Source organism: Lentilactobacillus senioris, assembly GCF_026798195.1.
Classification (GTDB): domain Bacteria; phylum Bacillota; class Bacilli; order Lactobacillales; family Lactobacillaceae; genus Lentilactobacillus; species Lentilactobacillus senioris_A.
This window is the reverse complement of sequence record NZ_JAPQEZ010000001.1, coordinates 171,788-402,473: the sequence shown is the minus strand read 5'-3', so window position 1 is coordinate 402,473 and position 230,686 is coordinate 171,788. Positions and strand designations below refer to the sequence as shown.

Below are 230,686 nucleotides of genomic sequence, written 5' to 3'. Positions count from 1 at the left end.
CTACCGTTTTCGCCAGTTCTTCCACTACCCCTACTAACAGGGCGGATTCAATGCTAATGTTGGTTTGAATGGGTAACAGTAGATAAAATAACATGGTAACCAATAGGGACAAAATGCCCCCCACCAAGAAGGTCTGCATTACCTGCAAAAAAGAAACGTTTTGGTAAACATTGATTTCAAAAAACATCATTAGCAAAGAAAACGGCACCGCTAACGAACCAATAAAGATCATTCCGGGAATCGCCTTATCGCTTCCAAATAAATACAGCAATAGCATCAGCATCGTAAAACTAAGGGCTAACACCACGAACACCCTGGTAAAAAACCACGGTTTCACTGGTCGACTAGAAACTTTGCGTAATCCCGGCGTAGTGGCCTTGGTTCCCGCAATAAAAATACGGTCTGCTTCGTCTTTAGTATGCCGTTTAAAAATACTAGAAAACATTTTCGAGAGGTGAATCTCGACTTGTTCATTGGTTTCATCAACTTTTTCACCTAAACGCTTAGCGATCGTATCGTCTAAATTATCATAATTACGCCGCACTCCGGTCCAAACTAAATCCAAGAACCGAAAGCCGCCGTCATACCATTTACTTTTCATTGAACTCTCCTAAACTATGGTTTTAATTATAGCGACTCTCGTTATAAATGCCAATCATTCACGATTGCCAATTGAGAATAAAGCGCTTTTACGCTATGATAGAAATACACATAATTTCATTTACTGGAGGTTACAAAATGGCTCAAAAGAAAATGATTCTTGACTTGGATACTGGGATTGACGACGCAATGGCAATTGCCTATGCGGTTGCTAATCCTGAAGTGGATTTAATTGGGATTATCGGTTCGTACGGTAACGTTTACGTAGAAGACGGGGTAATCAACTCCCTTAAAATTCTCGAACTACTAGGGGCTACTGACGTTCCCGTTTATACCGGCTTACCTCATTCTTCAGAATCTGATCACTTTGACCGGATGCCAATCAGTGCTGAAATTCATGGTGAAAACGGCATCGGGCAAGTCGAATTACCAATGCCAGCTCGCAAGCCAGAAACTGGCGATGCCATCGACTTCTTAATTGATTCTGTTAAACAATACGGTAAGGATCTTATCTTGGTACCAACCGGTCCGTTGACCAACCTTTCTGCAGCCATTGAAAAAGCTCCTGAAATTACTACCGAAATCGGTAACGTTACCATCATGGGAGGGGCCTTAACCGTTCCTGGTAACGTTACGCAAGTTACAGAAGCCAACATCAACCAAGATGCCAGCGCTGCTAATAACGTCTTCACTAGTTCCCTTCACCTAACCATGGTCGGCTTGGACGTTACTTTGCGGACCCTCTTAACTCGCAAAGAAACTCAACAATGGCGTGATTTAGGAACTGATTCTGGTAAAGCCTTCGCTGATATTGTTGACTACTACATCAAAGCTTACGAAGTTACCAGCCCTGATCTTCATGGCTGTGCCCTCCATGATCCATTTGCTGTCGGCGTAGCGATTGATCCATCATTTGTGACTACCTTGGACCTTAACATGTACGTCACTACCGACAAAGAATACTATGGTCGTACAGTTGGTGACCCTGCTCGCCTAGACGAACCAGAAACTAACGTTAAGGTGGCCGTTAACGCTGATGTTGATGCTTACTTAGCAACCTTTATGAAGTTATTGACTACTTTGTTTGAAGAACACTAAAAATAAAAGAACTTTGGCAAATGCCAAAGTTCTTTTTTGATATTAATTTTGACTCTACTTGTTTAACTATTTAACCAAAGGCTGTTTCAAGATAATGAGCCACCCCATCGTGATCATTATCAAAATCCGTCACCACGTCCGCAATTTCTAGCATTTGAGGTTGACCATTTTTCATTACGACTCCGGTACCAGCAGCCTTAATCATCCCTAGATCATTTTCAGCATCGCCAAAGGTCATCAGATTGCTAAAGTCCCAGCCAAAGTGGTTTAGTAAGTGACTCAAGCCCACTTGTTTATCCATATCCATCGCCAAAAATTCGGTAATAATAGGTTGAGAACGCACGATATGGTAGTGCTTATTAGCTTCAGCAGGCAATTGAGCTAAATATTCGTCCAATAACGAAGGTGAATCACACATTACCGCCTTAGGAAATTCATCTTGGTCACTAATGTTAGCGTAGTTTTCCGCTTCAAAGTGTAACACGCCGGGCTTAAATTGATTTTGATAATTAGAAGGTTTCAAATCAGTTAATGAGTATGCCTGCTCAAAATCTAGTAAGTCTAACGGAGCATGGACTTGTTTAGCAAAGCGATGAAGACGATCAAAATCGTGTTTTTTCAGTCCTTGTTTGAATAGTTCCGTTTTATTATCGTTTTCTACCACTAGAGCACCATTAAACGTAATCGTATAATCTTCGCTCCCCACTAAATCCAGCTGTTCAATAAACCGCCAAATCGCGTTAATAGGCCGACCAGTACACAAAACTACTTTAATTCCCGCACTATGTAAGTTCTTTAAAACTTGCTGGGTATAATCACTAATCGTTTTGTCACTAGTCAGCAAAGTCCCATCTAAATCTAGGGCAATCATTTTAATCTCATTATTCATTCTCTCTACTCTCCTCTATCGTTCAGTAAATCACTAAATTAAAAACCATCATTAGTATACCCCTTAAATTCAAATGCGCCAGTTAAAAAATAAAACCGCAAACTATCCGTTTGCGGTTTTAACTAACTATAAAACACCGTTTAGCTAATTCTAGCTTCCAATGTCTTGAGTTCTGATTCGCGAACTTCACGAGGCAAGAAACGCCGAATTTCTTCTTCATTGAATCCGACTTCTAACCGGTGATCATCAAAAATGATGGGCCGTTTCATTAAATCTGGGTATTTAACAATTAAATCAACTAGTTGAGAAACTGATAAGTTATCAATATCCAAATTCAATTTTTTGAAAATGTTTGAGCGTGTAGAAATGATATCTTCACTACCATTTTCAGTTAATCGTAAAATTTGTTTTACCTCATCGGTATTTAGTGGTTTGGAATTAATATTTCTTTCCTTGAAATCAATATTGTGTTCCGTTAACCATGCCCGTGCCTTCCGACTTGATGCGCTACTTGGTGCTACATATAAGTTTAGCATAAAAATCCACCCCTTATCACGAACTATGTAGTTAATAGACTTTCCCCGAAATACAACCAAACAACATTACGTTGCATTACTCTATTTATCTACAAACTTATCCTACCATACCAATTATAATTGTCAACCACCTTTAGTATTTTTTCGATAAAAATATGAAGAAATTATGTATTTATTTGTTATTTTGAATTTTTATTTCTATAATTAAATTTAGAAGTAATTACATAAGGAGTTCTTTGCATGGAAATCTTTTACTCGGTCTCTTTGTTGGTGGTAGCAGCGGTAGCAGCTAATATCATCTATACAGAATGGCCCCAAATCCCATTGGCGTTTTATCAAATCGGAGCAGGTTTGTTACTATCATTTTTACCATTATTTCACCACTATGTCTTATACCCAGAGATGTTTATGTTGATCATTATCGCTCCGTTGCTTTTTAGCGATGGGCAGTCGACCAATTTTAGAAACTTGCAGCACTCAGTCAATCAAGTGCTGTCTCTTTCAGTAGGATTAGCTCTGGTTACCGCAGTTGGAATTGGGATATTAACTCACCTAATCTATCCCACTTTACCATTAGCACTAACATTTGCATTAGCAGCAATTATTACGCCTACGGATTCGGTAGCTTTAGGTTCGATTACTAGTGATTTAGAGGTTCCTAGTGGCTTAAATTCCGCCCTGGAAAATGAATCGCTTTTTAACGATGCTTCCGGGATCGTCATTTTTGATTTGGCCCTCGTAGCCTTTTCTACCGGTAATTTTTCATTAACTAACGGTCTCAAAAGTTTCGCAGTCAGTTTTATTGGCGGCCTAGTGTTAGGGGGATTACTTGGGTATTTCTTTACCGAAGTCCAAAGCTGGTTCATTAAACAATCTATGGACACTACCAGCGTCATCGTACCGTTTAGCATTATGACCCCCTTTGCAATTTACTTGGTGGCTGAAACTTTCGGATGTTCTGGAATTCTAGCCGATGTAGCAGCAGGGATTGTTTTTGGAATTGCCAGAAACCGATTAAGATTAACTTCCACTAACGTGCAGGTAGTTAGTAACGCTACGTGGAGTATCTTAGTTAACGTTTTGAACGGCTTCGTCTTCGTTTTATTAGGGGTTACCCTGCCTACGGTGATTGCCAATGTAGCTAACTATTCTTCCATGCAAATCAGATTACTTGTTTTCTTGGCCATTATTTTATATGTCATGATGGTTATTATCCGTTATGTTTGGGTGCGCTTAGGTGGTGGTAAGATTCACTATACTAATAATAGAAATCACCGTGGTCGTAATTCTCGAATGCGGCCCAGCAGCAAGGATTCCTTTATTATGGCCGTTAGTGGTATTCACGGAACGATTACCCTTTCAATGGCTCTTTCTATCCCCTTGACGTTAAGCGGTCACTCGTTTCCATTTCGTAATGAATTAATTTTTCTAGCCGCAATGGTGATTCTATTAAGTTTATTAATGCCAACGCTAGTATTGCCACTATTGCTACCTAAAGTAACCCAACTAGACCAAGACTCCATCGCTACTTATCGGAACCAAATGGTTGATTATAGTATTCAACAGCTTAAAAATAACACAACTGCCAATCCACATGATAGAGACTACGTTATTGATACCCTGATCAGTCAAAAAGGCCAACAGGTGGACCGTAAGCAGGTAATGCAATTAATGCAACAAACTATTCAGACTGTCCAACAAACTCTAACTGATTTAAGTAATCAGGGCCAAATTGATACCAAAGTTGCTAACATCATTGCCCAACGAGCTTCGATGTCTAGTAAACGCCATTTTAGTAATTATTTACGGTTCTGGCTTAAGCACTTTTCACCTAAAAGTCTTAAAACGCGGCGCAAATTCCGAGAACGCAAGCAAACCATACTAGAATATTCTAAAACTGAAGCTGGTAAGAAAAACATCGCTGACTTCCAAAACCAAATGAAGTTAGCAGAAAATACTTCGTTTAAAAACGTTTCTAAGTTGTTAGCACAAATTGAAACCAAAGAAAATGCCAGTGCAGTGGCTTTTATTCGCCGATTTTATAATGTGCAACACGAACGAATTAACAATTCCGAAGCTGATAATGACCGGCGAATTCAACTTTTTATTTCAGCACTACAAAACGAATACTCATACGTGGCTGACCAATACGCTCAAAAAAATATTACCAAGGAACAAGCAGATCAGCTCAACCAAAGTATCTCTACCGACCAGTTAGTTTATATGCAAAATATTAGTGACGCAGAAGGCTAAATTATTAGGACTTTTCAGGACTAATCTAGTTGAAAAGTTTTACTTTACTTGCTAAGTTGCTTATAATTTAGACATTAAACTTATGACAGGTGAGCGTATGAAATTAACTATTTTGGCAACCAGTGATACCCACGGTTTTATTCCTCCCACTAATTTTGTGGAGTTAGCGGAAAATAAGCCTTATGGGCTGGAAAAAGCAAGCAGCGTAATTTCACAATACAAAGCAGAGCATCCCGATGAAATTGTCGTTACCGTTGATAATGGCGATTTTTTGGAAGGCTCTCCTTTAGCGTACTTTACTGCTAAACGAGCTCAACCCCTGCAACGAATGGCTTTTACTGATGCTTATAATCAAGTCAACTATGATATTGGCACTATCGGTAACCACGAATTTGATTTTGGTTTGGACTACTTAGAAACCGCCATGGCTAATTCAAACCGGCAATTTTTGTGTGCTAATATCGTTGATGATGAAGAAAATCCTTTAATCGGAGAACCATACCAAATCATCCAACGGGCTGGCATCAAAATCGGTATTTTAGGCTTAACAACTACCAGTGCCCGGAAATGGAAAAACATTAATCAATTAAATAATTTTCATTTGTTATCGGCAGTCAAGACGGCTCAGCGTTACGTTCCTTACCTACAAAAACATGCTGATGTAGTTGTAGTGGTCTACCATGGCGGGTTCGAACGTGACACTTCTGGTACTTGGACGGATATTACTCCTGGTGAAAATGAAGGCTATGCCTTATTAGAACAAGTTCCGGGCATCGACGCTTTAGTTACGGGTCACCAACACAGAAAGTTAGCTGGGGAACTCTTTGGCGTACCATATATTCAACCTGGTCATCGGGGGGAATTTGTCGGTAAAATTTCGTTAGAACTAGAAAAACAAACTTCGTTTATTCTGGAAAATTCTGCCGAATTGCTACCGTGCACCGACGTTGATATTGATTCAAACGTAGCATCTAGCATTCAACCTTTAAAGCATACGTTAGAGGGGTGGTTAGACCAACCGCTAGCTAACATCGTAGGGGATCTCACTTTTTCAGACCCCAACGCAGTTCGCAAGTCAGAAACGGCCTTTATCGAATTTATTCAAAAAGTGCAAATGGCAGCTATGCATACTGATATTTCAGCAACTGCCCTATATAATAACGAAGCTCATGGCTTTGAAAATCCAATTACTATGCGTAATGTTATTACTAACTATGTCTACCCTAACTCATTAGCGGCAGTTAAAGTTACCGGGGCGGATCTACGAGCGGCTTTAGAAGTCTCCGCTCAGTATTTCTCGTTAAACGATGCCGGAGAAGTGATCGTTAATCCCCGCTTCCTTTTTCCCAAACACCGCTTTTACAATTACGATATGTACGAAGGCGTGGACTATATCCTAGATATTTCTAAGCCCGTTGGTCAACGGGTTACAGAGTTGAAGTACCAAGGAACGGATTTAATGGATGATACGATTTTAGAGATCGCCCTTAATAAATATCGAGCTACCGGTGGTGGCCATTATCCCATGTTCGATGAAAGTAAAATTGTACGTAGTGACACCACTATTATGAGCCAACTAATTTTTGAATACTTAAAAGCTAATCCCGTCGTAACGGCAACCAATAATCACAATTTCAAAGTTATTGGCAAACAAAAAGAATGACTTTCGTCATTCTTTTTTTATGCTCTTTTTTTCTGTTTGGTTTTCTTTTCCGCCCCCACGTAAGCCGTGGTACGAAAATCTCTAACCGTGGTAACTTTAATTTTACCGGGATAAGTTAATTCAGATTCGATTTCATCACGAACCTCTTCAGTCAAGCTTTGGTTAGCTTGATCATCAATTTTTCTAGGATCTACGATAATCCGAATTTCTCGACCAGCTTGAATAGCATAACTTTCCTTCACTCCTGGTTGCTTGTTAGCAATCTGTTCCAAACTGCGTAGGCGGTTAATATATTCTTCTGCTGACTCACTTCTAGCGCCCTGACGACCACCAGAAACCGAATCTCCAGCTTCAACTAATGCTGCAATCGGACTAGTTGATTCCGTATCTCCGTGGTGCGCGGCGATGGCATTAATAATCGCTGGATCTTCGTCGTATAATTCGGTTAACTGAACCCCTAATTCTACGTGGGTTCCTTCAATATTTCTATCGATTGCTTTACCAATATCATGCAGCAAGCCGGCCCGCCGAGCTAATTGCTCATCGATACCTAATTCAGCCGCTAGAACACCCGCAATCTGGGCCACCTCAATGGAATGGTTCAACACGTTTTGCCCGTAACTAGTTCTAAATTTCAACCGACCAACTAGTTTCATCAAATCAGGATGCATCCAGCCAATATGCAACTTAACAGCCACAGATTCACCGGTATGATGCAATTCGTTAATTACCGTTTGGCGAGCATCATCAATGGCTTTTTCAATTGCCAAAGTGTTCCATTGGTGGCCTACTACCAAGTTGGTCAAGGCTACTCTAGCCTCTTCTCTACGCAACGGATCACCAGTCACAATTTCTAGCTCAGTTTCTGCATTGGGATCAAAAATCAAATCCGTTCCGGTGACAGCCTCTAAGTACCGTAACATTTGTTCATCGTGGTCCAACAATTTTTGGCGCACATCTGCTTCCGGGATTGAAACTGTATGTTCTGTATGTTCTCTGGGAAAGTCAACTGGTCCGCGTTGAATAGCATCAGTAGCCAATAGCTTGCTCATTTTGGTGACGTTGCTTTCATCATCTTCTCGTTGGAAACGTAAGTTAGCTTGTTGTTCATGTTGCAATTGTTGATCTAACTCACTTAAGATTTGGTGTTGAGCTTCAGTCACTTTTAACTGCGCCTGAGTTTCTAAAGTATCGGTTCGCTTAGTTAACAACTCGTCTGCACTTACTTTAGTAGTTTCGATTTGTTGCTTCACTTCGTTTAACTTATCTCGGTCCGCGTTGAGTCGTTCTGCGGTCTCGTCCAAATGACTTCTAGCAGCAACCAAGGCCTTTTCCCGTTGATCAATTCGATCTTGGCGAGTCTGATTATCCAATGCAAAGCTATCTAGCTCGTCAGTGATATTTTGTTGGTAATTAGCAGTTTGTTTAGTGTTCTTAGCTAAAATTTGTTGTGCTTTTTGTTGGCCTTGAATTTCGCCAGCCTGCTTAATTTTAGCAGCCTGCAGTTTTGCTGCAGCCACTTCTGCTCGTTGCTTTTTAGTTTGCATGTAAGCACCCAAAGTGCCACTTAAGATTATCAAAATCAATAAACCTAGATATAGCATTCCTTCCCTCCTTTACTTTAATATTAATGTCAAAATTTTAATTTTAGTCTAGTTCTATACCATTATACCGCAATTAGTCCACGTATCGCGCCAAAAATTCGCGAACGGTGCGCGTATATAACTGTGGATCAGTTTCATAAGCCTTAGCATGAGCCGCGCCTTTGACAATCAGTAGTTCCTTAGGTCCCTTCGTAGCGTGATATAGTGGGTATACCATTCGGGTAGGTACAAAATGATCGTCTGAACCATGGATAAATAACATCGGTTTATGGTTTTTCTTCACCTGTTTTAAAGCACTGGCCTGACCAAATGAATATCCGGCCTTAACCTTAGAAATGGCGCTCACCACCGGTACCATTGGCCATTCTGGCAAATGATAAAGTTCTTGAGCTTCGTACTTAATTTCGTCGTAAACACTAGTGTAACCACAATCTTCAATGTATGCCTTAACTTGTTTAGGGACGTTATTTTCACCACTAACCATCATGGTAGTGGCGCCTCCCATACTGGTCCCAAACATCACGATTTGAGAATCAGTACCATTTTTGGCAACAACTTGTTTAATCCATTTGACGTAATCACCCTTGTCTAGCCAACCGTAACCGATATACTTTCCTTGACTATCACCATGGGCCCGATCATCTGGCAGCAAGACATTGTACCCTAATTGATGGAACATATAAGCGTACTGGTACATTTTATCCTTGTTGCCCATAAAGCCATGCGCAATCACCGCTGTCTTCTTGGTCTGCTTAGCAGTTGGAATATAGTAGGCGTCTAATTTCAAGTTATCACTGGTAGCAGTCTCATACCACCGTTGTTTATCAGCTTGTTGATACCATTGTTGAGCTGGGTATAAGGTGCTAGCCTTAGTAATCTTTTGGTCCTTACTCAAAAAAGCCTTGGGACTGGGAACCACCGCCACTTGGAAGAAATATAATCCAGCGCCCACAATCCCAACTACCACTGAAGCTAAGATGCCACCTGCACCAATTAACCATCGTTTTGTTTTTTTCTTCATATATTCACCATTAATCTTTAATTTACAGTTACTAAATTATAAGCGTCAATTTCCCCCGGTGCAAGCATCGCATAGTTTTTCAAATCCCATAAAAGCAGTATAATAGAAACGAATAGGAAGGTGATCACATGTTTCCAGAACGACTGCGCGCTCTACGCAAAGGGCAAAAAATTACTTTAGCTGAATTGGCTACCGCTTTAAACCAACAATTTCCAGTAGCCCCAGAACACCAAAACACGTCTTCTCAAATTGGTAACTGGGAACGTGGCGTAAGAACTCCCTCGTACCTAGAAGTTCAAAAATTAGCTCGTTTTTTTAACGTTTCTATGGATTACATTACCGGTTTAACCGAGAATAGTCAGACTGATCTAAGCCGATTATTTATTTCTGGGAAGGAATTAACCTTTAACCAACAACTTTTAACTGGCCAAGATCGCTATGAAGTTTACCAATTAATAGAAGGTTACCTTCACGGAAAAGAGCAACGACATATTGCCCAAGATACAGATATTCAACTAGATTTAGGTCTAGCAGATAGAAACGGAGAAAACTAATGGTTTCCAATAAGCAACGTAAAAAATTACTCAAAAACCATAAAGTGACCACTAAAGCTAAACCGCAAACTGCTTATATTGACCGAATGACTCGCTATGGTCAACTATTTGCAGACTATCCGACAGTTAAATTCTTAGTGAATAACGTTTTACAGGCTGATCGCTTAATCGCTCAGGGACTACTACCTCAAGACTTACCAGAATTGATTTTACCAGATGATATTCAAGATCAAATTTTTAATCAAATCAATGCTCAATTTGCCCCTAAAGATCCTAAGGGTGATCAAATGTGGGACACTTTAAGTGCCGCCCTCCCCAAGTTAGACCAAGACTTACGTTCGTTTAGGGATTACTTGGAAGATCAATATGGCATGTGGGCGTATATTTCTGCGCCATTTGTAGCTGACTTAGCCGACTACGTCAACGGACACAGCGTCCTAGAAATCATGGCTGGAAATGGTTATATTTCCAAAGGCCTTAAAGACCTCAAGCAACCAGTCATCGCTACTGATAGCTTAGCTTGGACTAGCGAAAACCAAACCGGAAACCACCAAGTCACCACGGTCGAAAAACTAGATGCATTAGCTGCCATTAAGAAGTACCAAGCTACCGTAGATTATGTGATTATGAGCTGGTCCCCAGACGGCTTAGATATTGATCAGCAAGTATTGCAAACCATTCGCGAACAACCTAATCCAGATCTTAAACTAATTGTAATTGGTGAAAAAAATGGTGCTACCAATTCAGCTGCATTTTGGCAACTAGCTAACTACATTGAACCAGCTGCCACCCAAAAGCTTAATCGGCACCACCAACCATTTGATTTAATTAAAGACCAGGTCTATTTAATTGATTAAGAAGCGGAAGCGGTAACCGACGAGGGGCCGCTTTTTTTGTAATTACGGTTTGTTCTAATTCTAGTAATTTTTGTTTAGCAGCTACCCCGCCCCGATACTTGCCTAAATCACCATTGGCTTTAACTACTCGGTGGCAAGGTACCAAAATTAATAAGGGATTCATCGCTACCGCATTCCCCACTGCCCGAATGGCACTAGATTTACCAATTTGTTCAGCTAATTGTTTATAGGTAATTGTTTGGCCGTAGGGAATGGTTTGGATGGCTCGCCAAACCTGTTGTTGAAATTCAGTTCCGGTATCAGTCAAATCCAACGGCACATCAAATTCTTCTCGTTTACCAGTCAAATATTCTTCTAATTGTTCCTTAACTGGTTTGGTTTGCTCTTCTTCGTATTTGTATTCCAAGTCATATTCTTGGCCAGGATAAAAGTCATAGATTTCGGATAAAAAGCGGCCGGGACTGGAAACAAAGTTAACCCCCCGCTTGGTCATCGTAAAGAAGAATTTTTGTTCTTCTTCGACACTATCCCAATATAGTTGTTTCATGTTTAGTTCTCCACTTCATCTATCTGCGATAGAAACATTGTAACATTTTTGGCGATCTGCATCAGCTAGGACGATAATTCAACAGCTAAATCCGCGTCTAAAATGGTTAAATATTTACGTTCATATGTAATCTGTCCCTGTTGCTTTAACTTTTGCAAAACCTGACTAGCAGTTTCTCGACTAGTCGCACTAATTTGGGCCCATTCGGTAATGGCAATCGGGTAGTTAATTCTTACCCGTTGCTGTTTACTATCTGGTTCGCCAATTTGCTGAGCTACAAACCAAATAGCCTGACGTAGGCGCTCTTTAGCATTGTTAGTAACCATTAATTGAAGTTCATTTTCGGTTAGATCAATCACTGCGCCCATCGACCGCACCAAATTAGCTAAACCAGCAGGGTTAGCCCGCACAATTTGTTCATAACAGCTCATGGGAATTGCCGCAACTTCCACCGTAGTGCTAGCTTCAGCTACGTAAGCATAATCATTATTGGTCAACATCCCTACCAGCGGCAATACGCCACCCCGATGCCGAAAAGCATAAAAACGTTCTAAGCCATCCACATTTCTGTGAAATAAACGGACCAAACCGGACATCACAAAATAAAACCACTTCCGCGGCATTCCCTGCTCAAATAACAGTTCTCCTCGTTGGTAGTTTTGAAATTGCATTCGATTAGCGATTTGAGTTAACTCCGACAACGATAGCGCACTAAATTCTGGTTGTTGTTGCAACTTGGTTAGTAAAATTTGTTGTTTTGGCGTCATGTTCAATTGTGAATCACCCCAACTACTATTTTGATTAAAGTGTACCCCAATCACGAATAGATGCCAAACCAAAAGGACTTTAACGAATAACCGTTAAAGCCCTTTTTTAATTCTATAAATCAGCTCGCGCAATTGGACAACTCATGCAACGAGGGCCGCCCCGTCCCCTAGACAATTCACTAGATGCTACTTCTAACACTTTAATACCGTGCTCAATTAATAATTGATTAGAGACGAAGTTACGATCGTAAGTTACCACTACTCCAGGAGCGATCGTCAACGTGTTTGAACCATCGTTCCACTGCTCTCTACCGGCAATAATTGGATCACCACCACCGGTTTGAATCATATCCAATTCACTGACGTTAAGCACTTCTTTTAACACGTTCTTTAAGTCTGTGCGGTGGGTCACCCGTAAGTCATGCTGTCCATCACCAGGATGCATAACCCAAGTATCAATGTCTCCCTTAGCGTCTAAAATGCCAGGATAAACGGTAAATTGATCATGGTTTACCATGGTGAAGACGGTATCTAAATGCATTGTTGCATGCGTCTTAGGAATCGAGATCGCTAAGACCGTATCAAATTGACCAGCGGCAAACAAACTCCGGGCAACGTCTTCGATAGCCTCAGCAGAGGTCCGTTCCGAAATGCCGATTGCCACAACATGATCGTTTAAAATCAGTTCATCGCCACCTTCAATGCGCCCAATTTGATTTCTGTCCCGCCAGACCGGGATGCTTTGCCCAGCAAACATTGGGTGATAATTAATCACTAATTCCGTGAACAACGATTCGCGTTTACGAGCCGCAAAGGTCATGTTATTAATAGTCAATCCACTACCAATAAACGCTGATGGGTCACGAGTGAAGTACAGGTTAGGCATTGGGTCCAAATAGTACGGATAGTCTTCATCTTCGGCCGCCCGAACTAAACTCCAAGCTCCTACGTCTAATTCTGATTTTCTAATTCCAGCCATGATTTTAGCAACCATTAAATCGGTAGGCATATTCAACAAAAATTCATTTAAGGCAGCGGTAATTGCTCCTCTAGTATGCCCCGATTCAGCCAAAATCGTTTTAACAAACTGCTGCTTAACTTCGGGCTGCTGCCCATTAAGCACTTCGGCTACTAATTCTTCTAAGTACAAGACATTAGCGCCGTTATCTCGGAGAACCTGGGCAAATTGATCATGTTCCTTTTGGGCAATTGGCAAATAAGGAATGTCGTCGAATAATAACCGTTGCATCATCTGCGGTGTGAAATTTTGAACTTCATCCGCTGGTCGTTTCAACATTACCGTTTGTAATTTACCGATTTCTGAAAAAATATGAATTGGATTTGTCATAAAAAAGTCCTCCCTTGTACAGTTTAGTGTATTTAGAGTAACCGTTTTTATGAACTTAAAATGCCAAAAATTTGGCACTTCAAACTAAATGAGATAGGTGCTTAACTTAAATTTGGAATATTTTCACATCGTTTAAAATATTTTGCTTAAAAGTAGTGATTTTAATTTATTTTTATGCAACGAGCTGTATATTTGAAGAAAGTTAGATATTTGTTAATTACGGAATAACTATAAAAAAAGGCCCCAGAATAGTTATTAAGATATTCCGGGAGTTGTTAATTATAGTTCCGTAGTATATTCATTGATAAATTGGTTTAACTTGGTAGCCTGGTCGACGCCAGGGCTAAACAAAACGATAGTATCATGCCCGGCCAAGGTGCCCGTGACCGTTTCTAACTTAACGTCGTCGACAATGGCTGCCAACACGTTAGCATAACCAGGTTGAGTGTGAATGACGTTCACAAATTCGATTTGGGTGACTTCCGTTACGGTGCTGTTAATCATGCGTTGCAACCTAGTTAATTCATTTTGGTTACCACTTTTAAAGATTGTATAATGCGGGTTACCAAAACTATCTGGCTGTTTAACAATTTTCATTTCCCGAATATCGCGTGACAGCGTCGCTTGAGTAACATCAATTCCCACTTCTTTTAACTTAGCCATCAATTCTTCTTGAGTGGCAACTGATTCTTGGTTAATAATTTGTTCGATTCGGGCTTGCCGGGCTTCTTTTTTCATTTTGTTCCTCGCTTTGCACTCAATTGGTTAAAAATTCGCTAACCAGTCTTATCTCGTATATTTAAAAGTATACCATACAAATTTTGGTAACTAAACGGCTGGTCGTTGAACTATTTGAGTATCCTGCTTGGCATTCAAAACAACCGGTTTATCCCAAATTACCATTGGCATTCCTGGACCAGTTAATAATTGAACAGTAACTTGTTGCGGCTGAATTTCAAATTGGTATTCGCTAGTTTCGATTTGTAGTTTAAAGCTTAGGCGTTGCCATTGCTTAGGTAAATTAGGGTTTAGCGTAAACTGATCAGCATTGTTAACTAAACCGGCAAAGCCATAAACCACGTCCATCCACGATCCACCTAAGTTACCAGCGTGAACGCCGTTAGCTGTGTTCCCCTGTAAGTCGCGTAAATCAGTTTGAACCGATTGAGTAAAGAAGTCATAAGCAGCGGTATCACGACCAATTCTAGCGGCTAAAATCGCAAACATGGTGCGCGATAAACTGGAATCATGAGTAGTAATGGGTTCGTAAAATTCATAATCTCGCGTTTGCTGGGCAAGTGAATTACCAGCCGGATATAAAATATCCGCCATGATAGTATCGGCCTGCTTGTTGACTTGGTAATGGTATAACGTCAACGGGTGAGAATGTAGCAACAACGGAAAACGGCCCTTATCAATATCTGCTAATGGTAACCGAGATAATTGTTCAAAGCCCTGGAATTGTAGTTTCACTTCTATTCCTTGATCATAAGGTAATACCATTAACTTAGCGGCATCCGCCATACTTTGAATTTCAGCTGGTGTTACTACTAACTTAGTTAATAAGTCCGGGTTACTACGTTGTAACTGCTGAGCATATTCTACGGCACTGGCTAAGTTATGTTGCACCATAACGTTAGTATAGTAATTGTTATTTACCAAATCGCTATATTCATCCGGCCCCGTCACCGTATTAATTACAAACCGATTGACGCCATCAATTTTTGTGTAGTTGCCGTATTCTAACCAAAAGCGCGCAGTTTGCAAAATAATCTCAAATCCACTTTCCTGCAAAAAGTCCTGATCGTCAGTCACCGTCACATAATGATCCACCGCGTAGGCAATGTCCGCATTAATATGAAACTGGGCTAACCCAGCCGGCCAGTACGAACTAGCTTCCCGACCGTTAATAGTCCGCCAAGCAAAGGTGGCCCCAGCAGCAAAGCCTAAATCACGTGCTTGTTGTAAAGCAACATCTAAAGTTTTCGCTCTAAATTGCAGTAGTTTGCGTGCGGTTTGCGGTTGTGTATAAATAAAAAATGGCAACATGAAGATTTCCGTGTCCCAAAAATATTGACCACCATAACCATTGCCAGTCAATCCTTTGGCGGGAATGTTAGTTAGCCCATCACGACCTGCAGATTGATTTAACTGAAAGAGGTTGAATCGCAAACTATTTTGCACGTCTGGGTCTCCATCAATTTCAATGTCACTATGTTGCCAAAATACTTGCCACTGTTGAGCAGAACGTTGCCATTCTGCTTGAAATTCACTTTGTGCCACTACCGTTAATAAGTTTTGATCCGCCTCCAGAGTATTAGTAGCGATCGAACTCAGACCGTACATAAAACTAAATTGAATCGGTGTGTTTTTTTGGGCGGTAGTAATTAATTGATAGCCGGGAGTTTCAGCAGGTAATTGTTTAACCTGAATAGTTTCATCACTTTGAGTTAACCGCCAAGCAGCGGTCAAGGTCTGTTGACTCCGTGCAGTTGTGACCACCATGGCGGGATTGGTTGAATCCGCTAAAGGCCAGCCATGTAGTAGTCCTTCACTTTCCTTGACGCGCACGTCGTTTACTGATGTCCGCGAAAGTTGATTAACGTCTGGATGCACTTTGGTAACCATAATTGAGCCTTCAAAGTTCAACGGCAAGATCGTATACTGTACGCCGTATAACCGATCGTCGGCTAAACTAGCAAAGCTTTCCACAATTAAATGAAATCGTTCTTGTAGTGGTGTAGTTACTTCAAAAGTTTCGGTTAATTTACCGGTTTGCATATCCAGATTTTTATCTAGAATTTTACTGTCGAAAAAGATAGTAGCAGAGTCACTATCCCCTATTTTAATTCGTAAGTACCGGGGATCAAATAACCGGTTGATTACTTGATCATTTTCAGGATAATTACTGTATTTTTCCCCATAACTAAGCGGATAGTAATCATAGAAGCCATTTACAAACAAACCGGGAGAACCTAAATATAAATCCGAATTTCCTTGCAACGGATTGGAATCACGGACTCCTAAGTGACCATTACCGATACTATAAACAGTTTCCAAAAAATCCGGGGTTTGTTTTTTGAGATCCGGTAAATGAATTTGAAATGCTAAATCACTTGCCATAATTTCACCTACTTCACTAAGTTAATATCACTCATATCCTACCACCAAATCAGCATTTCGTAGCAAAATATTCTCATTAGTTTCACAAATGTTAAAATTATCCTTAGATTAAAAAAAAGGGCTGCGAGCATTGCCCCCAGCCATGTATTATTAGATATTAAAGATATTACCAGCTTGCTTTTTTAACTCCAGGTAATTGGCCTTCGTGGGCTAATTTTCTAAAGTTAATTCTGGATAATTGGAACTTACGCATGTAGCCACGTGGGCGACCGTCGAGGGTGTCTCGACGGTGACGTCTAACGGGGGACGCATTTTTAGGCAATCGACTCAAAGCTACGTAGTCGTGGTTAGCTTTCAGTTCCGCTCTTAATGCTGCGTATTTTAAAACCGTTTGTTCGATTTTTTGTTCCTTTGCGATCTTTGACTTCTTTGCGATAATTATTCCTTCTTTCTCCAAGTTATTATTTTTAAAGAGTAACTATTACCATTTAGAAGAATACCATATTGGAAAAGAAAGTCAATGGTTTTATCCGTTTTGCGAGTTGTTTTCATTCTGGTTACAGCGCTTTACTAGGTATCACTTAGTTGCTATAATTTTATAGACTACGTTACACTGATCGTATCGTTACTATAAGGAATGATCATCGTTGCTAATCGGGACGCATTACGCTAACCCTACGACGATTTACTTATTTTTTCTATACAATTGTGTTTATAAAAGGAGATTATATTCATATGAATCGTAAATTGTTATCGTTCCTAGAAGAAATTAAGGCCCAAGGCAATATGTCTAAGGCGGCCGAAATTCTCTTTGTCACTCAACCCTATATCAGCCGGGTAATTAAAAACGCTGAAACTCAATTTGGGGTTCGATTAATTGACCGTTCCTCTCACCCTATCCAACTTACTTACGCAGGTGAACGACTTTTAAGTTACTTGCAAGAAGAAAATCGCTTACGTTCGAACTTAGATCGAGAAATGACTCACTTGTCAGAATTTAAGTACGGTCATTTAACTATCGCTTCTAACGAAGTTTTGGATAACGGAATTTTCAAACCTGTTTTGACCCAATTTTATAACAAGTATCCTAAAATTCACGCCCAACTCCTTAAAATCACTAGCAGAGATGCTGAAAATCGCCTTTTGTCAGGTTCCCTAGACTTCTTCATGGGTCAACCGCTTCACAATAATAAGATTGAATACGTACCAATTACAGATTTTCCATTAGTCTTAATTGTTCCACGTCAATCTAGCCAATTTGAAGAAGGCACCCTTTGGGCTAGTTATTCTAATGAAAAGATTGAAGAAATGGGTGGCGAATCCTTCATTGGTATCCCACACGATAGTAATTACCAACGAATGGTTAACAACTTCTTAACTGACCACGGTATTTCAGTGGAATACAGCATTGAAGTTCCAGACATTCACTTGGCAACTGCCTTAGCATTGAAGCAATTAGGAGCCATCATTACTCCTAAGCACCTCTTAAGCATTGAGGAACTAGATGAAGAAACGAAGCAAAATATTAACTTGATTGAAATTCCAAGTGATACTTTCACTTCTAACTTCGGTGTTTCCTACGTTAAAACTAAGCAAAACTCAGAACCAGTGAGTGACCTAGTGGATATCGTTACTAACGTAGTTAACGACTTAAAATAATAAAAAAAGAAGCCAGAATTTAATTCTGACTTCTTTTTTTATTCTTCAACTTGTTCTTTAATTCGGGTGTCATTTAATAAGGCATTTAGTAATACAGCGGTAATCCCACCAATCACCATGCCGTTGCTAAGTAATGTTTGAACGCCAGCTGGTAATTGTTGGAATAATGCGGGTACACTGGTAACCCCAATTCCTAGCCCCACCGAAATTGCAATCACTAGAAGGTTTTTATTATTTAATTCCACTTGAGACAAAATCTTAATTCCTTGAGCGCCTACCATGCCAAACATAACCAGCATAGCTCCTCCTAACACGGAAGTGGGAATCAACGTTGCGACAGCTCCAAACTTCGGAATTAAACCAATCACCATTAACATCCCGGAAGAATAGTAAACTGGTGCCAACGTTTTGATCCCTGATAACTGCACAATTCCTACGTTTTGAGAAAAAGTAGAGTATGGAAAGGTATTAAACAAGCCACCCAAAATAGCTGATAATCCTTCTGAACGATAACCCCGTTTTAAATCATCGTCTGTTAACTTAGTGCCCACAATGTCAGCCATAGCAAAGTAAACTCCGGTAGATTCAATCATACAAGTAATAGCCGCTAAAGCCAGTGATAACGCAGAAGACCATTCAAATTTGGGAGTAGCAAAATAAAAGAAATGAGGTAATGAAAGCCACTGAGCAGTGCCCACAGAATGAAAATTAACCGTTCCCAAACCAATTGCTAGTAGCATTCCAGCCAAAATTCCTACCAAAATCGCAATTTGCTTGAAAAATCCGCGTCCCCAAATATTAATTACGATAATTACTACCGCTGTGAAAGCAGCCAACCCTAGTTGTGTGGGATCACCAAAGTTTTTAGCCGTAGGATCACCACCACCCATATTTTGGAAGGCTACGGGAATTAAAGTCAAACCAATCAAAGTGATTAGCGAACCAGTTACTACTGGTGGAAAGAAGCGTCGTAGCTTGGCAAATGGTCCTGCTAACAACATCACCAATATTCCTGCCATGATAATACCGCCGTACATATAGGCTAACCCATAATTTTTACCAATGGCTTCTAACGGTGCAACGTATTCAACAGCACATCCCAAAACCACGGGTAACCCAATTCCTGTTAACGGAGTCCGTTTAATTTGCAGAAAGGTTGCCACCCCACACATGAAAATATCGGTGGAAATCAAGTAGGTCATTTGGACGGCATTAAAATGCAAGGCGCCACCAATTAACAATGGTATCAAGATATCACCAGCATACATTGCCAGTAAATGTTGCAATCCTAAGATTGCATTGCGGCCAATCGAGTTTTCACCTGAAACAGAAACATTTTTCATGATACCCTCCGGTTTATTCGTTTTTTTAAATTAGAACTATATTATCATCTCTCATGATGAACTTCAACAGCCAATTCCGAATAATAAGCTGGCAACTTAAAAAATATTTGGGTTAATTCCGAAAATAGGTCCGTAATTTTCTAATTATTAATTAATTATTCGGGTCTTACCGAATAATTAGATTTGCACAACAAAAAAGGCTGAAATAGTTTCCTATTTCGGCCTTTAATAATTAGCTGGCTTTTTAGTACCAACCGTAGTATTGCCAATGTCTCTTAGCATTAACCCAGCTACCGTAACGGTTTTTAACATAACGGTCTGCGGTTACTTCTTGATTATATTTAGAGTAGTCACCCTTAAGGTATGATCTAGTTAATTGGTAACGGCCAATGTAAATACCATTACGTACAGTGTATGAACCACGAGATTCACGATAAGCAATCCAAGCTTTGGCTTTTTGATTGGCCTTAGATAGTTTTGACTTATAAACACGGGTTTTAGCACTAGCAACTTCAGTAGCGGTAGTGTCAACGTTAACCAAACTACCCAGATTCATTGTGGTAAATAAAGCCATTGAGCTAACAATTACCATCATCATCTTTTTAAAATTCATAGCTGTTTTTTCCTCCAATTCGTTTTCAACATCGTCTACTATAACCAATCGGATTTACAGACAAGTTAATGTCAAATTACAAACGTATTAAATAAAATTACAAGAGATTACAGTCCAGGCGTTATTTTTGAATTTTATGATTACTACCAGGTAAACTTAAACCATCTTAAGGAATCCTCAAACCACAAATTGGAGGTAATAGTTATGTATAATAAAATTTTAGTTCCAGTCGATGGCTCTCACAATGCTAACTTAGCTTTAGATCACGCCTTAACTTTGGCCGAAAAATTCGATTCAGAAGTAATGATCATTTCTGCTATTGATACTCGACGCATTTCTCAATACGGATTCATTGAAGCCCATACTAACGTCTTAATGGATCAAATCGTTGAGCCAATGCATGAAGCTGCCAAACGCCACGTAGAATCAGCTGCAGACGCAGCTAAACAGCGTGGAATAAAATACACTACCCTAATCGTTAAAGGCGATCCGAAAACCTTGATCGCTAATGATTTAAGTGACGAATACGATATTGACTTAATCGTGATGGGTAAATCCGGGGTAGATGCTATTACTAGAATTACCATCGGTTCCACTACTGCTTACGTTGCTCGCCATGCAACTCACAACCTCTTGATCATTTCAGATGATGACGCCGAAGAAAGTTAAACATTAATAATGAAAAATAGGTGACTTAATATCATTGATGAAAGTACTCATCCTGGTATTAGGCCACCTATTATTTTGTCATTTTAGCATAACCAAAATACATAACTCCGCCAAACATTACCCCCACAGCGTTTGCTATTACATCGTTAATATCAGAGCTACGATTCAATAACCAGAGATGAGAAATAACGTACTGGGTAGTTTCGATTAAGCCACCAGTAACTAATCCAGCTACTAACAATGACCAACTAGGACGGTAACGTTTAATAATCACCCCTAATGGAATCGTCAAAACCACATTTTCTAACACTGAAAAATGCCATAAATCAATAATTAAAGATACTCGACCAGTTCCAGGAGGCATCACGGAAATACTAAAATCATTTATGGACAACGGGGTAAAGACGATAAAAGTTAACGCCAATAAATAAAAAATAGCCCAAAAGCTAACATTAACTCGATTTCGATAATACCAAAGCATCAATAAGAGCATTACCATAATTGAAAATAACCAACGCATATTTCCACCTCCTTCATACTGTTTTCTTTTTAATTTTAGGTTAGGATAGAAGAGAATACAACCAGAGGAGTGAATAAGCATGGATCCCCAATTCAACCCCATTACCCAAGCCGGCTATGATCAACTAGCAGCTGAAATCAATCAACTAGAAACTGACCGGCCTAATAAAATCGCCATTCTTCAAGCTGCTAGAGCACTAGGAGACTTGTCTGAAAACGCCGAGTATAGTGCTGCCAAACGAGATTTGCGCCATTTAGAAAGTCGGCTCCGCTTTTTGCGTAAGCAGCAACAATATGCCAGAGTAGTGGTTCCCTCCACCAATTCTACCGTAGAAATCGGTAATTTAGTGACCATTCAATTCACTGACGACCTCACCACTGCCGATTACCAGCTCGTAGGAACTCCCGAAGTCGATATTGACGCTGGCAAAATTTCTATTGCTTCACCACTCGGTAAAGCTATCCGCAATCATCAAGTAGGAGAAATCGTTACGGTTCAAGCCCCCGAATTTAAGTATCAGGTTAAAATCATAAGTGTAAAACTACCTTAAAAAACAGCGCCTTCTACCGAGTGCGCTGTCTGTTTTTATATTTATACCCTAACCAACTTAACAAGCCAATTCCCACCACTAATACAATCACAATCAACCAATCTTCAACAATCGCTAAAATAGTAGGCCAAGCTTGACCAGCATAATGGCCCACCAAAATCAAAACCGTATTCCAAATCAACGTGCCACTAAGGGTCAGCCAGCTAAATTTAGCAAACGGATACTTCACCATCCCCGCCGGCAACGAAATCAAGCTCCTCACTACCGGCACGAAACGGCCTAAGAAAACGGCCCAACCACCTTTACGGCGAAAATACACTTCGGCTTTAGCAACATCACTAGCTTTTAAATGTAACATTTTGCCCCACCGACCTGCTAGCCAGCGTTCAATTTGCTCCGCATTTAATAATCGCCCTAGCCAATATAACACCACGGCTCCTGCGTAGGCTCCCAAAGTAGCTGCCACTACAGCCCCCCAGATACTTAGTTGACTGGTAGTCGTTAAGTAGCCGGTAAAGGTTAAAACTAATTCTGACGGAATAGGTGGAAAAATCGTTTCAATGGCAATTAGTCCGGCCACTCCCAAATACCCGTAGGCATTGATAAAGTCGATAATTGTCTGTTGATCCAAGTTAGTTCCTCATTTCGTTAGTAGTAAGTGAATTATATCATTTCGCCTCCTAGGAGTCATGGTCAAGAAGTTTAAAAAATGGTAAGATAATGAGTCGTGAAAACTATATGCATTACGAAAGGATTCCCCATGCCGAAAAGAAATAAACGTACCCAAACCACGTTGAGTTCCGTCATCGTTGCCGTTTTACTGGTAATCGGTGGTTTATACACCAACAATCAACACGGTGATTCTTCTAAAAGTAGTAGTAACGTTATTAGCTCAGTTATCAACAGTGTAACTGGCGGTTCTAGTAACACCCCTAGCAAAAACGTGGCTTCTCAAAGCAAGTTAGCTGAATTAGATTTTAAGTCCGGTTCCGATCCAGTAGTGGCTGTTAATAACAACAAAGCGACTCTGAAAGCTGCCAGTTGGAAGACTAACCACGTCACCTACCAAAACTTAGACAGCCTAAACCGGACCAGTTCCGCCAATATCGGCTACCTCGAAAAACGAAATTTGGCCAATGGTAGCCTGCGTGTCCGTCAGTACGTCGAACCCACCGGTTGGCACCAAAAATTTGTGGACGGTGAGCCAATTTTGAACCGGGGCCACTTGATGGCTTACTCGATTTCTAAGGGAATCAGCGCTAACGGTCAGTACGATCCCAGCGACCAGTCGGGGGACCAAAACAACCCTAAGAATCTCTTCACCCAATCAGCTTACTCTAATCAACAACTCCAAACTAAGTACGAAGAAATGATTAGAAGTGCCTTAAAGCAAAATCAAAAAGTGATCTACGAAGCCCAGCCCATTTTCCGGGGGAACGAACTAATGGCCCGCGGGGTGCATCTACAGGCTTTAAGCACTAACGGACAACTTAATTTCAACGTCTACATCTTTAACGTCCAGCCCAAAGTCAAATTTGACTATGCCACTGGCCGTTCTATAATTGATAGAAGTATGAAAGTAGCGGGATAAACACCAAAATAAAAACCTTCCTCAACGGAAGGTTTTTATTTATTCACCTAATACGGGTTCTTCACCAAAGTTGTCAACCAACCTAAATGTGACTCCTTCGTTATCTTTTAACAGTTTAGCGGTTGGGCATTCATCCAATGCGATGTTAACTACTTTTTTGGCATCTGCTTCACTATAATCCGGCATTAAAATCTGTGCTTCCACGGTAAATTTATATCCTTGAGTATCCTTGAATTCATCCACCCTAGTCCGTACTTCAGAATTAATAGGCATTTTCAGCCGGCGTTGCACAATTCGTAAAGTAGCATTGAAACAGGTAGATAGGGCAAACCCAATAAACTGTTCTGGATTAGCCCCTGGTGCAGGAACTAACGAACTGCTGACCCCTAACGAGAGGCCCTCTTGGCCCACCACGTAACTAAGACCCACTAATCCATCTTGATTATGCACATAGGTATGGTATAACGATTTTTCTGTCATTTAACTTCCTCCTATCAAATCCAAGGTAGCGGTTTCATTAGCCAAATTGTAGCACTTTTACTATTTATTTACTAGTGATTTGTTAGGATAAACCGTTAACTAGCGTCCCTATTTTAATTATTCCCCAAGTGCAATTCATTGAACCAATCCCATTACAATCCTATACTGATCAACTAGGGAGGGATAAAGATGAATAATGATCGCTTTTTCTTAGAACGTAAAAATGATACCCGTACTTTTCCAATTTTTGATGATGAAACTCCACTTGCTAAACGGAATCTATGGTGGTTAATAGTATTACCACCCCTCATCTTTGCAATTGTGGTGATTCCCCAAATTCTTTGGCCAGATATTGATACGAGCACCAAGGGAGTGGTGGAAGAAACCCTCATCGTCCTGTGGCAGGACGTTATGCCACTAATCCTTTTTATTTTAATGCTTCATGAGTTAGCCGGCAGATCGCTACGTAGTTTTTTCAAGAAATTAACGTGGCATGATATTGGTGACGGAGCGGTGGCTCTGGTCTTAGGAAATTTATATGCAATTATTACGTCACTTACTTTAACAGCTATTTCTAAAAACTTAGTAGCCGCTAATATCACCACCGGTTCCTTTAAGGCTGGCATGCCTAAAAGTGAGTTAACCACTAACCTCATCCGCGAAGTGCTGACTGATATTCCTAGTCTTCTTTGCGAAGAATTATTAGCCATCATCCCTATGTTAGCGGCAGCTACCTTAGCATACCGGTATTACGGACAAAGCCGCAAAAATTCAATTTGGATTGGTTTACTAGTTTCTATTTTTGTTTTTGGTCTAGCTCATTTTTCAGCCTACGACTGGCATTTAGCTCAAATGTTTATTGTCATCGGGATGAGCCGGCTCTTTGATACTGGGGTATACATTCGTACTAAGAATCTCTGGGTTTCTTATATTTCCCACTATCTTTGGGACACCGTTTCTTCGGGGATTCTATTCTTAATTGCCATGAATAAATAATGAATTGTTTCCAACTTAACCTAATAAAAAACCAGGACTCTGACTGAATGTCAAAATTCTGGTTTTTGATTTTACCATGTTAATTAAGCCCTTTGGCCACCATCAATCACAAATTCAGCCCCATTAGCAAACTTGGATTCATCACTACCCAAGTAAACGCAAATTTCACCGATGTCTTGAGGTTCACCTAAGTGGCCCACTGGGATGGTTTGAATAATTGCATCCTTTTGGTCTTCGGGGATGATATTAGTATCGATCCAGCCGGGATGAACGGAATTAACTCTAATGTTTAATTTTTGTTGAGCCAGTTGCAGCGCAGTGGCGTGGGTTAATAATCGAGTCCCACCCTTGCTAGCTGAATAGGCTGGACTCATTGGCAAGCCGACTAACCCAGCAACGGAAGAGATGTTAATAATTGAACCTTTGCCATCGTTGTAATCTACCATTACTTTAACAGCGTATTTTTCGCCCAAGAAGTTCCCAGTCAGGTTAGTTTCAATTACCTTATTCCAGTCTTCCAACGTGGTATCTTGAATAGGACCTCCGGCGCCGCCGATACCAGCATTGTTAACCAAAATATCAACTTTGCCAAATTTATCAACGGCAGCATCCATCACCCGTTCCCAAGCGTTTTCGTTAGCAACATCCTGTTGAACGAACAAAGCGCGGTCTTCACCAAATCGTTCTACGGCTTTTTTACCACCGTCAACGTTATGGTTAGCTGTCAGCACTACATTAGCGCCTTCAGCAATATAGCACTCAGCAATTCCTAACCCAATCCCGGCTACCCCGCCAGTAATAACTGCTACTTTATCCTTTAACCGATCCATAAGAATGCCTCCACTTCATTTTATTTAAACTTTAATGTAAGTGTAGCATTTTCCTAATGGACTGTAATTATTTTCGCCTTACGACTTTAATTTATATTACAATTAAGCCAAGCCAATTTAGGAGGATAACCATTATGACTTTAACCGAAAACATGCGCACCGCGGCTGACGAGCTATTCACTGCCAGCTTTAATCACCCGTTTATTACCGAACTCACTACCGGTAACCTCCCCATGGACCGGTTCCGTTTTTACTTAAAACAAGATGCTTACTACTTAAAAGAATTCAGCAGACTGCACCATTTATTAGCACTGCAGTTGGCAGAACCAGCAGACGTAAAATTCTTAGAAGCCGAAGCTAACGGTCTTAACAACAGCGAACAAGATGTTCGGAAAGAATTTTTTCAACAACTACAAATTACCACTGATGAGTTAACCAATACCCCAATGGCTCCTAACACCTACAACTACGTCACCCACATGGAACATGAATTAGCTACCAATCCTGCTCAGGGAGCTGCGGCCTTATTACCTTGTTACTGGCTCTATAACCAAATCGGTGAACGGCTGGTGCAACAGTCTTCACCAATTAAAATTTATCAGCAGTTTATCGACACCTACGCTAGTCCAGAATTCACCGTTGCTACCAACACCATGATCGACATTGTCGACCGATTAGGTGAAGAAACCACTAGCGTCGTGCAATCAGAAATGATTACCGCGTTTCTTCGAAGTAGTTATTTTGAACTTAATTTCTGGCAAACTGCCTATGACGAAACTACCTGGCCCTTTTAATTTGCTAGCGGAATCACTGGTACCGCTGGTTGAGTAGCCACCCGTTTCATAAAATCAACGTCATGATCGATGATCAACATGGTCGCTTGAGACGCTAGAATTACCTCTTCGATTTGCTGGCGGGTTAAGAGGTCCAAATAATTTAAGGGTTCGTCCCAAACGTAGAGGTTAGCAGATTCACCTAACGATCTGGCCAACCCGATTTTGCGTTGTTGGCCCATGCTCATTTCTTCTAGCGGCGTTTGAAAACTAGCCCGTTCAAAACCTAATTTCCGGAGTAAATTAAAGAACTGCTCCACCTGCAAATGGTGCTGCTTAGCATAATTAGTCAGCGATCCCCGGAGTTCGGTAAAGGTTTGTTCCAAAAACGAAGCGCGAACCTGACTGGCCCAAGTAATTGCTCCACGGTGCTCAATTTGGTCCGGAAATTGTAACGCGGTTAAAATTGATGACTTACCGCTTCCGTTATTACCAGTTAAAAATACCCGCTCTCCCTTTTCAATTTGAAAACTAACCGGTTGAGCCAACCAATCATTTGTATGCTTCACTTGAAGATCAGTCACCGTTAGTAACGGTTGATTAGTTCTTAACGGTTGATAAGCCATTGTTAACGCCGACACTTCGTCGACGTTTTTTAGTAGTTCGCGTTTTTCGGAAACAGCGCGTTCAGCCTTATCCTCAGCGGCCTTGGAGCGTTTCATAATTTTGGCCGCTTTATGACCTAAGAACCCCTTGTCCAAATTAGCGTGTTGTTCCTTTTGATTTTTCTGTTGCTTTTGCCCTTCGGCTTTACCAGCCCAGCGTTTAGTCTGGGTTGCACTAGCCTGTAGCTGCTTAATTTCGTGTTGCAGCTTCGCCTGGACCTTAGCTTCAAATTGGTTTTGTTGGTCAAAACTAGCCTGCCAAGTATCGTAATTCCCGTTTAGCAGCTGCACTTGTTGTCGTTCAATTGCTACAACGTGATCAATAATTTGGTTAATAAAATGGCGATCATGACTTACCACGATAAAGCCGTGTTTGTTTTTCAGGTAGTCTGCTACTACTTGTCGACCAGCTTGATCCAAATGATTGGTAGGTTCGTCAATCAACTGAAAACTTTGGGGCTGACAAAATAAGGCCGCTAACTGCACCTTGGTTTGTTCGACCGGACTAAGGGTGTTAAACGGCCGCCACAAAACGTCGTCACTTAGCTGCAATGCCGGTAATTCTGCTTGAATGCGCCAAATTTCAGCGTCATCTAACTGGGCTTGTTGCAGGACTACTTCGCTAGTTTCTAATTTAGGATCATTAACTGGTTGGGGAAAGTACCGGAAAGTTAAGTTAGTTTGCACCGCTCCTTGGTACTTCAACTGCCCTAACAAAATTTTAAGTAACGTGGTTTTTCCACGCCCATTTCGGCCAATTAAGCCTAATTTCCATTTTTCATCGATGTTGATATTTAAGTTATTAAAAACGGGATTCACGGCCCCGTCATATTGAAAGTTCACGTCGGTAATTTTAATCATGCCCATGTAAATCGACCCCCTAATATTTTAGCGGACTGAGGGTTATTTCAGCAGATTGCTGGTTTTAAGACACAAAAAAAGGCGCCTTTGCGCCTTTTTTCGTTTAGCCGAAAATGATTTTTTTAGCAAGGTTAATTATTTAAATATTTGCTGGCTTCGCGTTGTGCCAAGTTTGATAGTTCATGAGTAGCAATAAAATCGCCCACCCAACCTGGTTTAACTTTACTATAATTGCGAAGCGCCCAGCCAATGGCTTTTTGTAAGAAGAATTCATTAGTATATTGATCTACTTCAATGGCTTCCGTAAGCATTTCCGTATCCAGTGTTTCTTTTTCAGTCAATTGAAAAATAATGGAAATGCGCCGTAACCACATACTTTCATTTTGAAAGAACCAGTTGAAAATAATGGATTTATATTCTGGAAATTTGATGACATAACTAGCAAATACTTTGCGCCAACTATCTACCGTATCCCACCATGCTTTTTGGTCAACTAATAGCAATAAAGATTTTAACTCCTTCAACGAAAAGCGTTGATAATTTCGTTGTGCCAAATCGATCGCTACGTAATGATATTCTCGCTCTGGTTTCTGGTAAAGTGCTTGAATTTCGCTAATCAGGTTTGCAGTATCCCAGTTACGACTTTGCTTCAACAATTCCCGTTCTTGCAGCTTTCTGTCTGGTGATTTAACTCCTGCAAACGGAAATTTATTTTTCATATAGCGCTCCATTGGTTCGCGATTTATTACTTGCCCATTTAATTCAAAATTCAATATTACACCCCATCAAAAGCATCCAGATACCGCACCGTGCCGTTAATATTTTCTAAGCCATGAGGGGTAATAGCTTTAGCCATAAAGTTTTCGTTAGGAACATCAAACGGTGCTCGGATATTAAATCGACTAGCTGGAACGTAACCAAATTGCGGATAATAATCTGGCCACCCCATCACAATAATAAAATGAATCCCTAAGTCCTCAGCAACCTGTTCTATAGCTTGCATGAGAGCTTTACCAACTCCTTTATGTTGCCAATGAGGATCAACTGCCAATGGCGCTAACGCAGCTCCATGACTGTCTGATTGGGGACCATCAACAATAATTGGCGTAATCAGTACTTGACCAATAATTTGGCCATCATCATCCTTAGCCACCAATTCAGCCTTAGCATTATACTTAGGGTCTTGACGTAAAGCAGTTACTAACTCCGCTTCACCATCGTATCCATGAGGTGTATCAGTAAAAGCCTGCCTCAATAATTGTTCAACTGCTGAATGATCCTCAATTTTAATCGCTTCAATTTTCATTGTAATCCCCTCCTGGATTCATTATACTGATTCAGTTTTACCAAGCCAACCTTTATAACTAATAAAAAAAGCCCGCCAGCTTGGCGAGCTTTTTAATATTTATTTTTCTGAGAAATGATATTTTTTGTTCAATGGGTAGTAGAAGCAAATCCCAATTAAAGTTAAAACAATTCCGATAGCGGAAGTTAACCATTGAGTAAATAGGGTTACTACTAAGATAAAAATACCACCGATAATAGCAATGATTGGGATGATTGGGTAAAGGGGAACCTTGTATGGGCGTTCCAAATCAGGTTCACGTTTCCGCAATACAAATACAGCAATAAATGCCATTACGTAGAAGATCCAAATAACAAATACTAACATGTTAGTGATAGAGTCAAATTGACCAGAAAGCATCATCAAGCAAGCAATGATCAATTGGATAATTCCACTAAACCAAGGAACAGCAGTGTTCTTAGTTAATTCTGAGAATTTGTCACCCCATGGTAACTTGTGTTCTTGACCCATCTTCATTGGAATCCGCATCCCAGTAGTGGTATAGCCATTTAAACCACCATACACTGAAATCAAAATTCCAATGGTAACCAACTTACCACCGATACCACCAAACAATAACCCGGCAACATCTGAAGCAGCATTCAAGTTACCAGCAATATGGTTGATTGGCAAAATGTACAAGAAGACGGCGTTAACTAGCAAGTAAACTGCCATGATAGTAACAATCCCCATTGAGATAGCCAATGGCAAATCTCGTTTAGGATTTTTCATTTCCCCAGCAATGTTACCAACATGAATCCAGCCATCGTAAGCAAACATGGTAGCAAAGGTAGCATTACCAAGTGCAGTCCAGAAATTGTGATGTGGACCAGCAACAACTGGGAACAATGAGAAGTCCCCTCCACCTTGGTGGAAGAAACCAAAGACAACAATTAATGCCAATGGAATTAATTTAACAACCGTTGCAATAGTCTGAACATAACCGGCTGCTTTAGCACCAGCGAAGTTAATAAATGTTAGAGAAACTGCAGCAATAATGGCAATTGGCACAATTAATCCATTTGACAAACCTAATAAGTTACAGGTTTGAGTCCCAAAAACAATTGCCAAAGCGGCAACGTTAGCTGGGAAATAAATAATTCCTTGTGCCCAACCAGCTAGAAATCCCCAAAATGAACCATAAGTGTGTTCAATATAGGTAGTCAATCCACCTGTTTGTGGAATAGCAGCGGCCAATTCAGCCCCTGTTAATCCAGCACAAATCGTAACAACCCCACCTACAAACCAAGCGAGCATAGATAAACTACTAGACCCCGTATATTGGGTAACGGCAGAAGCTTTAAAGAATACCCCCGCACCAATAACGGTACCAACTACCATTGAAAGAGCTGGCCAAAAAGTAATGGTTTTTTTGAGTCCTGATTTTTCTTCCATAACGAATCTTCTCCTTAACAAGACTTAAACATGACCTTGTGAATGAGTCGTAAATAAATTTAAAATTGCAAGTAGTACTTTTCAAAAATTATTTTCTGAAAAGTACTAAAAATATGGTTACAAAACGACCCTAAACACATTGTATAAAAAGTCACAATCATTTTCAAAATAAAAGATGCGCAAATCCATCAATTATTAATTAATTAGTGGATAACGCATCCCTTACTTAAAAATCTAATTATCCAACAACACCTTTAGAAGTGTCTGGTTCAACAAAGAATTGGTCAATGACTTTTTCAACACGTGTCAAGTCAACGTTACCACCTGATACAAGGCCAACAACCTTCTTGCCTTTCAACCACTTGTCGTCAATCTTGTGAGCTTCAAGAGCAGCGGTTGGAAGTGCACCAGCACCTTCGGCAACGATCTTAGTCCGTTGAAGGAGATCTTTCATAGCTTCTGCGATTTCGTCTTCTGAAACGAGGACAATTTCGTCAACTAAGTTTTGAACGATTGGGTAAGTGATGTCACCTGGTGTTGCCACATCAGTACCATCTGCAAGAGTGAAATCATCGTGATGAGTAACAATCTTACCGGCTTTAATTGATGCTTCCATGCCGTGAACGTTTTCTGATTGAACACCAACAATATGAATTGATGGGTTAAATGACTTCAAAGCAACGGCAACCCCAGAAATCAATCCGCCACCACCGACAGGAACAATAACAGTATCAACATCCCAGATTTCATCAAGGATTTCAAGACCGATGGTTCCTTGGCCAGCGATAACATACTTATCGTTAAATGGATCAACGATAGTTTTGCCTTCTTTTTCAGCACGTTCATACATCCATTGGTGAGCATCATCAAAAGTAGCACCATGAATATCAACTTCTGCACCGTAACCGCGGGTAGCATCACGCTTCATTTGTGGAGCTTCGTCTGGCATAACAACAGTTGCGTCGATGCCAAGCAATTTACTTGTTAAAGCAACACCTTGAGCATGGTTACCAGCAGAAGCGGTAATAACACCACGAGCTTTTTCTTCATCACTAAGATGATTGATCTTGTTGTTAGCACCACGGAACTTAAATGATCCAGTTAATTGCATGTCTTCAAGTTTCAAGTAAACGTCGCCACCAACAACGTTATTACTTAGAAACATTGATTTAACAAGTGGAGTTTTCCGAGCGTACTTGCTAACAATAGCGCGAGCTTCTTGGATGTCTTGCAAGTCTACAATATCATTGGTTTTTTCTACTAATTTGTTTGAAGCCATAATCTTAATCTCCTAACGTGAGTTAAATTATTTATTAATCTACTAAACTGTTAAATAATCAATTATTAAAGAACACTGTTAAGGTCAACGTATGGTAAGTCTAATGATTTAGCTAAACCTTCATTAGTTACTTTACCTTCGTATACGTTAACACCAGATGCCAAAGCTTCGTTAGTCTTAATTGCGTCTACGATACCGCGTTCACCAATTTCAAGTAAGAAATCAATGTTTCCAGCAGCGAGACCCATAGTAGCAGTACGTGGTACGGCACCTGGTTGGTTAGGAACACCATAGTGAACAACGCCATGCTTGATGTAAGTTGGTTCATCAATGGTAGTTGGGTGCATTGTTTCAACAGTACCACCTTGGTCAATGGCAACATCGACGATTACTGAACCTGGTTTCATTGACTTAACCATTTCTTCAGTAACCAACTTAGGTGGACGAGCGCCTGGAATTAAGATAGTTGAAATGAAGAGGTCAGCTTTCTTAATTTCGCTTGAAAGAGTGTCATCATTGGATTCAAGAACAGTAACATCTTGGCCGCTGTAGTTTTCTTCCAACCATTTGATCCGGTCTGGGTTCTTTTCGATGATACTTACGTGACAACCGATACCTAAAGCCATGTCAGCAGCGTTAGTTGCAGCTGAACCACCACCAAAGATAACAACGTAGCCAGCAGGAATTCCGAATTGTGGAAGACCTGGAAGTAAGATACCTTCACCACCGTGTTCTGCTTCAAGGTATGCAGCACCTTGAAGTACTGAACGACGGCCAGCAATTGCACTCATAGGTGCAAGTAAAGCAAGCTTGCCATCGATAAAGATTGTTTCAGCACCAATAGCAGTAGTACCAGCCTTCATCATTGCTTCAACAGTTTCTTTAGATGATGCAAGATGTTGGAATCCCCAAACAACTTTGCCTTCAGTAAAGTACTTGTATTCAGCTTTATCTGGTTCCTTAACCTTCAAAACAAGGTCTGCAGACCAAGCTTCTTCAGGTGTAACAATTTTAGCACCAGCTGCTTCATATTCTTCGTTAGTAAAACCTGAACCGATACCGGCATTGTTATCAACTAAGACTTCATTACCAGCGTCAACAAGTTTTTTAACGTTTTCAGGGGTTTCAGCTACTCGACCTTCGCCCTCTTTTAATTCCTTGACAACACTAATCTTCATAGAAAAGCACCTCACAAAAATTTATCAATATAATTATATTGCATCTTTATAATAAGCCATTCATGAAAAATGTCAACAATTAATTATATTTTTCACAATCATTTTCAGAATGTTTTGTGATTTTCAATTGGGTTTTCTCCTCCAATGTATCCGTTTTCTTTATATAACGCGGTTATCATGCCCACCAAGAGTATAAACATTTTACTAATTCAGCGTTATCAACGATAAAACAATTTTTATTTCACAATCAAAATTAAAAGATAGCGCTTTATTTGTGAGTAAAATTGGTTATTTTTTTCTACATATTGGAATGGTCCAATATTCCATAGATTTGTGAACATTTTTTCACATTGTGTGTAAAAAATAACAAGAATTCCATTATTTTTATTTTTGTTAATCCATACACAATTAATATCTTGTAGTGTTTCTAATTCAGAATATTTTTTAGGAAAAGGGGTTGACATTATTTTTTAAAACGGGCATAATCAATTGCAAATAAAGAGACATGACTCCTACTTCTCATCACAGGGAGAGCGAATCTAGCCTGGAAGTTCGCTCGTTTAGAAGGTAGTGGTTACCACTTTTTATCGTTGAATGACGGATAATGTCGTTCCGGTTAGTAATCGTTAACAACTGCTAGAGTACTTAATGATTAAGTAAAATGGGTGGAACCACGCTAATTGCGTCCCTAGAGTGTCTAATGACATTCTAGGGACTTTTTTGGTTTCACCACCATAAGAAAAGGAGCGTATCAATATGGCAGAAATCTCACTTAGTTTCCCAGATGGCAACGTTAAATCTTTCGAAGACGGTGTTAACGCACTAGAAATTGCCAAATCAATTTCTAACAGCTTAGCTAAAAAAGCCGTCGCTGGTCGTTTAGATGGCGAGTTAGTTTCATTAACTCAACCACTTCATGAAGATGGCAAGATCGAAATTCTTACTACCTCTGACGCAGAAGGTCTTCAAGTTTTACGTCAAACTGGTGCCCAAATTCTTAAAATGGCTATCAGACAAAACTTCCCTAACGTTTTATTTGGTGAAAGTGAAGCTGATGAAGATGGTTTCTTTGTTGATACCGACAAACCAGAAACTCAAATCAGTGTGGATGAACTTGATAGTTTAGCAGCTGCTATGAAGAAAATCATTGACCAAAAACTTCCAATTGCTACCGAAGAAGTTTCAGTTGATGAAGCTTTAAAATTAGTTGCCGGTGATCAATACCAAGAAGCTTTAATCAAAGATAACGCCGTTAACAACAAAGTATTTATCAACCAAATTGGTGATTTCAAAGCCCTATCTGAAGGAGTTACTCTTCCAGACACTGGCTCTGTTAAATTCTTCAAATTACTTTCAGTTGCCGGAGCTTACTGGCAAGGTAAGTCATCAAACCCAATGCTTCAACGGATTTATGCTACTGCCTTCTTCAAAGAAGCCGATTTGGATGAAGACCTTAAACAACGCCAAGAAGCTCGCGAACGTGATCACCGGGTTATTGGTAACCAATTAGATCTTTTCTTCGTTGATCCTAAAGTTGGTGCTGGTCTTCCTTACTGGATGCCAAACGGTGCTACTATCCGTCGGACTCTTGAACGTTACATCATTGACCGTGAAGTTGAATCTGGTTACCAACACGTTTATACTCCAGTGCTTGCTAACCTTGACCTTTACAAGCAATCTGGTCACTGGGATCACTACCGTGAAGACATGTTCCCACCAATGGACATGGGCGAAGGTGAAATGCTTGAACTTCGTCCTATGAACTGTCCTTCCCATATCCAAATTTACAAGCACCACATCCGTTCATACCGTGAACTTCCACTTCGAATTGCTGAAATCGGTATGATGCACCGTTACGAAAAATCTGGTGCTCTTAGTGGATTGCAACGAGTTCGGGAAATGGAATTAAATGATGGTCATACTTTCGTTGCCTTGGAACAAATCGAAAAAGAATTCCAAAGCATCTTGAAGTTGATGGTATCTGTCTACCATGATTTCGATATCAACGACTACACTTTCCGTTTGAGTTACAGAGATCCTGAAAACACTGAAAAATACTTTGACGATGACGAAATGTGGAACCGCGCTCAAAGCATGTTGAAGAGTGCCATGGATGACATGGGCTTGGAATACACTGAAGCCGAAGGGGAAGCTGCCTTCTACGGTCCTAAGTTGGACGTTCAAACTAAGACTGCCCTTGGCAATGAAGAAACCCTTTCAACTATCCAATTAGACTTCATGTTGCCAGAACAATTTGACCTTCACTACGTTGGTGAAGATGGTGAACAACACCGCCCAGTTATGATTCACCGTGGAATCATTTCAACTATGGAACGATTCACTGCTTACCTAACTGAAATTTACAAGGGGGCCTTCCCAACTTGGCTTGCTCCACACCAAGTTCGGATCATTCCAGTTAGTGAACAAAAGCATGGTGAATATGCTGAAAAACTTAACGAAGACCTTCGTCGTCACCACATTCGTTCTGATGTAGATGCTCGTCCAGAAAAGATGGGTTACCTAATTCGTGACGCCCAAACTAATAAGATTCCATATACGTTAGTTGTTGGGGACGCTGAAATGAACGATAACACCGTTTCAGTCCGTCAATACGGTCATGAAGATAGTAAAGAAGTTAACTTCGAAGACTTCGTAAGTTACGTTCAAAAAGACCTTGAATCATACTCACGGGCAACCGATGCCGAACTATAATCCTCAGCGATTTTAGTTATTAATCACACTCACAAAAAATAAAACCAAAAACCGTAGTTTATTGATCCTACTCAATCAATAAACTACGGTTTTTTATTTTTTCTACTATATTAAAAGTAATAATTCATCAGGCGCCAAAATTTTCACCTGACCACCCTGATTTTGAATTAATTGTAAGTCGCTTAATTCAGTTAAGGCGCGACTGATACTTTCTGGGGTGGTACCTAAATAAGTGGCAATATCTTTTTTCTTTAGCGGTAATTTAAACGGATTTTCAGCTAAACTAGCTTGGGTATCTAGTAAATACCGCGCTAATTGCCCCTTCACGTCGCTAGTTTTAGCTACCGCCCGTTGTGTTTCTAATTCTTTGATCTTTTGGCTCATCGTTTTTAATAAGTTCAACGTTAAATCTGGACTGTCAGTCAATAACCGTTGAAAATCCGTTTGGCTTATTTGGCAAACAGTGGCGGCGGTTAATGCTGTTGCCGTTACATCACGAGTTCCTGAGCCAAACAAATTTGGTTCACCATCAAAATCACCGCTAGATAATACCCGCGTAATGCTTTCGCGGCCATTCGCAGAAATGGTTGCCAACTTAATTTGACCGTGTTCTACAATTAAAAAGCGGCCAACATCTTCAGCGGCTAGGTAAATAATTTCGCCCTTTTGGTACTGTCGTTGAGTCACCAATCCAGCCACTGATTCCCGTTGTGTTAGTGGTAAAGACTGAAATAGCGGCACTAATTCTACGCATTCTAAGGCTTCATGTGCTTGCATTTTAGTTACTCCCTTCAGCTGCTAATTGATTTAACGCCGTCAGCCAAGCTTGCGTGCCTGCATCTCCCATCGGTTCAACTGGCCCTAATAAACTAGCTACCTTTGGCCAATCTACGGCTTGTAAGTCGTTAAGACTACTTTGTAGTTCTTCAATCTGGTTTGCTGGCAACTGCCGCATTAATGCCGGATTATTTTGAGTAGTGGTCAAAAAGAAATTAACAGCCAGCTGGTGGCTAACAATCGTAATTAACTCTACTTCTCTCACTTCGTCACTGATAATAAGTGGTTGAGTTAGTGGAACAGCAGGTAATTCCCGCACTAAAAAGGCTTGAAATTGCGACCAATTTTCAGCTACTAATAGGTAAAACTGCCAAGGTAGTTGGTTGTTCATAGTTTTTAAAACATCTATCAGCCACAGTGTTAATGACCATTGCTCCCCAGCAGGAAGCATTTCTAACATTGCTTGTAGCAATCGTTGCAGGGTTTCTGCTGATAATTTGGGCAACCGTTTCTTCAGTGTCAATCCATACCGCACCAACATAAATTCGGGTAGTTGATCAATATTAATTGTTCGTTGACTACGTTTTACTTTTTGTTTTAATCGTTGTTTCATTTGTTTTTGCCGCCGACTGGCTGCTCGCTGCCCCTGTTTAACCATTTTTTAACCCACTTTTTTTCTGTTTTCTTCATTGTAATAGCCAATTACTAAAAAGGCAAAAAGCGAAGGGACCAATTAATCTGTTCCATTAAAGATAATCCTGAATCAAACACCAGCAATTTAACCAATAAAAATTTTCTACTATAGTTAGGTAGACCAATTACTCAACTGAGTTCTTAGAAATTTCTCATAATTAGAATTTAAAACCCAACGGTTAAATTATCAGAACTAACGAATAATTATTGACCTTAGTAAACGCCCGTTCCCATTGGTTTTGTAACCGGTAGCAATTGTTTCACAAACTCAAATAATTATTTGTGAATTTTTGATGAACACATTTTTTGTTCATAATCCCCACTTTCCCACCCAAAATTGGTATTTACCGGTAAATTATCTTGATAATCTCATTTATTTTAAAAAACACCCCCCATTTTGATTCTAAAATGGGAAATTATCATTTAATTTAGGCCCTATTTTTCATTTTAATATTTTTGTAATATTTCACAAAAGGCCAGTATTATCACATGAATAAGCTGTAATAATTTTGTCTTATTCCAAAAGTGGGTTGACGATTTTTTTTGATTTGTTATGATTATCCAGCGTAATCAAATCGAATAGTTATTTCGAAGCGATACGAAAATCGATTTTTAATTAATCGATAATTCAAGGTTGTATTGGCAACTTTTATTAGGAGGTTACTTTATCGGAAAATATTGGGTCATTTGACTCTTATGTTGAAAGTAAAGTTTGTTTGATTAATTATTGTTGTCCATAGGATTTGAAAAATAAAATTTCAAAAGAAAGAATTTAAAGGTGGTTATCATTATCAAAAAGAGTTTAGTTACATTATCAGTTATTGCAGGTTTCTTAGGTTTAGGTAGTTTGGCAGCTAGCGCTGACACTTACACTGTTCAATCAGGTGACACAGTTGCTAACATCGCTGCTTCACACAACGATACTGTTAACGGTATTGCTTCACGCAACAACTTGAGCAACGTTAACCTTATCTTCGTTGGTCAACAACTTGAAGTTGGTCAAAACACTACTTCAAACAACACTCAAGCAGCTGCTACTACCACTGCAACTACTACCCAAGCTCAAAGCACTCCAGTAGCATCAACTACTAACGCTACTACTTCATACAACACTGCAGCTCAAAACACTAACACTGCTTCAGCAAATACTGCTAACACTTCATCAAGCAGCAACTACGGTACTGGTTCACACGCTGCCGTATTAAGCCAAATGGAAGCACGCACTGGCGTTTCAGCTTCAACTTGGAACTACATCATTAACCGTGAATCAAACTGGCAATCATCAGTTCGTAACAGCACTTCAGGTGCCTACGGATTGTTCCAAAACATGCACATCAGTGGCGGTTCTGTTCAAGACCAAATCGATGCTGCTGTAAGTCTTTACAACCAACAAGGTATGGCTGCTTGGTCAATGTAATCACAGCTTAACCTTAAAAAACACCCCTAGTGGGTGTTTTTGTTATCGATAATATTAAAAAAGATCACTTGAGAAGTTTTCTCAAGTGATCTTTTTTTGCTAGATTGCACCTTTATTAAATTTCATTAATTCATTTACATCATGAACCAGTAGGTAGCCTTCACCATTACTAGTAAAGCTCATTCCTTCAAATTCTCGTTTAGTATTAAAGACCGATACCTTAACGTCTGAATTCTTCAAATGTCCCACCTTAGATGCCGGAATAGACATGATTGAACCGTCAGAAATAAAGTAAACTCGATTACTCTTAGGATTGTAACTAATGGCTTGTGGAATTGCACCAGGACCATTTTTAATGCCCTGCATTACCAAGTTAAATTTAACTGACTTACTACCAATCTTTCCCTTATAGTACTTAATTGATTTCTTAGGTGAGCGACTCCCCCATGAACCAGTAGAGTAACCCCAGAAATAAGCATTTCCTTTTTTATCAAAGGTCAGGTTTTCTCCCATTGCTACGGTTGATTTCAAACGGAAATTGATCTTAGTAATAGGTTTCAAGCTTGCGGTGCTAACTCGTTGAACATTAGCATTAATCGAATTTTTACCAACAAACCATAATTGTTTATTCTTGGGATTGTAAGCTAGTGATTGACCATGCCCCGTATTGAATTTAGGACCAACTTTAACGTAATTTTTGTATTTGCTTAATACGCTCGTCCCACTTAAACATGTATTTAAATCTTTTACCTTTAATTTCTTTAAGGCTTGCATATTAAAGCGAGTAATTTGACCTGTATTACTACCAGGAGCAACAGTTGACATTACGTAAGCGTAGTGACCATCAGGAGTAACAGCGATACTTTGAGTATTGCCTAATTGCCCACCTGGCAATTTTAAGTAGGTACTCATTTGACTTTTTTTATTTCCCTTTTTAGTTCTAATAGTAACTGGTTTAGTCATTGAGTTGTAGTCGGTAACGTAGCTATACTTACCAACAGTATATTTACTATTCGCCAACGTTTTAAAATTATTAACGTTGTAAAAAGCTAAAGCATCCCCTCTTTGATTATACGTTTTAGCTTGCGTTGCCGTAGCAAACATCATTGGTAAAGCAAAAGCTAAAACTGCTCCCCACAATGCAGATTTCTTCATGATTTATAACCCCTTTTATTATTTTTTCCTAACAAATACACTCTAGTTTAGTTAGAATTAAAACGCAATCCAAATTTAATCACAAAAAAAGATCTGAATATTAACATCCAGATCTTTTTCTTTATTATCTTTCAGCCGCATGTTGTGGCTTAGTTGAGTTCCCCATAAGATAAATTAACCATAAAGTTAAAATTAGGACTCCCATAAGCAATAGGAAGATCATACCGCCTACGTTAATGTTAATTCCGCCAGTGAGACATTGCCGCAATGCCAAGTTCGTATAGTGAACTGGTGACAGCAATCCTAAGTAATCACTTAAAGAATTAATAGTTTCAGACGGATAAATATCGTTTGAGAAGAAGACTGAGGTTCCTAATACTGCTCCCGCAAGTAAAAAGGCCCAGTACTTCAAATACTTAAAGAGTACAATTTCAATCATTGCGGTTACTACCGATAATAAAATCCCTAGAATAACAAATTGAAGTGGATGATCAATTTGCTTCAAAATCATGATAATTACAGCAGTGGTGACAAAGCCTTGAAGACCAGCCAAACCTACTGTTTCATAAATAGAACGCTTAGTCTTAAAGCCAGTTAAACGGGCCATTAAGGCTGCAATAGCTGTTACCCCAAGTAAAGTCAATAATGAAATAACAAACGGTGCCATCGCAAACCCAAAGTTTGGTACGTAGTTAGTACTATCTCGTTTAACAGTAGTTGGCGCCGCAAACATTTGAGCCATCTTATTATTCAACGGAACTGCATTGACTTGATCAGCCCCGCCTTGTAGTGACGTTGCCAAGGTGTTATCCCCAGCAACTAACTTACCAGTTCCGCCATTTAATTTGCCGGAATTAGCGTCTAATTGACTGGCACCATCATCTAATTGCTTAGCACCATCAATTAACGCGCCGGTGGAATTATTTAAAGTATTCAAGCCATTGCTCAATTGTATTCCACCATCGTTTAGTTGCTTGACTCCTGACTGTAACTCTGGTGTGCTGGATTGCAAGGTACCCAAGCCAGTATCTAATTGACTGGAACCGCTGGCTAATTTAGAAACCCCACTTACTAAGGTTGGCACTTGACCGTTGAGACTTTGCAAACCATTATTTAATTGGCCTGAACCATTAGCTAATTTATGAACCCCACTTACTAAGGTTGGCACTTGACCGTTAAGGCTTTGCATTCCGTCGTTTTCAGTAGTGGATCCCGCTGCTAATTTACCAATAGCGTTGGTTAAGACGGGTACTTGTTTGTTTAATTGGCCTAATCCGGTACTGAGCTGCTTAGCCCCGCTCTCTAAAGCGCCTGAATTCTTGTTCAAAGTAGCTGAACCATTGGCTAATAACCCAATTGCATTAGTTAACGTTGGTACTTGACTGTTCAACTGGTTCAACCCATCATCTAGTTGAGTTTGACCGTCCATTAAGGTCTTATTATTGGCAACCAAAGTTTGCGAACCATCATAAAGTTGAGTAATTCCGTTCACTAAGGTTGGCACTTGATCATTAAGTTGCTTAAGACCATTATTCAAGTCCTTAGCTCCTTGAATTAGTTGGTCTGCGTTGCTGCCAGAATAAATGGCCGTCCCGTTCTTTAATTGAATTAAACCGTCTGCTAGTTTCTTAGCATTAGTAGTTAATTCACTAGAACCATCAACTAACTTTTGAAGTCCCTTAACGATTCCGGGGTTAGCATCAGTTCCGTCTCCGTTAGCAGTGGCAATTTGCGCCTTTAATTGATCTAACACCCCGGTAATCTTCAAGGCAGACATACCATTTAAGATTGTCTTGATAGCATTAAATGAAGATTTAGCAGCAGTAGCATTCTTGGCATTAGTGGTCTTATCAGCCGTTAGTTGTTTCTCTAACGCTTGCACTTCCGCCTTGATAGTAGCTACATCTGCTGCACTAGCTTTTGGAGTTTCAGTAGTCGTTGGATTAACCGTTGAAATATCAGCTTTATCATTATTAGCTTCATTAGTAGTTTCGCTGCCAGCGTCTGCTACTGCTTCTGCTTGCTGTTTAGCAGCTGTTTTTACCGCTGCCATATCAGCTTTAATAACTGCCGTATTATTTGTAGCAGTTTGCTTTGACGTTGTAGTAGTTACCTTACCAGCATTACTATTATCCGTAGTTGCATTAGTCGTTGCTGCATTTTCATCGGTACCTGAGTCCTTCAATGCAGATTTTAAAGCTGCCGTTTGTTTAGGAGTTAGATCCTGCTTTTGGCTCACAGCATCAATTTTTGCATTAATTTCAGCAGTGGTATCACCAGTATCAGCGGAATTATTTGCCGATGTAGCGGCTGATTCTGCGGCCTTAGTTTTCACTGAAGTAGTTGTAGTAGTCTTAGTACTACTTGCCATATCAGTTTGTAATTTTTGGACCGCTTGATTTAAATCAGCCGTACTTTTCTGAACGTCTTTATTACTTGAATTATTGGTGCTGTTACTATCAGTAGTCTTACCATTCAAACTAAAGTGCTCTAAACTACTCAAATCACTTAGCCAGTTGGAACTAGTAGCCTTCTTATTAGACTTATCACTGCTACCCATATCGAATTTGGGTACTACGGCATTAGCAGTTGTATTATCTGAAGTCTTAGTATTTGTTACTTCAGCGGCATTAGTTGCTGGTGCAGTGGTATCCAATGCATCTAGCTGACTTTCAATTTTCTTTAATGCTGCTTGATTGGCAGTGTTTTGACTGGTCAAGGCTGAAGCTAACTTATCAGCTGCTGTGTAGCCGTCATTAGCGTTACTCAACACCCCACCTTTAAGGAAAGCAGAATAATCTTTGCCGGTAAGTGTCTTCATAGCGCCAGCTGCATCATTATTTAACGCATCATAGAGAGCTTGTAATTGAATTGGCAGATCGCCTAATTGGTCTTGTAGTTGGTTAATTCCAGTAGATAAACTGGTCATTCCCGTAACCAATGCGGGTGAAGATTCATCTCCAGTTAAGCTAGTACCTTTACCCAAAATGGCTCCATCATATAACTGTCCGACCCCATCAGAAACTCCTTGAGTGTATTGTTGGACCCCATCAGATAATTTAGATGAACCAGCATATAATTGAGAGACCCCATCAGCCAAGGTTCCCTTTGAGTCATCTAACTGTTTAATCCCCGCATTTAATTGTGAGACCCCATCAGTATATTGCGTCCAACCTGGCAATAATTTTCCTGATCCGGCTACCAATTGACTGACGCCATCAGCTAAATCACCTTTTTTAGCGTTTAGTTGTTGCAGACCATCATTAACTTGATAAACACCATCGGTATAAGTAACTACCCCTGATTTAAGTTGGTTAGAACCATCAGCAAGCTTAACTACTCCGGTTGCTAAAGCGCCCTTTTTACTGTTTAACTGTTGTAATCCGTTGTTAATTTGACTAGAACCATTGGCTAACTGACTTACACCAGACTTCAATGTGCCAGTACTACCGTTTAAGGTTTGCAAACCATCATCTAATTGAGTTCCACCAGTGGCTAGCTTGCCAACCCCGGACTGTAAGGTTCCCGTTTTGTTATTCAAAGTTTGTAGTCCGGTATTCAATTGACCTGAGCCATCAGCAAGCTGATTAACCCCATTAACTAATTGGCCGCTTTTATCGTTTAATTGATTCAAACCAGCACTAAGTTGATTACCACCAGTGGTTAATTTTTGGACCCCACTAGGCAACGGCTGAATACTAGTGTACATAGTATCCATTCCGTTTTTAAGCGTCTTAACCCCGGTTGTGTATTGTTTTAATCCAGATTGCAGCGTAACGGTTCCATCCTTTAATTGGGTAGCACCGTCAGCTGCTTTTTGAAATCCTTTCCCAGAAGTTTTAATCTGGGAGAACAATGCTAACGCGTAGCTCTTAGTAACCGCTGCTCGCACTTGTTCGTTCACTTGAGTAAGTCCTACGCTACTCATAACCCCCGCAATGTAGTTCATGGAATCATTAGTTTTGTATCCCAATTGCATTGTTTTAGGGTTCTTATACATAACCGTCGTTGCATTTTTAGAAAAATTCTTAGGAATTGTAACGACTGTATAGTATTTATTATTTTTTAATCCTTCTTTAGCAGTTTTGGCACTCACAAAATTCCATTGCATGCCGTGATTTTGTTTAAGTTGATCTACCATTTGATCCCCAACTGCCATGGTCTTACCTTGATAAAGCACCGCCTTATCGTTGTTCACCACCGCAATTGGTAATCGGCTAGTATGGCCAAACGGATTCCACACAGATTGCAAGAACAGTAACGCCGCAATAACCGGCAAGGTTACTCCCAAAACAATTGCAGCAATCCGGACCCCCCGTCGCTTGAAAATATTAAACACACCTTTCTACTCTTAAATTTTTGCATCTTACCAGGATGTATAAATAATAATAAAGGCTGAAAACCCGGTATTTTAATGCATGCTTAAAAGTATAATCCCGAATTAAAAAATAGTAAATATCATAAACTAATTTAGAATGGCATTCTACCTGATCTGATTTCCTTGATATAAGCGGATTTTCGGTCTTTTTACAAAATAAAATATGATTAATCACCTGTTGAAAAAATATGCAGAAATAAAAATAGGGTCCAATTTATTTAGTAACGGTACCAAAAAACCACGATAGTAGTCGGCAATCAGCCTAACTATCGTGGTTTTTAAGACTAGCAATGATCATCATCTACATTAGTAGCTACAATACCGTGTTCAATGATATCCATTTCCATTTTAATTTCGGTAATCAAATCCGTCATCTGATCAATATTTTTGACATCGGGATGACTTTGTAAATAACTTTGGGCCCGTTCGGTCATGCCCTTAACGTTATTCATTAAATAACGCCGAACCACCTGTTTATCTAATCCTGGTCGAATATTTAAGCGGTCAAAGACCGGATTGATTAAGCGATCCACGTTTTCCTTAGTCCACTGACCAAACGTTCGGTGTAATTTTTCTTCAGAACCATCCGGCAAGTTATCATTATCTTTATAAACCGCAATCAATAACGCAAACTCATCCGGAAACCGTTGCGCTAACTCTAATTTATACTGAGTGGCTCTCACAATCATGCTGACCAAATCAGTTGATTCCGTCCACACCGTCAAGTCTGCTTGATTCATTACATTATCTAGGGCGGTATCGACTACTTCACTATATAATGTCGCTTTATTAGCAAAATAGCGAAAAACCGTGCCTTTAGAAACGCCAGCCTTAGCCGCAATCAGATCTGTACTAGCTCCGTAGCCACTAATCGCAAATTCATGAAGCGCTGCTTTTAAAATAGCAGCCTTCTTCTGGGGGTCTTCAGCTAATCGTTTGGTCATGTTGTCGCCTCTTTCTATCGATCTAAGTCCCGTCTATTATAGCCAATAAACCCAGCAACTAGCAAGATCACCGCAATTCCTAATATGAGCCACCACGCTGTCCAATCAACTTTCTCGACCGGTACTTTGTTCAACCAGTAGAATGGTGAGATTCTAAGACTCCATTCCGGTAACTTCAGTAATTTCCCAAAGTAAGACAGCACAAACGCCAAGCCTAAGTAGCCCCACGTCAAAGAACGCCATTTGGGTAGCCAACCAATTAACGCCACCAACAACCCAATCAAAAGTAAAATCACAGGCACCATAGCCAAACCAGTTTGCCAGTAGTAGTGCGCTGCAAGGGGATGCCGCATTACCGCATTAGCAGCCGCCTGGGTTCCGGCAATCGCACTAACCAAAACGATAACGGCCAAGCCACTGCCATAGGCTACTACAGTCGCTAAGTTACGATTGCGACTAATTGGCTTAGCCCCGACTAATCCTAAATAACCCTTTTGATTGTCAGTTTCGATTTTGTTAACTATCATTCCACCAGCAATCACTGCTAGAATGCTAAAAATCATTCCTAAAATACCAACAAAATTTAACACTTGTAGTTTCTCGGCGTGCTGAACACCGCTAGTTCCTAGCACTTCTTGAATAACTGGTGATGTTTTTACTAATTTACCAATACTGTCAAATACAGAGCCGTAACTGGCTCCTAACACAAACACTCCTGCTATCCAAACTAAAGCAGTAGTTTTTTGGGTCCAAAATAATAAGCTCCCGGGACCGGCTAAAAAGTTACTGGTTTGCTTGCCCGGTCGAACAGCAATAATACCGGCATCAATATCCCGGTTTGCGTTTAACGCGAACGCGATCGCTAACATCGCAAACCCAGTTACAGCGTACAAAATCATCGGTAGCCAGTTGTTATCAACGTAAATACTAGTTTTTTCAACCCAGCCTAGTGGCGAAAGCCAAGTCCAATCCGGATTGGTTACATCGGTAATCATGCGAACGAGATAAGTCACCCCAAAGAATAAGTAACCACTCAGCATGGCGTTGTGCGCGTCATTAAACAATTGCGCAAATACCAACGCAATCATCCCAAAGGCCCAGCCAACGATCCCCAACGCTAATGCTAGCAGCCAATTGCCATTGGTGTTGGCTCCCGGCAAATCAGCTAGCTGCAGCCCCACTCCGCTTAAAATAGTAAATAAACCATCAATCAGGGTTAGTTCCAAAGTGGCTGCCAATAATGGCGCCTGTCGACCAACTGGATGACCACCACGGATCATTTCGGTTAGCCCGGACTCTTCTTGTCCCCTAGTGGAACCGATCGCTAGTGAGTAGTTAAAAATCACCATGAAAATCGCCCAAAAGATCAGCATTTCGGATGCAAAAATAATGGCAGTGTTTAAATTAGTGCTGCGGGCCAACGGTCCAAATAGGGATTCCATCGCTTTAGATTTTAACGTTTCAGCAATCGTGTTAATTTGGCTAGGATTACCATATAAATCAGTAAATTTATAGGCCACCGCTAAAAACAGTCCGGCTAACACTAACATCCACACAATAATTTTAATCCGATCTCGCTTTAGGTCCGCTAATAATAACCGTTTAGTTTCTGCAAATTGGGTCATGATTGTTCACCACCCTGCCCGTTATTTTCATAGTAACGTAAGAATAAATCATCTAACGTTGGGGGCGTAGTCTTCAAGCTAACAATTAAATTTTCAGCTAAGTAACTTATTACCGCCGTAGTAGCGTCCCCATCTAAACTAAATTGAGCCTGAAGCTGATTAGCTGACAACGTTAACTGGTGAACCCCGTGCATTCCTTCTAATTGATCCAACGGTTTTTGGGTCGTCACGGTGACTTGGTTACGAGTCAAATGTTGCATGGAAGCCAGCGTCCCGGTTTCGATAATGGTACCTTCCCGAATAATCGCGATCACATCTCCCATTCGTTCCACTTCTGACAAGATGTGGCTAGATAATAAAATACTTTTTCCAGCTGCTTTTAAAGCCGCCACTTCATCTTGAAAGATTTGTTCGTTTAGTGGATCCAATCCCGAAGTGGGTTCGTCAAAGATGTATAGCGCAACATCCATGGATAAGGCTGCAATCAATGCTACTTTTTGGCGGTTACCTTTTGAATAGGTGCGGTTTTTCTTGCCGGTGTCTAATTCAAATTTCTGGATTAGTTCATCGGTTTTTTTAGTATGTTGCTGGTGTGACATGTGCAGTAATAAGTCAATTGTTTGCCCCCCAGTTAAATTAGGCCATAAATAGACGTCACCAGGAACGTAAGCGAGTTGTTCATGGATTTTTACCGAATCTTTCCACGCATCCTGCCCGAAAACGGTGGTGGTCCCATCTGAGGCTTTGATCAATCCTAAAATAGTTCGAATGGTAGTTGATTTGCCGGCACCATTAGGGCCAATAAAACCTAAAACTTGGCCGGGATACAAAGTTAAATTAATATCCTTTAACGCCTCGAACTTGCCAAAATATTTTTGTAAATGTTGGATTTGAATCACTGGTTGTGTTGTCATCACAATCCCTCCCTCAATAAGGTAATCCTTTAATTGCAATTCATTATACTATTAGTGACTAGATAGTCAATGACCAATCAGTCATTATCAGTCAAATAAAAAAGAAACCCGTTCTAAAGCCTAGTTAGCTGTTAGTTTGAATTCCTTAAATAATTTATTTTAGTGATGCTGGTTGCTTAATGTTTTTAATCTTAAAGGTCATGAAAAATGACAAGAGCATGAACACTACCACTACTAAATATGGATAGTGATAATTGTAATCCAACAACGCCCCGGAGGTAATCGGGCCGATAATGTTACCAATACTGGTTAGTGACATGTTCAACCCGTTGACTAATCCTTGATCGGTCATGCTGGCCTTAGTCAGCATGGTGGTAATAGCTGGCCGCAATAAATCAAAAGTAGTGAAGACAATCAAAGTAGCAACGATTACCGCCCACTTTTGGTGTGCCATAATAATCCACATGGTTCCAATCAAAGCAAACAAGAAGCAATAGCGGATCACGTTTTTTTCGGTCCACCACATTATCATGCGGTCGAACAGTAAGATTTGGAATAGTAAGGAAATAATTCCGTTAAGCGTCAAAACTAGTGCGATGTTACTCATCGTAAAGTGATGGACTTCGTTAACGTATAAACTGTAAATGCTTTCGAAACTAACCAAACCAAACGCTGAAATTAAAATCATGATGAATAGCAAACTCATCGGCCCGGTTAATAGTTTCCAGGAAGCTTGTAGTAAGTTGCTAGGTTCCTTAGCGGTATCAGTAGTTGGCCGGTTGACCATCAACTGCTTTAGTTCACTTTCTTTAGGCATCAAAGCAATCATCGCAAACATGCTTAACAAGCCTAAGCCAGCAGCCACCCAAAACGGAGTCTTATAACTGAATTTAGCTAAAATTCCCCCAATCCCAGGGCCTAATACCAAACCACCACTAAAGGCAGCTGATAGCCAGCCAATTACCTTTGCCCGTTGCTTAGGAGTCGTAATATCCGCAGCCAAAGCGTTAGCGGTTGGCACCACCATCGCAGCGGAAATCCCCCCGATGGTTCTGGAAATATCCATCACGATTAACTGGTTGGATAAGGCAAAAAGTGATTCACCGACGAAGAAAAGGGCTAATCCCATTACTAACACTCGTTTGCGCCCAGTGCGATCAGAGATGCGCCCAATAATAGGCGAACCAATTAATTGAGCCAAAGCATATAAAGAATTCATAATTCCCATATCTAAGGCTGAAAAATGAAGTTCGTTTTTAATAAACGGCATTACCGGGAAAATCAGGCTCATCCCAATGCAGACCAAAAAACTACTAAGAATTAAAACAAAAATGGCTTTTTTTACTTGTGATGACACGGTGGTCCTCCCTTATTTCGTTAATATAGTCTGTTAACCAGTATAACTAAACAATCCGGGTGTGTCCACATTTATTAGTAATCATTTCTTCTATAATATGGATACTTGAACCAAAAAAGTGGCGAACCCCTTGAGGCTCACCACTTTTCCTAAAAATTAAACGTCTCGAATTTCAAAATGCGTATTCGCATCCCGGTCGACAATTCCAATAATTCGTTGCTTTTGGCTGCTATCGCAGAAACCAAAATCAATAACGCCCCGATCCTCTTCGATAATGATATCTTGAATTTGCTTTTCCATAAACGTTTTAATAATGGGTAATTGAGCTTGTAGCTTAAGCGCCTTCTCCACTGCCCCTTGAAGGGTATAGCCTTCGTCTTGGAAATGCTTAATCCGAAAAATTTTTAAGAGATTTTGCACGTTGTACTGTCTAGAAGTTTGTTTGTCATTATCGGATTTTAAGGTACTAATGTAACCTTGACTCTCCCAATAACGTAACGAACGGGACGAAACGCCGGTGATTTTACTCACCTGCCCAATGCCAAAGATTAAATTATCAGAGTCCATAAACTTGCCAATTGGATTTCCCATTATTTCTTCACTCGTTTCCGTTTAAAATAATTGAAACTACTTTACGATGAAACACTATAACAAATTCTAACATGCCTGGCAAATTTTCGAACGATGTTGTCAAGAAAAATACTATCATTGTCAATTTAGTTGACAATGATTTTTACTAGCGTTAGTATATTAAAGTTAATTTAATACAAAGGAGCAACACACAATGGCTGAAAAGCAACAAACATTAGACGCCAACGGCAAACCATATAATCGTACCATGATGATGGTAGCCATTATTTTGGGTCTGTTTATGTCCGTGTTAAGTAGTACCATGTTGGCAACTGCTTACCCTACATTAATGGATGCCTTTGACGTTTCTACATCTACAGTTCAATGGCTGACCACTGGCTACATGATGGTCAACGGAGTCATGATTCCCATTTCCGCTTGGCTCATTAGTCGGTTCGGTAGTGGGGCCTTATTTAATACCGCCATGTTCTTCTTCTTAGGCGGATCAATTTTAGCCTGGACCGCTACAAGCTTTGGCATGCTCTTTGTTGCCCGAGTTATCCAAGCGGTGGGGGCCGGAATCGCAATGCCCGTTGCCCAAACGGTATTACTTTCTATTTACCCACCAGATCGCCGGGGGGCCGTCATGGGAATGATGGGCCTTGCTATCGGTCTTGCTCCCGCAATTGGACCTACCCTTTCTGGTTGGTTAATTGATAATTACAACTGGAGAGCATTATTTAGCACTTTAATTCCATTTACCATTTTGGCGTTAATAGTAGGCTTAATCTTTAATAAGAAAGTGCTTGCCACCAAGAAGAGTAACTTGGATTGGCTTTCAGCTGCCGAGTCCACTTTAGGATTTGGATTATTACTTTATGGTTTCTCTCAAGTTGGAGACAATGGTTGGGGCGATCCTACCGTTATTGCTCCTATCTTAATTGGAGTAATCGCAATTGCTATTTTCGTTTATCGGCAACTTCACTTGGAAAATCCCTTCTTGGAATTGCGCGTGTTCAAAACTCGTGATTTCACCATTTCCGCCATCCTTTCTTCAGACGTTAACATGGCCATGGTCGGAGTAGAAATGGTACTTCCAATTTATTTACAAACTATTCGGGGCGATTCAGCGCTTGAATCTGGATTAACACTTCTTCCTGGAGCCTTAATGATTGGGATCGCTAGTCCCATCACTGGTCGATTATTTGATAAGTACGGGGCTAAACACTTGGCCACTGCCGGAATGATTCTTTTAACGCTAGGAACAATTCCCTTTCTTTTCTTAACTAAGGAAACTCCGCTCCTATTCATTATCGTAACTTACTGTATTCGGATGTTAGGGGTGGGGATGGTTATGATGCCAACCTCTACTGCCGGGATGAACGCATTACCAACCAGCATGATTAGCCACGGGACCGCTGTTAACAACACGGCTCGCCAAGTGGCCAGTTCTGTCGGAACTGCCATTTTGATTAGTATTTTGACTAACGTTACCAAAGCAGATATGCCGGCCAAACACGTTTTACACAGTAACCCGCTTGTTTACAAGGAAGGCGCTCAAAATGCAGTGCTAAATGGTTACTCAGCCGCCTTCTCCATCGCAGTTCTATTCTGTCTAGTTGGTTGGGGATTATCATACTTACTGAAGCAAAAACAAACCGTAGGAGGTGACAAATAATGGCTCTAGCATTAATTATTATTAGCGCATTATTGTTCATCGTTTCCTACGTGGTTATGCAGCATGGAATCGGTCGCGTAATTTTGTATGTAGTGTCATTTGCTTTACTAGTCTTTTCTCTGACCGCCATTACGGCTGCAGACAGCTGGCACTGGGGCATGAAACTAGAAACCATCACTACCACTAAAGCCATCAAACCAGTTAGTGCCATCAAACAAATGGACATGAACATGTTGGTGGAACAAAAATTAGGAACCAAAGACGAAAAAATCGTCGTTTATAAGTTAACTGACAAGGGTAAAACTAAGCATACCCAAGTAGACGTTAACACCACCAATAAGTATAAGCACGTCAAAACTGACAACGCTAAGTTAGTTACCCAAACCAAACAATACGTTTATAAGAATGATTTCTATAAAATCTTATTTGCTGGGTTGGGTGATGGTTCCGTTTATAAATCTAGAATTAACACCTTTGAACTTCCAGATAGCTACGTAGTCTTAACTTCTAAGCAAGCTAAAGACTTGCAAAAACAAGCTAAAGCTAACAAAAAACAACAAGCAGCTCAAAAAGCCCAGATGGCTAAAGTGGTCAAACAACAAATGATGGCCGCCATGCAAAAAAATCCGACGATGAGTGCCGCCCAACAAAAAGCTTTGCAAAAACAAATTGTGGCTAAGGTAACTGCCACTGCAATGGATAAGCAAAAGCAACAGTTGATTGAGATGGACCAAAGTAGATAGGATCATGTAAATACAAAAACACCAGCAACTAAAAAAGTTGCTGGTGTTTTTGTATTTTCTTTATTCAAACTACCACAGTTAATTAAAGTTAAAATTAGTCGCCATATTCAATTTCTAAAACGTTGTTGTAGGCCTTACCACCTACAAAAGCCCGTTGCCAAATAGCAGTATAGTCGTTTTCCCCAACTGTTTTATCAAATCTCTTAATATCTTGGGTGTTAACCTTCAAACGATACAAGCCTGGGCGAACCTTATACTCTGTTAGACCGGTAATTGGTTTCGTGTAGTATAAATATGTGACGTTCTTTCCAGAAGTTTTAATGCTGGTAATTTTACGACTAGTGGTTGGCTTAAGTTTATCAAGTCCACTAGTAATAAAATTGCTGGTAATACCAGCCTTTTTAACATTAGATGTACTGTAAAATTGAATGTAGTGATCTTGGGTAATCGAGAACATTTGATGTGAACCATTTTTGAATTTAAAATCAGTTCCCCGTTCCCAAGAAGTCCCTAAAACTGATGAAGGGTTCTTTACCACTTTGAAGTCGCTACTCTTAAATGCAAATTGTGAGCTCAATGAAATATTTTTCCAATTTACAAAACTTGATTTAAAAGCATAGTTGTAATTGTAAAATCCAGCATTAAAAGTAGTAGTAAACTTACCATCACTCTGCTTATCTGCTTCACTACTTCCAACTAGGTTAGTTCCCTTAGGGATCACATAACGGACTTTTTTACCGTTGATATTTCTATATAGATTAGTTTTTAAACTTTTTTTGGTAGTTACATAAACTGTTTTATTACTTTCCTTAATGTATCCTGATTCATAGACCACACTAGCCTTAACATTAGTAGCGTGGTTTGCTAGCATCCCAAATGATCCTAAAGCAACTGTTGTCAATAAAATCGACTTTAATTTCATAGTAAATCCTCCTTGATTTCGCATTTGATTATACCATTAGGCGCAACCTAATTAGATTACAACTTAAAGTCAAATTATTTTCTATAAAAATATAATCATAAAAAAATTCCCTTTAAATTAACCATTGCTAAATTATTCACCATTCCTAAAATTAGCCCTAATCAGCTTCACATAACCTAGGCTCTATAATCGCTGTCGTTACTGGATTTGATGGCAATTTTACCAAATATTGGTTCGGGGATAAACCGATCTAGCCTTTTTATAAATTTAGCAGTTAAGTAGTTCACATGAATTAGCTGCAAATACGCCTTAAAATTGGACCGTATCAATTTTAAATAAGGTTGACTTTTCACCAACATTAGGTATTCTTATAACTGGTAAAGAAAAATTTATCAACTCATTTTTAAAGGAGTATTAATTAATGACAGTAGATTACGATTCCAAAGAATATTTGGAAAAAGTTGACGCCTGGTGGCGTGCAGCTACTTACCTTTCTGGTGGTATGATTTTCTTGAAATCAAACCCATTATTCTCAGTAACTAACACCCCTATCCAAAAGGATGACGTTAAAGTTAAGCCTATTGGTCACTGGGGAACTATCTCTGGCCAAACATTCTTGTACGCACATGCTAACCGTTTGATCAACAAGTACGACGCTAACATGTTCTACATTGGTGGTCCTGGTCACGGTGGCCAAGTTATGGTTACTAACGCTTACTTGGACGGTACTTACACTGAAGACTATCCTGAAATCACTCAAGATGTTGAAGGTATGTCACGTTTATTCAAGCGCTTCTCATTCCCTGGTGGAATTGGCTCACATATGACTGCCCAAACTCCAGGTTCACTTCATGAAGGTGGAGAACTTGGTTACTCACTATCACATGCTACTGGTGCTGTTTTAGACAACCCAGACCAAATCGCATTTACTGTCATTGGTGATGGTGAAAACGAAACTGGTCCTGCAATGACTGCATGGAACTCAATCAAATTCTTGAACCCTAAGAATGACGGTGCCGTATTGCCAATTCTTGACATCAACGGTTTCAAGATTTCTAACCCAACTCTTACTTCACGTACTAGTGATGAAGATTTGGCTAAGTTCTTCGAAGGTCTTGGATGGTCACCTCGTTTCATCGAAAACGACGACATTCATGACTACATGACTTACCATGAAAAAGCTGCTGAAGTCTTTGATAAAGCTATGGAAGACATCAAGCAAATTCAAAAAGACGCTCGTGAAAACGGCCGTTACGAAGATGGCGAAATTGCTGCATGGCCAGTAATCATCGCTCGTTTGCCTAAAGGTTGGGGTGGTCCTACTCACAACAAAGCCGGCGAACCAATCGAAGGTTCATTCCGTGCTCACCAAGTGCCACTTGACTTGAAGCAAGGCGACTTGAGCCAATTACCAGAATTCGAAGAATGGATGAACTCATACAAGCCAGCTGAATTATTCAACACTGATGGTTCATTGAAGGCTGACGTTGCTGACTTCGCACCTAAGGGTGACAAGCGTATGGCAGCTAACCCAGTTGCTAACGGTGGTCGTGACTTCGGTGCTGCTCCTAAGTTACTTGACTTACCAGACTGGAAGTCATTAGCTAACGACATCAACGAAGATAACCGTGGTACTGAATTAGCAGACAGCAAGCGTAACATGGATATGAACGTTCTATCTACTTTCTTTGCTGGTATCGCTACTAAGAACCCAACTTCATTCCGTGTATTCGGTCCTGATGAAACTATGTCAAACCGTCTCTGGGATATGTTTAACGTTACTAACCGTCAATGGGAAAGTAAAGTTAACGAACCTTACGATCAATACGAAGCTCCAGAAGGCCGTATCTTGGATGCTCAATTATCAGAACACCAAGCTGAAGGTTGGCTTGAAGGTTACACTTTGACTGGTCGTTACGGTGTATTTACTTCATACGAATCATTCCTTCGAGTTGTTGACTCAATGACTACTCAACACTTTAAGTGGATTCGCCAAGCTGCCGCTCAAAACTGGCGTAATGATTACCCATCATTGAACTTGGTATCTACTTCTACTGTATTCCAACAAGATCACAATGGTTACACTCATCAAGATCCTGGTATGCTTACTCACTTGGCAGAAAAGAAATCAGACTTCATCCGTCAATACCTACCAGCTGATGGTAACACATTGCTTGCAGTCTTCGACCGGGCCTTCAAAGACCGTCAAAAAGTTAACCACATTGTTGCTTCTAAGCAACCTCGTCAACAATGGTTCTCAGTTGAAGAAGCTGATGAATTGGCTAACACTGGTATTAAGACTATCGACTGGGCTTCTACTGTTGCTGAAGGTGAAGATGCTGATATCGTCTTTGCTTCAGCCGGTGTAGAACCAACCATCGAATCTTTGGCTGCTGTTGATCTTATCAACGAAGCCTTCCCTAACGTTAAAATGCGTTACGTCAACGTTGTTGAATTAGGACGTCTTCAAAAGAAGAATGGTCTTCTTAACCAAGAACGTGAATTAAGTGACGCTGAATTCAACAAGTTCTTCGGCGAATCAGGTACACCAGTTGTATTTGGTTTCCATGGTTTCGAAGACTTGATTGAATCAATGTTCTACGAACGTCAACACTTAGGCTTAAACGTTCACGGTTACCGTGAAGATGGTGATATCACCACTGCTTACGATATGCGTGTATATTCTAAGTTAGATCGTTTCAACCAAGCTAAAGACGCTGTTAAGATTCTTATGGACAAGGGTGTTATCGACAATGCTGCCGGTGCTGCCTTCGATAAGAAGATGGACGACATCTTAGCTAAGCACTTCAAGGTTACCCGTGAAGAAGGTCATGATATTGAAGAATTCACTGACTGGTCATGGACTCCCCTTAAGAAGTAATTTAAGTTAAAGAAAAAACCGACTTAGCAAAGTCGGTTTTTTTGTGTTCAAATTTTTACCACCATTCATCAAATTGTTGCAGTAATTGCTCCAATGCTCGGCCACGATGGCTAATTGCGTCTTTTTCGGCCTCTGTCATCTCACCAAAGCTTTTGTCGTAACCGTCTGGCATAAAGATACAATCATAGCCAAACGCTTCAGAACCACGTTTTTCTGGCAAAATTTGGCCGGGGACTTCACCGATAGTTTCCAATTCTTCTCCAGTGGGTTTGAGCGCCACAATCGTGGTGTGAAACACTGCTGACCGGTCTGTTTTATCCTTTAGGCCCGCCAATACTTTTTGCCGGTTAGCTTCATCATCGTGATCGCCAGCATAGCGAGCTGAATGAACTCCCGGTTCGTTATTTAATGCCGCAACCATCAAGCCAGAGTCATCAGCGATTACAGGCAACTGAAAGTGTTTAGCAATTGCTTGCGCCTTAATATGAGCATTTTCTGAAAAAGTCGTTCCATTTTCATCAATTGCTGGGACTTTGTCAAAATCGGCCAGGGATTTCACCTCAACATCCAAACCCTTTAGCATTTGTTGGTATTCAGCCACTTTATGGGCGTTTTGACTGGCAATGATTAAAGTTTTCATCGTTTTACCACCGTTTCTATCAAATTAGTTACTTTGAGTATAGTAGAAATAATTTAATTTTGCTAGCCAACTAAAAACCCCCAGCAATCGCTGGGGGTCATTGTTGAAAAGTTTACATCACGTCATCGCGACTAACCCAACCAATAATATCGCGGTTAGGCGTCGTCACTTTTACTTTGATGTAAGTTTGCATCAAAACATCAGTGTGGGTTGATTTAATTAACTGGCCTTCCAACGCCTCAACCGGCAATGGTTTATCCAGCTTATCGTAATATTGAACGAACGAAACATCTTCGTTGCTAGTGAAATCTTTATTAGAAGCCCAAATAGCAGCTGCATCGCGCAGTTCGATTTGTTGCTCACCAATCCCTAATGAGGATAAATCCCCCTTCACGGGAACGGTCTTCATGTTATCTCTAGCTAACAGTTCATTAACCACTCGTTCACTAGCTTTACCATCCATCCATTCATCGAACCGTTCGGTAAAGTTAATGTACTGTTGATCTGGTTGCCAACCGTTCGTAAAGATATCGGCTAGTTCGTCTCCCACCTCAGTAGTCGTTTTTACTAGCTTACCAGGAGCTGCTTCGGTAAAGTCAAAGTAAAATCCTCGGATAGTACCTGCGTATTGTTCCAAATCATAAGTGTAGAAAATGATTGGCCGCCGTAAAATCGAATAATCAAACATTACGGAAGAATAGTCGGTAATTAAGACGTCACTAATTAGGTATAACTCACTAATATCTTGGTAATCACTGACGTTGACCGCGTTAGTAAACTGGGTTAAATCCAGGGAATTAGCGATCATGTAGTGGGTCCGAATCAAGAAGGTCACGTCACTGCCAAAGCGAGCTTGCAGTTCTGCCAAATCTAACCTTAATTGGGCGGTAAACTCATGGGCTTTAACAAACTCATCGTCTCGCCAAGTTGGGGCATACAGCACTAATTTTTTATTCGGATCAATCCCTAAGTCACCCTTAATCCGCGCAATATCTTCTTGCGTGTAGTTAACTAAGATATCGTTACGGGGATAACCGGTTAGCATCATTTGGTTGGTGTCTTTTCTAAACGCCCGACTCATAATGTCAGCCGAGTATTTATTCGGCGCAATCAAATAATCCCAACGACTAGAATCTCGAACCACTTGTTGATGATATTTGCCTGGATCGTGAACTGGCATAGTCACTAACTGAACGTCAGTTCCGATGGTTTTAAGTGGGGTACCATGCCAAGTTTGTAGCAATGTAGTCCCTTGAGGCTTGTCCCATCTAAATGGTCGCCGAGTGTTAGTAATAAAGTACTTGGCCTGAGCTTGTTTTAACAAACCTTTATAGCCAAAACGAACTGTATACGGAATTTTATGTTCTTGGAAGTAAGGAATTAAATCTTCTCTAACGTTCCAATACAACTTATATTGTGGATAGTTTTTCTTAATATACTCGTATAGGGCCTTAGGATTATCGGAGAATTGACGACCGAAGAAACTTTCAAAGATGATGATATTCTTCTTAGGCAATACCCGTCCTAAGTAATTGAGTAAATTAGATTGAAAATCCTTAATCTTAAAGAAATGCCAGAACTTATCCCAAATAACTGCTGTAGGTGGTTCTTGATCTAGTTCCTTAGCATTAGCATTTAACATTGTCTCAACAACTGTCTTAGTAGCTTCACCATCTCGGCCATATTGCGCAAAACGATTTGCAAATTCAGTTAATTGATCAGCATACTGTTGCTGAATCGTATCCAAATTTTGAATAGCCGTAGCCACAGCAGCCGTATCAGAAACAATTGGTCCTGGCATTTGACTGTCATAATCAAAGTAAGTTTGCCGTGGACTGTCCTTTAAAAATTCTTCTTCATCATAAGCAAAGAAAATCATTGGACGATTTAGATAAGCATAGTCAAACATACTGTCATCGTAATCCGTTAATAATGCGTCACTAACCAGGAATAAGTCGTTAATTTCAGGATAATCACTAACGTCATAGGCAAACCCTTCGTACTGACTCAAATCAAGTGAATAAGCCAAGTACTTATCGAGGTAAAGTAACACTACGTAATCATCACCTAATTGTTGCCGCATTAAATCTAAATCTAATGCTAGATCACTGTTTTTACTACCTCGTTTTAGCGGTGTATACAAGACCACTTTTTTATCTAATGGTAATTTCAATTGCGTTTTGAGTGCATCTTGGCGATGTGGATCGCGATTAGCACGCACTAGTTCGTCATTTTTCGGAAACCCGGTTTTCAATACGGTGCGATCGTAATCAAACGCTTTAGAAGCCACTAATTCCATATAATCAGATGGAACTACCATATAATCCCAGCGCCGAATTCGATCAGCAAAATCTAATTGAATTTTAGCAGTAGCAGTTCGATATTTAGGAGCGTCAAAGCCCATTTCACGAAGGAAAGTTCCTCGCAAAGTTTCTACTTCGATTTGTCCCTTACGTTTGTAGTACTGGTTAGTTAGATTGGTACTTTGAACAAAATACTTACCTACAGCCAAGTAATACCAATATTTAAGGGTATTAGTTCGAACCACTTCAGCTCCCAGTGGGACATCCTCTTGGTCATTACTAAAAATCCAGACCGGCTTAATTTCTGGGTGGTGTTCAGCAACGTATTCATAAATAGCTTTATTATTACCATTATAGTCAACATTCGCACTATGGGCATCAAAGACCATTAAACGTTTATTAAGCGGTAATAGTCGCATTAATGGATAAATTAACGTATAGTTGACTGCTCGTCGTCCCTTACCAAGGTTAAACCAACCAGCATATGGTTGTCGAACCCGCAGTTCATGTGAGTTATCTTTAGCGCTAGCAAGAGTAAACTGAGCTACTTTGCCATTAGTAAGAGAAATTTTATTATTGAATTTAGGATTATCAACTGATTTAACAGGATCACGATATTTTTTATCGATAACACTAAATCGACGGTATGCTTGCAAATTTTGGTCAAATAATTCCAAAGTATAGTTGTAATTACCAGATAAAATTTCTAATCGACCATCGTCGTATTGAAGTGGTAAAACAATGTTTAATTGTTTGCTGTCCTTAGGTTTAGTTCCTAAGATATCTGTCAAAGCAAAAATATTTCGTCGTTTTTTACTACCACTGACCAAAATTAATCGTGACTTATTCAAATCATAGTTTGCAGTTGGTTTTAATAATTCCAAGTTTTCTTTTAGTTGATTATCAGCAAATTTATCACTAGTAACTGTTACAGCTGGATAGTTAACAGACACTAATAACCGACGAGTTGATGCGTAGTTAACGTTTATCATGCGCTTATCCACATTAAACGTATCAGCTGGTTTTTGGTAATCATACAAATATGTGCGGTCATAATTAGTGGTTAAATTTTGTACTAACAATTTCAGTGACGAACCTAATAAATCATTAGGCACTGTGCTTAAATCAAAGCGAACCGTACCAGAATCAACTCTTCCCACTACCGGAGCTAATTCGTCTGAACCTAAATCAATAATTGCTCGCTCTTCTGCGGCGTTTAAGTTAGTATCAAAAACTAATTCATCGTCTTCTTCTCTGGCATTTTTAATCCAAAAAGTAGAACGGGCTTCTTTAGTTGCACACACAAAACTTAAAGCATCTTGAGTATTATAAAGCGCGGTTACCACGTTATTACCTTGAACAAATTTCATCTTAAATTTGCCGGCTTTTTTACCTGGTTGATCAATAAATGCATCCACCTTGTATTGCCCCGCAACTTCGTTTGTTACTCTAATTTTCCAAATACCTTGTCCTAATTGCTTAGTAGCATCATTCAAGTCAATAGAAAATGCATAACGAGCATGTGTCCAAGGAGAATGAGATTTAAAAATCCGTTTGTGAATAGGAGTTGTATCTCGAACAAAATGGATAGGATAAACTGCGTGATTAACAATGTTGATCAATTCGGCTGAAATTTGTTCGTTAAAATTATTATTAGAAAATGGTCGCTTGGTCAATGGCATTTGCTTAATTCGAAAATACCCTTTTCCGTTGACAATATCAGTTTCCTTGTCTAATTTTAATGAACTTAAATGCTGTACCACTGGTAAAACATTATCGCTTGGATCCAACTGATCAACAATTTTTTGATCGGTGCCTGGGATACTTAATTGATAGTGTCGTCCAGCATGTTCTTTAATTTGATAAACTCGTTTAGCATATGAATATTGCTTTAGCAAATTCAAATTACCATGTGCAATCGCCCAGTATTGAAGTTGAGTTTTTAAGTCTACCTTCTTTAAAGCTTCAGATCCCCACAAGTTCCAATCACGTAAGAAACCGTAAATAAGTTCTTGGATATGGTATTGAAAGTTTTCTGCCGTATCAGCAACATCTGTAAAGAAGATTGGCAGATCCAAACTAACCACTTTATGAATGAATGTAGCGTATAGTTCTGAATCTTCAGTTACTCCGTTATCAATTAAAATTGTCCGACAAATATTGAGTTTAGCAGTTTTAGCTTCAAAATCGCTAAATTCTCCTCGGTCCGGGCCATTGTAATCATGAATTTCTCGCGCCCGCCAAAGGTAACTTGTTTTAGTAATTACGGAAGTGTTTTCAGAAGCCAAATGAGCTGCTAGAGTGAAGCTCATATCTGTGTCAACAGATTCAGAAGTAAATTGAATACTGTTGTTAGCTAAAAATTCTCTTCGATAAAGTTTATTATTAATCAAAGTATCGTAAATCAAATTAGGAGTTTTAGTTAATGTAGTCTCAAAACGAGTATCACTAACTCCTAATTGGTTTGGAAATACGTCAATATTACCATCTGCATCAAATTGCTTAGTGTATCCCACAACCATATCGGAATCATGATCGAGCGCGGTTTGCACTAAGTTCGTGAACGCCCACTTAGGGGTTTGATCACGACTATCCATGAAAACAACATACGTTCCGGTTGCTTGCTTTAGTCCAGCAGTTCGATATTCACTGATTTCTCCCACTGGAGCCAAAATAGTTTTAAAATTTTCAAACTGTGGTTCGTAATCAGCAATTATTTCTGTCGCTAATTCATCACTTTGATCATTCACCAAAATTATTTCAAAACTCTCTTGGGGAAATTTAGTTTCTAATAATGAGTTCAGCGACTCTTTTAATTCGGTCGAACCGTTGGTATACGTGACGATAACGCTCAATAATTTTTCGTTATTCATTACTAACAGATTTCACCTTTCATTTCCAATCATCAACTTAGCGCTTAGGCATAGGTTGATCTAAAAATACTGTGTTCACTACTCGTTCAGTAGCATGTCCATCTTCCCAATTGTTGAATCTGTTACTGAAAGCTTGGTAACGATCATGATATTCAGCCGTCACATTATCAATATTTTTGATGGCTTCAATAACTTCATCATTAGTTTTCAGCAACGGTCCTGGTAAATCCTTATCCATATTTAGATAGAATCCCCGCAAAACACTAGCATACTTTTCATAATCATAAACAAAATAAAGAATTGGTCGTTTTAAGACTGCATAATCAAAGAACACACTAGAATAGTCTGTAATTAGCATATCTGAAATTAAATATAGTTCTGCGATGTCATCATAACTAGATTCATTGAAAACAAAATCACCAAATCCCGAAGTATCTAAATGATCGGCAATAAAATAGTGAGTTCGTAAAACTAACACATAGTTATCCCCTAGTTCTCGTTTCAATCGTAAAATATCTAATTTCAAATCAAACTTATACTGTCCTACTCCATAATACTCGTCATCACGCCAAGTTGGAGCATATAAGATCACTTTTTTATCGGCTGGTATATGCAATTTGGCTTTAATTTGCGCTTGTCGTTCATCTTTGTCTGGAGCATTTAAGATGTCATTTCGAGGATACCCCGATTTAATCATCTTATATTCCGGATACATAAAGGCATGTTTGAACACATCAACAGAAAATTGGTTAGCAGTTACCAAGTAATCCCATTGGCGAGATTGTTTATAAAATATTTGCTTATACATTGGGTTAGCTGATGCAACATTATCCATATCAAAAACTAAATGTTTTAGAGGTGTACCATGCCAAGTTGACAAAAATTTAGTACCAGGTCGTTTTTGGAACCATTGTGGTTGGCGCATGTTAATAACCTGATAGTTAGAAACAGCCATATAGTACATGTATCTAAAGCTAAATCGTCGAACTGTTATGGTATCTTTATGCTTTGGAATATTAACATCCGCTCCCTTAGCAACAATCCAAACGTGCTTGTATTGGCCTGGAAAGTTTTTGCGTAGATACTCATAAATATATTTAGGACTATCAGAATAGTTACGTCCTAAAAATGATTCGTAAATTACTAAATTCTTTTTAACTGGTAATTTAGTAAAGATGGTTTGATACATGGCCCGAGGAAGACCTCTACCATGCTTTAAGACTGCTCTTTTCAAATAACGCAAAGAAACTACTCGCTTAATTTGACGATAAGCCGAAGAGTTATTACCAGTCCGTACCTTTTTCAAAATATTACGACTAGTTCTCCCCAAGTTACGGGTAGCCGATTCAGGAACAGTTTGCAAATACGTAGTTAAGTTTGCAAGAATTTCTGATTGCTCTTCAGCTGTAGTTTCGCTAACAACTCCCTTATAGAAGAAACGGTGAATTCGCCGTAATGCATAGCCATTAACTGCTATCTTCAATTTGGGCGAAGTTAACTTAGGAGTTTCACTGGTTAGTGCGGTTAACCAATTTTGCCAATTTTCTGCAAAAGAAGCTTGAGTTACCGACGGGTCATTAATAGGATCATTATGCCGTTCCTTAATGTATGTTCGTCGAACAAGTTGAGCAATAGTTTGGCAATGATCTAAGATTGACAATGTAAATCGATAATCGCCATATTGTTGATTATCTTCATCGAATCGTGAATTGGTATCTACTACTAATTTGCGAGATACTACATTCCCAGCAACTGGTAAAAAATTATGGATTGCATAATCCCAATTGTCCTGATTAAAAATTGTGTACTTATTAGTTAGCCATTGTTGATAATTTTTACTAGCAGCAATCTTTGAGTCTTCTACAGTAATTTGATTATCGTTTAACAGATTCAGTTGATGCCAATTAATATGATTTTTACGTCCTCTTCCCCCCCAGTCGGGTAAGTTATCATTAGCTTCGTTAGACGTAATGCTAGTCAAAAATGAACTGACGGGTTCATAAGTTGGATATTGATGTAAATTTAAGAGTTGTACCTGTTCTACCACCGGTAAATACTTAGCTAGTGTATCAGGTACCAAAAAATCATCAGCATCCACAAACACTAAGTAATCACCCGTTGCGTTGTCTAGTCCAACATTACGAGATCCTCCAACGGTATCTTTAGTACTGTTAATAAATCGAATGGGATAGTCACTGTGCCAATCAAATTGAGTGTTAACTAGTTCTTGGTTACCGACAAGTAGCCATTCAATATCATTAGTTCCTTGCTTATCTAAATTAGCTTTAAGCAACGGAAGTTTAGATATATCAGCTGTTTTAACGGGAGTTATTATGCTGTACTTCATGTTAGATACTTAACCTCACTTTACTTCACTTGCCGAATAACCATCAGTAGCGGATAAATCAGTTTTAATTTGTTTTTTTAACTTATTTTGCAATTCACTAGTGAGCGCCTTAAACGCCGGAGATTCCACAGCAACCTGTAATTCGTGAATAACATAGGGATGATACTGCTCTTTAAAAGCAATTGTTTGAGAAACCTTAATAGCAGCCAATAGTTCATTAATTCTATTTTGAGGATCAATTATTCGTCTATCACTAGCTAAAATTGGAGCTCCTAAAAAAATTACATCTTCTGTATTCTGCAAAACGTGTATTTGTTGAGATACGCTAGTTAGCGGTAAATTAAAATTAAGAGAACTTATTTTTAAAGCATTACCAAAAGGCCATAAACGATTATCTAATTCTAAGAATCGATCATTTTTAGTAAAAACTAAGTAACGTTGAAATACCGGTAACATAGCTAGTTTATCAGCCAAGGACCACGTAGAAAGCGGCTTATCAACTAATCCTGCTTCCTGAACGGGAGGCAGACTGGTTAACCGACCAAGATTATATTGATCGGTAAAGAAATCCGTTAAACTGTGTCCTAAATTTTGATCAGCTTTCAAAAAGTAGCTGGTAACAAAATCAGTTGGGTGAGCGGATAACACAGCCGCTAATTGAGCTAATGCTCCTGGAAACAGTTTGTCAGTGATGCGCAAATTCAATAGGTAGTCACCATTAATAGGACTGGATTGGCCTGCAACTACAACTTCCACTGAAATAGCAGCATTTTCTGTAATACTCTTCACATTAGCAACCTGGTCAGCATCTACTTCTAACCGCAAAACAACAGGTTGTTTTTGAGCCGCTAACTGGTTTATGTAAACTGTTAAATCTTTATTAGTCGTTAATGAACTCAACGGCGTATTAATAACGAAATTCATAATTTTTCCCCTTAAATTTTAGTCAGCTATAGGGTGCTTACGTTTAGCTAATCGTCGTTTAATTTGGTCATATACTAATCCAATAATCAATGGTACTAAAATTCCCAAAAGAACTTGGCTCTCCCAACTTTGGAAAATGATAAAACGACCAAAAAAGTCAAACATTAAGCGATGCAAATACATGATAATCATTGAATGATTCCCAACTATACTTAGCCAGCCGAATAAATTAGTTTGTTCCATCCAAATACAAATAACAAAAATTCCAAAGCACAAAATCAATGGCAGATACATTAACAAGTATGTATTACTAAATGTATGTGCTTTAAGGAACATTCTAAACAGAAAGTGACCATTATATGAAAGGTAAATAAGAAATAAATAAAGACCCATGATGGCTAATCCTAGTGAGTAATGCCAAGTCATATTTTTTAGGTATTTGAATACATAATGACCTACTAACATATAGAATGTAGTAATTAGTACTATATCCATATCCAATCCTTTAAATTCTATCAAATCCCAATGATCATAACTTACACCTACCGCAAACATAGAAAATGCCACTATGAATTGTGTTGGCACATTTTTGATCCAAGAGATAATGGCAGTAGTAGTAACCAAAGAACCTGTATAAACAGTAATGAACCAAAATACAGTTAGATTACCGTTTAACGATCTTCCACCATAAATCAGTCGAATAAAATAATCACGAGTATAAGCCCAAGTAGATCCATCTAAATAGTGACTAGCTAAAATCAAGAACGTCCCAGCTACAAAATATATAACAATATTGGGCCAGACTTTTTTCTTAAAAAATCCCCAAATACCTTCCCAATTAGTTACTATTGGTTTTAAAAAGAAGCCCCCGGTAATAAAGAACAATGGCATGTGCCACCAATAAAGAACTGTAAAACTAACATCATAGAAATGCGTATCTATTGGATGAATAGCATGACTAATAACAACAGCAATAATACCAATTCCCTTAGCTATGTCCACCCACTGTATTCTCTTCTTCACAAAAACACCCCAATTATCCCATATTAAAACATTACTATGTTATCAATTATCAACTCGTTTTGCAAATAGACTCAATCGTTCAAGTAGTGATATGACAGCTTTTAATCAATTTTTTGAAAATAAATTTAAGGCTAAATTACAAATTCTATTCAATCAAAAAATCCCAGCCAAAATTGACTGGGATTTAAAATTAAACTTTTAAACTGAGGGCGTTAATCGCCACAATAATGGTACTTAGTGACATAATGGCCGCTCCGACCATTGGGTTCAACATGAAACCAATGGGTGCTAAAATGCCGGCAGCTAGTGGAATGGTAATAATGTTGTAACCAGCTCCCCACCAAAGGTTTTCAGTCATCTTGCGAGTTGATCTACGAGCTAGATCTAAGAACGCCACGACGTCGTTTGGATCACTTTTGACTAACACAATATCAGCTGAATCAATCGCCACGTTAGTTCCAGCTCCCATCGCTATTCCAATATCGGCGCGAGCCAAACTAGGGGCGTCGTTGACCCCATCTCCAATCATGATGACGTGGTTACCGGCACTTTGGTACTGAGCCACGACTTTTTCTTTATCTTCTGGTCGTAGTTGAGCCTTTACTTCGGTGATACCTAATTGCTTAGCAACGTTTTGGGCGCTTTGTTCATTATCACCAGTCAACATCACCGGCGTAATGTGTTGAGCTAACAAGCTATCAATTAGATGCTTAGCGTTTGGTTTAATCTGATCCCCTTGCGCCACAAAACCTAATACTTGATCACCGCTAATGAGGTAACTAATCGAATTGCCGGCACTAGCTAATTGATCAAATTGTTGCTTATCATACTGTAATTTTTGTTTGTCCAAGTAAGCAGCTGATACCAAAGTATACTGCTTGCCATCCACTTCTCCACTTAATCCAGCTCCGGTTAGTTGCTGAACGTTAGTGGCGGCGGACCAGTTCAGTTTTTGTTCCTTAGCAGCGGTCAAAATTCCGCGAGCCAGGGGATGGCTAGAACCGTCTTCTAAGCTAGCCATAATGGTTAAGACTTGGTCAGCGCTCAAATTAGCAGAAACCGTATCGTATTTGTTAACCTTAAAGTCACCCTCAGTAAGGGTTCCGGTTTTATCCATTAAAGCATAATTAATGTGATTAACCTGTTCCATTGCGTTGCGATTTCGGATTAACAACCCGTGTTGGGCAGCAATCGAAGTCGTTCTAGCAATTACCAGCGGTACCGCCAATCCTAAAGCGTGAGGACAGGCAATGACTAACACGGTCACGGCCACTGATAACGCCACCGCCAAATTAGCTACTAATAGCCAAGTCACAAAGGCTACCAACGCCACCGTTACCGCAGCGTAGAAAAGGTAGCCAGCCACCTTGTCCGCCATGTTTTCCTTAGCGGATTTATGCTGTTGAGCACTGTTGACCAGATTCATCACTTTAGCCAAATACCCAGTTTCACCAGTTCCAGTAACCTTCATAACAAAGGTTCCATCACCGTTCACCGAACCACCAACAACTTCATCAGCCGGTTGTTTAGTAACCTGTTGCGCTTCCCCAGTAACCAAGGATTCGTTCACGCTAGTAGTTCCGCTGATGACCTTTCCATCGGCCGGAATCTGTTCACCGGCCCGAACTTGAACTTGATCACCAACTTGTAAGTCCTTGATCGCCACATCTTCTGGCTTGCCATTAACTAGCTTGTGAGCTTTATCAGGTAGTAGTTTTGCTAAGCTATCTACCGCTGAACCAGCATTCATCACCGTATCCATTTCGATCCAGTGACCAAGCAACATAATGTCAATTAAAGTAGCTAACTCCCAGAAGAAATCAGTCACCATCGGTGTCACGTGCAAAATATCATTGGCGATCACGGCGTAGATACTATAGAGATAAGCTACCGAAATCCCCATTGTAATCAGGGTCATCATAGCCGGTTTCTTCTCACTCAGTTCACCACGAGCCCCAGTAAAGAAAGGCTTACCACCGTAGAAGAAAATAATCGTCCCAATAATAGCTACTAAATAATCAGACCATGGTAAAAAGGTGATCTGAAATGGTAACCGCATCCCCATCATCGGACTCATTATGATAACCGGAATCGTTAAAATTAAAGACACCCAAAACTTTTGCTTCAAGTTGCCCATGTTCATCATGTGATCACCATGCATCATCATATCGTCGCCACCGTGATCGTGGTGACCGCCACCCATGTCCATCATCTGATCGTGATTCATGTGACTATGATCCATGTGGGAGTGATCCATTTGAGAATGGTCCATATGCATGTCGTGGGAATCATTCTTATGCTCATTCATTAGCCCGTACCTCTTTTCATTTACATTTGTAAATCGTATTTTTCTACAGTCTACATTTGTAGTCAGTAAAAGTCAATAAATAACTCTGATAAATAAAAAGGGCTGACAAAATTGTCAGCCTTTTCTTTTATAAAACCATATTTGAATCAATTCTATTAAACCAAAAAATATGACTACCGAAATAGTTTCCCTCGTAAATAATTTTAGGTAGTATCTCCACAATATCTGGCCGGTAGTAAAATAATCAATTCCCATTCTAATGATCGTGCTTACCACCAATAATACAATAATGATCTCTACCGCATTAATTATTTCAGCTAATGTTGCTTTCATTTCTCATTACCACTCTTACATTTACAGCACAAAATAAACCAACATCCCAAACAACACTGTCACCATTCCAATATCACGACAACATTCCAACCAATTAGTTTTTCCGTGGATTGCAGCCATTACCGACCAGTAACTAGTTGCATTCCAGGCAATAAAAAGCGCACGACTAGCTCGTATACCGATTTGATTGAAGTTCAAGACGAGAAACCATTTATTGAGCAATATGGTGATTACTACCAGAAACCAAACGGTGGTAACTAATAGATCTAATACTATAGTCTTTTTCATCTCATTATTTTTTTCAATTTCATTACTCCTAATTATTTTTGATTAGATTCTATTTTTTCAATAGATTGCTCTAATATATCTTAAATATTTTGGCAAATAAGTAATAAAGCAAGTATCCCATCAATCCACCGATTACCACTACAGATAAAAAGTTCATCAACGGAGACAGTTTTAAAATATTTATTAATTGGACAATGTATATTGCTAATATAGCCGCAATAAAACTCTCTATCGCTGTAATAATTTGTTTTTTCTTCATATTTTCTTGCTTACCTCACTTTATATGATAGTGTTAATTTACTTTTGTGGTTTCATCTTAAAAATGATTCAGATGCTGCTTCGAATTGATACTTGTTTTGATCAAAAGTAACCGTTCCCTGATCCACCGCCTTTAAGTTGACCAGGGAACGAAAGAAAGTCGTTTTACCAGAACCATTAGTAGCAGAAATCAAATACGAGTTTCCCTTTTGAAACTGATAGCTAAAATTTTGGAGAATAACTTGGCGGGTGGATAGGGTTAGATTCTGAATGACTAGCATGTGATTGCTCCTTGAAGTTAGATTATTAATAGCATAGTTCATCTAATTAATTAAAAAGAGAACGTAGCAGTTTACATCAATCGATGTAAACTGCTACGTTCTCTTTTTTGAGTTGCAAACCAACGATTGCAAGTTTGCGAATTAAGTTTGCATTAACCGTCGACAAATAAAAAAGCAAATAAGTCTACACTAAATGTATCCTTGCTCGCATATTAAGCACTAATCAATTCTATAAACCTCAGTGTGGGTAGGTTCTAACCAATTATCGCTAAGAAAAATATACGTTCCCCATGCGCTGATCAATATGACAATGACACTGACTAAATAAATAGTTTTATGCAGCGCATTATACCTATTGTTTCGCCACATTACATACATTGGCAAAATAATTCCTACCGGGGGACAATTGCCGAAGCAAGCACCAAAATTAATAGTATAAAACCTTCATTTCTATTCTGATATAGCTCGGTATTAATCTTGCCAAGTTCGGCCCGATCTTCTTTAATTTTTTGGTCATTATTTTTAATTTGTTTCCGAAGTTCTTCATTATTTTGTACTAACTCATCGATTGATTTTTGGTAGAGATCACTTAATAAAATTAAGTTGTCCATATCCGGATACGCACGACCATTTTCCCACTTCGATATTGACTGGCGGGAAATATGTAAGATGGTTGCCACATCATTTTGCGATAAATTTCGTGTTTTTCTAGCCTGTTTTAATTGAGACGCCACAGAATCCATTGATTAACTCCCTTACAATACAAATAACTACAAAGATAAAAGTAAACTTGATAACCCTCTAATACCGATATAAAGAATTTTTTTGCTCAGTTATCCCGTCTTATCATTAAAGTTGAACCTGTCGCAAAAAGATAAGCATAGCAATAACGTAAAGAATGGCAGTAAAAATTCCGGAAAAGACGAGATATTTTAAATATAGAGTTTTATTAAAAGTTAAGTTAAACCCCTGCCCTACATACATTCCTACGTAGGCAGCTAGTAGTGCAATACCAACACAGACAATAAAGAAAATTATCATAATTTCTCCTATATTTTAATTAATAAAATCAGTATTCAGTTATTTTCTAATCAATTCTATAAACGGTTATCCCTTTATCCAGCCAATTGTCGCTAATAATAACGTAGCAACTAATCAAGCTTATTATCATTACAATCAAAGATACTAAAATGATAATTTTGTAGAAACTATTATATTTTGAATTTTTACAAAAAATAACATATAACGGAATTATTACCCCTACTGGAGCAACTAGGGAAGATACTAGAACCAAAATCAGCAGTATGAAGCCTTCATTTCTATTCTGATATAGCTCGGTATTAATTTTACCAAGCTTGGCCCGATCCTCTTTGATTTTTTGGTCATTAGTTTTAATTTGTTGCCGAAGTTCTTTATTGTTTTGAACTAGGTCATCGATTGATTTTTGATAGAGATCACTTAATAAAATTAAATTATCCATGTCCGGATACGCCCGCCCGTTTTCCCACTTAGAGATGGATTGGCGGGAAATATGTAAGATGGTCGCCACGTCATTTTGAGAGAGTTTTCGTTCTCGTCTGGCTTGTTTCAACTGAAGTGCTATGGATTCCATTATCATTCTCCTTTTTGGGGATAATGTAATGATACAACCCTCTCAATATATTTATAACCCATTTAGAAAAAAATAATCCAAAGGTAGATTGTAAAATTAATCCGACGCTGTTCGGACAAAAAAGATCAGCTTCCCTTAAAATGGTGTTTACCACAAACACATCTTTTAGGAGCTGATCTTTTGTCTAGTATAACCTATTCTGAACGAATTAAAATCGAAACCTTTTGTGAACTAGGCCTGTCCAATATCCAAATGAGCGATTACCTAAAACGATCACCTGCCACAATTTCTTATGAATTAGCTCGATGTGAACCTTACCAGGCCGAAGTGGCCCAAACAGATGCCGAATACAAACGGTCACGATGTGGCCGAAAGACTAAATTGAATGACAAATTAAGGCAAATAATTTTAAACCATTTACGGCTAAGTTGGTCACCAGAAATGATAGCTCACGAATTTAAACTAGCGACTAAATCAATTTATAATTGGTTAAATCAAGGGAAAATTGAGTTTTCTTTAAATGATTTGCCTGAACATGGCGTGCGCCAACGGCGTAACCTTGACCAACGTTCTAAATATAATCAATCATTAGGACGGTCAATTGAACAGCGACCCATCGTGGTTAATCGACGTAATCGCATCGGTGATTTTGAATTAGATACAATTGTTGGCCCCGTGGGCATAGTAAGGCAGTTTTGTTAACCTTAATCGATCGCAAATCACGTTTCCTTTGGGCCTACCGATTAAAAAACCGGACAGCAGTAACTGTTAATGAAGCCCTAAATAAGTTTCTAGCAACTTTTAATGGCCCGGTGCATAGTTTTACGGTGGACCGTGGCACTGAGTTTAGCGGTCTAGTATCACTTGAAGCACAATACGGTATTAAGACCTATTACTGCCATGCTTATACGCCAGCTGAGCGCGGCAGTAATGAACGATTTAATCGGAATTTACGCTATTTTTAGCCTAAGGGTGCTTATTTGAGCACATTAGTGCTCAAGGCTTGAAAACCACCCTACTCGAAATTAATCAGAGACCACTTAAAATACTTGACTGGCAAACACCTTATCAGGTTATGCTGACCAATTTGTCAAAAAATTCGAATTAAATTTGCAATCTACCATTAATGTCCGCAGGAAATACGGTCGCTTATTTACTGCTTACCGAACGTACTTACTAATCCCAACTAAAAAAGCATCTGTTAATACTACCTTTAAAGTATACTCAGACTTAAACTTTTTATATGACCTCCAAAGTTTATGATAATCTGATGTTGTCAAATAATCTAAACGATTAGAGAAAAGATTATAGTACCCGTAGCAATTAGACTGTCTTGGGATTATCCCAATAGTCTTCTCCATAAATTCTAAATTAAATTGTAAATATTCCAATTTTTGATCATACATCTCATTAGCAAATTTTATAGGATGAAATAAAATAATATCCATCCTACTAGTTAAAGAATAATCAGCACTATCTTTATGAACTCTCCAATTCATTAAACTTTTATGATAATAATAAGCTGAATTGTACAAGAGCCCAGTATTCCATAGTGTAAAATCATGAGGTTGCAGACTAGTCCAAAAAGAATCTGCTTTGTGCAATAGGGATTTCCTAATGGCAAAACTACAGCCGGGTCTATTAACCTTGAGAAAATGTTTCATATCAATTTTTTCTACATCTATATCATAAAATTCTGAACTGCTAATATCAGATAGCTTCTTATTGTAAAAGGGGGTATAGTCACAGGCTAACAATTCAATTTTTAAATCAAACAACAATGCTGTACGCATTTCACAGATCTTATTTGGCATCCATATATCATCTTGATCACATAAAAATATAATTTCATTGTGTGCCTTATGCAAAGCTTTCCAAAAGCTTATTTTCCATCCAAGATTTTTTGAATTGATCAAAATTTTCCAATTATTTAAATGGTGTTCCTCAATAAAATCATTAGCTAACATAGCTGTATTATCTGTTGAACAATCATCTTGAATAATAACTTCATCCGGCTTATAACTTTGATTCAGTAGGGAAGATAATTGATCAATTATATATTTTTCCCCATTATATGTCGATAACACAACGGACACTTTTTCTGACATAAAAACCGTTAACCCCTTTTTAATAAATCCAAGTAATATGAAATAAGCTTTGGTATGGAGTTGTCTAAATTATATTCTGTTCTTTTCATGACAACATTTGCATAGCTTCTATTATTTTTCATCTGACATAAATGTAAAGCAATTTTACACCATTCAGCAGCTGGTAAATTTAATGATTCTGTCTTAGTAGTCGGCAAAATCTTCAAATCTTGATTTACCGTAGTACTCATCAAAACTGGAAGCCCACTTGCCTGGGCTTCAATTGACGTAATAGGTCCACCTTCATAAAAAGATGGGATAAGTAGTATATCAATCATGGAATAAAAATAGTGAACATTTCGTAAAAAGCCTAAAAACAAAACATCATCTTCTAATCCCATTGTGCTTATTTGTTCTTTTAATGTTCTTTCTAATTCACCATTGCCAATAATTACCAACTTAACATGTTCATTTATAAGTTTTGCTTCCTTTAAAATTTCAAACATTCTAAGATGATTTTTGACAAGAGTAAGACGCCCTATACTTCCCATCAAAAGGTTTCCTTCAAGGTTATATTTTTTTCTCAATAAATTTCTTTCAGCAATTGAAAATTTGAATCTTCCAACTTCTATTCCATTTGGAATAACCTCAAATTTTCTATTTGCAAAAATATATCGGCCAGCATTTATACTACAAGCAATGTAATCTGTTGACAACAAACATATAGCTTTCTTCATATACTTAATAATTATTCTAGGAGCTTTAAAATCGCTACCATTACTGTGAATATGTGCGATGCGTATTTTTGATCCAGCTATCCTAGATGCTATTAGAGGAAAAACATTAGCGAGATCTTCATGGCACTCAACTATGTCAGGATGTAATGCCTTAATAATTTTTATACTTTCAATAACATTTTTTAAAGGATGACTTTTTTTTTCAGGAATTCTGATGCATATACAACCACTATGCTCCAAAGCATCTAATGATTGCGCATCTGGTGTATGTTGATAAACAACATAGGAAGTAATACCTGCACGTTTTATTGCGGGAGTATTATTCTGTAAATACTGTTCAACTCCACCTCCCTTAATTCCGGATATAAAATTCAACAATATTTTACTCATTATTTCTCCTCCTGGGTATTTTTCGAGTCTTAAGCAAATAATAGAGTAATGAAACAAACGACCCAATTAAAGCCCCCAGTATAGCGCCAATAAATATATTTAATTTTTTGTTAGGATAAATAGGGGTATCTTTATTTGAAGCATGAGTCACGATAACAATATTGTTGTTAGTTAACTTCATAACTCTATATTGTAAAGATTTGGCAACTAAATTTGCTAAATCAGAAGCCCTATGTGAACTATCATCTACTACATTTACTGAAAAAACAGTAGAATTTTCATTATTTGTTATGGATACTTCTTGAGTTAACCGTTTTAATGACAAAGATTCTCCAGACTCCACTTTATAATTTTTCAAAGCCAGTCCTAGTACATCATCACTTTTGACTAAATCTTTATAAGTAATAATTGCTTGGATAGTTGCTTGGTAATTATTTAACGAGTTGTCAGCCTTCTCCTTACTTTGCTTAGCTAATAATTGTACGGAAGAACTATATCTAGGTTTAAAAACGTACTCATTCATTCCAAAAGTTACTAGTATTCCGAATAAAGTTAAAAGTGATATAACTATGACACTAAATCTAATGAATTTAGATAACTCTTTTGGTTTCATTCTATATTCCATAATTAGTCTCCTGATCATCTATTATTGGCTTGCCCAAATGAAAAATACTAAAAGAAAATAGCATTGGTAGTAATATCAAAAAGAGCCATTCAAAACTTATTATCAAATTAAAAAACAAAATTAAAATCATACCGGAAAAAACAAAACCATAAAATCCATATTTGGAGTGATTTGCTATGCCAAAAGCAAATATAGGAATGGTGTATATCAATTCTAAAAAGATTCCCCCTAATGCTAAAATTTGCATAAACCCACTGCTAAAACCAATATAAAGGTGGCTTTGAAGCGCTGTTCTTGCTGAGCTCATTTTATTTATTAAACTTTCAAAATTACCTATGCCATTTCCAAAAAGTGGATTCTGTAACCAATCTAGAAAAGCAGCATGCACATCGTCCATCCTAACACTGAACGATTCTCCCGTAGTGATTTTTTGCAAAGCTATTAAACATAACAAGTAGATAACTATTATTAATATCAAAGGTCCTATTAAAAATTGTATTTTTTTATTAAATTTAGTCTTCTCTAAAAAGACAACCAATGCTGATCCCAGCAATATTATTACAGATGTACTTGTCATAGTAGAAATCATGGATAAAATTAAAAGAATATTACTTCTTGCACTTTTTTTTTGTATAAAAACCCTAAAACCATAGCAAAGTGATAAAGTAAAAGCAAACATGGGACTTTCTGTGTAAATTCCTGAGTTTCTAACAGTATCGATGGATCCGAAATTAATAGGCTGTGTTTCAAAATAAACACCATAGTATGAAGGTATCTGTCTCTTGGGCCCCCAGTCAGTTGTAACAGTTCCAGTAGGACTAATCACCTTAAACACTGAACATAAAAGCCAAAAAAACATACTAATAATTGCAACTATATAAATAATTTTACAAATTTTATCTAGTAAAGACCATGGATTGTTAATTAAGAAACACATTTCAAAATAGAATAACATTAATGGAAGTAAAAATAATTGTAGAACAAACAAACTTCCGATAGGATACATTCTATTATTCATAAAAATAAATGGAAAAACAAAAAAAATATAATACGATACTATTATCAATAGAAGTTTAGCAGAAATTTTATGACCAGCTTTTAAGTAGAGAAAGGAAGTCACTATTAATAGCAACAATATCATTATAGTGAACACATTTAGTATATTGCTTACATATGAATCAAAATGTGAATATACACTGGCAAATTCTATAACAATAATAATTGATAACAAATATTCCATAAAATTAATTGCGTTTTTATAGATTATCATCTCATAATCACATCATTTCTTTGGTAAGAATTGACTATTAATGCCAGAAATACTATTTTCCCCATCATGAAATGCTTTATGATACATAATCATTGTTTTAAAAATATATGGGTGATAATATCTATATTTCACTAAGGGAGTCACAATCTTTTTGATTTCCAAGAAAAATAAAAAGAATTTGTAAATACTAGGATGCTTAGAATGCTTTTTGTTCATTAAAATACTGTTTCTCAGTCCGTAATAGTATTTCCAATTAGGAATATACCCCTGATACTTATTGTTAGAATCTTTTTTGGTATCATGATATACAATAGCTGCAGAGATATTAAGTATTGGCGTATATTTATTGACACGTAGAGAATATTCAGTATCGTCACACCAAATAAAGTATTCCCTTTCTGGCAATCCAACTTTATCTACCATATGTTTGTTAATAACAACACCAACAAATGAGAATGCTTGCAAGTAAAAATTCTGTTGATAACATTCAATTGGTATATTATTTTGATGAATAAATATTTTTTCTCTTGTTTGTCTTCTATGATCTAACTGAATCTCACCAGTTGGATATCTCACAGATCCTGTGAAACAAAAGATATCATTATTCTTTTGAGAGGCTAGAGCTATATTTTTAAAGAATTCTTTATCATAAATAGCATCATCATCAGCTAACGCTATCCAATCTACATTAAACCTCTTTGCTAACGCTATCCCTTCATAAAAGCCACCAGCTCCACCGCAATTTTTATTCATTTTTTTATATACTATCTTAGAATTATCACGTGCCAATGCGGTCATATAATCATGCGTATTATCCGATGAATCATTATCAACAACTATGATTTTTGAAGGTTTTACTGTTTGTAGCAGTAAACTGTTTACTTCTCTTTTTAATTTTTCAGCTCTATTATAAGTAACAATCACTGCCAAGTATTTAAACATTTTATTTTTCCTTTCTAAAACATACTAACTAGTTAACATAGATGCTTGATAACAGGCACTGTAAAGCCGAGCAGCATACTCAAGTGTATAGTTGTTAATGACATCATCATGTGCCTGCAAAGTGCATCTATCATAATTACTATTGGATGTATTAATGGCTTTTACATATTCTTCTATAGTACTACATGTATATCCATTGAATCCATTAGTGATTACACATTTATTTTCTGGGATGTTTGACACTACGCATAGTTTTTTCATATACATCGATTCCAGCAATGAAATAGATAAGCCTTCCCACTTAGATGTTAATAAAAATATATCCGCTTTATTTGCTATCTCTAACGCATCATTCTTGGGTAACCAATTAATTATTTTAATATTAGGTGCTGTTAGTTCATGCTTAAGCTCCCCACTGCCAATCCAATAAAATTCTGAATCCGGTAGCTTCAAAGCTATATCATTAAAAGTTTTAGGATCTTTCTGATTTGTAATTCGTCCTAAAGTGTATATTTTCCTAGTTTTATTCTGATTATCTATTGGCATTGTATGAATTTCATTAATATCTATTCCATTATCTATTTCGAGAGAATTTTTAGAAAACTTTAACGATATATCATACTCACCTCTACTACAGGCAATCGTTGTGGCCCCCATTTTAGACAGTACATACTCAATAAAGTAGTATATTTTTCTTTTTAAGGGACCAATATTACTTATTAGAAAACTGTAACCATGTGGTGTGTAAAAGACCGGCACCTTGTAGTTGAAAAAAGCCAGCCTTCCAAGTGCTCCTGCTTTTGATGAATGCAAGTGTATAATATCTGGTTTAATACAATGTTCTATTTTTTTTATTTTTATTAGTGATCGTAAGTCATTAAATAAATTCAGCTTTCGAGTGAAACTATTCAATTGAATCAAATTAATATTTTTATTAAAATACTCTTTATAATTGGCAGGTGTTTCCTCTCTAGTATTATATATAATAAAGATTTCATAGTTATTGCTTAATCTATTTGCCAAACTGTAAATGTAAGTAAAAACCCCCCCACCCATAGATTCTACTACAAATAATATTTTTGGTTTCATTTCATTATCTCCTTGAATATAAAATATAAATAAATTATTATATGATGTTTGCTATTTTAATGTTATGTGTTTCACCAATCGATATTTTTTCACTAAACATTCGTGAATTTATATGAACTTTCAATTTCTATAATATATTCAAAATATGTTTTTTAAAATACACGCATTAACTTTGAGAGTAGACTTACGTAGTCGTTACAAAGTACTAGGCAAGAATCAATTAATCAAATGCAACAGAAAACACAGCCTTATGAAATTGAATTGTGTATTGATGCTACTAACGACAAACTGATTATTATGGCTTAGCTTAAACAGTGAACACTAGCTTCTTACAAAGTACCGTTTTCAATTCGCCAATTTAATCACCATAGTACTTCATAATCACTGGAAGTTTTGATTATTAAAATTAAAATAAGCTTTTAATATGCATTATCAGGACGTATAAAAACTTTAAAGGTCATAACGATGATCTTAAAGTCAAGCCATAAACAACGGTGATATATATATCAAGTCTAATCTTAACATTTCATTAAAGCCAACACTATTTCGAACCGTTGCTTGCCACAGACCGGTACAGCCTGGTTTTACAATTAATAGCTGTTTGGCATAGTCCGTATATTCTGCAACCTCTATCGGCAACGGTGGTCTAGGGCCAACTAAACTCATGTTTCCAATTAACACATTTAACAACTGAGGCAACTCATCTACACTGTGTTTTCGCATAAAATGACCAATCTTGGTTACTCTCGGATCATCTTTTATTTTAAACATTGCCCCTTTGACTTCATTTTTGCTTTTTAAATGAGACAAAATTTTATCAGCATTAGACACCATTGACCGAAACTTATCCATTTTGAATGGCTTTTCATTTCTTCCAAGGCGTATTTGCACATAAAAAACGTTTTCTCTTGGGCTACTGATTTTTATTGCAATAGTTACTATTAGAAAAACGGGCGTTAATAAAAGAAGTGCTGAAATACTAGCAACTATATCAAATAGGCGTTTAATAAAGCGATAACTCAAATCATGCTTTTTGCTTCTAATATCTATAAAAATATGTTCTATTTTTTCTCTATCTTGCATAGGGTCACACAACCTTTACTCCGATAAAAACTTTGCAAGTGCACTCTTCCAGTCAGGAATTATAAATCCAGTTTTTTTGGCCTTGCTCAAGTTCATCACCGAATGCTGTGGCCGGTAAGCCTTTTGTGGGAATTGTTCAGAAGTAACTGGTACTACTTCAACATCAGTGTCCTTCAAAATTTCCTTCGCAAAGTCATACCAAGTGGCTGTATTATCGTTACTTAATTGATAGGTTCCTGAAGCGGCTTCAGTTTTCACCAGGTGGGCCATAAATTCTGCTAATGTTCGCGTCCAAGTTGGCCGTCCCATTTGATCATTAACAACTGTCAACTTGTCATGATTCTTCGCCAAATTTTGCATTGTGAAGACAAAGTTATGTCCAAATTCGCCGAAAACCCAACTAGTTCGAACAATATAATAATCAGCACCATTGTGACGAACGGCTTCTTCACCAGCCCACTTAGCACGCCCGTACTCATTCTTGGGATTGGCTGGATCATCTTCTAAATATTCACCTTTATTGGTGCCATCAAAAATATAGTCAGTAGAAACATAAACCAATTTAACATCCTGTTCAGCTGCTACTTGGGCTAAATTTTTTGTTCCATCAACATTGACCAGCCAATTGAAGGCTTTGCCTTCATCTTCGGCCTTATCAACTGCTGTGTAAGCTGCGCAATCATATAAGACCACAGGTTGTAATTCCGCAACCTTAGCTTTGACTGCGTCCAAGTCTGTAATATCCAATTCTTTTTCAGTCAGCGCGTCAAATGCAATTCCTTGTTCATTTAATAGTCGTTGTAACTCATGACCTAACTGACCATTGGCACCAACAATCATTAACTTTTGACATTTAGAAACCTCCTCCTCTAGCATTTCACACTATTATTGCCCGTTCTTGGCGTAGTTTGATTCAACCTTGTTCTTATCTGCTTGCCACCAGTCTTGATGGTCAGTATACCAATCAATTGTGTGTTGTAATCCAGTACTGAAATCAGTAAATTCTGGTTGCCATCCTAATTCTTCACGTAATTTGGTTGAATCAATAGCATAACGTAAATCATGGCCGGGACGATCCTTAACAACATCATAAGCATCTTTAGGCTGACCCATTAATTCAAGAATCATTTCCAAGACGTCCTTATTGTTCATTTCACCATCGGCGTCAATCAGGTAGGTCTCACCAATCTTACCCTTGGTTAAAATATCCCAAACGGCCGCAGAATGGTCGTTCGTGTGAATCCAGTCACGAACATTTTTACCACTACCATATAATTTTGGCCGAATACCACTTAATATATTAGTAATTTGGCGTGGAATAAATTTCTCAATATATTGATAAGGGCCATAGTTATTTGAGCAGTTTGAAATGGTGGCTTGTAAACCAAACGAACGCACCCAAGCCCGAACTAAGAGATCACTGCTGGCCTTAGATGAAGAGTATGGGCTGGAAGGCTTATACCGACTAGTTGGTGTAAACTTCTCGCCAACACCCTCACCATGGCCCGGTAAATTTTCCCGTAATGGTAAATCACCGTATACTTCATCAGTGGAAACATGGTGGAAGCGTTTGTTGAACTTATGTGCGGATTGAATCAGCGTATAAGTCCCAATAATATTCGTTTCGATGAATGGCCATGGATCCTTCAATGAATTATCATTATGGCTTTCAGCGGCGTAATGGACAACCGCGTCAGTTTGTTGCATTAATTCATCAACTAAGGGCGCATCACAAATGTCACCCACAACTAATTTAACCCGGTCGCCTAGAATTTCTTCCAAGTTGGCCCGATTACCAGCGTAAGTTAACTTATCTAATACTGTAATCTTGACTTCGGGATGATGATTATAAACATAGTGAACAAAGTTAGAACCAATAAAGCCGGCACCACCGGTAACTAATAAGTTTTCCATGACGTCTCCTTAAATTTCGCCGTAAACAAACAGATTATTCTGTTCAAATTCTTTGAAGGTCTGTTGTTTAGCATCCTTTTCAGAAGTAATAGCTTGATCGTAATCAATAGGCCAGTTAATATTTAAATCTTTATCCATAAAGGTGATTCCACCATCAACTTCAGCGTTGTAGTAGTTATCACACTTGTATAAGAAATTAACATTATCAGTCAATGTCACAAAGCCATGGGCAAAACCACGGGGGACTAACAATTGACGGTGGTTACTTTCAGAGATAATGTAGCCTTCCCATTCACCGTACGTAGGTGAGCCAGCACGAACGTCCACAATAACATCAAGTACGGCACCAGTCACCACGCGAATTAATTTAGTTTGCGCTGCCTTGCCACGTTGAAAATGCAGTCCCCGCAAAACACCCGCTTCAGCTGACAATGATTAATTATCCTGAATGAAATCAAAATCAATTCCAGCTTCTTTGAAATCACGGTCAGAGTAAGTTTCCGTAAAGAACCCGCGCTTGTCACCAAAAACTGCTGGTTCAATAATCTTAACATCTTGTAACTTAGTCGTTGTTACCTTTAATTTGCCCAAAATTTAAGCCCTCCCAATTAATCTTAATAAGTATTGACCGTAATCATTCTTCTTCAATGGTTGCGCCAATTCATACACTTTATCAGCATCGATATAGCCCATCCGATAGGCCACTTCTTCGAGACAAGCCACTTTTAGGTTCTCACGTCTTTCAACAGTTGCAATAAAACTGCTTGCTTCTTGTAATGAATCATGGGTCCCAGTATCAAGCCAGGCAAACCCTCGTCCCATGAGTTCAACATCTAACTCATTATGTTCTAAGTAAACTTTGTTGATATCCGTAATCTCCAATTCACCACGTGGTGATGGTTGAATATTCTTCGCAATATCAACGACTTGATTATCATAAAAATACATTCCCGTGACAGCATAATTACTAGCTGGGTGTACAGGCTTTTCAACAATGGACTTTGCATGCATATTTTCATCAAAGTCAACGACACCAAACCGTTCCGGATCATTGACATGGTAACCAAAGACCGTGGCCCCCTTCGGCTTAGCGCTAGCATGTTGAAGCATCTTGGATAAGCCGCTACCATAATAAATATTATCACCTAAAATCAGGCAAACTGAGTCGTCACCAATAAAATCAGCACCCAAAATAAAAGCTTCAGCTAAACCGTTCGGCTTTTCTTGGACAGCATAGGATAGATTCAAGCCCAAATCATGACCATCACCTAACAGTTCTTTGAACCGTGGCGTATCAACAAGCGTTGAAATAACCAAAATATCTTGGATTCCTGCCAACATTAATGTCGATAGCGGATAATAAATCATTGGCTTATCATAAATCGGGATCAATTGTTTTGAAATCGCTCGCGTAATTGGATACAGTCGCGTACCGGATCCCCCTGCAAGAATAATTCCTTTCATTTAGAGCCCCCCTGAATAGTTGCTTATTTTAATTATATTTTTATTTTCAAAATATTACTACCTATTTTAATTATATTTCTATTTTCAAAATATTACTACCTAATAATAGAAGAAACTAACAAGGTAGATTGTAAAATTAATCCGAACGCTGTTCGGACAAAAAAGATCAGCTTCCTTTAAAATGGTGTTTACCACAAACCCATCTTTTAGGAGCTGATCTTTTGTCTAGTATAACCTATTCCGAACGAATTAAAATCGAAACCTTTTGTGAACTAGGACTGTCCAATATCCAAATGGGCGTTCGGCTGAACCGATCACCGTCAACAATTTCTTATGAATTATCTCGATGTCAACCTTATCAGGCTGAATTAGCACAAACAGATGCCGAATACAAGCGATCACGATGTGGTCGGAAAACTAAGCTGAGCGATGAGTTAAAGCAAAAAATTCTCAACCATTTACGGCTAAGCTGGTCACCAGGAATGATTGCTCACGAATTTAAACTAGCTACTAAATCTATTTATAATTGGCTAAATCAGGGGAGAATTGGTTTCTCTTTGAATGATCTACCTGAACATGGCGTACGCCAACGGCGTAACGTTGACCAACGATCCAAATATAATCAATCTTTGGGGCGATCAATTGAACAGCGTCCCATGATGATTAATCAACGTAATCGCATCGGCGATTTTGAACTAGATACAGTCGTTGGTCCTCGTGGGCATAGTAAGGCAGTTTTATTAACTTTAATCGATCGCAAATCACGATTCCTTTGGGCATACCGGTTAAAAGACCGGACGACAGCGACTGTTAATGAAGCACTAACTAAGTTCCTAACCACTTTTAATGGTCCGGTGCACAGCTTTACTGTGGACCGTGGCACTGAGTTTAGTGGGCTAGTATCACTTGAATCACAATATGGTATTAAGACCTATTACTGCCATGCTTATACGCCAGCTGAACGTGGTAGTAATGAACGCTTTAATCGGAATTTACGTTATTTTTATCCTAAAGGGACTCGTTTTGAGCACATTAGTGCTCAAGATTTAACGACGACGTTACTCCAAATTAACCAGCGACCGCTTAAAATACTCGACTGGCAAACACCGTATCAGGTTATGCTGACAAATTTGTCCAAAAATTCGGACTAAATTTGTAATCTACCGAAAGTTGAATTAACTAGTAAAAAATCATCAGCTTTATTCATAAGATGTAATATGTGTTAAAATAATAGCGATATAATTATTAATACATAGAGACGGAGATTGATTAATGAAAAAATTAGGTATCATTATTACCACAGCCACATTAGGATTAAGCTTATCAGCTATTTCCATTCAGCCATCAGCAAGTGCAAGTGCTTGGACTAAAAAGGCACTTACCCACAGATTACGTCACACTTGGTATTCAAAATATGGATATCGAAACACCATACACTTTTACGCTCATTCAGTTAAGTTCAAAGGAAATGGTGCCGGTATAGCAAGAGTAAAAAAATGGCGTTATATAGGTAACGGTAAATATCAAATGAAACTTAGTGATAGAAGTGGCTATCCATTCGGAGTTCATTATTTAGGTCGTAATCATATAACCGCATACACTATGGATCATTCTTACTTTAGATAATTTATTAAATATTCTGGTTATCTTAGCAGTTGTCATTAAAATCTAATTGTAATTTCATAGTAGTCATTGAAGTTATCTTAAACAAAAAGGTAGAGAAATCAATTTGGGTTTCCATACCTTTTTATTTATTTCACTTCTTTCAGACCAGCCAAGTTAAAACGACCGAGCATTGCTTGTAATTCTGCGATGTTATGATTGATGCAATTGGTTTGCAACTAGTTCTGACTTTAACAGTAACGGGGGGAACGTAGCAGTTTACATCACTTGATGTAAACTACGGCGTTCTAGCGTATTAATAATATCTAAGATAATCTAGTCATGTTGGCGTCAATATTAATTTGTTAAATGGTAAGGCAATGATAAAAATGAAGACTAGAACAAATAGAGCACTATTTTCAACCTTAATTTGGTTAGTTATTTCAGTCGTATTCTTAACATTAAATTCTAATGTGCTCTTCACGAGTGTGTCTGTTGGGTGGGCTGTTTATCTGATCAAAATATTTAAAAGCTGAATCCTCGTCCAATGCTTCCATTTGGGATTTATTTGAACAAGTAACGAACTAATTCGCGAACTTTTGACTTTAACAGTAAAAGGGAACTTTATGTCTACCAAACAAAAAATAATTGAATCTAATTAATGTTATATAACGCACCAGATTCTTGATCGGGAATTAGGGAATTAAATAATTAATATTGAAGAAAATTATGACTATAAATAAAAAAATTATAAAGGATGGTCTAGACAATCAAAAATTATAAATATCTATTAGCTATTAATTTTTTTGTAATAATTGCAGGATTGTATTTTACGGTATATCTTAATAAATCGATTGAATATAGATTACTATTAGGAATTTTAACTATATTTACTAGTACAAATTCAGTTTATTTTATAAATTACTTAGTAAAACAAAAAGAAAAAAAATCGAAAGATAAAGTTGATTCACAGGTTGTTGCATTAATTGCGGATATTATTTGTTTACCTTTGCTATTCATTTACTATCCAGTAAAATTAAGTCAAATAGGTATAATTGTTTGGTATATAAGCTTTGGAATTACATTTATTGGAATAATGATATCTATCTACGCTATTGCTTACTGGACAATTAAAATGATTAATAGAATAAGAAAATAATATATAAAAAAGAAGATAACATTTTAGACACTAAAACTCCCAACTATCGCAATGGGGCATACCCCTAAAGTTAAAGTAAATATTTAGTTGTCTCTCTAGGCGGCTTATGATTTACTATCAAATCAAAATGAAAAATATTTGCTGGATTAAGTAGTCTTTCACTAGTAATAATTAACCATTCTAATTAAGAGGTATTTTATGTCTACTAAACAAAAAATGATTAAAAGCATTACCGTATCTTTTAGTTTTATTATCCTCTATTTAATAATGCTTACCTTTTTCCCAAGTAACACCGTTGAATGGCCTTACATGGCTGTTTTCATCATTGTTTATAATTTGAGTCTATGGCTATTCAATTAAATCGCGAACAATCAAAATGAAACTACGGCTTAAAATGGGAAGGAGATATAAAGTGAAACAAATACTATCAACTGCCACATTTGTGATTGGTCTGATTTTATTTCTAACACAAACCACAATGACAACCAAAATAATTGGCATTATCCTAATTATCATTGGTATTCTTACCGATCCGTGGGTAATCAAACATTGAAATTCATTTCGGGATAAACAGCAATAATTTGGCCATAAGCAACAAAAAAGCATTTCAGTCCAACTGAAATGCTTTTTATTTAATCTTCGTCATCCTCTTCTTCCAAGCCAGCCAAGCCGAAACGGCCAAGCATTGCTTGTAATTCTGCGATGTTGTGGTTGTTGCTACCTAGCAAGGTGGTTAGGTAACCAGCCAAAACTGGTCGATCTTCTTTTTCAGCCAACTTGATAGCCCGGGTAACGAAAAGGTTTTCGGTGTAGTAATCGTGAGCTAATTGATCAACGATTCGTTCAGCCGTTTCGTATTTTAACTCACCAGCCTCTTCTAACATGCTGTAATCTGCAAACTCTTGAGCGGTACTAGGTGCCATTTCACCTTCATCAATCAAGACTTGGCCCAATTCAAATAGTTGGGTTTGCGCTTGCTGCAATTGGTTTGCGAACAGTTCGCGAAGGGCTGAGCGATTTAAACCAGTAACGTACCAGCTAGCCTGCATCAATTTGTGGCTTAGAACTTCTAAGTTAGCGACAATGTGTCCCGTCATGGCTCCCGCGGTGGGAGTATGGTGATCCTGATCTGCTTGTGTTTGTTCATTGGCCCACATTTGGGCTGGGGTTAATTCTGACATTTTTATTCCTCCTAGGCTTCTTTAACTTTCACGTTTTTAACTTCGTAACCGAGATTGGTAACCACTGCCGCCAATTGGTCAGCGTTCACTTGGTCAGCATCAAAATCGGCTTTAACTTTAGCAGCGTTAAACAGCACTTTAACCGTTTCCACTCCTGCTTGTTGCCCTAATGCGTTTTGAATCTTAGTCATACATGATGGGCATGACAACCCATCTAGTTGTAAAATCGCACGACTCATAATCATGACCTCCTCTGGATTATTTACTTAGATTGTAAGACGTTGTTAGTTGAATTAACTTGATCTGCGTCAAGTTTTGTTTTTTTTACTTGGTATTTTAATAAGCGCATAGCATTAAAAATTACGACGAGAATACTGCCTTCATGAACCAACATCCCGCTAGCCATGTAGATGTAACCCAACATTAACCCAACTAATAAGAAGCCCACGGTCAAGATCGCAATCGTAATGTTTTCTCTTAGGTTGGCCATGGTTTTCTGCGCTAGGCCGTAACCATGCACTAGTTCCGCAAAATCTGAACGCATTAGCACCACATCGGAAGTTTCTACCGCTACGTCAGTTCCACCGCCCATAGCGATCCCAATATCAGCAGTTGCAATCGACGGACTATCATTGATACCGTCTCCGACAAAGGCCACTTTATGGCCGGCAGCTTGTAACTCTTTGACGATCGTTAATTTGTCCTCAGGCAATAATTCTGCTTCTACCCGGTCCAATCCTAGCTGGTCCCCTACTGCCTGGGCAGTGGCTTGGTTATCCCCAGTCAGCATGATTAATTGTTGGGCCCCTAAATTACGTAGCACTCCTAATTGGGTAGCTACTTCCGGTCTGATTTGGTCAGCTACTCCAATCAACGCAACTAATTTGGCGTTCAAGGCGACTAATACCGTAGAACTACCGGTTTGTTGCAGTTCGCGCATGGCGGCTTCTTGTTCTGTAGTTACTAATACCTGATTGGCGGTTAATAACCGTAAATTCCCCACCAATAACTGTTCGCCGTTTTCTAAGGTGGCGACTAAGCCTTGCCCCTTGATAGTGGCGACTTGTTCAATCTGTGGTACTGCCACCTGTTCGGCGTGGTCAGCAGCGTAATCTATGATAGCTTTACCCAGTGGATGGTCAGATTGCTGTTCTACCTTAGCCACCAACGGCAACACCGCTGGCGCATTCCCATATTGTCGGTAAGCCGAGACGGTAGTTTCCCCGCGGGTCAACGTTCCGGTTTTATCAAAAACAAACGTGTCGACTTTCGCCAAAGTAGCCATGACGTCGCCGCCCTTAATCAAGACCCCGTGGTTGGCCCCGTTGCCGATACCGGCCACGTTAGACACTGGGGCGCCAATGACTAATGCGCCTGGGCAACCTAGCACCAGCACGGTGATGGCCAACTTGAAATCTTGACTGAACAGCCACACCAGTAGCGCTAGTACTAGCACCGCTGGCGTATAGTACGTTGCAAACCGATCAATGAATTTCTCAGCTGGTGACTTGGCGTCTTGCGCTTCTTCCACCAGTTCAATGATTTTAGCAAAGGTGGTTTCATCTCCGACCTTCGTCGCCTCGATTTGAACGGTTCCGTTAGTTAGTAGGGAACCAGAAAATACCGCTTCGCCTACCTGTTTCTTCACTGGCTTAGCTTCTCCAGTGATCGAAGCTTCATTTACGTAGCCAGCACCAGAAATGATCGTTCCGTCAACCGGTACTTGCCCACCAGTTTTGACTAACACAACGTCACCTTCATCTAAGAAATCAACGTCTTCTTCGCTGATCGAGCCGTCCGGTTGTACTACGTTAGCCGTGGTCGGTGCCATTTCGGTTAATTTCTTAATTGATTGGCGGGTTTTAGCCAGGGTTTTGTTTTCCAAATAACTCCCAAAGAGAAATAGGAAAGTGACTACCGCTGATTCGGCGTATTCTTGAATGATAAACGCCCCAATTACGGCAATGCTGACCAACAATTCAATGCTGATGGTTTTATAGCGCAGAGCTTCAATCGCGTTAATCACTACCGGTACAGCGGCAATCACCGACGCAATCGCTAGTAGCCATTGACTGAGGGTTGCTGCCCCCAACCATTGGGCTCCCAAGCCCGCAACGATTAAGATTCCCGTTATTACCGTCAAATGATTCGTATGGTTTCTAATCCAACGTTCAAATTTCATGTTGACGTCCTCCCTTGTGTTGATGAGTTCAGTATAGGGGGCCTCGCCCGGAAAAAAATTGATGTGGATCAAGTTATAAAAAAGAAGTGTGATTAGTTCGGGAAATTTCGAGTACTAATCCTAAATGGAGTATTCGAGGTGATTTTCATTCCACAAAAAAACGCCACTCAAATGGGTAGCGCCATATTTAATATTTAATTCGAACCCCTAAATAGCTGTTGGCCAGCATAGCGGCTTGCTCTTCGGTCACCGTCAACCCCCGTAAAGTTTTCGATTCTAGTTCCAAAGTCGCAAACCGACAGGAGCTAAGGTCGAGGTTTTTCAGGCTAGTATCATACAACATCAAATTATTAATGTCGCAGTCCACCAACTCTGTTTCCCGCAAATTATTATCACTGAAGTTAGCGTCTTTTAAGTTACAACTAACGAATTGGGTCTTGCGCACGTCTAATTTGTTCAAACCAGCTAGATCTAATAGGCAGTGGTCAAATAAAACCTGACTAAGGTACGCCCCCTCTAGGTTAGCCCCCACTAATTTACAATCGTAGAATTCCACGCGGTACAGGGTAGCGTTGGTTAAATCGCAATTAGAAAAATCGCAGTTTTTAAAAACAACATCGGTTAATTCTAACTTAGTTAACTGACTTTTGGTAAATTTAACCCGCTCAAACACCGCCGTTTCGATGATGGCATGGGTAATTCGTTGCTTTTCTGCATTTTCATTTTGCACTAATTTACCGCGCAACATGGAATCTACATCGTCGTAAACTTCGGCGAACGTGCCGGTCGTTAAACTTTCTGGTACTACTTTTGCAAACTTCATCTAGTAAGCCTCCTAAATTAGAATCGGAGTTCTAGCATACCAGATTATTCGCCAAATTAAAATTGCCACTGCTTTTTAAAATTAGGACCTTGAAAGCCTAACCGGTGCTGGGTAACGGAACGGGTCACTGGATTGATTTGGATAATCTCAAAGGCACTTTCGTTTAATTTACCGATTTGGCGTTGCGTTTTGCCATCCCCCCGATCACTAAGGCCGCACGTTACGGTTGCAAACTGCACATCGCCGCTGAAGGCTGCATCGTCCATATGAGTATGACCAGCTAAAAATCCCGCTACGTTGTGGTGTTGAGCTTGGTGGTCCACAATGGCTTGGTAAATGGCGTGACTTTCCCGAGTAGAAGTGCCGGCTGCTTTACCGGTGTTATTTTCAAACCGGCCACCGGCTTGCCAAAGAGTGGGATCAATACCGTTGACGGTGATGTGGTCAAAAATAACGATCGTTTTATCATCATCAATCTCTGCTAACGTTTGCTGTAACCAGTTAATTTGGGATTCACTGTAGTGCGTGTAACCATGCCGGAAAGTATTATAGTGTTCAGCTTCTCGCGGCAAATCAGGCATATCAAATCCATCTAAGACTAAAACCACTACCGAACTATTAGGAACATCGTAACGACCAAAAACCGCCTGATTAGGGTTTTGGTCGCCAGTGGGAATATCTAACCACTTGTCAAACGCCGCCACTCTTAAATTCTGTGAGTCAGCATTAGTAATCACCTGATCAGGATCGTAACCCGCAACGTCACGGGAATAGCCCGAATTATCATCATGGTTGCCTTGCAACACGATGAACGGCCGTTGCCCCATCTTCATGGCGTCCATTGCCCGAGTAACATCTGATTCAGAATACTCTTTAGGCTGAATGCCGTCGTTAACATCGCCACCGTGAATCATTAGATCCACCCCGAAGTTTTTAGCATAATAACTCATTAATTGAATTTCACGAAGTGCTCTCATCGTACCTGGGGTTTTCCAACTATCGATGTGGGTATCCGCGATAAACGCAATCGTCACGGTCCCGGCATCCGCTGTTTGACTGATTTCATTGTCAATCGCCTGCATGCGAGCTAATTCCGCAGCCGTCGGAGTTACTAACGTTTGGGATGGCACCGCCTCAACTGGAGCACTACTATCGTCACCGTTAACATCATTTTTGCCAGAATGAGAAGTAGCCGTATACGGCCAAATTGCCTCTACGGGTTGGGCCTTATTTTGATCTTGAACGTACGAAAAACTTTCGAAGTAGTCATATTTGGGACTGACCGTCACTTGATTTCGAAAAACGTTCAGGGAGCTTAACGGACCCAGTGGTAAATACGAGCCGTCCCTTAAGACTGCCCAAATTCGATTATTAGCCACCACTTTGCCTTGGTACCAGATTTTATTCGTGGTACTTTCAGGATAGTGGTGTTGAATATTTAATAAGGACAATTCCGGCGTTTTATGACTATCGACTCCTTTGTCAACTAACTTAATCCACCCTTGCGTTTCAAATTGGTGTCCCTTCAAATCTGCTCGAGTGTTGTCACTAGTCAAGTTGGGCTTGCCAGTATCTTGGCCGTGAAAGTCACGAATTGCATTCTTCTTAGTATCCATAAAGCTTCCCCCTTTAGAATTTAAGATCTGCCTTCATTATATGGGGTTTTTCCTTCAAAACCTAGGTTTTAGTTTGGCAATCAAAAAGAGGCAGATAGTCTGCCCCTTTAATTGTTAATTATTCCAATTTTGTTTAATGAATTGTTCACGTCCACCCATTTCTTCAATTTTATATCTTAACGGGTTTTTACGATAAAAATCTTGGTGTTCCTCTTCCGCCACGTAAAATGGTTTTTCGGGTTCGATTTGGGTGACAATTGGTTTATCAAATTTTTCACTAGCCGCCAATGCCACCTTGGATTCTTCTGCTACTTGTTTTTGTTCCTCCGAATGGTAAAAAATCACAGGTCGGTAACTATCTCCGCGATCTTGAAACTGACCAGAAGCATCGGTCGGATCGGTTTGACGCCAATAAATGTCTACTAACTGCCGGTATGAAATCACAGCTGGATCGTAGGTAATTTTAACTGCTTCGGTATGACCAGTAGTATGGGACGCTACTTGCTCGTAAGTTGGATTAGCAACGTGACCGCCAGTGTAACCAGCTACTACCGATTTAATTCCTGGTTGTTGATCGAACGGTTGCACCATACACCAAAAACAACCACCAGCAAAAATTGCATAATCTTCTGTCATCTATGCTTCCTCCTTATTAAACAACGATAAATACTGACCGTAGCCTTGTTCTTTTAATTCTGAGGCTGGAATAAAGCGTAAAGCCGCCGAGTTAATGCAGTAACGCAAGCCGCCCTTGTCTTGAGGACCGTCTGGAAAAACATGGCCTAAATGAGAATCAGATTGCTGGCTTTTAACTTCCGTACGAATCATTCCGTAACTGGTATCCGTATTTTCAGTCAGAGGAGTAATTGGCTTAGTAAATGATGGCCACCCACATCCCGCATCGTACTTATCTAGCGAAGAAAATAACGGTTCACCACTTACTACATCAACATAAATTCCGTCTTGATAGAAATTATCATATTCACCGGTAAACGGGGCTTCAGTAGCTGCATTTTGAGTAACTTCACGTTGTAACTTAGTTAATTGCGCCTTTTGTGCTGCAAAATCTGGTTTAGTTGTCATTTTTTACCTCCAGTTTGCTGTTTATCTACGTAGTTAATTCATTATCTTAACAGCTTACTTTTAGAATGCAATTTTTTTGCTTATCCGCCTGCTCACCGTAACTTTAAAATTTAAATGGAATTTTAAGTTCCATTTAAGTTGCTACTTCTATACTTACAGCATAGTCAATTAGAAGTTGGCTATACCCCCTAACTAAGCTGAAAATATGATCGCGAGTTTATCCCCTTAAAAACATCCCCCTTGAATAAGAGATAGATAGAAAACTTCATGGTAAACTCCAATAATGTAAACTCGTAGATCACAAAAAAACACGCCTGTTCCCGCAGGTGTGTTTTTGTTTGTTTAATCGGAAGTATTAGTAGGAAGGTAGGGTTTTAAAAGGTCAGCTAATGATTTCAAGTTTCTAGTTTGAACGTAAACTCGACCACTACCAGTAAAGCGGGTAACTAACCCTTCACCGGTCTTAAACCCGATGACTCCACTGGCCGGTTCAATATTATAATCTAAGTTCTGAGACCAGGCAACTACGTGATCATTATCGATAGCATAATCCTTGACATCGTTTAGATCTAAGGGCATCAAATCGCCATAAGCACTCACTAACATAGTCCCAGTACCTTGGGTTTCCATAATGAAAAATCCACCAGTACCACCGAACAAAGCACCACTAGCTTTTTGACGGACCATATTATAGCTAACACTTTCATCTGAAGCCAAGAAAGCACCAGTGTTTAACCGCCATTGTTGATCAGCATTAACTTCTAATTCTTGAATAACGCCGGGATTTCCAGGAGCAATCGCAATTTCGCCGCCATCAGCTGATGAAGTGGCAGTAGTAATGAACATAGATTCACCGGAAGTTACTCCCCGACCAATCGCACTCATTAACCCACCTAGGCCCTTTTTGCCGTTGCTATTCAAATGCCCATCCAGGCTAATTGAGTTATTAAAATAAATCATGGAGCCGTTTTCGATTTGTACTTTATCATTAGCGTTCAAGTGAACTAATGCCATCGGAAATGGCACGTCCCCCTTTAATTCATAATCCATAGTATCCCCTCCTACTTAATTTAGTATCTAGGGAAAATATAGCACAGCCTACCTAATTCTAAAAGCATTTAACCTTACTTAGTCAGTAGCAACTAAGCCACCAGCAACGTTGCTTAAGTCAGGATGGTCAGCTTTCACAATCAACTGTTCGTTAACGAACGCCATCATTCCTAATTCGCTCATTTCTCGACCGTAGCCGGACTTCTTAACGCCCCCAAATGGTAATTCGGGTAAGGAAGCCATGAAGTTATTTACAAACACCATTCCAGTTTCGATTTGACTAGCCACTTCGGCACCATGATCAGCATCACCAGCAAAAACAATGCCCCCCAAACCAAATTCAGAATCATTAGCCAAATCAATTGCTTCAGCTTCGGAATTAACCTTATAGACTTGGGCAACCGGGCCAAACATTTCAGTTCGAAAAGCCGGGTTATTCTTGTCAATATCGGTCAAAATAGTTGGCATAAAGAATTGACCTGGTAGATCAATTGGTTCGTTACCGTAATAAACGTTAGCACCATTAGCAATTGCTTCATCCACTTGGGCTTGCAACTTTTCTTTGGCTTTTTTGGAATTCATTGGTGCTAGCGTAGTGCTAGCCTTCATTGGATCACCAGGAACCACTGCTGCAAATTTAGCTTTCAAGCGGTTTAAGAATTCATCGTACAAGTTAGCTGCTACAATAAACCGTTTAGATGACGTGCAGACTTGACCAGCGTTGTACAAACGAGTCCGCCAAGCAATTTCAGCAACTTCATCAATGTCAGCATCTTTTAATACGATAAAGGCATCCATACCGCCTAATTCCATCGTGTTCTTCTTCAAGTGTTCAGCTGCTGCGACTGCGACCGAACGCCCGCCTCGTTCTGAACCAGTCAACGCTACTCCTTGAACCCGGGGATCAGCGATAATTTCAGAAACTTGGTCGTAACCTAGAAATAAGTTGGTTAAGCTACCAATTGGTGCTCCAGCCTCTTGGACTGCATCAGCAAAGGCTTCCGCAGAACCAGGGGTGTTAGAGGCATCTTTTAAGATCATGGGGTTGCCCACCATAAAGTTAGGAGCAAAGACCCGCATAATTTGGTAGTAAGGGAAGTTCCAAGGTTCTACAGCCATAATGATCCCCGTAGCGTGCTTTTGGACTTCTGCTGCACCATTAGCGATGGTTTTAATCGGAGTGGGTTTAAGCATTTCCGCCCCGTGCTTAGCAAAGTATTCCGCAATCATTGCGCATAATTCCACTTCACCTTGAGCTTCTTTATAAAGCTTGCCCATGTCGGTAACCGCAATCCGTGCTAATTGGTTTTTGCGTTGCCGAAATTCGGCCGCTACGTTTAGCAAAATCTCTGCCCGTTTTTCCATTTGATCGTTTTGCCGCCATTCATGATACAAGTTATCGCTCACTGCTAAAGTAGCGTTAATTTGATCAGTAGTGGCATTGGGATAGGTCTTAACCACTTCATTGGTATATGGATTAACTGTTTGATAAGCCATAATTTTGCCTCCTAAATTTGTGATAAAAACAACAATCTAAACTAAAAGCCGGCGGAAATCCTCCGCCGGCCACGAACTGGTCTACTCCATGAAAAATGAAATAAACCGCTTTCATAACTGCTATAATATCACAAATATTTAAGAGTAACAAGGGCTGCTATTCGCTAAACCGTTGCAAAATGTAAATCGCGATAATAACTAAAATTACCCCACCAAATTCAACCCAGTTAAACTTCATTCCTAAGAATAATAAGCTCAATACAAAAGTTACTACTGGTTGTGCAGCATCCACGATACTAACGGAAGCTGATGGCGCGAATTTTAATGAATGCAAGATGCATAAGAAAGGTAGAATGGTTCCGACCACGATTACCGTACTCATTGACCAAACTAACCGGGTGCTAACTTCTGGAACGTTAACCCAAAATGGGTTAAAAATGTTAAGAACCAAGCTAGCAATCAAAAAGGCCCAGCCCAAGACGATCATTGGGGAATAGTATTTAGTAATTGGTTTAGGTAATACAATATAAAAAGCAGCGGTCACCCCTGAAAGCACACCCCAGATAACTGAAACCATTGGGATTGCCAACTGATGAATATCACCATGAGTAATGGCCAAGAAAACACCGACTAACGCTACAACAAAGGAAACCAATTCAGCCATGTTAGGTTTTTCATGCTTAATCACAATCGCGCCCAACACAATGAATAGCGGACTTAGGTATTGCAAAATCGTTGAAGATGATGCGTTACCAGTTTGGATACTCATGTAAAAAGTTAACAAGTTGGCCAATAATCCCAGTAAAGCATAAGCGACTAACCAACCCACCATGCGCCAAGATTCAAACACGGCAAAAATTTTCTTACCATACATAAAGGCACTGATGATAATTAAAATCACCCCGGCTCCCAAAGTCCGAACTGATAAATACCAACCAGCTGGAATATTTTCACCTTGAGAAATCACTTGTAAGACCGTTCCAGAAACGCCCCACATGATAGAAGCTAACAGCGCCCACCAAATCCCACGAGTAACTTGGGAGGAAGTGCTTAAATTATTATTTTTTTGCATTTCAAATCTCCATTCTCCATTCGTTTTTTCCAATATGATCTAGTATAGCATAGAGTTAAGTATCTCGAAAACTGGTTTAGGTAAATATCAATTAACATAACTACAATTAACTATATTTTCACAAAATTGGTATATCCATTTATCCGAATTTTAAATTCAAATAAATCACCTTTTTAACTTTTAATCTGCTACACTATAGCCAAACTACCAAGGAGAACGCTAATGAAACAAGTCTATTTTTTGTGTACCGGCAATTCTTGTCGCAGTCAAATGGCAGAAGGCTATGCCCGCCAATTCTTAGGAGCTGATTGGCAAGTCCAAAGTGCCGGAGTGGAAACTCACGGATTAAATCCCTTAGCCGTTCAAGTAATGCAAGAAGACGGCGTTGATATTTCGAACCACACTTCCAAGTTAATCGACAACGACTACTTACAGTCATCAGACTTAGTGGTTACCCTTTGCGGTGATGCTCGTGACAAATGCCCCATGACTCCTCCTAGCGTGCAAAAACAACACTGGCCTTTAATTGATCCAGCTCAAGCTCAAGGAACTCCAGAAGAGAAGTTAGCCGTCTTTCGTCAAGTGCGTGATGAAATAAAACGGAGAGTGCAATCTCTTGCATAATAAAAAACACTGAAAACTTAAGTTTTCAGTGTTTTTTATTAAATCATATTTAAGTACATTGTTATCTAACTACCATCACTGAAATCGGTGCGTACTTAGCCATGTAAGATGCTTGGGAACCAAAGTACTTCCGAATGCCCGTCTTGGAAAGTGAGCCAATTACTAGTAAGTCCGCTTCAGCTGCGGGAATTACCTTTTTGACAATTGTTTCGCCGGCTTGCCCTTCAGAAATAATAATATCCACGTTTTTCACACCAGCTCGCAAAGCAAGTTTCCGATATTCGTTAACGTGATCGTATAATTTTTGGCGTTGATCTTTTACAAAGTTCTTATCTAAAGCCTGGTAAACACTCATGTCATCGTCTTCAAGAATTGAAGTAATGATTAGTGTAGCATCATTTTGACGAGCTTCCCTAATTGCGTAGCGAAATGCCAATTGTGCATCTTCTGAATCATCTACCCCGACTAAAATTCGTTTAAAATTTTTGTTTGGTTCTTGTTTTTGTGCCATTAACTACCAGTCCCCTCCAACTTTGATTTATTGTTTTGCTTTTTGTTCCGCTTCAGCTTGGACGTAACGTTGATTGCTGCGACGTAAGTCCCAAATTACCCAAGCCAATAAAGCTAGCACTAATGCAATCGCGATGTAAGCCAATGTATCAGCTAATGCCAATTCAGATTGACTAGCACCGTCACCCATGAAGCCTTCAAATTGGCCGGGTAAGCCAATCATGTTCAAGTAGGTCAATCCAATTACCGAAATCCAACCAAGAATTTTGACAATTATTGAGTTTTTGAACCGATCGTGCATTTCGTACTTACTATCTGTGAACATTAATAATGGTAACATTGAAAACGGTAATGCGAAAGCCAGAAAGACTTGCGAGTTATTCATCAAAGTATTCAGAGCTTCGTGTTGTTGAATTTCGCTTTGGTGACTAGTCATCATAACAGCGATGATAACCGGAACCACTGATAGCAAACGAGTTACTAATCTTCGAAGCCAAATTGGCATCTTCAAATGGATGAAGCCTTCCATGATAACTTGTCCAGTTAAGGTACCGGTAATCGTGGAATTTTGACCGGAAGCTAACAAAGCTACCGCAAATAAAGTTGATAAGATTCCAGAACGAGCCACGGTTTTTAAAATTTCATTGCTCAAGATATCTGGATTAGAAAGGGCATCGTACAAACCGAAGAAGGATGGATCTTTAACCCCACCGTTCTTAAATACGGCTACCCCAACGATTAATAGTAAAGCATTAACTAAGAATGCCATGGTTAATTGAATGTTTGAATCCCACATAGTGAAGCGCACAGTCCGTGCCACATCTTCTTCATCGTTGTGATCCACAATTCTGGTTTGAGAAATTGCAGAATGTAGATACAAGTTATGAGGCATAACAGTCGCCCCAATGATTCCCAAGGCCCCAGTTAATGGAGTTTGGCCCCCAATATGAGGAGTGTCAGCAAAGGTTTGGGCAGTTGGCACCAATCCTTTAACTACACCACCCCAGTTAGGATCTGACAAGGCTACTTGGTAAGCAAAAACCACGAAGATTACCAGGATTAAAGCAACCACCAAAGCTTCGATTTTCCGAAAACCAATTTTAGTCAATAAGAGCAATAACATAACATCTAAAACGGTAATGAAAACAGCAATGATTAACGGAATATCAAACAGCAAGTACAGCGCAATCGCCGCACCGATAACTTCAGCAATATCAGTTGCCATGATTGCTAATTCTGTCATAATCCATAAAATAATCCCTAACGCCTTGCTGGTACGGGTACGGATCATCTGGGCCAAATCCATTTGCGTCACAATGCCCAGTTTAGCCGCCATGTATTGTAATAGCATCGCAATTAAACTCGACATTAAGATAACAGACATCAAGAGGTATTGGAAATTTTGCCCCCCGGTGATTGAAGTTGACCAGTTACCAGGATCCATATAACCTACCGCTACCAATGCTCCAGGACCAGAGTATGCTAACAGGGTTTTCCAGAATCCTTTTCCCTTAGGAACTTCCACCGTACCATTGATTTCTTCTAACGAAGGACCATTGGCGTAGTGGATCAGCTTTTCTTTCTTTTCTTTTTCAGGCTTGTTTTTTGCCATAGCTGCCGCCTCCTTTTTATTTCCAAAGACAATATTAACATATTTTAACTTAAAGTAAATGTTTTTCTTAGGAGCACCTAACTTTTATAATTGCCTTTAGACGGGCATTTCATCCCCTCATTTAGACTCTAACTGACCATCAGCTAGTAGTTGCTCGTATCGTTTACGTTCGTTAGGATCCACTACATTGGTCCCTTCTAAGAAATGAATCTCTTCAGTTCCCGCTTCCATTGCAGTTTGATAGTACCACTTTTTCCAACGCAAAAAGGCAAGGTTATCCTCTAACTGTTGAATTTTGGTTTCTAATTGTTGTTCGTGATCAGCTAAGAAATCGTACCGTTGTTCTAACGTCTCGTCACCGGTCATGCACCAATCAATAAAAGTCGCAATTTCTTTAACCGGAATCCCAGCTTGTTTCATACACTGGATGACTTCAATGAAGTTTAAATCATGATCGGTAAACACCCGCCGACCGGATTTATCCCGTTCTACAAAAGGCATCAACCCTTCTCGATCATAGTAACGAACCGTATCTACGGACACATCCATTTTGTCAGCAATATCACTAATTTTATACATCTAAAAAAATTTCTCCCTTTTCCTTGACCTGAAGTTAACTTCAGGTTGTATATTACCACTATCAACTAGAAAGAGGGAAAAAATAACTATGAATAATCAAAAACCATTAGTCGTAATCACCGGTGCCAGCTCTGGATTTGGCGTCCAAATGGCTAAGCTATTTAACCAAGACGGTTACCCAATGTTACTACTAGGTCGCCGCACTGAAAAAATCACAGCTTTACCATTAAACTTTGACCAAGTTATGGTAGAAGCCGTAGATGTTACCGACAAAACTGCTTTTGAAGCCGCAATTCGTAAAGCCGAAGCCGTTTACGGCAAAACTGATTTGTTAGTCAACAATGCCGGAGTAATGTTATTAGGTAACGTTTGGCGCCAAGATCCTAAGGAATGGCAAACAATGCTGGATACCAACGTTATGGGAGTTTTAAACGGAACTCAAATCGTATTAGACGATATGATGGAACGTGAACACGGTACTATCATCAACATGTCTTCTTTGGCCGGCAAAAAAACCTTCGTAAACCATGCAGCTTATGTTGCATCTAAGTTTGGTGTGCACGGGTTAAGTGAAACCATTCGCGAAGAGGTTTCCGCTAAGAACGTTCGGGTTGCCATGGTGGCTCCCGGCGCAGCCGAAACCGAATTATTAACTCACGTAACCGATGACGAAGCTCTTTCAGATTACGAAAGTTGGAAGAAGACGATGGGCGGTATTACCTTGGACCCAGTCCACGTAGCCGAAGCCGTTAAGTTCATTTATGATATGCCTCAAGAAGTTAATATTCGTGAAATCGATATTGCTGCAACCAGACAAGATTCATAATTCTATTTATAAAAAAGCTGATGCCTAAAATAGGCATCAGCTTTTTTATGTTACCGATGGAACTGTTCTTTAATCATCCGGGCCTGGCGAGTTAAGTCCGTCATTTCCGAATCCAAATTGGTGCTTAACGTCTGGGCTTCTTGGTTTACCTTAGTCAATAACTCGACCAGTTGGCACCGTTCTTCCTTGTTTAGGTTAGCAAAAAGCCGTTCGCTCATTTGGTCGTTAACCTGGTTTAACCTATCCGTAATTTGCCGACCCTTATTAGTTAAGTGCACCGTCAACATCCGTTTATCACTTAAACTAGGTTGGCGCTCAATCAATTCTTGAGCTTCCAATTGCTTAATACTAGCACTCACTGAGCTGGGACGAATATCTAACATTTCTGCAATTTCCGCGTTACTCAGGCCGTCATGGCGACTCAATAATTGTAGTAACCGTTGAGCTCCGCGACCATGATGATGGGTTCTAGCAGCCATTACTGGTTGATGATTAATTTCTCTAAATAATCGAATTAGTTGGGTAGTTTCTTTTGACATAGTTTCTCCACCTTAATTAAATTGAGCTTGATATAACTTGGCATAAGCACCATTTTGATCTAACAAGCTTTGGTGCGTGCCTTTTTCAACCACCTTGCCGTCATCGATAACAACAATTTGGTCAGCACCGTACACCGTAGATAATCGATGGGCAATCACAATTGTGGTTCGCGTTTCGGTCAAATTATCCAATGCGTGTTGAATTTGTTTTTCGGCTTCGTTATCCAAGCTAGCCGTTGCTTCATCCAAAATTACGATCGGTGCATTTTTCAGTAAAGCCCGAGCAATCGATAATCGTTGCTTTTGACCGCCGGAGAGTTTTACTCCCCGTTCCCCCACTTGGGTAGCTAAGCCGTCAGGTAATCCCGTTACAAAATTAGTCAGATCAGCCATTTCGATAACGCGGTTAACTTCTTCATCCGTAGCATCTTGCTTAGCATAGACCACGTTATCACGCAGCGTCCCATCTAAAATAAAGAGATCCTGGGAAACAATCGCGATGTGCCGGCGTAAATCCTCTAATCGAAAATCAGCAATGTTATCGCCATTGATGGTGATTTTGCCACCATTTATATCGTACATTCGATCAATTAATTTAGTAATTGTGGATTTACCAGAACCAGAGTGCCCAACTAACGCCGTAGTTTTACCAGCTGGAACGTCAAATGAAACGTCTTCGATCGTTGGCATATCAGAGTTACCTAAATAACTAAAGTTGACATGATCCAATTCCACCGCTAACGGCGCTTTAGGAAAAGCTACCGGATGAGCAGGTTCTAAAATCGTTGGTTTAACTTGGGTAATTTCGTTGATGCGACCGTAAGAAACCAATGATTGTTGAATTTGGTTTAGTAATCTCGTAAATGCCATGATTGGACTCTGGAGCATTGCCACGTAAGTTAAATAAGCCACTAACGCCCCCACCGTCAATTGTCCTTGCATGACGAAGTAAGCTCCTAATGACAAAATAATTGCCACTTGTAGGTAATTCACACCATCAATTAATGGTGAAAAAATCGCCCCATTTTGAGTAGCTTTAATCATGTCCCGCCGGTTTTGATCTGAGGCTTCGTTAAAACTTTCTTGCGCTAAATCTTCATTAGTATAGCTCTTAATTAAATCAATTTGGGTCAAGGTATTTTGCATTTGATTGGACATCTTCGACTGTGATAATCGTGCAGCTCGGTAAGCTTTATGAATTCGATCCCTAAAAACGCGATAAATTACAAACATTAATGGGAAAGTAACCGTTACTGCCAGCGCCATTTGCCAGTTCACAATATAAATAAAAATCAAAACACCAACAAAGGTGAATAAGTTGCCAATCATTGACAACATGTTAGAAGAAATCATACTTTGTAGGTTGTTAATATCACTAGTCAACCGCACCATCAAATCTCCAGTTTTGCTAGATTCAAAGAAAGTCGTATCCTGACGTAATAAATCATGATACAGATCGTTTCGTAACTCGGTAATCGCCGATTGACTCATCACCCCCATATAATATGAGGAAAAATAATTAAGCAACCCTAAAACCACTGCCGTTAGCAATAAACCACCGATTACTAATGCCAACCAATGCAGGTCTTTCATTGGAATGATTTTATCAATAATGATTTTTTCAAATTGAGGCATTACAAATTGTAATGCGGTAATTAAGGTCAATGCTAAAACGTTAACCACTAAAATCCACTTTTGTTTCAAGACCTTGTTAAACACAAACTGCAACATGTCTTTAGTGGTTACTTGTACTTCTTTTTGGTCATCCATTTAAGCCACTTCCTTTTTAATTTATTTCAAATTTAGTTAGTTTATTAATTAAAAACTAACGATAAACTATCATATTCTATTTATTTTTTAATGTCAAATAAAAGCATTGTTAATTTTATTCAAGTAAATCGCTAAAAAATCGTATAAAAATTATCCATTTTGCGTTATTCTTAACAAGAAGTATATTCACTACTTTGTAAGGAGGAAGGCCATATGGCTAAGAAGCAATTATCAAAATCCGCTTACGGCGGCGTGCCTGGTGACAAGTACGTTCCGTTCGTAAGTGAAAAGGACAACAAGGGTGGCAGTCCCGTTATCATGATCATGGGTGCTATCCTTGCTATTATTTTCGCTGCATCAACTGCTTATTCTGGAATGAAAGCCGGACTAACAGTTTCTGCTGGGATTCCAGGGGCTATTTTAGGTTCTGGAATGGTCGGCTTGTTCGCTCGTAAAAAAGGTATTTTAGGGGTTAACTTACTCCAAGGTATGTCCAGTGGTGGTGAAGCCATCGCCAGTGGGATGATCTATGTGTTACCAGCTATTGTTTTAATTGGTAGTAAAGTTAACTTAATTACTGGATTTTTTGTAGGGGTAACCGCCGTTCTCTTTGCCCTTGGGGTATCATCATTAGTTTATAACTACCTCATTGTGCAAGAACACGGTAAACTCCTTTACCCAGAATCCATGGCCATCTCAGAAGCAATGGTTGCTTCTGAAACTGGTGGTGAATCCCTTAAAATGATGGGAATTGGTTTTGGAATTGGTGGGATCATCACTTTCATGACTACCCAATTTATGGGCTGGGTCAACTCTATGATTTCTTTCAAAGGAAGCAAGTCATATCGTTGGCAAATGTCTACGGAAGTTAACCCAATGTTGCTTGGGATCGGTTTTGTTATCGGGCTCGATGTTTCGATGACTATTATGGCTGGTTCTATATTGGCTAACTTTGCGGTTACTCCATTAATCGGTTACTTCACCAGTATGGCTGGTAGCAGCGCTCACGTTTGGAACGATTCAGCCTTGCTAGTTAACCAAATGGACGTTTCCGGCGTTTCTGGTAACTACGTTAAGTATATTGGTGCCGGAATGATGCTTGGTGGTGGGATTATTGGTGCTATCAAATTAATTCCTGCTATCACTGCTTCTATCAAGAGTACTTTAGATGCAAGAAAGAACGCTAACGGCGATTCTAACGCTAATGGCATGATTGCCTTATTAGTTGGGATTATTGGAATTTTCGTAGTAAGTATTTTCTTTGCTAAAAACATTATGATTATGATTGTCGGTGGTATCTTAGCCGTAATCCTTTCATTCCTATTCGTTATTGTTTCTGCTCGGATGGCCGGAACGATTGGAGCTTCTAACAACCCCGTTTCTGGGATGACCATTGCTTCATTAGTTATCATGACTTTGATCTTCGCAGTTGCTGGTTGGACTAGCACTAGTCACATTTCTATTCTATTAACATTTGGGGTCTTCATCGTTACCGCCATTTCTGTTGGTTCTGGTTACATGCAAACTCAAAAAGCTAGCTTTATTATCGGTGGTAACAAAGGTGAAATGGCTAAATACTACGCCGTTGCCGGTACTATCGGTACTATCGTGGTTGTTGGGATGACAGTTGTTTTGACTCCTCAACTTCGCATTACTGGTGCTAACCCACCATTTGCTTTACCACAAGCTAACTTGATTGCTGCCTTAACTCAAGGAATTATGTCCAACAAACTTCCTTGGGTCATGGTAATCGCAGGTTTGGTTATTTCCGTGGTTCTTCTTATGTGGGGCCTTCCAGTTATGACCATTGCCCTTGGTTTTTACCTACCAATCTCAACCACTTCCATCATCTTCATCGGGGCTCTTGTTCGTTTAATTGTGGAACAAGTTTCTAAGCACAACAAGGCTCTTTCTGACAAACGTGTTCAGGGTGGGGTTAGTCTTTCATCCGGGTTGATCGCTGGTAGTTCTATCATTGGTTTGATCGGGATCTTCTTGCATATCTTCAACGTTATCAAGACTAGAACCCTTACCGGATTTGCCGCAAGTAACGAAATGGCTTGGATTGTCATGGCAATTATGATCATTGCCGTTATTATTCCAATCCTTAGAGTTAAGGAAGATCCTAAAGATGAAACGTCGGAAGAAAAATAAGCAGGCTGATTTAATCACTGACGCTGAATTAAAAACAATGGTATATAAGAAAAACCCTGAAGCCCATTACACGGTTAAGGAAGGCATCGTCACCATCGAAAAAGACGAAGACCACCCTATTCAAAATTTCTTTCGCAAATTGCACTTTAAAATCCCTGCTAAAAGTTATTTGGAATTAGACCAGTACGGCAGTTTCGTTTTTCTAGCCATCGACGGTCACACCAGCGTTTACCAAATTGGTCAACGCTTGGCCAAGAAGTTCAGCGAAGCCGATGAATATCGCTACAGTCGCTTAATCATGTATTTAAATCAAATTGCCAATGTAAATCATTTAGTTGAAAGAGTTAGATAGGAGATTATAAATATGACAGATTTAGATCGTTTAGAAAACTCAGCATGTACTTCCATCATGGTTGGTAAAAAAGCTTCCATGGATGGCTCAACTTACATTTCTCGTAACGAAGACCGGGTAGTAGCCATTCACCCTAAGCGCTTCTTCGTCCAACCTGCTGTTACTGGTAGAAAAGAAACCTATGTTTCTCCATACAACCAATTAACCGTTCCAATGCCTGCCGATGGCATGCGTTACACTTCTACTCCTAACGCAGACCAAAGCGAAGGACCTAACGAAGAAGACGGCTTCAACGAAGCTAACGTTGGCGAAAGTGCTACCGAAAGTGTTTACGCTAACGAAAAAGTTCTTGCCTACGACCCATTCGTTAAAAACGGCTTTGCCGAAGATTCTTTGACTACTTTAGTATTGCCTTTCATTCACTCAGCTCGTGAAGGGGTTGAATACCTAGGCAACTTAATCAAAGAATACGGTTCTGCTGAAGGTAACGGAATTCAATTTAACGATGAAAATGACGTTTGGTACATGGAAATTGTTACCGGCCACATGTGGGTTGCCGTTCGCATCCCTGATGACTGCTACGCCGTAGCTGCCAACCAAATTGCGATCCAAGACATCGATTTCGATGATCCTGACAACTACATGTGGGCAGACGGAATTCAAGAATTCGTCGCTGATAACCACTTGAACCCAGACGAAAATGCCTGGAACTTCCGCCACATTTTCGGAACTGATACTCAAAAAGATCACCATTACAACACTCCTCGAGTTTGGTTTGCACAACGTTACTTCAGTCCTTCACAGACTAAAGACCAAACTCCAGAAGATCCAGAAATGCCATTCATTCGCAAACCAGATCGCAAACTTTCTGTAGAAGATATTCAATACGTTTTGAAATCTCACTACAATGAAACTAAGTACGATCCATTGGGAAATGGTAGTGATTTTGATCGTCACGTTTACCGGGCAATTTCTCTTTCTCGGACTGCTCAATCACACATTTTGCAAATGCGGGATAACAAGAAATTCGGTAACGCCGGTGTGCAATGGGTTGAAATGGGTGTTCCTAGCTTCAGCCCTTACGTACCATTCTTTACTAATGCTACTGACACCGCTGAATCATACCGTGAAGTTCCAGAAAAGATGGATCTCAACAGTTCATTCTGGCTTTACGAAGCTTTGGCTACGGTAGTTGAATCTCACTACAGTGAATTTAGTGAAGAAAACTTAGATTACCAAAAGAACCTATCAGAATGGGCTCGGCGCAAGATTGCTGCAGTCGACAAGGAATCTGCTAACCTTTCAGGTGATGCATTAACCGAATACTTGACTAAGCAAAACAAAGAAATCGCTGACCATTACAACCAAGAAACTAAGGCCCTCCTCTTCAAGCTATTGACGGACGGAGCAGAACTTTCGAAGTTGACGTTCAAGATGGATCCCAATCTGTAAAGTGCTGAGACCTTCGGGAATTAGTGACAATTAACCTAAGAAAACGAGATAGTTCGATACTGAGTTTGTATCGCTATCTCGTTTTCTGTAGTTAAGGGAGCTAATTGAAGGTCGAGGCCGTTTTAGGCTAAAGTGCTGGAGAGAGAAACTAAATTTCTGAAAGAAATTTTTAGTTGAACCTTCGCAAGGTTGGCTAGAGTTTTGTTTTTTGAAACTCAGCCGACTACTGCGCTTCGGGAATTAAAGAGTTTCTAACCTAAAAATAACAGGTAGTTCGGTGAATACCGCTACCTGTTATTTTGTAGTTAGGCGAGTTAGTTGAGTGCCGAAGCAGATTTACGAATTGCACGTTAGCTTCAAAATTAATAAAGGTCACTCATTTCATTGAGTGACCTTTTTTCCATACTTCAAATACACAATATCATTAATCTGCTGTGCCGATTTCAATACCAGTTTACGTTCTTGGGTTTGTTCGTTGAACAATGGAATGCCACCACCCAAAATGGTTGGCAGCACGGCAATAATATAATTATCAATCAAATTAGCATTCACTAGTGGTGCAATTAAGCTACTACCGCCAATGATCCAGATCTCTTTTCCGGATTCTCGACGTAATTTTTCAACTAATTCAACCACTGGTTCATTTACGAAGTGTCGATCAGCCATCTCGGTTGCGGGCTGACTAGTCAAAATGTAACTTTGCTGCTGTTCATAAGGATAGTGATCAGGCATCAATTCATTCACCACCTGATCGTATGTGGTACGGCCCATCACCACTGTATCAACGTTAGCCATTAAATTTTCATACTCATGATCGATACTTTCATCCCGTTGTGGATTTTCTAAAAAATCAATATTACCGTTCGTCTTAGCAATGTAACCATCCAAACTTTGAGCAATAAATAATACTACTTTGCGCATTTCACCACTTCCTTTGCGCCATTATACATTAAAATTCCTCTATGATATCATGGAGACGATTACAATTTTGAACGCGAAGGAGAATACTATGGAATTTCGTAAATTAGGTAAAACCGGATTTAACATCAGTGAAGTTTCTTTGGGAACTTGGCAATTGGGTTCCAAATGGGGCGAACCATTTGACGAACAAGACGCCATCGATACTCTAGAAGCTGCTTATCAAGCCGGCGTTAATTATTTTGATACCGCTGATATTTATCAAGATGGACTCAGTGAACACGCCGTGGGCCAATTTCTAAAAACTCATCCAGACGTGCATTACTCCACCAAAATTGGTCGTAAAATTGAACCTCATACAGTGGCTAATTACACTCCAGAAAACTTAATTGCATTTGTAGATAGTTCATTAAAAAATATGGATGTCGCTTCATTAGACTTAGTTCTACTCCACTGCCCACCTACTTCTGTTTACTATGATCCAACGGTCTTCGCAACGTTAGATGAATTAAAAGCCGCGGGTAAAATTAAGCACTACGGTGTCAGTGTGGAACGGGTAGAAGAAGCTATCAAGGCACTGCAATTTGATATTTCCGCCGTCGAAATCATCTTTAACATGTTCCGACTTCGCCCAGCAGAAAACTTCTTCCGTCTGGCCCAAGAACATAACGTAGGTATCCTAGCACGGGTGCCATTAGCCAGTGGCTTATTGAGTGGTAAATATACTGCTCAAACTCAATTTGGTAAGGAAGATCACCGTAACTTTAACCGTAACGGTGAAGCTTTTGACAAGGGAGAAACTTTCTCTGGTGTTGATTATTCTACTGGTATCAAGGCAGCTGACGAACTTAAGCAACGCTTAGGCACTGACAATTTAGCAGGTATGGCTCTGCGTTACATTTTAATGTATGATGCCGTTTCCGCTGTCATTCCGGGAGCTAGCAAGCCTGAACAAATTGCACACAATGCTTCGGCCGCAGAATTACCTGCTTTTACAACTGAACAAATGCAGATTGTGAACGATGTCTATAACAAATACATTAAAGATCCAGTAGAATATCTCTGGTAAAATCTCGGAAGCGCTAGCATTTTAGTGTTAAATGACCTACAATTATAATCAAACTAAGTAAAGGGATGAGCATTCATGACAAAACGTATCAAAGGTTCATGTACTACAATTCTAGCTGGTAAGGCAGCCACTATCGATGGTTCCACCCTTATCGCTCGTAACGAAGACGGTGCCGGACCATTAAATCCGCAAAAGTTTGTGGTGGTTAATCCCGAAGATCAACCTCGCCACTACCAAGCCGTTTTAAGCACTGTTTCATTGGACCTACCAGATAATCCAATGCGTTATACGGCTACTCCTGACGCTACTGATGGTCACGGTATCTGGGCTGGTGCAGGGATCAACAGCGAAAACATCGCTATGACCGCTACCGAAACTATTACTACCAATTCTCGAATTTTAGGAATCGATCCATTAGTCGAAAATGGTTTAGGTGAAGAAGACTTCACTACTTTAGTATTGCCATACATTCACTCCGCTCGTGAAGGGGTAGAACGTTTGGGCGCATTAATTACTGAATATGGAACTTATGAAACTAACGGAATGGCCTTCTCAGACAAGGATGAAGTTTGGTACTTTGAATCTATCGCCGGCCACCATTGGGCTGCAATCAAGATCCCCGATGACGCTTACGTAGTTGCACCAAACCGCTTCAATATTGATGATTTTGAATTTGATTCTGATGACACTATGTCTTCAACTGATTTAGAAGAAATCATCACTAAATACCATTTGAATCCAGACAAAGAAGGTTACAACCTTCGCCACATTTTCGGAAGTGCCACTATCAAGGATACCCGGTACAACAACCCTCGGGCTTGGTACGGTCAACAATACTTCAACCCAGAAATGGACACCTCTCCATTGGATCAAGACTTACCATTCATTTGCCGAACTGACAAAAAGATTTCCGTTGAAGATGTTAAGTGGGTATTGAGTTCTCACTACCAAAACACCGTTTACGATCCATACGGCACTTTAGGTACCGACGAAGAAAAAGAACTCTTCCGACCAATCGGTATCAACCGAAACCAAGAACTTCACATCTTACAAATCCGTAATGATGTTCCTGCTGAAATTGCCGGTGTTCACTGGTTAGCATTTGGTCCTAATACCTTTAACGCAGTAGTACCATTCTACTCAAACGTTAAGGACACTCCTAAGAACTACAAGAGTACCACTGGTGAAACTGACCCAACCAATATTTACTGGTTAGGCAACATCATGGCCCTCATGGGAGACGCAGACTTCCCATTGTACGAAGACGAAGAAAACATCTTCGAACAAAATACTGTTGCAGGCTGCCGTAGCTTACAAATCAAAGCCGACCAAGAAGTAGCTAACCAAACTGATAAGCAAGCTTACTTGGAAGACATCAACAACCAAATGGCAGACTTGTACCAAAAGAATGCCAACCATCTCTTAGGTCGCATGTTAGCATTGGGCGAACCAAAGATGAAGTTACAATTTACGTTGAATGATTAACAATTAGAGTGCTGAGAAGTTCGGTAACTAACGAATAACTCACTTGAAATATCACAATAAATTTCAATAAAAAAAAGATCCCAAAAGCTCACAGGCTTTTTGGGATCTTTTTATTTTTGTTATTATCTTACCTTAAGGAATGAACCAGCATCTGACAGGATAGAAGCATATCCAGGAACAGTTGCTTTGTTAAGGTCGTAGTTTCGTTGAAATTCACACGCCAATTGTGGCACAGAAGTCATCTTGGCACCAGAGTCTCGCATTCGCATAACAGCGGCATTATGAGCATCAACTGAAGAACCAGCCACACAGTCTAACACTGGGTAAACTTCATAGCCTTCTTTTAAGGCATCCAAAGTTGGAAATGAGAGACAAGCTTCAGTCCATAAAGCGGCGATGATTAACTTTTTCCGCCCAGTTTTATGAATTGCATCATAGAAGTTTTGGTCTTCCCAAGCATTAATTGACATCCGATCGTAAACATCCATGTCCCCAAATTCTTCACGCAAGGCTGGAAATGATGGTTCGTTATCACCAGAAGTAACGTTAACTACTGATGGCACAATAGGCACATTATACAATTTACCTAAACGGACTAAATCAACTACATTGCGCATAATTTTAGCGGTATTGGCTGATTCTTGCGTCAACAGTTGAGTTGGTTGATAATCGATAATCGCAATCACTGAGTTAGCTGGATCAATTAAATTGTCTTCTTTTGGATCACGATTTGACATCGTATTTGGTTTAATAAGTGGCATATTATTTCCCCCCTAGTTTTTATTATGTAACATGCCGTTCACTGTTGTGAACATCAACAGAATAAGCTATTAATTTTACTAAGTCAAAGGAAGCGACTTGCAATTATTCAAATATTTGTCAAAAGCTTGGTATAACAGCCTTTCCTTAAATTAATTTGGGTGCAAAAAATGGTTAACGTAAACCTTTACTCCAGGATTTCGTTAACCATTTTAGTAATTATTCTTTTTCAAAATCATCGATTGCCTTTTGGTAATCCTTCATGAATTTATTGTATTGATCTTCATCAAAACGATCGTATTTACCAACTTCGTGCATAATCTTTTTAACATCGTGAATTGCCCGGTGCTTTTCGAACCAAGCACGAGTTCTGTGACCTGCTTCTAGATCTGCATCTTCTTTAGAAACGTTGGTATCTAAACGATCTAGTACCTCACTAATTTTATCTAATGCCTTGTCTTCTTTTTTATCGTAATCTGCCATAATATAAGTCCCCCTTTATTATTTACACACCAATCCTATCACCAACTCGCTAAAAAGGGGGAGATTTAGCTCAGCAGTTTACTTAGCAAAGTTAGTCAGGTACTTAGAAATCACCTTCAATAAATCATTAGAATTATCAATGCCATCAGTTTCAAAGGCATTGGCAATCGCAAAGCCCAAGCCTTCGGTAACGGCTACAGCAGTACTACCAGTAATCATTGCACCGGCTACCGTCCCTACTCCCGGAATTAGCTTAAAAGCATTCCCCACTACGCTTTTACCAACACTAGAAGCAGTCGTTGCAGTTAGGACACCCTTAATTACACCACTAGAAATTTTTTGTCCGTACGCATGGTAAATGCGCGTAATCATCACGGTTTGAATTGGAATTAGTAATGCCGCATCAGCAAACGGAATTGGCGTAATCGCAACACCAGCGGCCGCAGTGGCTGCGGTATGAATAGCAACCTGAGCCTGTTTTTTAATTTTCATATTGTTTCCCTTCGTAAATCAACGTCCAACATTCGACTTCTGTGCTAATTATAATACACTGAAATCATTATAAACTCAAAGTGGGATCAAAAGTTCAAATAGCAAACCATATGTGCATTCGGTTCGCGAACCAATTTTAAATAAAAATCCTTACCGTTAAGATTCAAGCTAACAGTAAGGACTTAATTTTTATAAAATAGCTTCGATCGTTTCTAATACCCCATTGTGATTATTATCCGCCACCGTCACATTTTTAACTTGTTGCTTAAATTCAGGCGCCGCATTTTGCATCGCAAAACCGTAAGGAGTCATCTTTAGCATAGCCAAATCATTTTCGTTATCTCCAAAAGTAGCAATTTCGTCAGTGGCAATCCCATAGCGTTCTTGCAGTTGCTTAATTCCGGTTACCTTATCGATCCCGGCATTACCAATCAATTCAGTTTGAAAGCCGGAGTTTTGGCTCGCAACCGTCTTCGGCAACGCTGCGCGCAAAGTTTGCGCTTGGTGTGCGAAGTTACCGCCCATGCCAAAGGTTACTCCCACCTTAGTAATTGCGTCATGCACTCTTTCACTGGAGAGATGGGGTAAATCTGGTACCAATTCTATTTCGCTATAGTAGCGTTTTACCACGTCGACCACTTCTTTAGGGGTAGTAACGTCAACGTAGGTTCTGCGCAATCCCGAAATAGTTTGCTGCATGATGGCTCCGGGTTCAAACCGTTCAGCCAAAATGCGCAAGATCGTAGCTAGATCAGAATCGCTTAACTTATCAACACTCACCAAATCATTGCCGCTATGAACAATCGCTCCATTTTGTGAAACAAAATCCATTTGGGTAGCTACTGCTGCGAATTGATTCTGGAGTCGTTGATACTGCGACCCGCTGGCGGCCACAAACTTAATGCCCGACTTAGTCATTTTTTGAAACAACCGTTTAAAGTGATCATGTTCGTAAGTATTATCTGCGTTTAAAAAAGTACCGTCCATGTCGGTTACTACCATTTTAATCGTCATTTAAAAACCTCATTTCCATTATTGCCTTTATTATCGCTGTTCAATTTCTAAACTGCAACCATAGGAATTCAAAAAAATATTTCGGTACCTAAATAAAACTCTTGCATTCTAAAAAGCGACGTGTATACTTTAGATTTTATTAGGTACCTAAATATATTTCAAGGAGGCATATTATGGCCAACCAATCTACTGAAGTTATTAAAAATTTAATGCGTATTATGAGTGCATTAAGAACTCACGGCGCTCAGCATTATCGCGTTCACTTCACCAGTCAAACTAGAGCGTTATTTATCATTTCTAAGCACGAAAATTTAACCAAGGGAGAACTCAGTGAGCTTCTTGATATTCGTCCCTCATCCACTAGCGATTTAGTTCGGAAGTTAACTGATAAAGGCTTTATTACCGTTACCGCCGACAGCAATGATAAACGCGTGAGTCGACTAGCAGTAACCGAAGCTGGAAAAGAACTCCTCAATGAATCAACTGGCACTGATTTTGATAGTATTGCCCAAAATCTAACTCAAGGATTAACCGCTGATGAACAAGAAGAGCTTAACCAGTTATTAACCAAAATGCTAGCGGGTCTAAAAGCAGATAATGAAGAAGATGAAGATTTTTCATCACCATTTGGCCCTCACGGTCGTGATTTTCATGGACCTCACTTTCCACCATTTCATCGCGGTTTTTTCAACCGCTTCTTATAAAGGGAGATCAACATGCGTCGTTCAATTGATTTCGATGAGGACTCAGCCCTCAATCAATCTTTCACCTGGGTCAAATTCATGGCCCTTCTCAACCGATCTAAGCCCCAAATTAAATTGCTAGTCATTGGTTTTTTAATTAGCTTAGTTTCCACCGGATTTAGCTTAGTCATCCCCCTCTTCACCAAAAACCTGGTCAATGGCTTTTCCCTCAAAAACATGAACCTTAGTTTTATCGCCATCATCATCGGCGCCTTTTTAATTCAAGCCCTAACCAGTGCCATCTCCAGTTACATGATGGGTTATATGGGTGAGCAAACCGTCTCTAATCTACGTGAATTAGTTTGGCACAAACTCGTTAACCTTAAAATTACGTACTTTGATAACCATCAGACCGGCGAAATCACGAGTCGTTTGGTTAACGATACCACGGTAGTTAAATCGTTGGTAGCTGATCAATTGCCCTCTTTTGTGAGTGGAATCTTATCAATGATCGGTGCGTTTGTGGTGTTATTCTTGATGGATTGGAAACTCACGCTTGTGATTTTAATTGCCGTACCAATCGTAGCCCTGTTGATGGTTCCCATCGGCAACTGGATGCGCAATATTTCAATTCGGATGCAACGGCAAACAGCAGAATTCAATAGCACTACCACCCAAGCGCTAAGTGAATCTCGCTTGATTAAGGCTTCTGATGGTGAACAAACTGAACTAACTCGCGGTGATAATGGTATTCATCAATTATTTGATACCGGTGTTGCCGAGGCCAAGATTATGGCTATCATCAGTCCGATCATGTTGTTAGCCATGATGGGGATCCTAGTTACCGTCATTGGTTATGGCGGGGTCCGCGTCCAAAATGGAACTTTGAGCATCGGTACTTTGGTTGCCTTTTTACTTTACCTTTTCCAAATTATTGCCCCAGCCACCCAGTTTTCTCAATTCTTCACCCAATTGCAGAAAACCAAAGGCGCCACTGCCCGGCTAGATGATTTGTTAGAACAACCCATCGAAGATTTAACTGTCGGCAAACCTGTTGATGTCGCTGGTAAAACTTTAACCGTAGATAACGTTAGCTTCAGCTACGATAAGAAAAATCCGGTACTACAAAACGTTAGTTTCACTGCTCATCCTAATTCAGTGGTTGCCTTTGTTGGCCCTAGTGGTTCTGGAAAATCCACTCTGTTCAGTTTATTGGAACGTTTCTATCAGCCGGATAACGGTACTATTACGATTGCGGATGAAAATATAAATACTATTAATCTGCAGTCTTGGCGGTCTCAAATCGGCTACGTTTCCCAAGATAGCGCCATGTTAGTCGGTACCATTAGAGATAACTTAACCTACGGCTTAACTCGCCCGGTCAGCGATGAGGAACTCTGGCACGTTTTGAGCCTCGCCTACGCTGATCAATTTGTTAGAGATACTCCCGAAGGTTTGAACACCCAAGTTGGCGAGCGCGGCGTCAAGGTTTCTGGTGGTCAACGGCAACGGTTAGCCATTGCTCGAGCGTTCTTACGCGATCCTAAGATTTCAATGTTAGACGAAGCAACAGCTAGCTTAGATAGCCAATCAGAAGAAATGGTGCAACGTGCCCTTAATAATTTGATGAAAAACCGGACTACGTTGGTGATCGCCCACCGACTTTCCACGATTGTGGATGCCGATAACATTTTCTTCTTGGAACACGGAGAAATTACCGGTCACGGTAATCATGAAGAACTGTTGAATAAACACGAACTGTACCGGCAGTACGTAGCGGAACAATTTAAGCAATAAAATAAAAAACCGTCAATTTATTGACGGTTTTTTATTTACTGCTCCGTTTCATGCAACATCTTAAACATGCCATCCATTTCAAATAGTCGGCCCATTTGTAGTAGCGTAGCTTCATCACCCTTGCGAGCCAGGAACTGAACGCCTAACGGTAACCCGTTAGTAGCCATTCCAGTGGGTAAACTAATCGCCGGTTGACCAGTTAAGTTGGCTTGCTGAGTAAACGGAGATAGTGCCAAACTTCGTTCAAAGAAACGATATATCAAATCTAACCGTTCTTGGCGGTTGAGATCAGTGACGTGGCGCATTTGTTCCATTACTTCAGGACTAACTAATTCATAATCTAACCGTGGTGCCGTGGTGGCAGTAGTGGGCGTTAGAAACAGATCAATTTGAGAATATAGTTGATCCATCTGATAACTGGCGGCATCCCACAATTCAAAGGCGTGGCTATAGTCTTGGGCCCTGGTTAACAGACCCGCTTGATAGATTACCCAGGTCATTAATTCCATGTCATCCATGGTAACAGCACGTCCTAAACCAGCTTGAATTCCGTCAAACATAGCCGCAGTTTCTCCAGCATTGACAACATAATAACTTTCCATCATTTTGACGCCGTCCAACGGATTTTGCATTTCAACAGTTCTGATTCCGTTAGCTTTCAAAAAATCAACCGCATCTAAAACTGCCTGCTGAGCGTCTTTGCTGACCGGGGTCCCGACTGGTGATTCTAACGTATAACCCACTGTGAACTTGGTTGGTAGAGGTTGCTGACTGGTCTGCAAAAAGCCTTGTGAGTACAATGGCGTTTGAAATGGCGCGGCTGGTTGAACGGTTTGTAAACTATCTAATAATTGAGCGGTATCCCTAATGGAACGAGTTAGACCAAAGTTAATCGACGCTCCTTGCCACCCCCGCCAAGCACTTGGGCCAGCAGGAACGCGTCCTCTCGTTGGCTTTAAACCAATTAAGCCGGAAAACGAAGCTGGAATTCGAATTGAGCCACCACCATCGTTTCCAGCAGCTAATGATACCCAATCGGCGCTAACAGCTGCTGCTGAGCCACCGGATGAACCTCCTGGAGAAACTTCGTGGTTACCCCACGCACTTTTAGTGGGACCATATAGCTCTGGATCGGTAACGTTTTTGAAGCCAAATTCCGGTGCATTAGTTTCGCCTAAAATAACGAAGCCCGCCCGTTGCAAGCTTGCCACAAAATTATCAGTTATGGTTGCCACATTATCCTTGAGCAGTTTTGAACTTGCGGTGTCCGGTTCGCCTTTTAATGATTGCCCTAGCCCTTTGATCAAAATCGGGACGCCCGCAAAAGGCGCATCTGTTTTCAGCGCGTTTTCAGCTTCTTTCAGCGCCGCTGCTTCCCGTAAATGAGTAACTGCGTTTAACGTCTGATTTTCAGCTTTAATTTTAGCCAAACTCCTTGCTACCAGCTCACCAGAGCTAACTTTTCCCTGTTTAATCAACGCGGCTAATCTAGTTGCATCCTCTGCCATTTTGTTCATTCTTTCTGCCTTAAATCATGTGCATAAAATAACTTGTTTTTCAGCCCTTGTAAAAGCGCTTTCAGTAAATTATACTAACATTAATTTAGTATGAAAGGAAGCTAGATCAATGACACATACAAAACGTAGGTTCAGTATCGTTCTCGCCCTTTTAATTTTAGTTCTCCCCATTACTTTAGCGGGGTGTGGCTCGTCCAAATCTGCTAGTTCTTCTAGTGACAAGCTTGCCAAGCAAAAGACTTTAGTAGTGGCTACTTCTGGAACCCTTTATCCCACTTCATTTCATGGTGATGATAAAAAGTTAACCGGCTTTGACGTAGAGGTCGCCAAGGCAGTGGCCAAAGGGCTCCACAAAAAGATTCAATTCAAAGAAATGGACGTTTCTGGTACCATGAGTGCCCTCAATAACGGAACCGTCGACATGGCCGTTAACGACTACAGTATTAGCAAGAAACGCGAAAAGCAATTTGCCCTTTCTACTCCTTACAAGTTTTCATTTGATAGCATGATTGTTCGTAAGAAAGACCAATCTGGCATTCATAGTTTTGCTGATTTAAAAGGCAAGAAGACTGGCGGTGAAGCCGGAACTAGTTACCAACGGTTAGCTAAACAACTTGGAGCTACTCCCGTTAACTATGACAACGTTTCTAATGATGTTTACTTAAAAGACGTTGCTAACGGTAGAACCGACGCTATTTTAAATGATTACTATCTTCAATCAATGGCGCTCAAAGCATTGCCAGATATGAATAAAAAATTAATGATTCCAAGTAACTTGTACTTCGCTACTCAAAACACTAAAAACGGCTCCGGCATTTTAATGAAAAAATCCAATACCGCTTTAAAAGATGCCGTTAATAAAGAACTAGCTAAGTTATTGAAAAATGGAACTATTAAGAAAATTTCTGAAAAATACTACGGTGGCGCAGATGTCACTCACAAACCCAAAGTCCACATCGCTAAGACTTTCACCGTTAAAGATAGTGAACAGTAAGCCGGTGAGGTAAATGAATGATATTTTAAATCACCTCTCCATCACCAACTTTTTTAATGCCCCACTAGCCTGGCATTCCTTGCCGTTTATTCTCAGTGGTTTGCCCATGACTATCGAATTAACCATCGTCAGTTTTATTGGTCAAATTATCCTAGGGACGCTACTGACTCTGGGACAAATGAGCCACTACAAATGGCTGCACTGGCTATCGCGAACCTACATTTCCTTTATGCGGGGTACGCCCATCTTAGTTTTACTATTTTTGATTTATTTTGGTCTACCATATACCGGGTGGCGAGTCGCGGCGTTTCCGGCCGCAGCCGCAGCGTTTATCCTCAACGGCGCAGCTTACGTCTCCGAAATTTTTCGTTCATCGTTACTGGGAATTGATGAAGGTCAATGGGTAGCCGCACAATCATTAGGAATGACCCATTTTGTAACGATGCGAGACATTATTTTACCCCAAGCAATGCGCACTTCTATTCCAGCAATGGGTAACGTGATCTTAGACCTATTCAAGGGAACTTCCTTAGCGGCCATGATTACCGTCACTGAAATGTTTATGAACGCTAAAATCATCGGTGGAGATAATTTTGACTACATGACGGTTTATCTCGAAATCGCATTGATTTACTGGGCTTGTTGCTCTATCATCACTGCTGGACAAAATCATTTGGAACGCTACGTTAATCGAAACATGGTAAGTCAGCATTAACGTTTCCGCTTTTCAAAAGTCTAGCTACAAATTATAAAGAGTTTCGTCATTTTAAAATGACGAAATTCTTTTTTAGATAACACTTTGGAATTCATTATTAGCTAATTTAATTTGTTCATCGCATTGAGCTGCTACATCCGATTCATGAGTTACTAAGATCACACATTTACCTTCGGAATGAGCTAGCTGTTGAAATTGTTCGATAATAGATTGAGTGTTTTGTTCATCCAAATTACCAGTGGGTTCGTCAGCAACTACCAAGGGCGCATCACAAACCATTGTGCGGGCAATTGCTACCCGTTGCTGTTGCCCACCAGACAAATGGGTGACGTTACGATTCACGTCCTCTGCAGCAATCCCCACTCGGGTTAAAATCTCAGTAGCATACTGTTTATCGCCCTGATGTTGGGAATTGGTAATGGCCATAGCGGTCATTAAATTGTTTAGCGGAGACATATAGGTAAAAAGATTATAAGCCTGAAATACCACGGAAACATCATAACGGCGATAATTGGTTAGCCCAATTTTCTTTAGCGGTTGTCCTTGGTACCAGATGTCTCCGGCCTTGGGTTTATCTAATCCCGCTAAAAGAGATAGGAACGTAGTTTTACCAGAACCACTACGACCAACGATTGCATAGAGTTTACCAGCTTCAAAGTTCAAATTCACGTCTTTAAATAACGGTTGATTACTATTGTCGTACCAATAGGCTAAATCTTTTGTTTCTAACATTGCTGTCATTAGTATCCCTCCTAATTAATCATCAATTAAAACTTTTTTCGGTTCAAGTCGTAAAATTCCAAACGAGCCGATCATTACCGCTAAGAACATTATTGCTAATCCCAAGCCTCCTAATTGTACTAATTCGGCTACGTTTAATTTGGTTTGCAGCTTAGTTTGTTTAGCCTTTTGAGAATTTACGGCACCACCCATATGACCCTCGGTTGGAGCTCCACTAGGCCGGCCACCGCTTGGCGCTCCGTCACCTCCAGGTTGACCAGTTGTTTGCGAACCTGTCGAACTGGTTTGCGTTGTCTGAGCCGAAGAAACTAATTGCTGACCTAATTTGTTACCTACGACCTGGCCACCAGCTCCAGCAATTGCCAATGAAACTACCAACACCATCACCATTTCCGTAAAGAACTGGCCGATAATTTTCCAACGTGATTCTCCTAGTGACAGTAATACCCCAATTTCATAACGCCGTTCGCGAACCATTAGAATCACGATTAGCGCTAAAATAATGGTTCCAGCTAACGCTACTAACAAAACGATCTTGTTGGCAAAGCCACTAACGGTACTCATAGATTTTTTAACCGTTTGGTAACTAGCATCATCTAAAGTTAAGCTGTAGGTATCAGTATCAATCACCTTGTTACCTGCTTTTTTAACTGTGCTAGTTTGTGCGGGGTTGCTGATATTAAACGTTACAGAATCAGCCGTATCTTGATACTTACTACCCTTAACGGTATTAGCCAAGGTATACGAAGTATAAATCGTATTAGCTGGGTCGTTACCCATCATTCCAGTCGAAGCGCTGGTTGAAGCTTTATAAATTCCGACAATTTTTAATTTATAGGTCTTCTTACTATTGCTAGTATTCTTTAAAGTAATTGTATCGCCAACCTTGAGATTATCCTGTTCAGCCAGTTCACTTTCAATCACCGTATTATTGGTATCCTCATCATCAGCAGTTAAGCCCCGGCCCGAAGTCATCTTGCTACTCTTAGACTTAAAGCTGTCCACCATGCTGGTATCGGTGACCCCGTTGATGGTAATATCGCCATTTGCTGAACTGCTGCCACCCATTTTGCCCATCATTCCAGAGCCAGCACTACTAGTAGAAACCGTATCGAATGATTTCGCATCGGCAGAACTATTTACCGTTACGTTATAATCTGAAATATTGCTATTTTCAGCGATTTCTTTAGCATCACTTAATTTAACCGGGGTCATACTAATTTTGCCTGGTTTACCGCTACTATTAGTCTCTGAACTTGAACGCATTTTTTTAAAAGCGGCTTCCCGATTAGCTGAGAGAGTTAACGTAGATCCCACATTTTGTTTAGCCTGTTCCGTTGCCTTATTGGCAGCGTTGCTGATTAATAATCCAGCTAACACAAACATTAATATGGCCGCAGTGACCAAAATAAGCAAAGTGGTCCTGCCCCATTTGGCAAAGGTATTTAACCACGCCCGTTTAATAAAATTCATTCTTTTCACGTCCTTTACCTGATTTGTAAGTACGCAAATCAGATTAAGGCGCTTAACTTTAAATTGACTTAAAAAGAAAAACCGAGGCTTCCATTTACAGGCAATAATGGCCGGTGTAATTGGGTTCCTCGGTTTATTTAATTATCTTTAGTTGCCGTAACAGTTGCTGGTAGGGCAAATTTTTGGAGTGCTGCCTGATATCCAGTAACTAATCCTGGCTGTCCGGTAGTCAGCACATGAAAGGTCATTCCGGTTAAATCCGTCAAATAACCACTGTCAGTAAAACCATTTCGGTGATAGAACCGATAACGTTTTTGTCGTTGCTCCTCATTGGCTGCTCCAGCATTCGTCTGTTCACTTTCCAAAACGATACCGTCTGGATATTGCCGTTTTAATTCGGTGAGAATTTTAGAACCCCATCCTTTTCCCCGCTGTGCTGGGTCCACTGCCAAAAAGACTAGGTAAATTGAAGTTGGAGTTAACTCATAGAAAAAGGCTAGGCCTAAATTAATTCCTGTCTCTTGAATGATGTTCATGTGAACGGCCGCTTCTTGATTTAGATCAACCAACTCGGTAAACGGTTTACGCTCTGCAGCCGGAAAGGCTCCATCATAAACTCGCACCCAATAGTCTCGCAGCGTTTCATCAACATTTACAAATTTCATTTTCGTTGCTCCTCTAAATAGTGTGTGAGAAGTATCGTAACATATCGCTGCGTAAAACCCCAGTGGAGAATTATGAGCTTAATTGTTCCTTTAACCTAGTGATTTTGTCTAATAATTTTTGGTTACGGTTAAATTTAGCAAAGGCCGTAGCATCGGCCAAAATTTCAGTTAATTGAGCTTGTGGCCGACCAGCGTGAACATAGTTTTCAGCCAATTGGTATTGAGCTCGAGCCACATAATAGGTGACATGATTTTGAGATCCTAGGTCAATAACCTGTTCTAACAATGGATTGCTGGTAGCGACTTCAGCTTGTTGGCCATAAAATTCTCCGGTATAAAACAACATACACATCGTTTTCCAAATATTAGCAGTGGAATCCACCGGCGTTAACCTTAACTTAGTCGGTACTTTTTCAAAATAAAATTTCGCTCTATTATCATCTTGTTGGCGATCATAAGTAATACCCAAGCCTACGTAAGCTAGTTGCGAATATATGGTTCGGTGAGCTTCGTCTAAGCCATTCAAAATTTGGTCAAAACAAAAAATTGCATCAGCCGGATTGGTTTTGCTAAGCGCTAATGCAAAACCCTTGATAAATAAATATTCCATTTTTAAGTTGTTATCCGTTAATGTAGCCTCACTAATCGTTGCTAATTCCGTTAGCACCAATTGATATTCACTGGTCACCAAGTTAAACCCAATTTCTTCCAACTTAGCAAACAGTCGTTGCCGATCAACTTCGGCATTGGGAAATAAATCGCTCAAGGACAAGCCTAATCGATTACATAACTGGGTTAAAATTTTAGTGGAAATCATCTTGCCGTTATTCTCAAATTTACTAATAGTTGCTTGTGTACAAATTCCCTTAGCCAGTTCACTTTGCGAATAACCTAATTTTTTTCTTTGTGCTATAAATTTATCAATATTCATTATATTTTCCCGCCACATCTTAGTCTCAAACCATTATACCAAATTAATTTCGGATTTTTTATTGATATTTATTATATTAAAATATATAATTATGGAATAATATAGTTTGTGAATAAAAAATCAAAGGACTGATAATCATGACCAACCAACTAGTAATTGCTAACCAAATGTTGCAACACATGATCACAGAATTTACCGCTAACGAATTGGCTCCTTTAGATATGCAGATTGACCAACAACAGGATTACCCTGCCGGTTTGTTCCAAAAAGTTGTTGATAATGGTTTGTTAGCCACTACTCTGCCAGCAGAATATGGCGGCGCTGGTTTCAACTTCGAAGCTGCTGCCGAAGCCTTAGAACGAATGGCCACTGGTAATGCCAGCATGGCAGTTACTTTGGAAGGTCATTTTAAAACTATCGAACAGTTTGTTAAATACGGTTCACCAGAATTAAACGCCAAATACTTGCCTTCCGCCGCTCACCGAATTTTTGCTTTTTCCCAGACCGAACCATCTGGTGGTTCTAATCCTACCGGAATCAGCAGCCGGGCTATTCGCCAGGGAGATAACTGGGTCATTTCTGGCGACAAGATTATGATCACCAACGGTGGTTTAGCAGAAGTGTACTGTGTTCTAGCCAAGACCGAAGATGATCGCCTCGCCGTATTTGTAGTCGATAAAGACATGCCAGGGTTTAGCTTCGGTAAGCGCGAAGATTTCATCGGGTTACGCGGTGTCCCAGTTGGTGAAATTGTAATGGATCATATCGTGGTCCCCAGTTATCATTTACTCGGTGAGGTCGGTCAAGGGCTTGAAATTGGAGACAATGCTCATGCAGATGCTCGAATTTTAATGGGTGCTGTTTTAGCAGGAATTTTAGACCATGAATTAACAATTGCAGTAGACTATGCCAAAGAACGTAAAGCTTTAACTACCCCTCTTTACAAACTACAAGTGACCCAACAAAAGATTACAGACGTTGCTATTGCAAGAGAAAATACACGCAATCTTTATCAAGCAGGCGCCAGAAAGAAGGTAGCCGGTCAAGCGTATGATGAAGTCGCTGCAATGGCTAAATCCTATGGTAGTCGAGCAGCCGTTTTAAGCGGTGATGAAGTGTTACAGATATTAGGTGGTTACGGTTATAGTCGCGAATACCCAATCGAACATTTGATTAGGGATGCTCGAGCTATGGAGTTAGCCGAGGGTTCCATCGAAAAAATGAATTTAGAAATTACCAAAGCCGAAATTAATAAATAGGAGGGGCAGTTACATGAAAATTATCGTTTGTATCAAACAGGTTCCTAACACCGACAGTGTCAAATTAGATCCTAAAACTAATAATTTAGTCCGCTCTGGAGTGGATGGCATCATTAATCCCTACGATAAAAATGCGATTGAAACGGCACTACGCTTAAAAGAACAAGCTGGTGGAGAAGTGATTTTACTTAGTATGGGACCCGATAGTTATGCCAGTTCTTTACGTGAGGGTCTCGCTATGGGCGCAGATTCTGCAGTCCTATTAAGTTCTCGGGCCTTAGGTGGAGCAGATACTTTGGCCACTGGTTATTCATTAGCCCAAGCAATTCAAAAAATCGGAGCCGTTGACTTAATCCTCTTTGGACGCCAATCAATTGATGCGGACACTGGTCAAGTGGGTCCGATCGTGGCTGAAGAATTAAATCTACCACAAGTGACCTTTGCAGATAAAGTAGAACTACTGGAAAACAATATTATTACTGGTAGTCGCCAGTTAGACAATGCCACTCAAAAAATTCGAGTGAGCCTACCAGCTGCGGTTACGGTGGGGGCAGACATCAACCAACCCCGCTACGCCACCCCGGTTAACATTATGCAAAGTTTTGTTAAACCATTAACTACTTGGTCTGAAAAAGATCTAAGTTTAAATCCCGCTCAAATCGGCCAAGCAGGTTCACCAACTCAAGTGACCAAGGTTTACGCCCCCGAAGTTTCCGCTAAGCAAACCACCATACTTGCTAAGGACCCAGCAGAGGCAGTTAACGAACTACTGTCAGATTTAGACTACTAGGAGGAGCGCATTATGGATAATCAAGAAATTTGGGTATACATTCAATTAAACGGCAGTAAAATTGAACCCACCAGTTTACAACTATTAACCAAAGCTAAAGCAATCGCCAACGGTAAGCCGGTAGTAGCTATTTTGCCGGAAACTACTACTCTGGATGCTGAAACTACCGTTAGCCAATACGGACCAGATAAAATTATCGCCTTAAAAGATGATCGATTTGCTAACGCTACGGATGCTGAAATTGCCGATGTTCTCTTTCAAATAACCCCCGACGTGCGTCCCAACAGTTTTTTGTTTCCAGCTACGGTAGTCGGTAGGTCAGTGGCCCCTAGATTACAAGCTAAACTTCAGGCTGGACTAACTGCAGACTGTTTGGACCTGTTCTTTGAAGACGATCTTTTAGTCCAGGCCAAACCTACTTATGGCGACAACATTATGTGTGACATTATTTGTCCTGATCGGCGGCCCCAAATGGCAACCGTTCGACCTAATACTTTTGGTGCGCAGTTGGATTCTAATGTCACCACTGAAGTAACTAATGCTGAATTCACTTTCCATCCTGAAACCCAAATGACGATTACGGAAACCGTTCCAGTAATCAATAGTGCTGCTAATATTAGCGATGCTAACATAGTTATTGCATTAGGCCGTGGTGCCAACAATCCTAAAACCATCGAATTAGCTCACCAACTAGCGGACCAACTTGGCGGAATGGTGGGGGTTACCCGTCCAATGACTGACAATCCGGAATTTGGGCATGAACTCCAAATTGGCCAAAGTGGGCACACAATTGCCCCAAAACTTTTGATCAATTTGGGAATCTCCGGAGCTGTGCAATATCTAGTAGGAATTAAAAACGCTAAACAAGTGGTTTCTGTCAATACAGATCCAGATGCCCCCATTTTTGCTGAATCTGATTATGGTTACGTTGGTGACGCCAACGAGTTTTTAACTGCTTTACTGGCCAAAACTAAATAATAACTTTCGAATCATTCACCTTGGTGGATGATTTTTATTTTTCAGTCCAAGTGAGTTGACACTCACCTAAAAACGCTTATACTGGAATCAATAGTTTAAGTGAGTCGTCACTCACTAATTTTAGGAGGCGCTTTACATGTCAATAGCCGTAGCCGTTACCAACGTCAGTAAGCACTTTGGCGACCAAGTAGTGTTAGACAACATTAATTTACAAGTTACCAGCCACCAAACGCTGGGCTTGATCGGGCCATCCGGAGCCGGCAAAACCACCCTGGTAAAAATCATAATGGGCATGGATGCCCCGGATACCGGCGAGGTCAACGTGTTGGGTACCCCAATGCCTAATCGCGCTACCTTAGCCCAAATTGGCTTTATGGCCCAAAGTGATGCTTTATACGAGCTATTAACTGGTAGAGAAAACCTAACCTTCTTTGCCGAATTATTTCATATTGCTAAAAAAGACATTCCTGCCCGGATTGAATATGCCGCCGGAACCGTTAATCTCTTAGAATTTTTGGATCGACGTGTTAGCAACTACTCAGGTGGAATGAAACGGCGCCTATCATTGGCATTAACCTTATTAGCAGATCCAGATTTATTAATTTTAGACGAACCCACCGTGGGGATTGATCCCGAACTTCGGCAACAAATCTGGCAAGAATTAAATCGCCTCCGTGACAAAGGCAAAGCCATCATCATTACCACTCACGTAATGGAAGACGCCGCTCAATGTGATAATTTAGCGATGATTCGTGACGGCCACTTCATCACTTCTGGAACTCCGGATGAATTATTGGCCGAGTACCACACTGATAGTTTAGAAGAAGTCTTTGTGAAAGCGGGGCAAAAATAATGAGTATTCTAGCCGTCTTTAAACGTATTTTCAAAGAAATGATTCGCGACAAACGGACCTTAGCCATGATGTTCATTGCTCCGTTATTAATGCTTGGCTTAATGTACTTTTTATTCCAGTCCGGCTCCGATTCTACCGCCGACCTAGCCGTGCATAACGTGCCTAACGAAGTGGTTAAAGCCATTGATAATAAACAGGTCAAGATTCATCGGGTAAATGTCAACCAATCCGCTAAAGAAGTGATTCGGCAAAATCACTATGCTGGTTATCTCACCACTAATGGTGATCAGTTGGTAATGACTTACGAAAATGCGGATCAAACTCAAGCAGGTATTTTAAAACAAAGTATCCAAGGTGGGGCGGCTAAACTGAAAATTAAACAATTAGCTAATGTTACTAAACAGCAAGCTGCCGCCTTAAAGCAGGCTCAAAAGCAACTGCAAACTCTAAGTGCGCAATTACCGCAAACTAACGCAAACCAAAGTACAAACAGTTCGCAAACTAAAGAATCCAGCACTACCATCAAAGCTCCTAACAACTACACCATCAAGGCTCACTATCTGTACGCTAACGGTGACGCTTCCTTCTTCGTTACCATGCTCCCAATTTTTGTCGGTTTCGTAGTCTTCTTCTTTGTTTTCATGATCTCTGGCATCTCATTGTTGGGTGAACGAAACTCCGGAACTCTTTCCCGATTACTAGCTACTCCCATTAAACGAAGTGACATCATTTACGGTTATCTAGGTGGTTACGGCTTGTTTGCGATTTTGCAAACCATCATTGTCGTTTTATTCTGTGTTTGGGCGTTGCAAGTCCAAATTTTAGGCAGCCTCTGGTTAGTAATGGCCCTCTGTATTTTAATCGCCTTAGTAGCATTAGCAATGGGCTTATTTATCTCTTCATTTGCCGCTTCGGAATTTCAAATGATGCAGTTCATTCCCCTTCTCGTAATTCCGCAAGTCTTTTTCTCAGGCATTGTTCCGGTTTCTAGCATGGATAATTGGTTACAAGTCATTGCTCACTTCATGCCTCTTTACTATGGTGCCAGTGCCTTGACTGACGTTATTCAGCGCCAAGCTACCCTGATAGATATTTGGGAACCAGTTACGGTACTAATTGGCATTTTAATTTTCTTTGTAATTGTCAATATTTTCAGTATGCGTAAATACCGAAAAGTCTAATTTTTATATGGAAAGGACTGACTTTATGACCCCCACCCCACTTAGGGACCTATTTCAAAATAATCTGCAAGGCGACCAAGAACTTCCCGCCAAGCAAAAACAAGTTTTAAAGGCTGCCCTTGATCTCTTTGCTGCTCAAGGATTTGAGAATACTACTACCAAGCAAATTGCCACCTTAGCAAACGTCAGTGAAGGGACGGTTTATAAACGGTTCAAAACCAAAGATCAACTGTTAACCGCCGTGCTCAAACCAATCATTAACGACGTCACTCCCCAAATGGCATCTGAATTTAAGCAGGTACTCACCAAGCGGCAATTTGACAGTATTTCAGATTTAATTATCACGATTGGCCAAGACCGGCTTCAATTTGTCTTCGATAACCAAAAAGAACTTAGAATTTTACTCGGTGAAATTCTAAAAAAGACTGAACGGGTCAAAGAGTTTTCCCAGTTGTTAACCACTTCAATTATTCCAGCAGTTTATAACCAGTTCGATCAACTCAAAGCCCACCATAAATTAGTAGATTGGGATAATGAACGCATTTTTCAATACATTGTTTCGATTATTCTTAGCTATGTAACTCAAATTGTAATGTTCTCTGCTCAACTTGATCTAACCCAGATTCTAAGTGATACGGCAGAATTTTTCGAACGAGGCTTAGCTCCTATAGAGTAATCAAAAGGCACAACACTCAAATTAGACAGAGGGTTGTGCCTTTGTTATACTCTGGTTAGATAATAATGATTATAAACTACGGAGGATAACCACTATGCAAAAATTCAGCGATTATAAGCGCCTTTGGTGGGTCCTAGGAATTGGGATTGCCGCATTAATCCTAATGTTTGGGTTTCATCAACCCCAAGCGGCTCAAATTCTAGTGACCGTCTTAGGTTCTATTTTAGCCCTGTTAATGTTTATCGATATGATTCAAACTCTGAGACAAGGCAACTTTGGTGTGGATTTGCTGGCAATCACAGCCATTATTGCCACGTTAGCCGTAGGAGAATTCTGGGCTGCTTTAATTGTGTTATTAATGTTAACCGGGGGCGATGCCTTAGAAGACTACGCTGCCAACAAAGCTAACGCCGAACTCCATGATTTGGTTGCTAATTCTCCTAGAGTTGCTCACCGCTTAGAAGCTAACGAGCAAGTCGTCGATATTGACGTCGATGCCGTTCAAATTGGTGATCGCTTAACCGTTAGACCTGGTGAAGTGATTCCAGTTGATGGCCAATTACTGGTAGGTGAAACTACCGTTGACGAATCTTCGCTGACTGGTGAATCCCAACCAGTAGACAAATTAGCCGGGGATTTAGTAATGTCTGGAGCGGTCAATGGAGATAACGCCATTACCCTGTTAGCTACTAAAACCGCTGCTGACAGTCAGTATCAAAGTATCGTTAAGTTAGTCCAAGAGGCTAACAGCCAACCCGCTCATTTCGTCCGCATGGCAGATCGTTACGCCGTTCCATTTACTCTTACCGCATATGTGATTGCCGGAGCAGCCTGGTGGTTGTCGGGTGATCCCATTCGGTTTGCCCAGGTATTAGTAGTGGCCTCCCCTTGTCCCCTTATTTTAGCTGCCCCAATTGCCTTTGTATCCGGCATGAGTCGCGCTAGCCGAAACGGAATTGTGATTAAAAACGGCTCGGTAATTGAAAAAACCGCCGCCTTGAAATCACTTGGCTTTGATAAAACTGGCACTATCACTAAGGGCCACCTAACTATTGATCAAATCAACTCAGAAACTGGGTGGTCACCAGAAGAATTACTATCCCTTGCTGCCGGAGTAGAACAACATTCTGGCCATATTTTAGCCCGATCACTAGTTAGTGCGGCCGGAGAAAATATTCCACCAGCTACCAACGTTCAAGAAGTTACTGCGCAGGGCGTTTCGGCTACCATTAACAATCAAGTCGTCAAAGTAGGTAAAGCAAGCTTTGTCGCAGCCGATGCTCCGCAAGTCGATACCACTAGCGTTTTTGTGTCAGTTAATGGTAATTATGCTGGTTACATTACCTTCACAGATGAACTCCGTCCAGAAGGTCCAAAGGTAATGGCAGAACTTCATGAGTTAGGAATTCATAACCTAATGATGATTTCCGGGGACCGACGAGCCATTGCCGAGCAAATTGCAGCGGAAGTAGGAATTGACCAAGTTTTTGCCCCTAAACTGCCCGCTGAAAAAATTGCCGTTTTAAAAACAACTCCCAAAGATTTACGGCCGGTTGGAATGGTTGGTGACGGGGTGAATGATGCTCCTTCCCTAGCCACAGCCGATGTTGGCTTCGCTATGGGGGCTTATGGGGCCACTGCGGCCAGTGAATCAGCTGATGTGGTAATTATGAAGGACAACCTTGGATTGGTACCAGCAGCGATTAAAATCGCCAAAGATACGATGCTAATTGCTAAGGAAGCCGTCCTAATTGGTATTGCCATTTGCACTATTTTGATGTTAATTGCAGCTACTGGCGTAATTCCTACTATTATCGGTGCCCTATTTCAAGAAGTAGTCGATACCGTTACCATTTTGTATGCACTACGAGCTAGAGGAATTCGTAAAAAACTATAATAAAAACGAACCACCACCTTAAAGTAGGTGGTGGTTCGTTTTTTTGTTTTTAAAACCAATAAGTTAATATTAGATCATTAATTATCCTAGTAATAGGAATTAGCGCCACTGATAATCCCATAAATAAAGCACTAATGATAGAACGTTGATACAAATAATAAATCAACATTCCTAAGTACCACATTCCCAAGACTACCCCAATCAATTTTCCAGATATGTCCATATCCCTAGAATATATCAGCAATAATGAGAAAATTATGTTGGAAAAAATAGCTATCATTGCTGCTATTCGTAAATCTTGGTCCTTAGGTTTCACTATTTATCGTCTACCTTCATTAAAATTACAACTAAGTATTTGTTACTAATTATAATAGTATTCAGGTAAAAAACAAATATTACTAAATATTTAGGTAAATTGACAAAAACATCAACAGCGTTCCGGCCATCACAAAAAAATGCCAAATCAGGTGTAATCCCGGAAACTGGGGGAAACTATAAATCACGGCCCCAACGGTAAACACAATCCCGCCAGCTACTAACAACCAAAATCCGGTGGGGTTCAAACTAACGTATAAATTTTTAGCTAAAAACATACACAGCCAGCCCATAATTACGTAAATACTAGTTTCAATTTTTTGGTGTTTACCTTGCGACCAAATATGAAGGGCAATTCCTGAGAGAGCTAATACCCAAACCGTCAACAACAACCAGTTACCCGCCGAGCTATTAATAAAAATAATACAGTACGGAGTGTAAGTTCCGGCGATCAACAAAAAGATATTACTGTGATCTAAAATCTGAAACACCCGACTTGCTTTAGTAAACACAAAACAATGAAATAAAGTCGATGCTAAGTATAACCCTAATAGACTAACAACGTAGACTACCAAACTAGTAACTTGAATTCCAGTTAAATGAACATTAACACCCTTTGTAATTAAGAATCCGCCCCAAACAGCACTGGCAATCAATCCAATTCCATGGGTAATGGCATCCAAAACTTCATAAACGATTTGTGTGGATTTATTAACTGTTGCTTGCATACTACTCCTCCTTATCTAGTCTTAGAATACATAAAATATATCAAGTAGTCAAGATTAAGTAGATTTTAATTCTATATAAAATAATGATTAAATTTTATTCACTTTATGAGTATAATAAGAGTTATCAACTAGTACTAAAGGAGGCCTATCGTGGATTCAAAATCATTCGAGAATTGGTTAGCAGAATACCGGCATTTGCGCTTACCTAGTTGGGAAGAATTATCTCCGCTAGATTTATATATGGATCAGGTTATTGACGAGGTCAATCAATACATAGTTCCCCTAACCGAAATATCGATTACTAAGACCATGATTAATAGTTACGTTAAAAAGGGGTTAGTTAACAAACCCATCAAGAAACGTTACAGTCGCATCAACATTGCTCAAATCATTGTCGTTAGTCTAATGAAATCCGCATTTTCTTTAGACACAATCAATCGGGGGATTCAATTATCTAGGGACGGAATTCAAATTCCAGACAACTATTCTAAGTTTACCGTACTATACAACGCCGAAATTGCCCAATTAGAAGCCATTCCATCTCAACCCGTGGATGACTACCAAATTATGGCTATCAGGGCTGTTTTGTACCAGACCATTGTTAAACATTTGGTTAATAGTAACGTCAGCAAAACTACGGTAATCGCTGAAGCTCAATAAAAATTATTAATGACCACTAAAACGAATTTTGACACACTTAACGTGTTTAAATTCGTTTTTTTATTTGACAATTATTTTCAAAACCAGTAAGATAGCACTTGTCGTCATTTTATGTGCAACTGCACATATTTTTTTAAAGGAGGCTACTCATGGGTTCAAATAGCAAGGGTGATCAGGTGTTAGGAATTGGTATTTTAAGCCGGATTATCAGCAATTATTTAAATAAACAGCTCAAACCACTTGGGCTTAACAATAGTAATTACTTCTTTATTTTCTTTATTTCTGATCATCCGGGCGCATCCCAAGATGATTTGACCAAGAGTATGTTTCTAGACCACAGTACCATTGCTCGTTCCGTGGCCAAGCTAGTTAGCTTAGGGTTGTTAGAAAAGCGGGTAGATGCTGGTGACAAGCGAACCAGTCGTCTGTTTTTAACACCCCAGGGAGAAGAACTTCAACCGCTCTTGCATAAACTAACGGTGGAAGCCGAAGAACAAGCCTTTGGCGTTTTATCAGAAGCAGAACAACAAACCGTTTTGCCGTTACTATATAAAGCCGCCAAACTCAATGAAAAAGGGAGAATTCAAAATGCAAAATAGTTCAGACAAAATGGCTACTAAAGATATCATTGCCATTGTTGCCGCAGCCTTAATGGCTTTCTTAGGCGTCCTCATTGAAACCGCAATGAACGTCACTTTTCCAACTTTAACCAAACAATTCAACGTACCACTAGCAACGGTTCAGTGGGTAACTACTGGTTATCTCTTAATGGTTTCCATCATTATTGTTTGTTCCGCCTATATTAAAGGTCGGTTTAAAGAACGCAATATTTTTATTGCCGGGGTAATTTTTTCCATTGTCGGTGATTTAATCTGTGCCTTAGCCCCTCAATTCACCATCCTACTTTTAGGTCGGTTAATTCAAGCGGTCGGGACCGGGATCGTTTTACCGCTACTGTTTAACATTATCTTAGAACGTGCTCCCATGGCCAAACGGGGGATCTTCATGGGAATCGGGGGCTTAGTGGTTTCCCTCGCTCCCGCATTAGGCCCTACTTTTGGCGGCATCGTGGTCTTCTTCTTAAGCTGGCGAGATATTTTTTGGATCACATTACCATTAATGATCTTAGGATTACTACTTAGCTTTTCAATTGATCAAAAGACACCACTTCGAAACGAGAAATTCGACTGGTTACGTTTGATTTTCTTAGCCATCATTTTCGTCAGCATCACCTTAGCTTTCAACTCAGTTAGTGCTTTGGGCTGGCTTAACTGGCAATTAGCATTAGGCTTAGTAATCGCCGCAATTTCCCTTTGGATCTTCATCACTATTTCCAACCATTCCAGTCGCGTTTTAATTGATATTAAGATCTTTAAGAATCGGGTCTTTGACTTTGCCCTATTAGCTTACATCTTCATTCAAGTAGCAAATATCGGAATTAACTTCGTATTACCTAACTACGCTCAAATTGCGGATCATGCTACCTCACTAACTGCCGGCTTAATTCTACTTCCTGGTAGTTTGATCTCTGGTTTATTAAACCCCGTTTGGGGCCGGATGTACGATAGTTTAGGGGCCAAAAAGCCAATTGTTACTGGAAATACGATCTTCTTCGTAGCCCTTGTCTTATTTGCTGCTATTAGTATGAACATGAGTCCAATGATGATTCTCGGAGCTTACCTCCTATTTGCTATCGGGATGACTATGTCATTTGCTAATACTATGACCTATGCATTAACTGCTGTGGGCCGTGAATCCGAAGCCGACGCCAACGCTTGGTTTAATACCCTTCAACAATTTGGTGGCTCCATCGGAACTGCAATTGCATCTAGCTTCTTAGCTTCTGGTAGTGGCCACAGCGCCGCAGCCGTGATGCAATCAGGAACTCAACACGTCTTCATCTTTATGGGCGTTTTGATATTTATTAACTTCATTAGTTATCACTATACTTTCAAATCAACTAAATAATTAACTAAAGGACACTTGCGGGGTGTCCTTTTTGTTTGCAGTTAACTTTTACAACCGGCATGTGTTATCCTATTAGCTAGCATTGGGAGGTTATTGATGAAAACTTTAATTATTGTTGCCCACCCAGAAATCGAAAACTCACAAACTCAGGAATTTTTGTATCAGGGAGCGCAAGCCATGAACGTGGAGTGGCATCATTTAGATGCCATTGCCCAACTAAACGTCGAAGCAGAACAACAACTACTGAGAACTGCGGACCGGATCATTTTTCAGTTCCCCCTTTATTGGTACGCTGCACCAGCCAGCCTAAAGGCCTGGGAAGATACCGTTTTAACCAGAAACTTCATTTATGGTGATGGACGCTTCCCGTTAGCCAACAAGGAACTGGGCATCGTGGTAACTACTGGCAGACCACTCAAAGACTTTCGTCATGGCGGTACTGAAAACATCACCGTTGATGAGATGCTGGCGCCGTTACGGGCGGTCGGCCATTTAGCCCAAATGAAAATTCTACCGGCTATGCCAATTGCTCAATTTAGCTACCAACAAGAATCGGAGCAAATGCAGTTATTAATTGACTATCAGCGTTACTTAACTCAATCAGCACCAGATTCGTTAGCTAATCGAGAAACTTGGTTCGCGAACCAGTTACTGAAATTGATCGCTAAATTGCCAGCGGCTGATCAATTTACCGGTCAACTAATTGCTGATACTTTCGCCCAAAATCAAGCCGATCTCGAACAACTTCGCGATGCTTTGAATTTACTTAAGGAAGGAGAGGACGACTAGTGGCTGAAAATACCGACTGGCTGTTACAACAAGTCGAAGAACTAAAAAAGAAGCAGCCAGCTTATGAAAACCGCGCCTTTCTAACCGCCCTGCAAACCGTTATCAAAGAACAAGCCACCCGTTCCGCTCAAATTCAAGGGGAACTAGACGGTCGACTATGGAATCCAGGAAAATGGTAAATAAAAGAACCTGAGACATATGTCTCAGGTTCTTTTATTAATGCGCCACCCGGTTACGGTGAGCAGTCAGCTTAGATAATAAGTTGACTGGCTTAGTTGTTAAGCTAGTCTGACGCTGTTGTTCATAATAATTAATGCCTTCAGTAACAATCAAAATCACTAGGGATACCACCATAATTTCGTGAATTCCACTATGTAAAATTCGCCGCATAGTGGGCAATAAAACTTTAGGTAGTTGTCCTACAGCACTAGCATCACTGAGTTTATTCATCATTTTCATGGTAACTTGACCGTGAACTTGTTTAATCCCAGTAAAGAGCGCGTGATTTAAGATTACTCCATAAATCGAGGCCATAAACATTTGGCTTAACATCCGAATCAAAAAACTAAACGAAGTAGCCACTGGAACATCTTCTTCATCAGCATCCTGTTGAACTTTGACTTGTAGTTCGTTAAAGCAAACCCCATTTCCAAAGCCTTCAAACATTCCGGCGATCAATAATACCCAATAAGGGGCTTTGACTCCTACGAGGGCTAAAATCGCAAACGCGATCGCAATCATCACGATGCCGACACCGATAACCTGATTAGGATTCAATCGCCGGCGCATATTAGGAACCGATTCAGAACCCCCGAAATTGGTAAAGGAACCGGGAATTTGGGTGGCCCCACCAATAATAGCCGTGGTACCTAATAACCCTTGGGCCCACATTGGAATGTAGATATTAAAGCCGATAAATGCGCCCCAAACTAACATAAAAATAACAAAGTCAATTACTAACGCTTTGTTCTTAAACAACCGACTCGGAATAATCGGATCCGCCACTCGTTGTTCCACCACAAACATGGCAATGATAAAGGCGATCCCAATTACGATTAATAATAAGACTACTGAAGTGGTTAAAATACCAATTTCTTCAACCCCGGTCAATAAGGTAACCAATCCAATGGTCATTAAGGTTGCTCCCAGATAATCCACTGGTTGAGAATGATCGGGTACTTGAGAACTCTTAAAGAAGATCTGAACAATCAAGATTGCTAATAGTCCAATAGGCACATTTAGATAAAAGACCCAATGCCAACTCCAAGTATCAACAATCCAGCCCCCAGCCAGCGGGCCAATAATACTAGTAGCACTGTAACTAGCAGTCGCAAACCCTAATACTTTCATTCGTTTTCTAGGATCAGAAAACAACTTGGCGTAAATAATGTAAGGAATCGAAGTCATCCCGCCGGACCCCATTCCCATGATGGTCCGCGCAACAATCAAGAAGATAATGTTAGGTGACATCCCTTCCAAAAACGACCCAATTACAAACAACAGGGTAGCAATTTGAAAAGCTGCTTTATTACCAATATGTTCACCTAACTTACTCCATAACGGCGTAGTTACTGCCGTCCCCAACAAAAAAACCGCTACAATCCACCCCATCAACTGCAGCCCATGCAAATCACTAATGATTGCTGGCAAGGCCGTATTGATGATGGTGCTGTCCAATCCGTTCATGGCGTTGGATAACAGTAGCGCAAATGTAACTATAATGATGCTTCGTTTTGACAAAATAAACTCCTCTTATTATTTAGTTGTTAACTTATATAATATAACTAATCAAACCATAGGAAAAGACTATTGAAAAATCTTATACTTGCGGTTCGAAAACCATTAATTTGAGAAGTTTGACAGCTAATCTGATCTCCATAGTATAATGAGCACAGTTAGAGGAAAATTGGAGGATACATACATGCTTAGTTATTTTGCCCTCATTGCCTTAGTCAAATTATCCGGATTAATCATCCCGTTAATTTGGTTATTGATCATTGGGACCAAATCAGTTCGCCGGTGGGGTCTCATCGGCTTCGTGATCTTGTTTATTATCACTTACATCAACACTTATTTTGCGCTACCAGACCTAGCTTATCCGGCTTTAATCGATAGTTTTCTAACCGGTTTTGTGGTGGGGATGATTGCCGTAGCCGTTTACCGTTGGTTTACTAAAGGCCGTGGCGACCAAGTAGTCGATGCTGCTAAGGAATCCAAATCTCCTTTAGTTAGTCGCATCGTTTCTCAATTAGGCGAAACCTTTGGCTGGTTCAGTCGTTTAGCCATTGTAGGGGCCCTTTCTATCGTAGTATTAGTAGCCCTTAACAGTGTGGCTGGGTTAATTACCTACATGAACCCTACTCCTTCAGTTAAATCCATTAAAACCGAAGTGGTAAACAGTACCAAAGGTGCTCCGATGCCCGTCATCAAAAATTCTGATGAAACCCCAGTGGTAAACGCACCGCAAACCATTTCTACGGACATGAACAACTCCCTTAACAGCTTTAAGAACTCCAACGTTTACGACTTAAACGCCATGCGAGTTCAGATGTACCGTAATCAAATGGTTTATGTCGCACCGGTTGAATTTTCTGGTGGCTTTTGGCGTTATATCCACTACCAAAAAGTACCAGGTTACTTCATGACCAACGCTACTGATAAAAACGCTGATCCTAAATTCATCAGCAAACCCATGCGTTACACTCCTAGTGCTTACTTCAATAGTGACGCCGATCGTCGCATCAGCGCCCACTCTTTGGGTTACACCATGGTTGGCGAAACTGCTCAATTAGAGGTTGATAATCAAGGAACGCCTTATTACGTTCGCACCTTAGCCAAACCAATTTCGTACTTCAACCGTAATTATGACTATAGTCACTACAAAGTGGCGGTGTTAAACACGGTAACTGGTAAGGTCAACGTCTACAGCCCTAACAACGTTCCTAAATTCGTAGATATCGCGGTCAGTCCAGACTGGGTTAGCAAGGAAGTTTCCCTGTTTGGTAAATACCGTCATGGATTTTGGAATGCTACCCAAATTGGGGGCCACAGCGACGTTATGCAGCCTACCAATGCCGGAACAGAAGGTGGCGATACTTTAACTCCTTACGCCTATAAGGGTCGCATTTACTACTTCACCGGAATGACTAGTATCAATACCCACCAAAGCTCCATTCTTGGTTATTCCTTCGTGGACGCTCGGACTAACACCCTTCACTATTATCGGGAACACGGCAACGTTATGACCCCCGAACGAGCCATTTCGTACGCCCAACAAGACATCAATCCCCAAAATTATAAGGGAACCTTGCCATTGCTATACCGCGTCGGCGGTCAGCCTACCTGGGTAGTATCGATGTTGGATCGGGACAACAACTCCTTCATGAAATACGTTTACCTATTAGCAGACGGCAATAACCAAAGTGGCACTTATGCGGTCGGTGATGATGCCAAGAGTACTTTGGCCCTTTACAACGCTCGCCTAGGAAATAAGGTGGCTGAAACTAATGACGTCGCTACCGAAAAAGCCGTTTCTGGAACGGTATACCGGTTCTTAAAGGATGATAAGCAACTGCTCTTCATGCTTAAGGACAGCGACATGGTTTACTCACTAGCTACTGACGACAAAGATTTCCAAGCCATTGACCAATTTATTCAAGAAGGTGACAAAGTGTCCTTTAAGGTTCGTTCCGTCACCGATAATCAAGTCAACCAAATCGATGCCAAAACCTTTGTCGATCACCAATTAAAGACAAATAGCAAAACTAATTAACGCCCTTAACTTGACAGAATTCCAGTTTTTCCCTAAATTGGTAGTTATTACTGTAGATTCGAGGTTAATCAAATGAGTAAAATTGCAATCGTGACAGATAGTACCGCCTATCTAACTCCTGATGAAGTAGCAGCGATGCACAATGTTTTTGTAGCACCGATTTCCTTTACTATGAAGGGACACGTTTATATCGAAGGTATCAGCATGGATAACGACGAATTTTACGCTACCCTACCAACACTCGACAAATTGCCAACTACTGCACCACCAACCCCACAAGACATGTTGTCCCTTTATGACAAGTTAGCAGCCCAGGGTTATGACCAAATTATTAGTATTCACCTAACCTCCGGCATTACTGGGTTCATTAATAATTTGAAGATGTTTACCCAAAATTATTCCAAAGCCCAAATCGTGATTTATGATTCTCATATCACCATTGAACCAATGGCCTACTTGGTACGAGTGGCATCTCAGCTAGCTAATCAAGGCACTGATTTAACAACCATCTTGGCCAAACTAGATGAATTACGCGCTTCCATTGGGGTATTCTTCGTAGTTGATGACCTCAAAAACTTAGTGACTGGTGGCCGCTTAAGTAATTCTGCTGCCTTTGCTGGTGGCTTACTCAAAATTAAACCAATTTTGAATTTAACTGAGGATACACACCAGATTGTTCCCATTGGCAAAATTCGCACTATGAAAAAAGCCCTCCAAAACATTGAGGACCGCTTTGCTGAAGTTTATCAAAAAACTGATTATCCGTTACACGTCATGCTTTCAGGAACTAATAACCTAAAAGCAATCGAGGATTGGCAAACTGAATTTAGCACACGCTATCCCGACGTCACTACTGAAGTAGGCCAAATTGGCCCGGTAGTTGGTACTCATATCGGCAGCAATGCGTTTGTTTTATCCTGGATCAAGGAGTACTTTACTAAGTAATCCAAAATGACCTAACACTCAATGTAAGTGTTAGGTCATTTTTTAGCTACGATTAAAAATACCATATTCATTAGCCACCAATTCATAGTGTTTATCTACCTTAGTTAAACCTAGTTCTACCTTTTCACCAACTTGAAGCGGATTGCCGCTAGTCAAAGTGTGACTGTTCCCAGCAACTTTTACCTTAGCATTAGTGATAAACTTGCCCTTCACCGTCTTAACGTTTTGTAGAGTTACCCAGCTAAAATACTGATCAGCATCCTTAACTGATTGAACCTGAGCGTTAATAATTACTGATGATTGTTGGCACAACCTCTGCGGATTATTAGTTAATCCATCAGGATAATCAAAACTAACGGTGTTCGGCTTTAGCAAACTGGCAACACTGTAGCGAGTGATACTGCCACTAATGTAACGTTGGTTATATAATCTCTTCATCCCAACTACATCACAGTTTCGCACGGAATGGTAGCGGTTGGCTGGATTCATAACGCTAATACTACTGTCAGTATTATGATCCAGTCCTAACGCATGACCCAATTCGTGTTTAGCTACGTTTACCCGTTGTGTTTTAGTATATTTCATCTGAGACAACAATGTCCGATTAAGTTGGACCTTATTGGCACTAATGTAGTGACCACTAGGATTACGCGTCCAGGTTAATCCTACCCAGTACTGATTACCAGAGGAAACCGTTGAGACGGTAGTTTTTACCTTTTTAGTAGTTCGTTTCCAATTAAATCCTTTTTTACTCCAAATAGCATTCGCCCGGTTCCAAATTTGGCGATAGTAACTCGACTTAGACCGGTCCTGATACCATGCACTACGTTTAGCATACCGCCAAGTATGATTCGGTGTCGAGCTTAGCGTGGCTGCATTAACGCTTACTGGCAGACACATTCCCACCAGTAAGGATGCAGCTATTTTTTTCATCGCCTTCATGATTTCACCTCCATAAAAACTCCTTCAACTTTACCTAAAGTTTAAAGGACTTTTTATGGGGACCTCAACTTTGCGGATCGCTATGTTCTGGTCATTTATTAGCAAACATGGTATAACGAGTTTATAGGTGCCAAATCTAGGCGACAGAGATGTCGTCGCGTGCTTTGCACGCCGCGCGTAGCTGCGCGTTCAACCACCTCCGACTACTATAGGTTGGTTGACGAATCGCGGCAATTTACCTAACGAATTTTAGGTAATTGCTAACCGCCATTTTGATGGCGGTTTTTTTGTGCTTTTAACTAGTTAATTTAATTCCTAAAATGCTGATCACTAATAGTCCCACAAATATCCAGGTAGCTGGCGAAAGTTGGTCGTGAAACAAAGTTACCCCTATAATAATTGAACCAACCGCCCCAATTCCTGTCCAAACCGGATAAGCAATACTTAGCGGCAGATGTTTAGTAGCTAAAGCTAAAAAACCAAAACTCAAGCCCATGCCGATTAATGTCGCCAAACTATAGCCTAAATGACTAAATCCATGGCTGAACTTCATAGTCGTAGCCCACACCACTTCAAAAATTCCAGCGATTACTAAATAAAACCAAGTCATCTTCTTTCCTCCTTTAAAAGACAAAAAGCACCTATAAAACTCAACTAAGACCTAATGAGTTTTATAAGTGCTCACACCCGGTGGTGCTTTGCAGGTATCATCTCAAACTAAATCCCCCATGTCAACTCACTTTGATTGCTTGACTTTTAATAGTGAAACACCTATAAATAAGGCACCATTAAAATTTTAGGAGGACAAATCATGAAAATTTTTGTTGTTGGAGCTAGCGGCCGTGTTGGTCAACAATTAACCGATATTCTCGTTGCAAACGGTCACGAAGTTTATGCTGGGGCTCGCCATCCTAAAAGTACCAACCAGAATGTTCACCCCGTCGAGTTTGATATGCATGCTGATTTAGCTAGCTTAACTCCTAAGCTGGCTGGAATGGACGCTGTTTATTTCGTAGCTGGTTCTCGGGGCGCAGATTTGTTGCAAACCGATGCTTTTGGAGCAGTGAAAGTGGCTCAAGCTGCAATGAATAATCAGATTGATCGTTTCATTTTGTTAAGTTCTCTCTTTGCTACCGAACCCGCTCGCTGGGCTGGAATCCCTGGTTTGGCCAGCCTAACGGATTACAACATCGCTAAATATTTTGCTGATAAGTGGGTAATTGATAATTTCACTGGTGACTACACTATTTTACAACCCGGTACCCTACAAGATGTTGCTGGAACTGGTACAGCAGCGATTAATGTGACGGATGGTGGTGATAACCCCATTCCGGATGTAGCAGCCGTTTTAGCTGAAATGCTTAACCAAGCATCTACCTACCGCAAAGTTGTCACGATGCATTCTGGTGATACTAAAATTGAAAACCTGTTTTAAATAATTTGTATTTTTATACATTAGATCACTATTTAGCAAACTTATTTAACAAATTAATTCCTTTTATACCAACGCTGAATTCGATTTTAACCATAAAATTCACAAATGAATATAGCGTTTAACGTGAATTACTAAACCAACTCCGACTTTTTTCAATTATTTTAAAAATCGGAATAATAAATTAAACCAGTTTATAGGCATAGTGTTAAGTATCCCCCGCAGCAAATTCATAAAATGCCGGTATAACAACGTTTGTGAACCAATCTACTTTAGTTCAAATCCTTGACTTTAATCTGTTTCGGCAATATATTATAAGCAGATCGATACTTAGCTTTTTAAGCTAGTGCGAAGCAACTTGCTGTCCACCAAACGGTAAGTTGGCAATCCGTGCCATCGATCACCTTAATCTTAATTTTAATCTACTAACTGTAAAAACTCCCAGAAATGGGAGTTTTTTTGTTTAGCGATTTAATTCTAATACCATCCATGAAATCCACCAGAGAATGGGAAATATTAACCACCAATATCTAGCGAATAAGCTTTCCTTATAGTAATTATTATTTGGGGTCCAACTGCGTGTTTCTCCCAACCAGCGTTGCAACGTAGCGTCACCTTTAATTAATTCATCCAAGCTAACCTGAAATAAATCACTAATTTGAATTAGCTGGTAAATATTAGGTAAATGCTTTCCAGCTTCCCAATTCACCACCGTTTCACTGCTAACTCCTAGCTTAGTGGCAACATCTTGGACCGTCCAAGACTTAGCTTGGCGCTGTTGATTTAGCACTTCTGAAAATAACATGGCAGCTCCTCCTAACTAAAGATTTGTAATATTAGCTTAAGCATACTAATCGCGGTTTAGTTAAGCAAAAAAGAGGACTGAACCGAGTTTTTTACGTTAGCTCAAATAATTGTTACAATAAAGTCGTTAAGAAAAAATAAGTAATTTGGTTATTTTAAGGAGGACTTAAATGACTCAACAAAAAGCCGTTTTAATGAATGCAAATCACGAATTAGTGGATGCTAATATTGAAATTCCAAACCCAGAGGCTAAAGATGTTTTAGTGAAAATTCAAGCAGTAGCTGCCAATCCAGTGGACATCAAGCAACTAGAAACTAGAGATGGTAAAAATGCCCCTCAGATTTTAGGCTATGACGCTGTCGGCCAAGTGGTTGAGTTAGGCTCTTCCGCTACTAAATTTCAAGTTGGCGATCAAGTATTTTACGCCGGGGCCGTTAATCGCGACGGTAGTTTTCAAGAATATCAAGTTGTGAATGAAGATTTAGTTGCCTTGAGTCCTACCGAAATAACCACTGAACAAGCTGCTGCAATGCCCCTAGTTAGCCTGACTGCTGCCGAATTATTATTTGAAAAACTACACGTAATCGCTGAAGCTAACGCCAATTCTAGCAATCTATTAGTAATTAACGGAGCAGGCGGCGTCGCTTCAGTCTTAATTCCACTAGCTAAATGGGTAGGACTGACGGTCACTGCTACTGCCAGTCCTAAAAAATTTGACTACTTACGGCAGTTAGGCGTCGATCACCCCGTAGATTATCATACAGATGCTGAGGTAACCATCAGTGACCTTCCGGATAACTCTTTTGACTACATCGTCAGTCTTTTTGATATAACCCCTTACTGGGACGATGTTACCAGATTGATCGCTCCATTAGGACACATTGGCACCATCGTTCAATTCCCTAATCCATTAGATATCGGCCAGCTCAAGAATAAGGCCGCTTCGTTTGATTGGGAATTCATGTTTACTAAATCTCTTTTTCATGTGGATGAGGCTAGCCAGGGTCAAATTTTAGCCCAAATTGCAGCATTAGTAGATGAACATGCTATTGACGCTCCTCAAATCACTAACTACTCCGGCTTGAACGCTACCAATATTACTGCGATGTTAGACCAACTTAGGACGGGGCATACGACGGGTAAATTGGTGCTGACAGTATAAAACAAAAAAGATGCCCGCAGGCATCTTTTTTAATTTATCGTAGTGACAATTGCTCCCATCACAATTAAGGCTAAACCAATAATTGTAAAGATCAATTCACGAGTAGTTTTATGTTCATGTAAGAAAATTAAGCTTCCTAACGTCGACAATACCATTGATAATTGACCGACTACAAAAGCGGTGTTCACGCCATTTTCTTTAACCGAGAAGATATAAGTAATCGCAGCTAACGAAAAGACTAACCCAGAAATAATTTGCTTCCAACTTTTAGCTTCCTTCAAGGCTTTCAAATCATGGCTGAATGTCAAATAGATTAACACGGCAATTACCATCCCAACTGATTCTGGAAAGAAGATCGCTAAGCCAGATGAAGACATTCCTTTAGGAATTGTATTATAAATTAAATAACCAATTGTGGTTAAGACTAAGACAGTGTAAGTTGCTTTAACATTATTACCCTGCTTATCACCTTTTTGAGTGTAAGAAGTTAAGAAAACACCTAACACTAGGAGACCAATACCGATAAAGCCCATTGTTTTGGCAACCGGCGTGCTCCATTCACCAAAGATCAAAACCCCAATTAAGGACGTTCCAATCAATTGCAACCCGGAAGATACCGGCATGGTTTTAGAAACCCCAATATTGCGATATGCAACATATTGGCCGATTTGACCACAGATCCAAAAGGCTCCGGCTAGGGCAGCCATGATAAAGTCCTTTACGGAGATATGTACCCCTATCACAGCAATTACACCTAGACTAGCGACTAACGTTCCCATCGCCGTTCCAAAAATTTGGTTTTTTGTACTACCGCCAATTAACGCAATTGAAAACGGTAATAGCCCCCAACCAAGGGCGGGTAAAAATAGCCAAAGTAACCCCATAATCAATCATCCTTTCTCAACTAGTCCTTTTATGATAACCTTTTCATTTTGTGGTTTCAAGCGAAAACTCAAATTCTTGAAAATTTTTTTCAATTTTTAGTCTATACCATTTATTTCACAAAAAATGTTAGCGTTACTAATATTATTATATCAGCATTTAGCTCCATGTAAATTTTTTCCATTTACCATTTCGCACAAAAAAAGCTACCAACCAAACGGCCAGTAGCTACCCTAATCATAGACCATTATCTTATATTTGATCCAAAAGTACAATTATTTTAGGTTTAGCTTAAAAATTACATTTTTGGGCTAGTTTCTGCTAAAATAGACGAGTTAATAATCTTTAATAAGTAAAGGAGACTTTCCCGTGGAACTTTCACCATATTGGCAAAAAATTGCTGCTAAAACACGGGCCGAACACCGGCCGTTTTTGAGTCTGGCTCCCATGGAAGCCGTGACTAACGCCGTTTTCCGTCAGGTCGTTGATTCCGCAGCGGCTCCAGACGTTATCAATACAGAATTTGTGAACGCTCTAAGTATTACCCACCCCAAAGCTAAATTTACGGCCCAGGGGCGGCTATATATTTCAGAAAACGAACCCATCAAACCCATCGTCCAACTCTGGGGCAACGTTGGTGAAGATTTTCGAAAAGCGGCGTTTGCCGTCAAAGAAAAGGGCTTTGAAGCCATCGACATCAACACAGGTTGTCCAGATGCTACCGTCATCAAAAATCACGGCGGCAGTGACCTAATCCGGCACCCAGAATCCGCAGCTGAGGTCATCGCGGCCACCAAGGAAGCTGGGCTACCAGTTAGTGTGAAAGCCCGCCTAGGCTTCAGTAAGACCGACGAATTTCGGGAATGGATTCCGTTTTTATTAAAGCAAGAAGTCCAAGTTTTAACGGTTCACATGCGAACCCGCCAAGAAATGAGCAAGGTACCCGCCCATTACGAACTAATCGACGACATCATCAAGATGCGAGACGCAATTTCTCCGAACACTTTGATTGCCGTTAATGGTGACGTTGCCGATCGGACAGCCGCTAATAAGTTGGCGGCTGAACATCCCGGTTTAGATGGCGTAATGATTGGGCGCGGGATTTTTGCTAATCCATTTGCCTTCGAGGCTGATCCCCATGAGCACACCCCCAAAGAGTTAATCGACCTCCTTAAATTACAACTAGATCTCTTCGATGACTTCTCAAAATTGTACGATTCTCCCCGCTTTCCATCATTGAAGCGGTTCTTCAAAATTTACGTCAAATCAATTCCCCACTCCGCTGACTTAAGAGCAGAATTGATGGATGCTAAATCAACGGACGATGTTCGCCAAATGTTGGCGGCCTCGGATATTTTAAAATAATCAGAACAACCCGTAATGACTAATGGTCATTACGGGTTTTTTATTATCTAGCTTTTAACTCCGATTGCAATAACCACCGATGATTATTCATGGCTTTTTGCCCTTCAAACGGAGCCACATCCACAATGTAAACATTACTTTCTTGCGAGGAAACAATAGTGGCCTGAGCCCCTCCCTTTTGTATATCGTTTTACCAAAATAAACTAACTAAACGCATTATTTTGAGGTTCATTTCAGCCTTAACATTAGAAAACCCTTACACAAAATGAGAAAAGACTCATTTTTGAAAAAAATTAATTCACCTTAATTCCTTATATATCATGTGATTGAATCAATTTTCTAATTTAGATTAGAAAGTTTCTCATTTACAACTCATCTTTTATCATTTACTATTACTGTCAAACTTAAATAGAACTTAAGTCAGTCAATAGAAAGTGAGTGTTACATATGAAATCAAAGTCAGCCATTACCTTCGGGGTCATTTCAATAGTGGGAACCACCTTACTCGCCGCGTGCGGATCTAATTCTGCGACGGACACTACTAAGGCCAAAAACAAAACCCTTAACGTCCAAACCAGTTCTAGTCTAACCACCATGGACGTTTCCAAAAGTACCGATATCGTTTCGGCCCAAACCCTAAATAACACCAACGAAGGGCTCCTAAAATTTGGAACTAATAGTTCTTTGCATAAGGCTGTAGCTAAGAGTTGGACCGTTTCCAATAATGGGACCCGCTATACGTATAACCTCCGCCCATCCAAGTGGAGTAACGGTGATGACGTTACCGCCCAAGATTTCGTTTACTCTTGGCAACGAACCGTCAATCCTAAAACCGCTTCCCAATATGCTTACCTGTTCGATAACGTTAAAAACGCCACTAAAATTAACGCTGGTAAGTTAAGTCCCTCTCAATTAGGGGTCAAAGCAGTGGGCAAATACAAGCTAGTTGTTGATTTAAACCACGCTCAAAGCTACTTCAACCAGTTAGTAGCTAACCCCCAATTTTATCCTCAAAACGAAAAAGTAGTGAAAAAATACGGTAGCACGTATGGTACCACCAGCAAAGCCATGGTTTACAACGGGCCATTCAAACTTACCGGTTGGAACGGAACCAACGATACCTGGACGATGGTGAAAAATAAATCATACTGGGGAGCTAAAAACGTTCAGCTCAACCAGGTCAAATATTGGACGGTCAAGGATCCTCAGACTTCACTTTCCCAATACCAAGCCGGCAAACTTGATTTAACCACCTTATCAGGAAGTCAGGTTCAACAATTCACCAAGAATAAGGATTATGTGCTTAGAAATTCAGCTTCGACTTTCTACCTAGAAATGAATGAGAAAAAGCAACCCTTCTTTAAGAACACTAAAGCTCGCCAAGCTCTGTCCTTAATTGCTAACAGAGAACAGTTCGTCGATAAAATCCTAAAAGACGGTTCCCTAGCTTCTAACAGTTTCGTTCCTACCAAGATGCAATACCGTGATGGTAAAGACTTTGCCGTAGTTTCCGAAGACAAAGCCATGACCAGCTACAACGAAACCAAGGCTAAACAGCTATGGAAGGAAGCCCTAAAGGAAAGTGACAAGTCCAGCATTAATCTAAACCTCTTATCAGACGATACCGCCGCAGGAAAGAGCACTACCGAATACCTGCAATCACAATTTGAAAAGCTCCCCGGACTTAAGATTACCAACCAAAATCTGCCATTCAAGACCCGCTTGGCTCGTTCTTCTGCCGGTGACTTCGACCTAGTCGTTTCTGCTTGGAGTGCTGATTATCCAGATGCTAGTTCCTTCCTAGACCTATTCACTACCAACAGTTCCTACAACAATGGTAAGTGGTCTAACGCGGAATACGATAAGTTAGTTAAATCTGCCAGCGGTAGTCTAGCTAACAAGCCGGCTCAACGTTGGGATGCTATGCTAAAGGCCAACAAGTTGATTACCGACCAAGCCGGGGTAATTCCACTCTACCAACAAGCTCAACCCCAACTAGTTAAGTCCAACGTCAAGGGCGTCATCTACTACCCAACTGGTTCTAACTGGGACTACAGCAAGGCTTACTTAACTAAGTAAAGCCACGGAATTAAGGAAGTGACATAATGGCTAGATATCTATTGAAACGTATCTTTTATCTTTTATTAACCCTCTTTATTGTTATTACCATTACCTTCTTTTTGATGAAGTTACTCCCCGGTACCCCGCTGAATAACCAAGCCAAATTAAGCAAGTCCCAAATTGCGGTTATCTATCAGCAATACGGATTAGATAAACCCCTTTGGCAACAATACCTTTCTTACTTAGGAAATGTGTTGCATGGTAACTTTGGAACTTCATTTCAATTTAGCGATCAACCCGTTTCCTACCTAATTAGTAGCCGAATCGGGCCATCACTTCAACTAGGATTGCAAGCGATCATCGTAGGGGTACCCATCGGAACTTTAATTGGGGCTTTAGGAGCAGTGAAGAAAAATACTTGGGTGGACACTTCTACCACCATCATTTCCATTCTGGGGATTTCCATCCCCAGTTTTGTGTTGGCGGTCCTCTTTCAATATTTCTTCGGAGTTAAGCTGCACATGTTCCCAATCGCCAACTGGGGCGGCTTTATCTTTACCGTCCTGCCAACCTTGGCACTAGCTGCCTCACCATTAGCTGAATCAGCTAGGTTCATGCGAACTGAAATGGTCGACGTTATGAATTCTGACTATATCGAATTAGCCAAAGCCAAGGGGCTCACCAAAGTCGGAATCATTTACCACCATGCCCTCCGGAATAGTTTAATTCCACTCCTAACGGTTGTAGGGCCACTGGCTGTGGGAATCATGACCGGATCAATGGTCGTAGAAAATATTTTTTCAATCCCCGGAATTGGCGAGCTCTTCGTTAAATCCGTGTTAACCAACGATTACCCAACTATCATGGGATTAACGATTGTTTACAGTGTGATGCTGATGGTAGTACTTTTAATTACCGATATCATCTATAGTCTGGTCGATCCCCGGATTCGCTTGACTGATAAAAATTAAGGAAAGAAGGGACAACCATGATTAATCAATCTCAACCTAGTGATGCAGACTTTCAACTTATCCCGGAATCCGTAAAAGCCAACCTAGATGATGAAAAAATTTCAGCACCGTCACTAACTTTCACCCAGGATGCCTGGCGCAGATTAAAGAAAAACAAAAGTGCAATGGTCTCAATGGTGATTTTAATTCTCTTCTTCGTTTTGGCCTTCGGTTCTAGTTTCTTTGAAACCCATAATCCTAATGCCCAAAACCCAGCGGCTACTAATTTACCGGCTAAAATTCCAGGGGTCCCAATTCCGGGCCTAAACGGAACTATCATGCAGGGGGGCACCCGAGTTGATGCCTATCAACAAGCCGGAATGAAGCCGGGAACCTTTTATTTAATGGGGACCGATTCCTTCGGTCGGGATCTATTTTCCCGGGTACTTTATGGAACTAGAATTTCTCTAACCATCGCCTTAGTCGCTACCTTTTTTGACCTAACAATTGGAATTGCGTATGGAATGGTTTCCGGCTGGAAAGGCGGGAGGCTCGATAACTTCATGCAGCGGGTGATAGAAATCATCATGTCGATTCCTAACTTAGTGGTCATTATTTTATTGATCCTAGTGTTAAAACCAGGGATGGTTTCGATTATTTTGGCGATCGCCATTACTAGTTGGACTAGTATGGCTAGGTTAGTTCGAGCGGAGACCATGCAACTAAAGAACCAGGAGTTTATCCTGGCGGCGAGGTCCTTAGGAGAAAATCCCATTAAAATCGCTACTAAACACATCCTCCCGAATGTATCCAGTGTGGTAATTATTAATACCATGTTTACCATCCCTAGTGCCATCTTCTTCGAAGCGCTTCTATCGTACATTGGGATTGGGATTTCTGCACCGCAAGCTTCCTTAGGTACTTTACTAAACGACGGACAAAAGAATTTCCAATTTCTGTCTTATCAAATGTGGTTTCCAGCGATTGTCCTCTCCATATTAATGATTTGTTTCAATTTATTTGGAGATGGCCTCCGCGATGCTTTTGATCCAAAATCTAAATAGCAGGTGATAGTATGGAAAATTCAAATAATATTTTAGAAGTTCGTAATCTAGAAATTAATTTTAAAACCTATGCTGGCACCGTTAAAGCTATTCGCGACGTTAGTTTTGATCTTCACAGAGGAGAAACTTTGGCCATCGTGGGTGAATCAGGTTCAGGCAAATCAGTAACCACCAGGGCCATCATGGGGCTTCTAGCCAACAATGCCGTGGTTGCTAATGGCACTATTGAGTATAAAAACCAGGATTTATTAAAACTTTCCAACCGGCAAATGGAACAACTCCGTAGTGTAGATATTGCTGAAATTTTTCAAGATCCAATGACTTCCTTGGACCCTACTATGAAAATTGGTAAACAAATTGCCGAACCATTAATCGCTCACAAAGGCACTAAACCAGCTAAGGCTAGAGAAGAAGCCCTTAAGATGATGGAAGCCGTTGGGATTACCAATGCCGAAGAACGGATTAACGACTATCCCCACCAATTTTCAGGGGGGATGCGGCAACGAATTGTGATTGCCATCGCTTTGATTAATCACCCCGATATTTTAATTGCCGATGAACCGACCACCGCTTTAGACGTTACCATTCAAGCCCAAATCCTTAACTTGATGAAAAAACTTCAGGAAAGAATCAATACCTCCATTATTTTCATCACCCATGACCTAGGCGTGGTAGCTGGAATGGCTGACAGAGTGGCAGTGATGTATGCTGGCAAGATTGTTGAATACGGCACTGCGGAAGAAATTTTTTATAACCCGCAACATCCCTATACTTGGGGATTGTTAGAGTCTATGCCCACCCTAGACACCAATGCTAAATATTTGCCATCTATTCCCGGCACCCCGCCTGATCTGTTGACCCCACCAGTTGGTGATGCTTTTGCTCCCCGAAATAAATATGCCTTAGCAATTGATCTAAAAAAACAACCACCCTTTTTCGAAGTTTCTAATACCCACTATGCTGCCACTTGGTTACTAGATCCTAGAGCGCCGAAAGTGGTGCCACCAGCAGCCATTAGCAAACGCCAACACCAATATGAATTCGAACGACAACAGATATTAGCTCAAGAACGAACTCAACATCGTAGTGAAGAGGAGGTGTAGGAATATTGGTCAATGAACAAGATAAAATTTTAGAAGTCAAACATCTCAATCAGTTTTTTAACGTAGGCAAATCCGATGAGGTCAAAGCCGTTAACGACGTTACTTTCGATATTTATCGGGGAGAAACGTTTGGTTTAGTTGGTGAATCCGGATCTGGCAAAACTACTACTGGCCGAGCAATCTTACAGCTTTATAAACCCACTAGTGGTGAAATTATCTTTAACGGTGAAAACATCAATTCCCTAACTGCCAAAAAACAACAGCAACATTTTCGCCGGCAAATGCAAATGATTTTCCAAGATCCCTATGCATCCTTAAACCCCCGGATGAAAGTGCAAGATATTGTCGCCGAAGGAATCGATATCAACCACTTAGCCAACAGTAAGGAAGAGCGCAATAAGCAAGTGGCTGATTTATTAGAAACCGTGGGATTAAATAAAGATCATGCTAGCCGTTATCCCCATGAATTTTCAGGAGGTCAGCGCCAAAGAATTGGGATTGCCAGGGCGTTAGCAGTCAATCCAGATTTTATTATTTGTGATGAACCTATTTCCGCTTTAGACGTTTCTATTCAAGCTCAAGTTGTGAACCTTTTAAAAAAGCTTCAAGAAGAAAAAGGGCTCACATATTTATTTATCGCTCATGATTTATCAATGGTTAAATATATTTCGGATCGAATCGGAGTTATGCACTATGGCAAAATATTAGAAATTGCTTTGGCTGACGAAATCTATAAAAATCCCCTACATGACTATACCCGCAGCCTACTTTCAGCAGTTCCCATTCCCGATCCCCGGCTGGAAAAGGCTAGAACTGAAGTTGATTACGATCCTAAAAATGAAAATGACGGTAAAGAACGAAAATTAGTAGAAATTGTTCCTAATCATTACGTTCGTGCTGCAAAAGATGAAATAGAAATGTATAGACATCGATTTTTAGCAACCATCAAAACCCCCAATTAAGTTCCAAACAAAAATCCCTATCATTTTTACATGATAAGGATTTTTTAGTTTCTAAAAAATTGATTGGCCCAAGGATCCTGCATAACCAATAATTGAGTTTCCAATTGTTGTGAAAACTAAGGAACTGAAAACCCCAATTCCCACAACTAAAGCCAATTCAGCCAATAGGCAGATATAAAATTTATCGGCTCCATTTTTGCCATCATAATCCGCTACTAACACTAAAATGTACGCCACCGTCCAAACTAAGCTGGCCACTGACAAGACAGTCATAATCAAAATACTAGCAATGGAATCAATTCCTAAAAAGGAGACGTCTTTGATATTTACTAACATAAATAAAACTAATAATACAAAGTTAAAAATCAAGGTTAGGTTAGTTAGCTCAGCAAATCGATTAACAAAGTCCCAAAAGTTGGTATAAGCCGTGGAGATAATTCGATGAAATCCGTAACTAATACTGATGTAAACTAAGTAGCCTAAAATCATTGCGATAAAAACTAACAAGAAAATTTCAAAAATTTTACCATTGGCGTTAGAGTAGTCAAGCGCTCTTTCTGCTGTTGGTCCACCATTATAAATAACTGCTTTTTTAAGTTTGTTCATAATAGTTAAGCCAACCAGAGCAATCAGAAAAGCTTCTAATACAAATGAAAGTACCCCAAACCACCGGTTCACTTCAGTTAACTGTCGAGATGGATGTTTAATGGTTTCCCAAAACCAACTAAAGTAATTGCCAGTGAAATCCTTAGCATTAGTTAGCACCGAGTTTTCCGAGTCATTAGTAGCTTGAACCGGTTCAGTAGGAGTTTCCTGCACTTGAGTTGTAGTAGATATATTATCGGGTTCATTATCCCCTTCAGCCATTAAGGAATAACCACACTTAGGGCAAAATTTCACTTCCCCCTCTATCTGGTTACCACATTTGGGACAAAATTTAACACTATTTTCCATTTTTTCCTCCTGAATTAATCTTCGTCTGAGTGGTAATCATCAATTTTTTTACCTCCACTAATACTTTCAATTTGATAGTATTGCGAAGAGTCTGATGGAGCTGGTTTTAAAGTGGCTACATATTGAAATACCTGAACATGGTCATAGTCATAGTCAACCATTCCAAAATCATAATTAGTGTTATAAGTCACTAAGCTTGTATCATTAGGTCCTGGTTCTACACTTTGAACGTAGTTATCAACCCCGATACTATCTAAATCGTCATCGTCAAAGTATCCTCGTCCCATTGTGCGAAGTTCATTGTAGTCATCGTTACTAGTACCATTGACGAAGTAATCATAAAGCGGATCGTCATCATCATCAGTGGCATCATCTTCGTCAGAATCAGTTGATAACCCTTGAACACAAATCGCCACTTGATCAAAGAAATCATTGGCTTCATCGTCAGTAATTAAATTATTGTAATCTAAGGAAACAGATCCTTGATCGTCGTCTTTAGATAAATAGGTCGTATCAGTAGTGGCCTTTCCTGCACTAGAAGAATATTGAGCGTAAACGGCCATATCAGACGACCAGGGTTCATCTTTTAGTTTATATACCCCGTCAGTACCTGCTGTACCAATCTTTTTACCATTTAAATAAATCGCAGAAGAAGGGGTCGTAACTAAATCAGTGGTAATCGTAGTAAGGTTTAAATCATAAGTCTTATCATCATTAATATAATAATCACCAGCATTGGTTAAGGTCTTATCACCAATCGTACCGCTGGATTCCAAATGGTATTCACCCGGAACCATGGCGGTTAAATTCTTTTGGTAGTCGTCTGAATCCGCCGTTGCAATTTTTTTATCGTCTAATTTAATAACGTTCCCCGTTTTATTGGTAGTTACTTTAGGGTAAACTGGGCTTACCACAATTTGATAATTAGGGAAAAGCAACCAGCGATTACCATGACGCATAAAATTAAAGTTACCATCACTACTTCTACCATTTCTAGCAAGGTCATTATGTAACTTAGTTAATTCCTTGGGGTGATTATTGTAGTATTTATTTACCGGCTCTAATTTCTGTTTGGTCAGTTTTAGATCGCTTTTATCACTAGTAAAATCATTCGTCAGATCTTTACCATTCTTAATATCAGCCATAGCCCGATCTAAAGTAGCTGTTTGGGAATAATACTGTTTTCCCCACACAAAAAAGATAATTAAAGCTACCGCAGCGATACTAGCACCAATCACCGCCGCCTTTTTCTTTTTGCTCCATTTTTTTGCAGGTCGTTGTTTAGTAGTTTGACGTGCTGGTTTATTAGCCGTCGTTCCAGTAGCACTGGCCTGTTCCTTGGGTTTAGAGTCATTACTCATGTGATTAAGTTTATAACCACAATTAGGACAAAATGCATCATCATTGTGCACTAGCGTCCCACAGTTAGGACAATATTGTTTACCACTTCCAGCTGCATCATCTGCGGCTGCTAAATACCTAGTTAGTTTAATTTTCATCGCTATATCCCCTAATTAAACATTTCTTTAACCAACGCTTCGCCATACAAACATAATTGGCCCGGATTAGTTGGTTCGGGCTTAATTTCTACCCGAAAGACACCAGCATAACCCCTGTTTAACATTAATCCATACAGATGTTTCATTAAGTCCTGCCATGCTGCTTTCATTTCCGCATTTTGGGGAACGGCACTTTCTGCAAACACCAATCCGGCAGTTTGATACCCCGCTGGAACTTCTTGCGACCCGGTAATAACTAAACTTTTAGTGATCGCCGTTTCGTCAGGTGTTAACTCCAAATCAAATAATGGAAAATTTAAGTCAGCAGCGTGCGGAATAATAGTATATTCATCAGCTGGCGAAAGTGGAGAACCACACTTCAAACAAAAATTAGCATCGTTAGAATTTTAATTACCACATTTACTACAAATTCGATAATACGTTTGTTGCATCTTAAAGGCCTTCTTTCCTGAATTAATCTACTTCTTCAAACTTGCCGGTAGAACTGTCATATTCTGCCAACACCCCGTGGATATCGTCATAACGATAAGTGGTTACGTACTGATCATCATCTTTATCATAGAGTTCAATTTCATACACATCATCGTGCGGTTCACTTTCTGTGTAGGTGTAATTATCTGCAATTTTGTCAGTTCTAGATTCCATTTCAGAGACAACATTTTGAGCAGAAGAGGATAAGTCCTCATACTCACTACCGGTATGACTAATATCATCTTGTCCCGGCGTTTCACTGACATTATCATCAGCAACGTTATTAACTACGTCACGACCTTCACTTGCCTTTTTAGTTAATAAAGAAATGGACTTATTGGTATCATTAGCATCCATCAAGTCTACTTTTTTAGTTGCTGAAGACTGAGTACCTTCCAGCTTAAATTCATAGGCCCCAGGAAATAGTGGGCCAGCATTATAGATATAATTGTCGTTTTTAGTAGTAGCTAAAACCGTCCCATTGGCTTTAATTGCCGCATTATTAACGTTGGTAGCTATTTCCGGATGCATGGTAGTAACTTCTAATTTATATACCGGAAATACTAACCACTTATTTTTAGTAGCCTTTAATTTGAAAATTCTGTCAGTGGTATAGCCCGTTTGTTGCAAACTGGCCTTCATATCACTATCGTAATTTGGATTCTGCTTTAAGTAATTAATGAATGGTTCTACCGTTTTACCCGTTATTTTTAATCCTGGATTATCACTAACCACTTGAGCCGCTATGCGGTTGCTTTGCTTAGACTGAACTGCATTTACAATAGTATCAATTTGCTTTTCTTTATCGACTTTACGCCCATAAAAAAAGCCACCCGTTACGATAGCTACCCCAGCAACTATTAGTACTCCCCGTATAAGCCACGGATTTTTGGAATTACTATGATGTTCATTGGTACTACTTGATTGCCGCTTTTTTTCTCCTGATGCTGACGCTACTTGACTCTTTACTTTGCTAAGATCATAACCACACTGCTCACAAAAAGCATTGCTGCTTGCATTTTTATGATGGCAGTTAGGACAGATTTTCATGGTATTTACTCCTCCAATAGCCGGTTTAGTTATATTATTTATTGAAACTGACCATCCCTAATCAATTTCAATACTATGTAATATCCCCGCTGGCTGATTCGTTTGTGGCGGTTGCTTACTCAAATTATTTTGAATTTTTTCTAAAATAAAAAAAGAATTAAACGATACAAAATTGATCATCTTATAAACTAATTCAACCAATAAGCATAACTTAATAAGCAACTTTATGCTCTTTTAATATAACATCATAATAAATATTAGTTCAACTTAATTCTAAGTTATCCAATAGCGAATAATTGCTTTTTTGCCACTAAAAAAACCTCCAAATTAACAATTAGAGGTTTTAATATTTAGCTTTTAACCATTTCAATAACTAACCAAACACCGGTAATAATAACCAGGTTAACGGCATCACGATAATCAAAATGGGTACCATATCCGCAATCGGAAATGTTTTAATATTGCTTAACCGTAAACCAGTGGCCAACATTAAAATTCCACCAGCAGCTGATAAATTACCAATCATATTAGCCGTCATCAACGGCATAATTAATGCTGCAGAATAAAAAAGACCAAACAAAACGAGAGCCTGCGGAATTACTGCAATTGCCACTAACATCCCCAGTAACGTAGCAAAAATCAATGCACTGACAAAATCTAACATCCCTTTGCTGACTAACATATCCGAATTATGGGTAATTCCTTCATTTAATGCTCCAAAAATCCCCATTCCACTAACACTAAATAATACTAGCAATGCGATTAACTGTTCCAATCGATCGTTATTCTTAATTTGGTCTTGCTGGTTATCAATGGTCGTCGTTGAGAAATTATGTTCATCTTGCCGACGGCCACGGATTAATTTGAACAATCCATTCTTGATATGGTCCTCTAAGTGCATTCCAATTCCAATCGCACTACCAAGCACCGTTGCCAACACTACAATGGGTGTTTGCTTGATCTTTAAGATCATCACAATCCCCAACGACATTGAGATCAAACCTAAAATCAATGGCATTTGATCCTTAATATTACGCGGTACTGCCCCGCGCAGCAGGGTTCCAACAATTGCCCCCAATAAAGTTAATGCACAATCTACAAATGGTCCTACGGGCAAATTAACCCCTCCTTTTTTTAATCACACATTCTAATATATCACGAAAAAAAGCCGATAAAAAAAGGAATTCGATATCAGCTAGACATCGAATTCCATTATTTTCAATTCTTAAAAGTTAAACAGGATTGCTAAGACAGCCAAAATCGCTGGAAATGCCTGAATCCAAAAAACACTTTTTCTTCTGATTGTGGCCATCCCAAAAATTCCGGCCAGAACTACAAAACTAGTAAATAATAAACTGCCAATTACTTGGGCATTAACCGGAAAGTCAAAACGTGCAAATAATAAGCCACCACCAATAAAGCCGTTATAGATGCCTTGATTAGCAAGGGCGACTCTAGCTTCAGATTGTTTTAAAAATTCTGAACTCATCCCAAATGCTTTTTTTAGCATTTCCGTGCTGCCCCAAATTTCTAAAATCATAAATAAAATTGCTTCTACAGCGACTAATATAACTAAAATGGTGGCGCCTATTTGCATGATCAAACCCCTTTTCCTTATCTCTATCTCACTTAATTATAACCTAATTATAAATAGTGAAACAGGGTGCCAAATAACTTCTTTTATAATTAGTTAATCTCCACCACCCATTAGGGTAAAAATCAGTCCACCACCAACTACTGCCGCAATTACAATTCCACCAACTGCCACACTAAAGAATAGACCAACCCCACCTAAGGCTAACAAAATGATGAACCAAATCGGATGCCTAAAGAAAAAACGAAGTAAACTACCGATTAATTTGAAAAATAAAACGATAAATATTAAAACGCCAGCTAAAATTCCCACCTTAGCAGCGTTACTCATAGCCAATACAATTGGTAAACTAAACATTCAAAGACCTCCTTTTATTTGGTTCTGGGATAAATTTTAGCTAAATTTTTTAAGTCCGTTTGACTTAATTGATTAATTCCTTGGTCGACTGGATACATAACTGACCGCCTATTAGTATTATGATTCAAGCCCAATGCATGGCCTAATTCATGCACCGCCACCGAAAGTTTATATGCATCGGCATAATGACTATTTAGTTTAGCACTAGCGTGATTAATCGTATAATTTTCCCGGCCACTATATTGAATCATGGTGGGTCCACCAATCCCTAGTTCAATCATGCTGGCCTGCGGATTATTCGTGGCACTGCGCTCAGCCTTGTTATACACCCCAAAAGTAATACCATTTTGGTGCTTATTCGCTATTCCTGGCACTAATTTAACCAATCCGGTCTGATTATATTCTGTAACTGCTTGTAAAAATAATTTTTTAACTTCAGCTGAAGTTTGCTTTTTAAAATGATAGTAATAAACCCGACTTAAATCTCCGCTAGTTAACGTTTGTAATCCAGTATCGTTATCCTTAGTGCTAACCGTGTAGTTCACTTTGGGTTGCGGAATTACCTGGACAATTCTATTTTGTAGGTCTTTGGCCGTAGTGATCACTACCGTTTGGACATTTCGCTTAGTTGCTAACACAATGACGGCCAGCATAATTAATGGCCAGACTAAATATTTAAGTTTCAACGCTGACCCCTCCCAGTCTAATTGGTAAGTCTGTAGTTTACTCAGCTTTTTAAATTCTGCCAAGTTATAACCAAGTACTTTGAGAATATCTTAATCCTTTTTACCATTCCGCAAGGAAAATAAGTTTAGAAATTCCAGAGTTAAAAAACGTTTACATTCCAATTTTAACTTGTTACACTTAAGTCGTTACTTTAGAATCATTACAATTATCGAGGAGGACTTCATTATGGAAAATACCAAAGTTGTTATTGTAGGAGCATCCCACGGTGGCCACGAATCTGCCATCGAATTATTGCAAAAATATTCAAACGTCGACGTTACCATTTACGAAGCGGGAGATTTTGTTTCCTTTATGTCTTGTGGAATGGAACTATTCTTAGAAGATCAAGTTACTTCTCAAGACGATGTTCGTAACTTTAAGCCAGACGATATCATCAAGATGGGCGGCAATATCTACAACAACCATGAAGTCACCGCAATTGATGCCGATAAAAAACAAGTTACCGTTAAAAACGTAATCGATGGCACTTCAGAGGCCGTAGACTATGACAAATTAATTTTAAGTTCCGGGGTAACTCCTAGATCCTTAAGCCTACCAGGTAATGACCTAGCTAACATTTACGAAATGCGTGGCTATGATTGGGCCACTAAAATCAAAGCAGCCATGAATAACGACGCCATTCAAAATGTAGTGGTAATCGGTTCTGGTTATATTGGAATCGAAGCTACCGAAGCGTTCACTAAAGCTGGTAAACAGGTTACTTTACTAGATAGTATGGATCGTCCACTAGCTACTTACTTAGATCCTGAAATGACCAAGTATATCGAAAAAGAATTAGAAGCTAATGGTGTTAAGTTAGGCATGGGAGTTAACATTACCAGCTACCAAGGTGAAAATGGTACCGTTACTGCCGTAGAAGCCGATGGGAAACAATTTCCCGCTGATTTAGTAATCTGTGCAACCGGGGTAATTCCTAACACAGATTGGCTTAAAGGCACCCTTAACTTAGACCAACGTGGCTTTATTGAAACCGATCCTTACTTGCGCACTAATTTACCAGATGTTTATGCTATTGGCGACGCCCTCAAACCATACAACATTCCGGCTAACCAACAAATGCCAATCGCTTTGGCCACTACGGCTCGCCGTGAAGCACAATACGTGGTCGATCACCTCTTTGAAAACCAAGCTGCAGTTCCATTTGCTGGGGTAGTAGGTTCCTCAGCATTAAGTGTTTTCAATCTTAAGTTTGCGGCTACTGGTTTAAATTCTATGACTGCTAAACGGGCTAACGTTAACGCGCAAACCAATTTTTATCAAGACTATTTACGTCCCGCTTATGTGCCAGTTAAAAACGGTAATTTACCAGTTTACGTAACCATTACCTATAATCCATTGAATCACCAAATTCTAGGTGGTTCAGTGATGTCGCCATACGACGTAACAGCTCAAGGTAACGTTTTAGCCTTAGCTACTAGTAAGAAACTAACCTTAGAAGATCTTGCTAGTGCTGATTTCTTCTTCCAACCTGGTTTTGACCGCCAATGGAGTTTGCTTAACTTAGCAGCTCAAAGTGCACTAGGGTGGCAACGATTTTAATTAAAATAATATAATCCATAAAAAGACCGCCAAATTAGGCGGTCTTTTTTTAGAATTCATTGTTTCACATGAAACTAACTATTAATTCCATTAACGTATCCTTGGTGATTCGACAGCAAGGTCACTTCAGCTCCGTTTTCATTGAGCCGTTCTACTTGGTGTTCTCCCCAAATTGCCATGTCCACTAAAATACGATTCAAGTTTTTACCGTAATCCGTTAATTGATAAATTACCTTTGGTGGTACTTGTTCATAAACAATCCGGTCAATAATTTCATCAGTTTCTGATTCTCTTAGTTGCTGGGTCAACATTTTTTGCGTAATTTCGGGAATAGCTCGTTTGAGTTCCCCCGTACGCATCGGCCCGTTACCCAAATGGCACAAAATAATGGGTTTCCACTTGCCGCCGATTACGTCTAACGTGGCTTCAACGCCAATATTATAAGTTTTTTTCATTCGAATATCTCCTTAGGTACTTTTTGGTGCCTACCGTACTAAAAAGTACGTACTTGTTTTGATTATCCTGTCTCGTATAATGATTTTATTCGCTTATCATTTGTAAGTAAAGAACTTTAAGGAGAATCTCTATGAAAATATCTACAACTACTGATAACAAGGTGACTATTTCGCCCACTCTTACTTTAATAGCATTGGCAATTAGTGCTTTTGCTATCGGCAGTACCGAATTTATTAGTGTTGGTTTATTGCCATTAATTTCTAACAGTTTTGGCGTCTCAATTAGTAATGCTGGGTTAACCGTTTCTGTATATGCTTTATGGATTACAATTGGGGCTCCTTTGATGACTTTGTTAACTAGCCGTATCCCTCGTAAACAACTGTTAATTTATACCATGCTCTTATTTATCATTGGCAATTTAATTGATGCCATAGCACCCACCTTCACCATTTTATTATTGGGCCGAGTGATTGCTTCGTTAGCTCACGGTATTTTTATGACCATTTCATCAGTGATTGCCTCTAACGTGGTAGCTCCGAACAAACGGGCTAGTGCAATTGCGATTATGTTTACTGGTCTTACCGTAGCCACATTAACTGGGATGCCTTTGGGGACCTATATTGGTAACACGTTTAGCTGGCATTTTTCATTTCTGTTCATCACCATTGTCGGAGTGATTAGTCTAATCGCTAATATTCTGCTGGTTCCTAGTAACCTTCCGCTTCCAGAAAAATCATCTATTAAAGGAATTGGTCGGATTTTGTCAGATCCCCAATTACTCTTAGTTTTAGCATTAACAGTAGTGGGTTACGGTAGTCCTTACGTGATTTACACCTACCTTTCTCCAATTTTGGCTCATCTAGGTTATAGTTCTAACATGATTGTCTGGTTACTACTGCTATACGGCGTGATGGTAGCCATTGGCAACACCATTGGTGGTCGGTTAGCTGATAAGAACCCAGTTAAAGCTTTACTAGGGATGTTTGCTAGTTTGATTGCAGCCTACTTACTAGTTATCATTTTCTTCAACTCTCATTGGTTGGGCTTAATTGCCGTCTTGATCATGGGGATGTTAGCCTTCATGAATGTTCCAGGACTTCAGTTATACATTGTCCAATTGGCTGAAAAAAACACGCCTAACGATGTAACTATGGCTTCAGCTTTAAATATTTCTGCCTTTAATATTGGAATTACATTAGGTTCTATGATTGGCGGCCAAGTAGTTGCCCACGTCGGGTTAAGCGCTACTCCGTACTTTAGTATTGGGATGGCAGTGATTACGGTGCTTCTCAACATTTGGTTACTAAAAATGGCAGCCCAAAATAAATAAATTCATTAACTTTGAGTGGTGATTTCACCTTTGCAGACTCAATTTTAATACCAAAAAAGCTGACTAAGTCAGCTTTTTTATTTTCTAATTTTGGCCCGCAAATCATCCATTTCCTCATCTAGTTGAGTAATATCATGAGCTTTACGAGTTAAATCTGTTCGCAGTTGTTCTTTATTGGGAATGTCTTTTTTATAGTTTAATTCGTGTTCTAACGAAGCCCAAAAGTTCATTCCAATTGTCCGAATTTGAATTTCGACCGGAATCCGTTCCTCACCGGTACTTAAATACACGGGTACTTCCACGATCAAATGTAAACTCCGGTAACCATTGGCCTTAGGATTCGCCACGTAATCTTTTTCGGTCACCACCTGAATATCCGGCTGCTCTTTAATTAACCGCTGCATGGTCTCAATATCTGAAATAAATCTAGTAATCACCCGCACGCCAGCAATATCTCGAATGTAATCCGCAATTCGATCCGTAGTAAAATTCAACTGCTTGCGTTCCATTTTTTCGACAATACTATCCGGGCTTTTAATGCGCGACTGAATGCTATCAATTAGCGTAGCGTCATGTTCCAATTGATAACTGCGATCAATAAAATTTAACTTAGCCACAATTAAATCCAACGCTGTTTGGTACCGGATTTTAAATTCACCATCGAATTTTTGGGTTAAATTCAATACTTCTTTAATGGCTGCTCCCGTGGATAATTCACTTGGTAAGTCGTCTACGATTCGGTGGGGTTGCGGCTGAAGTTCATTATGATTTTCGTCTGCCATTTTAATCCCTCCTTTAGTCAATTATATAATACGAATCACACTGGTTTCTTCTTTTAAAACTCACTGTATTTTTGTTTAGCAAACTGCCAAAATTTTTCTGCCGCTAACGAATGGTTCGACCGTAATTTCAAGAAGGCCACCCAACTATACTTTTTGGGTTCAATTGGCAGAATTTTGACATTCGGATAATTAGTTAAGTCAAAGGAATTATTCATCAAAATAGAAATCCCCATTCCCTGGTTAATCATCTTTAAAATCAAATCAATTCGGCGCCCTTCATAAACAGTATCCGGCTTGATTCCAGCCGCCTGGAGCTCTTTGACCACTGGTTCGTAAAAGCGGGTAAATGGATCCAATAATAAAAATTTTTCCTGATTTAGTTGGCTTAACGTTAACTGCTTCAACTGAGCCAACGGATTATTTTGGGGCACCAACGCCACCCAAAAATCTTGATCCTCAACTATAACGTCGTATTCATCGTCAGCCGGTTCTAAAATTCTGGTAAAAAAGATATCCGCCGGTTGTTTAGTCGGGGCGTCCACTTCGTTGAATTTTAAATTAATTTCTGGATGGAGTTGCATAAATTCAGCCACAATGACAAACGCCCGGTACTGAGCTACCGTAGGGATGGCCTGAATCACCAACGTATTTTGTTGTTGAGCCAACTGGTTATGCAATTCAGTGATGATTTTTTGTTCTTGATGCAACATTTCTTGAGCTAACGGCAAAATAGCCTTCCCGGTTTCTGTTAATTCCACTTTTCGATGATCCCGCGAGAATAACTTAACCCCCCACTCCTTTTCTAACGCTATGATCTGTTTAGAAACGGTGGCTTGCGTTGTAAAAGTTTGTTCTGCTGTTTTAGTGTAGTTTTTAGTTCGTGCCAAATTAATAAATGCGGCAATTTTTTTCGTATCCAAAGTCGGCCTTCCTTAATTATTCCTATTTGGAATATCTTAGCACAAATGTTGAATTGTTTTCCTCTTTTGAAATCCGTAAAGTAGGAGAAGTGAATTTAAATAGGATGGTGACTAAAACAATGCCAATTGGAATTATTATTAACGCCTTAGCAGTTTTACTAGGTGGAATTTTGGGAGCACTGGGCGGGAATTTAATGAGTGCCGAATTTAAAAACGGCCTCAACTTAACTTTTGGAATCTGTTCGATGATGATGGGCATTTATGCAATTGCCCCCATGAAAAACATGGCTGCCGTAGTTTTTGCTATTATTATCGGCACTGGTATTGGTTTAGCAATTCATTTAGGCGACTGGATTAATAAAGGCGCCGCCCAAATGCAACATTTCATCTCTCGCTTCGTTAACTCTCCCATGACTATGGATCAAGCGACTTTTGACGCTACATTAGTAACGGTGATCGTATTATTTTGTGTCAGTGGAACTGGAATTTACGGTTCTTTAACTGAAGGGATGAACGGTGATGCTACAATTTTAATTGCCAAATCCATTTTGGATTTCTTCACCGCTGTTATCTTCGCTGCTAATTTAGGTTACGTGGTTTCCTTGATCGCAGTTCCGCAATTTATTTTTCTTCTTTTATTATTCCTCGGCGCTCACTTTATCTATCCCCTCACTACTCCGGATATGATTTTAGATTTCAAGGCCGCTGGTGGCGCCCTGATGCTGGCATCCGGCTTTAGAATGGTCCAAATTAAGATGTTTCCAACGGCAGATATGATTCCCATGATGATTTTGGTCATGCCGATTTCTTGGTTCTGGATGCAAGTAATTTTTCCGTTATTATAATCAATAAAAAAGGGACTTTAAGTCCCTTTTTTTGTGAGTGGTTTTGGTCAATTTTAAGTGGCTGAATTTTATTCGTGACTTAAGGCTTCAATTGGATCTAACTTAGAAGCTGTTCTAGCTGGTAGCCAAGCAGCTAGTAAGCTGATTACTACGGAAACCGCTAATCCAAACAGGGCGTATTGCCAACCAATGGCTACAATTGAGTAGTTAATGGCTTTAGACGCGATTGCGTTAGCTCCAATTTGGGCTAGATAGGCTACGCCAACCCCAACAATACCGGAGAAAATCCCTAGTAAACCAGCTTCTGAGATAAATAACTTGGCAATATCTTGGCGCCGAGCGCCCAAGGCCCGCAAAATTCCGATTTCTTTAGTTCGTTCAGAAACGCTGATGTAAAGTACCACAATGATCATGATTGCGGAAACCAACAATGAAATTCCAGCAATCGCAGCCAAAACATAAACCGCCAAATCAACGTAGGTATTTAAGGTATCAACCATGGAACCAACTCCGGTAATTTGGTACCGAGCTTTGCCGGCTTGTTTCATTCCCTTAACTTCGTCTTTCACTTTATTCACGTTAGCCATTTTATCTACTTTTAACGTTAAGAAGTTCGGCTTTAAGGTAAGGTGATTGTCACTGTACATTTGCTTGAGCGTTTGATAACTCATTGCGTTTTGCATGTCCTTAGTGATTCCAGAAACTTTCAGTGTTTGTTTAATAACCACGGGTTGTTTTTTGGCGTTCACGGTGGTCATTGAGAAGTTAATTTGCTGACCCACTAACTTATTCACGTCGCCCTTAGTAAGTTTTTTAGCATCCGTTTTAGTTAATAGAATTTCATTTTTACCAGGTTGGGTCCCTTTACTAATGTTTTTCTTTAACATCGTTGCATTGTACGTACTAAAAGCCTGGACTTTATCTGTTTTTTGACCGCTAGTTAAAGTAGCATTGGCACCATAGGCTCCTTCTTCAACATTTTTGACGTGCTTAATATTTTTAATCCGAGCCTGATCACTACTTTCCACCTGAGCTTCTAACATCGCTGTCATCGGATTATCTTCAGACTTCACTTTTTTACTAACCTGCATCGCCGTGGGATTAACGTTTTGGTAAATTTCATGATTCATGTACCCCTTAACTCCGCTACCTAAACCCAGCATCAAAACTACTGAAAAAATACCGATAGCGGCTCCAAAGATGATTAGTAAATTACGTTTCAGGTTATAACGCATGTAACTCAGCGCCATTTTGACCATGTTAGCAAAGCTAAACGACTTACTAGTCATAGTAGAACTAGCTTCAGTTGGTACGTCAAATTTGGGTTGCAGAGTTTTATCGTAGTCAATCACGCCGCTTTCCATATGCACAATCCGCGTTCCGTGGTTGGCAACATCCTGAGAATGGGTGACCGCGATCACTAATTTACCATCTCGGGCAATTTCATCTAAAATTTCTAACACTTCTTGAGTGTTTTCAGCATCCAAAGCTCCCGTGGGTTCATCGGCAATGATCATATCCGGATCAGATGCCAAGGCCCGGGCAATGGAAACCCGTTGTTTTTGCCCTCCGGAAAGTTGGTTAGGGTATTTATGGATATGGTCCTTTAAGCCCACCTTAGTCAACAATTCCGTGGCTCGTTGTGTCTGTTCTGTATCGGTTAAAGTGGTCATTTCCAAGGCCACTTTAACGTTTTCTAAAATAGTTAAATGACTAATTAAATTAAAGCTCTGAAAAACAAAACCAATAGTTTGGCGGCGGTATTCATCCCACTGCTTTTCAGTGTTATTTCGCAATGATTTGCCGTTTAGTAACACGTCACCTTCGTAATTGGAATCCAGTCCTCCAATAATATTCATCAAAGTAGACTTCCCGCCACCGGATTCACCTAAGATCGAAACGAATTCGCCTTTATCAAAATCTAGATTAATTCCCTTTAAGACTTTAAATTCCTCTTTATTAAGGTAGTATGATTTGCGAATATTTCGTAGCTTTAAATAACTCAACAATTTCCCTCCTAAATCAACTAGTGACATTAATTCAACAACGTGTTTAAATAATAACGACCAGTTCAGTTAGATTCAATCAGCAATTTAACCTTAATTTGCTATTTTCTGAACACTTTTAATATTCGTTGTCCAATTAATGACTGGAGGAACTTAAATTGGTTGGTACTAAAAATAATCGCCGCACGCAATATACTATTGATACCATTCAACGCGCTTTAATTGAGTTATTAAATAACGCGCCTATCGAAAAAATTACTGTCACCCAAATTTGCGAATTGGCCGACGTCAATCGTGGCACGTTTTATCGCTACTTCTTAGATCCCTATGATTGCTTAGAAAAAATCGAGACTAAATTCATGGCAGTTGTCGAGGAAAAAATGCTAGCACTACCAGATATTCCAGAAGTAGGAGTAGTTCCGTTTGTCAAAAGTCATTTACTTTTGGCCCTAGAACAAATTGCAGCCAATGCTGATTTGATGAAAATGGTCTTTTTAAGTGGCCACTCTAAGATGCTCCAAAATTTATTTAATATCGAAGCTGCTACGGAACCCGGACCCGTTACCGTTGAAGAGGTTAAAACCGAAAAACAACGTAACCAATACTACAACCAGGAATACTACGGCACAGCCGTTTTAAGTGTCATTAAAGCCTGGTTACGCCTTGATATGCCGGAAACTCCAGCAGAATTAACGGATAAAATTGTGGCTCGCATCATGAACTCTCCAGAGTTACCGGCACTCCCACCTAAATTGACCCATAGTCCGCATTATTTTGAGAAATAAAAAAGCCGCCATTCATAGGCGGTTTTTTTAGATTAATATCCTTGTTGATAATCCACTAAATTCTTCAAGGTCTCACCTTGGACATAGGCTTTAACATTTTCGATAATCAATTGCCAAACTCGTTGGTTAATTTGATCTGAAAAGCCCGCATCGTGCGGAGTAATAATGATATTAGGAGCATCCCACAAAGGATTATCTGCCGGCAGTGGTTCTGGATTAGTGACGTCCACCGCAGCTCCCGCCAATTGTCCATTTCTTAAGGCTGTATTGAGGTCATTTGTCACAACCGAAGCTCCGCGACCCACGTTGATAAAGAAAGTTTGAGAACCCATTTTAGCAAATAAATCAGCATTGAAATAGTCTTTAGTAGCTGGGGTTAACGGTAAACTAGTGATCACATAGTCTGCATCTTTGAGCAGTGAGATTCCAGCCTCAAAAGTAGTTACCTCATCAAAATTTTCTAAAGCTTCACCATGTCGGTTAATACCGATCACGTGCATCCCAAATGCTTTTGCTAACCGCGCAATGTGACTGCCGATTTGACCGGTGCCAAACAAGACAGCGGTTTTACCGGTTAATTCACTAAACTGGTGCTCACGATTCCACCGATGTTTTTGTTGTTCTAATAGAATTGAATAGAATTTGCGTTCATATACCAACATATAGCCTAAGGTTTGTTGAGCAATATTTTCTGCGTTCGTGCCACGAGCGTTAGTCAACGTTACGTTGGCCTGGGCCAGTTGTGTTAATGGCAAACTGTCTACTCCAGCTGAAAAAGTTTGTACCCATTTTAGTTGGTTATCATTATCTAGAAGCTTGGCAAACGCTGGATCCCAACCCAATAAAACTTCAGTATTAGCTAATTGTTCGCTATTAGCCTGAACTCCATCAGAAATAATTTGGTAATCTGGTGCCAGTTGTTCTAACTGTTGCTGTTGTTCAGCTGTTAACTTCATAGAAGTAATAATATTTTTCATAAACTCACCCTTTCTAACTTAAATTCTAAAGGAACCACAATTAAATGCAAGAAAATGTCATTTTAGGCCTAGTTCATGTTACACTAATGACCAGCAAAAAAGGCTTGAAAGGAAACTATCATGAAAAAAATGACAACCATCGCTCTCGTAGTGGCTGGATTAGCCATTGGCGTCCAAACTGCGACTACAACTCATGCCAGTGTTAAATTAGCTGATGGGTACTTAAACGAAACGACTGTGTTTAATCGAGGTTATGTCACTACTAAAAAAGCTATCAAAACTAATTTATATCGAAATATTAACGGGCAAAAAGTTCGTTACACTATCCCCAAGGGAAGCACAATGAGTGTAGCTACCGTTGGTTACACTGAAAATCATGGACAAATAAAAACTAATATCAGTTTGAATTTAAGTAATACTAGCTATACTTTCAAAAAAACTTTTAGCGATTTTAATGCCCACCATGGTTACTGGTTAAAAACCGATTCAATGGCTTTGAAAAAAGATACGTTTAAGTTAGCAAACACCCAAAATAAGTTAGGCGGTTTAACGTTTGAAGCCGGCACTGGCGTCAAACATTTAACTGCCAAAACGGCCACACCTATGTTCACCGTTACGGATAACGGCTACTTACAATATTATTCCAGTGCTAAAATCAAAAACGCCAAACAATTAGACGGTGACTGGAACTTTGCCATTGCTAACGTCAAACCAACCAATACCCGTAAAATTATCAAAGTAAAACGGGCTAAAAACGTTACTTATTTGTACTATACTAAGCCAATCAACGGCTTGAAGGAATATAAGATTAAAAGCGGCCTTTACCGTTTGAAAATCAATCACATGATTGGACAAAACAGAACGCAAAAATTTGAGACCGGCGAAGAAGTGATTTCCTTAACTTGGACAAATTACTACGTAGGTGGCAAACGATTCTATGTGGTGCAAGAATACTAGAGTGCTAATAACTTCGATAATTAGCGGATATTAACCTAAAAAAAAACCAGCAAATTGCAACTACAATTTGCTGGGTTTTTTTATTTATAATTTAATTGTTGCTTTACCATCTACTAATTCCGCATCTAAAACATTTCCATTCAAATGAACGTAAACAGTGGAATTGCCTGTTAAACCAGTAGTTTCCACGGTAATAATATCCGCCTTTCGACTAGCAGTTACTTCACCGACGTGGTTTCCTTTTTGATCAACTACCCGAACTTGACTAACTGCATCTTCACCCAATTCATAGATATGAATTTCAGGGGAATCAGCATAGTCGTATTCAGCATGTTCAGCCTTAGGATTACGCAAAAGAATACTATTTTCACGAGCCATTACTGGCAAAGTTAATTCGTCAAAGGTTTCGTTCAACCAGGAACCACCAGCAATGTCGTAGACTTTTTCAGTTAAAATATTGGTCCACTTACCAGATGGTAAGTAGTATTTGACGTTGCCCTCTTCATTAAAGACCGGTGCAATTAATAATTGGCTACCGAGCATGTATTCATGTTCCAAGTAATAAGTGTTGCGATCTTCCGTGTATTCCAAGAAGACCGGTCTCATTAATGGGGTACCAGTTTCATGCGTATTAACGGCTTCGTTAAATAAGTAAGGCATTAATGATAGCTTCAAGTTAACGAATTTACGGGTATTTTCGACTGCTTCTTCGTCAAAAATCCAAGGAACCTTGTATTGGCCACTACCATGGTAACGAGAATGAGAAGACAATAAGCCAAACTGGGTCCAACGTTTATACAAATCTGGTGTAGCTTGTTCTTCAAACCCACTGATATCGTGAGCCCAGAAACCAAACCCAGAAAGTAAGAATGATAATCCTCCCCGCAATGAGTCAGCCATTGACTTGTAACGAGATAAATTGTCACCACCCCAGTGAACGGGGAATTTTTGTGAACCAACCGTAGCAGACCGAGCAAAGACAACGGCTTCATCTTCCCCTTTTTCTGCCTTAATCAAATCAAATACGGTTTCATTATATTGGTAAGTATAGTAATTATGTTCTTTTTCAGGATCTGAACCATCAAAGAAAACTGCATCTTCAACCGGGATTCGTTCACCAAAATCAGTCTTAAAGCAATCCACACCCATATCCAATAATGGCTTCAACTTATCTTGGTACCATTTAGCAGCGGCGGGGTTAGTAAAGTCCACAAACCCGTTGCCAGCTTGCCATAAATCCCACTGCCAAACGTTACCATCTTCACGCTTGATAAGGTAACCATTATCTCGGCCTTCTTTAAATAGCGGAGATTTTTGGGCAATATAAGGATTAATCCAAACACAAACTTTAATGCCGCGGTCATGAATTTTTTTAATTAGACCTTCAGGATCTGGGAATTGTTCCCGATCCCATAATAACGTGCTCCATTCAAAACCTTTTTGCCAGAAACAGTCAAAGTGAAAGACGTCTAGTGGAATATTGCGATCTCGCATACCATCAATAAACTTCAATACGGTCTCTTCACTGTAATCCGTAGTAAATGAAGTGGACAACCAAAGGCCAAATGACCAAGCCGGTGGCATTCCTACCTGTCCAGTTAAGCGGGTATATTTATTGAGCACTTCTTTAGGAGTTGGGCCATCAATAATAAAGTACTGCATGGATTGTCCTTCAACACTAAATTGAGTGCGATCAACATTTTCAGAAGCAATTTCAAACGAAACGGTCTGAGGTTCGTTAACGAATACCCCGTAACCTTCGCTACTCAAATAAAACGGAATGTTCTTGTAGGCCTGTTCACTTCCAGTCCCACCATCCTTATTAACAATATCAACTGTTTGGCCGTTTTTCACCAGAGCGGTGAAACGTTCACCTAAACCATAAATCAATTCATCGATGCCCATTGATAGTTGTTCACGCATGTAATGCTTGTTAGTAGAGTGATCAACAATTACCCCTTGAGCTTTTTCCAGGGATTTAGTAATCACTTTGTCCTGATGTAAGAAATCAATCTCAAAGTGCCCTCTATAAGGCATTTTAGCTGTGAGGTCACCTGATTTAAACGAAAGTTCATCTTCGCTAGTTTGAATTTCTATATTAGGATGTTCGTTTTCCAATTGGAAAGCGGGGCCTCTATCTGGTTGATCAAAATGAGTCAGCTTAACTCCAATAACCCCTTCAACCGGAGAAGTGAGCTCGATTGTAGACATTCCTAAGTTAAGTTCGTCCCCCCGTTCGTTAATATACTTGAAAGGAGCGTACAAAGTTAACTTATCGTCTTCTTGTTTATAGTCAAAAATTTCTTTTGGTGACTGAATTTCATATTGCGGTCTATCTAACCAATAACCATCAGTAAATTTCATAATGAACCACCTTTAATCTGTTTTCGGAAATTGAATTTCTTAATTGTTGTGATTAGTTTAGTTGTTATTTCATTTTTTGTCAACGCTTTCATAAAATGAATTTAAGTCCCACATCTGTGTATACCAGCGTTATATTATAGTAATTTTAATTGAATAGATTAGATTAAAATAAAATTTGACGAATGTAATCGGTTACAGTATACTCTGAATTAAGAAATTGAACTTTTTAATTGTTAACAATCTTAATCCAAGAGGTGTTAATTATGGACAAAGCTTCACCAGAACATGTACAACCAAGCAAGCCCATCACTACCAAAATCAAAAATATGGTTCCTTGGAACGAACGTTTTTCTTACGGTTTAAGTGATTTTGCTTGTAACCTATCATTTCAAATGGTCGGCACTTACCTAATGATTTTTTACACGGACACATTTGGAATTAGTGCCGCAGCAGTGGGGACCCTATTCTTCGTTGCTCGTTTCTTCGATGCTATTGATGGTCCCTTCTGGGGCATTATGATCGACCATACCCATACCAAATGGGGCAAAAGTCGACCGTACTGGTTATGGTTCTCAATTCCGTTCGCAGTTTTTTGTGTTTTAGTATTTACGACTCCTAACCTGAGTTTAACTGGTAAGTTAATTTGGGCCTACGTAACTTATATCGGCGTTGACGTACTATATTCGGCAGTTAACATTCCAATTACTTCTATTTTGCCTTCTTTAACTAATAATCCCCAAGAACGGGTAACTTTATCAACCATTCGGCAATTCATGGGAACCTTAGGGGCTGCAGTAATTACTGGGATTACCCTTACAATGGTTTCACACTTTGGTGGTGGTTCAACCACTAGTAAACGCGGTTGGTTCATCTGGGCATTAATCGTTGCTATTATTGTATTGGTATTATTTGCCATTGTTTTCTTCAACACCCATGAACGTGTTCAAACCAAGAGTTCTCGCCAATCATTGCCAATCAAAGAATCACTCAAAGCCTTACGGAAAAATTGGCCTTGGGCAATTATCATTTTTATCAACTTTGTATACTGGCTAGGAATGCAAACTCGTTCCCAAGTTACTGTTTACTTCTTCAAGTACAACATGCATAATGCCGGACTAGCATCATTTGTCTTGAGTCTTCAATTAGTTTCATTAGTAGCCGTAGTCTTGACTCCGCTCTTCTCTAGATTAATTGGCAAGCGCAACACTATGTTAGGTGGTATGTTAATCGCCTGTGCCGGTCAAGTCTTATTAAATATCGGTGCTGATCATTTAAGTACCGGAACCATCATTTTTGCTACCGTTATTGGTTACCTGGGTACTGGTTTTGTTTCTGGTTTGATTGCCGTTATGCTTGCTGACGCCGTAGATTACGGTGAATGGGTAAACGGTGTTCGAGCAGAAGGAATTGTTACTTCCTTCTCTAGCTTTAGTGCTAAGCTCGGCATGGGTATCGGTGGTGTTATCACTGGTTGGATTTTGTCAGCTTCAGGTTATATCGCTAACAAATCTCAAACTGGTGCCGCCCTTCACGGAATCGAATTAAACTATATTTGGGTTCCCCTAATTGGATTTGGTCTTTCAGCAATCGCTTTGATGTTTTATCATGTAGATGGAATCGAAAAAACGATGCAAGCAGATTTAGCGGAAAAACACGCCGCAGAAAATGCTGAAGATCAAATTTAAAAAGTGAGTAATTTAATGATTATTAATAAAGAAGTTATGCGCGATAACAACGAACGCTCAGTTTTACAGGCCATCATTAACTTTGGCCCCATCTCTAGAAACGAACTTTCTCAACGGTTAGGATTAAACAAGGTCTCGGTATCAGACATTGTGGGTTCCTTCGTAGAACGGGGCTTGGTCACCAGTATTGGTGAAGCCAAATCAACTAGCACTAGTGGGCGCAAGCCGGAACTTTTAAAATTCAATTCTAATTATGGTTACGTAGTTAATTTTTGTATTTCCGGTGATTCATTAGAAATGCTAGTAACTAAGCTGGACGGGCGAAATATCAAATACAGCGTGAATAAATTTGATAATCATACTATTACAGAAATCGTGGCAAAAATGGATGAACTAATCGATCAATTGCCAGACTTCGATACGGTAAATAATTTACAAGCTATTTCCATCGCGATTTTCGGCATTGTTTACCGCGGAGAAATCATTAGCTCTCCATTTGTGGATTTTGACGATTTTGACTTAACGGGTCACTTTCAGCAAAAATACGAAGTGCCAGTTATTTTAGAAAATGAGGCTAATTTAGCAGCTGTTTTCGAACAGGACTTTAGTCAACAAGAACTCCAAAACATTATCACCGTTAGTATTCATGAAGGGATTGGAGCTGGGATTATTGTTAACACGCAGCTTTACACTGGTTATTACGGCCAAGCTGGTGAAATTGGGCGTTTGATTTTGCATAGTCAAAACCAACAACAATTTCCTAGACTGGATAAAATGCCTAATTTTAACGATGAATGTTCCCAACAACAAATTCTTCAAAAAGCTGCTAACTTAAAAGGCCAAAAGAAATATTCATTAGCTGAGTTAGTTAAAGATTACAACGAAGACGATCCAGAAATAACGGACCTAATTGATGATTTTTGCTATCATTTAGCAATTGTTACTAGTGATTTAATTGCTATGTACGATCCGCAAATGATTTTCTTTAACTCGCCGTTAATCGATGAACTACCTGAAATCCTCAAAAAAGTTCAAATGAAACTCAGTTTTCTCAAACTAGTTCCCCCGTTGGTAATGTCTAAGGACGTCAAATTTGCTACATTATTAGGTGGCGCTTCATTAGCCATCCACAACGTCCTTCACATGCAGGGAACTAGATTAGTTTTTCACCACTAAACTTAAATAATATAAAACGAATGCGATACCCATTCGATAGTTTATTCTGTCGATGGTTATCGCATTTTTTTAGGAGAAATAATATGACAAATCAAGAATTACCAAATAATTTTTTATGGGGTGGCGCGGTTGCTGCCCATCAAGTTGAAGGTGCTTACGAGGAAGTCGGTAAAGGATTAAGTGTTGCTGATGTGATGACCTCAGCAGGTAATCGGTCAGAGCGAACAATCACTACCGGGATCGATCCCAGTTATTTTTATCCCAATCACGAAGCCGTCGATTTTTACCATCATTATCCTGAAGACGTTAAACTATTCGCCGAAATGGGCTTTAAGTGTTTTCGAACTTCCATTGCTTGGTCTCGAATTTTTCCGCAAGGTGACGAGGAAGAACCGAATGAAGACGGACTAAAATTTTATGATCGGTTGTTTGCTGAATGCTTAAAATACAATATTGAACCAGTAGTTACCCTCTCTCATTTTGAAATGCCTTATCACTTGGTAACCGAATATGGTGGGTTCAGAAATCGCAAAGTCATCACTTTTTTCACTAGATTTGCTGAAACGGTCTTTAAGCGTTATCGTAATCAAGTCAAGTACTGGCTTACTTTTAACGAAATCAATAACCAAGTTAACTACGATCGCGAATTTACCTTATTTACTAATTCCGGAATTAAAATCCATAATGGTGAAAATCCAGAAGCCGTAATGTATCAAGCCGGCCACTACGAAACCGTCGCCAGTGCATTAGCCGTTCAAATCGCCCATCAAATCAATCCTGATTTTCAAGTCGGGGCCATGATCGCTATGACTCCTGTTTATCCCGCCAGCAATAAACCTCAAGATATTCTTAAAGCTCAACGGGCCATGCAAACTAGATACTGGCTGTCAGATGTTCAGGTCTTAGGATCTTATCCGCAATGGCTAGTTAATTATCAAAAAGCCAAAAAGTTCAACTTGGACATTACTGAAGAGGATTTGGCTATTCTTAAAAAGGGGACCGTTGATTACTTAGGACTTAGTTATTACATGTCTTTTACCACCGCCGCTAGCGATAAAGAAGATGAATTTTATTCTTATAACGAAGCAACCGACCTGGTTAAAAATAATTATGTCCCTAAATCAGATTGGGGTTGGCAAATCGATCCTGAAGGATTGCGTTACTCCCTTAATTGGCTAAACGATCGTTATCACGTGCCCCTGTTTATCGTTGAAAACGGAATCGGAGCAATTGACCACTTAACTAAGGATCACCAAGTTCACGATCAATACCGAATTGATTACTTACGAAGCCACATAAAACAAATGAAACTCTCAATTCTAAAAGATGGCATCCCAGTTATGGGGTATACTCCGTGGAGTGCCATTGATATTGTTTCTGCTAGTACCGGCCAACTATCTAAACGTTATGGTTTTATTTACGTAGATCGTAACGACGATGGTAGTGGTAGTCTTCAACGATTCAAAAAGGATTCATTTGCCTGGTACCAACGGGTCATTGAATCCAACGGTGCGGACTTAAACTATGAAGGTGATTAACATGACAGCTAATGCGATTTTAGCAATCGATATCGGTGGTACTTCCGTTAAATACGGTCTGTGGCAAGATCAGAAACTTTCAAATAAAGGCAGTTTCAGCACTCCGACAACCACAACAACTATGCTAACTGCTTTAAAAGAAGTGAAAAATACACTGGAACAAACTGCTTTCACTAATATTATTGGGGCTGCTGTTAGCGTTCCTGGTTGTGTTAACGTAACTACCGGATCAATTTCGGGGATTAGCGCGGTGGATTATCTGAATAGCATTCCATTTAAAGACCTGTTATCTAGAGAATTGAACCTCCCAGTAAGCATTCAAAACGATGCTAATTGCGCGGCTTTAGCCGAACATGTTTGGGGTAACGCCAAAGATGTTAATAGTGCAGCCTTTATGATTATCGGTACCGGCGTTGGTGGCGCCATAATTGTCAATAATCAGTTATTTGGTGGTGAAGCTAATTTTGCCGGCGAGTTCGGCTATGCCATTATGAACTCTACGGGTGAGACATTGAGTCAACTAGGTAGTCCCGTCAAAATGGCAGAAAAATACAATCAACTAACTGATAGCTCCACTAATCTCACTGGCAAAGAAGTTTTTACTGCTGCGGACAATGGTGATCAATTAGCTCGTAAATGCGTCAATGAACTATATGATACTTTAAGCCTTGCAGCGTACAATTTAGTGGTTAATTTTAGTCCCCAAAGATTAGTGATTGGAGGTGGCGTTTCTGCTCGACAAGAGTTAATAACGGAGTTAAATAAACGAGTTAATGATCTTTTAAAGCAAAATGGCACTCCATTAAATATCGACGTTATTAACTGTCAGTTTTTAAATGATGCTAATTTGGTAGGGGCAGTATGTGAGTATCTAAATCAAAAAATAAAGCAGTAAGTAAATTAGATTTATCATCCCAAAAATCTAATTTATATATCAGCTACCCATTTTTCATTGACACCTTCCCCTATGCAATGCTACCCTTAAAACATCAATTGAACGAGGTAGCTGTTATGAACATTTATTCCAATAACCACTCACAATTGAATAATAAATTTGCCTTTAGCTTTTTCTTTAGATAGCGTTTGTATTCGACATTGATTAGATACGAGCGCACGAATTGCGTTCGTATCTAATCAAGAGCTAAAGCTTTTCAACATGAACTTAGCCGGTTAGATGCGCCATTCACATCTAACTGGGAAATAATACTATTGGGCCCAAGCCAGTTAGATTGAATTTCAGTCTAGCTGGCTTTTTTCTTGTTCAAAATTAAGGAGGAGCCCATGAAAAAATTTTTAGTAGTTATAGCAACTAGTCTAGGCCTGATCAGCTTATCTGGCTGCGGTACTCAAGCCAACCATCAAAAAACCATCCGGATTGGCATTTTGCAAATCGTACAACACGGTTCCTTAGATGCCGCTAGACAAGGATTTCAAACGGAATTGACTCACCAAATTAAGCAGGTGCATCCCACTTGGCAAATTCAATACGATTATCAAAACGCCCAGGGCGACCAAGCTAACTTAAATACGATGGCTCAGCAATTAACTCTTCAAAACTCACAATTATTGTTGGCCATCGGGACTCCGGCAGCCCAAACTTTGGCTCGTAAAACTAACCGCCTACCAATTTTAACTACGGCGGTGACAGACCTCAAAGCTGCAGGACTAGTCCACTCAATTCAAAAACCGGAGACTAACGTCAGTGGAACCAGCGATAAAGCCCCAGTTACCAAGCAACTACAACTATTAACATCCCTGTCTAAGTCGAAGAAGCCATTAGGCGTTATTTACAATTCATCAGAAGAAAACTCCCTTGCTCAAGTGGCGACGGCCAAACAATACGCAAAGAATCACCACCTCAAGTTAAAAACTATCAGTGTCACCACTACTAACGATATTCAATCCGCCTTAGCCAACTTCACCTCTCAAATTAGTGGTCTCTACGTTCCCACCGATAATTTAATGGCTAGTGCAATGAGTATCATCGGCAAAAATTCCCAACGAGCACAGATTCCGGTGGTTACCGGTTCAATCGAAATGGCCCAGGCTGGCGGAACGGCTACTTACGGATTAAATTACCGGGATTTAGGTAAACAAACGGCTCAAATGGCCGCTCGAGTCATTCTCAAGCAACAGTCACCATCAACCACGCCGGTAGAAACTGCCAACCATTTACAACTTTACGTTAATTCGACTAACGCTAAGCTCATCGGGATCAACCTGAAAACTATTAAGCAACCTTAAGGAGGTAACAAGATGATAATTGCAGGAATTGGACAGGGCCTTTTATGGGCCGGATTAGCCATTGGGGTATTTTTAACTTACCGTATTTTGGACATTCCAGATTTGACCGCTGAAGGGAGTTTTCCCTTAGGCGCGGCCATCACCATTAGTATGTTGACTCAAGGACACAACGTAATTGCGGCCACCATGGCAGGCTTTTTGGCGGGGTGTCTGGCTGGAGTTGTCACCGGTATTTTAGATACTATATTTCATATTCCATCACTCTTAGCCGGCATTTTAACCATGACCGGATTGTATTCCGTCAACATCCACATTATGGGGCGCGCCAATATCGCCTTAACTACCGAAAAAGTATTAACTAACTACCTTCCAGCTAATTGGGACCTAAATTGGCAAACTGTGATTATTGGAGTCCTAATCGATGTTGTTATTGTGGCAGTCCTCTGGTGGTATTTTCAAACTAATAACGGATTGTCATTAACCACGGTGGGCAACAACCCCATTATGAGTGCTGCCAATGGCATCAGCGTGAATGCCATGACCATCATTGGCTATGCCATCTCTAACGGTCTTATCGCCCTATCTGGATCGTTAGTCGCGCAGAGCAACGGATTTGCGGATATCGGCATGGGAGTGGGTACGATCGTTATTGGGTTAGCTTCTGTTTTAGCCGGCGAAATCTTTTTGCGTTCCCGGAAAATGTGGCTGCGTTTAAGTGCAATGGTGGTAGGAGCCGTTGTGTACCGGCTGTTATTAACCATCGCAATGTCTTGGGGCATTAACCCCAATGATTTAAAAATCATGTCGGCATTCATTTTAGTAGTAGTGATTGTCTTGCCACTCTGGCAGGCTAAGTTAAGTCACCGCCGCCAATTACAAAAATATTTTCACCAGTTAGAGGAGGGCAACACCCATGAATAATTCCACCGCCATTTTAGAAATACAATCGGTCAACAAAGTATTCTTTACGGAAAATAATTTGCCTAAACATATCCTAAAAGACATTAATCTAACCATTTATCCTGGAGACTTCATTTCGGTCATTGGCAATAACGGGGCCGGCAAGTCGACTCTCTTAAACGTAATTGCTGGTAATTTAACGGCTGATACCGGTTCTATTTACATCAAAAATCGTGACGTTACCAACCAAAACGTGACTAAACGGGCTAAGCACATTGCGCGAGTCTTTCAGGATCCCCAAGCTGGAACTGCCGGGGAATTAACCAGTTCCCAAAATCTGGCAGTAGCTAGTTCTAAGCGCCATTTTAGCTTACGTCCCTACCGTGGCAATTTGGCACCAACTGAACTTAAATCCCTATTGCAACAACCCCAAATGGGCCTAGAGCGTTTCATGGATACTCCGGCCAAATACTTATCCGGGGGGCAACGCCAAGTCCTTTCATTATTGATGGCAGCCCAAAAACAACCTGATTTGTTATTACTCGACGAGCATACCGCTGCACTAGACCCTAAAACTAGCGCGGCGGTAATGAAACTAACAGCTAACCTAGTTAATTCTCAACGTTTAACTAGCTTAATGATTACCCACAAAATGGAGGACGCCTTATATTACGGCAACCGGTTAATTATGGTTCAAGACGGACAGATCACGCATGATGTGCGGGGAGATGATAAGGAGCAATTAACGGTAGTTGAAGTATTAGAATGGTTTGAATAGTGGACTGACGTTGCAAAAATAAGAACACTGTTTTTTATTCATAACTTCTTACGTTAATTTATTTTTTAAGTTATTCCGTATTAGTTAATCAATCATTTTCAAGTTATGATATCAATGATAATATGTTATTGAACTATAACTTATGGAGGAGTTACGTATGAAGAAGAAGATCATCGGTTCACTCGCGTTGATGTTAGGGTTAACCTTAGGGGGATTAACCCAAATCAATCAACCAGCTGCAGATGCTAGTTGGCATAAAGGCACCCCGAAGGCTATCAAAGGCCATTGGCGCAGTAAGCTAAACAAGATCAACATTAACAACAGCCAACATTTGTGGAGCTATAAAGCATTAACGTTTACTGGTAAAAAAGCCAAGTCGGACGTTATTCAAGGGAACCATTTTATTATGAGTCGTCCCAAATATAAATACTTAGGCCATGGAACCTATAAAATCGTGGAAACCTACCATAATTCCCTTATGTATAAAAACAAAGTGAGTTGGTACGCCCATAAAGTCAATGCTCATAAAATCCTATTTAAAATGGGAAGCAGTAGTTACGACACCTATTACAAGTTTTCAGGTAAGGTCAGCAAGCGTTCATTTTATCCATATCCTTAATAAAATTCAGCTTAGGAGGAATTATCATGAAATCAATTTCTAAATCCTTAACCACAATCTGTGTGGCCACAACCCTTTTTACGATTGGCGGTTTACAATTAAATAACCAATCTGAAGTCGCTCACGCAGCTAAATATCACAAATCTATCCCTGCCAAGCTACGTGGTTACTGGCGTGGTCCTAAAAAATCAGGGACTCCCATTTATAATATCGGCAAATCGACCGTCAAGTTCAAATTTGCTTTTCAAGATGGCTACCAGTACGCATATACCAAAACCTATACCAAGTACCTGGGCCATAATAAATATCGCTTAAAATTATATCGACCAGGTCAATCTAAGGCCCTAAGTTATAATTATTTCAACCTGCACTACTATTCAAAACATAAAATGGCACTTGGCTCAATGGTATTTCATAAATAAATTAGTAAGAGGTGTAACTAAAGTCATTTGGTGGCTTCAATTACACCTCTTTTGTAACAAGGCATTGGCATCTTCAACCGCAACAACTAAAATGAAGTTAGTTTTTCAAAAGGATGGTGATTCCATGCACTCTCAAATTACAATCAAAGAAATTGCCACAGAAGCCGGTGTATCAGTAGCGACCGTCTCTAGAGCCTTAAATGATAGTCCACGAGTAACTCCGGCCACTAAACAACGAATTCAACAAATTGCTAATCAACTAGGCTATCGAGTCAATGATTTGGCCCGTAGCATTCGGGTCAAAAAAACCTTTACTTTAGGCGTGGTGATTTCTAATATTTTGACGTCTTTTTTCACTGAAATCATCGATCAATTAGAAGAGCAGGCCCTACAAAACCACTACCAAATTATCATTGCCAGAACTAACGAAGATGCGGCTAGTGAACAACAAGCGATTTCTGCTCTTCAACAACGGATGGTGGATGGCCTAATTGTTGCGACTGCTGATGTTAACAATATTTTAACTAATCTTGATTCCACTACCCCCACTGTTTTTATTGATCGGCAACCCCAAGAAGTTCAAGGAAATTTTGACGTAGTTCTAACCGAAAATACTGAAGGTGCCGCAGAAATAGTTACCACTATGCTTCATCAAGGCGCCCAGCGAATCGGTTTTATTAATAGTCCGGTTAGCACCACCAGTACCGAACGCTTACAGGGTTACCGCCAAGCACTATCACAAACCGAATTGCCATTAGATGATCGTTTAGTTTTAGCTAGCACAGTTGATTACGCTAATGTAGCTGATTTAACTGGCAAACTAGTTTACAACCTCCGTTGTGATGGCATTATCGCCGCTGATAACCAGATTCTATTGCACATCCTACACCGATTAACCGATCGTGATTTTCCTCAAATCATCTTAGGAAGCTTCGACGATTCTCCCTGGCTACAAGTCATGCGTTATCCGATGGTAATTGCCAAACAACCAACGGCCCAAATCGCCAAAGTTGCCTTTGACTTGCTCATGAAACGAATTCAAGACCCCAATCGAGCCACCAATATTAAACGAGTCAAAACTACCCTAGTAAGATATTAAAAAGCGCTAGCCAATACGGTTAGCGCTTTTCTTATTTCACAATTTCACAGAATTCGATGGTTTCATCGTTAGGTCCTAAAATATTGAAATACTTAATTCCACGTTCCCAAAAGGGTAATTCTTGAACCTGATCTTCAATAACGGTGTAACCCTCTGCTTGGGCAGCATCAAAGGTTGCTTGAGCATCCTGAGTATCTAACGAAATATGGTTAATGGCTCCAGCTTGGCGAACCACTGGATCACCAGTCCACGTTTCAATCGTTAAGTGGTTAAACCGCAAGAATGCCACTTCTCCCGCTCCGTTTTTAAATTGGCCGACTAATTGAAAACCCAATCCTTCATAAAATTCAATTGTAGCAGTCAAGTTATCTGTAGGAATTCCTACGTGTTGTAAATCAGTTAATTGATCAGTAATTGCCATTGTTAGTCCCCCTTATAGACTCTTTTCAATATTGACGACGGCTTTATTGATGGGATGATCAAACTTGCCAGCTAAATCATCAGCAACTTGGTCCAAAGTAATTTCGTCAGAAATCAACATTTCCACGTTTACCTTACCACTAGCTAACAAAGCGATGGAGTCTTCAAAAACATATGGGTTAATGAAGGAACCCTTAATATCTAATTCCTTTTGGAACACTTCATAAGAGTTAAGAGCAAAAGTATCAGTTGGATTAGCCACCCCAAACATTAAGACCTGCCCACCCTTACCGGCTTGCTCTACTGCTGCAGTTTGGGTCGCTGGCAAGCCCACACATTCAATGACCACGTCGTAACCAGTTGGAACCTCTTCGGTAGCATTATTGTAGAAATGCGTGGTTCCACAACGACTCATCAATTCTCGTTTGCGATCAGAATGACCAGAAACATCAATTTGACTCAAACCACTAGCAGCCAAAATTTGGGTGAATAATTGGGCAATAAAGCCATCCCCAATCACCAAAGCTTTTTGAGCAGGCTCTAAATTCAAACGTTTAATTCCGTGCATCACACAGCTGATTGGTTCAACCATTGCACCCGATAAATAAGAAACTGAATCTGGTAGCCGATAAACTACTCGTTGCGGAGCGGTGGTATATTCTTCTAGGCCACCATTGCGGGTTACTCCCACCGCACTTAGGTGTTCACACAATTGGGGCCGTCCTTGGCGACAATATTTACAATAGCCACAGTAAATATTAGGGTCGATTGCTACTCGATCACCCACTTTAATGTCAACAACGTCTGGGCCAACTGCTACTACTTCACCAGAATTTTCGTGTCCCAAAACAACTGGCATTTCAGCATCTGCTGAACCGGGTAAGCCTAAGTAAAGATGCTTATCTGTCCCGCAAATCCCAGAGTATTTAACTTTAATCTTCACTTCATCCCCACTAACAGTAGGTTCTGGCAAGTCTTTGATCTGCATATCTGAAATGTTTTCCAATACTAATGCTTTCATGTGATTACCTCTTCATTGTGAAATTAATTACAATAAAAGCTTAGCATATTTTAAAGCGCTTCAATTTGGATTATTGTTAATGAATAAATTCAAATTCAATTTAATATTTCACAATCATCAAGCATTTATCGCTGTCACAATAGCAATTAATTTTGACATTCACAATCGTTAACTATAATACAAACGTTTACACGATTACGTTGATTTTTTATTTCTACCACTAAAAAAGGGACCAATTAGCACAAGCTCAAATTTTTTTAAAGGAAAAATGTAAACGTTTGTATCGTTATAAGAGCAGTTTAATCATCAAAGAAAACGGTTCCAATGGTTAAAATAAACCGCTTTCTTTAAGTTACAATAATAGTATCAATCAATTAAAAACCACTTATTTCACTAAAAATAAAATTAACAGGAGTACCAATTATGCAATTAGGCAGTATTGAAGCCGGCGGAACTAAATTTGTTTGCGCTATCGGCAATGAAGATTACAGAACCTTAGATAAGGTGCGCATTCCCACCACTACCTCTGAAGAAACTTTGCAACGGGTAGTCGATTATTTTAAACAGTATCCAGATTTAAAAGCCATCGGCATTTCTTCTTTTGGACCGTTAGAATTACGACACAACGCTGATAACTTCGGTTATATCACCAATACCCCGAAACCAGGTTGGCAAAATACCGATTTTTACGGCACCATCAAACAAGCCTTTGATATTCCGATCGCTTGGACTACAGACGTGAACGGCTCTGCTTATGGCGAATACGTGGTTTCAACTTTGTTCAATGAAAAAGTTGATTCACTAGTTTACTACACTATTGGGACTGGCGTTGGCGCCGGCATCGTTAATAACGGTGAATTTATGGTAAGCTTAGGGCATCCAGAAATGGGCCACGTTTACTTAAAGCGACATCCAGAAGATCTTGATTTTGCTGGTATCTGTCCTTATCACAATGATTGTTTGGAAGGCTTGGTAGCCGGCCCGACTTTTGAAGCACGCCTCGGTATTTCCGGTCAAGACGTTCCTCACGACCACAAAGTATGGGACATTATGGCTTACTACGTTGCCCAAGCCGCCATTCAAACCACACTCACTATTCGACCAGACAAGATCGTCTTTGGTGGTGGAGTTGTTAGTGAATGGTTCCTTGATAAAGTTCGCGCTCAATTTGCCGAATTACTCAACGATTACGTCGCAGTTCCACCACTTGAGCAATACATCACCATGCCTAACGTTAAAGAAAATGGTTCTGCTACCCTTGGTGATTTTGCCATGGCATTAAAGGAATATAACCGTTAAGAATTAATTGAAAAGGATGTGGAAATTTTGCTGAATCATAAAGTCTTAGCTACTGAACCGCAAACTGAAATTAAACCCAAAATCCGGAGTCTTTCCATGGCTGCCTCACTAGGATTCTTTGCCCTTTCACTAGTAATTAACTCTGCTGGTAACGTCTTAACCCTAGTTACTAGTGCCAAAATCATGCCGTCTTTTTTAGGATCTGCCTACTGGACAGCAGCGGAAGCCAATTTTGGAAACGCCGTTCATTGGAATTTATTTTGGACCTTTCTAATTATCGGAGTTTTAACCTCATTATTGAATGCCGTGTTAATACAGAAATTTGAATGGAAACGCATTTTAGGTAATCTAGCCTTCATGGTTCCCTTCTCAGCCTTAATTCAGCTCTTTGAAGATTTCTTCATGGGCAAGTATCCTAATTTGTTTAGTGGTTTTCCAGAAGCTAAGACGCCCCTTATGATTGGCCTCTACGTCTTAATTAACTTTGCCGGGGTGGCTCTCATTGCGATCGCCATTTCAATTTATCAACGGGTTAACCTAGTTTTGCATCCCGCTGATGACTTAATGCAAATCTTACGATTCAAATTTTTCAAGGGCCAAGCTGCACCAGCCATGTGGGCTTCTTATATCCCACCTACCATCCTTGCCCTCATCGCACTCTTAATTACCCATCAATTTACTAATTTCGGCTTAGGGACGGTTTTTGCCTTCCTAGCTCAAGGCGGCATTACGGGCTGGGCTGACACTCATGTATTTAAGAACTTGCATCACCAAGCATTGGATGTAGGTAAAGATGAATAAATAAAAAAACATCGCCATACGGCGATGTTTTTTATTGGACTTTTGCAATTTTTCCCTGTTGGATATACACACTCAAAATGGCAATATCAGCTGGATTAACTCCGCTGATCCGACCTGCTTGGGCTAGTGTTTCAGGTTGAATTTGCTTTAATTTTTGGTGAGCTTCAGTTGCAATTCCGTCGATGGCGTCGTAGTCGATGTTATCCGGAATCTTCTTAGCTTCCATCTTCTTCATCTTCTCAACGTTTTCTTCGGCTTTAGCAATGTAGCCAGCATACTTGGTCCTAATTTCAACTTGTTCGACTTCTCTGCGACCTAATGCTTCCTCAGGTGCATCAATGAACTGCAAGAGCGTTTGGTAGTCAACATATGGCCGCCGTAAGAAAATAGCAGCTATAACACCGTCTTGTAATGGCTTGTCGCCGTGGGCGGTGATAAACTCGTTAACTGCCTCGCTAGGCTTAATTCGAATCTTAGCTAACCGATCCAATTCAGCTTCTACAACGGCTTTCTTAGCCAAAAAAGCTTCGTAACGATCGTCAGTAATCAAACCTAACTCGTGCCCCTTTTCGGTTAAGCGCATGTCGGCATTGTCATTTCTAAGCAATAACCGGTATTCGGCCCGACTAGTTAATAACCGGTAAGGTTCCTTGGTTCCCTTGGTTACCAAATCATCGATCATTACTCCGATATAGGCTTCATCCCGCTTCAAAGTAAAGCCTGGCTTGCCTTGAGCCCGTAAACCAGCGTTAATTCCGGCAATTAATCCTTGGCCTGCAGCTTCTTCGTAACCAGATGTTCCGTTAGTTTGGCCAGCGGTAAAGAGGTTTTTAACGACCTTAGTTTCCAAGGTTGGTTTTAACTGATAGGGTGCAACCACGTCATATTCAATCGCGTAACCTGGTCGCATCATTTCAGCGTGTTCCAAGCCTGCAATCGTGTGAATAAATTCCTGTTGCACTTCTTCTGGCATGGAAGTAGAAAGCCCTTGGACGTACCATTCTTGTGTATGGCGACCTTCAGGTTCTAAGAATAACTGATGGCGCTTCTTATCAGCAAAGCGAACAATTTTATCTTCAATAGATGGGCAATAACGTGGTCCCACCCCTTCGATCACTCCGGTAAACATCGGAGCTCGATCAAAGTTTTCGCGGATAATTTCGTGCGTCTTTTCGTTGGTGTAGGTTAACCAACAGGAAAGTTGATTCTTGACAGTAAGGTAGTCCTCGTCCTTAGATTCATAACTAAAGAAGTTAGGCGTTTCATCACCGGGTTGTTGTTCCGTCTTCGAGTAGTCGATAGTTTTGCCGTCTACCCGTGGGGGAGTCCCCGTCTTAAACCGTTCCAAATCAAAGCCCAATTTTTCCAAATTAGCGGTTAGCTTTTCAGCGGGTTGAGAATTATTAGGACCAGAAGCATACATCAATTCTCCGATGATAATTTTGCCTCGAGCAGCCGTTCCGGCACACACTACTACCGCTTTAGCCCGGTATTTGGCACCAGTATTAGTGATAACGCCCCGACATTCGCCGTCTTCGATGATCAAATCATCAACCGTCCCTTGACGTAACGTCAAATTAGGTTCGTTTTCTAGTGTTTCTTTCATTTCAGCGTGGTAAGCGTGCTTATCTGCTTGAGCCCGTAACGCTTGAACAGCAGGGCCCTTTCCAGTGTTTAGCATCCGCATTTGCACGTAAGTTTTATCAATATTTTTACCCATTTCACCGCCAAGAGCGTCGATTTCTCGAACGACAATCCCTTTAGCTGGGCCCCCAATTGATGGGTTACATGGCATAAAGGCTACCATGTCTAAATTAATGGTAATTAAGAGGGTTTTATTTCCCATTCTGGCAGCAGCTAATGCCGCTTCACTTCCAGCGTGGCCAGCGCCGACAACGATTACATCGTAATCATCACCAGCGTAAGTCTGCTTAACTTCGCTGACTTGTAAACTTTTCACGAGTTGATTCCTCCATAAATGTTTCACATGAAACGTTACTTACCCAAACAGAATTGGCTAAATAACTGATCCAATAATTCATCTTGATAGCTGTCGCCAGTAATTTCACCTAACAAATCCCAACAATTGGTCATGTCAATTTGAACTAAATCAACTGGCAGGCCACTATCCAAACCATCTACGACCGCTTTTAAGGAAGCGTTCGCCCGGTTTAATAGTCCAATATGGCGGGCATTAGTTACGACGACATCGTTTTGACTATTTTCAATTCCTTCGTTGAAGAATAAATGAGCGATAAGTTCTTCTAGTTCTTGGAGGCCACTGGCTTTAATTGCCGAAGTGGAAATGATGTTTTTACCTCCCACTAAGTGCTTAACTTCTTCTAACTCAATTTGTTGAGGCAAATCCGTTTTATTTAAAACTACGATTCGTTGTTTGCCAGCAGTGGCGTCAATTAATTCGCGATCTTCTGCAGTCAGGGGTTCGCTGGCATTTAAAACCAACATAACCAAGTCAGAGCTATCAATAGCCTTACGGGAACGATCTACCCCGATTTTTTCGACCTTATCTTCAGTATCATGAATTCCGGCGGTATCAATTAACTTCAACGGTACCCCGCGGACGTTAACGTATTCTTCCAACACATCCCGAGTCGTCCCCGGCACATCAGTAACAATTGCCTTATCTTCATGGAGTAAATGGTTTAACAAGCTTGATTTACCCACGTTAGGTCGACCAATAATGGAGGTCGCTAACCCATCTCGCAAAATCTTGCCTTGTTTGGCAGTAACTAGCAACTGATCAATTTGAGCATGAACCTGTTCGGCCTTTTGCCGCAGTAAGCGGCTGGTCATGGTTTCCACGTCATCATACTCTGGATAGTCGATATTAACCTCTACTTGGGCCAATACATCCAAAATATCCTGCCGCAAATTTCGAATTAGGTGGGATAAATTACCATCTAATTGGTTAATGGCTACCTTCATAGACCGATCAGTTTTCGCTTCGATCAAATCCATTACAGCTTCAGATTGAGACAAATCAATTCGGCCATTCAAAAAAGCTCGTTTGGTAAATTCACCTGGTTCGGCCATTCTAGCGCCGTTACTTAATACCATTTGTAAAATTTTATTAGTGGCCACAATTCCACCGTGGCAGTTTATTTCTACGATGTTTTCCTTAGTGTACGTCCTAGGGGCGCGCATCACTGAAACCATTACTTCGTCCACGTCATCTCCCGTATCGTGATCAACAATGTGGCCGTAATTAATTGTGTTAGTGTCCACTTTAGCCAAATTTTTGCCCCGATAAATGCGAGCAGCTACGTCGACTGCATCATCTCCACTAATCCGAATGATAGAAATTCCACCTTCACCAGCTGGAGTTGAAATAGCAGCAATCGTGTCAAAATCAGTTGTGGTTAAAACCATAATTGTGCTCCTTTCGTTAATAATTGAATTTAGAATACAAAAAAAGTGCCCACACCACGCCAAAAAAGGCGTGGATAAAGCACTTTCACTACTTTACCTAGTTAAGATAAGAATGATTACCTATATAATATTCAAATTCATTTGGTTTGTCAAACAAAATTTAACGGGGGATGATCACGATAGAGCGGTGGTTTCCCTTGCCTGACGAATAAGTGGCCACGTGTTTGTTGGTGACTAACGCTTTGTGAATAATTTTGCGTTCAAACGCTGGCATTGGATTTAAATGAATTGGTCGCCCATTAGCAATTACTTCCATAGCGGATTTATGCGCTACTTTGGTTAAAATTTCCTGACGACGTTTCCGATAACCGGCGACGTCTAATGTAACCGTGACATCGTTGGCCCCTTTTCGATTAACGTAAATCTGGCCTAGTTGTTGTAACGCATTTAAGGTACGGCCATGACGGCCAATTAAGCGGTTTTCATTATCCGTTTGCAATTCATAACTAATCAAGTGCCGGTTTTTAACGTTAGCCGTAATGCCTAATTCAAAGCCCATTGCTTTAATTACATCCGTTAGGTAGTCAGTTAAGTCATTAACTACTTGATCGGCCAATAACCGTTGGGTTTTAGGTTTTAGTGGATATTTTTTAATCGTGGTAGCAGGATCAACAGGCCGAATTTTATTTTTACGCATTGGTGGCCGGTATGAATGGACTGCGGTTTCAGTATCTTTTTTGTCTTCAACAATGGTAATATCAACCAATGCCATTTGGCGCCCGATGCCAAAAAAACCGTTGCTAGCGGACCGTTTTACCGTAATCAACGCTTTTTCGCGGGGAATCCCCATTGTTATCAATCCTTTGTCAATTGCTTCTTCGATGTTTTTTCCGGTAAATTCAGTCACAAACAGCCCTCCTACCATTAAAGTTAACATAACAATAATACCATAAATAAGGAAATAACCATAAACTGGTTAAACAAATCATTTTTAAGCTCTCTAGGTTCCTTTTTTGCTAAAATAAAAATTAATTCAGTAGGGGGTATGTAAAATGGATTTTGACGTTTTATTTATTGGTAGTGGACAAGGAGCCTATAATGGCGCAATTCCAATGAGTCAGGCAGGATTAAAAGTGGCCGTTGCCGAAGAAGGTCGTTTTGGTGGTGTTTGTACCAATCGTGGCTGTAATGCTAAGATCACCCTGGACCGCCCAGTAGAAATTATGCGCCAGGTAGAACAACTGCAGGGAAAAGGGTTCAACGGCATCCCTACCTTAAATTGGGAAGATTTAATGGCACACAAACACGAAGTAATCGATGGATTATCGGAAAGTAACCGAATGAAATTAGTCAACGCAGGAGTGACTATTTTAACTGGCCACGCTAAGTTTGTAGATGACCATACGGTTTCCATTGACGGTCACCATTATTCCAGCACCAAAATCGTAATTGTTTCGGGACAACATCCCCATCGAATGGAAATTCCAGGAAGTGAACTTTTTCATGATAGTACCGATTTCTTAGTAACTGAGCACTTACCAGCCAAAATGGCAATTATCGGTGGTGGATACGTAGCAATGGAATCCGCCACTATCGCGAACGCATTCGGTTGTGACGTTACCGTCATCTTGCGGGGAACTAAAGTTTTACGGGGCTTTTATCAACCTTACGTTCAAAAAATCATTTCTGACTTGCAATCTCGTGGAGTTAAGTTCAACTTCAGTGAATCCATAGAACAAGCTAGGCAAACCACAGCTGGCATCCAACTGAATGGTACAGATGGCTACCAGTTAACCGCCGATTACGTGTTAGATGCTAGTGGTCGCCGGCCTAACGTTCAAAATATGGATCTTGATCGAATTGGACTCAAATTTGATGAGGCAACCGGAATTGAAGTTGATGATCACCTCCAAACCAACGTACCAGGTATCTACGCTACTGGGGATGTAATTCAAAAAACGGTCCCTAAAATCACCCCCACCGCCATTTTCGAGTCCCTTTATCTCTCTCATTTATTCAAGCAGGAAACTACGGCGGCCATTAATTATCCGGCCATTCCACATACTGTTTTTACTTCCCCTAGAATCGCCGCAGTCGGAGTAGAAGTGGCTGAAGCCAAAGCCTATCCTGAAAAATACCACATAGCCGAATTTGATTACGCAACTGACTGGTTCCGACAGGTAGGAAACGAAACTAGTGGTGGAATTACCATCGTTTATGACGCAGACAATATCGTTGTTGGAGCGGTTAGTTACGGTAACGATGCGGTAGAAACCATCAACGGGTTAACCGATATCATTGAAAATCGAATATCACATGAGGACGTAGAACGATTACTTTATATTTTCCCTAGTATTGCCCATTCTTACATGCGTAAGGTTTAACGACAAAAAAGCCACTCAGCAATATACTGAGTGGCTTTTTATTATTTACGTTTACTCTTTTTAGCTTTTTTAATTGCTTTTTGCTTAGCCCGTTCACGATCTCGTTCAGCTTGAATTTTTTCTTCTCGTTCACGTTGGATCTTCCAAGGGTTTTGAATAATCAAGGTTTGACCCACTTGGAAAGCGTTGGTAACTACCCAGTAAAGTGACAAGGCAGATGGAACGTTTAACGCCGTAAAGAAGATAATCAATGGCATTCCGACCGTCATCATCGTCGTCATTGAGTTAGATTCTGGTTGGCCCTTCATGTTCAACCATGAAGAGAAGAAGGTGAAGACTGCAGCTAAGATTGGCAGAATGTAGTATGGATCTTTAGCCCCTAATTGTAACCACAAGAAGTGACCCGTCCGCAAAACACTCGTCCGCCAAATTGCTTGGTACAAAGCGAAGATGATTGGTAATTGGATTACCAATGGCAAACAACCGGCAATTGGGTTAACGCCCGCTTCGGCATATAACTTCCGTTGTTCTTCCTGCAATTTTTGCATTGTTTCAGTATCTTTTGAAGAATACTTTTGTTGCAATGCCTTTAATTGCGGTTGAATTTCTTGCGTTTTGCGCATGCTGCGTGTTTGGAAAATCATCAACGGTAAAATGATAATCCGGATAATAATGGTAAAGATAATAATCCCGATTCCATAATTATCGTTGAAGAATTTAGAAAGCCAAATAATAGCTCGTGAGAAGTTTAAAACGATTAAGCCATCCCACAAACCGGTACTGTGTTCAGTGATCGGTGCGTTACTACAGGCCGTTAAAAAGACAGTCAAACTGAGCATGGCCAGTAAGGCACTGATTTTTTTAATTCTTTTCTTCAATTGTTGATTCCTCATCATCATCCGCAAAGTCTAGCAACTTTGCTAATTTTAAGGCGTGAATTAAGCCACGTTTGATTTCAGCCATTGACATTCCATCAGTTGATGGCCGAGCAATAACAATAAAATCAACGTCTTGCCGTAATTGGGGCTTTAACTCCAACAATGATTGTCTAATTCGGCGTTTGACCCAATTCCGGTGTACTGCGTTACCAATTTTCTTTCCTACCGAAATTCCTACCCGAAAATGGGGTTGCTCCGGTTTATCCAGAGAATAGATAACAAATTGTCGATTAGCGATTGAATTATGGGTTTCAAAAACGGTCTGAAAGTCCGCTTCTTTTTTAACCCGGTATGATTTTCGCATGATCCATCTCCAAAACTGTCTAAAAAATGAAAAAGACCACTGAATGGTCAGTGGTCTATGCAGACAATACTTTTCTACCTTTTTGACGTCGGCGTGCTAACACTTTACGACCATTGCTGGTACTCATTCGCTTACGGAAACCATGAACGCGAGCGCGATGACGCTTCTTTGGTTGATAAGTTCTCTTCATAACTAAAGAATCCTCCTTTTGTTAGTGTCGCGTTTAAGCATTAATTTTATGTTCAAATGCATTTCTTAAACATAATACCATAAATAGAAGTTAGCGCAAACCGTCAATTTCAAAAATACCGGTATTTTTTTGAACAAATTAAATTGTTTCATGAACAATTGCTGTGGATAACTCAATTTTGGTAGCGGAACAACTAACAAGCTTATCAACGGTTTTTCCACAAGTAAACAGGCAGGAAAAACACCTGTGCACAACTTGTGGATAAGTATGGATAACAGTCTTAAATTCTTTGTTAAGACTGGCTTTATTTATCCACAGTTTCTTGGTGACAACTAAATTTTGCAGGGGAAATTCCATAGTTATAAACATACCTGTGGAAAACCCTATTCCTGCCTGTGAAACAATTTTCCACAAGCTATTTTTACCTGTGGAAAACTTTTGTCATCGGTGCTAAAATAAATTTGCATGAATTTTGTAACGAATGACTAAGGGGGATCCACTCGTGCTTGATAAAGACACACTATGGGATGAACTCGCCAAAACATTTCAGCAAAGTATGGCTCCACTTACGTATGACACCTGGATTAAACCGGTAATTCCGGTAGCGTTCGATGGTCAAACGTTAACGTTGGCTTTACCTTCTGAATTGCACCGTGATTATTGGCAGTCCCAGCTCGTCCAAAATTTGATCGAGTATGCCTACATCGCCACTAAGGGCAATATCGAACCCAAATTTATTTTAGAAGACGACCTCAAGAAATACGAAGAGCCGAAAAAAGCAGAACCTGCACCGGCCCAAAAAGTCGAACAATCCGACTTCTCCTTTAGTAAGGAAAATCATATCAATCCGACCTACACTTTTGAAAATTTCGTTATCGGTAAGGGCAATCAAATGGCCCACGCCGCTGCGTTAGTAGTTTCAGAAGAGCCCGGAAAACTGTATAACCCGTTATTCTTTTACGGGGGCGTGGGGTTAGGAAAAACCCACTTGATGCAAGCCATTGGCAACCGAATGTTGGAAGACGATCCTAACGTCAACGTTAAATACGTGACCAGTGAAGCCTTCACCAATGATTTCATCAACGCTATTCAAACCAACCAAACGGAAGCCTTTCGCAAGGAATACCGGAACGTTGATATTTTAATGGTCGATGATATTCAATTTTTTGCTGAAAAAGAAGGAACCCAAGAAGAATTTTTCCACACCTTCAACGATCTCTACAATAACGGCAAACAAATTGTTTTGACTTCTGACCGGATGCCACAAGAAATCCCTAAGTTGCAAGAACGATTAGTTTCTCGTTTTGCTTGGGGCTTGCCCGTTGATATTACTCCACCAGATTTAGAAACGCGGATCGCTATTTTGCGCGCCAAAGCCGAAGCTGACCAGTTAGATATTCCCAATGAAACCCTCAGTTACATTGCTGGGCAAATTGATTCTAACGTTCGGGAATTAGAGGGCGCCCTTTCACGAGTTCAGGCTTACGCCAAATTGCGCAAAGAACCCATCACCACCGCGTTAGTTTATGAAGCTCTTCGGGGCTTAAACTTAGCTAGTGAACATCACGAACTATCAATCGCTGATATTCAAAATAAAGTTGCCGACTATTTTCACGTATCATTAAGTGACTTAAAGGGTAAAAAACGCAACAAAGCAATTGTGATGCCTCGCCAAATTGCCATGTATCTCTCTCGGGAATTAACTTCTAACTCCCTGCCTAAGATTGGCAAAGAATTTGGTGGTAAGGATCACACTACCGTTATCCATGCTTGCGAAAAAATCGGTGACGTCATTAAGGTCGATGCTGATGTTCAAAAAGCAGTTAAAGATTTAAAAAATGCATTAAGCAACTAAAGAAACACTGGAATTCTAATAAAAAATCTGGGTTAACCCCTTTTTATATGGGCTAATCCAGATTTTTGTTTGCTAAATCACCTTAAATAGCAAAATATTTCGATCGATTTTTCATCTGAGCCGTATTTTGCGAAACTCAATGGTATAATAGCTGTTGATAAATAGCGGATATAAGCAAAAGTTGTGCACACAGTTATCCACATGGGGATAACTTGGTAAATCACCACTTCTAGAAGTTTTCCACAGCTTCCACAGACCCTACTACTGCTTCTATCTTTTTATTACTTAAGTAAATAACACACCACTTTCCGGGAGGTATCTTCATTTCATGAAACTTTCAATCAACAGAGCCGCATTCATTAAGGCTTTAAACACCGTTTCTAGAGCAATTTCATCAAAAACCACTATTCCTATTTTAACTGGATTAAAGCTATCAGCTGACGTAACGGGATTAGTATTAACTGGTAGTAATGCAGATATTTCTATTGAAACTACAGTTCAAATCGAAGATCCAGACAACCAACTAGTAATTTCAGAAGCAGGCAACATTGTGTTACCTGCCAGATTTTTCACTGAAATCATTAAAAAATTGCCAATGGAAACTTTAACTTTAGAAGTTAGTGATAATTTCCAAACTAAGATCACCTCTGGCCAATCTTCTTTTGAAATCAACGGGTTAGATGCAGGTAATTACCCTCATTTACCAGAAATTGATACTAATGATTCCATTACTTTGTCCGCAGATATCTTTAAAGAAGTGGTCAGTCAAACCGTTATGGCGGTTTCTAATCAAGAAAGTCGCCCAATTTTAACCGGGGTGCACTTCACCATTGATGATAATTCATTGATGGCAGTTGCTACTGATAGTCATCGATTGAGTCAACGTAAAGTAGTGCTAGACCAGCCTGTTAATGGTCATTACGATTTTGTAATACCGGGACATAGCCTTACTGAGCTAACCAAAATGATTGCTGACGATCAAACTAACGTTACGTTGTTAGTGACTGAAAACCAAGTGTTGTTCATGTTAGGTGACACTATGTTTTATTCCAGATTGTTGGAAGGTAACTATCCAGATACTACTCGTTTAATTCCAACCGAATTTGATACTAGAATCCAATTTGACGCCCATGAATTATTGGCTTCAGTAGAACGAGCTTCCTTGCTTTCACATGAATCTCGCAATAACGTAGTTAAATTAACTATTGATCCGGATCAACAAATTGTGACCATCTATGGTAATTCACCAGATGTCGGAAACGTTGAAGAAGCAATGGAACCTCGGTCAGTAGAAGGAAACGAATTAGAAATTTCCTTTAACCCGGATTATATGAAGGATGCCTTACGTTCTTTTGGTCAAACCAACGTTAATATCGATTTCACTTCTCCATTACGGCCATTTACGTTGATGCCTAGTGAAGATGGCGAAAGCTTTATCCAATTGATTACTCCAATCAGAACTTTCTAACAGAACTAATCTTAGTTTGTGAAAAGCTCAGCACCTAAAAACAGGTGTTGGGCTTTTTTGCTGAGAAGAGCAAATTTAATTGACGGCTTTTAAAAATGACGCTTAAAAACGATTAAAATTCGCATAATTTAGTTTTTAGCCGTTTTATCTGCTGATGGAAAAAAATATCAAATGAAACTAAAAACGCTCAGAGAGCTTATATAGCCGAATTCGATGTACATTTTTAGTTTAAAAGTGTATAATTAATACCAGACAAAGGTGGGTGAAACTGTGAAAAAAGAAGTTTTTGTCAGCGGTGAATACATCACTTTAGGCCAGCTACTAAAAGAAGAATCAATTATTAGTAGTGGTGGTCAGGCCAAGTGGTACTTGAAGGAAAATGCCGTCAGTGTCAACGATGAACCCGATGATCGCCGGGGCCGGAAATTATATGATGGTGATAACGTTGATGTACCTGGAGAAGGCATGTTTTTTATTCGAACTAAACAGGCGGATTAATGCAATTAGAAGAATTAACTCTCCACAATTACCGCAACTATGAGGACACGACCCTGCACTTTTCTTCGCACATTAACGTGTTATTAGGAGAAAATGCTCAGGGTAAGACCAACATGCTAGAAGCGATTTACGTTTTAGCGCTAGCTCGTTCACACCGAACGGCCAACGATAAAGAGTTGATCAACTGGCAGGCAACGGCTGCTCAAATTAAAGGGCGGGTTCGTAAAAATCGTGGTACGGTTCCGCTGGAGTTGGATTTAGCTACTAAAGGTAAAAAAGCCAAGGTTAATCACTTAGAACAGGCTCGCTTGTCATCTTATGTGGGCCAGTTAAACGTGATTTTATTTGCGCCAGAAGACCTGCAGATTGTTAAGGGTGCTCCTCAAAAGCGGCGGAAGTTTCTAGATATGGAATTTGGGCAGATGAGTAGCAAATACCTCTATAATTCCAGTCAGTATCGCAAAATTTTGAAGCAACGTAATCGATATCTAAAAGATCTGCATAACCACGTTAGCCAGGACAAAGTGTATCTGGGCGTGTTATCAGATCAGTTAGCTGCTTACGGAGCAGAGATTATTGCTCAACGATTGGCACTATTAGAACAATTAGAGCACTTTGCGGCTCAAATTCATGCCGAAATTTCTAGAGGGCAAGAACAGTTGGTTTTTCAATACCAAACGGCCATTCCAGAAGTCAATCGGGGTTCAGTGGAAGAGTTATATCAATATTTACGCCAACAATACGAGCGTTTAGAAGCCAAAGAAATTATGCAAGCGACGACGTTGTTAGGTCCGCACCGCGACGATTTAGCGTTTTTAGTTAACGATAAGAACGTTGCGGCGTTTGGCTCTCAAGGCCAACAACGAACCACTGCACTAGCTTTAAAACTCGCCGAAATCGATTTAATGAAGCAACAAACTGATGAGTACCCGGTGTTACTACTGGATGACGTACTCTCGGAACTGGATGATTACCGTCAAACGCATTTACTGACGGCGATTCAAAATAAAGTCCAGACGTTTTTAACGACTACTAGCTTAAGTGGGGTTCAAGAGGAGTTACTTAAAGCTCCGAAAGTCTTTCAGATTGCTAATGGTCGGGTCAAGGAGGAAATAGATGACTGAAGAAGAAAGCAAACAAGCTAAAGCGCAAGAATATGACGCCAGCCAAATTCAAGTGCTGGAAGGCTTGGAAGCTGTTAGAAAGCGGCCCGGTATGTATATCGGTTCTACTAGTGCCCAAGGTCTCCACCATTTAGTATGGGAAATCGTGGATAACGGAATTGATGAAGCCTTAGCTGGGTTCGCTACTAAAATCACCGTTACGGTGGAAAAAGATAATTCGATCACCGTTACCGATGATGGACGGGGAATTCCAGTTGATATTCAACAAAAAACTGGAAAACCTGCACTAGAAACAGTCTTTACCATTTTGCATGCCGGTGGTAAATTCGGCGGTGGCGGTTACAAGGTTTCTGGTGGTCTTCATGGGGTGGGGGCTTCAGTAGTAAACGCCTTATCTACTCATTTAGACGTTGAAGTTGCCAAGAACGGTAAAATTTATCGAATGGACTTCACTCGCGGTCACGTGACTGAATCAATGCATACCACTCGGGACGTGCCAGCTGATGCTCACGGAACTCGGGTTCACTTCGTTCCGGATCCAGACATCTTCCAAGAAACGACGATTTACGATATTAAGACTTTAACTACCCGGGTTCGGGAACTAGCCTTCTTAAACAAAGGCTTGCGGATCGTCATTCGAGATGAACGTCCAGAAGTTCCAACCGAAGAAGACTTCATGTACGAAGGTGGAATTAAGCACTACGTTGAATATTTGGATAAAGATAAAAACGTCTTACTTAAAGAACCTATCTACGTTGAAGGAATTGAAAACGGTATTACTGTTGAAGTAGCGATTCAATATACTGATGACTACCACAGCAATTTAATGACCTTCACTAATAATATCCACACCTATGAAGGTGGGACCCATGAAGAAGGATTCAAACGGGCATTAACCAGAATCGTTAATGATTACGCTCGGAAGAATAAGTTGATGAAGGACAGCGATCCTAATTTATCAGGGGAAGACGTTCGAGAAGGGATGACGGCGGTAGTTTCTATCAAGCATCCGGATCCCCAATTTGAAGGTCAGACTAAGACCAAATTAGGTAACTCAGACGCCCGAACTGCAACTGATCGTATCTTCTCAGATCACTTCAACAAGTTCTTAATGGAAAATCCTAGTGATGCCAAAAAGATTGTTGACCGTGGGATCTTAGCTTCTAAGGCGCGGTCTGCTGCTAAGCGCGCTCGTGAAGTTACCCGGCGCAAGAGTGGGCTAGAAATTAGTAACTTGCCAGGTAAACTAGCTGATAATACTAGTAAGGATCCAGAAATTTCAGAATTATTTATCGTCGAAGGGGATTCAGCCGGCGGTTCTGCTAAGCAAGGCCGGTCTCGGCTGACCCAAGCCATTTTGCCAATTAGGGGTAAAATTTTGAACGTGGAAAAGGCTACGATGGATCGCATTTTGGCTAACGAAGAAATTCGATCATTGTTCACCGCCATGGGAACTGGCTTTGGTGAAGATTTTGATCTCTCCAAGATTCACTATCATAAGCTAATTATCATGACCGATGCCGATGTTGATGGGGCGCATATCCAAACCTTGCTATTAACGTTGTTGTACCGGTACATGAGACCGATGATCGATGCCGGCTTCGTTTACGTTGCTCAACCACCGTTGTATCAAGTGCGCCAAGGTAAGCTACAACGATACATCGACACAGATGAAGAATTAAACGAAGTGTTGGGACAACTACCACCTTCCCCTAAACCAGTTATCCAACGGTATAAAGGGCTTGGTGAAATGGACGCTGAACAACTATGGGAAACCACAATGAATCCGGAAAACCGGCGTTTGTTGCGGGTAAGAGCTGATGATGCCGCTGAGGCTGATCAAGTCTTTTCAATGCTGATGGGTGACAAGGTTGAACCACGTCGTGACTTCATTGAAGAAAATGCAACGTTTGTTGAAAACCTTGATATTTAGTAGCGTGAAACACTATTAGGATTAGAATAAATCCCGGTATATCAATATAGTTTCACGTGAAACAATCAGCTGACCAAGAATGGAGGTTAGACAGCTTGGCCGAAGAAAATTTTGAAAGTCATATCACTGATATTGACTTATCTAAAAAAATGCGGACGTCATTTCTTGACTACGCAATGAGTGTTATCGTTGCTCGGGCGTTACCAGACGTTCGAGATGGACTAAAACCAGTTCACCGGCGAATTTTATACGATATGCATGAATTAGGGGTTACCCCTGATAAACCTTACAAGAAATCTGCCAGAATCGTTGGGGACGTTTTGGGTAAGTATCACCCCCATGGGGATACTGCCGTTTACGAATCTATGGTGCGAATGGCGCAGGACTTTAGTTACCGTTATATGTTAGTTGACGGTCACGGTAACTTCGGGTCTGTCGATGGTGATGGGGCTGCCGCTATGCGGTATACTGAAGCTCGGTTGAGCAAAATCGCCATGGAAATGATTCGGGATATTAATAAAGATACAATTGATTTTCAAGATAACTATGATGGCACTGAACGGGAACCATCCGTTTTACCAGCACGTTTTCCTAACTTGTTAGTCAACGGGGCATCTGGGATTGCCGTTGGGATGGCCACTAACATTCCACCGCATAACCTTTCTGAAGTTATCAGTGCTATTCACGTCTTGATGGATAATCCGGACGCCACCACTGCTGACTTAATGGAAGCTCTTCCTGGTCCTGATTTTCCTACCGGCGGCGTCGTAATGGGCAAGTCCGGAATCAGAAAGGCCTACGAAACTGGGAAGGGTTCAATCACATTAAGAGCCCGGGTAGAAATTGAAGGCGAAGCCAACGGTAAGCAAAGAATCGTGGCCACCGAAATTCCTTACATGGTTAACAAGGCCAAGTTGATTGAACGAATTGCTGAATTAGCTCGGGAAAAACGGATTGAAGGCATCACCGATGTTAACGATGAATCTGACCGAGAAGGGATGCGAATCGTTATCGACGTGCGGCGGGATGCCAGCGCCGAAGTGATTCTAAACAATCTTTACAAGCTAACCTTGATGCAGACTTCATTTAGCTTTAACATGTTGGCAATTGTTAAGGGCACTCCGCAAGTACTTAGCTTAAAAGAGATTTTGACCTACTACTTGGAACACCAAGTGGAAGTTATCAAACGCCGGACAGCTTATGAACTAAAGAAAGCTCAAGCTAGAGCGCACATCTTAGAAGGGTTGCGGATTGCGTTAGACCATATTGATGCGATCATCGCAATTATTCGGGGATCCCAAACCGGTGAAATCGCTAAAAATGAATTGATGAGTCAATTTGGTTTAAGTGATAAGCAATCTCAAGCGATCTTGGACATGCGGTTAGTTCGTTTGACTGGTTTGGAACGCGAAAAAGTTGAAAAAGAATACAACGACTTGATGAAAGCCATTGAAGACTACAAAGAAATTTTGGCTAGTCGGGACCGCGTTAATGAAATCATTTACCAAGAACTCTTGGAAATCCAAGATAAATTTGGTGATGATCGACGCACTGAATTACTAGTTGGGGAAGTTCTTAGTCTAGAAGACGAAGATTTGATTGAAGAAGAAGACGTAATCGTTAGTTTGACCCATAACGGATACATCAAACGACTTCCAACTACTGAATTCAAGGCGCAAAATCGTGGTGGTCGTGGGGTTCAAGGAATGGGTGTTCACGACGATGATTTCATCGAACACTTAGTTTCTACCTCTACTCATGATATTTTGTTATTCTTTACCGATGCCGGTAAGGTTTATCGGATGAAAGGTTACGAAATTCCTGAATATGGCCGAGCTGCTAAGGGAATTCCGATCATTAACTTGTTAAATATCGATTCAGGTGAAAAAATTCAAGCTGTCATTAACGTTTCTGATCGTAACAGTGACGTTGATAAGGATCTTTTCTTTACCACCCTGTTAGGAACGGTTAAGAAGACACCGGTTGCTGAATTTACTAATATCCGCAGTAACGGTCTTAAAGCTATTCACCTAAAAGATGGCGACCAAGTTACTAACGTCTTAATTGCTGACGATGATGAAAATATCATTATCGGAACTCATCAAGGATACGCTGTTAGCTTTAGAGCTGACGCAGTTCGGACAATGGGTCGAAGTGCCACTGGGGTTCGAGGTATTCGCCTTCGCGAAGACGATTACGTAGTTGGTTCAGATATCTTAGCGCCGGATAGTGATGTATTCGTTATTTCAGAAAAGGGTTATGGTAAGAAAACCCCTGCTATTGAATACCCAATCAAGGGTCGAGGCGGAAAAGGAATTAAGACCGTTAACGTAACTGAAAAGAATGGACCATTAGCTGGTTTAACTACCGTTAAGGGTGATGAAGACATTATGTTGATCACCGATAAAGGGGTTATGATCCGGTTCGGAATTGAAAAGGTATCTCAAACTGGCCGAGCTACCCTAGGGGTTCATTTGATCAAGATGGACGGTGACTCTAAAGTAGCAACCATGGCTAAGGTTGAAAAAGAAACTGAAGCAGAGGATGAAGCTCCTTCTGCATCTGATGATGCTTCAACTGCTGTTGCAGATGCCGTATCAAATTTGGCTGATCGCGAAATTGCACACAATGAATCTGACAACGAGGACTAGAATTAAATTAAGAGACTATCACGCGATAGTCTCTTTTTTTCGTATTTAGTTAAGTATCGGGATCAAAGAAAAAGGCAATTGTAATCTTGACGGAAACGTGATAGTATATCTAACTGTGAGTATCTGTCTAAACAGAACTCTCCTTGCCCCAAGTAAGGGGCCATTAGTCCACAGGGAGGTGCAAAAACATGGAAGAAAAGAAATACGAAATCACTTACATCATCCGGCCAGATATGGACGACGCTGCTAAAACTGCTTTAGTAGAACGTTTCGACAAGATCTTGACTGATAATGGTGCTAAGATTATCGATTCAAAAGACTGGTCTAAGCGTCGTTTCGCTTACGAAATCGGTGGTTACAACGAAGGTATTTACCACATCGTTAACATGACTACTGATAGTGACGAATCACTTAACGAATTTGACCGTCTATCAAAGATCAATGACGACATCTTACGTCACATGATCGTTGTACGTGATAACTAGAAATTTGTTTATAAAAGAAAGGAGCATTCAGCATGCTTAATCGAGCAGTTTTAACGGGACGCCTTACCCGTGATGTTGATCTACGATACACCCAATCTGGGACCGCTGTTGGGACCTTCACACTGGCCGTTGATCGGACTTTTAAAAATCAACAAGGCGAACGGGAAGCTGACTTCATTAACTGCGTCATCTGGCGTAAATCAGCTGAAAACTTCGCTAACTTCGTTCGTAAAGGTTCACTAGTTGGAATTGATGGTCGGATTCAAACCCGGAACTATGAAAACCAACAAGGTAATCGCGTTTACGTAACGGAAATTGTTGTTGAAAACTTTGCTTTATTGCAATCACGGTCTGACCGTGAAGGTGGTAACAACAATGGTGCTTATCCTGGGATGGCACCAGCGGGGTCCGCTCCTACGACAAGCGGAAATCCGTTTGATAATCCATTTGGCGGTTCACAGAATAATGGTGGTGGGAGTAATAACTCTAATAACACCAACAATAACGCTGCTGATCCTTTTGCCAATAATGGTGACTCAATCGACATTTCCGACGATGATTTACCGTTCTAAGGGACGATAATAACGTAAGGAGGAAATAAAACATGGCTCAACAAAGACGTGGCGGCCGTCGCCGTCGTAAAGTTGATTTTATCGCTGCTAACCACATCGAATACATCGACTACAAAGATACTGATTTATTGAAGCGTTTCGTATCAGAACGAGGCAAGATTTTACCTCGTCGAGTTACTGGTACTAGTGCTAAAAACCAACGTAAGCTTACTGTAGCAATCAAGCGTTCCCGTATTATGGGACTTATGCCTTTCGTTGCTGAAGACTAAGCTCGATAACTTAATAAAAAGAACTTATTTGAATATTCAAGTAAGTTCTTTTTTTATTTAAATGATTTGACAATTAAGAATTTGAACCTCATAATTATGTAATGGTTGAATATATCCATAATTAATGTTGGGGTTTAGTTTGCTATCATAGTTATAGTAACTTAGCTGGAGCAAATTTGTTCCGTTAGTCTTAAATAATAGTTTATTGAAAGCTATTAATACTAAACCAAACATATTATAACGGGGTAAGTTAGCTGCAGCTTGATGTGTAACAACTGAAAAATTGCAGATAACTAAAAACTATCTATATTATCGTGTAAGGGCATCCTAATTTAGGATGCTTTTATTTTTAAACAAATGAAATTTAATAGTTATTAACAAACAAATTTGATAAATTAATATTCGTTTTTTGAAATTTATGATCAACTTAATGGTACTAAAAAATTAGTTTTTATTTTATGGTAAAATAAAGCTAGAACTATCTATTAATTAAGAGGTTAAATTATGAAAAACGGAAAAGAGTCACACCCGAATCAACTGCCTCCGTTTATACATAATGGACGTTTACGCCGAATTTTAGTCTTTATTGCCATTTTGGTAATTTATAGCGTAGTCGTTTCTTTTTTGTATAATTTTGAAATGGGGGTAGTTATTTCTATTATTAGTATTGTCGGATTGATTTATACTATCACGGCAATGAACGTAATGGGGTCAGAAACTAACCGTTACATTAATGATTTATCGTATCGAATTCACCGTGGCGAGCAAGAAGCATTGCTGGAGATGCCATTAGGGATGCTAGTTTATAATGACGATCAACGAATTGAATGGGTTAATCCAGCGTTGCAACGTTATTTTGGCCAGGAAAATGTTTTAGGTCAGCCCCTAGTAGAAGTCGATGAACAGTTAGCAACGGTGATTGCTAATTTTGATCCTGAAGAGGCGGATCCGGTAATCAACTGGCGCGATCATCGTTTTTCAGTGTTGGTCCAAAAAGCTTATAATACGGCTTATTTGTTGGATATTACTAAGTATGTAGAAATTCAAGAGCAATACGAAGGTGAACGAATCGTTGTGGGACAAGTATTTTTGGATAACTACGACGAAATCACACAGTCGTTAACTGACCAGGAAATTTCGAATCTTAGCAATTACGTAACTAACGAATTAGCTACCTGGTCTCAAAAATTTGGAATGTACTTGAAACAAGTTGATGACGATCACTTCTTCTTGTTGGCCTACGCTAAATCATTAGACGCGATTGAAGCTGACAAATTCAGTGTTTTAGATTCTGTTCGTGAGAGTACCTCTAAACAAAATTTCCCATTAACGCTTAGTATGGGAATTTCGTATGGCGATGATGATTTGAATCATTTGGCGGATCAAGCGCAAACCAACTTAGACTTAGCATTAGGCCGAGGTGGAGACCAAGTCGTGGTTAAATCCCTTGATGGTCAAGCTCGTTTTTATGGTGGCAAGACTAATCCGATGGAAAAACGGACTCGAGTTAGAGCACGGATGATTTCTCAAGCGTTAAATGAATTGATGAAGGAATCGGACCAAGTATTTGTTCAAGGCCATACCCGTCCTGATATGGACTCTCTGGGAGCCTGTTTAGGGATTCGGCGAATTGCTGAGATGAACGGGCAAACTTGTTGGATTGTTTTGGACAAAGAACAAATGCATTCTGATATTCAACGGCTTTTAGAGGCCATTCAAGAATACCCAGAAATTGAAGATGCCATTATCACTCCAGAAGAGGCCTTAGAAAAAGCCACTGACGCTAGTTTGTTGATTATGGTCGATCATTCTAAGCCATCAATCAGTATCTCTGAAGCATTGTATGAACGGTTATCTGACCGGACAGTGATTATCGATCATCATCGTCGGGGCGAAGAATTTCCAGAAAATCCGATGTTGGTTTACATCGAACCATACGCCTCTTCAACTTGTGAGTTGATTACCGAAATGTTTGAGTATCAACCGCACGAAGGTGAACCTATTAACAAGTTGGAAGCAACGGCAATGTTGACGGGGATCTTTATTGATACCCATTCGTTTGCAATGCGCACCGGAACGCGAACCTTCGATGCCGCTAGCTACTTGCGTTCAGCAGGAGCTGACACCATTGAAATGCAAACCTTTATGAAGGAAAATATCGATAGTTATATGGCTAGAAACCATTTAATTTCATTAGTTGATTTCTTTAAGCCGAAAATGGCTTTAATAGTTGGTGAAGATAATGTAGAATACGATTCAGTAACGGCAGCTCAAGCATGTGATTCACTGCTTAGTATGTCTGGGGTGGATGCGGGATTTATCATTACTCGACGGCCAGATAATTTGATCGGGATTTCGGCTAGAAGTACCGGGGCAATTAACGTCCAAATTATTATGGAAGCCATGGGGGGCGGTGGTCACTTATCTAGTGGGGCCACCCAGTTAGCTGATTTATCAGTTGAAGAAGCTCGTGATATGTTACTTGAAACTATCACTGATATTGAGCATAATAATAACAGTGAAGATTAAATTTTTGAGGATAGTAGGTGTTTAAGAATGAAAGTCATTTTTCTAGAAGACGTTCGGGGTAAAGGTAAACGTGGTGAAATTAAAAACGTGCCTGATGGCTATGCTCAAAACTTTTTGATTAAAAACGGCAAAGCCAAGGAAGCTTCTAAGCAAGCCATGAGCGAACTTAAAGGTCAAAAGCGGGCAGAGCAACGTCATGAAGACGAAGAAATTGCCAGTGCTAAAATGATCAAAAACAAGCTAGAAGCTGATGATACCGTTGTTGAAATTACTGCTAAAGCCGGAACTGATGGCCGCTTGTTCGGCTCCATTCCTAGCAAGCAAATTGCAACAGCATTAGATAAGCAGTACCAAATTAAGTTAGACAAACGCAAAATTGAATTACCAGAACCCATTCGGGTAGCTGGCTACACTAATGTCCCTGTTAAGCTTTATACGGACGTAACAGCTAAGATTCGGGTTCACGTTACGGAAGCTTAATTTTAGCGCCGGAAAAGGGATTGCGAGATTGCTCGTTTAATCCCTTTTGCTGTATTTGGAGAAAACAATGAATAATGAATTTGTAAATGAAGTCCCCCCGCAGAACCTAGAAGCGGAAAAGGCCGTTTTAGGGGCTATATTCTTGAACGGGGATGCGTTGGTGGAAGCATCTGAGTATGTGGCCGCCACTGATTTTTATAAACGATCCCACCAACTGATTTTTACCGCCATGACGGACTTAAATGATCGCGACGAAGCTGTCGATGTGGTGACCATTACCGACCTCTTGACCAATCAAGGTAACCTGGAAAACGTCGGAGGAATTGAATATATTACTGATTTGGCTTCAACGGTACCTACTGCGGCCAACGTGGCTTATTACGCTAAGATCGTGCGAGATAAAGCCGTCTTAAGACGCTTGATCCAAACGGCGACGAACATTGTTACTGCTGGTTATTCTTCTGACGAAGACGTGACTACTGTTTTGGATAACGCTGAAAAAGAAATCATGAACGTGGCTGAAAATCGGAACCAAAGTGGGTTCAAGTCGATTCGGGATGTCTTAAATTCTTCGTTTGCCGAAATTGATCGGTTGTCGCAAGATGGTGACACGGTTACTGGTTTGTCGACTGGTTATCCAGAACTAGATAAAATAACCACTGGTTTACACGAAGATGAGTTGATCATTTTAGCTGCTCGGCCAGCTGTTGGTAAAACGGCGTTTGCGTTGAACGTGGCCCAAAACGTAGCAACGAAAACTGATAAGGCCGTTGCCATCTTTAGTTTGGAAATGAGTGCCGAATCGCTAGTGAACCGGATGTTGTGTGCAGAAGGTAGCATCGATGCGAACCATCTGCGAACCGGTAATTTGGCTGAAGATGAATGGCAAAATTTGATCGTGGCGATGGGAAGCTTATCTAAAGCTAACATTTACATTGATGATTCTGCTGGAGTTAAGATGTCTGAAATTCGGGCTAAGTGTCGGCGGTTAGAAAAAGAAACCGGCAACTTGGGCATGATCGTAATTGATTATTTGCAACTGATTGAAGGTAGCAACCATGAAAACCGCCAACAAGAAGTGTCTGATATTTCCCGGCAGTTAAAGAAGTTAGCCAAAGAATTACACGTGCCCGTTATTGCCTTGTCCCAACTTTCTCGGGGGGTGGAACAACGCCAAGACAAGCGTCCCGTTTTATCTGATATTCGAGAATCTGGTTCGATTGAACAAGATGCGGATATCGTGGCGTTCTTGTACCGTGATGACTATTACGAACGAGAAGGCGGCGATGATGACGATGATGGCGGTAATGATGCTGACGACCAAAATGTTGGTGAAGTTGAAGTCATCTTGGAAAAAAATCGATCTGGTCCGCGGGGAACAGTTAAATTGTTATTTGTAAAATCGTATAATAAATTCTCTTCGATTGCGTACGTTCCGGGAGGATAGAAAAAACGATCATCAGCGGTTAAGTTGGTGGTCGTTTTTTTAGTGTTACTTTTTAATATCTTATTCGTTGTATATGTGAAAGGGGGTTATCATGCGACTTGATGGATATGAACAACAAATCCAAAATATTTCCCTAGAATTAACTAGTTATCTAATACAACGGGGAGCCAAGCTAGAAGTGGCGGAAGATGTAGTGCAAGATATCTTTATTAAGGTGTTAGAAATGGATTTGATCTTACCACCAGCTGAAATAAAACCCTATATGTACCAAATGGCTAAGCACCAATATATCGATTACTGTCGGCGGCAACAACGATTTCAAACGATTTTAGAGAAATACCTACGACCAGCTGCACCCCAGATCCAGACAGTGTCGCAAGTTAATCCGCTGGAAAAGAAAATTGTGCGAGCCATAAAGCATTTACCGCGGCAAGATCAACAACTCTTAATTCAAAAATACATAGAGAAACGGTCTATTGAAGAAATCGCAGAGATTCAGCAAAAAACACCGGCTGCTATAAAAATGCGCTTGTATCGGTTGCGCCAAAAACTAAGAAAGAAAATGAGGGATACACATGGATAGAAACCAACAATTTGAAAAAATGGCCAGACGGGTTAGATGGCGCCGATTAATTACTACGGTTTTGATTGTGATTATCACGGTGCCAGTAATTTTATTAGTGGGTTATAAAGCCTCACAAATGTTGGCGGCTCGCCAAGTTCAGCAGTTAAATACTAAGATGTATGGTAGTGAAGCTATAATGGCTCCTAATATTCAAATTAGCGATCAAATTTTGGCCAACAATTCCGTTTGGGGTGGGCAGGTAGTTAGTCACCGGTATAAGGAAATTGACGGTTACCGAGTTTCCTGGTCAACGGTGGCAGGGAATTACTCTTGGCTTCACAATTCAGCCTTTGATAATAACGGCGGGGCAGTAGACCAAGCTGAAACAGCAATGTATGATCGGGCCATTCAAACCAAAATCCCAGTACTATATAATAACCGCGTGAAGCGACCGGTAGTAAAACCGGTTAGTGAAATTAATCAGGTTGCTAAAATGAAAGACTATGTGGCGGAGGTAGGGATTACTTTTAAGCAGCCCTTAACCTACGCAGAAATTCAACAAAAGTTGCCAACTACAATCAAAGCTAATTGGCTATGGTTGGGAGTAGATGGACAAGCTGATCCAACGCAAATGAATAACGATTTATTAGGAATACAAACCGTTAATGGCAAGATTGGTAATGCTGATTATCGACAATTACGACAAACCTTAAAGCAAGCACCAGAATTAGGGTTACCGGAATATAATAATTTTGATCTGGGCAAATACGCGCAAAAATACGCGCAAAAATATCCTAATTTAAAACAGGCTAAATTTGCAGGGATAATTGTAAGTGGTAGAAGTAAAGAGTTTAAAACGTTAGCTAACCAATCTTGGATTACAGCAAGTTCAGTAGGAGCTACGATTAAGAGAGTACCTTATCAGCCAGTCACCTATTAAAATTATCCACAGGTGGATAATTTTAAATTCAAAGCCAAAGTTATCCCCAATATTAAGAATCAAAAAAGTTCCGGCAGTTTAATAATTGCCGGAACTTTTTGAAAAGCTTTATTCGTTTTTGTCATGGTGGTTAGGGGTCTACTAATGAATGCAAGTGGCAACTGCGTAAATAACTAGTAAGAGGATGAAAAATAGGGTTTGACCATGGTCCCACTTATTCCTCAGCATTAACAACTGAATCCTTGTCCCTTAAGTAGAAGGAGTTTATGAAGCACAAAAAAATACCAATCATGGCTTTCGCAGCATGATCGGTACTTAGTGGGTCTGTGGTTTATGTAATGAAATCAATATGAATAATTCCAGAATCCCTTAGAGTTAAGTTTAACGTAAACTTAAGATTAGTTCAACAGTAATTTTTAAGTAAAATATAAAATAAAAACCTTATTACCAGCTAGGTAATAAGGTTTTTTCTTATGGGCAGTCAGGGGCTCGAACCCTGGACCCACGGATTAAGAGTCCGTTGCTCTACCAACTGAGCTAACTGCCCATCGCTAATCGACTTAATAATAGTATCATAGGATTTTAAGGTGTGCAAGGGTTTCTTTCGAAAAAATTAAAAAAACTGCGCTATTTAGTTGTAATCTGGTGACGTGAACTAAATTTTGGGCCTGATTGGTTCTTAGTTACAGAATCAGTGCTAATTTATTGTAGCCCGGTGGCTATGTTATAATATGGGCGTGTCGGAAGTTTTAAGTACGACTCATTTACAAAAGTAAATAACTTTTAAAAACTTATACTAAACAAACGAATAGGAGCTAACTTAAATATGGCTAAGAAAGTTTTAGTAGTTGACGATGAAAAACCGATTGTAGACATTGAAAAATTTAATTTGGAAAAAGAAGGCTATGAAGTTGGAGTGGCTTACGATGGTGAAGAAGCGATCCAAAAGGTAACTGATTTTGATCCGGATCTAATCATTTTAGATTTGATGTTACCTAAAGTGGACGGGCTAGAAGTTGCTCGAGAAGTCCGAAAGACTAAGGATACGCCAATCATCATGGTAACTGCTAAGGATTCCGAATTAGATAAAGTGTTAGGGCTAGAATTAGGGGCTGATGATTATGTTACCAAGCCGTTTTCTAACCGTGAACTGGTAGCCCGAGTTAAGGCTAATTTGCGGCGCCAAAGTAGTGCTGCTGCTAGCGCTGAAAGTGATAATGACAACAAAGATATCGTTATCGGCGACTTGGTAATTCATCCGGAAGCCTATTCCGTTTCTAAGCGCGGTGAAAACATTGAATTAACTCACCGTGAATTTGAATTACTTCATTATTTGGCACAACACATTGGCCAAGTTATGACCCGAGAACATTTATTGCAGACCGTTTGGGGCTATGACTACTTTGGGGATGTCCGGACTGTGGATGTTACCGTCCGGCGACTACGTGAAAAGATCGAAGATAATCCTAGCCACCCAGTTTGGCTAGTAACTCGGCGTGGGGTAGGGTACTATTTGCACAACCCAGAAAGTGACCAAGCTTAATGAATTATTTTGAAAGGTAAGAGCTAGTGGTGAACAATCGAATCAAGTTTTATCAATCAATTAAATTTAAAATCGCGCTAGTTTTTGCCTTGGTGTTGTTGGTAACTTTGGAAATCGTTGGCGCGGTTTTCGTGCGTCAATTGGAACATCAAAACCTATCGACGTTTAAAAATCAGATCCAACTTCAATCCTACGTTACCAATTCCCTCATTACGGAACTTAGTCGTTCGGATGAAACGGCAGCTAATCTCAGAATTAAAACCATTTTGGATGATTCTGATAATACTAATGCTGCTCAAATTCAAGTGATCGACAACAAAGGGACCATTCGGGGAACTAATCAGGTCAATAACCAATCGGTAGTGGGACAAAAAACGACCGATAACAACATTAAAAGTGCGATCTATAATAGTCGAACCATCGAAAAAAATACCTATGATTCTAATAGTAATACGCGTTACTACACCTTAATTACGCCATTAATTAAAAGCTCTGGCAATAATAACAGTGAAATTGTTGGGGTAGTTTATATTAAGGCTAGTTTGGATCAGGTTTACAAAAACATCAGTAGTATCACCGTGATTTATCTGTTTGCGGCAACTATTGCGATTATTTTGGGGCTGATCATTGCGATTGTCATTTCGGGAGCCATCACTCGGCCAATTGAAGAAATGAAAAAGCAAACCATGCGGATCGCTAGGGGAGACTATTCCGGACAGGTCCACGTTTATGGTAATGATGAATTGGGCCAATTAGCAGGTGCGGTAAATAACTTGTCGGTGAGAGTAGAAGAGTCTTATGAATCTACTGAGTCTGAGCGACGACGCTTGGATTCGGTGCTGGCTAATATGACTGACGGGGTGCTGGCCACTGACCGTCGCGGAAACGTCATTATCATTAACGATACAGCGGCTAGTTTCTTGGACATGCCAGAAGATCAAGCTCTCGGCCAGTCTATCTTGGACGTTTTGGATATCCATAAGGATTACAGTTTGCGAGAATTATTAGAAAAACCAGACGAATTGATTTTGGACTTTTCTGATGATGACCACAATATGATTTTGCACGCTCATTTCTCATTAATTCAACGAGAATCCGGCTTTATCAGCGGATTAGTGTGTGTGCTTCATGATATTACTGAACAACAAAAGATTGACGCTGATCGAAAGCAATTTGTTTCTAACGTCTCTCATGAATTGCGGACACCGTTGACTAGTGTGCGGTCTTACATTGAAGCCTTGTCTGATGGGGCTTGGCAAGATCCTAAGTTAGCACCGAAGTTCTTGAAGGTTACCGAAGATGAAACTGACCGAATGATTCGGATGATTAACGATCTATTGACCTTGTCACGAATGGATTCGGGTACTCAAAAGATGAATACCGAATTGGTAAACATCAACGAACTCTTCAATTACATTTTGAACCGGTTTGACATGATTTTGGAGAAGGATGAACATCCTGAAAAAACCTACACCATCAAACGAATTTTCACCAAACGAGATCTGTGGGTTGATTTGGATACTGACCGTTTCACTCAAGTGTTAGATAACCTCATGAACAACGCGATTAAGTACTCTCCAGATGGTAGCGTAATCACTTGTCGCCTCTATGAAACTCGAAATAAAGTTATTTTAAGCGTTAGTGACCAAGGATTGGGAATTCCGCGTAAAGACATTCCTCACATCTTTGACCGATTCTACCGGGTTGATAAAGCCCGTTCTAGAAAACAAGGTGGGAGTGGTTTAGGACTCGCTATTTCTAAGGAAGTGGTAGAAGCGCTAGGGGGCCAATTATGGGCTGAAAGTGTTGAAGGTCGAGGTTCTACGTTCTATATCGCCCTACCTTATGAACCGTTAGCAGAGGAGGATCTTTGGGATGAAGTTTAGAAAATACCTGTTGCCTACCTTACTGACAATAGCGGTTTTACTAAGTTTGGCGTTGTCAGTAGCTATGTGGTTGAACCCTGCTCGGTATGGTAGCCGGCAGCAAAGTAATACCAAAACTCCTGCTAAAACTGAGTCTGTCAATAAATCTATTAGCTACGTTTATAGTCCGGTCCAGGCGGTTTATGCTGATCAAAATGGTAACCAAGAATTACTGGTCAACACTTCAGTTAACAGTGTGGCTGAAATTAAGCGGCAAATGCATGACTATAAGGATGCCAGTCTAAAAACGATTAGCACTAAGTCCAAGGATAATTATGTAGAAGCCTTAGAACGGCCAAATAGCTTCTTATTGAATTACACTAGTACGGTCACGATGAAGTTAGTGGACGCTTTTGTGAACAATCGGTTTAAAAACTTGCCTAATTACGAAGTGGATCATATTGTGGTCCCAACCGATGATAGTAATCATTTGTATTTGTTGGCTGATAAAGAATATAAAATCTATGAAATTACCGTCCAAAAGCATGATTTGAAAGGACTTCAACAAATTATGCAGGGTGATGATATTCGGCAGGTCCCCGCTTCTGTTCAGATGTTAAACAACAAGCCTAATGTATATACTGAAAATGATTTTAACCTCCAAACTTATCGTTACTTGGTAAGTAGTCAGTCGGAGGATTATTACGTTAGCCGTTTACTAAACGGTGAAAATTCACAAAACGTACGGGTTAAAAAGCAAGGTAATAATACTAATTACACTGACGGCAACAACCGTCAATTAACGTTTAACGAAAAACAAAAAATGGTCGATTATAATGATTTTCAAGCTAAACCAGAGAGTTTATCGCTTACTAGTTTATTAACTGGTGGCTACAATAATCTGGTGACCTTAGGAGTTTCACTAGATAATGTCCGGTTATATGACCATGATGCCAACGATCATACGATGACTTATCGTTATTTTGTGGAAGGTTTTCCAGTGTTTGGTAACAATGGTCAGGGGTCAATTACCATGAAAAACGTTAATACAGAAACGGTTAGATACCGTTTTCCATTAACTAGTCCCCAAGTCCCAATTCCAAACGGTAATGACACGGTTACGATGCAGTCAACTCAAACAGTAATTGATCGATTAAAAGAATTAGGTTACAAGCAAAGTGCAATTGATCAAATTCATATTGGTTACAGGTTGCAAAAAGATCCGTCCTCTACTATGCTGGTCAAGTTAACTCCGGAATGGTATATCAGGTACAACGGTAAGTGGCAAAGCTATAGTCAGCTAAGTGGAACGACGATAACAACCAATTAATGAAAGGGGGGCGCGTCATTGAACTTTAAGCGAGTAGAAATTATTTTTCTATTTACCTTTTTGGCGATTGATATCTTCTTGTTTGGGATGTACCAACAAAATCAAAATCTCCAATCTGAAAATGTTTCGCAAGGAGATAGTGATTCAACGATCATCAAGGAAATGAAAAATGATCAAATCAAAGTGGGGAAGCTATCTGATAAAGAACAGTTGGCTTACTATGTTTCTGGAACTAGAACCAATACGTTGCAGCAAAAAATGGGACAGTTAACTAATCAAAGTACCAGTTTTACTGATTATGAATTGACTAGTGAATTTACCCAACCAATTAACGTGGCGCAAGATGCTCCCCAAGAAACGATTAACAAAATGCTGACTGATTCGATGTTTATCTTGTATGGACAACAATATCAGTATAGTAAAGAGTTATCAGACGCTAATACGTTGGTTTATACTCAAAAGGCTCTTGGAAAAATGATTTATTCCGGAGTCGGACAAATTCGGTTTGAGATTAACGATCAGCATCAATTAATCGGCTATACTCAAAAGTACTTGGAAAATATTAAGAGTTTGCGAGAAAAATCGGAAACCATTTCCGAAGAACGCGCACTAATTTGGTTGTATCAATATAACGAAATCCCCAATAATACCCGCGTTAAATGGTCAAGGTTGGAGTACACTAAGTTGGTTAATATCGATAACAATTGCGTTTTGATTCCGACTTGGGTAGTGGCGATTAAGTACAATAATTCACCAACCGTTCAAATTAAGAGAATTAACGCCTTTACTGGTAGTATTATTAAAGACTCTAGTTCGAACATTAAAGCAGCAACAAATAGTTAAAAAGGAAGACGGCAAATTTGCAAATTCAAAATGATGACATGAAAATTTCAGTGTTAGCCAGTGGTAGTACGGGCAACGTAACCTACATCGAAACACCAGAACATAAGGTGTTATTAGATGCCGGCCTCAGTGGCAAAAAAATTGCAGAACTAATGGCTTCTATTGGTCGTGATTTAAACGACGTGGATAGTTTATTAGTTACTCATGAGCATTCTGATCATCGGCAAAGTGTGGGCGTATTGGCCCGAAAATACGGCTTAGATGTTTATGCTAATGAGGGTACTTGGGGCGCTATGGATGGTAAAATTGGTAAGGTACCACTGGAACAGAAGAATATTTTTCCAGCTAATACGGTACTTGACTTTGGTGATTTAGACATTGAAAGTTTTTCGGTCTCTCATGATGCCGCAGAGCCGCAATTTTACGTGTTTCATCACCGGGATAAATCCTTCGCCGTTTTGACGGATGTAGGCTACGTTTCCGAACGTATTGAAGGTACGATTAAGGATGCCGATGCTTATTTGTTAGAGTGTAACCATGATATCGAAATGCTCCAAAACGGTGAATACTCTTGGCCATTGAAACAACGGATTATGGGGGACAAGGGTCATTTGTCTAACGAAGACGGAGCTAATGCGATGTTAGATATTATTGGTAACCGAACTAAAAATGTCTTTTTAGGCCATCGCAGTCAGCATAATAATTTGAAGTCCTTGGCTCATTTAACGGTAGCCTCAATTTTGACCGAACATGATATGGGTGTCGGCCACGACTTTAACTTATTTGATACCGATGCAGAAAAAGCATCAGATTTAATCGTCGTTTAAGGTATTTATATGTTTTTTGAGTTAGAATAAATTTAGTTTAGGAGTAGCGTAATGCTACACACCTTAATTTTTCTAGGAGGGAATTCAGACATATGAGTAATGATTTTGGTAAAATAGTTGCTACTGCTTTGATCGCCGGTGCCTTAGGTGGCGGGATTGTCTATGGTGGAACTTCATACCTAAACCGGGACAATAGTAGTACCGTTAAAAATTCAGAGGTGCTCTCTCAGGATAATAGCGGAGGGACTGCCAAAGTTAGCAACATGAAAGTTAACTTGTCATCTCAATCTGAAGATGCTTTTAATGCAACTAAGAATGCCGTAGTTTCTGTTATTAATTTACAAAAGCAAAGCGATGACGAAGATACTTTAGGATCTTTGTTTGGTGGGGGTTCATCATCTAGCTCCAGTAGCGATAAAGACAAGCTAGAAACCAGCAGTGAAGGTTCCGGGGTTATTTACAAGAAGAGTGGCAATACAGCTTACATTGTTACTAATAACCACGTGGTGGAAGGTTCTAACGCACTAGAAATTATTCTAAGTGATGGTAAGAAACTCTCTGCTCAGATTGTGGGTAAAGATTCCGTAACTGATTTGGCGGTTATCAAAGTTGATGCTTCTAAGATCAAACAAGTCGCTTCGTTTGGGAACTCTGACAATATCAAAGTGGCAGAACCAGTGTTAGCAATTGGTTCACCAATGGGATCTGAATACGCAACTTCCGTTACCCAAGGGATTATTTCCGCTAAGAAGCGGGAAGTTGCTCAGACTAACGACAACGGTCAACAAATTGGTAACGCCACTGTTATCCAAACGGATACGGCAATTAACCCCGGTAACTCTGGTGGTCCGTTAATTAATTTGGCTGGGCAAGTAATCGGAATTAATTCAATGAAATTATCTGCGGATAGTTCAGGTAACTCCGTTGAAGGGATGGGCTTCTCTATTCCAAGTAACGAAGTGGTTACGATTATCAACCAGTTAATTAAAAACGGTAAGGTTAGTCGGCCTGCATTGGGGATTAGTTATACCGACCTCTCTAACATTTCAGAAGATCAACAAAGATCTGTCTTGAAACTGCCTGCCTCAGTAACTAAAGGGGTAGTGGTCTTAAAGGTGAACTCTGATGCGGCAGTGAAGGCTGCTGGTATTAAGAAGTACGATGTGATTACCGAAATTGATGGTAAGAAGATGTCTGATCAAAGTACTTTACGTGACTTGTTGTACAAGCACAAAGTTGGCGATACGATTTCAATTACTTACTATCACAACGGTAAAGAAAAGACCGGCGACGCTAAGTTGACTAAAACAACGGCAACGGAATAACTAAAGTGCTAAACCTCATGGATACTTTCGAGTACTAATANCGGCGACGCTAAGTTGACTAAAACAACGGCAACGGAATAACTAAAGTGCTAAACCTCATGGATACTTTCGAGTACTAATAAAAAAATGCTGAATAGTTCGATTTGCTTTTCAAATCGCTATTTAGCATTTTTTTGTTGGACGGAAAAGTAGTGAGGTGAAGCCGATTTAGATTAAAGTGCTGAGGGACTCGGAAACTAACGAGTTTCTAATCTAAAAATAGCAGGTAGTTCGGCGAATGCCGCTACCTGTTATTGTGTAGTTAGGTGAGTTAGTTGAGTGCCGAAGCCGATTTAGGTTTAGGTTGAAATGCTAAAACCAGTGCGGAAACTAGCCTAATTAAAAGGGGCTATAGCCGGTTTTTTATTGGTGAATATGCTATCGTTAAAGGCAAAGGTAGGGGGTAATAAAATGAACTCATGGCAATATTTTAAGGAAGCCAATCATCGATTTTGGAATCATTGGGGAAGCTACATTACAGTAATTTTTTTGACTACGATGTTAATTGGGATAGTAGCAGTATCAATGTTCACTTGGTTGACTAGTTGGATCCTCAGAATGGGTGGTGTTCCGTACGTTTCTTATACTAATGCGCTATCAATTATCACGGGTAGTCCATTGGTGGCATTAGGATTATTAGTAGAATTATTAATTTTATTAGTAGTGATTTATTGGCAATTTGCATTTATTTTGCTCAGCATCGTTAATATTAGACGAGAAAAACCAATGAATTTCTGGGCTGTATTAAGAAAAACGATTTTAAGTTTGCAGGGGACATCTCCAATGACCTTTTTGTTTTTCCTCGGCTACTTCATCGTTATCGTTCCGTTTGGGGGCTTTTTATTAAGCAGTCCTTTATTAAATAAAGTCAAGATTCCTGATTTCATTTGGCAATTTTTGCTGCAAAATCCGTTGGCTATGGCTGGAATTACGGTTTTTTATTTGGTAGTGGGTTACTTGGGAATTCGGTTGTTTTTAACGTTACCCTTAATGATTTTGCAACAAGAACGGGCGCTTCCAGCAATTCGGTTAAGTTGGCAAAAGACCCGTGGCCGAGTTTGGTTTTACATAGAAGACATTGTGTTAATCTTGGCGACTAAGGGATTAGTAACAGCAATCTTGTACGGGGGAACTTATAGTTTACAACTCTATTTAGATACCACTAAAGTGGCCTTTATTGGCGCGATGATTAACCTGTTTTTGATGGAATTGGTATCTGAATTCGTCAATTACTACGTGGCAACCATGATCTTCGGGCTAATGATTAGTGGGTCTAAGGATTTTGTTTCAACGCAGCCAACTAGTGGGTTGCAATTTAGTAAACCGAAGATTCGCCATTGGCAACGTTGGGTGGCTGGTTCTGGCCTCATTTTACTGGCGGGGAGTTTGGTGTTTTTTAACGCGGTAGTGCTCAGCGGCCACGCTTTATCTAAACCGTTAGCAATTTCTCATCGCGGGGTTGATAACGGTAATGGCGTGCAAAACACTATTCCGGCCCTGCGTAAAACGGCCAAAGAGCACCCCGATTACGTGGAAATGGATTTGCACGAAACTAAGGATCACAAGTTTGTAGTAATGCACGACGAAAATTTAGATAATTTGGCAGGAGTTAACAAAGAACCGCACCAATTAACCCTAAAACAATTAACGAAGATCACAGTTCGAGAAAATGGTCATCAGGCTAAGATTGCTAGCTTCGATCAATATTTAAAAGTTGCGCACCAAATTCACCAAAAATTATTGGTGGAAATTAAAGTCACGCCGTATGATACGCCTAACATGACCAGTCTTTTTATTCAACGTTACCAAAAGTCACTGCTAAAACATCATGACCGAATTCACACGCTGTCGTATCAAGTAATGAAGCAGTTGAGAAGTCAGGCGCCAGATTTATTTGTAAGTTATATATTGCCATATAATCTGACCTTCCCAGAAACCAACGCTAACGCCTATACTATGGAAGCCACAACGCTGGATGATAGTTTTATTAGTAAGGCTGCGCAACGACAGCAACAAGTATATGCCTGGACGGTTGATGATACCGATCAAATGGATCAGATGATGTTCTTGGGGGTTAACGGCATCATCACCGACCAATTGCATGAACTGCAGGCAGAAATCAAAGACAATACTGATCATCCTAGTTACGCTAATCTTTTGTTGGCATTTATGAGTGAACTAGATGCTGGTAGTAAAAACTAGTAATCAATCTAGGCTGGAATTAGTATAACGATTAAATTACGAACACTTTTTTGGTGAAATCGGAACCATTTTCCGTAATTAGATTAAAAACCGAACAAGATTTAGGTTGAGAGTCTAAATGATTTAGTCAAGAAAAAAGTTAAGAAAAGTAGCGGTGGATAACTTTGTGGATATCTTATAGTTTTAGAGCGAAATGGCGTTAAATCGTCCTTGAAACGGTGGATGAAGCAAAAACGTATAATCCACAGTGGCTGTGGATAACTTTTTATAGGCGTTAAATTTGCATTTGTTTGGGCTCGTAAATGCTGTTATAATAGGATTCATAAAAACACAAGGCGAACATATGTTGTGCATTAAGCTGTGGATAAAAAATTTAGGACTTGCATTTAAAAAGCAAAGTGTATTTCCCAAAATCTAACAGGCAGTTGTTAACTTGTGGATAACTCTGTGGACAAACTGTTAAAAACTGACTGGTTGTACACAGAAACGAAAGGAATTTAATTAATGAATATCAAACTCGTGGTTGTCGGTAAACTCAAAGAAAAATATTGGAAACAAGCTATCGCAGAATATGCCAAACGATTGGGGAGATTTTGTAAGTTTGAAATTGTTGAAGTTCCAGACGAAAAAGCCCCAGAATCTTTGAGTGAAGCTGAAATGGCTACCGTAATGGCCAAGGAGGGCGAACGGATTTTGAGTAAAATAAAAGACCGCGAGTACGTATTTGCACTCGCGATCCTTGGAAAAGAACGCACTTCGGAAGAATTTGCTGCTGAAATTCAACGTTTGACGACTTACGGGCACTCTGATTTGACCTTTGTAATTGGTGGTTCACTAGGAATGGATCCGGCCGTATTAAAGCGAGCTGATACCCAAATTTCATTTGGCAAGTTCACTATGCCACACCAATTGATGCGTACGGTGCTGACGGAGCAAATCTATCGAGCATTTATGATTAATGAGGGGAGTCCGTATCATAAGTGATGAGGTTATCGTTGAAATTATTGGACTTGCTATATAAAAAGCCATTCTCTTTGTTGAGAATGGCTTTTTTAGTGTGATTAGCATTATGACAGGGAATGAATACAAATGAACGCCAAAATTTACGGACAACTCAAAATATATTTAGCCTTTATTTAGTCGCTGATTTAAATCCAGTATCCGTTGTTCAATTTCATCTCTAACTTGGCGAAAAACGTCAAGCACTTCTTTATCGGTTCCCTGTGCTTGAGCAGGATCTTGTAGTGGCCAATGTTCTTTTTTTACGTTTGGTGGGGTCATTGGGCACTTATCACGTGCGTCGCCGCATAGCGTAACGACCAAATCACTGGAATTTAGATAATCAGAATCAATCAACTTGGATTGGTTGTGGGAAATATCAATCTTTTTTTCTGCCATAACCTTTACTGCCTTTGGATTTAGTCCATGAGTTTCGATTCCAGCACTAGCAATGCGCCAACTTGGATCTAGAATTGCTTTTGCAAACCCTTCAGCCATTTGACTACGACAAGAATTACCAGTACAAAGAAAATATATTTGTGGCATATTAATTCCTCCATTTATTCAATATTTTATAATTAAAGACAGAATATATTCAAATTTGGATAATTATATAAAACTATAACTAACTAATTTACGATGACTATCCAAATAAGCTAATTGACAGCCAAAGTCCGCACAATGTTATAAACAGAACGGGGATTGTAATCGTAATACCGATTTTAAAATAAGTTCCCCAAGCAATTTTAACGTTCTTTTGTGCTAAGACATGTAACCATACTAATGTTGCTAGAGAACCGATTGGTGTTATCTTTGGTCCCAAGTCAGAACCAATTACATTAGCATAAACCAACGTTTGGTGCATTAGTCCGGATACATGTGTAGCTTTGATTGATAAAGCATCGATCATAACGGTAGGCATATTATTCATTGCAGAGGAAAGGAATGCAGCTAAATAACCCATTCCCATGGTTGCTATAAATCGACTACCTGTTGCTAACTTACCAATTATCCCTGCAAGTAATGATGTTAAGCCAACATTTTGAAGGCCATATACTACGACATACATGCCGATCGAGAAAAATACAATATTCCAGGGTGCGCCTTTGATAATGGCTTTAGTATCAATTTGAGAGTCTTTACGAGCCACGAGTAAAAATATTACCGCAATTGAAAGGGCAATAAAGGATACAGGAATATTTAAAAAACTACTGCTAAAGTAACCAATTAATAGTGCAGCTAAAACAAACCACGAGAAACTAAATAATCGTTGATTTTTGATTGCAGTTTTTGGATCAGCAACTTGTGAAACATCATAATGAGTTGGTAAGGCTTTACGAAAATAGATGTATAAAATACCAATGCTAGCAATTAGTGAGAATAGGTCAGGTAACCACATTTTCAATGCATATTCGGAAAATGTGATGCCAAAAAAATCTGCTGAGACAATGTTAACTAAATTGCTCACAATCAAAGGCAATGAAGTTGTGTCTGCTATAAAACCGCTGGCTATGATAAAGGGAAAAATTTGTTTTTCATCGAAGTGTAATGCCCGAACCATAGCAAGTACAATCGGGGTTAAAATTAACGCTGCACCATCATTAGCAAACAATGCTGCTACAATTGCTCCCAGAATTGAAATTAGAATAAACATTCTAATGCCATTACCTTTTGCGAGACGGGCCATATGTAATGCTGCCCATTCAAAAAAGCCAATTTGATCAAGGATAAGGGAAATTAAGATAATAGCAACGAATGACAGCGTAGCATTCCAAACAATGCCGGTTACTGTGCCAACATCTTTAAGGGTCACGACTCTAAATATTAACGCTAGAATGGCACCACCAATCGCAGTCCAACCAATTGATAATCCGTTTGGTTGCCAAATAACAAAAATCAAGGTTAATAAAAATATAAATACTGCCAAAAATACTTGCATAATTCCTCCAATTCATCAAAAATCAAGGCATTTCTGCCTTGATATTAGTGATTTTCTATTATTAAATCGTTAGTAATACTTTTTCAAAATCAGGTTGCCACTGTTCAACTGCGAAATGATTATTTGAGATTTTTTTGACTTTTTCAATCCATTCAACTTCATTCTGTGCTCTGGCTTGTAAACAAGGGTTGGTAGTATTGGTTGCTAACATACTTTGATTGACTAACCACCAAGTATGGGCCATATGGGCTCGATTTAGATCATCATTTAGACGCAATGACTCATAAACGGGGGTTGTTTCAGGTAAGGTCACCATTACAATTTCAGTCTGACTTGGGTCTTGTAATCGAGGTAATAAATCAACGATTGCTTGTGGAACTTCACCAGACGTCCGCTGTACTTCTTGAGCATAGCTTTGGGTAGAATCAAGTAATAACAGCGTATGACCAGTTGGAGCGGTATCAATTACCACCACATCACTATCATCTTGAGCAACAATGTTGGCAAAGGCCCTAAATACTGCAATTTCTTGAGTACATGGTGAACGTAAGTCCTCGGCAATATAATCAACATCATCAGATTTCATCGTTTGCTGTGCACTGGCTAATACTTCATCTTGGTAATCTTTTAATACTTGTTGTTCATCAATATGACTGACCGTAATATTTGGGTCATCAGTTTCAAAAAGATTTAAGTGATCTGCTGGATCAGTAGTGGCCAAATGAACCGTTTTGTTTTGAGCCACTAATTTTTTGGCAATTTGAACGGCAACGGTTGTTTTACCAACCCCACCTTTACCCATGGTGAAGATGATTTTCTTGTTAGTTTTGATTAGGTCATTAACGATAACGTCTAAATTAGGATAGTCACTTTTGATATCTGGTTGAGAAACTAATTGTGGTTGCACAGACTGCAATACCAAACGTAACTTATCTAACCCAGTAACGTTATAAGGACGCAAAGGTACTTCAAATTGTGGTAGTTCTTTTAATGCTGTGGGCATTTGTGCGAGGTCATTTTGTTGTTGTGTAAAGATTGTCTGTGAAGGCAAATCAGTTGGATCTTTCAAAGTTCCATTAATAATGAGTTGCTGATTATTAATTCCAATAGCAGCGAGTTCTTTAGCCGCACGAGTTGCTTCTAATAAGGATGCTTTCTGTGGGCGAGTCACTAACATTAATGTCGTCAATTCTGAATCATTTAAGGTAACAACGGCCTTCTCATACATTGCCTTTTTGTCATCCATTCCAGCAAGTTGTCCGAGACAAGAAGCACCACGATCATTTTCATCTAAATAATTATTCCAAGCTGAGGGCAGTTGAAGCATTCTCAAAGCATGTCCTGTTGGGGCAGTATCAAAAATAATATAATCAAATTTTTGATCAACCTCGGGATCGGTTAAAAAGTTGGCAAATTCATTAAATGAAGCAATTTCAACTGTACATGAACCAGAAAGCTGTTCGGCCATATTGTTGATGGCTGTTTCTGGTAAGATTCCGCGGTAAGGTCCAATAACACTTTCACGATATTCGGCAGCTGCAGTTACGGGGTCAAAGTTCGCAACAAATAACCCGGGAACATTCGCAATCTCTTTCGGCTTATTGGTCAACTCTGTATCAAATACATCTTGCAAATTACTGGCTGGATCAGTAGAGGCCAACATTACTCGCTTACCAGAGTCAGCTAAATTGATTGCGGTTGCACTGGCCGTGGTTGTTTTACCTACACCACCTTTTCCTGTAAAGAATAAATAGTGAGTTAATTTTGTTGACTGAGGTTGATAAGTTTGCATATTATTTTCTCCTTAGATAGACAATCATCTATATATGGTACAAAAGAAACGGCTGTGCCATTTCTTACATCAATTAAAAAATTAGCAGCAGCCACTACCGCCACAACAACTATTATTTTGCTCAGCAGGAACGAAAACTAAGCCAGTGTATTCGGATAGTTCGTCAATTGTTGGATACGTACCAGTTTTAACGATTTCGCCGTCAACGACTGTAATAGGTAATACTGAATCAGCATCATCTTTAATAGCCGACAAAATTTCAGGTCGTCCACTAAAAATATCGGGGTTATTACTTAAATTGTAACGATTTGCTTCAACGTTTGTAACACCTTGCATTGCTTCGAATGCTGATGTGATTGTCAATAAGTCCTGATTAACGCTGGGACCGCAAACACCTGTTGAACAACACATCGCTGGTTCAAATAATTCAATTTTTTTCATTTGTAATGGCAACCTTTCCTGAAGAACAATTTGGACAATCAGCATCCGAATGACAAATACATTGTTCATCACTAGTTAATAGCAGACCAGTGTCTTTTTTAAAAGACGTTATAAATTCGTCGTTAAGGGTATAATGTTGCCACTTACCGTCCTTGCGTGCTGATACGATACCAGCATTTTGTAATACTTTCATGTGATGAGATAAAGTTGGTTGTGAAAAGTTGAAATGCTCTAAGATATCACATGCACATAAAGACCCACAAGAAAGTAAATCTATGATTTTTAAACGATTAGGATCAGCCATTGCCTTTAGTATTTGTACGTAATTTTGATAGTCCATTGTATACTCCTTTATAAATATAGACGCGCATCTATGTTTATAATATAGATCATTATCTATGTAAGCGTCAAGCATTTTTTTAGAATGAGAATATTTCCTGAACCAGTGGAACTACCATGTGGTGATAATTTTTAGGATAAGTAAAATAATAGATGCGGTATCTCGTTTTATAAATATATATTTTTACTATGAACCAGTCTGAGAAGATCAGATTAGTTTTTTATATGCCCAAAAGTATAGAGTACAGTGCTATTCGTAATGAAAAAGGCTAGCTACCAAGCTATATCATAACCACTTACTAATGTGTAAAATTTTCCCTAGGAGGTGTTGTTTTGGACGATAAAGTAGACGTTGAGTCGCTGCATTATTTCTATCGGGGGTTGTCGGAAATAGTTGGTGTTGAAGCAATGCTAAAAATATACAATCACTACAAAGGTACACAAATATCAGTTCCACTACACTTATACGATAGGAATCTATCTAAAGAGAAAATCAGAGTTCAATACGATGGGACTAATGCCCGAGAATTGTCCCATAAGTATGGTTATTCTCAGAGGTGGATAAGAGAAGTTGGACGCAATAAATTATAGGGGGTAACTGGATGGTTTATACATAATAGAAAGAATAGATGGACAACAAGGTGGAAAAATTTTGATCATTTTCTAGTAAATTATAAAAAAGGGAGTAATTATATGACAAATTTATATAGTATTTCAGATGAGCAATTTAACCAAATTGAAAAATTAATTACTGAGGAATATAAGGCAATAAACTATCAAACAACAATAACCACACAAACAATTGACATTCCTAATAAACCAGATAAGGAATTTTTAGAACAATACGAGAAGAAACAACGTAAAATAATTGAAAAAGCAGCAAGGGACTACGATACAGTTAAATTTATTATTGCAGTAAAAAATGATAGTAAGAATAAAGCTGATATATTTATTTTTATGAAAAATCGTGCTAAACAACAATGGACGTATACAACACAAGCTATTAAAAAGGGTACTAGCAAGGCTTGGGAAAATATTTTCAACACAAATATGGATATATTGTTATTACTAGGCATATTTGCAAACACATTGTTTATAGGTGTGTTTGCAATTATTAAAGGAGTTCAATGGTTAGGATCCTCTAGGGATCAGAAAAACATTAGTAAAAAAGTAAAGGCTATTTTTAGTTAAATGGAAAACGGTTTGTTTTAGTTTTATAAGTAAAAATAATAAATTTTGAACGGTAAACACTATAAAAAGTGTTTACCGTTCTTTTTTGTCTATAATCAGGAGGGAAATTATGAATAACGAAATGAAACAGGCTTGGAATGAGCAAAGTCGTAGTAAATTACTTGCTAAGTTCCAAAATGAAGCAGGCATTAGTGTTAGTAATGAAGAGATTGCGGCTGAATCGGAGATGATGTACAAAAGTGAGCTGGATGATAATTTACTACCAAAAAATACCAAAGCTAATTTACCAGAGCAAATAATGGTTAACTATTATGGATACAATGACTGGGTAGCCTACGTTATTACAGATATGAGCCAAGATTGGTTACTAGCGGTTGGTCTTTTGTATAGGGGCAAATTAGTTCAGGAGGATCAATCATGAGCGTTAATCTAAATGGTGATGAATGGAATTTCAAAGCGGTTAGGGTGTTACTTCAAATTCTTGGTAATTTGGTGAGTAAGCAATTGAGTTTGGCTAATGTAGACACTAAGTCAAGCTTATTATGGTCTGATGAACTAAATTCTAATTTGCTGACAATTAGCACTAACGATTTACCCAGCTGGGTTATAGTTCACTATTTTAGTTACGAGGATTGGACTATATACGCCATAACTGATGAAGAACTAAGGTTTATCCTGACTGGGGGAACTTTGCATAAAGGCAAATTAGTATAACGGAGGTGAATTCATTGGAAAGTACATGGGTAAAAATTACATTGAGATTGTTGGAAAAGGTTGTCGAAGAACTTCTAGTAGTTATCGATGACAGTAAAAAATAGGCTAACCCCATAATTTTTATGGAGTTAGCCTATTATTTTTGGAGGAATAAATATGATTACAAAACAAATAGCACAACCTAAATATGAAATCAAAACGATGGCTAAGTATAGCTCTGACGGGGAACACCGGTACTCCTTATCGTACGATTGGAGTGGTGATGAACCAGAGAAAGCTATCATGGTCATTACTAATCACCCCGGTAAAAGTGATGGGGTAACAACTGACCTAACAACGTCTTTGATTATCAATAACGTAAAAGCGATGAATTTTAATAAGGTGGTTATGACTAACCTATTCTCAAAAATTAGCTTAGCTAATGAACCTAATGGAGTATCAACCAGTAGTTTTACATCATCAACGGACATGATTACTCTACTAGAGGCTAAAGAGGTTGAAACAATTGTTATTGCCACTGGATCATTCCCAAGAAATAACAAGTTAGCTTGCAAACGACAACAGGAACTAATCGAACAGCTAAAGCAGGCCGGACTTGAAGATAAGTTGCAGGTATTGGTAGACGGAACCAATAAACCGGTACATCCATTGGCCACTGGTGTTAGGAATGGGTGGAGCATGATAAAATTCTGATTTAGTGAGATTATTTTGTGACCAATTGGTATAGTTATTTCTATTAGTACCAATGTTTGTGGTGAAATAAGAGGAGGTAATTACGAATTGGGACAAGATAACATGATAACAATTAAGCCAGAAGTTATATTCCAACTGATTGCATGGAGAAAGGGAAAGAATGTAATTCCTTTTTCTAAAGTTCCAGCTAAAACTAGATTAATGGTAATTGAACAAGTGCATGATTTTATGTTGCGCTCAGAAACTATTCGAAATATTGAAAGAGATTTAGGAAAAAGTGGGAGTTATGGGTTTGTTAGAAGGATAACTGGCAAAGGTCCTAAAAGAGGGCCATATAATGAAAAGAAATTTAGCTATGCTGAAATCATGGTTTTTATAGCCGTGACATCATATTGGAATAAGCTAGGACCCGGTAAGGAGATCGGCAAATTATTAGAACGTGCTTCTAATAATGGCAAATATATGAAATTTGTAAATGTTACTGATAACCAAATGGATAGTATTAGAGAACTAAGGAGAAGAATATCAATTGAATTAAATTCTTTCTTAAGTGATGGTAATAGTAACAATGGTTATCATTACAGTGAGAATGAAAGAACATCTAGGATGACAAAGAAATATGCCAGGAACCCATATCCAAGTCATCTAAAAAAATTCATTTTCAATGGCAAAAATGTTCAGGTGAAATCGTATCCCAAAAATAAGCTGTATGAAGTTTCAAGGGGAGCATATTATAGCTATTTAGAAAAGTTCAAAAAGGAGCTTAAATATAATAGATATGCCACAGCAATTCCTTTTTCTAGTAATTTCAATGCATTTACTCAAATTATCAACGAATTATTAGAACCTAATTTTTGTAGTGTTAGTGAACTGATAATGCAGATGGAAATAGATTTTAGTAGGGTCTTGTCTGCAGAAAATAAATTACGTGAATACATTTCTAATATAAACAATTCTAAAAAGAGAGATAAATTCATTGATACTGACATCGATTTATCAGTAGAAGCCTTGAAATTTGAAAATAGAATTCTTGGGGGATTATCTGACATTTCGCAAATTTTAGACGATTTGAAACCATATAGTGAAATTATTTTAGGCAAATAATAGGAACGTCAATACTAACAAGGCTAAAATATTAATTTTTGTGTAGCTTCGAAAATCGGAATTTCGCCAACTTGTCCAGGGGCTTTCCCAATGGAGCCATTTTTTTACTCGAAAAAAACGTGTTTTTGTAATAAAGGAGTGCTAATTATTGTAAATATTTGGTACTCCTTTTTTCGTACTGTGATGTATGGTAATAGCCGTAAACAAAAGGATCTCGAGACATGTATTTATTTACAATGTACACAAATATGATAATAAGAATATTCAAGGAGAGATAAAATGAATTTTGGAAAAGATTACAGTAATGCAAATACAGGGACAAATATTAGTGCTAATAGATATAAAGATTTACCTTATGTCTATAAGAAATGGAAAATTACTGAGGTAATTGATAATCAACAATTTGTAATTTTGAAATACATCGATGCTGGCAATAACGCAGGGGAATCACTTTTACCATTGTCCTACGACAATTATCAGCTAAAGGCCATTCGATCTGCAATTGTGGGACAAGCAGGTGGACAGCTTACCAATGTGGACTATGAGTTTCTCAAGAACAAGCTTTGGCTTGTCACATGTAAACCGCTTATTAGTAAGTCTGGAATTCGTTATGAAAACGTTATAGATCTTGTCCCTTTGAATGATGAAACATTTGAAGTTGAAATTGGACACAATGATGATGTCGTAGAAGAAGATGAAACTAAAAAATAGTAGAAATTGGGATGTATTAACGTATGGAAGAGTTAGCGAATACCAAAAAAGTTATTGGTGGTGAATTTCTCTCTGAAGATGGGAAAAGAATTTACTACTTTGTTCCAAAGACAAATGAATGGGTCTTTCTATGTAATTATGTTGCTGTTATTAAGCGCCTAAAGGGACTAGATATGCGTGAATCGTTAGTCCTTGAGTATTATGAAAAGTCACTAGATACCAAGCTACAACTCAGTATTGATAGCCTGAATTATCAAAACATCGATTCCTTAGTTGATGTTGGTATTACCTTTTCAACAAATAATCGCAAGAAGATACTGGACTATTTGGTTCAACAAAAAGCCATGGTACCTATTACTTGGGTAGTTACAGGGGTAGGGTTTCAACAACTAGGAAATGAGCTAACTTTTGTAACAGACGTGGCTAAAACACAAAATGGCAATGAGATAGGTATCAATAATTTCAATGCATATCGTCTTAAGCCTCAAGGTTCCCTTAGTAATTGGATTAGTATGATTCAGGATCAAGTTCTTGGACATACTGCATTAGAAATGGCCGTGGTATTAGGGATGTCGGCAACAGTATTACCAATTATCAAGAAACGTTATACAGATATTGCTACGCTTCTTGTGCATTTCGTTGGACAGTCGACTTCTGGGAAGTCAACTGCTCAAGTTCTAGCTGTTTCAGTTGCTGGACCACCAAGTGCTAATGGTGGGTTGATGAAAACATGGGCAACTACGGTAAATGCTGCCATGATTTCTCTAGATGGCAATAATGGTATTCCAGTAGCCTTCGACGAGTTATCTATGCAAAGTAAATCTGATCTGACTGAGTTTGTCTATCAACTTACTGATGGCAACGAAAAAGCACGGGCTAATCGTGATGCTACTCTTAAGGAAACAAAGCACTGGTCAACTACTATTATCTCTAGCGGTGAATTACCGCTGAGTGACAAAATAGCTAACAATGATGGTCTTAGAATTCGA

At 39.8% G+C, this 230,686-nt stretch carries 211 protein-coding genes, 1 tRNA gene and 3 pseudogenes (2 of these 215 cut by a window edge); 100 read left to right on the top strand and 115 right to left on the bottom strand.

Annotation, left to right across the window (positions count from 1 at the left end; translation table 11 throughout):
- Positions 1–601: the 5' portion of a PrsW family intramembrane metalloprotease gene (locus tag OXT66_RS01910; protein ID WP_268595380.1), read on the bottom strand. 473 nt of this gene lie to the left of the window's left edge; 601 of the gene's 1,074 nt are visible here — the first part of the coding sequence; the start codon lies at positions 599–601; the stop codon falls past the left edge of the window.
- A 137-nt stretch (positions 602–738) separates the two neighbouring features.
- On the opposite strand from OXT66_RS01910, the gene OXT66_RS01905 reads away from it, so the two are divergent.
- On the top strand, positions 739–1,698 hold the full coding sequence (locus tag OXT66_RS01905) for a nucleoside hydrolase (RefSeq protein WP_268595379.1): 960 nt from the start codon (positions 739–741) through the stop codon (positions 1,696–1,698).
- Positions 1,699–1,768: 70 nt separating this feature from the next.
- Here the strand turns inward: OXT66_RS01905 and OXT66_RS01900 are convergent, their stop codons facing one another.
- Positions 1,769–2,587 carry a Cof-type HAD-IIB family hydrolase gene (locus OXT66_RS01900; RefSeq protein ID WP_268595378.1) on the bottom strand — a complete coding sequence of 273 codons (819 nt, stop codon included), beginning with the start codon at positions 2,585–2,587 and terminating at the stop codon, positions 1,769–1,771.
- Between the two features lie 140 nt (positions 2,588–2,727).
- Positions 2,728–3,123, bottom strand: a complete 396-nt coding sequence (gene spx, locus OXT66_RS01895; protein ID WP_268595377.1) for a transcriptional regulator Spx — start codon at positions 3,121–3,123, stop codon at positions 2,728–2,730.
- A 240-nt stretch (positions 3,124–3,363) separates the two neighbouring features.
- Here spx and OXT66_RS01890 point away from each other — a divergent pair, with 240 nt between their 5' ends.
- Together OXT66_RS01890 and OXT66_RS01885 are read left to right on the top strand one after the other, a co-directional pair.
- The gene (locus OXT66_RS01890) at positions 3,364–5,376 is read left to right on the top strand and encodes a cation:proton antiporter (protein WP_268595376.1); all 2,013 of its coding nucleotides are present in this window, start codon (positions 3,364–3,366) and stop codon (positions 5,374–5,376) included.
- Between the two features lie 97 nt (positions 5,377–5,473).
- On the top strand, positions 5,474–7,039 hold the full coding sequence (locus OXT66_RS01885) for a bifunctional metallophosphatase/5'-nucleotidase (RefSeq protein ID WP_268595375.1): 1,566 nt from the start codon (positions 5,474–5,476) through the stop codon (positions 7,037–7,039).
- 17 nt (positions 7,040–7,056) lie between these two features.
- Here the strand turns inward: OXT66_RS01885 and rny are convergent, their stop codons facing one another.
- A complete protein-coding gene (rny, locus tag OXT66_RS01880) occupies positions 7,057–8,643 on the bottom strand; it encodes a ribonuclease Y (RefSeq protein ID WP_268595374.1) in 1,587 nt (528 codons plus the stop codon).
- 73 nt (positions 8,644–8,716) lie between these two features.
- Positions 8,717–9,664, bottom strand: a complete 948-nt coding sequence (locus OXT66_RS01875) for an alpha/beta hydrolase (RefSeq protein WP_268595373.1) — start codon at positions 9,662–9,664, stop codon at positions 8,717–8,719.
- A 128-nt stretch (positions 9,665–9,792) separates the two neighbouring features.
- Between OXT66_RS01875 and OXT66_RS01870 the strand changes: the two genes are divergently transcribed.
- Together OXT66_RS01870 and OXT66_RS01865 are read left to right on the top strand one after the other, a co-directional pair.
- Complete coding sequence (locus tag OXT66_RS01870; protein WP_268595372.1) at positions 9,793–10,218, top strand: helix-turn-helix domain-containing protein; 426 nt, start codon at positions 9,793–9,795, stop codon at positions 10,216–10,218.
- Positions 10,218–11,075 (top strand): SAM-dependent methyltransferase, encoded by an 858-nt coding sequence (locus OXT66_RS01865; RefSeq protein ID WP_268595371.1) that lies wholly within the window; start codon positions 10,218–10,220, stop codon positions 11,073–11,075. Before OXT66_RS01870 ends, OXT66_RS01865 begins: the two co-directional genes overlap by 1 nt.
- Here OXT66_RS01865 and OXT66_RS01860 read toward each other — a convergent pair.
- From OXT66_RS01860 to rpsN, 6 genes are all read right to left on the bottom strand, one after another.
- Positions 11,047–11,622: a methylated-DNA--[protein]-cysteine S-methyltransferase gene (locus OXT66_RS01860; RefSeq protein WP_268595370.1), complete on the bottom strand. Its 576-nt coding sequence runs from the start codon at positions 11,620–11,622 to the stop codon at positions 11,047–11,049. The two genes, OXT66_RS01865 and OXT66_RS01860, sit on opposite strands and share 29 nt — an antisense overlap.
- A gap of 65 nt (positions 11,623–11,687) precedes the next feature.
- Positions 11,688–12,389 (bottom strand): Crp/Fnr family transcriptional regulator, encoded by a 702-nt coding sequence (locus OXT66_RS01855; RefSeq protein WP_268595439.1) that lies wholly within the window; start codon positions 12,387–12,389, stop codon positions 11,688–11,690.
- Positions 12,390–12,501: 112 nt separating this feature from the next.
- Positions 12,502–13,737, bottom strand: a complete 1,236-nt coding sequence (gene arcA / locus OXT66_RS01850) for an arginine deiminase (protein ID WP_268595369.1) — start codon at positions 13,735–13,737, stop codon at positions 12,502–12,504.
- A gap of 279 nt (positions 13,738–14,016) precedes the next feature.
- Positions 14,017–14,475: an arginine repressor gene (argR, locus tag OXT66_RS01845; protein WP_268595368.1), complete on the bottom strand. Its 459-nt coding sequence runs from the start codon at positions 14,473–14,475 to the stop codon at positions 14,017–14,019.
- A 90-nt stretch (positions 14,476–14,565) separates the two neighbouring features.
- Complete coding sequence (locus tag OXT66_RS01840) at positions 14,566–16,860, bottom strand: glycoside hydrolase family 65 protein (protein ID WP_268595367.1); 2,295 nt, start codon at positions 16,858–16,860, stop codon at positions 14,566–14,568.
- A gap of 166 nt (positions 16,861–17,026) precedes the next feature.
- Complete coding sequence (rpsN, locus tag OXT66_RS01835; RefSeq protein WP_268595438.1) at positions 17,027–17,296, bottom strand: 30S ribosomal protein S14; 270 nt, start codon at positions 17,294–17,296, stop codon at positions 17,027–17,029.
- 299 nt (positions 17,297–17,595) lie between these two features.
- Between rpsN and OXT66_RS01830 the strand changes: the two genes are divergently transcribed.
- Complete coding sequence (locus tag OXT66_RS01830) at positions 17,596–18,519, top strand: LysR family transcriptional regulator (protein ID WP_268595366.1); 924 nt, start codon at positions 17,596–17,598, stop codon at positions 18,517–18,519.
- Positions 18,520–18,557: 38 nt separating this feature from the next.
- Here the strand turns inward: OXT66_RS01830 and OXT66_RS01825 are convergent, their stop codons facing one another.
- Both OXT66_RS01825 and OXT66_RS01820 read right to left on the bottom strand, forming a co-directional pair.
- Positions 18,558–19,862, bottom strand: a complete 1,305-nt coding sequence (locus tag OXT66_RS01825; protein ID WP_268595365.1) for a nucleobase:cation symporter-2 family protein — start codon at positions 19,860–19,862, stop codon at positions 18,558–18,560.
- A gap of 244 nt (positions 19,863–20,106) precedes the next feature.
- On the bottom strand, positions 20,107–20,418 hold the full coding sequence (locus OXT66_RS01820; RefSeq protein ID WP_419146372.1) for an aggregation promoting factor surface protein: 312 nt from the start codon (positions 20,416–20,418) through the stop codon (positions 20,107–20,109).
- A gap of 261 nt (positions 20,419–20,679) precedes the next feature.
- Here OXT66_RS01820 and OXT66_RS01815 point away from each other — a divergent pair, with 261 nt between their 5' ends.
- Positions 20,680–21,144, top strand: coding sequence for a universal stress protein (locus OXT66_RS01815; RefSeq protein ID WP_268595362.1), 465 nt, complete (start codon positions 20,680–20,682; stop codon positions 21,142–21,144).
- A gap of 70 nt (positions 21,145–21,214) precedes the next feature.
- Here OXT66_RS01815 and OXT66_RS01810 read toward each other — a convergent pair whose 3' ends face one another.
- Complete coding sequence (locus OXT66_RS01810; RefSeq protein ID WP_268595361.1) at positions 21,215–21,664, bottom strand: VanZ family protein; 450 nt, start codon at positions 21,662–21,664, stop codon at positions 21,215–21,217.
- Positions 21,665–21,743: 79 nt separating this feature from the next.
- Between OXT66_RS01810 and greA the strand changes: the two genes are divergently transcribed.
- Positions 21,744–22,214 carry a transcription elongation factor GreA gene (gene greA / locus OXT66_RS01805; RefSeq protein WP_268595360.1) on the top strand — a complete coding sequence of 157 codons (471 nt, stop codon included), beginning with the start codon at positions 21,744–21,746 and terminating at the stop codon, positions 22,212–22,214.
- A gap of 13 nt (positions 22,215–22,227) precedes the next feature.
- On the opposite strand, the gene OXT66_RS01800 is transcribed toward greA, so the two are convergent.
- Positions 22,228–22,845, bottom strand: a complete 618-nt coding sequence (locus OXT66_RS01800) for a DedA family protein (RefSeq protein ID WP_268595359.1) — start codon at positions 22,843–22,845, stop codon at positions 22,228–22,230.
- A 129-nt stretch (positions 22,846–22,974) separates the two neighbouring features.
- Between OXT66_RS01800 and OXT66_RS01795 the strand changes: the two genes are divergently transcribed.
- Positions 22,975–23,805 carry a DNA/RNA non-specific endonuclease gene (locus tag OXT66_RS01795; RefSeq protein WP_268595358.1) on the top strand — a complete coding sequence of 277 codons (831 nt, stop codon included), beginning with the start codon at positions 22,975–22,977 and terminating at the stop codon, positions 23,803–23,805.
- A 39-nt stretch (positions 23,806–23,844) separates the two neighbouring features.
- Here OXT66_RS01795 and OXT66_RS01790 read toward each other — a convergent pair whose 3' ends face one another.
- The gene (locus OXT66_RS01790) at positions 23,845–24,285 is read right to left on the bottom strand and encodes an OsmC family protein (protein WP_268595357.1); all 441 of its coding nucleotides are present in this window, start codon (positions 24,283–24,285) and stop codon (positions 23,845–23,847) included.
- A 189-nt stretch (positions 24,286–24,474) separates the two neighbouring features.
- On the opposite strand from OXT66_RS01790, the gene OXT66_RS01785 reads away from it, so the two are divergent.
- A complete protein-coding gene (locus tag OXT66_RS01785; RefSeq protein ID WP_268595356.1) occupies positions 24,475–25,281 on the top strand; it encodes a CPBP family intramembrane glutamic endopeptidase in 807 nt (268 codons plus the stop codon).
- An 83-nt stretch (positions 25,282–25,364) separates the two neighbouring features.
- Here OXT66_RS01785 and OXT66_RS01780 read toward each other — a convergent pair whose 3' ends face one another.
- Complete coding sequence (locus tag OXT66_RS01780) at positions 25,365–26,111, bottom strand: glucose 1-dehydrogenase (RefSeq protein ID WP_268595355.1); 747 nt, start codon at positions 26,109–26,111, stop codon at positions 25,365–25,367.
- Positions 26,112–26,245: 134 nt separating this feature from the next.
- Here OXT66_RS01780 and tenA point away from each other — a divergent pair, with 134 nt between their 5' ends.
- Positions 26,246–26,905 (top strand): thiaminase II, encoded by a 660-nt coding sequence (gene tenA / locus OXT66_RS01775; RefSeq protein WP_268595354.1) that lies wholly within the window; start codon positions 26,246–26,248, stop codon positions 26,903–26,905.
- Here tenA and abc-f read toward each other — a convergent pair.
- From abc-f to ald, 6 genes are all read right to left on the bottom strand, one after another.
- Positions 26,902–28,416, bottom strand: coding sequence for a ribosomal protection-like ABC-F family protein (abc-f, locus tag OXT66_RS01770; RefSeq protein ID WP_268595353.1), 1,515 nt, complete (start codon positions 28,414–28,416; stop codon positions 26,902–26,904). The two genes, tenA and abc-f, sit on opposite strands and share 4 nt — an antisense overlap.
- Before the next feature lie 125 nt (positions 28,417–28,541).
- The gene (locus tag OXT66_RS01765) at positions 28,542–29,183 is read right to left on the bottom strand and encodes a DNA alkylation repair protein (RefSeq protein ID WP_268595352.1); all 642 of its coding nucleotides are present in this window, start codon (positions 29,181–29,183) and stop codon (positions 28,542–28,544) included.
- Between the two features lie 2 nt (positions 29,184–29,185).
- Positions 29,186–29,716 carry a GNAT family N-acetyltransferase gene (locus tag OXT66_RS01760; protein WP_268595351.1) on the bottom strand — a complete coding sequence of 177 codons (531 nt, stop codon included), beginning with the start codon at positions 29,714–29,716 and terminating at the stop codon, positions 29,186–29,188.
- Positions 29,717–29,815: 99 nt separating this feature from the next.
- Entirely contained in the window at positions 29,816–31,150 is a 1,335-nt protein-coding gene (locus OXT66_RS01755) for an APC family permease (RefSeq protein WP_268595350.1), read from the bottom strand.
- Positions 31,151–31,388: 238 nt separating this feature from the next.
- On the bottom strand, positions 31,389–32,429 hold the full coding sequence (gene tdcB / locus OXT66_RS01750) for a bifunctional threonine ammonia-lyase/L-serine ammonia-lyase TdcB (protein WP_268595349.1): 1,041 nt from the start codon (positions 32,427–32,429) through the stop codon (positions 31,389–31,391).
- A gap of 65 nt (positions 32,430–32,494) precedes the next feature.
- A complete protein-coding gene (gene ald, locus OXT66_RS01745) occupies positions 32,495–33,607 on the bottom strand; it encodes an alanine dehydrogenase (protein ID WP_268595348.1) in 1,113 nt (370 codons plus the stop codon).
- A gap of 756 nt (positions 33,608–34,363) precedes the next feature.
- Here ald and thrS point away from each other — a divergent pair.
- Entirely contained in the window at positions 34,364–36,319 is a 1,956-nt protein-coding gene (gene thrS / locus OXT66_RS01740; protein ID WP_268595347.1) for a threonine--tRNA ligase, read from the top strand.
- Positions 36,320–36,424: 105 nt separating this feature from the next.
- Here thrS and OXT66_RS01735 read toward each other — a convergent pair whose 3' ends face one another.
- Positions 36,425–37,096: a Crp/Fnr family transcriptional regulator gene (locus tag OXT66_RS01735; protein ID WP_268595346.1), complete on the bottom strand. Its 672-nt coding sequence runs from the start codon at positions 37,094–37,096 to the stop codon at positions 36,425–36,427.
- Between the two features lies 1 nt (position 37,097).
- Positions 37,098–37,754: a hypothetical protein gene (locus OXT66_RS01730; RefSeq protein WP_268595345.1), complete on the bottom strand. Its 657-nt coding sequence runs from the start codon at positions 37,752–37,754 to the stop codon at positions 37,098–37,100.
- An 813-nt stretch (positions 37,755–38,567) separates the two neighbouring features.
- Here OXT66_RS01730 and OXT66_RS01725 point away from each other — a divergent pair.
- Positions 38,568–39,206 carry a LysM peptidoglycan-binding domain-containing protein gene (locus tag OXT66_RS01725; protein ID WP_419146367.1) on the top strand — a complete coding sequence of 213 codons (639 nt, stop codon included), beginning with the start codon at positions 38,568–38,570 and terminating at the stop codon, positions 39,204–39,206.
- Positions 39,207–39,305: 99 nt separating this feature from the next.
- Here OXT66_RS01725 and OXT66_RS01720 read toward each other — a convergent pair whose 3' ends face one another.
- From OXT66_RS01720 to OXT66_RS01690, 7 genes are all read right to left on the bottom strand, one after another.
- Entirely contained in the window at positions 39,306–40,361 is a 1,056-nt protein-coding gene (locus tag OXT66_RS01720) for a hypothetical protein (protein ID WP_268595344.1), read from the bottom strand.
- 124 nt (positions 40,362–40,485) lie between these two features.
- Positions 40,486–44,700 (bottom strand): YhgE/Pip family protein, encoded by a 4,215-nt coding sequence (locus OXT66_RS01715; protein WP_268595343.1) that lies wholly within the window; start codon positions 44,698–44,700, stop codon positions 40,486–40,488.
- A gap of 323 nt (positions 44,701–45,023) precedes the next feature.
- Positions 45,024–45,683 carry a TetR/AcrR family transcriptional regulator gene (locus tag OXT66_RS01710; protein ID WP_268595342.1) on the bottom strand — a complete coding sequence of 220 codons (660 nt, stop codon included), beginning with the start codon at positions 45,681–45,683 and terminating at the stop codon, positions 45,024–45,026.
- A gap of 14 nt (positions 45,684–45,697) precedes the next feature.
- Complete coding sequence (locus OXT66_RS01705) at positions 45,698–47,308, bottom strand: ABC transporter permease (protein ID WP_268595341.1); 1,611 nt, start codon at positions 47,306–47,308, stop codon at positions 45,698–45,700.
- Positions 47,305–48,222, bottom strand: a complete 918-nt coding sequence (locus OXT66_RS01700; RefSeq protein ID WP_268595340.1) for an ABC transporter ATP-binding protein — start codon at positions 48,220–48,222, stop codon at positions 47,305–47,307. The genes OXT66_RS01705 and OXT66_RS01700 overlap by 4 nt, the downstream gene beginning before the upstream one ends.
- A 154-nt stretch (positions 48,223–48,376) precedes the next feature.
- Positions 48,377–49,579, bottom strand: coding sequence for an MFS transporter (locus OXT66_RS01695; protein ID WP_268595339.1), 1,203 nt, complete (start codon positions 49,577–49,579; stop codon positions 48,377–48,379).
- Positions 49,580–49,735: 156 nt separating this feature from the next.
- Complete coding sequence (locus tag OXT66_RS01690; RefSeq protein ID WP_268595338.1) at positions 49,736–50,170, bottom strand: MerR family transcriptional regulator; 435 nt, start codon at positions 50,168–50,170, stop codon at positions 49,736–49,738.
- A gap of 193 nt (positions 50,171–50,363) precedes the next feature.
- Between OXT66_RS01690 and OXT66_RS01685 the strand changes: the two genes are divergently transcribed.
- Both OXT66_RS01685 and OXT66_RS01680 read left to right on the top strand, forming a co-directional pair.
- The gene (locus OXT66_RS01685) at positions 50,364–51,827 is read left to right on the top strand and encodes an MDR family MFS transporter (RefSeq protein ID WP_268595337.1); all 1,464 of its coding nucleotides are present in this window, start codon (positions 50,364–50,366) and stop codon (positions 51,825–51,827) included.
- Positions 51,827–52,570: a DUF4811 domain-containing protein gene (locus tag OXT66_RS01680; protein WP_268595336.1), complete on the top strand. Its 744-nt coding sequence runs from the start codon at positions 51,827–51,829 to the stop codon at positions 52,568–52,570. The genes OXT66_RS01685 and OXT66_RS01680 overlap by 1 nt, the downstream gene beginning before the upstream one ends.
- A gap of 94 nt (positions 52,571–52,664) precedes the next feature.
- Here the strand turns inward: OXT66_RS01680 and OXT66_RS01675 are convergent, their stop codons facing one another.
- On the bottom strand, positions 52,665–53,492 hold the full coding sequence (locus OXT66_RS01675; RefSeq protein WP_268595335.1) for a hypothetical protein: 828 nt from the start codon (positions 53,490–53,492) through the stop codon (positions 52,665–52,667).
- Positions 53,493–53,913: 421 nt separating this feature from the next.
- Here OXT66_RS01675 and OXT66_RS01670 point away from each other — a divergent pair, with 421 nt between their 5' ends.
- Positions 53,914–56,373: a phosphoketolase family protein gene (locus tag OXT66_RS01670; protein WP_268595333.1), complete on the top strand. Its 2,460-nt coding sequence runs from the start codon at positions 53,914–53,916 to the stop codon at positions 56,371–56,373.
- Between the two features lie 55 nt (positions 56,374–56,428).
- Here OXT66_RS01670 and rdgB read toward each other — a convergent pair whose 3' ends face one another.
- The 11 genes from rdgB to OXT66_RS01615 all read right to left on the bottom strand — a co-directional run bounded on the left by rdgB (position 56,429) and on the right by OXT66_RS01615 (position 71,563).
- Complete coding sequence (rdgB, locus tag OXT66_RS01665; protein ID WP_268595332.1) at positions 56,429–57,013, bottom strand: RdgB/HAM1 family non-canonical purine NTP pyrophosphatase; 585 nt, start codon at positions 57,011–57,013, stop codon at positions 56,429–56,431.
- Positions 57,014–57,125: 112 nt separating this feature from the next.
- Complete coding sequence (locus tag OXT66_RS01660) at positions 57,126–62,189, bottom strand: bifunctional glycosyltransferase/CDP-glycerol:glycerophosphate glycerophosphotransferase (protein ID WP_268595331.1); 5,064 nt, start codon at positions 62,187–62,189, stop codon at positions 57,126–57,128.
- 37 nt (positions 62,190–62,226) lie between these two features.
- Positions 62,227–64,536 (bottom strand): bifunctional glycosyltransferase family 2 protein/CDP-glycerol:glycerophosphate glycerophosphotransferase, encoded by a 2,310-nt coding sequence (locus OXT66_RS01655; protein ID WP_268595330.1) that lies wholly within the window; start codon positions 64,534–64,536, stop codon positions 62,227–62,229.
- Between the two features lie 15 nt (positions 64,537–64,551).
- Positions 64,552–65,460: a hypothetical protein gene (locus OXT66_RS01650; RefSeq protein WP_268595329.1), complete on the bottom strand. Its 909-nt coding sequence runs from the start codon at positions 65,458–65,460 to the stop codon at positions 64,552–64,554.
- An 18-nt stretch (positions 65,461–65,478) separates the two neighbouring features.
- Positions 65,479–66,483, bottom strand: coding sequence for an acyltransferase family protein (locus OXT66_RS01645; protein WP_268595328.1), 1,005 nt, complete (start codon positions 66,481–66,483; stop codon positions 65,479–65,481).
- Positions 66,484–66,673: 190 nt separating this feature from the next.
- Complete coding sequence (locus OXT66_RS01640; RefSeq protein WP_419146371.1) at positions 66,674–68,740, bottom strand: heavy metal translocating P-type ATPase; 2,067 nt, start codon at positions 68,738–68,740, stop codon at positions 66,674–66,676.
- 405 nt (positions 68,741–69,145) lie between these two features.
- Positions 69,146–69,412, bottom strand: a complete 267-nt coding sequence (locus OXT66_RS01635) for a hypothetical protein (protein ID WP_268595327.1) — start codon at positions 69,410–69,412, stop codon at positions 69,146–69,148.
- Between the two features lie 311 nt (positions 69,413–69,723).
- Entirely contained in the window at positions 69,724–69,951 is a 228-nt protein-coding gene (locus tag OXT66_RS01630) for an ABC transporter ATP-binding protein (protein ID WP_268595326.1), read from the bottom strand.
- Positions 69,952–70,343: 392 nt separating this feature from the next.
- A complete protein-coding gene (locus OXT66_RS01625; protein WP_268595325.1) occupies positions 70,344–70,694 on the bottom strand; it encodes a helix-turn-helix domain-containing protein in 351 nt (116 codons plus the stop codon).
- Positions 70,695–70,800: 106 nt separating this feature from the next.
- Positions 70,801–70,992: a hypothetical protein gene (locus OXT66_RS01620; RefSeq protein ID WP_268595324.1), complete on the bottom strand. Its 192-nt coding sequence runs from the start codon at positions 70,990–70,992 to the stop codon at positions 70,801–70,803.
- Positions 70,993–71,038: 46 nt separating this feature from the next.
- Entirely contained in the window at positions 71,039–71,563 is a 525-nt protein-coding gene (locus OXT66_RS01615; RefSeq protein WP_268595323.1) for a helix-turn-helix domain-containing protein, read from the bottom strand.
- 180 nt (positions 71,564–71,743) lie between these two features.
- Between OXT66_RS01615 and OXT66_RS01610 the strand changes: the two are divergent.
- Positions 71,744–72,671, top strand: a pseudogene (locus tag OXT66_RS01610) (IS30 family transposase).
- A gap of 52 nt (positions 72,672–72,723) precedes the next feature.
- On the opposite strand, the gene OXT66_RS01605 reads toward OXT66_RS01610, so the two are convergent.
- The 11 genes and pseudogenes from OXT66_RS01605 to rfbA form a co-directional block, all read right to left on the bottom strand.
- Positions 72,724–73,671: a glycosyltransferase gene (locus OXT66_RS01605; protein ID WP_268595322.1), complete on the bottom strand. Its 948-nt coding sequence runs from the start codon at positions 73,669–73,671 to the stop codon at positions 72,724–72,726.
- An 8-nt stretch (positions 73,672–73,679) separates the two neighbouring features.
- Positions 73,680–74,777, bottom strand: a complete 1,098-nt coding sequence (locus tag OXT66_RS01600) for a glycosyltransferase (protein ID WP_268595321.1) — start codon at positions 74,775–74,777, stop codon at positions 73,680–73,682.
- Positions 74,770–75,402: a YveK family protein gene (locus tag OXT66_RS01595; RefSeq protein ID WP_268595320.1), complete on the bottom strand. Its 633-nt coding sequence runs from the start codon at positions 75,400–75,402 to the stop codon at positions 74,770–74,772. The genes OXT66_RS01600 and OXT66_RS01595 overlap by 8 nt, the downstream gene beginning before the upstream one ends.
- Positions 75,392–76,408, bottom strand: a complete 1,017-nt coding sequence (locus OXT66_RS01590; RefSeq protein ID WP_268595319.1) for a hypothetical protein — start codon at positions 76,406–76,408, stop codon at positions 75,392–75,394. The genes OXT66_RS01595 and OXT66_RS01590 overlap by 11 nt, the downstream gene beginning before the upstream one ends.
- 276 nt (positions 76,409–76,684) lie before the next feature.
- The gene (locus OXT66_RS01585; protein ID WP_268595318.1) at positions 76,685–77,614 is read right to left on the bottom strand and encodes a glycosyltransferase; all 930 of its coding nucleotides are present in this window, start codon (positions 77,612–77,614) and stop codon (positions 76,685–76,687) included.
- Between the two features lie 24 nt (positions 77,615–77,638).
- Positions 77,639–78,703, bottom strand: coding sequence for a glycosyltransferase (locus OXT66_RS01580; protein WP_268595317.1), 1,065 nt, complete (start codon positions 78,701–78,703; stop codon positions 77,639–77,641).
- Positions 78,704–79,122: 419 nt separating this feature from the next.
- Positions 79,123–79,786: pseudogene (locus tag OXT66_RS01575) on the bottom strand (sugar transferase).
- Between the two features lie 15 nt (positions 79,787–79,801).
- Positions 79,802–80,626 (bottom strand): dTDP-4-dehydrorhamnose reductase, encoded by an 825-nt coding sequence (gene rfbD / locus OXT66_RS01570; RefSeq protein WP_268595316.1) that lies wholly within the window; start codon positions 80,624–80,626, stop codon positions 79,802–79,804.
- Positions 80,627–80,671: 45 nt separating this feature from the next.
- Positions 80,672–81,700, bottom strand: a complete 1,029-nt coding sequence (gene rfbB / locus OXT66_RS01565) for a dTDP-glucose 4,6-dehydratase (RefSeq protein WP_268595315.1) — start codon at positions 81,698–81,700, stop codon at positions 80,672–80,674.
- Between the two features lie 9 nt (positions 81,701–81,709).
- Positions 81,710–82,291 (bottom strand): annotated as a pseudogene (gene rfbC / locus OXT66_RS01560) (dTDP-4-dehydrorhamnose 3,5-epimerase).
- Positions 82,292–82,294: 3 nt separating this feature from the next.
- Positions 82,295–83,164, bottom strand: coding sequence for a glucose-1-phosphate thymidylyltransferase RfbA (gene rfbA, locus OXT66_RS01555; protein ID WP_268595314.1), 870 nt, complete (start codon positions 83,162–83,164; stop codon positions 82,295–82,297).
- 221 nt (positions 83,165–83,385) lie between these two features.
- On the opposite strand from rfbA, the gene OXT66_RS01550 reads away from it, so the two are divergent.
- Both OXT66_RS01550 and OXT66_RS01545 read left to right on the top strand, forming a co-directional pair.
- Positions 83,386–84,315, top strand: coding sequence for an IS30-like element ISLpl1 family transposase (locus OXT66_RS01550; protein ID WP_003561810.1), 930 nt, complete (start codon positions 83,386–83,388; stop codon positions 84,313–84,315).
- Between the two features lie 121 nt (positions 84,316–84,436).
- Positions 84,437–84,790 (top strand): hypothetical protein, encoded by a 354-nt coding sequence (locus OXT66_RS01545; RefSeq protein ID WP_268595313.1) that lies wholly within the window; start codon positions 84,437–84,439, stop codon positions 84,788–84,790.
- Positions 84,791–86,557: 1,767 nt separating this feature from the next.
- Here OXT66_RS01545 and OXT66_RS01540 read toward each other — a convergent pair.
- The 10 genes from OXT66_RS01540 to OXT66_RS01495 all read right to left on the bottom strand — a co-directional run bounded on the left by OXT66_RS01540 (position 86,558) and on the right by OXT66_RS01495 (position 96,429).
- Positions 86,558–87,106 (bottom strand): ferritin-like domain-containing protein, encoded by a 549-nt coding sequence (locus OXT66_RS01540; RefSeq protein WP_268595312.1) that lies wholly within the window; start codon positions 87,104–87,106, stop codon positions 86,558–86,560.
- 11 nt (positions 87,107–87,117) lie between these two features.
- Positions 87,118–87,345, bottom strand: coding sequence for a heavy-metal-associated domain-containing protein (locus tag OXT66_RS01535; protein WP_054672032.1), 228 nt, complete (start codon positions 87,343–87,345; stop codon positions 87,118–87,120).
- A 23-nt stretch (positions 87,346–87,368) separates the two neighbouring features.
- A complete protein-coding gene (locus tag OXT66_RS01530; RefSeq protein ID WP_268595311.1) occupies positions 87,369–89,288 on the bottom strand; it encodes a heavy metal translocating P-type ATPase in 1,920 nt (639 codons plus the stop codon).
- Positions 89,289–89,475: 187 nt separating this feature from the next.
- Positions 89,476–90,111 carry a pentapeptide repeat-containing protein gene (locus OXT66_RS01525; RefSeq protein ID WP_268595310.1) on the bottom strand — a complete coding sequence of 212 codons (636 nt, stop codon included), beginning with the start codon at positions 90,109–90,111 and terminating at the stop codon, positions 89,476–89,478.
- 56 nt (positions 90,112–90,167) lie between these two features.
- Entirely contained in the window at positions 90,168–91,727 is a 1,560-nt protein-coding gene (locus OXT66_RS01520) for a metallophosphoesterase family protein (RefSeq protein ID WP_268595309.1), read from the bottom strand.
- Positions 91,728–91,841: 114 nt separating this feature from the next.
- Positions 91,842–92,363: a peptide-methionine (S)-S-oxide reductase MsrA gene (msrA, locus tag OXT66_RS01515; RefSeq protein ID WP_268595308.1), complete on the bottom strand. Its 522-nt coding sequence runs from the start codon at positions 92,361–92,363 to the stop codon at positions 91,842–91,844.
- Complete coding sequence (gene msrB, locus OXT66_RS01510; protein ID WP_268595307.1) at positions 92,364–92,810, bottom strand: peptide-methionine (R)-S-oxide reductase MsrB; 447 nt, start codon at positions 92,808–92,810, stop codon at positions 92,364–92,366.
- Positions 92,811–93,152: 342 nt separating this feature from the next.
- Positions 93,153–93,860, bottom strand: coding sequence for a TIGR00266 family protein (locus OXT66_RS01505; RefSeq protein WP_268595306.1), 708 nt, complete (start codon positions 93,858–93,860; stop codon positions 93,153–93,155).
- A gap of 78 nt (positions 93,861–93,938) precedes the next feature.
- A complete protein-coding gene (locus OXT66_RS01500) occupies positions 93,939–95,357 on the bottom strand; it encodes an NAD-dependent succinate-semialdehyde dehydrogenase (protein WP_268595305.1) in 1,419 nt (472 codons plus the stop codon).
- Positions 95,358–95,514: 157 nt separating this feature from the next.
- Positions 95,515–96,429, bottom strand: a complete 915-nt coding sequence (locus tag OXT66_RS01495; RefSeq protein WP_268595304.1) for a DMT family transporter — start codon at positions 96,427–96,429, stop codon at positions 95,515–95,517.
- Positions 96,430–96,651: 222 nt separating this feature from the next.
- Between OXT66_RS01495 and arsC (OXT66_RS01490) the strand changes: the two genes are divergently transcribed.
- Entirely contained in the window at positions 96,652–97,053 is a 402-nt protein-coding gene (arsC, locus tag OXT66_RS01490; protein ID WP_268595303.1) for an arsenate reductase (thioredoxin), read from the top strand.
- 61 nt (positions 97,054–97,114) lie between these two features.
- On the opposite strand, the gene OXT66_RS01485 is transcribed toward arsC (OXT66_RS01490), so the two are convergent.
- The 3 genes from OXT66_RS01485 to OXT66_RS01475 form a co-directional block, all read right to left on the bottom strand.
- Entirely contained in the window at positions 97,115–97,564 is a 450-nt protein-coding gene (locus OXT66_RS01485) for a universal stress protein (RefSeq protein WP_268595302.1), read from the bottom strand.
- A gap of 27 nt (positions 97,565–97,591) precedes the next feature.
- Positions 97,592–99,175: an Nramp family divalent metal transporter gene (locus OXT66_RS01480; RefSeq protein WP_268595301.1), complete on the bottom strand. Its 1,584-nt coding sequence runs from the start codon at positions 99,173–99,175 to the stop codon at positions 97,592–97,594.
- 117 nt (positions 99,176–99,292) lie between these two features.
- Positions 99,293–99,754 carry a MerR family transcriptional regulator gene (locus tag OXT66_RS01475; protein WP_268595300.1) on the bottom strand — a complete coding sequence of 154 codons (462 nt, stop codon included), beginning with the start codon at positions 99,752–99,754 and terminating at the stop codon, positions 99,293–99,295.
- Between the two features lie 88 nt (positions 99,755–99,842).
- Here OXT66_RS01475 and OXT66_RS01470 point away from each other — a divergent pair, with 88 nt between their 5' ends.
- Positions 99,843–100,580 carry an SDR family oxidoreductase gene (locus tag OXT66_RS01470; RefSeq protein ID WP_268595299.1) on the top strand — a complete coding sequence of 246 codons (738 nt, stop codon included), beginning with the start codon at positions 99,843–99,845 and terminating at the stop codon, positions 100,578–100,580.
- Positions 100,581–100,630: 50 nt separating this feature from the next.
- Here OXT66_RS01470 and OXT66_RS01465 read toward each other — a convergent pair whose 3' ends face one another.
- On the bottom strand, positions 100,631–101,119 hold the full coding sequence (locus tag OXT66_RS01465) for a MarR family winged helix-turn-helix transcriptional regulator (protein ID WP_268595298.1): 489 nt from the start codon (positions 101,117–101,119) through the stop codon (positions 100,631–100,633).
- Between the two features lie 12 nt (positions 101,120–101,131).
- Positions 101,132–102,889, bottom strand: a complete 1,758-nt coding sequence (locus OXT66_RS01460; protein WP_268595297.1) for an ABC transporter ATP-binding protein — start codon at positions 102,887–102,889, stop codon at positions 101,132–101,134.
- 213 nt (positions 102,890–103,102) lie between these two features.
- On the opposite strand from OXT66_RS01460, the gene OXT66_RS01455 reads away from it, so the two are divergent.
- The 3 genes from OXT66_RS01455 to OXT66_RS01445 are packed head-to-tail and all read left to right on the top strand — an operon-like array spanning position 103,103 to position 106,847.
- The gene (locus OXT66_RS01455) at positions 103,103–105,043 is read left to right on the top strand and encodes an OPT/YSL family transporter (RefSeq protein WP_268595296.1); all 1,941 of its coding nucleotides are present in this window, start codon (positions 103,103–103,105) and stop codon (positions 105,041–105,043) included.
- Positions 105,021–105,395, top strand: a complete 375-nt coding sequence (locus OXT66_RS01450; RefSeq protein WP_268595295.1) for a PqqD family protein — start codon at positions 105,021–105,023, stop codon at positions 105,393–105,395. The genes OXT66_RS01455 and OXT66_RS01450 overlap by 23 nt, the downstream gene beginning before the upstream one ends.
- 12 nt (positions 105,396–105,407) lie before the next feature.
- Positions 105,408–106,847 carry a C69 family dipeptidase gene (locus OXT66_RS01445; protein ID WP_268595294.1) on the top strand — a complete coding sequence of 480 codons (1,440 nt, stop codon included), beginning with the start codon at positions 105,408–105,410 and terminating at the stop codon, positions 106,845–106,847.
- Positions 106,848–107,228: 381 nt separating this feature from the next.
- Here the strand turns inward: OXT66_RS01445 and OXT66_RS01440 are convergent, their stop codons facing one another.
- Positions 107,229–107,768, bottom strand: coding sequence for a dihydrofolate reductase family protein (locus OXT66_RS01440; RefSeq protein ID WP_268595293.1), 540 nt, complete (start codon positions 107,766–107,768; stop codon positions 107,229–107,231).
- An 88-nt stretch (positions 107,769–107,856) separates the two neighbouring features.
- Here OXT66_RS01440 and OXT66_RS01435 point away from each other — a divergent pair, with 88 nt between their 5' ends.
- Complete coding sequence (locus tag OXT66_RS01435) at positions 107,857–108,834, top strand: aldo/keto reductase (protein WP_268595292.1); 978 nt, start codon at positions 107,857–107,859, stop codon at positions 108,832–108,834.
- Positions 108,835–108,909: 75 nt separating this feature from the next.
- Positions 108,910–110,319 (top strand): C69 family dipeptidase, encoded by a 1,410-nt coding sequence (locus OXT66_RS01430; RefSeq protein WP_268595291.1) that lies wholly within the window; start codon positions 108,910–108,912, stop codon positions 110,317–110,319.
- 122 nt (positions 110,320–110,441) lie between these two features.
- Here OXT66_RS01430 and OXT66_RS01425 read toward each other — a convergent pair whose 3' ends face one another.
- The 4 genes from OXT66_RS01425 to OXT66_RS01410 all read right to left on the bottom strand — a co-directional run bounded on the left by OXT66_RS01425 (position 110,442) and on the right by OXT66_RS01410 (position 113,067).
- Positions 110,442–111,080, bottom strand: a complete 639-nt coding sequence (locus OXT66_RS01425; protein ID WP_268595290.1) for an isochorismatase family protein — start codon at positions 111,078–111,080, stop codon at positions 110,442–110,444.
- Between the two features lie 217 nt (positions 111,081–111,297).
- Positions 111,298–111,561 (bottom strand): hypothetical protein, encoded by a 264-nt coding sequence (locus tag OXT66_RS01420; RefSeq protein WP_268595289.1) that lies wholly within the window; start codon positions 111,559–111,561, stop codon positions 111,298–111,300.
- 78 nt (positions 111,562–111,639) lie between these two features.
- Positions 111,640–112,053 (bottom strand): DUF697 domain-containing protein, encoded by a 414-nt coding sequence (locus OXT66_RS01415; RefSeq protein ID WP_268595288.1) that lies wholly within the window; start codon positions 112,051–112,053, stop codon positions 111,640–111,642.
- Between the two features lie 189 nt (positions 112,054–112,242).
- Positions 112,243–113,067 (bottom strand): HAD-IIB family hydrolase, encoded by an 825-nt coding sequence (locus OXT66_RS01410; protein WP_268595287.1) that lies wholly within the window; start codon positions 113,065–113,067, stop codon positions 112,243–112,245.
- 173 nt (positions 113,068–113,240) lie between these two features.
- Here OXT66_RS01410 and OXT66_RS01405 point away from each other — a divergent pair, with 173 nt between their 5' ends.
- Both OXT66_RS01405 and OXT66_RS01400 read left to right on the top strand, forming a co-directional pair.
- Positions 113,241–113,771 carry a MarR family winged helix-turn-helix transcriptional regulator gene (locus tag OXT66_RS01405; RefSeq protein WP_268595286.1) on the top strand — a complete coding sequence of 177 codons (531 nt, stop codon included), beginning with the start codon at positions 113,241–113,243 and terminating at the stop codon, positions 113,769–113,771.
- Between the two features lie 12 nt (positions 113,772–113,783).
- A complete protein-coding gene (locus tag OXT66_RS01400) occupies positions 113,784–115,547 on the top strand; it encodes an ABC transporter ATP-binding protein (protein ID WP_268595285.1) in 1,764 nt (587 codons plus the stop codon).
- Positions 115,548–115,582: 35 nt separating this feature from the next.
- On the opposite strand, the gene OXT66_RS01395 is transcribed toward OXT66_RS01400, so the two are convergent.
- Entirely contained in the window at positions 115,583–117,055 is a 1,473-nt protein-coding gene (locus OXT66_RS01395) for an amidase (protein ID WP_268595435.1), read from the bottom strand.
- Positions 117,056–117,173: 118 nt separating this feature from the next.
- On the opposite strand from OXT66_RS01395, the gene OXT66_RS01390 reads away from it, so the two are divergent.
- Together OXT66_RS01390 and OXT66_RS01385 are read left to right on the top strand one after the other, a co-directional pair.
- On the top strand, positions 117,174–118,058 hold the full coding sequence (locus OXT66_RS01390) for a transporter substrate-binding domain-containing protein (RefSeq protein ID WP_268595284.1): 885 nt from the start codon (positions 117,174–117,176) through the stop codon (positions 118,056–118,058).
- A 13-nt stretch (positions 118,059–118,071) separates the two neighbouring features.
- Entirely contained in the window at positions 118,072–118,773 is a 702-nt protein-coding gene (locus OXT66_RS01385; RefSeq protein WP_268595283.1) for an amino acid ABC transporter permease, read from the top strand.
- Positions 118,774–118,845: 72 nt separating this feature from the next.
- Here OXT66_RS01385 and OXT66_RS01380 read toward each other — a convergent pair whose 3' ends face one another.
- The 4 genes from OXT66_RS01380 to OXT66_RS01365 form a co-directional block, all read right to left on the bottom strand.
- Positions 118,846–119,505, bottom strand: a complete 660-nt coding sequence (locus tag OXT66_RS01380) for an ABC transporter ATP-binding protein (protein WP_268595434.1) — start codon at positions 119,503–119,505, stop codon at positions 118,846–118,848.
- A gap of 24 nt (positions 119,506–119,529) precedes the next feature.
- Positions 119,530–120,987: an ABC transporter permease gene (locus OXT66_RS01375; protein ID WP_268595282.1), complete on the bottom strand. Its 1,458-nt coding sequence runs from the start codon at positions 120,985–120,987 to the stop codon at positions 119,530–119,532.
- A gap of 137 nt (positions 120,988–121,124) precedes the next feature.
- Positions 121,125–121,652 carry a GNAT family N-acetyltransferase gene (locus tag OXT66_RS01370; RefSeq protein WP_268595281.1) on the bottom strand — a complete coding sequence of 176 codons (528 nt, stop codon included), beginning with the start codon at positions 121,650–121,652 and terminating at the stop codon, positions 121,125–121,127.
- 70 nt (positions 121,653–121,722) lie between these two features.
- Entirely contained in the window at positions 121,723–122,583 is an 861-nt protein-coding gene (locus OXT66_RS01365) for a helix-turn-helix domain-containing protein (protein ID WP_268595280.1), read from the bottom strand.
- A 137-nt stretch (positions 122,584–122,720) separates the two neighbouring features.
- On the opposite strand from OXT66_RS01365, the gene OXT66_RS01360 reads away from it, so the two are divergent.
- From OXT66_RS01360 to OXT66_RS01330, 7 genes are all read left to right on the top strand, one after another.
- Positions 122,721–123,842, top strand: a complete 1,122-nt coding sequence (locus tag OXT66_RS01360; RefSeq protein ID WP_268595279.1) for an acyl-CoA dehydrogenase family protein — start codon at positions 122,721–122,723, stop codon at positions 123,840–123,842.
- Between the two features lie 13 nt (positions 123,843–123,855).
- Positions 123,856–124,632, top strand: a complete 777-nt coding sequence (locus OXT66_RS01355; protein ID WP_268595278.1) for an electron transfer flavoprotein subunit beta/FixA family protein — start codon at positions 123,856–123,858, stop codon at positions 124,630–124,632.
- A gap of 12 nt (positions 124,633–124,644) precedes the next feature.
- Entirely contained in the window at positions 124,645–125,610 is a 966-nt protein-coding gene (locus tag OXT66_RS01350) for an electron transfer flavoprotein subunit alpha/FixB family protein (protein ID WP_268595277.1), read from the top strand.
- Positions 125,611–125,746: 136 nt separating this feature from the next.
- Positions 125,747–126,463 carry an ABC transporter ATP-binding protein gene (locus OXT66_RS01345; protein ID WP_268595276.1) on the top strand — a complete coding sequence of 239 codons (717 nt, stop codon included), beginning with the start codon at positions 125,747–125,749 and terminating at the stop codon, positions 126,461–126,463.
- Positions 126,463–127,644, top strand: coding sequence for an ABC transporter permease (locus tag OXT66_RS01340; protein WP_268595275.1), 1,182 nt, complete (start codon positions 126,463–126,465; stop codon positions 127,642–127,644). Before OXT66_RS01345 ends, OXT66_RS01340 begins: the two co-directional genes overlap by 1 nt.
- A 25-nt stretch (positions 127,645–127,669) precedes the next feature.
- Positions 127,670–128,320: a TetR/AcrR family transcriptional regulator gene (locus OXT66_RS01335; protein WP_268595274.1), complete on the top strand. Its 651-nt coding sequence runs from the start codon at positions 127,670–127,672 to the stop codon at positions 128,318–128,320.
- A 94-nt stretch (positions 128,321–128,414) separates the two neighbouring features.
- On the top strand, positions 128,415–130,217 hold the full coding sequence (locus OXT66_RS01330) for a heavy metal translocating P-type ATPase (protein WP_268595273.1): 1,803 nt from the start codon (positions 128,415–128,417) through the stop codon (positions 130,215–130,217).
- Between the two features lie 398 nt (positions 130,218–130,615).
- Here OXT66_RS01330 and trhA read toward each other — a convergent pair whose 3' ends face one another.
- Complete coding sequence (gene trhA, locus OXT66_RS01325; RefSeq protein ID WP_268595272.1) at positions 130,616–131,260, bottom strand: PAQR family membrane homeostasis protein TrhA; 645 nt, start codon at positions 131,258–131,260, stop codon at positions 130,616–130,618.
- 150 nt (positions 131,261–131,410) lie between these two features.
- Between trhA and OXT66_RS01320 the strand changes: the two genes are divergently transcribed.
- The 5 genes from OXT66_RS01320 to OXT66_RS01300 all read left to right on the top strand — a co-directional run bounded on the left by OXT66_RS01320 (position 131,411) and on the right by OXT66_RS01300 (position 134,856).
- The gene (locus tag OXT66_RS01320; RefSeq protein ID WP_268595271.1) at positions 131,411–131,920 is read left to right on the top strand and encodes a DUF1836 domain-containing protein; all 510 of its coding nucleotides are present in this window, start codon (positions 131,411–131,413) and stop codon (positions 131,918–131,920) included.
- A gap of 149 nt (positions 131,921–132,069) precedes the next feature.
- Positions 132,070–132,519: a MarR family winged helix-turn-helix transcriptional regulator gene (locus tag OXT66_RS01315; protein ID WP_268595270.1), complete on the top strand. Its 450-nt coding sequence runs from the start codon at positions 132,070–132,072 to the stop codon at positions 132,517–132,519.
- Positions 132,509–133,888 (top strand): DHA2 family efflux MFS transporter permease subunit, encoded by a 1,380-nt coding sequence (locus OXT66_RS01310; RefSeq protein ID WP_268595269.1) that lies wholly within the window; start codon positions 132,509–132,511, stop codon positions 133,886–133,888. Before OXT66_RS01315 ends, OXT66_RS01310 begins: the two co-directional genes overlap by 11 nt.
- 96 nt (positions 133,889–133,984) lie before the next feature.
- Positions 133,985–134,677 (top strand): NAD(P)H-dependent oxidoreductase, encoded by a 693-nt coding sequence (locus tag OXT66_RS01305; RefSeq protein WP_268595268.1) that lies wholly within the window; start codon positions 133,985–133,987, stop codon positions 134,675–134,677.
- Positions 134,677–134,856 carry a hypothetical protein gene (locus OXT66_RS01300; RefSeq protein WP_268595267.1) on the top strand — a complete coding sequence of 60 codons (180 nt, stop codon included), beginning with the start codon at positions 134,677–134,679 and terminating at the stop codon, positions 134,854–134,856. Before OXT66_RS01305 ends, OXT66_RS01300 begins: the two co-directional genes overlap by 1 nt.
- Before the next feature lie 37 nt (positions 134,857–134,893).
- On the opposite strand, the gene OXT66_RS01295 is transcribed toward OXT66_RS01300, so the two are convergent.
- Entirely contained in the window at positions 134,894–136,417 is a 1,524-nt protein-coding gene (locus OXT66_RS01295) for an MFS transporter (protein WP_268595266.1), read from the bottom strand.
- Between the two features lie 181 nt (positions 136,418–136,598).
- Between OXT66_RS01295 and OXT66_RS01290 the strand changes: the two genes are divergently transcribed.
- Positions 136,599–138,449: a hypothetical protein gene (locus OXT66_RS01290; protein WP_268595265.1), complete on the top strand. Its 1,851-nt coding sequence runs from the start codon at positions 136,599–136,601 to the stop codon at positions 138,447–138,449.
- Between the two features lie 72 nt (positions 138,450–138,521).
- Complete coding sequence (locus OXT66_RS01285; RefSeq protein ID WP_268595264.1) at positions 138,522–139,394, top strand: DegV family protein; 873 nt, start codon at positions 138,522–138,524, stop codon at positions 139,392–139,394.
- 42 nt (positions 139,395–139,436) lie between these two features.
- Here OXT66_RS01285 and OXT66_RS01280 read toward each other — a convergent pair whose 3' ends face one another.
- Together OXT66_RS01280 and OXT66_RS01275 are read right to left on the bottom strand one after the other, a co-directional pair.
- Entirely contained in the window at positions 139,437–140,336 is a 900-nt protein-coding gene (locus tag OXT66_RS01280) for a matrixin family metalloprotease (RefSeq protein ID WP_268595263.1), read from the bottom strand.
- A gap of 295 nt (positions 140,337–140,631) precedes the next feature.
- On the bottom strand, positions 140,632–140,946 hold the full coding sequence (locus OXT66_RS01275) for a DMT family transporter (protein WP_268595262.1): 315 nt from the start codon (positions 140,944–140,946) through the stop codon (positions 140,632–140,634).
- Positions 140,947–141,147: 201 nt separating this feature from the next.
- On the opposite strand from OXT66_RS01275, the gene OXT66_RS01270 reads away from it, so the two are divergent.
- Complete coding sequence (locus tag OXT66_RS01270) at positions 141,148–141,771, top strand: NAD(P)H-binding protein (protein WP_268595261.1); 624 nt, start codon at positions 141,148–141,150, stop codon at positions 141,769–141,771.
- A gap of 460 nt (positions 141,772–142,231) precedes the next feature.
- Here the strand turns inward: OXT66_RS01270 and OXT66_RS01265 are convergent, their stop codons facing one another.
- On the bottom strand, positions 142,232–142,573 hold the full coding sequence (locus OXT66_RS01265) for a helix-turn-helix domain-containing protein (protein ID WP_268595260.1): 342 nt from the start codon (positions 142,571–142,573) through the stop codon (positions 142,232–142,234).
- Positions 142,574–142,742: 169 nt separating this feature from the next.
- Between OXT66_RS01265 and OXT66_RS01260 the strand changes: the two genes are divergently transcribed.
- Positions 142,743–143,735, top strand: a complete 993-nt coding sequence (locus OXT66_RS01260) for a zinc-binding alcohol dehydrogenase family protein (protein WP_268595259.1) — start codon at positions 142,743–142,745, stop codon at positions 143,733–143,735.
- Between the two features lie 29 nt (positions 143,736–143,764).
- Here OXT66_RS01260 and OXT66_RS01255 read toward each other — a convergent pair whose 3' ends face one another.
- Positions 143,765–144,619: a GRP family sugar transporter gene (locus OXT66_RS01255; RefSeq protein ID WP_056977538.1), complete on the bottom strand. Its 855-nt coding sequence runs from the start codon at positions 144,617–144,619 to the stop codon at positions 143,765–143,767.
- Between the two features lie 367 nt (positions 144,620–144,986).
- Between OXT66_RS01255 and OXT66_RS01250 the strand changes: the two genes are divergently transcribed.
- On the top strand, positions 144,987–145,982 hold the full coding sequence (locus tag OXT66_RS01250) for a tRNA dihydrouridine synthase (RefSeq protein WP_268595258.1): 996 nt from the start codon (positions 144,987–144,989) through the stop codon (positions 145,980–145,982).
- Positions 145,983–146,025: 43 nt separating this feature from the next.
- Here OXT66_RS01250 and OXT66_RS09660 read toward each other — a convergent pair whose 3' ends face one another.
- Positions 146,026–146,166, bottom strand: a complete 141-nt coding sequence (locus tag OXT66_RS09660) for a DUF1541 domain-containing protein (protein ID WP_147649667.1) — start codon at positions 146,164–146,166, stop codon at positions 146,026–146,028.
- 263 nt (positions 146,167–146,429) lie between these two features.
- On the opposite strand from OXT66_RS09660, the gene OXT66_RS01245 reads away from it, so the two are divergent.
- The 5 genes from OXT66_RS01245 to OXT66_RS01225 are packed head-to-tail and all read left to right on the top strand — an operon-like array spanning position 146,430 to position 152,122.
- Positions 146,430–148,061 carry a peptide ABC transporter substrate-binding protein gene (locus OXT66_RS01245; protein ID WP_268595257.1) on the top strand — a complete coding sequence of 544 codons (1,632 nt, stop codon included), beginning with the start codon at positions 146,430–146,432 and terminating at the stop codon, positions 148,059–148,061.
- Positions 148,062–148,087: 26 nt separating this feature from the next.
- The gene (gene opp3b / locus OXT66_RS01240; protein ID WP_268595256.1) at positions 148,088–149,014 is read left to right on the top strand and encodes an oligopeptide ABC transporter permease; all 927 of its coding nucleotides are present in this window, start codon (positions 148,088–148,090) and stop codon (positions 149,012–149,014) included.
- Positions 149,015–149,031: 17 nt separating this feature from the next.
- On the top strand, positions 149,032–150,057 hold the full coding sequence (locus OXT66_RS01235; RefSeq protein ID WP_268595255.1) for an ABC transporter permease: 1,026 nt from the start codon (positions 149,032–149,034) through the stop codon (positions 150,055–150,057).
- Positions 150,058–150,068: 11 nt separating this feature from the next.
- Positions 150,069–151,160 carry an ABC transporter ATP-binding protein gene (locus OXT66_RS01230; protein ID WP_056977527.1) on the top strand — a complete coding sequence of 364 codons (1,092 nt, stop codon included), beginning with the start codon at positions 150,069–150,071 and terminating at the stop codon, positions 151,158–151,160.
- 5 nt (positions 151,161–151,165) lie between these two features.
- Positions 151,166–152,122 carry an ABC transporter ATP-binding protein gene (locus OXT66_RS01225; protein WP_268595254.1) on the top strand — a complete coding sequence of 319 codons (957 nt, stop codon included), beginning with the start codon at positions 151,166–151,168 and terminating at the stop codon, positions 152,120–152,122.
- A 51-nt stretch (positions 152,123–152,173) separates the two neighbouring features.
- Here OXT66_RS01225 and OXT66_RS01220 read toward each other — a convergent pair whose 3' ends face one another.
- The 8 genes from OXT66_RS01220 to OXT66_RS01185 form a co-directional block, all read right to left on the bottom strand.
- Positions 152,174–153,076, bottom strand: a complete 903-nt coding sequence (locus OXT66_RS01220; RefSeq protein ID WP_268595253.1) for a zinc ribbon domain-containing protein — start codon at positions 153,074–153,076, stop codon at positions 152,174–152,176.
- A 14-nt stretch (positions 153,077–153,090) separates the two neighbouring features.
- Positions 153,091–154,575 carry a zinc ribbon domain-containing protein gene (locus OXT66_RS01215; protein WP_268595251.1) on the bottom strand — a complete coding sequence of 495 codons (1,485 nt, stop codon included), beginning with the start codon at positions 154,573–154,575 and terminating at the stop codon, positions 153,091–153,093.
- 11 nt (positions 154,576–154,586) lie between these two features.
- Entirely contained in the window at positions 154,587–154,958 is a 372-nt protein-coding gene (locus OXT66_RS01210) for a hypothetical protein (RefSeq protein ID WP_268595250.1), read from the bottom strand.
- A gap of 91 nt (positions 154,959–155,049) precedes the next feature.
- The gene (locus OXT66_RS01205) at positions 155,050–156,117 is read right to left on the bottom strand and encodes a TcaA second domain-containing protein (protein WP_268595249.1); all 1,068 of its coding nucleotides are present in this window, start codon (positions 156,115–156,117) and stop codon (positions 155,050–155,052) included.
- Between the two features lie 373 nt (positions 156,118–156,490).
- The gene (locus OXT66_RS01200) at positions 156,491–157,234 is read right to left on the bottom strand and encodes a DUF554 domain-containing protein (RefSeq protein WP_268595248.1); all 744 of its coding nucleotides are present in this window, start codon (positions 157,232–157,234) and stop codon (positions 156,491–156,493) included.
- A 108-nt stretch (positions 157,235–157,342) separates the two neighbouring features.
- Positions 157,343–157,714: a DUF1304 domain-containing protein gene (locus tag OXT66_RS01195; protein ID WP_268595247.1), complete on the bottom strand. Its 372-nt coding sequence runs from the start codon at positions 157,712–157,714 to the stop codon at positions 157,343–157,345.
- A gap of 93 nt (positions 157,715–157,807) precedes the next feature.
- Positions 157,808–158,068: a hypothetical protein gene (locus tag OXT66_RS01190; protein ID WP_268595246.1), complete on the bottom strand. Its 261-nt coding sequence runs from the start codon at positions 158,066–158,068 to the stop codon at positions 157,808–157,810.
- Positions 158,069–158,082: 14 nt separating this feature from the next.
- On the bottom strand, positions 158,083–158,754 hold the full coding sequence (locus tag OXT66_RS01185) for a matrixin family metalloprotease (protein ID WP_268595245.1): 672 nt from the start codon (positions 158,752–158,754) through the stop codon (positions 158,083–158,085).
- Positions 158,755–158,980: 226 nt separating this feature from the next.
- Here OXT66_RS01185 and OXT66_RS01180 point away from each other — a divergent pair, with 226 nt between their 5' ends.
- A complete protein-coding gene (locus OXT66_RS01180) occupies positions 158,981–160,354 on the top strand; it encodes an NAD(P)/FAD-dependent oxidoreductase (protein ID WP_268595244.1) in 1,374 nt (457 codons plus the stop codon).
- A 74-nt stretch (positions 160,355–160,428) separates the two neighbouring features.
- Here the strand turns inward: OXT66_RS01180 and OXT66_RS01175 are convergent, their stop codons facing one another.
- Positions 160,429–160,809: a winged helix-turn-helix transcriptional regulator gene (locus OXT66_RS01175; RefSeq protein ID WP_268595243.1), complete on the bottom strand. Its 381-nt coding sequence runs from the start codon at positions 160,807–160,809 to the stop codon at positions 160,429–160,431.
- 131 nt (positions 160,810–160,940) lie between these two features.
- On the opposite strand from OXT66_RS01175, the gene OXT66_RS01170 reads away from it, so the two are divergent.
- Complete coding sequence (locus OXT66_RS01170) at positions 160,941–162,140, top strand: MFS transporter (protein ID WP_268595242.1); 1,200 nt, start codon at positions 160,941–160,943, stop codon at positions 162,138–162,140.
- A 77-nt stretch (positions 162,141–162,217) separates the two neighbouring features.
- Here OXT66_RS01170 and OXT66_RS01165 read toward each other — a convergent pair whose 3' ends face one another.
- Both OXT66_RS01165 and OXT66_RS01160 read right to left on the bottom strand, forming a co-directional pair.
- On the bottom strand, positions 162,218–162,922 hold the full coding sequence (locus tag OXT66_RS01165) for a GTP pyrophosphokinase (protein ID WP_268595241.1): 705 nt from the start codon (positions 162,920–162,922) through the stop codon (positions 162,218–162,220).
- A gap of 53 nt (positions 162,923–162,975) precedes the next feature.
- Complete coding sequence (locus tag OXT66_RS01160; RefSeq protein ID WP_268595240.1) at positions 162,976–163,842, bottom strand: LysR family transcriptional regulator; 867 nt, start codon at positions 163,840–163,842, stop codon at positions 162,976–162,978.
- Between the two features lie 119 nt (positions 163,843–163,961).
- On the opposite strand from OXT66_RS01160, the gene OXT66_RS01155 reads away from it, so the two are divergent.
- On the top strand, positions 163,962–164,687 hold the full coding sequence (locus OXT66_RS01155; protein ID WP_268595239.1) for a DUF554 domain-containing protein: 726 nt from the start codon (positions 163,962–163,964) through the stop codon (positions 164,685–164,687).
- Positions 164,688–164,755: 68 nt separating this feature from the next.
- On the opposite strand, the gene OXT66_RS01150 is transcribed toward OXT66_RS01155, so the two are convergent.
- Positions 164,756–166,693 carry an ATP-binding cassette domain-containing protein gene (locus OXT66_RS01150; RefSeq protein ID WP_268595238.1) on the bottom strand — a complete coding sequence of 646 codons (1,938 nt, stop codon included), beginning with the start codon at positions 166,691–166,693 and terminating at the stop codon, positions 164,756–164,758.
- Between the two features lie 158 nt (positions 166,694–166,851).
- Here OXT66_RS01150 and OXT66_RS01145 point away from each other — a divergent pair, with 158 nt between their 5' ends.
- Positions 166,852–167,478 (top strand): TetR/AcrR family transcriptional regulator, encoded by a 627-nt coding sequence (locus OXT66_RS01145; RefSeq protein ID WP_268595237.1) that lies wholly within the window; start codon positions 166,852–166,854, stop codon positions 167,476–167,478.
- Between the two features lie 32 nt (positions 167,479–167,510).
- On the opposite strand, the gene OXT66_RS01140 is transcribed toward OXT66_RS01145, so the two are convergent.
- Positions 167,511–168,455, bottom strand: a complete 945-nt coding sequence (locus OXT66_RS01140) for a D-2-hydroxyacid dehydrogenase (RefSeq protein WP_268595236.1) — start codon at positions 168,453–168,455, stop codon at positions 167,511–167,513.
- 120 nt (positions 168,456–168,575) lie between these two features.
- Here OXT66_RS01140 and OXT66_RS01135 point away from each other — a divergent pair, with 120 nt between their 5' ends.
- Positions 168,576–169,412, top strand: coding sequence for a hypothetical protein (locus tag OXT66_RS01135; RefSeq protein WP_268595235.1), 837 nt, complete (start codon positions 168,576–168,578; stop codon positions 169,410–169,412).
- An 84-nt stretch (positions 169,413–169,496) separates the two neighbouring features.
- Here the strand turns inward: OXT66_RS01135 and yicI are convergent, their stop codons facing one another.
- On the bottom strand, positions 169,497–171,776 hold the full coding sequence (yicI, locus tag OXT66_RS01130; protein ID WP_268595234.1) for an alpha-xylosidase: 2,280 nt from the start codon (positions 171,774–171,776) through the stop codon (positions 169,497–169,499).
- Positions 171,777–172,039: 263 nt separating this feature from the next.
- Here yicI and OXT66_RS01125 point away from each other — a divergent pair, with 263 nt between their 5' ends.
- The 10 genes from OXT66_RS01125 (at position 172,040) to OXT66_RS01080 (ending at position 182,237) form a co-directional block, all read left to right on the top strand.
- Positions 172,040–173,461, top strand: coding sequence for an MFS transporter (locus tag OXT66_RS01125; protein ID WP_268595233.1), 1,422 nt, complete (start codon positions 172,040–172,042; stop codon positions 173,459–173,461).
- A 15-nt stretch (positions 173,462–173,476) separates the two neighbouring features.
- Positions 173,477–174,637, top strand: a complete 1,161-nt coding sequence (locus OXT66_RS01120) for an ROK family transcriptional regulator (RefSeq protein WP_268595232.1) — start codon at positions 173,477–173,479, stop codon at positions 174,635–174,637.
- Positions 174,638–174,720: 83 nt separating this feature from the next.
- Entirely contained in the window at positions 174,721–176,175 is a 1,455-nt protein-coding gene (locus tag OXT66_RS01115) for a 6-phospho-beta-glucosidase (RefSeq protein ID WP_268595231.1), read from the top strand.
- Between the two features lies 1 nt (position 176,176).
- Entirely contained in the window at positions 176,177–177,070 is an 894-nt protein-coding gene (locus OXT66_RS01110) for an ROK family protein (protein ID WP_268595230.1), read from the top strand.
- Between the two features lie 386 nt (positions 177,071–177,456).
- A complete protein-coding gene (locus OXT66_RS01105) occupies positions 177,457–178,419 on the top strand; it encodes an ABC transporter substrate-binding protein (protein WP_268595229.1) in 963 nt (320 codons plus the stop codon).
- Positions 178,420–178,431: 12 nt separating this feature from the next.
- The gene (locus tag OXT66_RS01100; RefSeq protein WP_268595228.1) at positions 178,432–179,340 is read left to right on the top strand and encodes an ABC transporter permease; all 909 of its coding nucleotides are present in this window, start codon (positions 178,432–178,434) and stop codon (positions 179,338–179,340) included.
- On the top strand, positions 179,333–180,097 hold the full coding sequence (locus OXT66_RS01095) for an ABC transporter ATP-binding protein (RefSeq protein WP_268595227.1): 765 nt from the start codon (positions 179,333–179,335) through the stop codon (positions 180,095–180,097). Before OXT66_RS01100 ends, OXT66_RS01095 begins: the two co-directional genes overlap by 8 nt.
- 157 nt (positions 180,098–180,254) lie before the next feature.
- Positions 180,255–180,716 carry a hypothetical protein gene (locus tag OXT66_RS01090; protein ID WP_268595226.1) on the top strand — a complete coding sequence of 154 codons (462 nt, stop codon included), beginning with the start codon at positions 180,255–180,257 and terminating at the stop codon, positions 180,714–180,716.
- A 26-nt stretch (positions 180,717–180,742) separates the two neighbouring features.
- The gene (locus OXT66_RS01085; RefSeq protein ID WP_268595225.1) at positions 180,743–181,138 is read left to right on the top strand and encodes a hypothetical protein; all 396 of its coding nucleotides are present in this window, start codon (positions 180,743–180,745) and stop codon (positions 181,136–181,138) included.
- Positions 181,139–181,262: 124 nt separating this feature from the next.
- Complete coding sequence (locus tag OXT66_RS01080; protein ID WP_268595224.1) at positions 181,263–182,237, top strand: LacI family DNA-binding transcriptional regulator; 975 nt, start codon at positions 181,263–181,265, stop codon at positions 182,235–182,237.
- A 31-nt stretch (positions 182,238–182,268) separates the two neighbouring features.
- Here OXT66_RS01080 and OXT66_RS01075 read toward each other — a convergent pair whose 3' ends face one another.
- Together OXT66_RS01075 and OXT66_RS01070 are read right to left on the bottom strand one after the other, a co-directional pair.
- Positions 182,269–182,658 carry a VOC family protein gene (locus OXT66_RS01075; protein ID WP_268595223.1) on the bottom strand — a complete coding sequence of 130 codons (390 nt, stop codon included), beginning with the start codon at positions 182,656–182,658 and terminating at the stop codon, positions 182,269–182,271.
- A gap of 12 nt (positions 182,659–182,670) precedes the next feature.
- The gene (locus OXT66_RS01070; protein ID WP_268595222.1) at positions 182,671–183,678 is read right to left on the bottom strand and encodes a zinc-dependent alcohol dehydrogenase family protein; all 1,008 of its coding nucleotides are present in this window, start codon (positions 183,676–183,678) and stop codon (positions 182,671–182,673) included.
- Between the two features lie 423 nt (positions 183,679–184,101).
- Between OXT66_RS01070 and scrK the strand changes: the two genes are divergently transcribed.
- Together scrK and OXT66_RS01060 are read left to right on the top strand one after the other, a co-directional pair.
- Entirely contained in the window at positions 184,102–184,977 is an 876-nt protein-coding gene (gene scrK / locus OXT66_RS01065) for a fructokinase ScrK (RefSeq protein WP_268595221.1), read from the top strand.
- Between the two features lie 30 nt (positions 184,978–185,007).
- On the top strand, positions 185,008–185,778 hold the full coding sequence (locus OXT66_RS01060) for a fructose permease (RefSeq protein WP_268595433.1): 771 nt from the start codon (positions 185,008–185,010) through the stop codon (positions 185,776–185,778).
- 31 nt (positions 185,779–185,809) lie between these two features.
- On the opposite strand, the gene mnmG is transcribed toward OXT66_RS01060, so the two are convergent.
- From mnmG to jag, 3 genes are all read right to left on the bottom strand, one after another.
- Positions 185,810–187,738, bottom strand: coding sequence for a tRNA uridine-5-carboxymethylaminomethyl(34) synthesis enzyme MnmG (gene mnmG, locus OXT66_RS01055; RefSeq protein ID WP_268595220.1), 1,929 nt, complete (start codon positions 187,736–187,738; stop codon positions 185,810–185,812).
- Positions 187,739–187,773: 35 nt separating this feature from the next.
- Complete coding sequence (gene mnmE / locus OXT66_RS01050; protein WP_268595219.1) at positions 187,774–189,168, bottom strand: tRNA uridine-5-carboxymethylaminomethyl(34) synthesis GTPase MnmE; 1,395 nt, start codon at positions 189,166–189,168, stop codon at positions 187,774–187,776.
- Between the two features lie 160 nt (positions 189,169–189,328).
- A complete protein-coding gene (gene jag / locus OXT66_RS01045) occupies positions 189,329–190,075 on the bottom strand; it encodes an RNA-binding cell elongation regulator Jag/EloR (protein WP_268595218.1) in 747 nt (248 codons plus the stop codon).
- A 145-nt stretch (positions 190,076–190,220) separates the two neighbouring features.
- Here jag and OXT66_RS01040 point away from each other — a divergent pair, with 145 nt between their 5' ends.
- Positions 190,221–191,552, top strand: a complete 1,332-nt coding sequence (locus OXT66_RS01040; RefSeq protein WP_268595217.1) for a dihydrolipoyl dehydrogenase family protein — start codon at positions 190,221–190,223, stop codon at positions 191,550–191,552.
- Between the two features lie 41 nt (positions 191,553–191,593).
- Here OXT66_RS01040 and yidC read toward each other — a convergent pair whose 3' ends face one another.
- Genes yidC through rpmH form a run of 3 tightly spaced genes read right to left on the bottom strand, consistent with a single transcriptional unit; the run spans position 191,594 to position 192,984 of the window.
- Complete coding sequence (gene yidC, locus OXT66_RS01035) at positions 191,594–192,430, bottom strand: membrane protein insertase YidC (protein WP_268595216.1); 837 nt, start codon at positions 192,428–192,430, stop codon at positions 191,594–191,596.
- A complete protein-coding gene (rnpA, locus tag OXT66_RS01030; protein ID WP_268595215.1) occupies positions 192,414–192,794 on the bottom strand; it encodes a ribonuclease P protein component in 381 nt (126 codons plus the stop codon). The genes yidC and rnpA overlap by 17 nt, the downstream gene beginning before the upstream one ends.
- 55 nt (positions 192,795–192,849) lie before the next feature.
- A complete protein-coding gene (gene rpmH / locus OXT66_RS01025; RefSeq protein ID WP_003550985.1) occupies positions 192,850–192,984 on the bottom strand; it encodes a 50S ribosomal protein L34 in 135 nt (44 codons plus the stop codon).
- A gap of 502 nt (positions 192,985–193,486) precedes the next feature.
- Between rpmH and dnaA the strand changes: the two genes are divergently transcribed.
- From dnaA to OXT66_RS00955, 14 genes are all read left to right on the top strand, one after another.
- Positions 193,487–194,839, top strand: coding sequence for a chromosomal replication initiator protein DnaA (gene dnaA / locus OXT66_RS01020; protein WP_268595214.1), 1,353 nt, complete (start codon positions 193,487–193,489; stop codon positions 194,837–194,839).
- A 328-nt stretch (positions 194,840–195,167) separates the two neighbouring features.
- Positions 195,168–196,307: a DNA polymerase III subunit beta gene (dnaN, locus tag OXT66_RS01015; RefSeq protein WP_268595213.1), complete on the top strand. Its 1,140-nt coding sequence runs from the start codon at positions 195,168–195,170 to the stop codon at positions 196,305–196,307.
- Positions 196,308–196,577: 270 nt separating this feature from the next.
- Positions 196,578–196,805: a S4 domain-containing protein YaaA gene (yaaA, locus tag OXT66_RS01010; protein ID WP_054670151.1), complete on the top strand. Its 228-nt coding sequence runs from the start codon at positions 196,578–196,580 to the stop codon at positions 196,803–196,805.
- On the top strand, positions 196,805–197,929 hold the full coding sequence (gene recF, locus OXT66_RS01005; RefSeq protein ID WP_268595212.1) for a DNA replication/repair protein RecF: 1,125 nt from the start codon (positions 196,805–196,807) through the stop codon (positions 197,927–197,929). Before yaaA ends, recF begins: the two co-directional genes overlap by 1 nt.
- On the top strand, positions 197,922–199,862 hold the full coding sequence (gyrB, locus tag OXT66_RS01000; RefSeq protein ID WP_268595211.1) for a DNA topoisomerase (ATP-hydrolyzing) subunit B: 1,941 nt from the start codon (positions 197,922–197,924) through the stop codon (positions 199,860–199,862). Before recF ends, gyrB begins: the two co-directional genes overlap by 8 nt.
- A 149-nt stretch (positions 199,863–200,011) precedes the next feature.
- Positions 200,012–202,513, top strand: a complete 2,502-nt coding sequence (gyrA, locus tag OXT66_RS00995) for a DNA gyrase subunit A (RefSeq protein ID WP_419146370.1) — start codon at positions 200,012–200,014, stop codon at positions 202,511–202,513.
- A gap of 188 nt (positions 202,514–202,701) precedes the next feature.
- The gene (gene rpsF / locus OXT66_RS00990; RefSeq protein WP_268595209.1) at positions 202,702–202,998 is read left to right on the top strand and encodes a 30S ribosomal protein S6; all 297 of its coding nucleotides are present in this window, start codon (positions 202,702–202,704) and stop codon (positions 202,996–202,998) included.
- A gap of 32 nt (positions 202,999–203,030) precedes the next feature.
- Positions 203,031–203,570, top strand: coding sequence for a single-stranded DNA-binding protein (ssb, locus tag OXT66_RS00985; protein ID WP_056977478.1), 540 nt, complete (start codon positions 203,031–203,033; stop codon positions 203,568–203,570).
- A gap of 32 nt (positions 203,571–203,602) precedes the next feature.
- Complete coding sequence (rpsR, locus tag OXT66_RS00980; protein ID WP_054670163.1) at positions 203,603–203,839, top strand: 30S ribosomal protein S18; 237 nt, start codon at positions 203,603–203,605, stop codon at positions 203,837–203,839.
- 504 nt (positions 203,840–204,343) lie between these two features.
- Positions 204,344–206,368 carry a DHH family phosphoesterase gene (locus OXT66_RS00975; RefSeq protein WP_268595208.1) on the top strand — a complete coding sequence of 675 codons (2,025 nt, stop codon included), beginning with the start codon at positions 204,344–204,346 and terminating at the stop codon, positions 206,366–206,368.
- Positions 206,369–206,395: 27 nt separating this feature from the next.
- Complete coding sequence (rplI, locus tag OXT66_RS00970) at positions 206,396–206,848, top strand: 50S ribosomal protein L9 (protein WP_268595207.1); 453 nt, start codon at positions 206,396–206,398, stop codon at positions 206,846–206,848.
- A gap of 67 nt (positions 206,849–206,915) precedes the next feature.
- Positions 206,916–208,295: a replicative DNA helicase gene (gene dnaB / locus OXT66_RS00965; RefSeq protein ID WP_268595206.1), complete on the top strand. Its 1,380-nt coding sequence runs from the start codon at positions 206,916–206,918 to the stop codon at positions 208,293–208,295.
- Between the two features lie 91 nt (positions 208,296–208,386).
- Entirely contained in the window at positions 208,387–208,878 is a 492-nt protein-coding gene (locus OXT66_RS00960; protein WP_268595205.1) for an RNA polymerase sigma factor, read from the top strand.
- Positions 208,871–209,800, top strand: a complete 930-nt coding sequence (locus tag OXT66_RS00955; RefSeq protein WP_268595204.1) for an anti sigma factor C-terminal domain-containing protein — start codon at positions 208,871–208,873, stop codon at positions 209,798–209,800. Before OXT66_RS00960 ends, OXT66_RS00955 begins: the two co-directional genes overlap by 8 nt.
- 474 nt (positions 209,801–210,274) lie before the next feature.
- Here the strand turns inward: OXT66_RS00955 and OXT66_RS00950 are convergent.
- Positions 210,275–210,347, bottom strand: a tRNA-Lys gene (locus OXT66_RS00950).
- 279 nt (positions 210,348–210,626) lie between these two features.
- Between OXT66_RS00950 and yycF the strand changes: the two genes are divergently transcribed.
- The 8 genes from yycF (at position 210,627) to rlmH (ending at position 220,758) form a co-directional block, all read left to right on the top strand.
- Positions 210,627–211,343, top strand: a complete 717-nt coding sequence (gene yycF / locus OXT66_RS00945) for a response regulator YycF (RefSeq protein ID WP_056977461.1) — start codon at positions 210,627–210,629, stop codon at positions 211,341–211,343.
- A gap of 29 nt (positions 211,344–211,372) precedes the next feature.
- The gene (gene walK / locus OXT66_RS00940; RefSeq protein WP_268595203.1) at positions 211,373–213,229 is read left to right on the top strand and encodes a cell wall metabolism sensor histidine kinase WalK; all 1,857 of its coding nucleotides are present in this window, start codon (positions 211,373–211,375) and stop codon (positions 213,227–213,229) included.
- Complete coding sequence (locus OXT66_RS00935) at positions 213,219–214,538, top strand: YycH family regulatory protein (protein WP_268595202.1); 1,320 nt, start codon at positions 213,219–213,221, stop codon at positions 214,536–214,538. Before walK ends, OXT66_RS00935 begins: the two co-directional genes overlap by 11 nt.
- 18 nt (positions 214,539–214,556) lie before the next feature.
- Positions 214,557–215,381: a two-component system regulatory protein YycI gene (locus OXT66_RS00930; RefSeq protein WP_268595201.1), complete on the top strand. Its 825-nt coding sequence runs from the start codon at positions 214,557–214,559 to the stop codon at positions 215,379–215,381.
- Between the two features lie 38 nt (positions 215,382–215,419).
- Positions 215,420–216,208, top strand: a complete 789-nt coding sequence (locus OXT66_RS00925) for an MBL fold metallo-hydrolase (RefSeq protein ID WP_268595432.1) — start codon at positions 215,420–215,422, stop codon at positions 216,206–216,208.
- Positions 216,209–216,300: 92 nt separating this feature from the next.
- Positions 216,301–217,533, top strand: coding sequence for a S1C family serine protease (locus OXT66_RS00920; RefSeq protein ID WP_268595200.1), 1,233 nt, complete (start codon positions 216,301–216,303; stop codon positions 217,531–217,533).
- Between the two features lie 450 nt (positions 217,534–217,983).
- A complete protein-coding gene (locus OXT66_RS00915) occupies positions 217,984–219,774 on the top strand; it encodes a glycerophosphodiester phosphodiesterase (protein ID WP_268595199.1) in 1,791 nt (596 codons plus the stop codon).
- A gap of 504 nt (positions 219,775–220,278) precedes the next feature.
- Positions 220,279–220,758, top strand: a complete 480-nt coding sequence (rlmH, locus tag OXT66_RS00910) for a 23S rRNA (pseudouridine(1915)-N(3))-methyltransferase RlmH (RefSeq protein WP_268595198.1) — start codon at positions 220,279–220,281, stop codon at positions 220,756–220,758.
- Between the two features lie 141 nt (positions 220,759–220,899).
- Here the strand turns inward: rlmH and arsC (OXT66_RS00905) are convergent, their stop codons facing one another.
- From arsC (OXT66_RS00905) to OXT66_RS00885, 5 genes are all read right to left on the bottom strand, one after another.
- Positions 220,900–221,319, bottom strand: coding sequence for an arsenate reductase (thioredoxin) (gene arsC / locus OXT66_RS00905; protein ID WP_268595197.1), 420 nt, complete (start codon positions 221,317–221,319; stop codon positions 220,900–220,902).
- Positions 221,320–221,416: 97 nt separating this feature from the next.
- Positions 221,417–222,712 (bottom strand): arsenic transporter, encoded by a 1,296-nt coding sequence (locus OXT66_RS00900; protein ID WP_268595196.1) that lies wholly within the window; start codon positions 222,710–222,712, stop codon positions 221,417–221,419.
- 61 nt (positions 222,713–222,773) lie between these two features.
- Positions 222,774–224,504 (bottom strand): arsenical pump-driving ATPase, encoded by a 1,731-nt coding sequence (gene arsA, locus OXT66_RS00895; protein WP_268595195.1) that lies wholly within the window; start codon positions 224,502–224,504, stop codon positions 222,774–222,776.
- A gap of 81 nt (positions 224,505–224,585) precedes the next feature.
- The gene (gene arsD, locus OXT66_RS00890) at positions 224,586–224,945 is read right to left on the bottom strand and encodes an arsenite efflux transporter metallochaperone ArsD (protein WP_268595194.1); all 360 of its coding nucleotides are present in this window, start codon (positions 224,943–224,945) and stop codon (positions 224,586–224,588) included.
- A complete protein-coding gene (locus tag OXT66_RS00885) occupies positions 224,932–225,285 on the bottom strand; it encodes an ArsR/SmtB family transcription factor (RefSeq protein ID WP_268595193.1) in 354 nt (117 codons plus the stop codon). Before OXT66_RS00885 ends, arsD begins: the two co-directional genes overlap by 14 nt.
- Before the next feature lie 332 nt (positions 225,286–225,617).
- Here OXT66_RS00885 and OXT66_RS00880 point away from each other — a divergent pair, with 332 nt between their 5' ends.
- The 8 genes from OXT66_RS00880 to OXT66_RS00845 form a co-directional block, all read left to right on the top strand.
- Positions 225,618–225,875, top strand: coding sequence for a Mor transcription activator family protein (locus tag OXT66_RS00880; protein WP_268595192.1), 258 nt, complete (start codon positions 225,618–225,620; stop codon positions 225,873–225,875).
- 102 nt (positions 225,876–225,977) lie between these two features.
- Positions 225,978–226,475: a hypothetical protein gene (locus tag OXT66_RS00875; protein WP_268595191.1), complete on the top strand. Its 498-nt coding sequence runs from the start codon at positions 225,978–225,980 to the stop codon at positions 226,473–226,475.
- A gap of 109 nt (positions 226,476–226,584) precedes the next feature.
- Positions 226,585–226,896 carry a hypothetical protein gene (locus tag OXT66_RS00870; protein ID WP_268595190.1) on the top strand — a complete coding sequence of 104 codons (312 nt, stop codon included), beginning with the start codon at positions 226,585–226,587 and terminating at the stop codon, positions 226,894–226,896.
- Positions 226,893–227,189 (top strand): hypothetical protein, encoded by a 297-nt coding sequence (locus OXT66_RS00865; protein ID WP_268595189.1) that lies wholly within the window; start codon positions 226,893–226,895, stop codon positions 227,187–227,189. The genes OXT66_RS00870 and OXT66_RS00865 overlap by 4 nt, the downstream gene beginning before the upstream one ends.
- 156 nt (positions 227,190–227,345) lie before the next feature.
- Positions 227,346–227,882 (top strand): DUF1643 domain-containing protein, encoded by a 537-nt coding sequence (locus OXT66_RS00860; RefSeq protein ID WP_268595188.1) that lies wholly within the window; start codon positions 227,346–227,348, stop codon positions 227,880–227,882.
- 87 nt (positions 227,883–227,969) lie between these two features.
- Positions 227,970–228,986, top strand: coding sequence for a hypothetical protein (locus OXT66_RS00855; protein ID WP_268595187.1), 1,017 nt, complete (start codon positions 227,970–227,972; stop codon positions 228,984–228,986).
- A gap of 279 nt (positions 228,987–229,265) precedes the next feature.
- Positions 229,266–229,697, top strand: a complete 432-nt coding sequence (locus tag OXT66_RS00850) for a hypothetical protein (protein WP_268595186.1) — start codon at positions 229,266–229,268, stop codon at positions 229,695–229,697.
- Between the two features lie 23 nt (positions 229,698–229,720).
- On the top strand, positions 229,721–230,686 hold the 5' portion of the coding sequence (locus OXT66_RS00845) for a DUF927 domain-containing protein (RefSeq protein WP_268595185.1). It continues 822 nt past the right edge of the window; the window shows 966 of its 1,788 coding nt (coding positions 1–966); its start codon is at positions 229,721–229,723; its stop codon lies beyond the right edge, outside the window.

Coding starts and splice junctions, on each gene's coding strand:
- OXT66_RS01905 (WP_268595379.1), top strand. CDS start 739: ATGGCTCAAAAGAAAATGATTCTTGACTTGGATACTGGGATTGACGAC.
- OXT66_RS01900 (WP_268595378.1), bottom strand. CDS start 2,587: ATGAATAATGAGATTAAAATGATTGCCCTAGATTTAGATGGGACTTTG.
- spx (WP_268595377.1), bottom strand. CDS start 3,123: ATGCTAAACTTATATGTAGCACCAAGTAGCGCATCAAGTCGGAAGGCA.
- OXT66_RS01890 (WP_268595376.1), top strand. CDS start 3,364: ATGGAAATCTTTTACTCGGTCTCTTTGTTGGTGGTAGCAGCGGTAGCA.
- OXT66_RS01885 (WP_268595375.1), top strand. CDS start 5,474: ATGAAATTAACTATTTTGGCAACCAGTGATACCCACGGTTTTATTCCT.
- rny (WP_268595374.1), bottom strand. CDS start 8,643: ATGCTATATCTAGGTTTATTGATTTTGATAATCTTAAGTGGCACTTTG.
- OXT66_RS01875 (WP_268595373.1), bottom strand. CDS start 9,664: ATGAAGAAAAAAACAAAACGATGGTTAATTGGTGCAGGTGGCATCTTA.
- OXT66_RS01870 (WP_268595372.1), top strand. CDS start 9,793: ATGTTTCCAGAACGACTGCGCGCTCTACGCAAAGGGCAAAAAATTACT.
- OXT66_RS01865 (WP_268595371.1), top strand. CDS start 10,218: ATGGTTTCCAATAAGCAACGTAAAAAATTACTCAAAAACCATAAAGTG.
- OXT66_RS01860 (WP_268595370.1), bottom strand. CDS start 11,622: ATGAAACAACTATATTGGGATAGTGTCGAAGAAGAACAAAAATTCTTC.
- OXT66_RS01855 (WP_268595439.1), bottom strand. CDS start 12,389: ATGACGCCAAAACAACAAATTTTACTAACCAAGTTGCAACAACAACCA.
- arcA (WP_268595369.1), bottom strand. CDS start 13,737: ATGACAAATCCAATTCATATTTTTTCAGAAATCGGTAAATTACAAACG.
- argR (WP_268595368.1), bottom strand. CDS start 14,475: ATGAAAAAAGAAGCCCGGCAAGCCCGAATCGAACAAATTATTAACCAA.
- OXT66_RS01840 (WP_268595367.1), bottom strand. CDS start 16,860: ATGGCAAGTGATTTAGCATTTCAAATTCATTTACCGGATCTCAAAAAA.
- OXT66_RS01830 (WP_268595366.1), top strand. CDS start 17,596: ATGAATCGTAAATTGTTATCGTTCCTAGAAGAAATTAAGGCCCAAGGC.
- OXT66_RS01825 (WP_268595365.1), bottom strand. CDS start 19,862: ATGAAAAATGTTTCTGTTTCAGGTGAAAACTCGATTGGCCGCAATGCA.
- OXT66_RS01820 (WP_419146372.1), bottom strand. CDS start 20,418: ATGAATCTGGGTAGTTTGGTTAACGTTGACACTACCGCTACTGAAGTT.
- OXT66_RS01815 (WP_268595362.1), top strand. CDS start 20,680: ATGTATAATAAAATTTTAGTTCCAGTCGATGGCTCTCACAATGCTAAC.
- OXT66_RS01810 (WP_268595361.1), bottom strand. CDS start 21,664: ATGCGTTGGTTATTTTCAATTATGGTAATGCTCTTATTGATGCTTTGG.
- greA (WP_268595360.1), top strand. CDS start 21,744: ATGGATCCCCAATTCAACCCCATTACCCAAGCCGGCTATGATCAACTA.
- OXT66_RS01795 (WP_268595358.1), top strand. CDS start 22,975: ATGCCGAAAAGAAATAAACGTACCCAAACCACGTTGAGTTCCGTCATC.
- OXT66_RS01790 (WP_268595357.1), bottom strand. CDS start 24,285: ATGACAGAAAAATCGTTATACCATACCTATGTGCATAATCAAGATGGA.
- OXT66_RS01785 (WP_268595356.1), top strand. CDS start 24,475: ATGAATAATGATCGCTTTTTCTTAGAACGTAAAAATGATACCCGTACT.
- OXT66_RS01780 (WP_268595355.1), bottom strand. CDS start 26,111: ATGGATCGGTTAAAGGATAAAGTAGCAGTTATTACTGGCGGGGTAGCC.
- tenA (WP_268595354.1), top strand. CDS start 26,246: ATGACTTTAACCGAAAACATGCGCACCGCGGCTGACGAGCTATTCACT.
- abc-f (WP_268595353.1), bottom strand. CDS start 28,416: ATGGGCATGATTAAAATTACCGACGTGAACTTTCAATATGACGGGGCC.
- OXT66_RS01760 (WP_268595351.1), bottom strand. CDS start 29,716: ATGAAAATTGAAGCGATTAAAATTGAGGATCATTCAGCAGTTGAACAA.
- OXT66_RS01755 (WP_268595350.1), bottom strand. CDS start 31,150: ATGGAAGAAAAATCAGGACTCAAAAAAACCATTACTTTTTGGCCAGCT.
- tdcB (WP_268595349.1), bottom strand. CDS start 32,429: ATGGCTTCAAACAAATTAGTAGAAAAAACCAATGATATTGTAGACTTG.
- ald (WP_268595348.1), bottom strand. CDS start 33,607: ATGAAGATTAGTGTTGTCAAGGAATTAAAAGAGGGCGAAGGTCGAGTA.
- thrS (WP_268595347.1), top strand. CDS start 34,364: ATGGCAGAAATCTCACTTAGTTTCCCAGATGGCAACGTTAAATCTTTC.
- OXT66_RS01735 (WP_268595346.1), bottom strand. CDS start 37,096: ATGCAAGCACATGAAGCCTTAGAATGCGTAGAATTAGTGCCGCTATTT.
- OXT66_RS01730 (WP_268595345.1), bottom strand. CDS start 37,754: ATGGTTAAACAGGGGCAGCGAGCAGCCAGTCGGCGGCAAAAACAAATG.
- OXT66_RS01720 (WP_268595344.1), bottom strand. CDS start 40,361: ATGAAGAAATCTGCATTGTGGGGAGCAGTTTTAGCTTTTGCTTTACCA.
- OXT66_RS01710 (WP_268595342.1), bottom strand. CDS start 45,683: ATGACCAAACGATTAGCTGAAGACCCCCAGAAGAAGGCTGCTATTTTA.
- OXT66_RS01705 (WP_268595341.1), bottom strand. CDS start 47,308: ATGACCCAATTTGCAGAAACTAAACGGTTATTATTAGCGGACCTAAAG.
- OXT66_RS01700 (WP_268595340.1), bottom strand. CDS start 48,222: ATGACAACACAACCAGTGATTCAAATCCAACATTTACAAAAATATTTT.
- OXT66_RS01690 (WP_268595338.1), bottom strand. CDS start 50,170: ATGGGAAATCCAATTGGCAAGTTTATGGACTCTGATAATTTAATCTTT.
- OXT66_RS01685 (WP_268595337.1), top strand. CDS start 50,364: ATGGCTGAAAAGCAACAAACATTAGACGCCAACGGCAAACCATATAAT.
- OXT66_RS01680 (WP_268595336.1), top strand. CDS start 51,827: ATGGCTCTAGCATTAATTATTATTAGCGCATTATTGTTCATCGTTTCC.
- OXT66_RS01675 (WP_268595335.1), bottom strand. CDS start 53,492: ATGAAATTAAAGTCGATTTTATTGACAACAGTTGCTTTAGGATCATTT.
- OXT66_RS01670 (WP_268595333.1), top strand. CDS start 53,914: ATGACAGTAGATTACGATTCCAAAGAATATTTGGAAAAAGTTGACGCC.
- rdgB (WP_268595332.1), bottom strand. CDS start 57,013: ATGAAAACTTTAATCATTGCCAGTCAAAACGCCCATAAAGTGGCTGAA.
- OXT66_RS01660 (WP_268595331.1), bottom strand. CDS start 62,189: ATGAATAACGAAAAATTATTGAGCGTTATCGTCACGTATACCAACGGT.
- OXT66_RS01655 (WP_268595330.1), bottom strand. CDS start 64,536: ATGAAGTACAGCATAATAACTCCCGTTAAAACAGCTGATATATCTAAA.
- OXT66_RS01650 (WP_268595329.1), bottom strand. CDS start 65,460: ATGAATTTCGTTATTAATACGCCGTTGAGTTCATTAACGACTAATAAA.
- OXT66_RS01640 (WP_419146371.1), bottom strand. CDS start 68,740: ATGGATCACTCCCACATGGATCATAGTCACATGAATCACGATCAGATG.
- OXT66_RS01635 (WP_268595327.1), bottom strand. CDS start 69,412: ATGAAAAAGACTATAGTATTAGATCTATTAGTTACCACCGTTTGGTTT.
- OXT66_RS01630 (WP_268595326.1), bottom strand. CDS start 69,951: ATGCTAGTCATTCAGAATCTAACCCTATCCACCCGCCAAGTTATTCTC.
- OXT66_RS01625 (WP_268595325.1), bottom strand. CDS start 70,694: ATGGATTCTGTGGCGTCTCAATTAAAACAGGCTAGAAAAACACGAAAT.
- OXT66_RS01620 (WP_268595324.1), bottom strand. CDS start 70,992: ATGATAATTTTCTTTATTGTCTGTGTTGGTATTGCACTACTAGCTGCC.
- OXT66_RS01615 (WP_268595323.1), bottom strand. CDS start 71,563: ATGGAATCCATAGCACTTCAGTTGAAACAAGCCAGACGAGAACGAAAA.
- OXT66_RS01605 (WP_268595322.1), bottom strand. CDS start 73,671: ATGTCAGAAAAAGTGTCCGTTGTGTTATCGACATATAATGGGGAAAAA.
- OXT66_RS01600 (WP_268595321.1), bottom strand. CDS start 74,777: ATGAGTAAAATATTGTTGAATTTTATATCCGGAATTAAGGGAGGTGGA.
- OXT66_RS01595 (WP_268595320.1), bottom strand. CDS start 75,402: ATGGAATATAGAATGAAACCAAAAGAGTTATCTAAATTCATTAGATTT.
- OXT66_RS01590 (WP_268595319.1), bottom strand. CDS start 76,408: ATGTATCCTATCGGAAGTTTGTTTGTTCTACAATTATTTTTACTTCCA.
- OXT66_RS01585 (WP_268595318.1), bottom strand. CDS start 77,614: ATGTTTAAATACTTGGCAGTGATTGTTACTTATAATAGAGCTGAAAAA.
- OXT66_RS01580 (WP_268595317.1), bottom strand. CDS start 78,703: ATGAAACCAAAAATATTATTTGTAGTAGAATCTATGGGTGGGGGGGTT.
- rfbD (WP_268595316.1), bottom strand. CDS start 80,626: ATGATTGTTGGTGCCAATGGTCAGTTAGGTCATGAGTTACAACGACTA.
- rfbB (WP_268595315.1), bottom strand. CDS start 81,700: ATGGAAAACTTATTAGTTACCGGTGGTGCCGGCTTTATTGGTTCTAAC.
- rfbA (WP_268595314.1), bottom strand. CDS start 83,164: ATGAAAGGAATTATTCTTGCAGGGGGATCCGGTACGCGACTGTATCCA.
- OXT66_RS01545 (WP_268595313.1), top strand. CDS start 84,437: ATGAAAAAATTAGGTATCATTATTACCACAGCCACATTAGGATTAAGC.
- OXT66_RS01540 (WP_268595312.1), bottom strand. CDS start 87,106: ATGTCAGAATTAACCCCAGCCCAAATGTGGGCCAATGAACAAACACAA.
- OXT66_RS01535 (WP_054672032.1), bottom strand. CDS start 87,345: ATGAGTCGTGCGATTTTACAACTAGATGGGTTGTCATGCCCATCATGT.
- OXT66_RS01530 (WP_268595311.1), bottom strand. CDS start 89,288: ATGAAATTTGAACGTTGGATTAGAAACCATACGAATCATTTGACGGTA.
- OXT66_RS01525 (WP_268595310.1), bottom strand. CDS start 90,111: ATGAAGTTTGCAAAAGTAGTACCAGAAAGTTTAACGACCGGCACGTTC.
- OXT66_RS01520 (WP_268595309.1), bottom strand. CDS start 91,727: ATGGATACTAAGAAGAATGCAATTCGTGACTTTCACGGCCAAGATACT.
- msrA (WP_268595308.1), bottom strand. CDS start 92,363: ATGACAGAAGATTATGCAATTTTTGCTGGTGGTTGTTTTTGGTGTATG.
- msrB (WP_268595307.1), bottom strand. CDS start 92,810: ATGACAACTAAACCAGATTTTGCAGCACAAAAGGCGCAATTAACTAAG.
- OXT66_RS01505 (WP_268595306.1), bottom strand. CDS start 93,860: ATGGATTATGAATTAAAGGGGGACGTGCCATTTCCGATGGCATTAGTT.
- OXT66_RS01500 (WP_268595305.1), bottom strand. CDS start 95,357: ATGGCTTATCAAACAGTTAATCCATATACCAATGAAGTGGTTAAGACC.
- OXT66_RS01495 (WP_268595304.1), bottom strand. CDS start 96,429: ATGCAAAAAAATAATAATTTAAGCACTTCCTCCCAAGTTACTCGTGGG.
- arsC (WP_268595303.1), top strand. CDS start 96,652: ATGAAACAAGTCTATTTTTTGTGTACCGGCAATTCTTGTCGCAGTCAA.
- OXT66_RS01485 (WP_268595302.1), bottom strand. CDS start 97,564: ATGGCACAAAAACAAGAACCAAACAAAAATTTTAAACGAATTTTAGTC.
- OXT66_RS01480 (WP_268595301.1), bottom strand. CDS start 99,175: ATGGCAAAAAACAAGCCTGAAAAAGAAAAGAAAGAAAAGCTGATCCAC.
- OXT66_RS01475 (WP_268595300.1), bottom strand. CDS start 99,754: ATGTATAAAATTAGTGATATTGCTGACAAAATGGATGTGTCCGTAGAT.
- OXT66_RS01470 (WP_268595299.1), top strand. CDS start 99,843: ATGAATAATCAAAAACCATTAGTCGTAATCACCGGTGCCAGCTCTGGA.
- OXT66_RS01465 (WP_268595298.1), bottom strand. CDS start 101,119: ATGTCAAAAGAAACTACCCAACTAATTCGATTATTTAGAGAAATTAAT.
- OXT66_RS01460 (WP_268595297.1), bottom strand. CDS start 102,889: ATGGATGACCAAAAAGAAGTACAAGTAACCACTAAAGACATGTTGCAG.
- OXT66_RS01455 (WP_268595296.1), top strand. CDS start 103,103: ATGGCTAAGAAGCAATTATCAAAATCCGCTTACGGCGGCGTGCCTGGT.
- OXT66_RS01450 (WP_268595295.1), top strand. CDS start 105,021: ATGAAACGTCGGAAGAAAAATAAGCAGGCTGATTTAATCACTGACGCT.
- OXT66_RS01445 (WP_268595294.1), top strand. CDS start 105,408: ATGACAGATTTAGATCGTTTAGAAAACTCAGCATGTACTTCCATCATG.
- OXT66_RS01440 (WP_268595293.1), bottom strand. CDS start 107,768: ATGCGCAAAGTAGTATTATTTATTGCTCAAAGTTTGGATGGTTACATT.
- OXT66_RS01435 (WP_268595292.1), top strand. CDS start 107,857: ATGGAATTTCGTAAATTAGGTAAAACCGGATTTAACATCAGTGAAGTT.
- OXT66_RS01430 (WP_268595291.1), top strand. CDS start 108,910: ATGACAAAACGTATCAAAGGTTCATGTACTACAATTCTAGCTGGTAAG.
- OXT66_RS01425 (WP_268595290.1), bottom strand. CDS start 111,080: ATGCCACTTATTAAACCAAATACGATGTCAAATCGTGATCCAAAAGAA.
- OXT66_RS01420 (WP_268595289.1), bottom strand. CDS start 111,561: ATGGCAGATTACGATAAAAAAGAAGACAAGGCATTAGATAAAATTAGT.
- OXT66_RS01415 (WP_268595288.1), bottom strand. CDS start 112,053: ATGAAAATTAAAAAACAGGCTCAGGTTGCTATTCATACCGCAGCCACT.
- OXT66_RS01410 (WP_268595287.1), bottom strand. CDS start 113,067: ATGACGATTAAAATGGTAGTAACCGACATGGACGGTACTTTTTTAAAC.
- OXT66_RS01405 (WP_268595286.1), top strand. CDS start 113,241: ATGGCCAACCAATCTACTGAAGTTATTAAAAATTTAATGCGTATTATG.
- OXT66_RS01400 (WP_268595285.1), top strand. CDS start 113,784: ATGCGTCGTTCAATTGATTTCGATGAGGACTCAGCCCTCAATCAATCT.
- OXT66_RS01395 (WP_268595435.1), bottom strand. CDS start 117,055: ATGGCAGAGGATGCAACTAGATTAGCCGCGTTGATTAAACAGGGAAAA.
- OXT66_RS01390 (WP_268595284.1), top strand. CDS start 117,174: ATGACACATACAAAACGTAGGTTCAGTATCGTTCTCGCCCTTTTAATT.
- OXT66_RS01385 (WP_268595283.1), top strand. CDS start 118,072: ATGAATGATATTTTAAATCACCTCTCCATCACCAACTTTTTTAATGCC.
- OXT66_RS01380 (WP_268595434.1), bottom strand. CDS start 119,505: ATGTTAGAAACAAAAGATTTAGCCTATTGGTACGACAATAGTAATCAA.
- OXT66_RS01375 (WP_268595282.1), bottom strand. CDS start 120,987: ATGAATTTTATTAAACGGGCGTGGTTAAATACCTTTGCCAAATGGGGC.
- OXT66_RS01370 (WP_268595281.1), bottom strand. CDS start 121,652: ATGAAATTTGTAAATGTTGATGAAACGCTGCGAGACTATTGGGTGCGA.
- OXT66_RS01365 (WP_268595280.1), bottom strand. CDS start 122,583: ATGAATATTGATAAATTTATAGCACAAAGAAAAAAATTAGGTTATTCG.
- OXT66_RS01360 (WP_268595279.1), top strand. CDS start 122,721: ATGACCAACCAACTAGTAATTGCTAACCAAATGTTGCAACACATGATC.
- OXT66_RS01355 (WP_268595278.1), top strand. CDS start 123,856: ATGAAAATTATCGTTTGTATCAAACAGGTTCCTAACACCGACAGTGTC.
- OXT66_RS01350 (WP_268595277.1), top strand. CDS start 124,645: ATGGATAATCAAGAAATTTGGGTATACATTCAATTAAACGGCAGTAAA.
- OXT66_RS01345 (WP_268595276.1), top strand. CDS start 125,747: ATGTCAATAGCCGTAGCCGTTACCAACGTCAGTAAGCACTTTGGCGAC.
- OXT66_RS01340 (WP_268595275.1), top strand. CDS start 126,463: ATGAGTATTCTAGCCGTCTTTAAACGTATTTTCAAAGAAATGATTCGC.
- OXT66_RS01335 (WP_268595274.1), top strand. CDS start 127,670: ATGACCCCCACCCCACTTAGGGACCTATTTCAAAATAATCTGCAAGGC.
- OXT66_RS01330 (WP_268595273.1), top strand. CDS start 128,415: ATGCAAAAATTCAGCGATTATAAGCGCCTTTGGTGGGTCCTAGGAATT.
- trhA (WP_268595272.1), bottom strand. CDS start 131,260: ATGCAAGCAACAGTTAATAAATCCACACAAATCGTTTATGAAGTTTTG.
- OXT66_RS01315 (WP_268595270.1), top strand. CDS start 132,070: ATGGGTTCAAATAGCAAGGGTGATCAGGTGTTAGGAATTGGTATTTTA.
- OXT66_RS01310 (WP_268595269.1), top strand. CDS start 132,509: ATGCAAAATAGTTCAGACAAAATGGCTACTAAAGATATCATTGCCATT.
- OXT66_RS01305 (WP_268595268.1), top strand. CDS start 133,985: ATGAAAACTTTAATTATTGTTGCCCACCCAGAAATCGAAAACTCACAA.
- OXT66_RS01290 (WP_268595265.1), top strand. CDS start 136,599: ATGCTTAGTTATTTTGCCCTCATTGCCTTAGTCAAATTATCCGGATTA.
- OXT66_RS01285 (WP_268595264.1), top strand. CDS start 138,522: ATGAGTAAAATTGCAATCGTGACAGATAGTACCGCCTATCTAACTCCT.
- OXT66_RS01280 (WP_268595263.1), bottom strand. CDS start 140,336: ATGAAGGCGATGAAAAAAATAGCTGCATCCTTACTGGTGGGAATGTGT.
- OXT66_RS01275 (WP_268595262.1), bottom strand. CDS start 140,946: ATGACTTGGTTTTATTTAGTAATCGCTGGAATTTTTGAAGTGGTGTGG.
- OXT66_RS01270 (WP_268595261.1), top strand. CDS start 141,148: ATGAAAATTTTTGTTGTTGGAGCTAGCGGCCGTGTTGGTCAACAATTA.
- OXT66_RS01265 (WP_268595260.1), bottom strand. CDS start 142,573: ATGTTATTTTCAGAAGTGCTAAATCAACAGCGCCAAGCTAAGTCTTGG.
- OXT66_RS01260 (WP_268595259.1), top strand. CDS start 142,743: ATGACTCAACAAAAAGCCGTTTTAATGAATGCAAATCACGAATTAGTG.
- OXT66_RS01255 (WP_056977538.1), bottom strand. CDS start 144,619: ATGGGGTTACTTTGGCTATTTTTACCCGCCCTTGGTTGGGGGCTATTA.
- OXT66_RS01245 (WP_268595257.1), top strand. CDS start 146,430: ATGAAATCAAAGTCAGCCATTACCTTCGGGGTCATTTCAATAGTGGGA.
- opp3b (WP_268595256.1), top strand. CDS start 148,088: ATGGCTAGATATCTATTGAAACGTATCTTTTATCTTTTATTAACCCTC.
- OXT66_RS01235 (WP_268595255.1), top strand. CDS start 149,032: ATGATTAATCAATCTCAACCTAGTGATGCAGACTTTCAACTTATCCCG.
- OXT66_RS01230 (WP_056977527.1), top strand. CDS start 150,069: ATGGAAAATTCAAATAATATTTTAGAAGTTCGTAATCTAGAAATTAAT.
- OXT66_RS01220 (WP_268595253.1), bottom strand. CDS start 153,076: ATGGAAAATAGTGTTAAATTTTGTCCCAAATGTGGTAACCAGATAGAG.
- OXT66_RS01215 (WP_268595251.1), bottom strand. CDS start 154,575: ATGAAAATTAAACTAACTAGGTATTTAGCAGCCGCAGATGATGCAGCT.
- OXT66_RS01205 (WP_268595249.1), bottom strand. CDS start 156,117: ATGAAAATCTGTCCTAACTGCCATCATAAAAATGCAAGCAGCAATGCT.
- OXT66_RS01195 (WP_268595247.1), bottom strand. CDS start 157,714: ATGCAAATAGGCGCCACCATTTTAGTTATATTAGTCGCTGTAGAAGCA.
- OXT66_RS01190 (WP_268595246.1), bottom strand. CDS start 158,068: ATGTTTAGTTTACCAATTGTATTGGCTATGAGTAACGCTGCTAAGGTG.
- OXT66_RS01180 (WP_268595244.1), top strand. CDS start 158,981: ATGGAAAATACCAAAGTTGTTATTGTAGGAGCATCCCACGGTGGCCAC.
- OXT66_RS01175 (WP_268595243.1), bottom strand. CDS start 160,809: ATGAAAAAAACTTATAATATTGGCGTTGAAGCCACGTTAGACGTAATC.
- OXT66_RS01170 (WP_268595242.1), top strand. CDS start 160,941: ATGAAAATATCTACAACTACTGATAACAAGGTGACTATTTCGCCCACT.
- OXT66_RS01165 (WP_268595241.1), bottom strand. CDS start 162,922: ATGGCAGACGAAAATCATAATGAACTTCAGCCGCAACCCCACCGAATC.
- OXT66_RS01155 (WP_268595239.1), top strand. CDS start 163,962: ATGCCAATTGGAATTATTATTAACGCCTTAGCAGTTTTACTAGGTGGA.
- OXT66_RS01140 (WP_268595236.1), bottom strand. CDS start 168,455: ATGAAAAATATTATTACTTCTATGAAGTTAACAGCTGAACAACAGCAA.
- OXT66_RS01135 (WP_268595235.1), top strand. CDS start 168,576: ATGAAAAAAATGACAACCATCGCTCTCGTAGTGGCTGGATTAGCCATT.
- yicI (WP_268595234.1), bottom strand. CDS start 171,776: ATGAAATTTACTGATGGTTATTGGTTAGATAGACCGCAATATGAAATT.
- OXT66_RS01125 (WP_268595233.1), top strand. CDS start 172,040: ATGGACAAAGCTTCACCAGAACATGTACAACCAAGCAAGCCCATCACT.
- OXT66_RS01120 (WP_268595232.1), top strand. CDS start 173,477: ATGATTATTAATAAAGAAGTTATGCGCGATAACAACGAACGCTCAGTT.
- OXT66_RS01115 (WP_268595231.1), top strand. CDS start 174,721: ATGACAAATCAAGAATTACCAAATAATTTTTTATGGGGTGGCGCGGTT.
- OXT66_RS01110 (WP_268595230.1), top strand. CDS start 176,177: ATGACAGCTAATGCGATTTTAGCAATCGATATCGGTGGTACTTCCGTT.
- OXT66_RS01105 (WP_268595229.1), top strand. CDS start 177,457: ATGAAAAAATTTTTAGTAGTTATAGCAACTAGTCTAGGCCTGATCAGC.
- OXT66_RS01100 (WP_268595228.1), top strand. CDS start 178,432: ATGATAATTGCAGGAATTGGACAGGGCCTTTTATGGGCCGGATTAGCC.
- OXT66_RS01095 (WP_268595227.1), top strand. CDS start 179,333: ATGAATAATTCCACCGCCATTTTAGAAATACAATCGGTCAACAAAGTA.
- OXT66_RS01090 (WP_268595226.1), top strand. CDS start 180,255: ATGAAGAAGAAGATCATCGGTTCACTCGCGTTGATGTTAGGGTTAACC.
- OXT66_RS01085 (WP_268595225.1), top strand. CDS start 180,743: ATGAAATCAATTTCTAAATCCTTAACCACAATCTGTGTGGCCACAACC.
- OXT66_RS01080 (WP_268595224.1), top strand. CDS start 181,263: ATGCACTCTCAAATTACAATCAAAGAAATTGCCACAGAAGCCGGTGTA.
- OXT66_RS01075 (WP_268595223.1), bottom strand. CDS start 182,658: ATGGCAATTACTGATCAATTAACTGATTTACAACACGTAGGAATTCCT.
- OXT66_RS01070 (WP_268595222.1), bottom strand. CDS start 183,678: ATGAAAGCATTAGTATTGGAAAACATTTCAGATATGCAGATCAAAGAC.
- scrK (WP_268595221.1), top strand. CDS start 184,102: ATGCAATTAGGCAGTATTGAAGCCGGCGGAACTAAATTTGTTTGCGCT.
- mnmE (WP_268595219.1), bottom strand. CDS start 189,168: ATGGTTTTAACCACAACTGATTTTGACACGATTGCTGCTATTTCAACT.
- OXT66_RS01040 (WP_268595217.1), top strand. CDS start 190,221: ATGGATTTTGACGTTTTATTTATTGGTAGTGGACAAGGAGCCTATAAT.
- rnpA (WP_268595215.1), bottom strand. CDS start 192,794: ATGCGAAAATCATACCGGGTTAAAAAAGAAGCGGACTTTCAGACCGTT.
- rpmH (WP_003550985.1), bottom strand. CDS start 192,984: ATGAAGAGAACTTATCAACCAAAGAAGCGTCATCGCGCTCGCGTTCAT.
- dnaN (WP_268595213.1), top strand. CDS start 195,168: ATGAAACTTTCAATCAACAGAGCCGCATTCATTAAGGCTTTAAACACC.
- recF (WP_268595212.1), top strand. CDS start 196,805: ATGCAATTAGAAGAATTAACTCTCCACAATTACCGCAACTATGAGGAC.
- gyrB (WP_268595211.1), top strand. CDS start 197,922: ATGACTGAAGAAGAAAGCAAACAAGCTAAAGCGCAAGAATATGACGCC.
- gyrA (WP_419146370.1), top strand. CDS start 200,012: ATGCGGACGTCATTTCTTGACTACGCAATGAGTGTTATCGTTGCTCGG.
- rpsF (WP_268595209.1), top strand. CDS start 202,702: ATGGAAGAAAAGAAATACGAAATCACTTACATCATCCGGCCAGATATG.
- ssb (WP_056977478.1), top strand. CDS start 203,031: ATGCTTAATCGAGCAGTTTTAACGGGACGCCTTACCCGTGATGTTGAT.
- rpsR (WP_054670163.1), top strand. CDS start 203,603: ATGGCTCAACAAAGACGTGGCGGCCGTCGCCGTCGTAAAGTTGATTTT.
- OXT66_RS00975 (WP_268595208.1), top strand. CDS start 204,344: ATGAAAAACGGAAAAGAGTCACACCCGAATCAACTGCCTCCGTTTATA.
- rplI (WP_268595207.1), top strand. CDS start 206,396: ATGAAAGTCATTTTTCTAGAAGACGTTCGGGGTAAAGGTAAACGTGGT.
- dnaB (WP_268595206.1), top strand. CDS start 206,916: ATGAATAATGAATTTGTAAATGAAGTCCCCCCGCAGAACCTAGAAGCG.
- OXT66_RS00960 (WP_268595205.1), top strand. CDS start 208,387: ATGCGACTTGATGGATATGAACAACAAATCCAAAATATTTCCCTAGAA.
- OXT66_RS00955 (WP_268595204.1), top strand. CDS start 208,871: ATGGATAGAAACCAACAATTTGAAAAAATGGCCAGACGGGTTAGATGG.
- yycF (WP_056977461.1), top strand. CDS start 210,627: ATGGCTAAGAAAGTTTTAGTAGTTGACGATGAAAAACCGATTGTAGAC.
- OXT66_RS00935 (WP_268595202.1), top strand. CDS start 213,219: ATGAAGTTTAGAAAATACCTGTTGCCTACCTTACTGACAATAGCGGTT.
- OXT66_RS00925 (WP_268595432.1), top strand. CDS start 215,420: ATGAAAATTTCAGTGTTAGCCAGTGGTAGTACGGGCAACGTAACCTAC.
- OXT66_RS00920 (WP_268595200.1), top strand. CDS start 216,301: ATGAGTAATGATTTTGGTAAAATAGTTGCTACTGCTTTGATCGCCGGT.
- OXT66_RS00915 (WP_268595199.1), top strand. CDS start 217,984: ATGAACTCATGGCAATATTTTAAGGAAGCCAATCATCGATTTTGGAAT.
- rlmH (WP_268595198.1), top strand. CDS start 220,279: ATGAATATCAAACTCGTGGTTGTCGGTAAACTCAAAGAAAAATATTGG.
- arsC (WP_268595197.1), bottom strand. CDS start 221,319: ATGCCACAAATATATTTTCTTTGTACTGGTAATTCTTGTCGTAGTCAA.
- OXT66_RS00900 (WP_268595196.1), bottom strand. CDS start 222,712: ATGCAAGTATTTTTGGCAGTATTTATATTTTTATTAACCTTGATTTTT.
- arsA (WP_268595195.1), bottom strand. CDS start 224,504: ATGCAAACTTATCAACCTCAGTCAACAAAATTAACTCACTATTTATTC.
- arsD (WP_268595194.1), bottom strand. CDS start 224,945: ATGAAAAAAATTGAATTATTTGAACCAGCGATGTGTTGTTCAACAGGT.
- OXT66_RS00885 (WP_268595193.1), bottom strand. CDS start 225,285: ATGGACTATCAAAATTACGTACAAATACTAAAGGCAATGGCTGATCCT.
- OXT66_RS00875 (WP_268595191.1), top strand. CDS start 225,978: ATGACAAATTTATATAGTATTTCAGATGAGCAATTTAACCAAATTGAA.
- OXT66_RS00870 (WP_268595190.1), top strand. CDS start 226,585: ATGAATAACGAAATGAAACAGGCTTGGAATGAGCAAAGTCGTAGTAAA.
- OXT66_RS00865 (WP_268595189.1), top strand. CDS start 226,893: ATGAGCGTTAATCTAAATGGTGATGAATGGAATTTCAAAGCGGTTAGG.
- OXT66_RS00860 (WP_268595188.1), top strand. CDS start 227,346: ATGATTACAAAACAAATAGCACAACCTAAATATGAAATCAAAACGATG.
- OXT66_RS00850 (WP_268595186.1), top strand. CDS start 229,266: ATGAATTTTGGAAAAGATTACAGTAATGCAAATACAGGGACAAATATT.